The sequence below is a fragment of the Dyella humi genome, assembly GCF_044904605.1.
Taxonomy (GTDB): domain Bacteria; phylum Pseudomonadota; class Gammaproteobacteria; order Xanthomonadales; family Rhodanobacteraceae; genus Dyella_B; species Dyella_B humi.
Map to the genome: position 1 here is coordinate 800,411 of NZ_JADIKI010000022.1, position 230,686 is coordinate 1,031,096.

Here is a 230,686-nt window from a genome sequence, read left to right on the forward strand (position 1 = left end):
GCTATAGCCGAGCTCCATCGCGACGCGCGTCACGGGTTGCCCACGGCCAAGCCGCGCCAATGCGGCGAGCAGGCAGGCCTGCTGGCGCCAATGGCTGAAGCTCATGCCGGTCTGCTCACGGAACAGGCGGGTAAAGCTGCGACGGCTCATATCAGCCTTGCGGGCCATCGTATCGATGTCCACGTCCAGCGAGGGTGATGCGAGTAGCGCGCGGCACAGGCTTGCTAGCCTGGGTTCCTGCGGCAGCGGCGTGCTGAGGGGCAGGGACGGCATGCGGGCGATCTCGGCCACGAGCAGGCGTATCAGATCATCGTCACGGCTACCGAGCGCGTATTCGGCGGGTAGGTCCACCGCCTCGGAAAGCAGCGCATGAAGCAGGGGCGAAACGCTGATTACCGTGCAATGCACAGGCAGGCCTGCCTGCTTCGCGACCTCGGGCAGCACGTAAGCGCTGCGCGTGCTGGTGAAGCCACCCATATGCACCGCGTGCGTCGCTCCGGCGGGAATCCATAGCGCACGATAAGGCGGCACCACCCAACTTCCCTCGCTGGTGGTGACGGTAAGCACGCCGGTGACGGCATACAGGCATTGCCCGCGTTTGTGCGTGTGAGCGGGCAGCGTCATGCCCGCGGCGTAGTCGTTGCCGGTGGCGACCACGTCGCGCGGTGTGTCTTCGTAACCAATAACTCGAGTGTTTCGCATGCCGCGTCTTCAGTTTGGCCCAGTTTCGACAGAAGTTGACCCAATAGTGCATGCAGGCCGCAGAAAGCTACTTTAAGGTGCCTCCTGCAGCCTATCAATTCCGCCATCGTCCCCACCCCCAAAGACAAGGCTATGCAGAACTCTGCCGAATCGGTTTCTCTGCCGTCGACCTCGCCGCGTACGGATTACACCATCCTGGGCGCGATCAGCTTTTCCCATCTGCTCAACGACATGATCCAGTCGTTGATTCTTGCGATCTATCCCATCCTCAAGAGCGGCTTTCACCTGAGCTTCGGCCAAGTGGGCCTGATCACGCTTACGTACCAGGTGACGGCTTCATTGCTGCAGCCGCTGGTCGGCATGGTCACTGATCGCAAACCGATGCCATATTCCTTGCCGGTGGGCATGGGCTTCACACTGTGCGGATTGTTGCTGCTGGCCACCGCGCCGAATTTTGCGGTGCTGCTAGTGGCGGCCGCGCTGGTCGGTACCGGCTCTTCCGTGTTCCATCCGGAATCCTCGCGCGTGGCGCGACTGGCCTCGGGCGGGCAGCACGGCTTGGCGCAATCGTTGTTTCAGGTGGGCGGCAATACGGGTTCTTCGCTCGGGCCGCTGCTGGCGGCGTGGATTATCGTGCCGCATGGGCGCGGCAGCGTGGCGTGGTTCTCGCTCGCGGCCTTGCTGGCGATGGTGGTGCTGCTGCAAGTGGGGCGTTGGTATCAACTTCATCACGTCAGCCGCAGCACAACCGTGCGTCACGTGCCGGGCGAAATGCTGAGCCGCAACAAGGTGATTGCGTGCCTGGTTGTGCTGGGCCTGCTGATCTTCTCCAAGTATTTCTACCTCGCCAGCATCAGCAGCTATTTCACGTTCTACCTGATCCACACCTTCGGCCTGTCGGTGCAGGCCGCGCAGATGCATCTGTTCGTGTTCCTGTTCGCAGTGGCGGCCGGTTCGCTAATCGGCGGTCCGGTGGGTGACAGGGTGGGACGCAAGTGGGTGATCTGGATCTCGATCCTCGGCGTCGCGCCGTTCACGCTGGCCTTGCCGCACGCCAGCCTGTTCTGGACCAGCGTGCTATCTGTACTGATCGGCCTGATTCTGTCCTCGGCGTTCTCGGCGATCTTGGTCTATGCGCAGGAATTGATTCCAGGGCGCGTGGGCATGATCTCCGGCCTGTTCTTCGGCTTCGCGTTCGGCATGGGCGGCATCGGTGCCGCGGTGCTCGGGCGCGTGGCGGATGCGCAGGGCATCGACTACGTGTATTCGCTGTGCGCGTATTTGCCGTTGATCGGCGTGCTCGCGGTGTTTTTGCCGGATTTGGAGAAGGGGCGTGCTAAGCGTTGAGCTTTTGGTGGCGCCACTGTTTTCTTGCCTTCCGTAGGAATTCCCACGAATACCGGAAGCGGCTCCATCGACGGATTCCCGAGCATGTCCCGGACCTAATCCAGGGAAGGGCTGGGATATTTGCCTCAAACTGTCCCACAAGTGCTCATGTTCAACGGTGGGCAAAAAGGTTTATCTCCTGGGACTACCCATGACTGGCCCGCTCTGTTGCTGGGCCATCTGCGTATCGAGTTGCGCTTGTTGCGCTAATTGGAAGTCGAACGCTTGCACTTGCTGCACCGTCTGCTGGAGTGGCGGCGCCGGGATCGTGTTATCCACCATCGCATGAGGCCATGGGCCATCCGATGCGAGCACAATTCCCTGCTTGCCAATGTGGATGTCGCCCAAACGTCCTGGCTTGATTCCTACTATGTGGCATGCCGCCGTCATTTGTGCCAGACGGTTCTCGGAAGCCTCGGGGATGCGTTCTTTCAATTCGGCGTATAGGCCGTGATCGGGGTGACGTGGGTCGGCAAAGGGGTTACGTACTTGTGCACCAGTCTCGGGTAAAGCGCGCGGTCGAGGATCGCGTTGTGCTGGAGCATGATTGATGCTGTTGTCAAATCGCGCTGAGGGCTGTCCTCCAGCTCCGCCGTCAACGCGGGAATGCCACTGCGCAACTGGCGCTGGCCGTGAAGAGCTTCAAGTGTGTTCTTGCCGACGATGCCGTCGACGATCAAGCCGTGATCACTCTGGAACGCACGGACGGCGGCCTCGGTATTGCGGCCGAAATGCCCATCCGGCTGTAAAGCCTGGCCTCGGTTGTCGATGTAGCCGAGTACAGTCAGCTCGGCTTGCAGAGCGCTGACGGCTTCACCGAGAGCGCCTTGTTTTAGCGCGCCTTCACGGCCCGACTGCACACTTGGCGCATCCGGAACATAGCCGCTTACAAGTTTGGCTTCCCATGCAATTGCAGCGGCCTTTCGTTCTGCCAATCCCTTTTCACCACCATTTATGTCATGAGTCGCGCCCGTAACGTCTCTCTGATGTCCATTAGCTACAACCTTGGATTTCCAATAATAAATCGCAATTTGGGCCGCGTTCTCGTGTGCTGAGGCAAGCTCAGGGTAGTTCACAAGATCAATGCCAAGTGCTTTTCCTACTTTGGTATATTCTTCACGGCCAGTGAGCTGGACATATCCGCGGCCATGATACTTCCACCCATCACCCGGCTCCGTATTGCCAAGATGCTCCCTTCCCCAACTGCCGCCATAAATGGCATCGGCAACAGCCTCGGGACCTTTTGAGGCGATTTCATTGGCCTTGTCAAGATCGGTTATTCCATTACGATTGGAAAAGTGTTTGATTAGCCCATCGCCTGAATAGTGCAAGTTTTCGTTCATGCTCTTGAAGCTGGCAGACTCTATTTGCATCTGGCCCATAAAATTAGCAAGCTCATCCGCATCTTCAATGCCATTGCTCATGGCGGCCCGTAGCAAATAGTCTGAATTTTCGTTCGAGGTCATGATTTGATCTTTTGGTATTTATTTGAGTATCAATTCACGCTAGGTAGGCCGTGGCTATCAATATCTTCGTCGCGATCGAGTTTCGTTGAGGCATTAAAGACAGTGTCATCGTCGCTTTCCGTTATCGATCCTTTTGAGCATCTGAGATCTGATAGCGCGCGGGTGTCGCCAGACCTTTGCACTAGAACTCCGCCGGTATCAAAGCTGGTACCTGAAATTAAGTAAGTAATGTATTTGTATCCATCTTTTGTAAACGAATATGCGGTTCCACCTGTCGCGCCGGCATAAGAAAGATGGGACCTATGCAACACTTCATTCTCGTCGCCCGATGCTGGATAGGTGAGTTCGGGCACGGGGGGATAACCGAAGGAGTAATAGAAACGTTTTTGTCCTGCGCGATCGGCCATGCATACTGAAACCACTTTTTTTGTTTTATCCAAAGAGCATGAAAAAACAACTTTGTCCGGCTTAGAGCACATTGTTGCCTCCGGCAAAGGAGTGATCTTGGGGTCGTGCGAAGCAGATGCGTTTGCCGACACTTTCGATGAACTGCTTTGCGATGCTTTCGGCTCCAAACTTTGGCCATTCGGCCCTGAATCGGCAGCGCCGCATGACGGCGATGAAATACACAAGACGAGTAAGGAAATACACTGAAGCGATTTCATAATGTTCCTCACATTGGCGCCGCGCGAAATCAGTTCCAACAATGGATTGCTCATGTGACCTCCTTTTCGTATGAGCTGTTATCTACTGGGCTGCCGTCGGCGTAACCGTCAATCCGGTGACACCTAGTTGTGAATCTTTTTCGTGAACGCTCCAGCCAGTAGTATCCCCATAGGTACCGACCTCCATAGTCTGGTTCGTACTTGCATTGTGAAAGTGCATCAGACAATACCCATCGACACTACATTCACTCAATTCAGGCATTTGGTCACACACCTTGCAGTCCTGCAAATTGGGATGTGCCGTGCACAGCGTTTTGTAGTCATCGCCAGCCACATTGGCCTTGCAATGCTTGTTCACCGCGGGCGTCCAGCCATGCGCTAGAACCGCTCTGCGGAGATAGGCGTAATCCATGCCTGATTCCAACACCCCGTCGGGCACGCCCGGTACATTCAATGGCCTGCGACTCTCGATGGCACTACGCGCAGCATCTCCGGATGGTGGGTTGGTGTTGGGGGGCTTCTGAGTTGCCTCATGATTTTTCGGCAAGTTTTCCGTGGCAACCGTTACCGTCTGATCGACCTGGGATGGACTAGTCGATGGCAAGCTATCAGCTGTGCATGCTGCTACCGAAAGAGAACAAAGCAAGCACATTGCAAAATTGCGGATGAATTCGGCACTTTTCATAGTGCAAGCAGCCTTTTTTCCTCACTCATTCAAATCTCCATCGAAGCTCTAGCTCCGATGGATTGTCATAAAGGAACGGTGAGGCAGGTGTCATCGAACAGCTTTGTTGTTCGACGGCCATGTTCTAGAGATGCGTATTCCTTTCCCTACAATTTGACTAGCGCATCCAGTTCAACGGTTGTCCTGATTAGGGTCGAAATCGACTGCACCACGTTTTGCGCCCTCCCCGCATGCATTTGCAAACAGGGAGGGGCTGGTTCCATATGCTGCCGAGCAATATTCAGGAATTGGTGCGACGCTTCTTGTCGATTAATACCTGCGCTTCATTCATGACACGAATATGCGGATGTGCTGGCCGCGCATCTGCAAGCGCTTCCTGCACCTTGTGCAGAAACCAAGCCTCATAAGCGTCCGTTGCAACCGGCAAGGCATTTTCTCCATCGTTGGAATGCATTGGTTTCTCCTTGATCAATGCTTTAGAGGCGGCGGTCCCTGCACCACCTGCATCAGGTTCTCCGGCTTCAGATACTTCTTGAACGCCGCTTGCACCTGCGCAGGCGTCAGCGTGAGGTAGTGCTTGGCGGCCACCATCGGCTGATCGAGTGGTTCGCCGTGCCATGCCCAGTCGAGCAGCGAACGCGAAATGCTATTGATGCTGGAGACACCTACTGGGATGGAGCGGATCTCGTACTGGCGCGCGTTTTCCAATTCTTCCTGCTTGATCGGCTTGGTCTGCATGTCGATCAGGTTCTGGCGCACCAGGGCGTCGACGGGCGACACCTTGTCCGGATCGCTGCCGTACTGCACGAAGAAGATCGAGCGCGAGCGGTCGAAGTGTATGCCGGAACCCGCGCCGTACGCATAACCGTGCTTCACGCGGATGTCCGCCATCAGACGCGAAGCGAAACCGTTGCCGCCCAGCACGTTGTTGCCCAATTGCAAGGCGTAGCGATCCGGGTTGTGCATGTTGAGTTCGAGCATCTGCCCCATCAGCACCTGATCTTGCGAGGCGTAGGGGTTGTTGATCACTACGTAGCCGGTGGGATTCACGGGCGCCGGCTTGGAGATCACGTCCGGCTTTGCGCCTTCCGCTTTCCACTGGCCGAAGTAGCGCTGCACCGTGGCCTTGGCCTGCTCGGGCGTGACGTCGCCGACCACCACGATAGTGGTGAGGTCGGGGCGATAGGTCTTGGCGTGATAGTTCTTGACGTCCTGCGGGGTGAGCGCGTTGATCGATTCGGGCGTAGGCAGGCGCAGATCCGGATCGCCCGCGGGCAGCAGGCCGGCGCGCAGCGCCTTCATCATCTTGTACTGCGGCGATTGCATTTCACCGGCAAGCGCACGCGCCAGCGTTTCTTGCTGCACGTCGAAGCCTTCCTTGGGCAGGGCAGGGTGCAGCTCGTTGTCGGCCAACAACTGCACCGCGCGATCGAACTGGTTGCTGAGCGCGGCCACACCGAAATCGGTGCCGCCGTTCTCGGTGGCGGAGATATCGTCAAGCGCCTTGTGGAAGGCATCGCGATCCAGCGTGGTGCTGCCGTAGTCGAACAGCGAGTCGAGCAGGCGCGCCACGCCATCCTTGCCAGCCGGTTCCTGCAGCTTGGGGTTGTTGTCGATGTGACCCACTACGGTGATGGTCTTGCTGATGTTGGACGGCTGCACGATCAGGCGGATGCCGTTGTCGAGCTTCATGTCCACCGGCGCCAGTGTCCAGTGCGGCATCTCCAGTTTGCTCAGCTTGTCCGCGGCCCATTCGGGCAGCGGTCCGTCTAGCCGCTCGTCGCGGTTGAACGATTCGGAACCGCCGAAGCCGCCGCTGTCCGGCGGACGCTTGCCGTTCTCGTCGGGAGTGAGCACTACCGTTACACGTTCGCTCGACTTCAGGTATTGCCGTGCCACGCGGTTCACGTCGTCTACGGTGACTTGGCGGATCTGTTCTTCGGCTTCTTCCGGCGAGTTCAATCCCATCCACGCAATGGCTTGCGACCACGCGCTGGCGAGCGTCACCGCGCTGTTCTTGTTGAATTCGGCCTGCGCGATTTCGGATCGCTTCGATGCCTCGACCAAATCCGCAGGCACGCCGTTCTTGAGGAGATCATCGATGACACCATCCAGATCGGCCTGCGCTTTCTTCGCATCGCCACCCTTGGGAAAAGCCACTTCGATCACACCGATGCCGCCGTAGCTGAAAGGTTGCAGCTGCGCGTTGGCGTTGAGCACCTTGCCCTGCACCGCAAGCGCGGAAAGCGAGCTGCGCGCATTGGTGAGCACATCCAGCAGCACCTGCGCGGCGGCGTTGTCCTTGTCCATCATGCCCGGCATGCGATACATGAACTGCACGGCACCGGTGCCACGCGGTGTGGTGGAGGCGATCGTTTCCGATTTCACCGGTTGCAGTTTCACCGGCACGTGTTCGGGTGGCTTGCGCGCGGGAAGCTTGCCGAACAGTTGCTGCACTTTCGCCAGCGTCTGTTGCGGGTCCACGTCGCCTACGATTACCAGTAGGGCGTTGTTGGGCGTGTACCAGTCCTGATAGAACTTCTGCAGGTCTGCGGCGGTGGTCTTGTCGAATGAAGGACGTGTGCCGAGCGGATCGTCCGCATAACCGGTGCCCGCGTACAGAATGCGCTCGGCTTTCTGGAAGGCGAGAAATTCCGGTTCGGAGATGTCACGCGATACTTCCTGTTCGATTGCACCGCGTTCGCGTTCCCAATCCTGCTGGGTGAGCAGCGCGCCGTTCATGCGCGTCGATTCGATGCGCAACAGGAGATCCAGATAATTCGACGGCGCCACGAAGTAGAACTGCGTGGCGTCGTTGGTGGTGAAGGCGTTGTTGTCGGCGCCCATCTTGCCGGTCATCTCGTTGAGCTGGGCGCCGGTCATGCCTTTGCTGTCGCGGAACATCATGTGTTCCAGCGCGTGCGCGGTGCCGGGAAGGCCCTCCGGCGTCTGATAGCCGCCGGCGAGATAGGTGATCTGCGTGGTAACCATCGGCGAAAGCGTTTCGCGCACGATTACCACGCGCATGCCGTTGTCGAGGGAGGTTCGCAGCACGTTGCTGTCGTTGGCGACGGCCTTGGACGTGGCAGGTGCATCGGCGCGGGCGGGAAGGCCGGCGGTTGCCAGGCCCAGGCCCAGCAGCAGGCTCCATGTCAGTGTCTTCAAAGGGCTCGACATCATGTTCGGGTTCCTTGGGCTTTAGGCAACAATAGACTGCAGGATGTTGCCATAGTGCCTGCCTTGGCCTAAGTGCCGGAAGAGACACGCGCGTGGCGGCTGAAGACAGGGTATCGTGCGTACATCGCAAGTTCCCGAGAAAGGAGCGAGGCTATGTTGGTGGTGACGACCGAGAACGTTCCGGGCCATCAGGTGGTCCAGGTGAAGGGACAAGTGTTCGGTGTGGTGGTGCGCAGCCGCGGCATCGGCGGCAACGTGATGGCGGGCCTGCGTTCGCTGGTCGGCGGCGAGATTCACGAATACACGCAGATGCTGGAGGAAGCACGCCGCCACGCGCTGGATCGACTGGTATCCAACGCGAAGCTGATGGGCGCGAACGCGGTGGTAATGATGCGCTTCGACTCCGCCGAAATCGGCCAGACCATGAGCGAGATCGTGGCCTACGGCACCGCCGTGGTGCTCGATCCACCGACCTGAGTATCGCAATGTTACCGATCGTGCTGTACGTGCTGGGCGGCCTGCTGCTGGTCGGTGCGGGCATTGCCGTGCTTACCGGCGTGATGGTGGCGTTGCTGCCGCAGTTGATCTTCGGCGGCCTGTTGTTGGTGGTGGGACTGGCGATCGAACGCTGGCGCTACAAGCCGCTGCTACGCACCGGGCCGGACCCGCGCTGGAAAGATACCGGCGAGCGCTTCGTCGATCCCGGTAGCGGACAGCTCACCGCCGTGTACTTCGATCCGCGCAACGGAGAGCGGCATTACATCGTGGTCGATGAGCAGGCGCGGTCGTCTTAACAAGGTGCTAGCCAATCATTGGCTAGGATCGCTTTCATTCGGTTGACGTAAATTCAAAGGAGTAATCATGCCGTCGGGAAATCCGGTATTACGTGAAAAGGCGTTTCAGGGGCTGCCCGTCACGGGCGAGCGCATGACGATGAACGGAACTGTCACGCGCACGGCGTTGTTGCTGGCGCTGGCGGTGATCACCGGCGGGTGGACATGGCAGCGTTTTGCCGAGGTGGCCGCGGGTGGCGACTTGAATGCCGCGTTGGCGGCGATCACTCCCTTCATGTGGGGCGGGCTGCTGGTGGGTCTGGTGCTAGCGCTGGTCACCACGTTCGCGCAGCGCTGGGCGGGCATCACTGCGCCGTTGTATGCCATCGCCGAAGGCTTCGCGCTGGGCGGCATTTCCGCGGTGATGAATCTGCGCTTCCCCGGCATCGTGCTGCAGGCCGTCATGCTTACGGTCGGCGTGCTGGCGGTGATGCTGCTGGTCTATCGCTCGGGTTGGATCAAGGTGACCGACAAGTTCCGCATGGGCGTGGTCGCCGCAACGGGCGGCCTTGCGCTGCTGTATGTGGTGGACATGGCGCTGCGCGCCTTCACCCACATCCAGATTCCTTTCATCCATGAAACCGGCGCGATCGGCATCGGCTTCAGTCTGTTGGTGGTCGGCCTGGCGGCGCTCAACCTCGTGCTCGATTTCGACATGATCGACCGCGCCGCCAACGGAGGTGCACCCAAGTACATGGAATGGTATGGCGCTTTCGCGCTGATGGTGACGTTGGTGTGGTTGTATATGGAATTGCTGCGGTTGCTGTCCAAGGCGCGTCGCTGATTTCTTGCTTTCTCTCGAAGGGACGGCAGGTTTTCATCTTCTTGGAACTCGAATCGAAGCGTTCGTCGCCCCGGCGAAAGCCGGGGTCCAGCGACTTGGATGCTGGAAAGGCACTAGGTCCCGGCGTTCGCCGGGACGACGGTGAGGCAAGTTTTGTAGGTTGGGGTTCGCATACGCTCCCCTCAGCTTGCAGGCATTTCGCAAGGGCGTCGTAATGCTACGCTTGCCCTTTTCCCACCAATCCAAACAACCATGACGAAAGAGGCAGGCCGCGGACACGCCTTGCTGGTCGGGGCGGGCATTCTTTGCAGCCGCCTGTTCGGCCTGGTGCGGCAGCGGGTGTTTTCCCATTATTTCGGCCTGTCTGACGCCGCGGACATCTTCAGCGCTGCGCTGCGTGTACCGAACTTCCTGCAGAATCTGTTTGGGGAAGGCGTGCTGTCAGCTTCCTTCATTCCGGTCTACGCGCGCCTGCTGGCACAGCACAAGCAGGAAGAAGCCGATCGCCTGGCTGGGGCGATCTTCGCGCTGCTTGCGTTGATCATTGCCGTGATCGTCGCTTTGGGCGTGCTGGCGACGCCGTATCTGCTATGGGCGATTGCGCCGGGTTACACGGGCGAGAAGCGTGGGCTCACCATTCTGATCGTACGGATTCTTTTTCCCGGCACCGGCATCCTGGTGTGGTCGGCGTGGTGCCTGGGAATACTCAACAGTCATCACAAGTTCTTCCTCTCGTACGCGGCGCCGGTGATCTGGAATCTCTCCATGATCCTGACGATGCTGTTCTTCCGTCATTTGGACGCGAACCGGCTGATCGTGTACCTGGCGTGGGGCACCGTGCTCGGCTGCTTGCTGCAGTTTCTGGTGCAACTTGGGCCGGTGCTGAAACTGGTGCCGAATCTGCGCTTGCGCTTCGATACGCAAAGTCTGCACGTGAAGCAGGTCGGCGGCAGTTTCCTGGGGGTGGCGGTGGGGCGTGGCGTGGTGCAGATCAGCGCCTTCGTCGACCAAGCCATTTCCACGCTGCTTGGCAGTGGTGCCGTCGCGGGAATGACCACCGCGGCATCCATCAATCTGCTGCCGGTGAGTCTGTTTGGCATGGCCGTGTCCGCATCGGAATTGCCTACGCTTTCGCGTATGGCCGGCGATCATGTGGACGAAGAGGTCGCCGCAAAACTCGCCGCGCGCTTGAACAACGGGCTCGAGCGCATCGCGTTCTTCATCGTGCCTTCGGCGATGGCGTTCTTCGCACTGGGTAACGTGATCGTGGCGGCGCTGTATCAGTCAGGTGCGTTCACTCGTAAGGACTCCTATTACGTGTGGGCGATCCTGGCCGGCTCCGGCGTGGGATTGCTGGCTTCCACGTTCGGGCGCCTTTATTCGTCCACCTATTACGCGATGCGTGATACGCGTACACCGCTGCGCTTCGCCATGGTGCGGCTTGCATTTACAGCGGTGCTTGGCCTGGCGAGCGCCTTGCTGATTCCGAAAGCGTTGGGTATTCCCATGCAGTGGGGCGCGGTGGGGTTGACCGCTTCCGCAGGTGTGGCTGGTTGGATCGAGTTTCATCTGCTGCGCAGGAAGATGAATCGAAAACTCGGGTCAACCGGTGTGGCGGTCTCTATGATGGTGAAGTTGTGGGTGGCGGCAAGTCTCGCAGCGCTGACGGCATGCGTCGTCGAACACTTCATGCCGGACTACGGCCCGATCATCGCCGCACTGTTCGTGCTGGCGACCTATGGCACTGCTTATTTCACGCTGACCTTTCTGCTGCGCGTAAAAGTTTGCATGGACGTGATCGGAAAAGTAACGCGCCGGATCGGCATCGGCTGATCGTGCTTAGCGGCGTAGATTGCTGCGCGCCAGTTCGATCAGCTCGTCGCCGCGGCCATTCATCACTGTGCGCAGCGCCCACAGACTGAAACCTTTCATCTGCTCCAACTGGATCTTCGGCGGCATGGATAGCTCCTGCCGGTTGGTGACGACGTCGATCAACGCCGGGCCGTTGTGCGCGAGAGCATCGCGCACCGCGTTCTCCAACTCGCCGGGATCTTCCACACGTACGCCGTAGATTCCCGCCGCGCGAGCCATCGCGGAGAAATCCGGATTGTCCAGCGACACGCCAGTTGGCAGAAAACCGGACGCTTTCATTTCCAGCTCCACGAAGCCGAGCGTGCCGTTGTTGAACACCACGATCTTCACCGGCAGCTTGTGTTGCACCAGCGTGAGCAGATCGCCCATCAGCATGGAAAAACCGCCATCGCCTGACAAGCTCACGATCTGCCGGCCAGGAAACGCCGTCTGCGCCCCAATTGCCTGCGGCATCGCATTCGCCATCGAGCCGTGCACAAAGGAGCCGAGCAAACGGCGCTTACCGTTCATCTTGAGATAACGCGCTGCCCAGATGGTCGGCGTGCCGACGTCGCAGGTAAACACTGCATCTTCGCTGGCCAGTTCGCTAACCACCTTGGCGACGTACTGCGGATGAATTGGCTTGCTGCCAGGCTTGCCGGTGGCAAGGTCATTCAATCCTTCGCGCGCTTTCTTGTAGTGCTGCAGGCTACTCTGCAGATGGCCATCGTCGCGTGCAGTTTTCAGGCGCGGCAACAACGCTTCGATTGTCGTACCGACGTCGCCCACCACACCGAGATCGAGACGGCAGCGTCGGCCAAGATTCTCCGCGCGCAGATCGATCTGGCAGATCTGCGCGTCCTCGGGAAAGAACTGACGATAGGGGAAATCTGTGCCGAGCAGCAGCAAGGTGTCGCAGCTCATCATGGCTTCATAGCCGGAGCTAAAGCCGATCAGGCCGGTCATGCCGACGTCGTACGGGTTGTCCCATTCGACATGTTCCTTACCGCCAAGCGCGTGCACGACCGGTGCCCTGAGCGTTTCGGCCAGGCGAATCACCGCATCGTGCGCACCGGCGCAACCGCGTCCGCAGAACAGCGTGACCTTGCGACCACTGCCGAGCAGCGTGGCGAGTTGATCCAGTTGCGCATCGGGTGGCACGATTCTCGGCGCGGCCGGCAACAGTCCCTCACTTGAAACGATCGGGCCGGAGGCTTCGGAGAGCGCCACGTCGCCGGGAATCACCAGCACGGCCACGCCGCGCTGGCCGAGCGCAGTGCGAATCGCCGTGGCTGTGGCGTGATGAATCTGCGATACGCTGCTGACCAGCTCGCAATAGTGACTGCATTCCTGGAATAGATTTTGCGGATGCGTTTCTTGAAAGTACCCGCTGCCGATTTCGGCCGAAGGAATATGCGCGGCAATCGCCAACACCGGCGTGCGCGAACGATGCGCATCGAACAGGCCATTGATCAAATGCAGATTGCCCGGCCCACACGAACCGGCGCACACCGCCAACTTGCCGGTCAACTGCGATTCCGCACCGGCGCCGAAGGCTGCCGATTCCTCATGCCGATAGTGGATCCACTGCATGTCGTTGCGACGTCGCAGTGACTCCGTAATGCCGTTGAGGCTGTCGCCAACCAGTCCGTGGATGCGCCTCACGCCGGCCTGCGCCAGTGTTTCGACCAGAACGTCGGCAACATTGCGGATGCTCATGACGCGGCTCCTTACGGGAAGGAACGCCATCATGGCAAAGCGTTTCTTTGCTTTCCGTAAAGATCGCGTGCGACTCCCTCGGATGAGGGAGCCGATGATCGATCAGCGTGCGCCGATCACCACGGGCTCCGGCTCCAGCCGCACGCCAAAGCGCGCGTGCACACCTTCGATCACGCGCTGTGCGAACACCCATAGTTCCTGGCCGGTGGCCTTGCCGTGATTGACCAGCACGAGTGCATGGCGGTTGGAGATGCCTGCGTCGCCTTTGCGCATGCCTTTGAAGCCGGCCGCTTCGATTAGCCATGCGGCGGACAGTTTCCAGCGCGCATCCTTGCCGGGCCAGGCGACGAGTTCGGCGTGCTCGCGTTTTAATGCTTCGCCTTGCGCCGCATCGACGATGGGATTCTTGAAGAAGCTGCCGGCGTTGCCGATCACCGCAGGATCAGGCAGCTTGCGCGTGCGGAGATGGACGACGGCTTCGGCCACGTGAAACGGCGCGGGGTTGCTAACGCCCATGCGGTTCAGTTCTTCGCGGATACCGGCGTAATCCATACGCAACGCATGCTGGCGGGGCAGGGCGAAGCGCACAGCGGTGACAATGAAGCGATCCGGCTCGTGCTTGAACAGCGAATCGCGATAGGCGAACGCGCAAGCATCGCGGTTCAGTGTGACGACGCGCCGTTCGATACGATCCCAGGCTTCAACGCTTTCGATGAATTCGGCTACTTCGGTGCCGTAGGCGCCGATGTTCTGGATCGGTGCGGCGCCGACCGTGCCGGGAATGAGGATGAGATTTTCCAGCCCAGCGAAACCCTGGCCCAGCGTCCAGCGCACGAAGTCGTCCCAGCGCTCGCCGGCAGCGACGGCGATGCGGGCGACGTCGCCGTCCTGTTCCACATGTACGCCACGCGTTTCCATCGCCAACACGGTGCCATCGACGTCACCCGTCAACAGGATGTTGCTGCCTTCGCCCAGCACCAGCAGACGACTTGCGCGTATGGCGGGAAAATCCAGCAGCTCCGGTAGCTTCGACGCATCGCGCACTTCAGCCAGCAGCTTGGCGCGTGCATCGACACGCAAGGTGTTGCGCGTCAGCAGCGGTGCATTTTCGACCAGGGTGTAGCCACCCATGTCGACGCGCTCAACGGCCATCACGATGGTCCTGCTGACGGCGGATTTCATTCACACATTCGGCGACCAGCTCGGGGCCGCGATAGATGAGACCGGAATAGATCTGTACCAGCTTGGCGCCGGCGTTGAGCTTTTCCATCGCATCATCGCCTTCGAGGATGCCGCCCACGCCGACGATGGCGACGCGATCACCCAGGCGTTGATGCATACCACGTACGACTTCCGTGGCGCGCACACGCAGCGGCTTGCCGGAAAGCCCGCCGGCCTCATTGCCAAGCGGATCACCGGCGACGGAAGAATGATCGATAGTAGTGTTGGTGCAGATCACGCCGTCCACATGCGCAGCAAGCAGCACGTCCGCAATGCTGTCCAACTCGGCTTCGCTCAGATCGGGCGCGATCTTCAGCAACATCGGCTTGCGCTTGCCTTGCTGCGAACCGAGTCGCTCCTGCGCCTCGCGCAGGGTTTCGATGAAGCGGCGCAGCGTCGCTTCTTCCTGCAGATCGCGCAGGCCCTTGGTATTGGGCGAAGAAATGTTGACGGTGATGTAGCTGGCATGCGCGTAGACACGCTCCAAGCAGAACAGGTAATCGTCCACGGCCTTCTCGTTAGGCGTGTCCTTGTTCTTGCCGATGTTGATGCCGAGTATTCCGCGATAGCTGGAAGCCTGCACGTTGCGCACCAACGCATCGACGCCATCGTTGTTGAAACCCATGCGGTTGATGATGGCTTCGTGCTGCGGCAAGCGGAACAGGCGAGGGCGGTCGTTGCCGAGCTGCGGGCGCGGTGTCACCGTGCCCACTTCAATGAAGCCAAAACCCAGGGCACCCAGTGCGTCGAGGTGTGCGGCATTTTTGTCGAGTCCGGCAGCTAAGCCGACAGGATTGTCAAAATGCAGGCCGAACGCTTCGACGGGCACATCCTCGGGCGGCGTGGCAACAAAGCGCATTAATTCGCTGCGCCAGGAGACGTCCAAACCATAAAGCGTGAGGCCGTGTGCCTTCTCGGCATCCATCTTGAACAGCAGCGGGCGCAACCATTGGTACATCAAAAAACCTCGCCAACGTAAACGCGGGTGTCGTAATCGAAGCTTACCCGACCTTCCATCGCACAGGCATCGAACAGTTCGCGCAAGGCCTCGATCATAGGCTCGTGCTTGGCGTGCCCGACCTGCGGCGCATACGACGAAGACATCAGCCGCCCGCGCAGTGCGTCAAAATCCAGCAACTGGCGATGATCGAAACTCGCCGTGCCACGCCAGCCCTTGCCGAACCATTCGCGCATACGTGGCTCGTCGGCGTAGCGCTCGGCCACGCTGGTGTAGTCGGTACCGTAGGTTTGTAGCAGTGCTTCGTATCCCTCTAGGAAAGGCGTGCCGATGAGACGGCGCGAGTTCCAATAGATCGCGGCCAGGCCGCCAGCGCGAAGAATGCGGTGGAACTCGCGCCGCGTGTTGTCGGGATCGAACCAGTGGAACGCCTGCGCTACGGAAATCAGGTCGACGCTGTTGTCATCTAGCGTGGTCGCATCGGCGCGACCATCCACGGCGCGGAATGTCGGATTGCTTCCCAGCCACTCCGCGGCAGCGCCGCGCATCGCCGCATTCGGCTCCACCGCGATCACACTATGGCTGGCATCGAGAAACATCTTGCTGGAAATGCCGGTGCCCGCGCCGATATCGGCAACGCGCCAGTCGGGTGTGACGCCATGTGCCTTGCGCAGCCAGTCGACCATGGCGGTGGGGTAAGTGGGGCGATAGCGAACGTAGTCGGCGACACGATTGCTGAAACGCTCGGTACTGTGCAGATCGTTCATGGATGTCACCTGCTCAACTGTTGACCGCCATCGACGCAAAGGATTTGCCCGGTGACCCAAGCGGCCCAAGGTGAAGCGAGAAACAGTGCAGCATGCGCCACTTCCTCCGGCGTGCCGTAGCGGCCGAACGGAATTTTCGACAGCACCGCGGCGTAGCGCGTAGGGTCTTCATGCTTGCAGCGATCCCACAAGCCGCCCTCGAACTCGATGGAGCCTGGCGCGATGGCATTGACGCGAACTCGTTGCGGTGCCAGCGCCAGGGCTTGCGAGGTGGTGTAGTGGCTGAGCGCTGCCTTGATGGCGCCATAGGAGGGCATATGGGGGCGCGGATGCAGCGCGGCGATGGAACTGGTGTGCAGGATGCTGGCGTGTGGCGAGGCCGAGAGATGGGGCAGAGCAGCGCGCGAGACGCGCACTGCAGCCATCATGTCGATGTTGAAGACGGCAGCCCAGTCTTCTTCACTGTCGCTGAAACCGTAGCCGCTGGCGTTATTGATCAGTACGTCGATGCCACCCAACGTTTGCGCTGCATCTTCGATATAAGCGCTGATGGCGACGGGGTCGCCCAGGTCGCAGGATTGTTTGTGGACTGGAACGCCATGCGCAGAGATAGCCGCAGCTGTTTCGTCCAGTGCAGACTGTCCACGAGCGCAGATCGATACCGATGCGCCGGATGCAGCGAAGGCCAGCGCCATGCTGCGACCGATACCTTTGCTGCCGCCGGCGATGACGATGCGGTAGTTGTGGAAGTTGAAGGGGGAGGTCGTGGTCATGGAGCTCAATCTCGCATGTAACCTTGGGCCGTCATTCCCGCGAAAGCGGGAATCCATCTTCGCCTTTGCATCAGCGCCAATGGATTCCCGCTTTCGCGGGAATGACGGCCGTGAGGCAAGTGAACTTTTACGGCAGCCCTCTCCCCAGCGGGAGAGGGAGCGAAACGCCAATCTTACAAATCGAACTTGATCCCCTGCGCCAGCGGCAACGCATCCGAGTAATTGATGGTGTTGGTCTGCCGACGCATATACACCTTCCACGCATCCGAACCGGACTCGCGACCACCACCAGTTTCCTTCTCGCCGCCGAACGCGCCGCCTATCTCTGCACCGGACGTGCCGATGTTGACGTTGGCGATACCGCAATCCGAACCGGCTGCTGTCAGATACTGTTCGGCTGCCTTCAGGTTCTGCGTGAAGATGGACGAGGATAAGCCCTGCGGCACGCTGTTCTGCAGCTCGATCGCTTCGTCAACGGTCTTGAACGGCATCACGTAGAGAATCGGCGCGAAGGTTTCCGTCTGCACCACGTCATCGCTGTTTTTCAGGCCCGTGATGAGGGCGGGCAGCACGAAGTTGCCTTTGCGATCGGTCAGTGCCGCACCGCCGGCGCGCACCGTGCCGCCGCTGGCCTTGGCCTTTTCGACGGCGGCGAGATAGGCGGTCACGGCTTCCTTGCTGTTGAGTGGGCCCATCAGTGTCGTGGCGAGCGTGGGATCGCCGATCTTGCCTTCCACTTGCTTGTAAGCCGTCACCAGCTTTTCGGTGACATCGCCGATGATCGACTCATGCACGAACAGGCGGCGCGTGGTGGTGCAACGCTGGCCGGCGGTGCCGACGGCGCCGAACACGATCGCCGGAATCGCCAGCTTCAAATCGGCGCTTTCGTCCACGATGATCGCGTTGTTGCCGCCCAGCTCCAACAACGAGCGACCCATGCGCTTGGCAACACGTTCGCCGACCAGGCGGCCTACCTTGGTGGAGCCGGTGAAGCTGATAAGCGGAATGCGATGATCGTCAACGAACGCTTGCGAGAGTTCCGTGCCAGCGTCATTGAACAGGAAGAACAGATCCGGGAAGCCGCCGGCCTTCAGCGCTTCGTTGCAGATCTTCATCGTTGCGATGGCCGACAGTGGCGTTTTCGGCGAGGGCTTCCAGATGCAGATGTCGCCGCAGATTGTGGCGAGCATCGCATTCCACGCCCACACCGCCACCGGAAAGTTGAACGCGCTGATGATGCCGACCAGACCGAGCGGATGGTACTGATCGTACATGCGGTGGCCGGGGCGTTCCGAATGCATGGTGTAGCCGTAGAGCATGCGGCTCTGGCCCACCGCGAAGTCGGCGATGTCGATCATCTCCTGCACTTCGCCGTCACCTTCGGGCTTGATCTTGCCCATTTCCAGCGCCACCAGCGAACCCAGCGCATCCTTGTGCTTGCGCAGCGCTTCGCCGCACAGGCGCACCGCTTCGCCGCGGCGCGGGGCAGGGGTGGTGCGCCATACTTTGAACGCTTCCTGCGCGCGCTTGACGATGATGTCGTAGTCGGCGGCGCTGGAGGCGTACACCGTGCCGATCACCTCGTTGGTGGCTGGGTTCAGCGGCTGCAACGTGCCGGCGTTGGTGGTTTTGGACCACTCGCCGTTGCCGAGATACGTACCCGACTGCTCGCCGGCAAGGCCGAGCGCCTTGAGGATTTCGTGGGACATGTGTGGCTCCATGAGACGTGGCGTCTGCGCGCCTGGGATGGGGGAAACACCTATTCTAACAGGCGCGCCCGTAACGGCCGATGCGGCACTGCACGGCAAAGGGGTATATCGCCTGGCACGACTTGCTCGCCACGGCAGCGCATCGCCTATACTTCGCCCCTGCGCATCTCAGGTTTCCGCGATGCGCGCAAGGCCCTTTTTCGCCCCCGTAGCTCAGTTGGATAGAGCGTCCCCCTCCTAAGGGGAAGGTCGTACGTTCGAATCGTATCGGGGGCACCATTTTTTCTGTGACGCTTTGAGCAATCGGCGCAATGCAGACGGCGTCGTTCGTTACGCAATGGCGCAACGCACAAATCGTCGACGCGTCAGCTCCTCGAAAGGAGCGCATGCCCAAGTTATGCGTTCGCTGAATGGTTTCGGCTTCGCGTGAGTCGCACGTCAACGGGCCCTGCATGCGCTCGTTTATGTCGCCTGCGGGGGTGAGGGGAACGCGATGGGGAGACACCATCGGCTTTCGAATAAACAGATGACCCCACTCGACGCATGCATGCCGCTTTGTTTCGTTTGGTAACGGCGAAGCGGTTAAACCAAAAGAACGTCCGCTAACTGACTCAAGGGAATTTGCCATGAATGCAAAGTCGAAGCTCATCATCGTCGGTCTGGTCATCGGTGCAGCGATGGCATCCGGCACTGTACTGGCACAAACCGATGTTCCCGGCCATCCGCGCGTGAACGAGGTGAATAATCGTCTGGAGAACCAGCAAGATCGCATCCAGAATGGTTTGAAGAACGGCACGATGACGCAGAAGCAGGCCGCGCGCGACGAAACACATGACGCCAACATCGCCCGCCGTGAATCTGTGGACGAGGCCAAGCACAATGGTCATCTGACCAAGCAGGAACAGCGCAACCTCAATCGCTCTGAGAATGGCAATAGCAAGCGCATCTACAAGCAGAAGCATTGATAGATTCGACTCCCTCCCCTGCTTGCAGGGGAGGGTTGGGGTGGGGTGAGTACTTGCCTTGAAATTTCCCGCAAGTGTTCACCCCCTCCCGGCCTCCCCCTGCAAGCAGGGGGAGGGGCTTGTTTCGCGCTTCGCTTTACCTTCTTTAGGACGCCCGAATTTTTCCGTTCGCGAGAATGATCAACACGGGGATATACGACGGCTCGCGACGTTGACTCCCGAATGGGAGAGTGAATTCATACTTTCGGCGGCTCAGCAGTCGACTCGCGCAACTGCAGCGAATACGGCACCTGCACAAGCAAACCCTCGCCACGACCTTTCAGTAATTCCATAAGTTGCAGTGCAGCCAATTTGCCCATATCGCGTGCAGGCTGTCGCACCGTGGTGAGCGGCGGCCATAGCTGACTTGCAAGGGGCGTATCGTCGAATCCGCATACGGACAGATCGCGCGGCACTTTCAAACCGCGTTCGTTTGCCGCCCACATCACGCCTGCTGCCATGTCGTCATTGGCGGCGAAGATGGCGGTGGGTGGTTCCGGTAGGGCAAACAGCTTGCGTGCTTCGACCACGCCGGAACCGAACAGGAAGTCGCCCTGCACCACGTAATCGGGATCGTAGAGAATGCCCACGGCGGACAGGGCGGCTTTGTAGCCAGCGAGCCGCCAGCGACTTGCGCCGTGATTGGCGATACCTAGTACATGCGCGATGCGCCGATGCCCCAGCTCGATCAGATGAGTGACCAGCGCTTTGGCAGCTTGTTCGTCATCCATGCAAACGCCGATCACGTTTTCGCGGTTCGCCGGCGAGACGCTGGCGTAAGGCACCTCGCGTTCCTTCAATCGGCGCAGCAGCGGCGGATGATCGGTCAACGGCGGCGTGAGCACTACGCCGTCCACGTGATGATCGGAAATCAGCGCATCTACGCGGCGGATGAAGTCCGGGCCACGCATGCGCAGCGGGCACACCATCATGCTATAGCGGTTCGCGTTGCACGCGTCGAGCACGCCATCCTGGATTTCCGCGAGATAGGTGGACGCCGGGTTGTCGTTGTTGTCGTACAGCATGGCGACGAGGAACGACTTGCTGCCGGCAAGGCCACGGGCCGAAGGGCTGGGCCGATAATTCATTGACTCCATGGCGGCAAGCACGCGCTGGCGCGTGGAGTCTTTGACGTAGGCTTCCTCGTTGAGGACACGCGAAACCGTCTTGGGCGATACGCCCGCCGCGCGCGCGACATCTTCCAGGCGTACCGGCATGCATGCTCCTCTGACTCACCGTCTTGCTCGGTGACTATGCCGCCTGCACCCGGTTTTTTACAAGGGTTGTGACCGTAACGCGTCCCGATTCCTCAAAGAGGGCGCCCCCTTGCGGAGGCGCCACACCGGAGCAGGTGGGAGTATTTCCTGCTCAGAACCACACACCCAATTCGACGCCGTACGTGCGCGGCGGCAGGTACTGAGACACATACACGAAGCTGCCGTTGGCTTCCTGGAAGCGCGCGGCGTTCGTGCGCACCTTGTCGTCGGTGATGTTCTGCACGTACACGTTCGCGTACCAGCGATCCTGCGGCTCGGTGTAACGCAGCGAGAAATCGCTACGCACGTAAGCTTTTTGCTGATCGCCGGAGCCGAGATTGAACACGCTTAGCCACTGCATGCTCTGGTACTGCGCGCTGAGGCGCGGGGTCAGGCGGCTACCGTCGGGCAGGTGGAAATCATGCTCGTAGATAGCCGTCAGCGAGGCATCCGGCGCATGCGGCAGCGTGTGGCCGGTGATGTTCATGCAGGTGCCGAGGTTCGATTGCGGCGGGCAGGGCGGCAGCCCGGCGTAATCGTTGCTGCCTGCATAAATCAGCGTGCCCAGTTTTTTCTCAGGAATGGCCGAGAACACCAGGTTGGCGCGATCGTCGTGCGACTGGAACGCCAGTTCTGATTCGAAGCCGGCCACCCTCGTGCTGCCTTGCACGTTCGAGAAACCCAGGCCGTGATTGCCGTTCTGGTAGACGATGGGCGCGGAGAGCTGGAAGTTCTTGAAATCCTCGTAATACGCCGCGCTGTTCCACGTCATGTGTCCATCGAAGAAGGTGAACTTCGCGCCGATTTCATAGTTGGTGAGGGTTTCGGGCTGATACAGCGCACCACCGTCCTGTGTACCGCCCGATTTGTAGCCGGTCGATACGCTCGCATACGCCATGGCGTTCTTGGTGAATTCATAGTCGGCGCGCGCCAGCCACGTGACTTTGGACTTGTGGTACTTGGCGTCGTTATGCTGCGAAACGCTGAAACCCACATCTTGCGGCAGCGAGCCCGGCGAGATCGGCACTTGCGGCACGGTGGGGTCGTACGCCCAGCCCCAATTGATGCCGCCTTCGTTCCTTCTGGTGTCGTCGGAGAAGCGCGCGCCGGCGGTGAGGTTGAACGCATCGGTGACATGCCACACGCCCTGGCCGAATACCGCTTCGGATTCCACCGTTTCCTTCGGCTGGATGAACGAGCCTTGCCAGTTCACCGTGCCCTGCTGCGTACCGTTCATGATGGGGATGTCGAAGCGGATGTTGTTGTCTTCCGCGGCGTAGTAAGCGCCAAGAATCCAGTCCACCGTGTTCTGGCCGGTGGATTTCAAATCGAATTCGTGGCTGTAGCTGGAGTAGTTGGAAGAGTTGGTGCGATCGTCCTGATACACGCCGCCGGTGGTGAAACTGGTAGGCAGGATCGCGCCGGTGTCCTGGTCATAATTGCTGGCACCGGAAAAGCGGTTGTAGCCGGCGATGTAGGTAAGCTCCATGCCGTCGTTGATCTGCCAATCCATGCGGCTGCGCACCGTCTTGGACGTACGGTGCAGGTACGGCGCCGTGTCGATAAGCGCGGACCAGAATGGCTGACCCGGACGCGGATCCTGCATCACATTCATGTCCGGCGTGCCGCGATCGAGGAAGTACTCGTACGACAGGTTCCACTTGAACGATTCCACCGGTTGCCACAAGGCACTGATGCGCGCGGCCGACTGGTTTTGCGAGTTGTACTTGTCGCCGCCTTGCACGTAGAGCGCCTGGTTGATCGGCTGGAATTTTGCCGGATTGCCGCCGCTGGCGAGATAGGCTGTCTGCTGCTGAGCTACTGACGGCAGTTCGCTCCCCGGATTCTGGTAGTTCACGTAACCGTCGTGCTGCTCGTGCGCCACCGCCACGCGCATGGCGAAGGTGCTGCTGATCGGCAGATTGATCGCTGCCTTTTGGCCCGACTGGCTGTAGTTGCCCAGCGACATCTGCGCATTGCCGTAGAAGCCGCCGTTGATATCCGGCTTGACGGTTTCGAAGTCGATCGCGCCAGCGGTGGAGTTGCGGCCCCACAGTGTGCCTTGCGGTCCGCGCAGCACCTGCACGCTGTCGATGTCCATCAACAAGCTGGTGGCCGATTCGGCGCGCGGCGCGTACACGCCGTCGATGAACAATGCCACTTCCGGATCGGCGTACTCGGTCTTGGCGCTGTCGTTGCCGATGCCGCGCATGGTCAGCGTGGTCACGTCATGATCGCCTTCGCTGGTGCCTTGCAGGCCCGGCACCAGCTTGGTGATGTCCTGTACGGTCATCACGCGCTCCTTGTCGAGCGTGTCGGCGGTAATCGCCGTGACCGCGACCGGGGTTTTCTGCAGCGGGGTTTCGCGTTTGGTGGCGCTGACCTGGATGGCTTCCAGATTCTTCACTTTCTGCTTGGACGATCCATTGCCCTTATCGGTGGTGGCCTGCGGCGCCGCGTCCTGTCCGATGGCAAGAACAGGGGCCGTGGCGAGCACGGCAGTGAGCGCGACGTACATGGCCGAGCGGTGAAGCGTCATTTCATTCCCCTCCTAAATGACTACGCGTTGTCGGACGGGGTCGCTCGCGTTCCCAGTTAGCCGGCGCCCCGTTGATACGACAGTGCTGATACGCTATGACAGCGCTGTCATATGGCGATAATAGGCAGCTTCTGGCAAAGAAGCTTGTCGCATAGCAGCAATTCGAGCAGCCCGGGGAGGGGCGAACACATGGCACGTTTGCAGAGCATCCTGGTGGTAGGCGGTGGGGCGGCGGGCTGGCTGGTGGCCTGCTATCTGGCCAAACATCTGAACGCGGCGGCGCCGGGCAGCATCCGCGTGGACCTGGTGGAATCGCCCGGCATTGGCCTGCTGGGCGTGGGCGAGGCGACGTTTCCGTCCATTCGCGGCACACTGTCCGCGATCGGGCTGGACGAAGGCGCGCTGTTGGCGGGCGCCGACGCCACGTTCAAGCAAGGCATTCGCTATGACCATTGGGTGCGCCCGCCCGGCAGCGAGGGGCCGTCCAGTTTCTTCCACCCGTTCAGCCTGCCCAGCCAGCGTCCGGGTAGTCCGGAGCTGCTGCCTTACTGGCTGCTGGGCGGCGCGCCGCAAGGCATGCAACTGGCCGAAGCGGCCACCATGCAATACCGCCTTGTCGCGCAAGGCCATGGACCCAAGCGGGTCGGCGATCCCGATTACCAGGGGCCAATGAACTACGCCTACCACTTCGACGCCGCGCGCGTGGCCGTGGTGCTGGCCGAACACGGACAGAAGCTGGGCGTGAGGCGCCACGAAGCCACGGTGGAGCGCGTCGTACTGGACGAGCGCGGCGCCATTGCCGGCCTGGTTACGCAGGAGCTCGGCGAGTTGAAGGCCGATCTGTACGTGGATTGCACCGGCCTGCGCAGCCGCCTGATCGGCGATGCCATGCAGTCGCCGTTTCGCAGCCGCACCGACGTGTTGTTCGTGGATCGCGCAGTGGCGATGCAGGTGCCGTATCCGCGTCCTGACGCGCCCATCGCCTGCTACACCATCGCCACCGCGCAGGAAGCCGGCTGGACCTGGGATATCGGTCTGCAGCAGCGACGTGGCGTGGGTTACGTGTATTCCTCACGCCATTCGGATGCGACGCGCGCGGAGGAGGTGATCCGGCGCCACTTAGGTCCCATCTCGGACAAACTGAAACCGCTGCACATCAAGTTCGAAACCGGCTACCGGCCTGAGCATTGGCGCGGCAACTGCGTAGGGATTGGTCTGACCGGCGGTTTCGTCGAGCCGCTGGAATCGACCGGCATCGCGTTGGTGGAGCTCGGCACGTACTTGCTCACACATCTCTTGCCGACCGATCTGGACGACATGGAACGCGCAGCGAAGCACTTCAACGCGATGATCTGCGCGCGTTACGAGCGCGTGCTGGATTTCATCAAGATGCATTACTGCCTGACTCAGCGCACGGATACGACGTTCTGGATCGACAATACCGATCCGGCGAGCATTCCCGAGACCTTGCGCGAACGACTGGCGGCGTGGCGACATCGGCCGCCGCATCGGCTCGATTTCGTTACCGATCTGGAAATGTTCATGCCCGCTAGCTGGCAGTACGTGCTCTACGGCATGGAGTTCCACACGGATCTCGAACCCATGCGCAGCAGCTATCCGCGCATGGAGGAAGCACAGCGGGAATTCGCGGCGATTCAGCAGGTGTCGGCGCGTGCCATGAGCGATCTGCCGAAGCATCGTGCGTTGGTGGAGCAGATGTGTCAGGCGTATTTAGGGCGTAGTGGGGCGGTGATGCCTGTCACAGGTTGATGTGCCAATGGCGCCCTCTCCCTTTCGGGAAGAGGGCGCAAAAAAGCATCACGGCTCCGCACACTCCACACTGCGATCCGCATTCGCTGCCAGCGTCACCGACGCGATCGAAATCGTGGTGCCTGGCGCATTGCGCAGCACGAATGGCTGATCGATGCGACTCATGTCCGCGCCGTGTTTCTGCAAGCATTTCAGCGGTACGCCTAGACGTGTCCAATGACCCTTCTGCACGCCTGACAAGGCGGTCTGCACTGGAATCTCGGCATGACAGTTCGCGCCGCAGCCCACGCCAACGGTGGCATCGCCGTGCGCCAGTACATCCACGCGCAGCAGGGCCACGATCTGCATGTCGCCGTTGGTCTGGCGTAACAAATCCTGCGCATTCGACGCCGTGATGGCGAACTGCGCGGGGTGCTGGCCGCTCCAGGCGAGACGACGTGCATCTTCCTGCACGTGATAATCCACCGCCGTCACGTGCAGATCGCCCTGCGTGCTGCTGGCCGGCATTGCGATGATCGGCTTGGTGTCGCCGCCTGCGTCCGTCAGGATCAGTGAGTAGCCTTTCGTGGGCTTGCCGCGTGCGAAGTACACGCCGCTCTGTGCGTTGTCCAGGCGAATACCGGGATCTTCGGAAAGCGCTGCCAGATCGCCGTCATCCGCGTAACTCAGCCCATAATCGTAGGGGAACAAAGGATTCGGATCGGCCTGGTTGGTCTGCGCTGCGGTGCGCGGCCAGTTGTAGGCGAGCTTGCCGTGGAAGTCGTACTGAATGCTGCCGTCGCGCTTACGCAGCAGCACGTCGGCAATGCCGCCGCCTTCCGAGCCGGGCAGCCACGCGGCCACGAATGCGTCGGATGCGTTGATTTCCGGATTCACCCACAGCACGCGGCCGGACAGGAACACTGCCACCACCGGCACGCCTTGCGCATGCAGGTGCTTGAGCAATTGCAGATCGCTGTCGTCATCCGGTTTGTAGGCGAGGTTGGGAATGTCGCCTTGGAATTCCGCGTAAGGGTCTTCGCCGAACACCACGATGGCCACGTCAGGCTTGTGTGTGAACGAGCCGTCCACCGAAAGCGTTGCGCTGCCGCCGGCCGCTGCTACCTGTTCGCGAATACCGCTCCAGATCGATTGCGCATGCGGAAAATTCGCATTGGTCGTGCCCGCGCCCTGCCAGGTGAGCGTCCAGCCGCCGCTCTGCTTGGGGATGCTGTCCGCGCCGTCGCCCGCTACCAGGATGTGTTTGTGCGGATCGAGTGGCAGTAGGTGATGTTCGTTCTTCAGCAGCACCAACGATTCGCGCACGGCCTGCCGCGCCAACGCGCGATGCGCGGCATCGCCCAACAGCGCGAATTTGCCGGCCAGCGGCTGTTTGGAGGGCAGACTTGTGTCGAACAGGCCCATGCGCAGCTTCACGCGAAGCACGCGTGTCACCGCATCGTCCAGGCGCGCCATCGGGATGGTGCCGTTGCGCACTTCCTGCAGCGTGTGTTGGTACAGCCCGCGCCAGCTGTCGGGCGCCATGAGCATGTCCAGGCCGGCGTTGATGGCGGCGGGGCAATCCTCATTGCTGCAACCGGCGACCTGGCCGTGCGAGTTCCAATCGCCCACGGCGAAACCATCGAAATGCCAGCGGTCTTTCAGAACATCGGTGAGCAGTCCTTTGTTGCCGCTCATCTTCACGCCGTTCCAGCTCGAGAACGAGGCCATCACCGACTGCACGCCTGCGTCGATGGCTGGCGGATAGCCCGCGCCGTGGATATCGCGCAAGGTGGCTTCGCTAATCTGTGCGTCGCCTTGGTCGGCGCCGTTGTGTGTGCCGCCGTCGCCCAGGAAATGCTTGGCGCTGGCGAGCACGTGTTTCGCATCGAGAAATTCGTGCGTTCCGGGCGTGCCTTGCAACCCTTCCACCGCGGCGGGCGCGTATTCGGCCACCCGTTTTGGATTAGATGAAAAGCCTTCGTAGCTGCGTCCCCAGCGCACGTCCTGTGGCACCGCCAGCGTCGGCGCGAACGCCCAGTTCAGACCGATGGCGCGCACTTCCTCGGCCGTGGCGGCGCCGATCTTGCGGATCAACTCGGGATCGTGCGTGGCGCCCAGCCCTACGTTGTGCGGAAAGACCGTGGCGCCCGTCACGCCGGCGTTGCCGTGTATCGCGTCGATGCCGAACAGCAGGGGAATCGCGGGGCGTCCCTTTGGAACCTGCATCGCGGCACGGGCATACGCATCGGCCGCCGCGAGCCATTGCTGCGGGTCGGCAAAGCGCCCGCCGCCGGGCTTGGAATTGCCGCCCGCCAGAATCGAGCCGAGGTGATAGTTGCGCACGTCTTCCGGCGTAGTGCTGTTGATGTCAGCTTGGATGATCTGCCCGACCTTTTCCTCGGTGGTCATTGACGCGAGCAACGCTTGGATGCGGCGCTCTAGCTTGAGATCGGGCGGCAGCGGCGAGTGCGCCGTAGGCCAGGTTTCCGCATGTACGGCAGTGTTGCCAGCCTGGTCCTGAGCCAAGGCCAAGCCGGGCAGGGCAACGGCCAGTGCGCAGAGCAGAGCGCGAAAACCTGGACGGAACGAACAGACGCCTCGAGCGTGATGCATGCGCAGTCCTTGGTGGGTGGGCGCCGGCGAGGCGGAACCCGGTTGGATAGGCGGCAAATATTCTTGGGATATGACAGCGCTGTCAATTATCAGGACAGATTGGCGCTGGTCGATAGGGACAGGTCATTGGCCAGGCTAAGAGTCCTGGCGTGAAAAGCGCCCAAGAAAAAGGGTGACGATCGGTTGATCGCCACCCTTCATGTACCTATCTGACTTTAGCGAGCGTCTGACACCGACGTCACGCCTTCCTGCACCTGCACGCGGTTGCCCGGATCGTGATCCATGCGGGTGGTGCGGGTCACGCCGTTGTAGACGTACTGCACGTCGTAGCCGACGATGCGGTCGGACGTGTCGTTCACCGTCTTGCACTCGTGCTCGGTGGTGGAAGTCACCTGGCTCTGATGGTGAGCATTTTCGATGCGGTTACCTGCGTAGCCGCCACCTACCGCGCCGGCCACCGTGGCCAGGGTATTGCCCTTGCCATGGCCGACCATGTGGCCCAGCAGGCCACCGGCAACCGCGCCGATCGCCGTGCCAGCGATGTTGTGCTGATCCTTCGGCGGCTCGGTGTGATTCACCACGACGTCCTGACAGACCTGGTGGGGATTGCTCACCGAGGAATGCACCGGTGTCACGCTGACCACCTGTGCATATTGCGGGCCTGCGTTCTGCACGGGTTGCTGTTGTTGCTGCTGCGAGGCATCCAGCGCCGGATCCGCGTTGGCCTGGTGGCTACAACCCGTCAGGCCGGCGACAGCTACCACCGCAATGGCCGCGCAAAGAGTCTTGATTACTAACTTGCTCATATTTGAATCCCCCAATCGGTCACTAAATTCGACAACACACGTTCACCCCTGCATTCCATGGACGTCATTGAATGGCGACACAGCTGAACGCTGCCCACATGATGCATTAGCAAACGCTAAATGGTGTGTGTTCGGAGCAATCATCCGCAAAGTCGCGGCACGACATGCCGTGTCAATCACCACTACATATCATGCCGTGTGACGCAAGTCAGTGATTGGAACCGTGTCGCATAAGGAAAAAGAAAACCTTCAGTACGCATTAAGCGCGACAAGCAGAGCATCCAAGCCGACACCAACGGAGGTGCGTCATGAGCAAGTGCGTAGCAGGCAGTCGTATGTTGATGGGTGTGGCCGTTGCAGCTTTGCTGGCTACGCCGCTGGCCGCATCGGCGCACGATCACGATGGCTGGGGACATCGCGACGGTTGGGGTCGCGGCGGCTGGCACGAAGACCGTGGCTATGACCGCGGGTGGCATGATCGGGATGACTGGCATCACCGCGGCGGCTACTGGAGCGGTGGGCGCTGGATCGCAGGCGCGGTCGTAGCGGGCGCCGTGGCTGGTCTGGTCGAGACGGCCGTTGCGCCGCCGCCACCGGTGTATTACGCGCCGCCACAAACCGTGGTCTATACCCAGCCCACGGTGGTCTATGAAAGCGCGCCGGTAGTGACTCGCACCGTGGTCTATTCCAACGGTTATTGATCGCGGCGGCGATTCCTAAGATCGGCAATGCAACGTACGTTGAGAAGAGCCCGGCGCAAGCCGGGCTCTTTTTCGTTCTGCACGCGGCAAGGATGAAGCGCTCTCCTATGCCATCATCGACTCATGCAAGGCGTTCCCCACCTCTTCGATCACCCTGCGGACACAGCCGAATTCCGCTGCCCCACGCATCGTGCGGGCATCGAGCTGTACCGCGCGCACATCGTGCGCCATGCCTTCGAACCACACGTGCATGATGGCTTCGGTCTAGGCGCCATCGAATCTGGCGTGGAACGCTTCCGCTACCGCGGCGCGGATCACCTCGCACCGCCCGATTCGCTGGTGCTGATGAACCCGGACGAATTGCACACCGGCCGCGCCGAGACCGAAGGCGGCTGGCGTTATCGCATGGTCTACATCGAGCAGGTCGCGGTGGACGAGATCACCGGCGAGCCCGGCTGGTGGTTTGGGGATGCAGTGCGCGCTGATGCCGCGGGCGCGCAACGCATCACCGCGCTGCTCGATGCCTTGTGGCAGGCACGCGAGCCGCTCGCCTTCGACAGCTTGCTACTGCAACTGCTCGATGAATTTCGCCGCCATGCGCGTGTGCCGCATGCGGCACGCCCAGAAGCGCCATCACGCTTTGCGCCGGTGATCGACTACCTGCGTGCACACCTGGCCGAGCATGTCACGCTGGATGACCTCGCGACCGTGGCGGGACTTAGCCCGTTCCATTTTCTTCGTCAGTTCCAGGCACAGCATCACGCCACGCCGCAGCAGATGTTGATGGCCTTCCGCTTGTCTGCCGCCAAACGCTTGCTTGCCGCTGGCGAAGCGCCGGCCCAGGTCGCAGCTGCCACCGGCTTGGCCGACCAGGCTCATCTCACTCGCGCTTTCGCGCGCCGCTACGGCGTTACGCCCGCGCGCTATCAGCGCCGATTGCAGCGATAGCAATCTCGTACAAGACCACGTACGCGTACACACCGATACTGCGCATCATGTGGATGGGAAAGCTCTACGCACTTATTGCCGGCCTGATGTGGGGCCTGGTTTTCGTTGGCCCGCTGCTGGTGCCCGAATACCCGGCCGCGCTGCAATCGGTTGGACGTTATCTCGCCTTTGGCCTGATCGCGCTGCCGCTCGCCTGGCTGGACCGCGCCGCATTGCGTCGGCTAAGCCGCGCCGACTGGATGGAGGCCCTAAAGCTCGCCGCGGTCGGCAACCTGCTTTATTACGTGTGCCTGGCCAGCGCGATCCAGCGTGCGGGCGCCCCCTTGCCGACCATGATCATCGGCACCTTGCCGGTAGTGATTGCGATTGCCGCCAACCTGCGCAACGCCCGCCGCGACGGCCGCCTGCCCTGGGCGCGCTTGGCGCCATCATTGCTGTTGATCGCCGCCGGTATCGCCTGCGTGAATCAGGCCGAGCTCGCCACACTGCGCGCGCAGACGCACGCAGACCTTGCACGCTATGTCGTCGGCGCCTTGTTCGCGTTCGTTTCCGTGGCGTGTTGGACCTGGTATCCGTTGCGCAACGCCGACTGGCTGCGTCACCATCCCGGCCGCAGTCCGCGCACCTGGGCCACCGCGCAGGGCGTTGCCACCTTACCGCTGGCGCTGGTCGGCTACGCGTTGTTGTGGCTGGTTATGGATGTCAGCGGCAGTCATTTCGCCATGCCGTTCGGTCCGCGCCCGATGGTCTTCATCGCGTTGATGGCAGCCATCGGCCTGTTCGCCTCCTGGCTGGGCACGACATGTTGGAACGAAGCCAGCCAGCGTCTGCCCACCGCGATCGCTGGGCAACTGATCGTGTTCGAAACGCTGGCGGCGTTGAGTTATGCCTTCGCGTTGCGCGGGACGTTACCGGGTGTGCAGACCATGCTTGGCGTGGTGCTGTTGGTCGCGGGCGTGGTTTGGGCTGCGCGTGTAAAACCGGTACCGCTGGAGTACCTGGAAGCGGAGCACTTGTAGACGGCAGAGCGTGCCCTCGAAAACAATGCCGCGATCGTTCCGTTTGCCGGCATGAGTTTATGTCGCTATTTCATATGGCGTGGCGTGATGATGCAGGCCGTACGCCGATGAACGCTTTTCCATGCCGCGGGCCGCAGCGCCGATTTCATAAATTTCCTGTGTGCGGATGTAGGCGAAACCCTTAACCGGATACGAACGACGCAGCCGGTAGCCTGAACTTCCGCGACGAAAATCGAGGAACGTTTTATGGACCCGATGATTCTTGACCTGCCGCCGACGAACGCCGATCAAGACCCCGAGCTCCGCCGCGTCTCTGCAGAGCCCGTGGAAGGGTATGTGCTGGAGCCATGGTCAGGGCTGTATGTGGAAGCCGAGGCGGCGTATAAGAGCCGTCTTGCTGCGGCCAACGTTGAAGCGTGATAGCAACGGTTACATATCGCGGCTACTGCGCTTTCGACCCATGCCATGGATGATTTCCATGGCGGACGATTACAGGCATGAGTTGCGTTTTACGCACCTCAGCTATGCAAAAAGCCCTGGAAAGCTTCCAGGGCTTTTCACTTGTGCTAGCGCCGGAAATAGGATTCGAACCTACAAACTACGTCTTAGGACTTTCCGCACTGGTGAGCAAACCCATGTGATATAGATTGAGCTTGCTTTTTCGTCAGGAGCATTGCTCATGGATCGCCCATTCAAACGTGTAAAGAAGGCCGCGTGGCTCGGCGGCGTATGCGCCGGTCTCGCTTATGCGGTCGGCGCGCCGACATGGCTGATCCGGACGCTGTGGCTTTTGTTGTTCTTGGGTGCGGGCATCGGTGGATTGATCTATTTGATTCTGTGGCTCGTGGTCCCGCGCTGGCCGCACGAGCCACTCGACTACGACACCGTCACTGCCTAATGCTGTGATCCGGGATATTCACTGGCACACGTCAGCAGGATTCCGACGTGGACACAGCCATCCCATTCGATATAAGTCTCAAGATCGGCAACTCGGGGCGATCGCGGTAGCGTTTTTCATAGGTTGTTTTTGCCTAAACGATCCATCAACTGGCGGTGCGCATCCTCAGTAGCTTCGTCAGCAGGAAACATCGACTCGATGCGTAGCTCCTGCGTGGTGATGGTCTGCGGCGTGCCAACCGTGGTGATCATGGAGAAATAGCGCAGCACCTGACCATCTTTCTGAAAACTGAGTGGGACCATGGGCAGTGCGGGTTCAGGCCCCAATACTCCGATGGTGCGAAGGGTGGGATCGACGTCTGGATAGGCAAGCAACGACGTTATGAGCTCACGGGTGCGCTCGTCCAGCGTGTGGCCGACCGCTTCCCGATGGATGCGTTGGATCAGTGCCTGAGAGGCATCTTTCCAGTTGATGAGAAATGGGCGCATGCCTGTCGGGTCGAACATGAGATGGAGCATGTTGCGCGGTTCGGGGCGTGCTTCGAGGTCGATGAATGCATTGAAAAAGCGGGCTGCTGACGCATTCCTCATGAACACGTTCCAGTAGCGATCCATCACGACAGCCGGGAACGGCTCATGGTGAAGAAGGATGCGTTCGAGCGCGCGCGTCACGCTGCGCATTTCTTCGGCGTTCCAGGCGTCTTCCTTATAGACCGGCGCGAAGCCTGCAGCCATCAGCAACTCATTGCGATCGCGGAATGGCACATCCAATGCCTCAGCAAGATTGAGCAGTGTCTGCCGGCTTGGCGCGCTGCGCCCACTTTCAATGAAACTGAGATGCCGCTGCGATACGCCGGTATCGAGCGAAAGCTCGATCTGGCTTTTACCGCGGATATCACGCCAATGGCGGAGCAGGCGGCCTAGTTCATCTTGGGATGAGTCTCGGGAGTTCTTATGCGTGCTCATGGGAATTCCGAAGTGCATGGCCAGCGATCAGCTTTTCTGGCCTGTCCGATGACGAGCTCGACTGAGATAAGTGCCAAGGCACGTGTCGATAAAAACTGCACCCTCTGCGACGTGCAGGGGTGCAGCGAACCATCGAACCATCGGTGCAGGGCCGTCAACCACGCGCCCAGGTGTGTTGCTTGAATGCCTCTTCGAGTGGCGGGTTCGTGATGGTGGCAGTGTAGTTGGTGATCGTGGATGCCGCGACGATCGCGATCACTTCGAGCAAACGAGCGTTGTCGAAGCCGGCATCCAGAAACGAGTCCATATCCTGCCGGGTGACGTGACCACGTTTCTCGATCATCGCGCGCGCTAAGGCCGACAACGCCGCGAATTTCGGATCGCTCGGAAGATGTCCATCTCGGATGGCGTCGACGTCAGCAGCACTAATGCCTTGCTGCAAAGCGAGTGCGCTGTGGAACGCGACTGCCCACCGGCTCGAATTAACCACCGCATCGGTAAGCAGAACGATCTGAATCTGATCCTCGGTAAAGCTTCCGCCGTGGACCTTTCCAAAAAGGCCCACCAAGCAGTCGATCAGCACGGGCGACGTTGCCATGGCGCCTGCGATGTTCGGAATCATGCCGAAGGCACTCTGCAATGCTTCCAGCGAAGCGCGGGACTTTTCGGGGGAGGATTCGATAGTGTGAACGGGGAAGGGTTTCATGATGATGACCTCACAAGTGGGGAGACAGGGGGCATTGACCGACATCGGTTGTCAGCTCGGTAGTCATCATTGACCGTTGTGGAAATAGCAGCAATTACGTACGAGGTAATACGAACGCCTGATGCCTCGCTTGGAGCCGTTGATGGTCCCGCCAGCGATGTTGTTTGGCGTTGTTGTGAGGCGAGTTCGGCGTAATGCCGCAATCTTGTCCACTCCATAAGCGGGCACTCATGAAGCATCAAGCTGGCCTGGGGCGGGCGAGGGCGTAAGACCTGCGGGTGGGTGAGAGCGGTAGAGACAGGCTGAGAAAAGAGAAGAGGGCAGCGCATCTGCCCGTGACGGTCTCGCCAACTCATTCAAGCTGACCTTCAGTTCCTCCAGATGCAGGGGCGAAGCGTAGAATAAAAAAAAGGGGGCATTATGCCCCCCGATTCATTGGCCTATTTGTCTCTGGATGTTTTAGTCAAACCACACCAGTGGAAGGTCCTGGGTCATGGCCGCATGTATAAAGCTACCGGTGACCGATCCATACAGAACAACGTGATGAGTTCCCACTGAGAGGGTGTTTACACCGGTTGCTAAATAGCTAGCAGATAGTGTTCTGGTGCTGACCGAGTCGGGAGACTTCAGTTGCTGGATGCCTGTTGATCCGACTTGTACGCCGTCGACGGTTAAGTACAGTGCGGCGGTTCCTCCGGCATCGGAAGAGCCAGCCTGAATGCGTGTTTTTCCCGTGATGAAGACGATGCCGTTGTGGCCCGGAGGAATGACAATGTTGCCTTCGGCAATGGGCACTGCTGTGCCCACTGGCGGGCAGCCACTCCACCCTTGATTTGTTCCCACGCAGATGTAGTTCGTGACGTTGTGTGCGTCACTTACAAATGAAGCGCCGCCAGACAATTGCATCCCTTGCAAAGCAATGAGTGTTGAATCAGCACCCATGCGGTATTGGACGGTGTTGGTCAGACCACCGCTATAGGGGAGGGCCGATGCTGCCAATGAGACAGCATGCATAGCTGAACTTACGTTGGGTATGTAGGCATGAGAGAAAAATGGAGCCTGGTTTTCCGCTTCCGAATACATGTCGTTGTCGGACCAGCTGGCTTGATTGTTGGGCAGCGTCGACCCATCAAGTGTCACAGTGACCAGTGGATCGCCGGCGTTTCCGTATTCATAGTTGCGCGCCGAAGCCAGGGCGACAACGGATGAGCCATTTGCGCCGTTAACATTGAGGGTTACCTCGGGGCTTGTCGGGAGTACAGATGTGCCGGTCAGTCCCGCGGTATTAAAGCTAAGCGTGCCAGTGTCTGCCCCCAGGGCAGCGACCCCTACAGTAGGGGCAGGGTTAACTACGGTCGATAGATTGCTACCCGCACCAATTGTGAAGGTCGGGGAGTTCAGGGACTGAGCTACCAGGCTGATGGTGTGTTGCCCGGCGCTGACATACACCGCGCCTATCGCGTTGTAACTGTGTTGCTGGGCATCTGAACTCTTGGACCAGTCGATCACACTTGCGTTGCTCTTCATCACTCCATCGACATTGATCCAGAGGTCAGCGATGGCATAGCCGCCTGATGGATAGACGCGCCCATCGGTTTCGACAAAGACCCACCCTGGCGTGCTGATATTGATGGTCTGCTGCAGCACCGTTTTGCCAGCGCTCGATATAACTGTATCGCTAGCTAGGGAGCTGTATTGCGAAGAGGTTTCGGCGGCGTAAGCAATCGGTTGGATTAGCAACAGCAACGTTGACAATGTGGTTACACGTTTCAGCATCTTGCTTCCTCCTTAAAGTAGATGGGGAGGGCAATATGGCTGATCGTTTGGGATTAGTCTGTAGGGAAAGCCTTACAGCGCGAGACGCAAAACACAGAATTTCGTATTCCGTTACAAGAGGTGAGTCCGGCTAAGACGAGAAGTTCTGAGCTGATTCGATATTGCGATCAGCTCGCTCTGCTCTTCAATGCGACGATCTTCCCGCCGACTCTTAATGCGTCAAGATAGTCCGCTCACGCCTGCATCATCTTCCAGCGCTCGGCGAGGTACTTGGCGCGTTATAAGCAGCACGGGCCTTGTTCCGCTTGGCGTGAGCAAGCTGGCGCTCGATGACGTCCGCGGACCAATCCATCTCATTAAGCCTAGTCGATGCCAGAGCTCGGAAGCTGTGGCCAGTCATCATGTCTTTGTCCCAGCAATTTTTCTTTGCCAGCATAGATAGCGGGACTTCATGCGCCAGTGGCGTCCCGATTCGTTGACATGCAGGAACAGTCCATCACCGTCGAAGTGCTTGTCAGGCGGCGCAGCTTTGACCTTGGGGACTGGGAGCTCGTCAGTGTCACTTACCATCACGCCTTTCCTGAGCTAGATACCCCCAACAGGGCAAAGTACTCCCGAAGATACCCCGCGTTTGTCAGGCTTCGACTAGACATCGTTGGTCGGTATGGCACAAAAAAAACCCGCCGTTTAGCGGGCTTCTGTGGTTTCATGGCGCCGTTGGACGGTATGAAACGAGCATATGGTGCCGGAAATAGGAATCGAACCTACGACCTACGCATTACGAATGCGCCGCTCTACCAACTGAGCTATTCCGGCGGAGCCGCTTAGTTTAAGGGGGTGTCGTGCAGCCTGCAAGCTCCGGCACGTTGGCGAGATTCGGACTGCGGAATGGGGCGATGGCCGACTGACGCCGGCCCGGCCGTGCGGCCACAGTGCAGGCCGGTTCTACAAGGAATGTTGTCGATGCCGTTCACGCCATGTCCGCGAGGCGTCACGTTGATCGAGGTACTGGTTGCCATGCTGGTCTTCAGCGTGGGCCTGATCGGCGCGTCGGGCTTGATGGCGGTGGCGGCGCGCTCCAATCAGGCGGCGTACCTGCGCACGCAGGTCACCTTTCTCGCGCAGAACATGGCCGAGCGCATGCAGGCCAATCCCATCGGTGTATGGAACGGGGATTACAACGGCAGTTATCCGGACGCCAGCGGCCAGGATTGCGCCGCTGGCTGCACGCCCGCGCAGCTGGTACTGCACGATCGGCAGCGCTGGAGCAGCCAGCTCAAGACGTTTCTGCCACCGGGCGCACAGGCCAGCATCCGCTGCAGCCACGGCGGCTTGGCTTATGCGCCGACGCGCGAGCAGATCCTGCAGCAGCCTCCGTATGGCGGCAGTTGCTCGATGTTCGTTAGTTGGCCGGAGCGGCGGCTGGTGGACGCCGATGCACCCCCGCAGATCTTCGCCTGGGAGTTCCAGCCATGAGGCTGCGATGCCGCGGGGTCTCCCTGGTGGAGCTGATGATCGCTATGGTGCTTGGACTGCTGGTGGGCGCGGGCATTGTGGCCGTGTTCGCGTCTACCTCGAACAGCCGCCGGGCGCAGGAGCAGCTGGCGCGCCTGCAGGAAGATGGGCGTTTTGCCATCACGCAGATCAAGAACGACCTGGTCATGGCTGGCGCGCAGTACTGCACCGGCACGGGCGGCTCGGCGCGTGCGAGCGCGGCGGGGCCTTATCTGGATGAGTTGCGCGCGCCCACCGTCTACGCTAGCGATCCCGGCGTGCTGATGAGTGCGCTGAGCGATGTGACCACGCCGTGGGGCGGCGCGTATCCGTCCGCGCCTAGCGAACCGTATTCCGTTCCCTCGTTCCTGGCGATGCGCGGTTACGACTGCACCGCGAGCGCCTGCACGCCAGTGGACCCCAGCAACAAGCGCAATCCGAGTGGTTTTAGCATTCCTGCGATGGGCAAGGCGGAGAGCAGTCGCGTGATTGGCGCTTCGGTGCTCACCGTGCGCTATCTCAACCCCGCGGGCGGTTGGATCATTGCGCAGGATGGCGGTGCAAAGGGCAGCACACTATCCACTCATGCAGATGGTTCGCTGAGCATCCGCATGAATCCGCTGAATGGCGAAGTCGCCGTCAAGGATATGAGCAAGGACGCATCGCTGATGATGCTGGCTGACTGTTCCAGTGCGCAGATCTTCGCGGTGTCCGGCATGGGCAGCAATGAGCTTGCTTCCACCGGCAACAATTTCGCGCAGCCACACCTGTTGCAGAACATGGCGGCGCCAAAGCTATTCAGCGTCGGCCGCGATGTGCAAACGGTGACCTATTACCTGAGGGTGGTGGACAACGGCGATGGCGAGGGACACAAGACGGGTGCCTTGGTACGGCGAGTCAACGGTGGCAAGGTGACGAACGAGGAGATCGCGCGCGGCGTGGAGCGGCTCGATTTTCGCTACGGCGTGCAGCAGCCCGACGGCACCGTGCGTTACTACTCCGCCGAACAGGTGGACAGCGGCACGCGCACCGATTGTCCCGCTGTGCCGTTACCAATCCATGGCAGCAATGATCGTGGCTGCCTGTGGCGTTCGGTCAGTCTGATCGAGATCGATCTGCTGATGGACGGCCAGATGCCGTTGTACTCGCTGATGCCCGATGAGTTGGCGTACAGCTACGCAGCGGATGGAATTTTCACGCCCGCAGCACCCACCGCCGCCGGCCGAAAAGTAACGCCGCTGCAGCAGGGGTTTCCATTGCCCATGCTGCGGCGTGAATTCACTGCGGTGGTTGCGGTGCGTAACGCCAATCCGTAGAGCGCCATGTTGCAAGGATGCAGATATGCGGACATTTAGCAGTACAGCACATTGCGAGACATTCCCTCTCGCCCCTGGGAAAAGCGAAGGAGTAGAGCAAGGTTTCGCGCTGTTGATGGCACTGATTTTTCTGCTTCTGATCAGCATGCTGGCTATCGTCGCATCCCAGCACGCCATGCTGCAGGAACGCATGGCGGGCAGCTTGCGCAATGCGCAACAAGCACGGATGAGCGCGGAAACGGCATTGCGTGGCGCGGAGTACAAATTGTGGTCGATGGCCGGCCGGCCCGGCGCCCGTCTGCATTGCCTGGAAAACGCGATTTCTCAGGACGGCTGCGTGATCTATCGCTCGTACGGCGCGCCTTATGCTGCGAACGGCGACGTGACCCGGTTCCAGTCGGTGCCGGGTTGGATACGCGGCATCGGCGTGGCATACAAGGGGCCTGCACATCGCGGCTATACGAACAACGCACAGTACCCCACGGCAGAGCTGGCGGAGGATCCGGTCTACATCATCGAGGACCTAGGCAGCGAGCGGTCGCCTGGCGTAAGCGGTCTGCGTGAATCCGGCAACACTGGCCCGAATAATGGCGAGCAGGCCGGCGTCCATATCTATCGCATCACAGCGCGAGCCACGGGCGGCCATGCCAACGTGGTGAGCGTGGTGCAGAGTACCTTCGATGCACCGGCCGCGCGTTGAACTTCACTGCCTGCGGGTATGGCTGGCGTACATTGTCTTGCTATTGGTATGCACGATAAGCGCTGCGCAGACGAGTCTTCCCAGCACGGTCGAGCTGAGTCCTGTACCACTAGACCGCACGCAAGCCGTGCCTTCGCTGGCCGTGCTTGGCTTGAACAGCAACGTGCTGGGCAGCGGTGCGCTTGCGTTCCAGGGCGGCTACGATCCGGCTGACTGGTCCGGCGTGCTGAAAGCGGTGGCCGTGAATGCTGATGGCGTGATTGACGGCACCGTATGGGATGCGGGCGCGTTGCTCACGGATTCCGTCATCGCATCGCCTGCGGGGCGAACGATACTCAGTGCAAGCAGGAACGATGCTGGTTTGGTTACTGGCATGGCCTTCGAGTCCGCGGCGCCCTTTGACGCAAGCGAAAAGCACGGGCTGACGTGGCCGGAAGTTGATGACGACATGCTGGGACCTCGCGTGGATTACCTGCGCGGTGTTCGCGTGCATGAACTCGACGGTAGCATGCGCGCTCGCAGCAGCCTGCTCGGCGCCATCATCAACGCGCAGACGGTCTATGTGGGCTATCCCAGCGGCAACTACACCGATGCGTGGCCGAAGACCATTCGCGGTGCATCCGTGCCTGCGCCAGAGATAGCCCAAGGCGCGCAAAGCTACACGCAATTCGTCGAGAAACATGCCCAGCGCGCGCCGTTTCTTTATGTCGCCGCCAACGACGGCATGCTGCATGCCTTCCATGCGCCGGTTCCTACATGCAAAGCGGAAGACACGACCGGCCGCTGCACGGCTTACGACGGTGGCACGAATGCGGGCAGAGAAGCTTGGGCGTTCGTGCCGCGCGGTGTGTACGGTTATCTAGGCAACCTTACGCGTGCGCAGGATTTTCAGTTCCAACCGACCGTGGACGCCACGCCGGTCACGCGCGACGTATTTTTCAGCGAACACGGCAAGCACGAATGGCACACCTTGCTGGTGGGCGGTTTGCGGCTCGGTGGTCGCGGCGTGTATGCGCTCGATATCACCGACCCCACGGCAGCGAGCGAAGCCTTTCCCGAGCGCACAGTACTGTGGGAATTCGACGCCGATGCGCCACCCGGCACTTCGTTGGCAGGTAGTGCGTACAATCCGGCCGATCTCGGCTACATCTACGGGCAACCCGCCATTGCGCGCTTGGCGAACGGTCGCTGGGCCGTGTTGATTCCGACCAGCTATTTCGCAGATTGCGGCAAGCCGGACAGGCCTCTCCGTTGCGAAGAAACATCCGGCACACCACCTGGCTATAGCGCGCTGTTCGTGCTGGATGCGCAGACCGGCGCGGTAATCGCGGAGCTCAAAACACCCGACGGCGTGATGAGCAATGGACTCACCACACCGGTGCTTGGCGACTACGACAACGATCAGGTCGACGACGTGGCGTTTGCTGGGGATCTTGCCGGCAACCTGTGGCGCTTCGATCTATCCGCACCGAATCCCGCGGAATGGAAAGTGTCGCTGGCATATCGGCCGGCCGAGCAAGCGGTCCAACCGATTACGGTGATGCCGCGACTCTTTCCGGACCCGGGCACGAATCGCTTTATCGTCGTGTTCGGTACAGGCAAATATCTGGGAACCGGTGACAAGACCGATACCACTGTGCAATCGATCTACGGCATTCGCAACAAAGTTGATGATGCAGGGAAACCCGTTACCGTCACGCAAGACAGCCTGCAGGCGCAAACATTGAGCGAAACAACGGTCGCCGATTCTTCTGGTTCCGGCGACAGCGCGACCTTGCGCAGCCTCACTTCGAATCCGGTGCCGATGAAAGCCGGCGGTTGGCAGATCGATCTTAGGATCATCGCAGGCGAACGTGTCGTCGCCACACCCACCGCATTGTTCAACACCAACACGGTGCTGGTCAGCACGCTGATCCCAAACGGCGACCATCCGTATGGCTCCGTCCTCGCCATCGATGCAGCCACGGGCGGAGCGCGATCGATCATCGCGTTCGGCGGCGCTTCGTATGCAGGCGCGCTGGTGGAAAGCCCGCAACTCACCGGCACGCTGCCGTTAGCCATGCGCCTGGGCGGCGGCAAGCTGATCCTGCCCGGCGTGAAACTGAAAGGAGGGAACGGGAGCCTGGATATACCGCTTTCCCTCGATAGCCCGTTATGGCGTCGCCGTTCCTGGACGGTACTGACGCCCGATTCCTGAGGAGACAGCGATGGAACGCTCGCGTGGATTCACCTTGATCGAACTCATCGTGGTGCTCGGCATTGCTGCGATATTGGCTGCGCTCGCAGCGCAATCGTATACGCGCTACGCATTTCGCTCGCGCCGTGCGGATGCGCAGCAGATGTTGCTGGCGATCGCCCAGGCGCAGGAGCGTTGGTACGCCACCTACAACCGTTATGCGGATGACTTGGGTAAGTTGGGGTATGACGACCCGGCGCTATCGCAGCATGGGTACTACCGCCTCGTGCTGAGTGGGGTCGATGACGCGGCGCAAGGCTTTGTTGCGACGGCGATGCCGGTTGATCGTCAGGTAGGCGATGTGTGTGGGAGTCTTTCCATCGACAACGCTGGGCGGAAGTTGCCGGGTGGGGAGGATATGGACGTGAATGCTAACGGGAAGTGTTGGTAAGTGCCCACCGTCTTCCGGCCTCCGCTTATTGCTGTCCAGGGAAGCCCACGGCGTTCAAAGTAGCGAGAAACGGCTCCCTCCCCTGCTTGCAGGGGAACATCCTTGATCTTCTTCTCCTGCAAGCAGGAGAAGGTGGGGTGGGGTGAGTACTTGCCTCAGACTTTCCCGCAAGTGTTCACCCCCCCTGTCCTCCCCCTGCTTGCAGAGGGAGGAACCACTTAGGAAGCTGCGCGCAAGTCATCGTCATCCGCGCGCCACAAGCCTCTCCCCCAACCCTGAATACCGCCGCGTCCGTTGCGCAAGCGCCTGTTCGATCGCCGTAGGCGTGCCGATCACGCTCAGCCATCGCCGTGCACGCGTGATACCGGTGTACAGCAACTCCCGCGTAAGAATGGCCGGCGCATCATCCGGCAGTACCAAGGCGGTGTGTTCGAATTCGGAACCTTGCGACTTGTGCACCGTCATCGCATAGACGGTTTCCACTTCACCGAGGCGCGAAGGCAGCACGCAACGCACTTGCGCATCGTCATCTTGTGGTGCCGTGGATGACGCACCGCGCGTAACCGGAAACGCTACGTACAAACGACGCGCGCCATCGGGCCCGAGCATGCGCAGGGTGATGCCGACGTCGCCGTTCATCAGGCCCAGGCTGTAATCGTTACGGGTCACCATCACCGGCCGGCCCTCGTACCAGCCGCGGTCGGTTTCGATCAAACCTGCATTGAGCAACGCGGCGGCGATGTCGCGATTCAGGCGCTCGATGCCGGAAGGTCCCTGGCGCACGGCACACAGCACCTGAAAACGGTTGAAGGCTTCCAGCACCTCGTGTCCCCAACGGCGGTAATGCGCGTCATCAGCGTTGAGGGCAGGGCGGTGTTGCCGCAATTGTTCCAGATAGAAGCGAAAACCCTGCGGCTGATCGCTCGCATCCTGAGCAGCAAATCGATCGAGTTGCCCGTCGATGGCCCACGCCACATCAGTGATGCCGGAAGGCATCCAGACAATATTGCTTGATGGCGAATCCAGCAAAACGTTCACCGTCGCTGAGTCGCCCGCGTTCACCGCAGCCGCCAAACGACCAATACCGCTCGCGGCGTCGAAACGGTGGCTACTGCGTAGCATGGCGATGTGTTGGTCGAGCGGTTGCGCATCGTCGCGGATGAAAGCGGAGACATCATCGCCGGTTGCATCGCGCACCCATTCGGCAGTGGCTGGGTTGTAGCCACCTTGCTCAGCGCGACGACCCAGCTCGCCGAGCACCGCGCCGGCTTCCACCGATGCGAGCTGGTCCTTGTCGCCGATTAAGATCAGGCGCGCCTGTGGCGGCAAGGCATTCAACACGGCCGCCATCATTTCCAGGTCGATCATCGAGGCTTCGTCAATCACCAGCACGTCCACGTGCAAGGGATGCCGATGGTCGTATGTATAGCGTCGACTGTCCGGCCGCGCGCCGAGCAGACGATGCAGGGTTTCTACTTCCAGCGGAATGGCTGCGCGCACGTGTTCCTGCACGTCGAGCAAGGCGATCTGCCGTGCGATGGAGGTATTCAATCGCGCGGCAGCCTTGCCGGTCGGTGCGGCCAGGCGAATGCGCAGCGGCGTATCGTGTTGGCGCAGATGCAAGGTCTGCAGCAGGCCGAGCAGGCGTACCACGGTGGTGGTTTTGCCCGTGCCCGGCCCACCAGTGATCACGCTGAACGCGCCGCGCGCTGCGAGTGCGCAGGCCACGCGTGGCCAATGGATGGTTCCGGTGCTGTGTGCGGGAAACAGTCGTTGCAATTCATCATGCAGTGCGACGGCAGGCAGCATGCCCTCGCTTAGCCGCGTGGTGATGCCTGTCGCTATGCGGCATTCGTAATTCCAATAACGGCGCAGGTACAGCCGATGTCGATCTAGCACCAACGGAGCGTGCTCCGGCAGGCCATCGGCCTGCGCCAGCAGGCGCGATGTCGGCATCGGTGCGGTGGAGAGTAATTCTAGCCACGAAGCCGGCCATTCCTGTTTCACCGCCAATACATCCAACGCGTGCAGATCCAGGCAGGGATGGCCGTCGCCCAGTTGTCGGCTCGCCAGCGCCACCAACAACAGCAAGGACGATTCAGCAGCTGGATCGCACTCTGCGATAAAACGCGCAAAGGCCAGGTCCAGCGGTCGTAGCACGCGCCGCGTCACCGCTTCGGCCAGCATCGCGAGCATGGCGTCAGGCGACATGCGTATGCGACTCCTGCGCGAATAGGCGATCCATCGCGTCAATCAACGCACGCGGCAGGCGCTCCACGTGCACGCCATGCCCAGTCTGATCGATGCCACGCAGATACAGATACAGCACGCCGCCAATGTGGCGCTCGTAGTCATATCCCGGCAGACGTGCGCGCAACAAGCGATGCAAGGCCAGCGTGTAGATGGCGTATTGCAGATCGTAGCGAGCTTGCAGTGCCGATTCCCGCATGGCAGCGGGTGTATACGCGCTGGCCGTTTCACCGAGCCAGTTGGATTTGTAGTCGAGCACGTAGTAGCGGCCTTGTTGCTCGACGATCAGGTCAATAAAGCCCTTGAGCATGCCGTTGACACGATTGGCTGGCAGCGTTGGGCGCGGCAGCCCATCCAACGTATGACGGGTGACGAGCTGATCGAGCTGCTGCGTATCGACGCGATGCGCTTCGAACCAAAATTCCAGCTCTGCCTGATAGCGTGCGCGGTCGGCCAGTTGCGCGAGCGCCAGCGTGTTGCCGTCGGGCAGTGTCAGCGGCGTATGCAATAGCGCCGGCAGCCACTGGCTGAGTGGCGATATCCACATTTGCCAGCCGCGTCGTTGGCAGCGGCGTGCGATCTGTCGCTCCAGTTCAGTCGTGTCATCGGCTACAGCCGCGAAGCCGGTTTCGGCGATCCACTCCAGCAGATCGTGCAGGAAGGTGCCGGCTTCCGCGCCGCGCGGAAAAGCGTGCATGCCGTAGTCGATGGCGGCAGCCGTCCATTCGATGGATTCGCGCGCGGCCTCGGTCAGTACATCTTGTGTGGCCGTTTCGGGCGCGACTTGCCTCGTCGACTCGCCTTCACCGTGCGTAAGCGCACTGTAGCTGGCTATCCACCATGGCTCGGGTGCGGGTAGGGTATAGACGCGCGCCTGCCGTTCGCCATGCGGACGACGCGGCGGGCGATAGATGTGCACGCTCGCCGGTTCGATGGCCACATGCACCTGGATATCGGGCGAATCGCCGCGCAAGGCTTCCACACGCGACAGCAGATCGGCAGGCTCGATGAGGTCGCCGCCTGATAGCACGTAGCCGAAAGCGGAACGATGCAATCCTGCTGCACGGCTCTGTCCCTCGGTGACGCACGCCACGCCCAGCCAGCAAGCGTGCTCGGCGCGCGTAAGTGCCACGTACAGCAGGCGCAGATCTTCCTGCAGGCGTTCGCGCGCGATGCGGATTTTTGCGTCGTCATTCGGCACTAGGTCGATCCATGCCTGGCCTTGATCGTCGTGCCATGCTTGCACGCTGCCCCTGGGCGCGTCCTGAAAACGGCTGACGAACGGCAGCATCACCACCGGATATTGCAGGCCCTTGGATTTGTGGACGGTGATGACTTTCACTAAGTCGGCTTCGCTCTCCAGCCGCACCACTTGTTCTTCGGTGGTTTCCGCATCGCCTTCGTCGGCGCGCGCGATCTGTGCGGCCAAGTAGCGGATCAAGGCATATTCGCCATCGAGGTTCGCTGCTGCATGTTGCAGCAATTCCGCCAGGTGCTGCAGATTGGTCAGCGCGCGTTCGCCGTTGGGTTTGGCGAGCAAGCGCGCGGGCAGATCGAACGCATGCAGCAGGTTGTGCAGCATGGCGAGCACACCGTGCCGTTGCCATATGCCTTGTAGTTCGCGAAACCGTTCGCCGCACCATTCCCAATAGGCTTCGTCGTGATTGAGGCGATCCAGCTCCGCCAGGCTGCGTTCCATGGTGGCGCTGGCCAGTGCCGCGCGCATGGCGCGATCGGAAGCCGGCATGGCGCTGGCCTGCAGCCATAGCAGCACATGGGGTGCTTCTTCGGCCGCGTAGATCGATTCGCTTTCCGAGAGGTAGACGCTGCTCACGCCGCGTTGCCGAAGCGCCGAGCGGATGCTGGCGGCTTCTCGACGGTTGCGCACCAGGATGGCGATATCGCGCGGACGCAGCGCCGTATGCGCGTCATGTTCATCGATAAATGCACAGCGTCCGGCGTGCGCGGCTTCGAGCCATTCGACGATGCTTGATGAAGCATGTGCGGCGACTGTTTCCATGTATGCACCGACGCTTATCGGCTTGTCGCTCGGAAAAACTGCCATCTGGATGGCGGCGACGGGCTGACCGTCATAAACCAGGCGACGTTTCGCACCAGCGGCAAGAATGGGCTGAAACGGCAGGCCATGCCCGCCATGGCCGAACGCGAACGCGCCCAACGGCCATCGATCGGCATGCCGGAACACGCAGTTCACCGCATCGACCAGTGGCGACGTGGAACGGTAATTGGTGGTCAGCGTCCAGGTAGGTGATTGCGCTTGTTCGCGTGCCGCAAGGTAGGTGTGGATGTCCGCGCCGCGAAAGCCATAGATCGCCTGCTTCGGATCGCCGATCAGCAGCAGTCCGGTGTCGGGCCGATCCGCATAGATGCGCTGAAAGATGCGCCATTGCAGCGGATCGGTATCCTGGAATTCGTCGATCAGCGCAAGCGGATATTGCGCGGCGATGGTATCGGCCAGTTGCGTGCCATGCGGACCCTGCAAGACCGCATCGAGCTGACGCAGCATGTCGTCGAAGCCCGGGCGCGCCTGGCGTTCGCGAATCTGATCGATGCGCGCGGCGATCCACGGAATGGCATGTGCGAGCAGCAGCGGTGCAAGCGGCGGTTCGGCTTCGCAGATATCGAGCAGTTGCTGGATGGCTTCGAACGTGGGATGCGTCGGCGAAGCGTTGCCCTTGCTGACCGCGCTGTCCAGCTTCGCCTGGGTATAGCGCGCGAGCGTGGCATTATCGATATCCGCGCCACTGGCCCATTCGCGTAGCGCGGGCAATTCGCGTTCCACGCTCTTCGGGATGTAGATATTGTTCTTCAGCGCCTTGGCCTGCACGGCGGTGCGGATCATGGCTTCGATCGCATCGGCATCATCCAGCCACAGGGCGCGAGCGGTTTGCTCGGCCTGCCGTCGCGGGGCCTGATGCTGGCGCAATGCTTCGGCAAGATCGTCCATCGGCGGCAGCGGGCGCCCCTGTATGCGCACACGCTGCACGGATTGACGCAGCAAAGGCCGCATCACGCGTTGCAAGGTTGGCGGACTGCGCCATTGCGTAGCGATGCAGGCTGCATCGATTTCATCGAGCGGTGCGTAGAAGCGGCGCCAGTAATCGCGCACGGCCTCGGCAAGGCGCGCGTTTTCATCCGCCACTTCGTCGATCGCCTCGCTGCCTTCGAAGGCGTGTTGCGCCAGCATGCGCTGGCTCCAGCCATGGATGGTGTAGATGGCCGCCTCGTCCATCCATTGCGCCGCCAGGTCCAACTGACGCGCCGCGGCTGCGCGTTCGTCGGTATTCGGATATTCGGAGATCAGGCGTTGCAGGAAGTCGTCCGCTTCGTGCTGGCCGCGAAATGCTGCTGCCGCAGTGGCCAGGCGTTCGCGAATGCGTTCGCGCAATTCCGCTGTGGCGGCACGCGTAAACGTCACCACCAGAATCTGCGCAGGCAGTTGCGCCGGCTGACCGCCGTGGCCCAGCACCAGCCGCAGATATAACGCTGCCAGCGTCCAGGTTTTGCCGGTGCCGGCACTGGCTTCGATCAGGCGAATGCCTTGCAGCGGCAGGTGCAGGGGATCGAGTGGTGCGGTCGTACTCATGCCACACCTTCCAGCGTGGCGGCGTCGAGCAATGGGCGGTAGAGCGACAGCCAATGTTCGAAGCCGTCGGCATGTAGCGCGGAAAAGCTTCGCCACGTGCGGGCAAGGCAAGGTTCACGGCTCATTTCGCCCGGCGGGGCTGCGGGCGCGTCACTGCCTTCGTAACACTTTTGCGCGGCGTCGAAGGAGTCCTTCTCGTCGCGTTCCGCCAGCAGCCAGGCGTAGGCGGTGCGGCGCGCGATCGGCAAGGGCGCCTGCATGCCGTGTTGCCAGGCATCCAGCAAGGTATTCAATAGTGCGCTGGCTTCGTTGCGATCGAGCGGTTGCAACACTACGGTGGCATCTGACGCGAGAAAGCGGGTGGAGAGCGCGATGCCGTTTGCATTCGCCAACAGGTGCAGCGGCCATGGTTGCTGCAACCGATCGTATCGGATGGCCTTGCCGTGGCAGAGCTGGCCGGCCATGGGCAGCAGGCGCACGAAGGTTCCGTCGTGACCGGTGCGCAGATCGTCGAGCCAACCCTCAACGGTGAGATCGCCATGCATATGGCGCAACTCCTGCGCTTCAACCTGTTCCGTCCAATGCGCGATGGATGCTTGCCACCGGCGCAGAATGCGCTGCACGTCGCCGCCGATATCGTCCACGGTCAGTGCGCCAAATCCGCCGGAGGGCACAACACCTTGCTGTCGCAGGCGTTGCGCGGCGCTAATCAACGCTGCTTCGCTATGCGTATCGTCACTAAGCGCGCTTTGCAGCAGCGTCTGCGTGGCGGTGTGGTTTTCCAGGTTATCCAGCGCGAACGGCTCGTCATCTTCCAGGCCCGTGTCGATCGTTTCGAAGCGTACTTTCAGGCGCTCGCTGTAGAAGCAGGTTGCCGGTCTGGCGAGGAACCGTTGCAGGGTGCTGATATCCAGCAACGCTTCCGTTTGCCATGGCGGCAGTGGCGTTGTCGTAGCTGGCTGTGCAGCACGGCGCGCATGCGCCCATTCCGAGGCGTAGGTGAAAAGCGGCGAAGCTGGATCGTGTTCGAAGTAGCGTGCGCTGAACGCCTGCAGTGGATGTACGGTTGTGATGGCGTGTAGCAGGCGCTGATGGGATTCGACATCATTTGCCACGTCATCAGCCGGGCGCCAACCGGTCGCAAGATAATCGCGCAACTGGCCGACCAGTACCGACGGTGGCAGCTGGCTGTTGTCGCGCACGCTGTGGCCCACCCAACTGATGTGCAGCACGTCGCGCGCGGACAGCAGCGCTTCCAAAAACATGTAGCGATCGTCTTCACGCCGCGATCGATCGCCGGGACGATGCTGGCCGGCGCGTGCCATCAGGTCGAAATCGGGTGGCGAGATGCGTCGCGGATAATCGCCGTCATTCATGCCGAGCAGGCACACTACACGGAACGGAATCGCGCGCATCGGCAGCAGCGTGCCGAAGTTCACCGCACCGCCCATGAAGCGCTGGGAAAGATGCGGCTGATCGATCGCCTGCAACCAGTCTTCGCTCACGATGGAAAGCGGGATGGCTTGCGTGAAGGCCGCCTCCTGGCAGGCATCCATCCAGCTATCCAGCGCGTCTTCCAGGCGGCCGATGCGCAAGGCGTCGTCCTCATCGCGGCGCGTGTCGAAGCAATCGCGCAGCAATTGGCGCAGGCGCTCGCTCCATTGCAGCGGCGTGGCGGTCGAGGCGAACAGTTGCCAGTAGCGCTCCAGCGTTTCCAGCAATTGGCTCAGCGGCCCGAGCAACGCGGCATCCAGGCCGCCGATCTCCGCGTAAGGCGCGATGTCGTCGAGCGAGGGGCCATCGCCCGTGGCATAACCGAGCAGCATGCGGCGTAGACCGAAGCGCCAGCTGTTCTGTTCGTCGGGTGGCAGGCCGAAGCTTTGTTTTTGCTTGCCATCCAGGCCCCAGCGAATGCCGGATTCGGCGATCCATCGGCGCAGCGTGGGCAGATCGTCTTCAGCAATACCGAACCGGCGGCGCAGCGACGGCACATCGAGCAAGTCGAGCACATTGCTGGCGGTGAAGCGCGATTCGGTCAGGTTGAGCAGACGTTCCAGCGCGGTAAGCATGGGCGAAGTGCCGCGGCCCGACTGATCGGCCACGCTGTAGGGCAGGTAGCGCGGATCGTCGGCGGCAATACGGCCGAAGACGGCCTGTACGTGCGGCGCATACATGCTGATATCCGGCACCATCACCATCACGTCGCGCGGCGATAGCGGTCGGCCTTCCCGCGCGGCCTGTTCGAACAGGGCGAGCAATTGATCGTGCAGAATTTCTACTTCGCGCTGCGGACTGTGCGCGATGTGGAAATGCAGCGATCCAGTCTCGGGCAGCGGCTTGCACAATGCCGGATCGGCGGGTGCTGGCTCCAATTCCAATACGGCCTGCTGCACTTGGTGCAGCAACGAATCGCTGCCGAATTCCCGAAACACATCGATGCTGCGCTTGATGGAAGCAAAGCGTTCGCGATAGCGCTCGGGCTGGTCGAAGGCATCGAGTTGGCGGATGAAATCGCGCCCCTGCTTGCCCCACGCTGCCAGCAGGGGATTGGCATGCAGGTGCAGGTCTTCGTAGCGTGGCTCCGGCGGCAAGTCGGGCTTTTGCGCATGGCGACGATGCTCGGCGAGCAGCAGCTCGCGGTCTTCGATAATGTCGGCCCAATAGTGCCGGCACGGATTGGTGACCAGCAGCAGAACTTGGCTGCAGCGCGCCAGCGCTGTGAGCGCTTCCAGCACCTGCGGTGGCAGCGAAGTGATGCCGAATACCAGGATGCGTCGCGGCATCGCTTGCAAGTGCGCGTCCGGTGCTTGCATCTGCTGCATGAAGCGCCGATGCACGCCCGCGCGATGGCTGTCGCGCTGCGCCGATGGAACGTCGTCGAGCAACAGGCGCCACAACCGGGGTTGCCAGCGTTGCGCGATCGGCAGTTCCACAACGCGGCTACGCAAGGTATCGCGCAGCACGTCGTTGCGGTGCTCCCAGTCGTCCAGCCAATCGGCGCGAAATACCTGATATTGATCGAACAGGTCGGCCACCTGCATGGCGAGCCGGTACAGTCGCCGCCAGTCATCGGCCTCGCCGAGCAGGGCGCGCAAGGAGGCGAACGCGGGCTCGCCCAGGTGCTGCGGCAGCAAGCGCAGCAGGCGCCACACCAGGCGCGACTTGTCGAACGGCGAGGTGGCCGGCACGGCAGCTTCACCCAGCACCGTGCGATACGCCGTCCACAGGAATCGGCCTGGCAGCTGCATGTCGATGGCCGCGCTGATGCCTAGGCCGCCCGCTTGCACCGGCCGGGCAAGCGCCAGCTTCAGCCACTGCGCAATGCCGTTGCTCTGCACCAGCATGACTTCGTTTTCCAGGGGATGCAGCGGGGTGCGCTGCAGCCAGGCCGTTAGCAGATCGCGCAGATCCTCCTGGCGATTGCCATGGATCACCATCAGGCCGGGTTCGATGGGGCGAAGGTGAGGCTGTTGCTCAGATGCACTCACGGTTGCTTGCGCTTCCTTGTTGTTATGGACAGGAGACTGCTTTATCCCAGTCGCGCGAGCTGCGATGGCCCTGTTCGGCGGTTACATGGGCGCGTGGCGATTTTAGCCGCAATCGAGCTTGTCCGCTTCGGCGACACGGGGTCGGAAAGGACTCCATGCTTCATAAGGTGCCACTTCCGCTCCCGCTTCGATCCCTGTGATATGCATCGCAAAAAATTTGCAGCACGCCGCGCAATGTGCAAGGCGATAGAGGTCCGCCGATCGGGCCGAACACCGCTTCACCACAGTTTCACACCTGGAATCCAATGATCGCGCCGTTTGGACGTCTGTGCCGACGTTTGGGGCGTCGGTCAAAAACATACGGGGTGATCGATGGGGAAGGGACTTTGGGAGAGGCCGTGGGTTCGCCATGTTGCCGTGGCTGTGGGCTATGGCGTTACATACTTGGCGTTCCGTGAAATCTCGCTCGCCCAGTGGGAGATTACAGCCGGACTGAGGCTTGCCGTACTTTTGCTTGTTCCCTATCGCTATTGGGCGGCATTGATCGTTGGCGAATCAGCGTATTACATCACCGTTGGTTATGTCTGCTCGTCAGTTTGGGGCGTGGAGTGGGGGCTTGGATGCGCCATTCCTGGCATCGCCTACGCGGCGCCAGTCATCTATTGGGTACGCAAGCGGTGGCCTCCAGTACTCAGGAATGCAACTTACATCAACATGGGTAGATTACTCACCTGCGCTCTATTGGCATCGGTGGCTGTGACGTTGCGAAATTTGAGTCTATTCTTCGTCATTAAAAACCTTCCAGCTGATTACGTGGTGAATTATTACAAGCTGGCATCGGATTACTTCATAGGCAATTACTTAGGCATTCTTACCGTAATGCCGCTTGCTTTGCTCGGCTATCAGAAGGTGATTGGCAAGAACTGGCCCGAGTTGCAAAACGGGATCGAAAACAGCCGTCTTCTATTTGAGAGCGTATGCCTTGGGCTTCCTGTTCTTGCGCTTTTACTTTGGATTGGGATCAATGCGCCACCGCATGCTCCGGCACGGCAGATGGCCCAGGTTGCGATGTTCCTTCCTGTTGTGTGGTTAGCGTTCCGTCATGGTTGGCAAGGTGCGGCTACTGGAGGGGCAGCAGCAAGCTGTGCAGTCATGTGGTTGATGCCCCAACTATGGGACCCGATGACCATTCAGGCAGAGGCCATTGTGGCATTTGCCATCTCGACGATGTTGATCATGGGGGCGCGTATCGGTTCGCTCGACAAGCACGTAGAACAAGAGCGTATTGACGTTCGCACCGCGCTTGCGTTGGCACAGCGCAACGTGTACCTGGGTGAAATGCAGTTGCGCATGACATCGCAGGCGTTGGAACAGATCAAGGAAAGCGTCCAGGCTGGGTTTGCGATGATGATGGGGCGTCTTCGGCATCTGCAGCCCGCTGTTGACGATCGTGGATACCAGCGTTATGCGCTGGTTGCGCAAGACCAACTCCACTGCCTGGCTGATAGTCTTTATCCCGTAGCGCTACGGGAAAGAGGGCTTCCCAGCGCGCTGCGCGAAGGTGGATTGCCGCAGGTGCTCAGAGATTCAGGGTTGACCTATTCATGCGATTTGCGTGGGCCAGTAAGTAAGCTTTCCCATGCTTTGCGGATGACTATCTATCGCATAATTTGGGAAGCCGCCGCAGACGCCTGCATGAAGAGGAATGTGAGCGACATTCGCATCCATGTGCGGGTGGCGGAAAGACGAGGGCGGATTGGTGTACTGATTGTCGCCCGTTTCCGGATGTATCCGGCTCAGCTTGCATTCGTCGATTGGGACGAATTGGTTCCGCGCATAGTACGTGGGACCAGCGGTCTTGGATTGCGAGCGGTGAGAGACAGGGCGGCCATTTTCGAGGGGCGCACGCGAATCCAGTCGATAGCTTCCGGGCATCAACTCAGCATTCTTCTGGTTGACCCAATTGTGCCCGGCGTCGCAATCAGCCCCGCCGGGCAATGGACCGAGTGCTAGCACTGTCAGTTGAGTGTGCCGCAGGAGGCGGGATCCTGGCAGGTATTCGACATCGCAGCACCGAGCACAGTAACGCCGCTGCTCTGCGGCGCAGCCGTAATCACTGTTGAATTGTCTCGATAGACCGTCGTAGGCGTTGCCGCTTGAACCGCCGATGTACTCGCCGCACGCTGCTGCGGCGTCGACACATACTGCGAATATTCCCCAACCGGCAACGTAATAAACTGCCCGCCAGCCGTTCCAATGGCGCCAATAACATGGCCATTGAGATCGTTGACCTGGATGTACTTGATACCGTTCAAGACGAACACATAGACGTGCCAGTTCGGGCTTGCGCTGACGTCCACGGCATTGGGCCACGCTTGACCCAGGCCTGTTGCAGGAGGCTCTCCGGCTACGGCCCACCCGGACAGGCTCAGACCCAGAAACATGCCGAGCGCGGCACGAGTAATTTTTTGCATGACGATTTCCCCTTGCTGGTGGAATGTGAGAGTTTTGGGTGAGCGCAATCTAGCTCCCATCTCGCGCTTAAAAGGTGATGGCGGCGATTCGGAGAGAGCACCATTCAGCAAGCCACAGGGGTATGTGATGAGCTTGTGAAATATCCGAATGTGGCGTTGAAATCTGGGGTTGCGCGTAATCGGTTACAAATAAAGTGGTCGGCATAGCTCACCGGGGAGCATGTGCCGACAAGCCGGATGAAGTGAGTCGGATACCCATTGAACGAGGGAGGCACCATGAGCGTAGACGCAGCGGTTGCATTGCCGCCTGGGCAGGCGCGCATCCAGCACGTGTTCGTGCTGATGCTGGAGAACCGATCGTTCGATCACTTGTTTGCGCTATCGGGTATTCCCGGCATCCTCGCGGCTACATCCGCGAATACCAACACCTACAACGGTAGCGTCTACGCGTTCGGCGATGGCGCGCCCGATCAGATGCCTACGGATCCTGCGCATGAGTTCACGGACGTGCTTGAACAGCTGTGCGGCGCAGGTGTGCAGTACCAGAAAGGCCATGCCTATCCGCCGGTCAACAATAGCGGTTTCGTTTCCAACTACGCGACGGCCCACGATGAAGGCACACCGCCGCCGCCGGCCGACGTGGGGGAAATCATGCGTGGCGTCGATACCCGTACTCAGGTGCCGATGCTGTACCAACTGGCTACCGAGTTTGTGCTGTGCGACGGCTGGCGCTCGTCACTGCCAGGACCGACCTGGCCGAACCGGTATTTCCTGCACGGCGCGTCATCGGCAGGTTTGGATCATTCCCCAACGTCGGCGGAGATGAGCGAATGGGAATGTGTCGATGGCTTCGCCTATCCGCGAGGTTCGATCTTCGATGCGTTGGGTGAGGGCAACTATCGTCTGTACCAGGACGGGCTGGGTTCGCTTCTGGGACGTGTGCCGCAAGTAGCGTCGATCAAGGGCATCAGCTTCTTCGATATCGATGACCTATCGCATTTCGAGAACGACCTTCAAGCGGGTTACACGGCCCGCTACACCTTTATCGAGCCGAGCTACGGCGACATCGTGCATGCAACTTACGAGGGTGGCAGCTCGCACCATCCCATGGACGGTTTGGCCGGTGGCGATCAACTCGCGGCTCGTGTTTACAACGCGATCCGCAATTCGCCGTTGTGGGAAAGCAGCCTGTTGGTGATCCTCTATGACGAGCATGGCGGTTTCTACGACTCCGCCAAACCCGGCGAAGCGACTCCGCCGAACGATGGTGCAGCCGAAACCTTGAACACAAATGGATTCGGTTTCGACGTCTACGGTGTGCGCGTACCCACGATTGTGGTGTCGCCATGGGTCGCCCGCGGTGAAGTCGATCACACGGTGTACGACCACAGCTCGGTGCTGGCGACGGTCGAGCGCCTGTTTGGCATCCCGCCGCTGACCGACCGCGATAGAGCTGCCAAAGACCTGCTTTCCCTGATCAAAACAACCAGCCGCACGGACTGCCCGTCAAGGATCGGACCATGACTCAGATACCTTCCACGGATCCGCGCGACGACGAACTTGTGCGCGACGGCACCTCCCTGATGGGCTATCTGCATGTGGTGAGAAAAGCACATATCGCGCTGGTCGGGCGCGATGAGGCGCATCGACGCTTCCACCTGATATCTACGCGCGGTCATGCCAAGCAGTACATCGAGGAGCTGATGCCTTTGCTGATTCAGGAGCGCCATAAGCACCGGCAGCGACGGATAGGTGGCGAGCTTCAGTCGAAGCGAACGTGATCAAGTGCGTGAGAAAAAAGGGGGAGGTAGTTAAAAGAGATGTACCTTAATTACATCTGGCCCCTTTTTTTACCAGTGGGTAAAGGACTGTAACTAGTCGCTGCAATTATACTGCACGCAAACCTTACGACCTCGATTGGGGGAGATCCACGGTGGAACACATTTTACCTTGGCTGAGAACGCATTCGACCGAGCTGCAGCTCATAGCTTGCGGGTTAGTTGTTGTTGGCCTGGTTGTCGCCGCAATAGGTCGCCTTCGACCTAATACGGAGACGAGAAACCAGGATCGTCGCGTTTATGTAGGTAGAGACAATACAGGGATTGTCAATACGGGAGATATAGCGCAGGAGGTGCACGCGGGCTCTGATCGGCTCACTACATTCGCAAGTTGGTGCAGCATCATCGGGGTTGCTATAGGACTAATTTCGCTTATTCCGGTGGTCGAAACTTGGGTCAGTGGCGCGGCCAAATGAAGTTCTTCCAACGCTTATGGAAGACGGAAGATCGCCGCGTACAAATCGGTCGCGATAACAACGGCATTGTTATCACAGGCGACAATGCCAATATCGACCTTGTGTTCGTCGATGCGAGAGCGGCAGACACGGATGCTCGTAGGGTGAGAACCAGGCAACTCACCATTGATGAACTTCGCTTGTTAGCTATAAAGTTGATCGAAGTCGGGAAGCCCCCATCACTCATTCCATTGTTCCCTGGGGCAGCAGCCTCTTCATTTGCGGCATTAGATCGGTTATCCAAAATACGCCGGACTGTTAGTGGAGAGGGCAACGGCAATAATGCCGTGCCACTTTTGGATTTGTCGATTTCCGAAGAACGCCATCATTTGATCACGGCGCTGCCTGGAAGTGGGAAAACCTATGCTCTTTGGCAACTCGCTACAGACTTGCTTGAATCACAGTCAATAGTTCCGCTGTTCTTACCCATTAGCGGAGCGAAGACATGGTCAGATGTAGAAGCGCAGATATCGGAAGTCGATTCAACTATTGACGTCCTAACACTGCTTCAAGATGAGCGGGTCATCGTTCTGCTTGACGGATGGTCCCAATTCGCTGTTGGGGACGTCACCAGAGAACGGTCGCGTGCCTTACGAGTTCTGGGCGGTCGCAGGGTCATCGCGAATGGGCGACTTGCGGGGGCGTTAGACGCCGGATTTCGCATGTGGTCATTGGATAAGCTCTCAAATGCATGGGTCTCCGAGACTGTGTTACTTGCGTTTCCGTCAGAGTCGGCGCCTCCCGCCCCGCTGTTCGACTTACTGTGCATACCTCTGGCGTTAGCTCTTTATGTGTTGCTCGGAGGGAAATTGGCGACACGAGGTCAGTTGTTGTCGAAGTTGCACGACTCCCTATCGGAAGGATTTCCCGACGCGTTTCGTGACGTTCTTTCCAGAGCTGCTGCTCGTATAAAGTTATCAAAACGAGGAGACCAGTACTCGGCCTTCGAAAATGAGGTACGGGAGCAAGCGAGGCCAGGTGGGGTAGAGAATCCGACTAAGCTTCTTGATCAGCTCGGTACTATTGTTGATCGCGCGGATCGCGTGCTGCCGATTCATGATCTCTATTGGAGTTGGTTGGTCGGCGTCGGTTTACTTTTGGATGATCCAAGGCCAGGGGCGCTACAAGATCTGACCACCCGCGAAAGCTACGATCTCGCACTTCAGTCGGGTGCTCATGTTAGGTTACCAATTACTAACGCTGTGACTGACGTTGATATAGTGCTGGCGGCAACATTTGCGACCGCCTACAACGCTTCGTCAGAGCGACATGTAGACATTGAACGCAGTTTGGCTTCGATGTTCTCAGATGAGCGGCTGCCGGTTAAATGTCGCGCTGCCCAGGCTGCATTTAAATTTGGGCGTGTCCAGGAGTTGCGGCAGGCGTTTGGCGTCGTCTCAGAATTGGCATTGTCGAAAGTCCCTGCCCACCAGCTGATGCAGGCAATTGATCCGAACATCTTGGCTCCGCACCAGGTGATCGCGAGCCAATGCCTCGGCAAAGAAGGTTCAGAGCTTTTAGTCGATGTGATTGCAGATCGTGGTGGTCCCGAATGGGTTGGCTGGTTGGAGCGGGCTGCAACCTCGCAGATGCTTCCCTTTGCTGATGCTGCGGCCGCAGCCATGGCATGTACGGGGAAAATGCCAGACTGGGTTCGGCCGCGAATGTCCGAGGTTATTGGTGAACACGGTTCGTTGCTGAGACCGATCATAAAGAGGGGTAACAACGTTGAGGTCGCGCGTTGGCTTGCCGAGCACTATCAAGAGTTCGTAGTTCCGACGTCCGGCCTCTGGTTCCGACTCAACGAGGTCTTAGTTTCATGCAGAGATGAGTCAGTCATTCAGTTGATCTTCCAGCGATTCTCGGACTGGTCTGCATACGCCCAAGAGACAGTTGCATACGCAATCGTGAAATTTGGAGAAAGCTGGTTAGCGAGATTTCAAGAAAAGGTCTTCGCCGGCGGCGACATACATCACCTTCATGAATTAAAGAAGTTCATATCGCGCGGCATTTCTGAGAAAACTGCGTGTCAGTGGGTAGAAAATGGTCCAGTGGAGCTGGGGTGGCGCACGTTAATAGCCCTTCGGGGTCATGAGGTCGTTACTGAGCTAACCGAGCTTCTACCGTCGTCGTTCGACGGTGTTCTATCTTCGGAAATCTTAAACGCCCTAAAGTTTGTGGAACGCCCGCCTGCCTCAGTAGCTTCTGAGCTTGTTAAACGAGTTCGGGGCGTCATTTCTCCGAAAGTGATGCAGGATATCATCATAGTTCTTGGGCATTTGGACCCGCGGACGATAATGACTGAGCTCGGGATTGTGACGGCTTGGTTGCCAGACTTACCTATCTATCATGTCAATCAATTCGTTAAGGTACTGAACAAATGGGAGCGGGATTTCGGATTTTTCCTCAAGATAAAACTTGAGGGTTTTGAGTCGACGGTTGCCGACTGGTTATTGCGGGATCGACTCCGCAGCCACGGTCACGACGTCTTCTTTAAGCAGCTTGTGATGTCAGATCTATCACTAGCCATTCAATTGTTGCTTGCCGGTCACTGGCAGGACGATGCGAGTGTTAAGGACGTTGTGTCGCACTTGACGGCGGTAGCGGTCTCGTACGACGAGAAGCTGTTTAACTGGCTGCTCAGCAAGGGCGAATTCGCACAAAAAATTCCATTTGTTTTTGCAAAATCAATTGATAGCGTACCTGAAGCCGCATTGAAATCTGCGCTTGCTGTGTCCGATATCAACTTCAGGAGTCTGGTGAGTTGGATAGGCTCGAGGCCTTCTGCAGTTCATCTTGAGCTGCATCGTGAAGTTCTTAGGAAAGCCATGGGTACGACATTGGATCTCTATCTATATCGAGATTTGGCGAAGGTTCTCCAGGTTCATTCCAGGATTGTGCTGCTGGACTTACTGAGTACCGAAATTCCGGCTCCCGATGAAAAGGCAATGTGGCTTATTCGCGAGATAGAGCTGACCCGTTCAGAGCTCTTGATTGATGAAAGCGGAAAATGGTTGGGATAGTGGTCCACATGTGCACTACCCCCAAAATTGGATGACAACTAGGGATATTGGAGTCATCCAGATGGCACTTGATCATAAAAAAAACCGCGCTATGGCGCGGTTTCTGAGACATCAAGTGATATTGCGGGATATTGAATTGGTGGAGCGGAGGAGGATCGAACTCCCGACCTCTGCATTGCGAACGCAGCGCTCTCCCAGCTGAGCTACCGCCCCACGCGAGCTGCAAATGGTAGCAGCGGGCGGGGGAGTGAGCCAAGTCCTTGGCGTCAGTCGGGCAGCAGGCTGGTAAGGCGGTCGAAAAGCACCGCGCGGCGCCAGCCTTCCAGGGCCTCCGGCCATTGGGCCGTTACTACGAATTCCTCCAGCACGCGGCGCGAGCAGAGCAGGCCGGGGGGCAGGTCGAGATCGGCGGCCAGGGTGTCTACGCTTTGCTTCATCGTGGCCAGGGTCTGCTTGGCCTTGCCTTGCGGATACGCGGGAATGGGGTTGGTGACGGCGACTTCCTCGTCTGTTACGGCGGGTCGCAGCAGGTCGAACAGCTCGGCGCGTTGCGGGGAGCGCAGCGCGCGCTGGCCGGCGCTGCGGCGGTCCAGGTCGTCCTGATCGCGCGGGGGGTGCTGGGCGATGCTGAGTACAAGGGCATCTTCCAACAGCCACGGGCGCGGCTTGTCGAGCAGACGCGCGGTGACGTCGCGCCATAGCAGGATTCGCCGTAGCAGCGCTTGCTGTTCGCGCGGCCATTCGGCGGCGCCCCGATACGTCAGCTGCGGTTGCGGATCGCCTTCGCGCGGGCAGCTTTTGCGCTTAAGCCGTTCGCAATCTTCCGCATGCCATGCTGTGCGACCGCGTTGCGCCAGGCGCTCGGCGAGATGGCGGTGGATGATCTCCAGGTAGACCACGTCTAACGTGGCGTAGTCGCGCTGCGAAGCGGTGAGCGGACGCTGCAGCCAGTCGGAGCGCGTTTCGCCTTTGTCCAGTTCCACGCCGACTAGTTCCGCCACCAGCGCGCGATAGCTCAGTCCCAGGCCCATGCCGAGGAAGGCCGCGGCGATCTGTGTGTCGAACAGCACGCGTGGGCCTTCCGGCAGCCAGGGCGACAGCGTTTCCAGATCTTCACTGGCGCTGTGCATCAGCGTGATCACGTTCGCGCTATCGAGTGGCCGCAGCGCGTTGCCGATGTCGAACGCAAGCGGGTCGACCAATGCGTAGCGCCCGTTCGACTCCAACTGCAGCAGGGCCAATTGCGGGTAGAAGGTATTGCGACGCATGAACTCGGTGTCGAGGCCGAGCACGGCGCCGGTCGACAGCTCGGCCAGCCACTGTTCAAGTTCGCTACGTTGTTCGATCCAATCTGCCTTGGGCGGCGGTGATGGCAGGGGCATGTACGTTCCTTCTAGATCACGGAACACGCGATTCGCGATTGCTCCGTCATCGGTGGTGCCATATGGTAAGCAGCGAACCATAGCAGGCCAGCCACGGAACGCCCACCATGCCGAGCAAGGAAACCGTACAACGCCAGCGCGCATTCGGTGGGGCGCTTGGTGTGCTCGTGCTGGCTTTCGGGCTTACCTATCACTTTTTTCCTGAGATTTTTCACGTCAGCCCCGAAGAGGTGGCCAACCCCAGTACGCCTCACGTGGGTCGCACGTCGCCGGCGGTGCCGGTTCGCCCGAGCAACGCGGTACCTTCCGCGCAGGACGAAATCTATGCCGGCCCACCGTTGACGCTGGCGCCTACCGCGGTGATCGCCGCGCGCTTGGCACGCAAGCCGGTGCAACTGCCCGAACAAATGAGCGCCGATCCGCCCGAAGTGAAGGCGCTGCTCGAGCGCGCCGACAAGGCCTATCAGGCCGGACACATTGCCGGTGACAAGAACAGTGCCGCGGCGCTCTACCAGGAGGCGCTCAAGCTCAAACCGGACAGCCGCGCCGCCGGGCAGGGCCTGGACCAGGTGCGCACGCACCTGATCGCGCAGATCACGCAGGACATTGCCGTGGGGGATTCCGAGTCGGCGGGTGGACTGTTGGATAACCTCAAGGCACTGCCCAACACGGCGAACGACGTTGCACCACTCGAAGCCAACATGAAGACGTTGCTGCAGGTGCGGCCGATGCTGGCGCAGGCTGCAGCCATGCTGCAGCAAGGCAAGGTAGACAAGCCTGCCGACAACAATGCACTGGATCTGTATCGTCAGGTGCAGAAGCTGGATCCGCAAAACCCCGTGGCGGCACAGGGCGTTCTGCAGGTACAGCGCATGGTGCTTGATCGTGCGCTGGCCGCGGTGGCGCAAAACGATTTTGCCGGCGCCGAGCAATCGATGACCGAAGCTACGCCGATCCAACCCGATTCGCCGCAACTGCGCGACGTGCGCAACCAGATCGACAACATCCGTCAGCAGCGCGCCGCCAACGTGCTGGCGCAGGCGCGTTCGGCGCTGGATGCGGGCAACATCGATCTGGCCAAGCAACTGGCCGGGCAGGCGCAATCGATCAGCCCGCAACTTGCCGGCCTAGACGAATTCGAAGTACGCCTCACCAACGCGCGCCTCTACGCCAGTTTCAAGCCGGGTCAGGTGTTCACCGACCGCTACGTGGACATGAACGGCCAGTCGCCCACCATGGTGGTGGTACCCACCGGCAAATACATGATGGGTGCGCCGGACGATGAGCCCGGTCGCAGCGATTCGCAAACGCCGCAACATGAAGTCGTCATCAGCAAGGGCTATGCGCTCTCGCAGACGGACATCACCGTGGGCCAGTTCCGCGACTTCGTACGCGCCAGCGGCTACAAGCCTGAATCCGTCACGCAAGGTGGCGCCAGCGTGTACGACGAACGCACCGGCGTGATGCGTGACGTATCCAACGCCACTTGGGAAGACGACTACGCCGGCCATGCCGCCACGGACAACCTGCCGGTCGTGAATATCTCTTGGAGCGACGCACGCGCCTACGTGCAATGGCTGAGTCAGCGCACCGGTAAGAAATATCGCCTGCCCAGTGAAGCGGAATTCGAATACGCGCTGCGCGCCGGCAGCACCACGCGTTACTGGTGGGGCAACGGCATACCGAAGACGAAGGTGGAAAACCTCACCGGCTCGGCCGATCGCTCGCCCAGCGGCCGACGTTGGAGCCACGCGTTCCAGGGTTACGGCGATGGCTATTGGGGCCCGGCGCCGGTGATGAGCTTCGCGCCGAACGCCTTCGGCCTCTACGACACGGACGGCAACGTGTCGGAGTGGATGGAAGATTGCTGGCACGATAACTACGTGCGCGCGCCGGTGGATGGCGGCGCATGGGTCAACCCTGGCTGCGGCACGCGCGTGATACGCGGCGGCTCGTGGGGGAGTTCGCCGGAGCAGGCAAATTCGGCGTATCGACAGGGCGCCGATGCGAGTGTTCGCAGCGGACGTGTGGGGTTTCGGATTGTGCGGGAGTTGTAGTTCGCGCACCTATCTGGGTTTCAAGGCGCTCGCTAGTTGGATGACGGCAACGGCGCACCCCATTGCGCGCTCACATCGCCACCAAGCCGCCATTCGTTGAAAGGCCGGCGTGGCGCGATCAAGGCGGGAAAACGCGGATCCCTGGTACGGGCGTAATAGGGCTCCATCCACGCCAGTTCGTCCTGAAACGTCCATGGGAACAGGTCCTGCTTAATGGGCGTGATCTTCGCAAAGCTGGCGGGATTGCGAACCGCTTCGATCACCAGGTTCGCCAGACGCGCGATGGCATGGTCATTTTCTCGATAGAGATCGATGTTGCGCCGCTGTACAAGCTCCGCCGTGAACACCAGCGGCAACAGTGCAAAGGTGTGATAGTGCAGGGCGCGGTTGCCACGCTTCACTTCCCGCGCCAGTGCACCGTTCGGGCCGATATCGTGAATGCCTTCGCGCGCCCGTATCAGCCCCGAGTCGACGAGTTGCGGTTGGTTAGTCACAGTGCCGATCGCAACCAGGTTCAAGCCCGCCCAGTAGACGAGATTGTTGTGTAGGTGGTTGATGGCATTCGCGTCGCGCGTCGCGATGGCGATGCGCTGCAGCCACGGATCGATCACCGTGAATTTATCGGCGTTAGCCGTTCTCACCGCACTCGGCATGCGTAGGATCACCATCGCAAAATCAGTGCCCGCCCAGGATCGCTCGTAATAGCCCTGGTAACCGGAAATCGGCCCCATCAGCGCATCGGCGCTGGCCCATCCATGCAGAAGATCGACCGCGCAGGACCAATCACCGTTCTCAGCCGATTTATTGAGCTTGGCAATAAAGCCGCGCATCGGCTGCACGGCACGCGCATAACCGGATGCGTCGTCATAGAAGCCGGGTGGGTCGATCGTTTTCACCGGAGCGGGCACTTCGCATGCGCTTGCGGTGCGACCTACACCTGAGAACAAGCCTGTTGCAAGCAAAAACACGACAAGGATCGGGTGTGCCCAGCGATGCATATTCACTCCTTTGACGGCGGTTTGTTTGAAGCACTGTGTACAGATGGGTCAGAAATCGCCAGTGCCCGCAAGACTATTGAAGCCAAGCGAGCCTATCGCCCAACTGTTGCAGTTAGACGGCTAAAGCATGCTGGCTTTCATAAGCAACGTCAGGAGAAAAGCGGCCCAAGCATCGCGATGCCCAGGTTGTCGGCATAGGCTTGCCCGAGACCTCGGCAACTATCCGAAATGCTCGATCAGCAGTTCGGTGAGGACTCGAACCTTTCGCGCAGGGTGCGATCCTGGTGGACGGACGACAAACATGCCGGCCGTCGGCGGAGGGTAGCGCGTCATCAAAGAAACGAGGGCACCGGATGCCAAATAGGATTCAACGAGGAAAGCCGGAAGCCAGGCGATGCCCAGTCCCGCTGCGGCGGCGGCGGCGAGAGCTATGCCGCTGTCGGACTTGAAGCGCCCCTGCGGATGAACGGAGATCGTTTTGTCGCCATCCGTGAATTGCCAAGTTTCCGTACCTTGCATGAGCGCCTGATGGGATAGAAGTTCTTCTGGCTTCTCTGGAGCCCCGTACGTTTTGATATAGCTCGGGCTTGCAACCAGCTTTCCGTGGATGGGGCCGATACGCCGCGCAATCAGGTTCGAATCGCTGAGATAGCCGACTCGTATCGCGCAGTCGAAACCTTCTCCGACTATGTCGACAAACCGGTCGCTGTAGCACGTGTGGATGTGAAGCTGTGGATAGCGCTGCGCGAGTTCTGCAAACACGGGCGCTAAATTCGTCGGGCCGAAGGAAAGTGGTGCTGCGATCCGCAAACGTCCACGGAGGTCGCCAGCAGGGAGAATCGTCTCGCGCGCGATATCGATCTCGGCGCAAACCCGAGCAGCGTGGTCGCGGAACGTGACGCCGGCCTCTGTCAGCGCGGCGCCACGTGTGGTTCGTGAGAGGAGCTGGATACCAAGGTCCGCTTCAAGCCGGAACAGCCGCCGGCTGACGATGGATTTGGAGACGCCAAGACGCCGGGCGGCCGATGAGACGCCACCCGCATCAGCCACTTCGACAAACGTTTGCAGGTCTTCAATGTCCAGCATTTAGCGTTCCACTTTCAGCGACACGGTTTGTCAAAATTTGAGGCTACCACGCCGCATATGGGAACGGCATCCTTGCTTCAAGACCATTTGAAAAGAGGCGTGTGATGCCATCGACCATCCAACATTCCGGCCGCTCCGCCGCGGTGACCGGCGCGGGGAGTGGCCTCGGCCGTGATATCGCGCTGGGGCTCGCCGCCAAGGGCTATATTGTTTTTGGCACAGCCATGTCCGCCACGGAAGTCCAGGATCTGAAGGACGCGTCCGGTGGGCGTGTCAGCCTGACCGTTTGCGACATGACCAAGGAACAGGCGGTGAAAGCCTGGGCGGGTGGCGTGTCCGACGCACTCGGCGATGCCGGCCTCGATCTGTTGATCAACAACGCGGGCATCCTGACCCCCGGACCGATCGAACTTCTACCCCTCGATGCCATCCGGCGCGAATTTGACGTCAATGTGTTCGGTGCGCTCTCGGTCATCAATGCATTCCTGCCGGCACTAAGAAAGACGCGCGGCCGCATCGTCCAGATCAGCACATGGACGGCGAGCATCCCGCTCCCCTTCAACGGACCGTCAGGCGCTTCAAAGGCGGCCATGGAAGTGTTTGCGGCCGTCTACCGCGCCGAACTGAAATCCTTTGGGATCGATGTTGTCGTGGCTGCCGCGGGCAATATGAAAACCGGCGGCCCGGCGAAAACGGCAGCCGCCCTTGCGCATGTCGCCGACGGCATGACGACTGAACAACGCGAGTTGTACGGACAATCCTTCTCCACGTTCGCAGACAAGCTCAACAGCATGCAGGGTGCAGGTCTGGAATCAGTCCTGGCGGCCAAAAGAGTCATTGAGTTGGCCGAACAAGTGCCGGCACCGAGCATCGCTCCGGTGGGCGACGATGCCGCCGAAATGCTGCGCACCGCGCGCGAAATGCCTGACGCTGAGCAAGACGCGCTGCGCCTGCAGATGGTTGGCCTCGGCTAGAGCCGTTCCACAACACCACGTCTTATGAGGCCGATGAAGCTCCTCGACCTCCCTTCGTTCCGGATATTTCCAAACAACCTAGGAGAATGAAATGACATTCCATAACACCGTCCGCAGAGGACTTGTGGCTGCAGTCTTCGCGATGAGTGCGGCCGTGCTTGTTCTACCTCAAGCCGCACAGGCTAAGGATCCCAAAGCGAAAGCCGACATCGTGTTGGTTGATCCGCACGATAAACACGCTGTCCGCAATGTGGACAACGTTCTCGCGCTCTATGAAATGATGATCAATGAGAACAAGGCGGAAGAAGGCACCGCTAAGTTTCTTGTTCCCGGTTATGTCCAGCACAATCCGTTGATTGCTGACGGCTCCGTGGCGCTAGGCAAATATTTCGCCGGCGTAAAATCGGCGCATCCTAGCGCTCACGTCGTCGTCCACAAGATCATCGCTGTCGGTGACTATGTGTTCGCTCATGTGAATTTTTTCAATCTGCTGACGGACGACCCTAATGACACAGGTGTCGCCGGCGTCGATATTTACAGGATGAACGCCGAAGGAAAGGCCGTCGAGCACTGGGACACGTTGCAGCTTGTCGGCGATCCGAAAAACTCTGCTCCTTGGGTCGCGCCGAACGTCCCTCGCGTCAACTCAAACAAGATGTTCTGAACATCAAGCGGCGGCGCGGAGCCCGTCTTCGCCCGCCAAAGATGGCAAACTCGGAAAACACGTAGGCTAGGATGCCAACCTCGGCATTACAGGGCGTGGAAGGGGCTGGGATTGGCATCCCAGCCTACGCGCTGCATCGATCCGCTGCTTTTATCTCTGCTTGAGATAACGCCGCCGGTTTCAGATTCGCGAATGAAGCCGGCTCCGTATCGGGCCAATCGCCAGTCACTGTTTGACGATAAGATGCTAAGCGAGCCCATTCTTCGACTCGCGAAACTATGATCACGCGCTATCTGCGATACGTTATCGACCCAAACTTGCTTTCCGAGTTTGAGGCGTACGCGAAAATGTGGATTCCCTTGGTCGAGAAATTCGGAGGGAAACATCATGGCTATTTCTTGCCCGCCGAAGGCGCTAACAACATTGCGCTCGCGCTGTTTTCTTTTCCAAGCCTCGCCGCGTACGAAACCTATCGCTCAGACTCTCTGCGAGATCCGGAATGTCAGGCTGCATTCGCGTTTGCCGCAGAGACGAAGTGCTTACTGAGCTACGAGCGCAGTTTTTTTCGCCCCGTGTTCGACTGACGCAGCCGTAACGTGGCTGGGAACCGGAAACGCGCTTCTGGTCACGGCGTTGAGAGAACAAAAAAGAACCCCGAAAACATTGTTTTCGGGGTTCTTTTTGAATCTCTCTGGATCGCGTTGGATCCGATGTTTTGGTGCCCAGGAGAGGACTCGAACCTCCACGGTTTTACCCGCTAGTACCTGAAACTAGTGCGTCTACCAATTCCGCCACCTGGGCAGGTGTCGCTTAGCTTTTCGGGCTGTGCGAGCCGCGTAGAGTAGGAGGCGGAGGACATGTTGTCAACTATTTCCTTATCGTTGCCGCGACTGGCCATTGGCAAGCGGCAAACCATTTATCGAAACATTCATCGAGGCGATACTAGGGGCGTGACCAAGACAAAAAAACCAGGCAAAGAAACTCCTCCGCGCAAAGCGGCCAAGACTCCGAAACCCCTTTCTGGAGCCACCAGACCCGCGTCTCGCGACCGCCGCGCAGGAGCGGCTGAAGCACCCAAGCGGCAGCAAGATCCCTTTGCGGAGCGCGAGGCGCAACGCTACGACCGACCGATCCCCAGCCGCGAAGCGATCCTCGCGCTGTTGGAAGAACGCGGCGAACTGCTGACCGAGGCGCGCATTGCCGAAGCGCTGAAGCTTTACGACGAATACAGCATCGCGGCGCTGACCAAGCGCCTCACCGCGATGGTGCGCGATGGCCAGTTGCTGCTAGGCCGCCGCGGCGGCTACGCGCCGGTTCGCAAACTGGACCTGATTCCCGGTGTCGTGCTTGCCAACGCCGAAGGCTACGGCTTCCTGCGTCCGGACGAGGGTGGCGACGATCTCTACCTTTCCCCGTACCAGATGCGCAGCGTGCTGCACGGCGACCGCGTGCTGGCCAGCGTGGTTGGCGTGGATCGTCGCGGACGTCGGCAGGGCGCCATCGTGGAAGTGCTACAGCGGCGCTCGCCGCGGCTGGTCGGTCGGGTGATGATCGAAAACGGCGTCACTCTGGTGGTGCCGGACGACCGCCGCCTGCATCAGGACGTGATGATCGCGCCGGGGCAGGAACGTGGCGCGCAGTCTGGTCAGATCGTGGTGGCCGAGATCACCGATCCGCCCACCGCCAATCGCGGCCCCATGGGCAGCATTCGCAGCGTACTGGGTGAACGCCTGCAGCCCTCGCTGCTAGTGGATATGGCGATTGCCAGCTACGACCTGCCGCACGAATGGCCGCCGGAAGTGCTGCGCGCCGCCGAAGAGGTGGAGCCGGAAGTCACCGCCGCCGAGCGTGAAGGCCGCACCGACCTGCGCAAGTTGCCGCTCGTCACCATCGACGGCGCGGATGCCCGCGATTTCGACGACGCTGTCTACGCCGAGCCCAAGCGTGGCGGCGGCTGGCGGCTGGTGGTGGCGATTGCCGATGTCTCGCACTACGTGCCGGTCGACAGCGCGCTGGACAAAGAAGCCTACGAACGCAGCACATCCACCTATTTCCCCGGCTTCGTCGTGCCGATGCTGCCGGAAACCTTGTCCAACGGCATCTGCTCGCTCAATCCGAAAGTGGAACGCCTGTGCATGGTCTGCGACATGCAGGTAGACGCAGACGGTGAAGTCACCAAGGCCAAGTTTTACGACGCCGTGATGCGCTCGCATGCGCGCCTCACTTACGACAAGGTGTGGCAGGCGATCGGCCTGAAAGATCCCGATACACGCCACGAAGTGGCTGACGTGCTGCCGCAGCTGGAAAACCTGCACGCGTTGTTCAAGGCGATGCTCGAGCAGCGCCGCCGGCGCGGCGCGATCGATTTCGAAACGCCGGAAGTGAAGTTCCGCCTCGACCAGACTGGTGAAGTGCAGGCCGTAGGCGCGGTGGAACGCAACGACGCGCACAAGCTGATCGAGGAATGCATGATCGCCGCCAACGTGCAGGCGGCGATGTTCCTGTCCAAGCGCAAGATTCCCGCGCTTTATCGCGCGCACGAACCGCCGCCGGCAGAGAAATACGAAGACCTGCAGCAGTTCCTGCGCGAATTCAAACTGCGCATGCCGCCGGTGGAAGACGTCACGCCCGGCGACTTCTCTGATGTGCTGCGCATGGTGAAGGATCGTCCCGAGCGCGAATTGATCCAATCTGTTCTGTTGCGCTCGCAGAGCCTGGCCGCTTATCAGCCGGACAACCGCGGCCATTTCGGGCTGTCGCTGGAGGCATACGCGCATTTCACCTCGCCGATCCGCCGCTATCCGGATCTGCTGGTGCATCGCGCAATCCGTTATGCCTTGAAGGGCGGCAAACCTTCCGCCTACAACTACTCCGAAGCGACCATGGCGGCGATGGCCGTGCATTGCTCGCAGCGCGAACGCCGCGCCGAAGAAGCCGAGCGCGACGTGGACGAGCGTTTCCGCTGCGCGTGGATGGCCAAGCACGTCGGCGAGGAATTCGACGGCGTGGTTACCGGTGTGACGTCGTTCGGCTTGTTCGTAGAACTGGACGAATCGAAGGTCTCCGGTCTGGTGCACATCAGCCAGTTGTCCAACGACTATTACCACTTTGATCCGATTCGTCACTTGCTGAAGGGTGAGCGCACCGGCTTGCAGTTCCGCCTGGGCGATCACGTGCGGGTGCAGGTGCTGCGCGCCAGCCTGGAAGATCGCAAGATCGACTTCCGCATGGTGCAACCGGTGAAGAAGAAAGCGTCGGAACCGGCGACGGCCTTCGTGCCGCCGACGCCAGCGCCACGCGCCTACGATTACGCCGCTTCAGGAGAACGTTATTCCCTGCCGGCAGGGCGCAAGCCGCTGCCCTCGCTGCCGCCGTTGCCGGGGCTGGATCGCGCGGATGAGAAGAAACGCGGTGCTGCCAAGCCGGCGAAGAACATGCCGTCGAAAAAAGTCGCAGCGGGCAAAGCTGAAGACAAGCGCAAAGCCAAGCCCTCCGGCGGCAAGCCCCCGGCAAGCAAGCGCACTGCCAAAGCGGTGAAAAGCCGCGCGCCCAAACCGAAAGGCAAACGATGAGCGAGAGTTGGATCGTCGGCATCAATCCCGTCGAGGGCGCGTTGAACAACGATGCCGAACGCGTACGTGAAGTGCTGGTAGAAAACGGGCAGCGCAATCCGCGCGTGCATGAATTGGCGGAAAAAGCGAAGGCGCTGAAGATTCCCGTGCACCATCGTCCGCGCGAACAGCTTGATCGCGTAGCGGGTGAGGCACGTCATCAGGGCGTCGTCGCGCTCTACCAAGCGCCGCCGGTGGCCAGCGAGAATGATCTGTCCGACCTGCTCGAAGCGGCCGGCCCTGACGCCCTGGTGCTGGTGCTCGATGGCATCACCGATCCGCATAACCTCGGCGCGTGCCTACGCAGCGCCGCGGCGGCGAAGGTAACGGCGGTGATCGTGCCGAAGGATCGCGCCGTGGGCATCACGCCGGTGGTGCGCCGCGCATCGGCGGGCGGTGCAGATCGCGTGCCGCTGGTGGCGGCGACCAATCTTGCGCGCGCACTGCGTACGCTAAAGGATGCCGGCGTGTGGATTACCGGCCTGGCCGGCGATACCGAGCAATCCATCTACGGCATCGACCTGAAAGGCCCGGTGGCGCTGGTGTTGGGTAGCGAAGGCGAGGGGCTGCGCCGACTAACGCGCGAGACCTGCGACTTCGTGGCAAAGATCCCCATGCCGGGTACCATGGAAAGCCTCAACGTATCGGTAGCCACCGGTATCGTCTTGTTCGAAGCATTGCGTCAAAGGAGTGTGCGATGACGTTCTACTGGCACGATTGGGCGGGATACGTCGGCGTAGCGCTGATGCTGTTGGCCTATCTGCTGCTGCAAGCCCACAAGCTGCACGGCAACGGCCTGGTCTATCAACTGATGAACGTGCTGGGCGCGCTCGGCGTGATGCTGTCGTTGCTGTTCGGTGCGTTCAACGCATCGGCGTTTTTCATGGAAGTGGCGTGGTTGTTGATTGGTCTTTACGGCATTGCGCGCGGTGCGCGGGTTCGCAAGGAAGCGCGTGAGGCGGGGCATAAGGTCGCACCGTGGTAAGCGCGCAATGATTCCCTCTCCTCGCTGAGGAGAGGGTGAGGGTCAACTTCGCGTAGGTTGGAGTGAGCGCATGCGAACTCCAACATCGAGCAACACGTACATGGCCATGTTGGGGTCCACATACGTTCACCCCAGCTTTGCATGGCCGTCATTCCCGCGAAAGCGGGAATCCATGTTGCTCTGATGCTCAAAGCGAAGATGGATTCCCGCTTTCGCGGGAATGACGGCCATGGAGATTACGCAGCTATCGTCATTGCGCATGGAAGCGGCGAACGTCATAAGCATTCGCTGCAGACGTCGCTGAAGGATTGAAGCTGACCAACACCCGATCCCCCAGCGAATACTCCCGATCCACATCCATTCCTGCAGGCAGCGCCGAGGGCTTGTCGACGATCTCCGATGTCGCCCGCAAGAACACGAACGCACTCGGCTGCGGTTTCCACACCAGCCAGCTCAAGTCGTAAGACACGAATTCCTGCACCAACACCTGATGGTCCGTCACGCCTGGTTGACTGGCGAGTTGCTTGGCGAGCGCCAGCGCGCGCCGTTCGTCGGACAAGTCGTGCAGGACCCAGCCGAGCACGGGGCAAGCGCTGTCTGAACGCGCCAGTTCGCCGGCATGGTGCACCCAATCATCGGGAAGGTATGCGTAGGGGTGATAGGAAGAGGGCAGGTAGTAGCCGTAATAATTGCGCTCAATCATCGCGTGCACGCCGGGCGTCATGCCGACGCCATACGTGCCGGGAAAGGTAATCACCGGCAGTTCGGCGTCGGCACAACCCTGCAAACCCTGCACGTACGCCGCCGAAGCGCGCCATGGTTCATTGGCAGGCAGCATCCTTCCACGCATCAGCACGATCAGTTGCGAAGCGAGCAGCACGACGATGGCCGCCGCGGCGATTGCACCCATGCGCGTCTCCGCGCGAGGACCCGCCGCATCGTAAAGCCGCGCGAGCAGGAACCAGCCGAACGGCGCGCACACCAGCACGTTGCGATACGAGAACGACGGCGCCACCAGCAAGGACACCGCTATTCCGCTGAGAACCACGCCCACACACACAAAACCGCAGAGGCCGGCCATCCAATTGGTCAACTGTTGCTCATCGACCTCGGTATGGTCGGCATGTTTGCGGCGCAACCACAACGCCAGCAGCATGACGACCACGACCAGCAGCGCCTGCCGGCTCATGAAATGGAAAATCACCCGGCGCAAATGGGAGCCGAAGAACGTCGCGCTGTTGCTGAACCACGTATCGTGGAAATCGTGCTTGGAGGTGTGCGTCATCAACCACAGCAGGCCGACGTAAAGACCCAGCACGATCAGCCCCGATGCACTCACCGCGATGCGTCGCGGCCAGGTGCGTGAGGTGATCAGCAAGAACAGCAACAACACGCCGACGGTGAGCAGCATGTAAGGATGCACCTGGCTGCCGGCGATGCCGAGCACCGTAAGCCACAGCCAAGCACTCTTAGGAAAGCGTTCGCGCGCGCGCCGAAGGAAGTCGATGGCGGCGGCAAGCAATGCGGCCGAGATAGCGATTGCCAGCGCGTAATTGCGGGCGTTCTGAGCCTGCGCGTACCAGAACATCGACGTAGTCGCGACGGCGCAGGCAAAGGCGATGGCGGTCGGGCTGAGCCGGCGGCGCACGCCAAGCGCGAAAATGAGAATGCTCAGGACTGCCAGGATTGCGCTGGGCAGGCGCACGGCCCATTCACTGGTGCCGAAACATTCGATCCAGACGTAAAGCAGAAAGTCGTACAGCGGCGGATGCACATCGGCCAGCACGCGCCGGAACACTTCGCTTAAGCCCAGGTGATGATCCACCACCTGCATGGTGAACAGCTCGTCGGCCCAGAAGCTGCTATGGGAGAGGCCGATGAAGGCGAAGACGCAACCGATTAATGCGAACAGCGCGTAGAACGCGCCGGGCCAGCTGAGGCTGGCTTTTCTGGCGAGGGTTGTTTCGGCGGCGTGGGGCGCAGGCGTCACTCACTATCCCGTGCGTTTGGCGTAGGTAGGGGAGCGTACGCGAACCCCAGCACGAAATGCACGTATGCAGCCAGGCTGCCTCTTATGGTGGTGACGGCTTGCGTGCAGCCTCCTGAGTGATTCCTCCCCCTGCTTGCAGGGGGAGGTCAGGAGGGGGTGAACCCTTGCGGGAAACTCTGAGGCAAGTGTTCACCCCACCCCAGCCCTCCCTTGCAAGCAGGGGAGGGAGCGCTTCTCACTACATTAAACGTGCATGCGAGTTTCCGCGGATCGCAATGCGGAATCACTGCCAAGCAAGGTTAGACATCAAGAAGAACTCGATGCCCAGCGTTTCCTCTCAATCCGGCCGATCCCCCAACTTCACCGGCTCCGGATTGGACGTAAGGTCGCGCTTGTCGCGCTGCGCCGTCAGCGGCTCGCCCTTGACCTGGAACCACACACTCTCGGCGATGTTGGTGGCGTGGTCGCCGATGCGCTCGATGTTCTTGGCCATGAACAGCAGATGGGTGCACGGCGTGATCACGCGCGGGTCTTCCATCATGTAAGTAAGCAGTTCGCGGAAGTAGGCCGTATAGGCTTCGTCCAGCTCTACGTCGTCCTGCCACACCTTGAAGGCGAGTTCTGCGTCGCGGTTGCGGTAGGCGCGCAGTACTTCGCGCACTTCCTCGGCGGCGAGTTCGGCGAGGTGGGCGAGGCCGCTGGTGGGTGTCAGCGGCGCAGCCATTGACAGCGGGATGGAGCGCTTGGCCACATTGGCGGCATAGTCGCCGATGCGTTCGATGTCCGCGGCGATGCGCAGCGCGGCAAACACATTGCGCAGGTCACCGGCGATCGGCGCGCGAAGGGCCAGCAGGCGCACCACGTCGTGGCTGATTTCCTGCTCCAGTTGATCGATGGCGTCGTCGTTGTTGACGACGTGCTGAGCGGCGCGGTCGTCGCGGCGATCCACGACGTCGATGGCCGCTTCCAGCTGGCTCACCGCCAGTTCGCCCATGCGAACCAGCTCGCCCGTAAGACGAAGCAGTTCGTCGTCGTAACTCTTGATGATGTGTTCCTTGCTGGTGCCGCTCATGGGATGGCCTCTTGAAATTTGGAGCAGGGTGGGCAGGGACGTTCTCGCGAGGGTGGCCCCTTGCCCCACCCCTTTCCCCTTTGGGAAAGGGAAGGATGAATTGTCCTCCCCAGAGCGGAGAGGGCGCAGAAAGCGATCAGCCGAAGCGACCGGTGATGTAGTCCTCGGTTTGCTTCTTGCCCGGCTTGGTGAAGATCTTTTCCGTATTGTCGTATTCGATCAGGTCGCCCATGTACATGAACGCGGTACGGTCGGATACGCGTGCCGCCTGCTGCATGTTATGCGTGACGATCACGATGGTGTATTCGTGCTTGAGCTCTTCCACCAACTGCTCGATGCGGCCGGTGGCGATCGGATCCAGCGCGGAAGTAGGCTCGTCCAGCAGCAACACTTCGGGACGCAGCGCGATGCCGCGCGCAATGCACAAGCGCTGCTGCTGACCGCCAGAAAGGCCGAGCGCGCTCTGCTTGAGCTTGTCCTTCACCTCGTCCCACAGCGCGGCGCTGCGCAGCGCCTGCTCCACGCGGATATCCATGTCCGCGCGCGACAGCCGTTCGTGGTGACGGATGCCATAGGCCACGTTCTCGAAGATCGTCATCGGGAACGGCACCGGTTTCTGAAACACCATGCCCACCTTGGTGCGCAGGCGGTTCATCGAGTAGTCCGGGTCGAGGATGTTCTCGCCGTCGAGCTCGATCGAACCTTTCGCTTCCAGCTTCGGGTAGATCGCATAGATGCGGTTGAAGATGCGCAGCAGGGTGGATTTGCCGCAGCCGGACGGCCCGATAATCGCGGTGACCTGCTTTTCGGGAATATCCATGTGGATACCTTTCAGCGCGTGGTATCCGTTGTAGTAGAAGTGCACGTCGCGCACTTTCAGTTTGGGCGCCGTGGCGCCGGTCAGGGGAGCCGCAGCGGCGGCGGCGAGGTCATTCATAACTCACCTTTTTGCGCGAAAACATGATGCGGGTCAGCAGGCTCAGCGCCAGCACGAACAGGGTGATAAGCAGCGCGCCGGCCCAGGCGATCGCATGCAGCGCCGGGTTCGGATCGTTGGTGTACTGATAAATGGTGCCCGGCATGCTGGCCATCTTGTCCAGCGGATGCACCGTCATGAAGTTATTGCCGAACGCGGTGAACAGCAGTGGCGCGGTTTCGCCGGCCAGGCGGGCAAGCGCTAGCAGCACGCCGGTGAGGATGCCGGAGAACGCCGCGCGCATTAGCACCTGCACGGTGAGCTTCCACTGTGGAATGCCCAGCGACAGCGCCGCCTCGCGGAGCGTGCCCGGCACCAGTCGCAGCATTTCGTCGGTGGTGCGCACGATCACCGGCAGGCCGATCAGCGCCAGCGCCACGCTGCCGGCGAACGCGGAAAACGAGATGGCGCCGTGAGTCATGTCGGAGATCGGCAGCACAATGATCACGTACACGAACAAGCCCAGCACGATTGACGGCGCCGACAGCAGAATGTCGTTGAGGAAGCGGATGGAAGCACCGAGCTTGCTGGCGCTGGCGTATTCGGCCAGGTAGGTGCCGGCCAGTACGCCGATCGGGGCGCATATCAGCAACGCCATTAGGTCCATGATCAGGCTGCCCACAATGGCGTTGGCCAGGCCGCCCTGGTCGGCATAAGCGGTGATCTTGGTGAATAGGGAGGGTTTCAGCGCGGCCACGCCGTTCTGCGCGGTGATCCACAGGATCCACGCCAGGAAAATCAGACCGATCAGAGTGGCTAGGCCGCTGAGTATCAGTGCCACGATGTTGGCGATGCGGCGACGGGTATGGATGGCGGCCATCAGCGACCCTCCTTGCGAGCGAGCTGGCGCAGCATGAGGCGTGCGATCAGCAGCACGATGAAGGTCACCACGAACAGCAGGAAGCCCAGCGCGATCAGCGCGGAACGATGCAGGCCCACTGCTTCGTTGAATTCGTTGGCGATGCTGGAAGAAATGGACGTACCCGGCATCAGCAGCGACGCGGTGAGGTTGTACGAATTGCCCAGCACGAACGTTACCGCCATGGTTTCGCCGAGCGCGCGGCCCAGACCGAGAAAGATACCGCCGATGACCGCCGAGCGGGTATACGGCAGCACGATGTCCCACACGACTTCCCAGGTGGTGGAACCCAGGGCGTAAGAAGATTCTTTCAGCCGCGCGGGCACGGTTTGGAACACTTCGCGCATCACCGAGGAAATGAACGGCAAGATCATGATGGCCAGCACAATGCCCGCGGTGAGCAGGCCAAGGCCCAGCGGCGGCCCCTGGAACAGGTTGCCGATGACAGGAATATTGCCGAGCGTGTCGGCAAGCGTCGGTTCGATGCTGGCCATGAACGGCACGAACACGAACAGGCCCCACATGCCATAAATGATGGAGGGAATCGCGGCCAGCAGTTCAATCGCCGCACTGACCGGGCCGCGCAGCCAACTGGGCGCGATCTCGGTAAGGAAGAGCGCGATGCCGAAACTCACCGGCACCGCAAGAATCAGCGCAATCAACGAAGTGACCAGCGTGCCGACGATGGGCGCGAGTGCGCCGAACTTATTCTCGACCGGGTTCCATTCCGAGCTGAACAGGAAGCGCAGGCCATCGTGGAACAATACGTCACGGCCGCCCCACAGCGTGGACAGTGCCGCGCCGAGCAGCGCCCCCAACACCAGCAAGGCGCACAGGCGCAGCAGGAACCGGAACAGGAGATCGTGACGGGCATCGGTGCGCGAACGGTGTTCGGTATCGCGAGGAAGCGGTTCGGCACTTATCGCAGACATGCTTGGGTGTTTCCGCATTGGTTTCAATCAACACGACGCGCGCAACAAGACGTTGCGCGCGTCGCAGGAGTCACACTGCTGCTGTCCTTGCGACAGCTGGCAGTTTATTTCTTGTACTCGGTGGCCCAGTAGGTTTCGATCTGCTGCACCAGCGAGGCGGGCAGGGGCACGTAGTCCAGCGCGCGTGCCGCGTCCTGGCCCTGCTCATAGGCGTACTTGAAGAAGTCGAAGGACACCTTGGTGTTGGCGAGGTTCTTCGGCGTCTTGTACATGATCACCCATGATGTGGCGGTGATCGGCCATGCATCGTTGCCCGGAGCGTTGGTCATCAGCAGGTTGAAATCCTTCGCGCTCTTCCAGTCAGCCGTGTTGGCGGCGGCCTGGAAGCTGGCGATGGTGGGGTCAACCACGTTGCCGGCGGCGTTCTTCATCTTCGCGGAGTTGAGGCCGTTCTGCTTGGCGTAGGCGTATTCGACGTAGCCGATGGAGTTGGGGATCTGCTTGATATAAGCGGACACACCTTCGTTGCCCTTGCCGCCGATGCCGGTCGGCCACTGCACGGCCGTACCTTCACCCACTTTGGCCTTCCAATCCGCGCTCACCTTCGAGAGATAGTTGGTGAAGTTGAAGCTGGTGCCCGAACCGTCCGAGCGATGCACCACGTAGATCTTGGAGCTGGGCAGGTGCGCGCCGGGGTTGAGCTTGGCGATGGCCGGGTCGTTCCAGGTGGTGATCTTGCCGAGGTAGATGTCAGCCAGGGTCGGACCATCCAGCACCAGCGTGCCGGCTGCGATGCCAGCCACGTTGAACGCCGGCACGATGCCGCCGATCACGTCAGGGAACTGTCCCAGGCCGAACTTGGCGAGGTCTTCTGCCTTCAGCGGCATGTCCGAAGCGCCGAAATCCACCGTGCCGGCCTTGATCTGGGCGATGCCGCCGCCGGAACCGATCGACTGATAGTTGATGTGATTGCCGGTCTTCTCCGCATAGGCGGCCGACCATTTGGAAATGACCGGATAGACGAAGCTGGAGCCTGCACCGGTGATGTCGGTGGCCTGAGCCGTCGTGCCGATCAGGGAGGCGGCGATCACGAGGGCGAGCGCGCCGAGGCGAGACGGAAGTTTGAAAGAGGTCAACACAGTGGCTCCTTTGGAGGGAAGTGGCGAGTAATGCCTACGACCCGTCTATTGCAGAGGCTAGGTGTTGCAATGAGATGAGACAAATATGTCATCTTGATGACAATCGTAAAATCTTGAGGGGAAAAGCTACAAAAAACAGACACCCCAGTGCCACGCGAAGCGCGAGTATCTTCATCGCCGTCATGCTCGCGAAAGCGGAAATTCAGCTTGTTTTTGGGCAAATGCGAAAATGGATTGACCAGCTTCGCTGTTGAAAAGCGTCTCCGCTTTCAGGACGTAGGCACCGCTAAACGCAGCGTGCAAATAATGTGGGATTGCCCCACTTATATATATGCAGCTCGTGGGGGTGTTTCCCTACACAAGTCGTCTTGTCCTGAGCGCGCTTATAGCGCTTATCTAGGGCAACACCGTGCCCACTCGCTCCAGCTCCAACAATTCCAACGTGCGCAGCCGATTTACGATGCGGCAGAACAGCAGTGCCGTGCGCTCGGCGTCATAGACCGCCGAATGCGCCTCGCGCGAATCGAAGATGTAGCCGGCGGCTTGCACGGCCTTGCTCAGCACAGTTTGCCCGTAGATCAGGCCGCTGAGGCTGGCCGTGTCGAAGCAGCTGAAAGGATGGAACGGGTTGCGCTTGTGGCCGACGCGACGCACGGCTCCATTGATAAAGCCAAGATCGAACGCGGCGTTATGACCTACCAGGATCGCGCGCTGGCATTCGTTGCCGCGCACCGCCGCGCGCACGGCTTGAAAGATGTGATCCAGCGCTGCGCGCTCGTGCAGGGCGCCGCGCAAGGGGTTGTCCGGGTCGATGCCGGTGATTTCCAGCGCGCGTGGGTCGATGTTGGCGCCGGGGAAAGGCTCCACGTGTGTGGATACCACCGGATGCGGGTAAAGCATGCCCTCTTGGTCCATGCCGATCGTGACAGCGGCTATTTCAAGCAGGGCATCGCGGTCGGCGTCGAAGCCACCGGTCTCCACGTCCACGATCACCGGCAGGAAGCCGCGGAAACGGTCGGCCATGCGGGCCGCCAGGCTGTTATTGAGCTGCTCCATCCAGCAAGCATATCAGTGGAGCATGACCTTCGCTGTGGCTGCTGGATGACGGACCGTACGGTTTGTCTTCGTTTTGTCACATAACATCCATCTAACGGTAAAGCTCCCGCTCGATCATTTGCCTAGCCCGCAGGCCGCTCCAGGGGAAGGACTGTGATGCCGCGCGGTTTCATTTGATCTAGCGGAGATAACAACATGCGTTCCAAGATGCTCACGGTGGCGATCGCTGCCGGTTTGGGCCTGACCAGCGTTACGGCGACTGTGTCAGCTCAGACGTCGAACAAGAAGGTGTCCATCAGTGCGTCCGACCTGGCGCAGATGAAGGCAGAAATCGCGGCACTGGAGCAGAAGGTTCAAGACCTGGAGACGCAGCAGCAGGCATCGCAGCAGGCGCAGGTTGAAACCGCGCAATCTGTGCAGGCAACGCAGGCTCAGGTGCAGGCCACGCAGAAGCAAGTGGCTGCTGTGCAAACCGCGCCTAAGGGTGACATTCTCGGTGGCTCCGGTGGTGTGAAGTGGACCTTCGGCGGCTTCCTGGCGGCTGAAACGGCGTACCGTTCGCGCGACACCGCCGATGACGTGGCCACCAAGTTCACGGCCATTCCTTTCATGGGTGGTACGAGCACCGCGCCGATCAATACGGGCAGCGGCGCTACTACCACCTATCCAGTCACCAACGCCAAGAACGACCAGTTCTTGTACAGCGCGCGCCAGAGCCGCCTGTCGATCAAGGCGGAAGGCGACATCAATGACTCCACTCACGTGACGGGCTACTACGAGACGGACTTCCTCGGTGGCGCCCAGACGGCGAACATGAACGAGAGCAACTCGTTCAACATGCGTATTCGCCAGTTGTGGACCAGCATCGACTGGAACGACTACGGTCTGCACTTGTTGGGTGGTCAGGCTTGGTCGTTGCTGACCCTCGATAGCGTGGGTATCACTCCGTCCAAGGAAGTGCTGCCGCCCACCATCGACGCGCAATATAACGTGGGCTTTACCTGGGCTCGCCAGACTCAGCTGCGCATCGTGAAGGATTGGGACAAGAAGTGGTGGTTGGGTATCTCGGTGGAAAATCCGGCGACGGCGGGCATCGGCTCTACGGCAGGTACGGGCACCAAGGGCTATGCGACGACGACCGCCACGGTCCAGGCCGGCTCGCTCTATGACACCCTCAACACGGTGTCGATCAACCAGATTCCGGACATCATCGTGAAGTTCGCGGCTGATCCGGGTTGGGGTCACTACGAGCTGTTCGGCATTTCGCGCCAATTCACCACCCGCGTCACGCCGACTGCCGCCAACGGTGGTCCTGGCGCCACCACCAATCAGACCGCGCACGGTAGCGGTTTCGGTATCGGCATGCTGCTGCCGCTGGTTCCGAAGGTCCTGGACTTCCAGCTTTCGGGTATGACCGGCAAGGGCATTGGTCGTTATGGCACGGCGGGTCTCAACGACATCACTTACACGACGAGTGGCGCTCCGCGTCCGCTGAAGGAAAGCATGGCGCTCGGCACGCTGACCTGGCATGCCTCGGATGCCCTCGATGTGTACGCCACCGGTGGCCGCGAGCAGGAGGACAGCTACCTGACCTCCGGCGTGAACGGTCTGCCGCTCGGTTATGGTGCTGCTGCCCTCGGCTACAACAACGCCAACTGCTTGGTGTACGGTTCGGCCACCAATTGCACGGGCCAGACCCGCAGCGTCAAGGAACAGACGATCGGCTTGTGGTGGAAGTTCTACCAGGGCAAGTTTGGCCGCGTGCAGTTCGGTACGCAGTTCTCGCATGCTTCGCGTCAGCTGTTCACCGATGCCAAGGGCAATGCGCCGACGGCTGCGGACAACATGTTCTTCACCAGCTTGCGCTACTACCCGTTCTAATCAGTTATCAGAAGGGAGTTCGACCCAAGGATGGAAAAACGGCGGGCATGGCCCGCCGTTTTGCTTTTTGTCGCTGGTGTTTTTCGTGCATGAAGCACGGCTGTCTCGGAACGCTTCGCTCCTTCCCGTGCTTGCGGGCGGGAGCGAAACGACTTTGCAGCGACGTAGGCTGGGCGCGTAGGTTGGCGGTGAGCGAATGCGAACCCCAACGTCGCCATGTCGCGTTACGCTGCCGGTGTCTTGTCCTTGTACCGGCACAAATCGCGAATCACGCACTGCGGGCAATCCGGTTTGCGTGCCTTGCAGACGTAGCGCCCGTGCAGGATCAGCCAGTGATGCGCGTCCTGCTTGAATTCCTTCGGCACCACTTTTTCCAGCTTGTCCTCGACCGCACGCACGTCCTTGCCCGGTGCCAGCCCGGTGCGGTTGGCGACGCGGAAAATATGCGTATCCACGGCGATGGTGGCATGGCCGAACGCGGTATTGAGCACCACATTGGCCGTCTTGCGCCCGACGCCCGGCAGCGCTTCGAGCGCCTCGCGATGATCCGGCACTTCGCTTTGGTATTGATCGACCAGGATGCGGCAGAGCGCCATCACGTTTTTCGCCTTCGCGTTGTACAAGCCGATGGTGTTGATGTAGCGCTTGAGCTTTTCCTCGCCGAGATCGAGGATCGCCTGCGGCGTATTGGCCACAGGGTAGAGCTTGCGTGTGGCCTTGTTGACGCCCACGTCAGTGGCTTGTGCGGAGAGCACCACCGCCACTAGCAGTTCGAACGGCGTGGTGTAGGCCAGCTCCGTGGTGGGATGCGGATTGAGTTCGCGCAGGCGAGTGAACAGTTCAACCACATCCGTTTTCTTCACTGCTTAGGCTCCTGTTTCTTGGCTTTGGCACGCGCGATGGCATCGAGCACACTTTCGCTGGCGTTGTGCACGTGCGCCTTGCGTGCGGCCAATTCCGCCTCGCGTTGCAAGAGCTGTGCGGCAAGACGTGCTTCGCGGCGTTGGAAATGCATGCGTGCGGCATCGGCATGCGCAGGGTCATTCGCCTGCGCAAGCGGCATCGGCTCCAGCAGGATGCAGTCGACCGGACAGGCCGGTACGCAGCGTTCGCAGCCGGTACAGTCATCAGCAATCACCGTGTGCATCAGCTTGTTGGCACCGATGATGGCGTCGACCGGGCACACCTGGATGCACTTGGTGCAACCAATGCAATCGGCTTCGACGATGCGCGCCAGCGTGCGTGGTTTTTCGATACCGTTTTCGGGATTCAACGGCAATGGCGCGCGGCCGAGCAGGGTGGCGAGCTTGGCGATGCCCTCGCTGCCGCCGGGCGGACATTGGTTGATTTCCGCTTCGCCGTTGGCGATCGCTTCCGCATAGGGGCGACAGCCGTGGTAGCCGCATTGTTCGCATTGCGTTTGCGGTAGCAGGGCGTCGATGCGGTCGGCGAGGGTGGTCATGGTCGTGGTAATGCTTGGCTTTGCCTCACCGTCATTCCGGCCTTCGCCGGAATGACGAGCGCAAGTGAAGTGAATCAGCGCACCGTGGAGCCGGGCTTCGCCCCCTGATCCGCATCCAACAGAAACAGATCGCTACCGCCATCGCCAGCGGAAAGAATCATCCCTTCCGACACACCAAAACGCATCTTGCGCGGCGCAAGGTTTGCAATGAATACCACGTTGCGTCCCACCAGTTTCTCCGGCTCGCCATAGGCGGCGCGAATGCCGGAGAAAATCTGCCGTTTGCCGAGCGGGCCGGCATCCAGTTCGAAACGCAGCAGCTTGTCCGAGCCGTCGACGAACTCGCACGCCAGCACCTTGCCGACGCGTAGGTCGAGCTTGGCGAAATCGTCGATGTTGATGATGGCGGCTTCTTGCGTGGCGGGGGCTGCAGTCTCGGTCATGGGCTTGCTGTCTTTTTTTACGGGTTTCTTGGCTTCCGGTTCCGGTGCGGAACCGAGTGATTCCTTCGAGGCTTCGATCATCGCTTCGATACGCTTGGGATCGATACGCGAAAGCAATGGCTCGAAGTCGCGGATAGTGTGGTTGTGCAGCGTGGCGCAGGCCGAATCGAAATCGGCGATGGGCGCGGCGAGGAATTCTTCCGCCGCTGCCACCGTGGCGGGCAGCACCGGCTTGAGCAGACCGCCGAGCAGGCGGAATGCGGCGAGCGCGAACGAGCACACCTGATGCAGTTCGTCGCGCTGCGCTTCGTCCTTGGCCATGACCCACGGCGCCTTGGCGGCGATGTGGCCGTTGACCAAGTCGGCGATCAGCACGAAGCGGCGCATGGCTTCGGCGAATTCGCCGCTTTCGTACAGCTTGGGCACGTCGTCGTAATGCGACAGAAGGATCTGCCACAGCTCGTTCTGTTCTTCCGAGAAGCCAATGGCCAGGCGTCCATCGAAGAATTTCTGCACAAAGCCTGCGGTGCGGCTGGCGATGTTCACCCACTTGCCGATCAGGTGCGAGTTGACGCGGTCTTCGAAGGCCTTGAGGTCGAGATCGACGTCCACCGGCGCGTCGTTGAGCATCGTAGCGAAGTAGTAGCGCAGGAATTCCGGATTGAGTCCGACATCCAGATACGTGCGCGCCTGGATGAAAGTGCCGCGCGACTTAGACATCTTCGCACCGTTCACTGTGAGGTAGCCGTTGACGTGCAGCGCGGTGGGCGTGCGCAACTGCGCGCCATGCAGCATCGCCGGCCAGAACAGGCCGTGGAAATTGATGATGTCCTTGCCGATGAAGTGGTGCATTTCCGTGTTGCTGTCCGGCGCGAGGAAATCCTCGAACTTCATGCCATTGCGGTTGCACAGGTTTTTGAAGCTGGCCAGGTAACCGACCGGCGCATCCAGCCACACGTAGAAGAACTTGCCCGGCGCATCGGGAATCGGAAAGCCGAAGTAGGGTGCATCGCGCGAGATGTCCCAATCCTTCAGACCGCCGTCCAGCCATTCCTTGAGCTTGGCCACTACGCCGGGATTGGCCACCGGTTTGCCGCCGGTAAGCTTGCCGGCGAACCAGTCGCGCAGCAGCGACTCGAACTTGCCCAGTTCGAAGAAGTAATGCTCCGAATCGCGCAGCACCGGCGTGGCGCCGGAAACCACCGAGTACGGGTTGATCAAATCGGTGGGCGCGTAGGTGGCGCCGCAGTTTTCGCAGTTGTCGCCGTACTGGTCCGGCGTGCCGCACTTGGGGCAGGTGCCCTTGATGTAGCGGTCCGGCAGGAACATCTGCTTATCGGGGTCGAACAACTGCTGGATGCTGCGCTTGGCGATGTAGCCGCCATCGCGCAGGCGCGTGTAGATCTGCGAAGCCAGCTCGCGGTTCTCTTCCGAATGCGTGGTGTAGTAGTTGTCGTAACTGAAGTGGAAGCCGGCGAAGTCGGCTTCATGACTGGCACGGATGCCGTCGATGAATGCCTCCGGCGACACGCCAGCCTTTTCGGCGGCCAGCATGATCGGCGTGCCATGGGCATCGTCCGCCGCCACGAAATACACCTCGCTGCCCATCATCCGCTGCGCACGAACCCAGATGTCGGTCTGGATGTAGCCCAGCATATGGCCCAGGTGCAGCGGGCCGTTGGCGTAGGGCAGGGCGTGGGTGACAAGTAGGCGTCGGGGCATGGGCGTAATGCTGGCTGGAAATCCACGCATTATGGCATGGCTGCTGCGCGGCTCCCGTCATTGTGCCGACGGGCCAAAAATACCCGCAGTCATGTAGTTGTGTACGGCGTGACCATGAGGTTGATCAGGCTATGTTTGGCTGTGCCTCACCCCACTCTTCGCCTCCCCTGATTGCAGGGGAGGCGAGGAAAGACGCTACGGATTACCTGACGGTCAGCGTGATCGGCCCCGCAAGCACGGTATAGCCGTTGTTGTAGCAATACCACACGCTGTAAGTGCCCGGTGCAAGTCCGGACGTGTCGAACGTGGCCGTGCCGCTGCCGCTCGGCGTGTACTGCCAACTGGTGGAGCTACCGTTGCCGGGGCTGTTGCCCTGAGCGTAGATGCCGATCCAGTTCTCGCTATTGAGTTTGCTGACGGGCGTGGCGTAGTCGATGTGTACGTACGTGCCTTGCGCGACGCTCGGCATGCTGCTGGCGAGGCTGGGCGCGTTGATGGCGGACGTGGTGACGAAGGCGTCGTTGATCGGTTGCGCGTACTGGTCGTTGTGCGTGAGCGGCGCGATGCCCAGCGCATTCTCGATGGTGCGGCCGATGCTGTAGTGGTTGTAGCTGACATTGCTGGCGTAGCCGCTTTGCACCGTGCCGGGCGAGCCGACCAGGAGGGTCGCGACGTGATTGGTGCCGGACGAAGCCGATTCGTCCCACGTGAGGATCAGCAGCGAGCGCTGCTGCGTCCACGCCGGCGAGTTGAAGATCGGTTGCAAGTTCTGCTGCAACCAGCCGTTCTGCACCTGCAAGCTGGTGGAAGAACCGTTGCCGGAAGATTCACCGTCGTAGTAGTCATCGGCGGCGATCCAGGCGAAGTTCGGCGTGGTGGCTACCGATTGTAGATCGGTGATCAATTGCGAGGTGTCTAACAGGTGCGCGGCGCAGCGTGCGTGGTTGGTGGAGATGTCGGTGAAGTTGATGAACGGTGCATCGTCCGGCTCGTAATAGCTATCGTAGTTGTTGCTGGTGTTGCACGGCGTGCCCATGCCTTGTTCGTAGGCTTTCCAGGTTTTGCCTGCGGTCTCGAGTTCGTCACCGATGTGCTGCGCGCTCACCTTGATGTTGGGATAGTAGATCGCGCCCTTCACAAAGGTGTCGCCGCCAGCGATCGCCAGATAGTTCTCGTCACTGGGATGGTAGACGCCGCTGTCGTTGTAAAGCAGCGTGCCCTGGCTGGTCAGGCTGTTGATAAACGGTGCGTCGGTGGTGTCGCCGATCACTTCGTCGTAGTTGGTATTTTCCATCATCACTACGAAGACGTGATCGAAGGATGGCACCTGCGATGTCGGAGCTTGCAACGTGGGAGCCGTAACCGGTGTGGAAAGCGTCAGCGAGAGATTGTCCGCATAGCCGATGTTGTACGACGCCGACGTATTGGTGAACTGCAGCAGCACGGAAATCGTGCGCGTGCCTGCAGGCACGTTGCCCGTGGCGGATTTCGCGATGAAACCGGTTTTGCTGTTGCGCGCGGTGGCATTTACGCCGGCCAATTGTGCCGGCGTGCCCAGCGGTTTGCCGTTCGCGTCGAGGAATACCGCGGTGACCACAGCCTGACCGTTATAGGCGGCGTAGCCACCCACCCAGCCGGATAAATTGAACGTGATATTGCCGCCGTCGATCGCGCTGGCTGCGCTCGACACGTCGACGTTCTGACGCAACGCGGAATCGCCGTACGGACCATCGGCAATGAAAGCATTGCCACCTGAAGCGTTGCCCGGCGTGCTGAAACTGCTGATCGAATAGCAGACGGTCGACGGATTGCCTTGTGTCACCGTCCAGCCCGGCACGGTATTCACGGCAGACCAGTCGGCGGTGCAAGTGCCGGCTTCGCCGTCGCCGTTCACCAGTAGATTGCCACTGCCGGCAGCGAACGCCGGTGTGGTGCACAAGCTGCTCAGACAGGCTGCCGCAAGCATTCCCAACACGATCGATGTACGTGCATGACGCATACAAACGCCCTCCCTTGGTGTGAGAAGGGCGAGACAGTGCAGCGGTGCGATTGCGAATGCGCGACGGTGGGATGACAGCGTCGGGCTTGTTTGTGTAGTGCGAAGTGATGCGTGAGTGTGTTGTGAAGCTGTAAGTTCACCGAAGGTTTTGCGGGACATCAATTCGCGATAGTGGGGCGTTTTTCAACAGCGAAGCTGGCGCAATCTTTTTTGCGCCTCGCGCAGCTTTATCGCGAGGTTGCCCCTCACCCCAACCCTCTCCCAGGAGGGGAGAGGGAGCTAAGAGCGATGCGCTTTACTGCATCCGCTCCCACACCTGACTACGTCCCAGCAGCGAAATACCGATGTATCCATGCACATCCAGCTTCTGCCCGCTATCGGTCAGGCTGAGCTTCACGCTGTAAACCTTGCCGTTCTTCGGGTCGAGGATCTTTCCGCCGTCCCACACGTCGTCGTCTTTGCTGACGCCCCACATGATCACCATGCCTTCCACCGGCTGGTCTTTGCGCTCGCCTTCGCACTTCCTGCAGATCGGGTGCGGACCGTCGTCGGAAAGCAGCACTTGCATCACTTTGCCTTCCAGCTTCCCATTGTTCTCGGTGATCTGGATGATGGACTTGGGCTTGCCGGTGACGTCGTCGATCTGCCGCCAGGTACCTACTGGCGTGTCGTTGGCGGCCCAGGCAACGGCCGAACCCAGCAGCAGGCAGGCGGCAACGGCAAATTGCGACAGGCGTTTCATGATCATGGCTCCCTACGTTAGCGTATGGCGAGCCTGCCGAGCGGCGACCGGGTGGGTCAAGCTGCATTGCGCAAACCTGTGCACTGCGTCGGGTAGTGGGCCCCAACTGGCATAATGCATCGTCTGACCACAGCCTATTTCCCCATGACGCAGGTAAACGAAGCCCTGGTGCGCCGGATTCTCGGCGACCTTATTGATCCCCATACCGGTGCCCCGCTGGCCGAATCGGTCCGCGCGGTAGGCGTGGATGGGGCGCGGGTGTCGGTGGACATCCAGCTCGGCTATCCGGCGGCCGGCGCCAGCGAATCGTTGGCTGCGCAAGCCAGGCAGGCGCTGGAGGCCGATGCGTCGATCGAGGCGGCAGCCATCTCCATCTCCAGCCGCATCCACGCGCACAAGGTGCAGGGCACGCTGGCGCCGTTACCGAACGTGAAGAACATCATTGCGGTGGCCTCCGGTAAGGGCGGCGTGGGCAAATCCACGGTCGCGGTGAACCTGGCGCTGGCGCTGGCGGCGGAGGGCGCGAAGGTCGGCATTCTGGATGCGGATATCTACGGTCCCAGCCAGCCGCGCATGCTCGGCATCCACGGTCGGCCTGAATCGCCGGATGGCAAGAGCATCATGCCGATGACGGCGCATGGCATTCAGGCGATGTCGATCGGCTTCTTGGTCGACGAGGAAACGCCGATGATCTGGCGCGGCCCGATGGTCACCCAGGCCATGATGCAACTGCTCGGCGATACGCGCTGGGACATGCTCGATTACCTGATCATCGACTTGCCGCCCGGCACGGGCGACATCCAGCTTACGCTGTCGCAGAAGGTGCCGGTGGCCGGCGCGGTGATCGTCACGACGCCGCAGGACATCGCGCTGCTGGACGCGCGCAAGGCGCTGAAGATGTTCGAGAAGGTGGAAGTGCCGGTGCTCGGCATCGTCGAGAACATGGCCACGCACGTATGCACGAACTGCGGCCACGAGGAGCATATCTTCGGTGCAGGCGGCGGCGAGCGCATGGCCGAGCAGTACCAGGTGCCATACCTGGGTTCGTTGCCGCTGGACATCCGCATTCGCGAGCAGGCCGATGGCGGTCATCCCACCGTGGCCGCGATGCCCGATTCCGAACTGGCGGCGCGCTACCGGGACATCGCGCGGAACACCGCTGGCCGACTCACGCGTCAGCCGCGCAACAAATCGCTGGGCTTGGGCAAGATCATTGTGCAGGGCCAGCCGGCGGCATGAGCGCCGCGAGGCGCGTGCTGTGCCTGTCGGGAAGTCTGCGGCGTGTTTCGTCGAATACCGCCGCGCTGCTCGCCGCGCGCGAATTGGCGCCGACGGCCCTGGTGCTGACGTTGTACGCAGGGCTCGGCACGCTGCCGCTGTTCAACCCGGACGATGAAAGTGGCGACTTGCCGCCGAGCGTGCGGGCGTTGCGCGAAGCGGTAGGGCAGAGCGATGCGCTGCTGATCGCCTGTCCGGAATACGCCCACGGCGTGCCTGGCGTATTCAAGAATCTGCTGGACTGGCTGGTGGGCAGCCTGGAATTTCCCGGCAAGCCGGTGTTGCTGATCAACGCATCGGCGCGTGGTTCGCATCATGCGCAGGATGCGTTGTGCGAGATCTTGCGAACGATGTCGGCGCGGTTGCTGGCGCCGGAATCGATGCCGGTGGCTTTGCCGGGAGCGGGATGCACGTCGGAACAAATCCTCGCCGATCCGGCGCGTTGCTTGGAACTAACGATGGCATTGAGTTGCCTGAAGGCAGGCATCGAAGCGTAAGCCTGGATTCCCTCTCCCTTCTGGGGAGAGGGCTAGGGTGAGGGGCAATCTCGCATGGAGATGGATCAGCGCGTCGCCTCGATCGGGGCGCTGGCCAGAGCCTTGCCCCTCACCCCAACCCCCGATCGAGTCGAGGGCAGGCTCCTCTCCCCGGAGGGGAGAGGGGGTAGTAATAACGGCTGGCGAACGTACCCGCCAACCATGTATTTTTGACGCTTTGCGCCTGGAGCAGCCGGGCGCGGCTGGAAGCACCGGAGTCCGCGTGAGCATCAAATCCGACAAGTGGATCCGCCGTATGGCGGAGCAGCACGGCATGATCGAGCCGTTCGAGCCTGGGCAGGTCAAGGTACGTGACGGCAACAAGCTGGTGTCGTACGGCACCTCCAGCTACGGCTACGACGTGCGCTGCGCGCGCGAGTTCAAGATATTTACCAACATCAATTCCACCATCGTCGATCCGAAAGCGTTCGACCCGACCAGCTTCGTGGACATGACCGCGGACGTGTGCATCATCCCGCCCAACTCGTTCGCGCTGGCGCGCACGGTGGAGTACTTCCGCATTCCCCGCCAAGTGCTCACCGTGTGCCTGGGCAAAAGCACCTACGCGCGCTGCGGCATCATCGTAAACGTGACGCCGCTGGAGCCGGAATGGGAAGGCCACGTTACGCTGGAGTTCTCCAACACCACGCCGCTGCCGGCCAAGATCTATGCCAACGAAGGCGTGGCGCAGATGCTGTTTTTCGAGTCCGACGAAGAATGTGAAACCAGCTACAAGGACCGTGGCGGCAAGTACCAGGGTCAGCAGGGCGTGACCTTGCCGCGGACCTGAACGCGCTTTGTATTGAACTCATCCACCTTCATCCGGCGGCGCTACACTTTGGTGGCTTCGCTGATATCCGCAGGAGATTTAAGCATGATCCGTCTTTCCACACTGTCCACCCGCGGCGCCGCCGTACTTATGCTCGGCTGCCTGCTGGTGCTTGGCGGTTGCCATCGAGGCGCATCCAAGGACACGGTGGAGACCACGCAGACACAGCAGCAGTTCGACATGACCATGAAGGCTTACAAGAATGGTCAGTTCGTGATTGATGGTGCCGTGGTTTCCGCGCTCGACGCCGGCAGCCATTTCTCTTACCTGAAGGACGCGGGCAGGCTGCCCAAGACGGTACTGCTGCTGCCCAGCGACGATTCGAAGATCCGCAAGCAGCACCTGCAGTACATGGCGCGGCTGCAGCTCGACTACGGCTTCGTCGCCTATTACGACGACGGCGGCAAGCTCGCGCGCATCAACCCGGTGGAAACCAAGGCACGCGCGCTGGAGGATTACCATGCGCCGGTCACTGCGCCGACCGGCGACACTGGCAAGGATGCCAGCGGCAAGTCGTACGGCGATCAGTCCGGCAGCGGCGACCAGGGCCACTAAGCGCCGTACTCATCGCGATCATTGCCTAAGCAGAGCGCCCGCCATTGGCGGGCGCTCTCTTTTTTGCATCAGCAAGTGGTGCCGCCGGGGCCGCCGAAATAGAAGTAGTAACCCCAGTAATTCGACGGTGGCGTGTAGCCACCCCAATACGGTCCAGCGATGCTGTAGCAGCTCGGCGAAGGCTCCGCAGCAGTAAGCGAAACCCAATCCGCCGCGCCGCCTGGCGCCCAATACCACAATTCGCGCTGGTAGCCTGCGTAGCTCCAGCCGGAGCTGGCGAAGTTGCCGCTGCCTTCCGCCGGCCACGAAGTCGATCCCACCGATTCGCTACCGAACTCGATCAGCTGCGCGGACGTGCTCATCGGTCCGCTGCCGTAGAGCGTTGCCGGGTAATACCCCACCCAAGTCACGTTGCCGGGCGAGCCCAAACCCAGCCACCAGTTGCCCTGATACAAGTAATACTGCGCCAGGAATTCGTACTGCGCACCGCCCACGGTGCTGTAGTTGGAGAACGGGCCGCCAAAATACCAGCTGCTATTGGTCTGCACGAAGGCCGAGCAATCCAGGTTGTAGCAGCCAGTGTTGACGTAACCGTCGGCGGTCCAATAGATGAACAAGCGAGAGCGTTCGTCACCGTATTTGCCGGGATAGTTTTGCCAGCCCACCTCGGCGGTCTGCGTGGTGCCGGTAGTGCCCACTGTCCACGATTGCGCCAGTGAGAAGATCTGGTCGGCAGAGGTATTCACATACGGCGACCATAGATTGATCGTGTCGGTCTGGCCGATGTTGGTGACGTACTGATACGTGTAGGAGTACTTGTGCGAGTACACCTGTGGCGGAACGATCTGGTTGGTCGGCAACTGCTCGGCGCCATCCGGTGATTTTTGGAAATACGCCTTCAGCGTTGGAAAGCGCGACAGTTCTTCCAGCGTGATGCGGCGCATGGGAATGGTATCCGCAGCGCACACGCGTGAATGACCCAGCGCATCGATCTTGTCGTTCTCCGCCAGTTGCGATGAGATGCCGATCGCCTGATTGAGGCTATTGAGCGTTCCACCGCCGGTCATCCCTTGTGGCTGAAGCGCGTCAACCGGCGGTGGCGTGGCGACGTGCGTGAGCCCTTGTTTGCGCGCGCTGGGCTGTTCCTGCACCAGGATGCAATCGAAGTGGTCATTGCCGAGCAGGAAGCTCTGCGAAACGTGGGCGTTCTGGTACAGGCCGAGCACGTACTGCTGCATGCTCGCAAACGATGCGGAATCCTTTACTGCGTTTTGTCCCCGCGCCACATAAGCGTCGGCGTTTGCGCTCTTGATGCCGTTCAAGAATTGCTGGAACGGAACGAATGACGGCTGGCCTGTTTGTGCGGCGAAACTCGAACTTCCGGCGAATGCCACGCATAAGGTGGCAAGGGCGAACGATAAGCGTGTCGCTTTCAAGCATGATGGATAACGATGAGTGCGCTTCACGATGATTCCCTCCATAGTGGATGTGCTCGAAGAACAATCTCCGAATGACATGCGTTATTCAGGAAGCGATGGCATTGAGCTGCCATGTAGAAAACGTCAGCATCGATTTCGCATGGGCTCGCCCATGTGCTTTCCATGGAAGCATGGCAAGCTTTTTTGGACACGATCAATACGGCCCATGATGGCCGCACCATGGGTGTTCGGAACGAAGTCGTGAATCCCCAGCTGACGCTCTATTCCCCTACTGCCTCACCGAGCAGGCTCGGCAAAGCGGCGCGACTGTAACGCCACGTCTGTAAGGCGGCGTGAATATCGCGATGCATGGATGTAAGTCGTTGTGTCCCGCTTTTTTGTGTTGGGCTATTGCGCGCATCCGATGACAACGCAACATGCGAGCGGTTTATTACTACTGTGCAAGCGACTGCCGTAAACCTTGCTTCAGTGATTGCAGCTCATCGACGCCATAGGGCTCGGCGACGCCGCTTCCCCATACCGGCCCCGGCCATGCCGCATCGCCTTCCTTGCGCGCAATAACGTGCACATGCAGCTGCCGCACGATATTCCCCAGCGCGCCGATATTGAGCTTGTCGCAGGGAACGGTTTCGCGCAGCGCGGCTGCAACCTGGTTGATCTCCTGCCACAGCTGCGTGCGTTCCGCCTCGGGCAGATCGAGTATTTCCGTGCGCGCCGCCAGCCGCGGCACCAGGATCAGCCACGCAAAGCGCGCATCGTTCATCAGCAACACGTCGCACAAGGGCAGGGTGGCGACGGGTTGCGTATCCGCTTTCAGGCGCGGATCCAGCACGAATGCAGCGCCGCTCATGCGCCAGCCAGATATTTGTCGAAGAAGGACACGGTGCGCTTCAATGCCAGCTCCGCGCTGGCCTGATGATAGTGGCCAGGATCGATCTCGCGATTGAATGCGTGGCCGGCACCAGGATAGGTATAGACGTCCATCTGCGGCAGCATGTGACGATGCTTGGCCACCATTTCCGGCGGGATGGATGAGTCTTCCTCGCCAAAATGGAACATCACTGGCGCCTCCAGCTTCTCGCCGAGAAACGGCACGTTGCGCGCGCCGTAGTAGCTCACCGAGGGTAGCCCGAGGCGAATGGCCGACAGAAACGCCACTGTGCCGCCCCAACAGTAGCCCACGGTGCCGATCTTGCCTGCCGAGACGATGGATTCGGCGGCACTTGCAACATCTTCCAAGGCGCGCTCGAGTCCAAGTTCGGTCACGAGCTGGCGGCCCTTCGCCATGCCTGCATCGGAATAGTCCATTTCGACACCGGTTTCCAGATGATCGAAAAACGCCGGCGCCACGGCGGTGTAGCCCATCGCGGCAAAGCGGTCGGCCACGCTGCGGACGTGCGCGTTAACGCCGAAAATTTCCTGGATAACCACCAGGCCGCCCTTCGGCTTGCCTTCGGCCTCGGCCAGATAAGCGCCAATGCATTGCGTGCCGGAGGTGGGGAGATTGATTTGCTTGCCCATCACGATCTACCTCGCGCGAAATGGAAGCTAGTTTACGCGAAGGAACGCATCGACCTCGCGTAGGGCGCAAACTCCCGCGCGGCTGCTGATCCTGATTCAACGGCTTACGTGAAAATTGAGCTGGTCTTTTTCAGGCGAAGGGAACGGAGGGGTACGTATCCGTAGCCCCTCCATTCGCTTGCCAATGCATCAGAAGTTTTCGCGCGCCAACTCCAACACGTCCGCACCGCGTCCATGCAGAATGGCACGGGCTGAATAAAGTGCCATGCCCAACACGGGCTTGAGTTCAACAAAAGGTGGTTTGACCAGCTCCAGTGGGTTCACGGGAACATTGAGAAGCGCCGGTCCCGGCTGCGCTAACCATTCTTGGACGGCTGCTTCGATTTCCGATGCCTTCCGAACCGTCTTACCCCACAGGCCGATGGCTTCGGCGACCTTGCCGAAATCCGGGTTCTTCAAGCGCGTGAAGGTGTCGAGCATGCCTTCCGCTTTCTGCTCGATTTCGACAAACCCAAGCTTGTTGTTATCGAAGACGACGATCTTTAGCGGGATGTCCTCCTGGATAACGGTGAGTAGCTCACCGAACAGCATCGACAGGCCACCGTCGCCACACATGGCGATCACCTGGCGTTCGGGCGCTGCCTTCTTCAAGCCCAGCGCACTGGAAAGTGCGGTGGCCATCGTTCCGTGTAGAAGGCTTCCGAAGATCCGACGCTTGCCGTTTGCAGTGATGTGGCGAATCGCCCATACGATCGGTGTGCCGTCGTCGCCGGCAATAAGTGCGTCATCATCGGCGTAACGGTTGATTACGGAAGTCAGATATGAACCGGGAATGGTGTCGTTGTGACCAGGAACCAAATGGCTCTTCCACGATGCCATGGCTTCTTTGAAGCGCCCAACGTATTCCTCCTGGAACGACGCATCATCGTTTTCCTCCAGGCATGGTAGAAGCGCGCGCAGCGTGGGTTTGATGTCACCGACCGCGCCGAATGTAATGTGGTGGCGTCGACCCAAGTGAGTGGGGTCGATGTCGATCTGGACGATCTTGGCTTTGTCCGGATAGAACTGGCGCCACGCGAAGTCCGCACCCAGCAATAGCAGCGTGTCGCAATCGAGGATGGCGTTGTAACCGGCCTTGCTGCCGAGAATGCCAGTCATGCCAACGTTGAAGGGATTGTCGTGCTCCAGAAAGCTCTTGGCGCGTGAAGTGTGCGCAACAGGGGCCTTTAGCACGTCCGCCACCGCCCTGATTTCCTCCAAGGCATTCTCGCAGCCGGAGCCTGCGTAGATGGTGATCTTTTTGCCGGCGTTGAGAATCTTGGCGATCTCGTCGATCTCCTCGCTGTTCGGAGTGATCGTGGGCTTGCTGTGGTGAACGCGGTAGGGGAAATCCTCATGCACTTCGGCATGAGAAATATCCACTGGCACGATCAGCACGGCGACGCCTTGTTTCGCTAGGGCGGTTTGGCAAGCCATCACGGCTTTCTTCCTGGCTTGGTCAGGTGTCAGGATCATGTCGCAAAACACCGAGCATTCCTTGAAGACCGTTTTGAAATCGACCTCCTGGATGAATTCAAATCCCAAGTCGTTCATCATCACCTGGCTGGCGATGAGGACCATGGGCGAGCGATTGCGATTGGCCTCGTACAGCCCGTTGATGAAGTGCAAGCTACCGGGTCCGCAACTGCCCGCACAGGCCGTCAGGTTGTTGGTGAGCAGAGCCTCGGCACCGGCGGCAAAGGCCCCGGCTTCCTCATGCCGAACATGCACCCAGTCGATCGAACTGCGCTCCAGATGCTCCGCGAACAAATTGAGCGTATCGCCAACGATGCCGTAGCAACGCTTTACGCCTGCCTGTTCGAGAACCTCAACGAGGATTTCTGCAACTTTCTTACTCATAGCTTGCTCCGCATGGTGAAGGGGGCCGTTGAACGATCGGTAGGTGCTAGTGGGAGGAGGGCCGTCGTCCCATGGCCAGGTCGAGCGCCGCGCGCGCAATACCTACACTTGCGTCGGCGTCTTCTTGACTGGCTTCGGCCTGGGCGAGCACAGCTTCGTTGCTCGTTACATCGGTGATACTGGCGAGGCCGCGCCGATAGGAATCGAGTGCGGCTTGATAGGCGAGTTCGGATGCGTGCGTATAAGCCAGCGCCTGGTTGCGATTGTCCAGGCTCGTCTTCAGATTGTTATAGGCCTGCACCACTTGCTGGGCAGCTGCGTCCTTGGTCTCGGCCAAGCCATCTTCAGCGGCCGTCTTTTGTGAGACCGCCAGCGAAACATTGGTGGCGCGTGCGCCGCCATCGAACAGCGGCAACTCGAACGACACGAACAGCGCATTGCCGGTTCGATCAATCGAGGAATAGGGGCTTCCGTCGCTGCTGATCTTGCCGATGTTCTGGAACACTTGCGCTGAAAGGCTGATGGTCGGTCGGTAGGCTGCGCGCGCCGTGTCGATCTTAGCGTCGGACGCAGCTACTTTGTCCGTGGCAGCCAGTACGTCAGGGCGGGATTGCAGGGCTTCGTTGATCAGTTCGTGCAGCGGTGAGAGCGTTTCCGCTGTCGGTCTATCTGTCGAGGGAGCGACCCGGAAATGCATCTCAGGCGGTAGCCCGATCGTGGCGACCAACGACGCGAATGCGGTGTCCGCGGCGCCCGTGGATTTTGTCAGTGACAGCTGCATCGCCGCCGTCTGTCGTTGTGCTTCGGCGAGCTGCACCACGGTGGCACGGCCGTGTTTCTTCTGGTCGGCGACGGCCTGTTCGGTCAACTGGGCGGCTTTCAGCGCCTTTTGCGCGGCACGCACTTGCCCCTGGGCAGACGTTGCTTCGAAATAAGCTTCTGACACGTCGAACACCAGTTTTTCTTGCGCGCCAAGCAAACCTGATTGAGCGGCGGAGGCGTTGCGTCTGGCCTCCTCGACCTGTCCCTTGCGACGGCCAAAGTCGAACAGCAGCCATTTCAACTCCAGGCTTGGAAAAACTTCCTGCGTGGACGAAACAAAATAGCCCTTGGCCGAAACGGTAGGCGGGATCGCCAGCGGCGTGCGCTGAATACCTCCCAACGCTTTGACATTGACCTGGGGCGAGTATTGGCTCTTGGCGAGCTGCACAGCCAGGTTGGCTTGCACGGCTTCCTGCTCGACTTCCCGTGTCTTGGGATTGATATCCAGCGCAATCGTCAGAAGCTCCGGCAGTGCATACACGCGGTCCTCAAGCATCGGTGCGCTGGCGTTGCCGGCGGTAGCCTGATCGCTAGATGCAGCGTTATCCCATGACGTCGATTGCGCATTTGCCATGGCGCCATATGCGCATAGCGACGCCGCGAGCACGAGCGAAAAACAGGCGGACAGAGGTGATTCAGATCGCGCGCGATGCATGATCGATCTCCTCGTCGAGGTGTTTACGAGCCTGATCAAGCAGCGTGGACGGTGCAGCACGAACGCTTCCATCCGATGCATCGGGGTGCAATCCTTTTGCAAGCGTCATCAAGCGTTGTGACGCAAGCTGGTCTGTTTCATCGTCCAATGAGAGTGAAGCAGTGTTTTCCTTTAGGCGAGACACCACAAAGACCGCCGACGCGAGTTGTTCAACGTGACGAGCTTCGAGCATCAGGCGATCGTCCTGGCTTCCCCGCGAAAGAAAGCGCCATTCGAACAAGGCACGTGCGTTCAATGTGGATGCTTCGGAAATCTTTTGGCAGATTTGCGTTTTTATCGAGGTGGCGGTTGCCTTGTCCTTGGCAACAAGCAGGTCACCCAGTTGTCCGAGCACCGAGGCCCACTTGTCCCGCACTTGGCCCTGCGCACTCACCGGCCAAAGCGTGGTGAAGAAAATCGTGATCCAGACATTGCCAACGATGATGCCGACCACACGATCGCGTAGTACGGTGAGGTCACTGGCCGGGCCATAACCCTGCAGCACGCCCAGAAAGAACGCGAACGCTATCTGCATACCCGCATAGGCGATGGTCTCGCTGCCGGTGGAAATCCAGGCACAAAAGGTCGATACCACAGCGACAAGCAGGCACAACTGGCCGATATCGGTGAGATAGGGGAGAACAAAGACGATGCAAAGCCCAGCGATGAGGCCGCCAATGACGGCGCCTGACAGTCGCAGCGTCAGCTTATGGACGCTCTCTCCAACCGTGGTCAGCGAGACGAAGAAACAAGTCGTAACGGCGGTACGAATACCAGGCCAATCGAGCAGCGTGTAAGTGACATAGGAGGCCAATACCGCACACATCACCTTGAACGCAAAGCGGGCGTGCGAACGGTTCATGGGTGCGGCCGCCTTACTCGGTGGTTGCGAGTGAGGCGGCGGAGTCTCCGGTGTGGCAGCCGGTGCCTTACCTGACGCTTCGACGAGTAGCTCATCGATGGCACCGCGGAGGGCCGCTTGCGAAGGATCCCGGTCGCTTCCAGCGGGCTCGTCCTCATCGATCGCAACATCGGCAGCGACGCCGCGGCGTTGTAAAAAAAGGCGCCGGCTCTGTCGGAGCATGGAAGCCAGAGAACGCCTTGAAACAAGCGGAACGCTCGACGGGAGGTGTCGCGCGATCTGCAGTACCTCTAACAGCATGGTAATCAGACGATTGTCTTCCTCCGCAAACGCCTTCAGCTGCTTGTTCCACATAAACGCCTTGTTCTTCAGCTGGCTGAGCGACAACAGCTCATTGCGCAATGACGAAGGATCTGCGGAGTAGGGGTTTTCGATATACGCGGCGACCCCGTCCAGGAGCTTGGCACCGCGCTTTCGTGCGAGTGCGACGGGGCTTTCACCGGCCAATAGATTGACCAGCACGGTAACGCCGACGGGTGCCGCAACGACCACCCAAAGCCACAACACCATATGGGTCACGAATTCCGTGCTGGGCACGTCGTCGAGCAGCGTCTGCGATAGAACGAGAACAAATCCGGCAAGAAAGGCGATCGGCCCCAATCGACTGGTTCGTGCGAGAAACGTTCCGGCCAGCGTGCTGATAGCCAGCAGCGGAAGTCTCAGTGCGGGTTCGGCGGCATCAAAAACATAGAACAGCACGGAGACCGCAACGGCCAACGTGACGGCCACCAAGCCACCGACGGCAGAGACCAAGGTTGAAGCGGCATCTTCCTGGCTGACCAGAAAAACGAGGTACGCCACGTAAGCCGGCAAAGGGATCTGAAACACCATCGCGATGGCGACGACCATGGCAGTACATCCGGTGATACGGATGATCGTGCGAATACGCGTATCGTTGAGCGCCAGTTCGCGCTGCAGCAGCCCGGTCAGTCCATCTCGCGCTTGAAGTTCAATCGGCGCTTGCATGGCTCACCCGTACGGAAGCGGTTGCACCGATGCGCAAGAACGGCTGCGATGGCTGATCCAAATGCACCCACACGGGGAAACGCTGCGCCACCACAACCCAATTGAGGTTTCGGTCTACCTGCGGCAGACCAGGACCTGCGAGACCTTCCGGCGCAACGCCCGCACCCAAGCTTTCCACCACGCCATGCAACGGTTGGCCTTCGCGGCCCATGACCCAGACCGTGGCTGCGTCACCGGCATGCAGCCCGCGCAAATCCGTTTCGCGGAAATTGGCAACGGCGTACCAGTTGTTGTCGTCGACCAGCGTAAAGAGCGGATGCCCTGAGACCGCAAACGATCCCAATGCGAGGTTGAAGCCCACTATCTTGCCGTCGACCGAGGCGCGAATGACAGTTTCACGAAGATCGCGGGCCGCCAAAGCCTGAGCCGCCTGCGCACCCAGCAACTGCGCCTTCAGGCTTTCCACGTCGCCAATCGCCTCCTTGGCCTGCGCTGCCTGTTGCGTGGCGGCTGCCAACTGCGATGCGGCCGTGTGTTCGTTCGTGCGTGCTTCATCGATTTGCTGCACGGTAACGAAGCCCTTGGGCAACAATGGCTCCATGCGTTGGAGCGTGTCATGGGCCAGCGCCAGTTGTTGACGCGCGCGGTCGACTTCACGAGCGGCGGCTTCTGCACCGGATCCTTGTGCGTTCACTTGTCGGCCGGTGAGATCGATGTCCGCCTGCAAGGCAGCGACTTGGGCATTGGCCTGCTGCAATTTCAGCTCGAACGGCTCCGGATCGATTTGCAGCAGCACATCCCCTTTGTGGACGAACTGATCGTTACGAATGTGGATCGCCACGATCCGTCCGTTGACTTCCGGCGTGATACCGGCGCTATAGGCAAAGATGTAGGCGTCGTGCGTCCTTGGGCGTTTGTCCACGACGATCATCGCGATGACGATGAGTGCCAGCGCCGAAGCGATGGAGACAATGGCAACAATACGACCTAGCGCATTTTTGGCTTGCATGGGCGAGGTCTCCATTCAACTCAGCCAAACAAGCCAGATCGCCAGCGTTACCGCCGTCCACATGCACAGATAGACGATGACCGGTACGGGAAGCGAGGCATCCACACCGGTCTTTACCAGTGCAGCGCGAATGATGACGACCAAGATGATGCCAAGAAGCGCGCACACCATCCAGGATGGAAAATAGGACCCAAGAATATTTCGCGACGGCGAAGCGCTACATGCGCTCATGGCGATCGAGAGGATCGAGATACATGCTTCGCGGAAATAGGGCTGTCGACGGGTAAGCCGATGAGATTGCATCTACGCTACCTTCTTGTAGTCAGTTCCATGCGAAAGCGATCTCAAGCCGCTTCCACGCGTTTGTTGTTTGCCAGCGATTTCCGCCATGCTCCCGGCGCAACACCCATCCTTTGCATAAAGACGCGGCTGAAATGGCTTTGATCGGAAAAGCCTGCGTTGAAGGCGATTTCCGCCAAAGAGATATCGGGATCTGTCATAAGATCGAGCGCCAGGTCGACCCTGCGGGATAACAGCCACTGATGCGGTGACAGGCCCGTGCTTTTTTTGAAGCCACGAGCGAGTGCGCCTGCCGACAGACCGCAGGCTTCCGCCAATTCGTTGATGGAAATGCCTTCAAAGATCCGCTCACGCATCATTTGCGTGGTCAACCGTTGCTGCCATGGCGCGAGCGCACCACGAACAATGTCAGGACGCGTCGAAGATCCACCGTACGTAGAAGCCATGTACGCACAAAGGCCCTGCAGAAGATGGTCCACGAGCGCTTGATTCGCAGCGGCGGCCTTGTCGAATATCGGTAACAGGGTCTGGCCGATGCTGTTGACGATGGAATCACGTAAGCAGTCGCCGGGCTGTATGGCGAGATCAACCGTGCTTTTCGTTCCAAGTTCATCGCGGGCTTCGACAATGGCTTGGCGTGGCATGTAGAAGTACAGCGAATGCAACGGATCGCCGATATACGCGATGGGATCGCGTCGCAAGTCCAGCACGTAAGTCGTGCCTCCCTCATAAGAGGTCGAACACACGGAGCGACCATCACACCAAAGCTCATGAGTGCTTTGCTTGCGCAAGTTAAGGCAGACCAGATAAGCATCGTCGCTTCCCATCGGGGAAGTCATGCCATAACCGACCTGGTCGATCCGTAGTTCCGTCACCGCAAGGCGTACCCCACGCCTGGTTTGACTACGAAGAACCGGGGGATTGTTTAGCTGAAACGAACGGCCAAGCCGATCGCCGAATGCACCGTCATACATGTGCGCCTCTCCGAACCGATGGTCGTCGAGCATCCTTGATTGAATGTCGTCCTGAATGGAAAATTACGCGCACACCTTCTTGGCCGAAGCCTCCGTCAGGGTAAACCTGCTAGCTCAAAGGGATAAATCGAATCACCCTAAAGTGTAGATAGATCCTTTTTGACAGCTAAGTTACACGGTGCTCACCTTCGACAGACACTTGGACGTCCGAGCGTACGCGTTTCGCGCAACGTTGATAGCAACGCATGGGTTAGCGCGAATCCTGATATTGGATCGTGCAACATCTAGTGCCCATCCCCCGCGTGGGGGACACAAGTTATTGGCGTTGCTTAAGGATGCGCTGATTAATTCCACGCGGCCTCGTAAGCCGGGATGAAATCCCAGCATTCACTGCGTGTCAGATGCTGGGATTGTCATCCCAGCCTACACATTTCGCGCTACGTTCCTTAAGGATGCTCTGATTAATTCAGCGTAGGCCCCACCGGTCCCGTGTGTTTGCAGAGCACAGGGCCATCGGCGAAGGCAGACTGGCCGTCTGTCGAGACGATGGACCGAAGCTATGCGAATACACAGGGCCGGTGGGGCCTGCGCTGGATTAAATCAGAGCATCCTCACGCCATAAGGCGTGTAAAAGTCTCTTGCAGGCGATGACCGGCGGGAAGGTTGTCCAGAAGGCGCTGTGCCTTCTTGATGAATAATTGCTCCTCAAACGCCGCTCGCCTGGCGTCGTCCTGCGCACGATGCAGTTGGGCTGCTGTACGGTGAACTCGCCAGTCAATCATGGGGGCGCCCATGACTTCAGTCATATGTAGCGCTTCATGGATCAAGCGGGAGGCGTGCTCGAGGTCACCCTCTTCAATGGCGATACGACACCTTACCTCGCGCGCCATCGCTCGCCAGGTTACTTCGATGGATCGATCGGATCGTTCGACCATACGATCAGCGTGTGAACGTGCCTGTTCGATCTCTCCTGATCTCAATAGGGCATTGGCGAGCGACCACTCCAGATAGAGCAGCCAATACCAATCTGTGATGACCGGCCGCTCAAGCATGTCACGCTCGAGCTTCCGTAGGATGTCGATCCCTACATTGAGATTTCCGAGTCCTACCTCTGCCGCGCCTGCCAGCAGCTCGCAATGCCGTATTTCATTCGGAAGCACCAAGGTATAAAGCTCAGCAGGTTGATGACCTGCTTTTTCTTTGTAGAAACCAAGCTTGCTACATATCTCCTTGACAGCGAGAAAATCTCCTGCCATGAGGTAAAGGAATCCACGCAGCGTCTCCAGGGTGCAGGTGCTGTAGCGATTGGCATTGCCGACAAAGAGTGTTTCGCTGGCGTCGAACTCCTTCATGGCTCGACCCCACTCGCCTAGCAGCGTGTATGCCCATGGCCTTCCGAGATGGGCCATCCAGATGGCGCGGAAAATATTGAAGTCGGGCCGGTCTTCCGCATGCCTGACCAGGATCTCCAGATTTGCGTCCACGGTTTCGAGGCATTCGCGGTATCGGCTGGATATCAGGCAGATCATGCTGTATTCGATCAGCCCCCACGCCGTGACCTGACGGTCGAGGCCATTTCTCAGGGGAATCAGGCTTTCTTCGCAAATCTTGGCAAGCTCGGGATCCCATCCGGCGATCCAGAGACGCCATGTGGCACTGCTTAACCTGATTCGTGCCTTGAGTTGCGGTTCGGACTGCGCATCGCTCAAGTGAGCAGCTTTTTCCAGGTGCGGGACACACGCAGCCGCGTCCCGCCAGCTGAGAGCGAAGCCTAGACCCAGTTCCGCGCGTGCCCGGATATCTGGCAAATGCAACCGTTCGGACATCTGCGCCAGATCGGCAAAGGCTTGCAGAGCCCGCGGATCATGGTTGGCCGCGTAGATGGATGCGCGATCTTCCAGCAGCATCGCCTGGATGAGTCCACGCTCCCCATTGGAAAGATGGAGCGCAATCTCATCGGCCTTGTCGAGTATGGCCAGCGCATCCTGGTGCGCGAAGCGGCGCTTGGCGGTTTGCAAGGCGGTCCTCAAGTAGGAGAGCCCCTTGGACCACTCGCGTGCATTGGAAAACTGATCCGCCAGTTCGAACGCGGCGTGAGCTCGTAACTCGCTCGGGTACGACTTCTCCAATTCTTTGCCGATCAACGCGTGACTTTGCGCCAGCCGAAGCGGACCCTGCCGGTTTAGAAGTACTTCCCTGACCAGAGCGTGATTGAATTGGTAGAGTCGAACCACCTGGCCGCTATACAACGTATCCGTGCCGTAGCGATGAATGAAAGTCCTGGTTCGGCATAACGCCTCGCATACTTCTTCGAACCGATATGCGCTGAGGCCGGCGGCTGTCGCCGGCACCACGGGATTGAAGACATTCCCTACTGCACTGGCTGCTTCCAGGACACGCTGCGTTTCATCATCAACGGCAGAAATTTTTGCCTCAACGATACGGTCGATCGTTTGCGGTATCTCGAAGCGGATATCGGGGAGCGGCACGTCGCTTTTCCATACCCCATGATCGACGGATATCATGCGGATGTTTTGCAGATGATCAAGAATGGTGCCGAGAAATAGCGGATTGCCACTGGAGCAATGCAATAGAAGTTGCACAAACGACTGGCTTTCTTCCGAATCATCAGACCGGACATATTCCGCAACATCGTGTTGACTTAATCCAGTCAGATGGATGGCATCGCATAGCTTATGCAGCAGCAATCCATTGACGAGTTGCGTGAGTGCTGATCCGCGCACCGCCAACTCATCCGAACGATAGGTGGCGAGCAAGAGCAGCTTGACGGATGACTTTCGCCTGGCAAATGCGGAAATGAGGTCGAGCGTTGAAAAGTCGGCCCAATGGAGGTCTTCCAGCAGCAGCACGAAGACTTCATCCTCAGCGAGCACTTCTATCAGCTCGCAAAACTCGCCGAGCATTCGGCTGCGAGCGGCGATGTGCGCTACTTTCTGCAATAGGGCGTGATGCTCACGGGATAGAATGCCGCCTAGCTGATTGCCCCACGAAGGCGCTACGGCGACCAAGGCGTCCTGTATCTTGTTGCCGTTTGCTCCTTTTATCAGCCGGGAGAGTGCCTCAATGATGGGGTAGAAGGGTTCGGCGCCGCCAAAGCCTTCGATGCAGCGACCGTACGATTGTGTCGTATGGTGGTTGGACACTTCCCTGCAAAATGTCTCGACGAGTGCCGTTTTGCCTATGCCGGCGTCCCCATGCACGAATACGATCTTTGGTTGACCTTTGCTCGCTTGAGCGAATGCCTCATGCAGCGCATTCAACTGCGAAGATCTACCAATCAGGGGTGACGTGGCCGTGGGTGAAAGGCGGTTGTCGGTCTTTTGAGTGGTGGCTACATCAGCAATAAAGCGGTATCCACGGCCCCGGTGCGTTTCCAGATAACGCGGGCGCTGCGCATCGTCGCCTAGCGCGTTACGGATGGCCAGCACATGTCCCTTAAGCACTTCCGGTTGAACGTCTACGCCAGACCATAGGGCTTCAAGCAGCTCTTCATGCGAGACGAGGCGCCCCGGGTGATCGACAAGATACCGCAGCACATCAAACGCCTTCGCGGTAATGGTGACGGCAGCATGCTCGCCCTCATCAGAAACGCGCCATAGCCTATGATTGACTGGGTCGAGCCGAAATGGGTTGAACTCCTTCATTCCACCACCGCTTGCATAGATGTGAGTGTCACGCTTCAGATGAGTCCCAGCTCGGTCGCCCTGGACACAGCCTCGGCACGGTTCTTGGAAGCCAGTTTGATAAAAATGTGCTTGGCATGCGACTTAACCGTTTCCGGCGTGATCTGTAGCTCGCGAGCGATGGATTTGTTCGACAGGCCCAGGCTCATCAAGCGCAGGATAATCGTCTCCCTTGTACTCAGTGATTCTACAAGCCTATGATTTGTGCGAAATTTTTTGCGCACGAGCGGAGCTGGCGAGGTGGCCGTGAGCAGCTGTCCGATGTAGGGTCCCAGGTGGCCCAGGTTTCCGGTTTCAGGGGATCGCCAAAGCTGCTTGAGGGGCGCCTCGATCAGCGGCATATCGTCGAGGAAAGTGCGAAATAGCCCTGCGCTGGCGCCCTGTTGCAACGCTGCCAGTAATTCCTCTTGCGCGCGCGTCACGTTGCCCATCGCGTAAAGCGCGCTCGATAGTAGGATCGTCAGCTTGATGACCAGGGCAGGGTGATTTTGATGTAGTGATGCGTCGCGCAGATCATCGAGTGCATGGGCTGTGCTGATGCTCGGGCCATTTGCCATCTGAAGGCGAAGACTGGCCATTTGTAGAGGACATGTGTCGACATTCTTTGGGCGAGCCTTTGCGTCGAGGTCGTCCAAAAAGTTCTCCAGTTCTTCCAGGGCTAACTCGGCAAGATCAGTGCGCCCCTCATGGATACGTAAAGCAACTTCTTCCGCCTTGCAATGAAGCACCAGCCGGGACCAGCGTCGTTGAATGCCCACTTCTTCGCCCCGGTGCAAAATGAGTAGGGCAATATTTTGGTTTCCCCTTGCTGCTGCAATTTTGGCGGAAAGGACATAAGCGATGAGCGCACTTTCGATTGCACCGCTATCTTCGATGGCCGTAAGCCGACCGCGCAGCAGGGCATCCGCTTCGTCCACGGCACCGGCCTCGTAGTGCAACTGAGCCAGTACGCAGGTGGGAAGAAGCGACGCATAAGCCTCCGCTTCCGTCGACTTATCGCAAAGAAATAATGCATCCCTGGCCAAGCGTTCGGCTAATTTGAAGCGCAACTGCTCGGCTTCTGCCGCCGCTTCGATGGAAAGGTTCACCGTAGCTACCAGTAGGGACATGGCATTGCTGCGGGGGGCTTTTCCGCGGCACGACTCATAGAAGGGCTTGAAATCGCGTGTGCGCCAAGAACAAAACTTCATGACCATGGCAAGGGCTGGTCGATACCGTGCTCCAGTACCCCTCATCAATACCGATTGCGCGCGACGCATCGCTTTCTCTATGTCGTCTTCCCAGAGGTGGCCCACTGCCAGCAACGTTTCTACTTCGTCGCAGGGGAAGTCGCGAAAGCGATCTTTTTGCTGAAAGGCGCGACGCAATGTCGCCATCGTTGCGACAACCTCGGTTCCCCTCATGCTGCTTACAGCGCGCCAGGCCGAGTCCAGCACAGCTCTGAGCGTTCCATCTGGGTCATCGAGATCGTGCCAACCTTGGACCCATCCAGAATCTGTATGAGCGGTTATGTTTTGCGCAACGGTCAAGAGATTCATGAATCTACTCTCCGACATTTGTGAAGGGCACTGAAGTCAGCTAACGTCGCTCCAGTCACGTACGCTGTCGGAAGAGCGTTCAGTACACGCCCTGTGCCAAAGGTGCTCATTACCTAACTCACCCCGCCGATCGTTGGCGTCCTCAACGTGTGATTCGTCCTTTTGACGAGAACATTAGGCGAGATGCTACTTTCTGTCGTGAAATCCCGGTTTTGGAATGGTGTTCTTTCGGTTTTTATGTGGACAAGCCGAACGCGGTCGCGTCGGAAAAGCGCAAAGTTAACCATTGCCGTTCTCCTGGCGGCAGTTCGTCCCCCTGCTATGGAATTTGAGCTAAGGCTGCGAGTCCATGAAGCCACGTCGGATCGCGATCATAACGGCGTGTGTGCGGTCCTCGGCATCCAGTTTGCTCATGATGCTTTTCATGCGCGCCTTGACCGTGTCTTCCGAAATGCACAGGGCATCGGCGATGTCGCGGTTGCTGCGGCCTTTGGCGACTAGTTTCAATACACCGATTTCCCGTTCCGTAAGACCTTCCTGCCCGGTATGGCTGGCGATCTCTTGTGCGACTTCAGGCGCCACCGTGTGTCGTCCGGAAAGTGCGCCGCGAATAGCCTTGATGATTTCATCGCGACGTGCCGTCTTGAGCAAATAAGAAGTTGCACCAAGCGTAAAGGCACGCACGACGCGTGCATCACCTGGGAACGTAGTAAGCACGATGATGGTCGCGTCGGGGAACTCGCTGCGAATGGTCATGATCGCTTGCAGTCCATCCACGTCCGGCATTTGCAGATCGATCAGCATGATGTCGGGCAGCAGTTTCTGGAATTGCTCGATGGCCTCCTTGCCATCAGCCGCTTCGCCAACTACCTCCATATCCGGTTCTTGCTCAATGACGGCCCGAAGGCCATCCCGCATGACCGGGTGGTCATCCACGACGAGTATCCCGAAGTTGTCTTTCTTCTCGGTCAAACGACTCACCTGAGAAATTGTGCCTAAAAACAAAAGAGTAGAAGCAGCAAGGGCCACTTTCCAAATTGGCTGGGACTATGCGCTGGGCGGGGGGAGACTTCAATGCTCGAAAGGGTAATTCACGGCTCCTGGCTATACGTGTGCTGCAAAGAACGAACGTTGATGATGTAGCGCGGAAACACACATCTGCGTGCAAGAATCTGCAAGAAAACCATGCGCCGGCCGGCGTAACGTAGCGTCTACTTACGTTACAAGGGTACCGCCACGACTATGAGAACAAGTGTGGTGTCATGGTCGTCACGGACACGAAGGACCGGCACGTCCCCGAATCAACCGGCCGATATTGCCTTCGCTCATATATCGCAATTGGCATCAGCCATAGAGAACGATCCCTCTCGCGTCGAAGAATGGTATTGCGCAGTGCGCATCAGAGAGCTTGGAGGAATGACTGCGCAGGAGCTTGTCACACAGGACAGTGCAGACCTGTTGATCGGCTTCCTACGTTCCATCCTGCGCGGTGAACGCGATTGAAAAAAGGTCCTTGCATATGCGCAGTGTAGATTCGTTCAAGGGCATGGGCGAAAGGCTGGAAGAAATCCAGGCCGCACGCGAGCAAGTGGCATTCACGGCGTTTTCCATGCTGGAAGAGCGGCTGAGCGATTTTTCCAACATGCTGGTCATCGGCCTGGGCGACAGGACACGCGCCGTGTGGTGGATGTGCATGCGCCACCGGAACCTGGAAGGAAGAAACGCTTACCAAGTCATCGCCGATGGGGAAGCAGATCGCCTCTGGGAAGTGGTGGAAAGCCTGTGCGGAACGCATGAGCTCTGATCGGCGTTTCCATGGGGTTTTGACCTGTTGAGCTTTTCATTATTCGTGACAACCTGGAGAAAAGGTCCGGTTCTCCCTCACCGTCATTCCGGCGAAGGCCGGAATCCAGTTTCAATACGTTGTGCGAAGCACTCAAAAGCAGTTTTGTGTCCTTCGGACGCGTATTTAGACTGGATTCCGGCCTTCGCCGGAATGACGACGAGGCGAGATCGGACGTTTTCTGCGTAACGCGTGTTTTCGGCTTATCTCGTCACGTTTGTCCAAGATCGGCTGATCGGCGAATGCCATAGTCACTTTTACCGCGGCCATGCCATTAAAGTGAATCAACCCTGGTGATGGCCACGAGATCGAATGCCGTCTTATCTGACATTTCATTTCCAGGAATGATCATATGAAAAGCAACTTTTTCGTCCCCCTTGCGCCGCGCGGCCTTTCCACTATCTCGCCGCCACCTCCGTGGCACTATGCCGGCGATTTCCTCATCATCGATTTCTGGGCGCGCCCGGAAGCCGTAGCGGCTCTCCTGCCGGATGAACTGCAACCCGACGTCAAGGCGGAAGGGCATGCCCAGGCGTACTTCATCGATTGGCAGTTCACGGGTGAGCATGACGAACTGCTGGATCCGGCGAGGTACCAATACCGGGAGTTCTTCATCCTGGTTGACGCCCTGTTTCAAGATAAACCTGTTGCGTTCTGCCCGTATATCTTCGTCGACAATGACGCTGCGATTGCGCGTGGCTGGACGCAGGGCTTTCCGAAACGGCACGGCTTGATTTATCAGACCCGCGTATTTGCCGTTAATGGCATCGCGTCCCCCAAACTCGTATCTGGAAGCCGTTTCGGTGCGAGCGCTTCGGCAGCCGGACAACGGATTGCGCAGGGCACGGTTACTCTTGAAAAAGCTGTGACGGATGCTGCTGCCCTGGGCTCGCGTCCTACCGTCAATCTGCGCCACTTCCCGAGACTGGCCGCAGGGCAGTGGGAACGTCCAGCCGTGCATGAATTGGTGGAGTCCGTCATGGACCATTTCAGCGTGGCCGATGCATGGATGGGTAAGGGCGAGCTGACGTTACCTGTGTGCCAGAACGAGGAAATTGCAGACCTCGCGCCCATCCGATGCGGAAACGGTTATCGCATGTCAGTTTCGTACTCCGTGACCGATCTCAAGACGCTTGTCGACCATTCTTTTAAATGACATCGGTCTGTTTCAACTTCATTGAGGGCTATCGGCTTCTCCATGAGAGGCCGTCACCCGAATGAACAGGTAAGCCATCATGCCAACGCGATCTGCGAATTGGGTTGCGCTGCGCGCCGTGGTGTTGATTGCCATGGCGCTTGCGATCTGCCATGGCGTCATGCATATACACGCAGACTACCTATTTGCCAGTGTCTGGCTGGTGCCGAGTGTTGTCGCATCGGCCATGGCAGTGACATGCTTTGTACTGCAGTATCAGCGCATGATTCCAGGATCATCGGCGCACTGGCGACATCCAAACTGGCTTGAGAATCCCTTGGCACTACATCAACCCTTGCAATGGGGGTTGCTGATCGCCGAGTCGCTCATGCTGAGTGGCCTGGGGTGTGCCTTCGTGGACGTGCTTGACGCCACGCATCAATGCAGTTGGGAAATGCCCATGGCAGCGGGATTGGGTGTATGGCTGGGTACGTACCTGTTCGGCGAGCTTTGGGCCAGAAACGCAAGTCGTTGATCTACGTCCCGGCAACAGCCGGGCTTCAGTTGCTTGCACGTTGTCAAAGTCACCGGGCCCCGGCGTGCGCCGGGGTGACGGACAAATCTGCACTGGCACACATATCAAGCACCGCCCTTAGGGTGGTGCTTGGCCATTCTCAGGATCAACGCAGCAAATTTACCTTCGCCAGATCCACCAACTGACTGCCGCGTCCGTCGAGCACCGCCTTGAGCATAAACAGACCGAACTTATAAGCCTCATCGAACGTCGTCTTCGGCGGCATGGCGAGTTCCTGCCTTGCACTGACCACATCGACCAGGGCAGGACCGTCGTGCGAAAGCGCTTCGATCAGTGCTGAGCGAAGGTCTTCGGAGCGCTCTACTCGGATGCCTTTCACTCCAACGGCATTGGCCATTTGAGCAAAGTTGGGATTGATCAGATCGCAGCCGGAATCGAGAAAGCCGTTGGCCTTCATCTCCATCTCGACGAAGCCCAATGTGCCGTTATTCAGCAGGATGATCTTTACCGGAAGTTCCAGCTGCGTCAGCGTGAGGAACTCACCCATCATCATGGCAAAGCCGCCGTCGCCTGACATGGAAATCACCTGGCGATCGGGGAAGGCGACCTGGGCGCCGATGGCATGCAACATCGCATTCGCCATGGAGCCATGATTGAACGAGCCGACGATTCGGCGTTTCCCATTAACTTTCAGGTAGCGCGCCGTCCACAAAATCGGCGTACCCACGTCGCAGGTAAAGATGGCGTCCTCCGTGGCGAGTTCGCTCACCAGCTTCGTCACGTACTGGGGATGAATGACGTCGCTTCCGTGCCTAGGCTCAGCGAGTTCATCGAGCCCTTCGCGCGCCTTCCCATAGTGTGCGAGGGCGGCGTCAAGGTGACTGGAGTCTGTTTTTTCCGGAATCGATGGGAGAAGAATTTGCAATGTTTCGCGGACGTCGCCGATCAGGCCAAGGTCGAGTGGGCAGCGATTGCCCAGCGCTTCGGGGCGGACGTCGATCTGGGCGACTTTTGCGTGCTTCGGAAAAAACTGACGATACGGAAAGTCCGTGCCGAGCAACAGCAACGTATCGCAATCCTTCATCGCGGCATAACCCGATGAAAAGCCGACAAGGCCCGTCATGCCGACGTCGTAGGGGTTGTCATATTCCATGTACTCTTTGCCACGCAGCGTGTGCACGATGGGTGCTTTTAGCCGTCGAGCCAATTCCACGACCTCATCGTGAGCGCCCGCACAACCTGCACCGCAGAAGATAGTGATCCGTGTGGCATCCTTGAGCAGATTGGTCAGTCGCTTCAGATCCTTAAGGGACGGGTGCAGGATCGGTTTCGCCGGCGCAACCCAGCGGGGCACTTCAGCGACGGCTTCTTTCAGTGATACATCGCCGGGAATAACCACTACGCCCACGCCGCGCCGCGCCACTGCTGCGCGTATGGCCCGACCAAGCACCTGTGGCAGCTGGTTGGGATTGGAGACGAGTTCTACGTAGTGGCTGCACTCCTTGAAAAGATTTTCCGGATGCGTGGCCTGAAAGTAGTCGATACCGATTTCACTGCTGGGAATATGCGAGGCGATCGCCAACACCGGCACGCCACTGCGATGGCAATCGAACAAGCCATTGATGAGATGAAGATTGCCGGGACCGCAGCTGCCGGCACAGACGGCTAGCTCACCCGTCAAATGGGCTTCGGCGCCGGCGGCAAACGCCGCGGCCTCCTCGTGACGCATATGGAGCCACTCGACTGAGCTGCGGCGAAAAGCGTCGGTCAGACCGTTCAACGAATCGCCGACGACGCCATAGACGTGTCTGACACCAGCCAGTTCAAGGACCTTGGCGACATATTCAGCGGAGGACATGGCCATGATAGCGATCTCTCTGGTTATGAAGTTGAGGCGCGACTTGCCAGGAGCATGAAAAGTGGATGTCGCATGGCGTATCGACGATCAACCGTGCAATAGGAACGCCGACAGGTAGTTACGACGTTAGCGCTCTAGGAGCTGCGTGGCTTGTACGTGTCTGATCGGCTATGGACGAAATCCATATCTCCCCGTCAAGCACCAGCGTCACCAAAACCTTGTGCGGCAAACCGGCAAAGAAGGGGGACACGACGTCGTATCTGTTCCTTACCGAACGCTTTTGTCCAAGAACGCTGGGACGTGGCCACGTATCGTTCATTCACCCATAACCGTCGCGCGGATTGGCTTTCAACGAAAAGCCTTCACGCGTAAGGAGCGTTGCTACGGCTTCGTTCTCTCGAGGCCACCTGGATCGTTCGGATCAACGTGGCGGCGTGCGGGAATTTATGTGCAATGTTTTGGAGATCGAGCATGCCGTTGTTGAATTGGCCAAAGCTAGCACTCAGGGCAAGTGCCGCTATCGCTTGCACATGGCTATCCGCCTGCAGCGAAGGCGTGTTGGACCCCAAAGGGCCAGTCGGCACGCAGGAGAAGCAACTGCTGCTAGAAGCATTGATACCCATGCTGATGGTCATTACGCCCATCATTCTTCTGACGTTATGGTTTGCATGGTGGTTTCGCGCCGGCAATGCACGCGCGAAGTATCGTCCGCGCTGGGAGTATTCCGGTCATGTCGAATTCTCGATATGGATGATTCCGTTATTGGTCATCCTGTTCCTGGGCAGCCTTGCGTGGGTCGGAGCGCACCAGCTCGACCCTTACCGGCCGCTTGCCTCGAACCGAAAGCCAGTAACAGTTGAAGTGGTGGCGATGGATTGGCGCTGGCTGTTTATTTACCCCGACCAGGGCGTTGCCAGCATCAACGAGTTGGCCATTCCGGTAGGCACGCCGATTTCTCTGCGGCTCACCTCTGCAACGGTGATGAACTCGTTCTTCATCCCTGCGCTAGGCGGTCAGATTTATGCGATGCCCGGTATGGAAACAAAGCTGTCGTTATTGGCGGATGAGACGGGAAATTATCGAGGCATGTCCGCACAATTCAGCGGCGACGGTTTCTCCGACATGCACTTTCAGGTGCTGACAACCGACGAGAAGACATTCAACGCCTGGATCGATCACGCCAAAGCCGGCGGTATGCGGCTGGATGACGTGGCCTACAACCAACTCGTCGCCAAGCACAGTACAGGCGGCGTTTCCTACTACTCCTCCATAACGCAAGAGCTGTTTGCCCATGCGATCGATAGTTCAACCAAGCGAGTCGTTGTTACCGAAGCCCAATCGCCCAGCCCATCCAGCGCAACGCTAACTGCAGTCCCTTCGGAGCACTGATATGTTTGGGAAACTAACGCTGCAGGCTATCCCGTTCGATCAGCCGATCATCATGGGCACTTGCCTGGTGATCATCATCGGCATCCTGGCGATTCTTGGCCTGATTACATACAAGCGCAAATGGACATGGCTGTGGACCGAGTGGCTGACCACCGTCGACCACAAGCGCATCGGCATCATGTACACGCTGCTGGCGATGGTGATGCTGCTGCGCGGTTTCAGCGATGCGATCATGATGCGGTCCCAACAGGCGCTGGCCAGCGGCAACGCGCATGGCTTTTTGCCACCCGAGCATTACGATCAGATCTTTTCGGCGCACGGCACCATCATGATTTTCTTCATGGCCATGCCGTTCGTGGTTGGTCTGATGAACTTCGTTGTGCCGCTGCAAATCGGTGCGCGGGATGTCGCTTTTCCAGTGCTCAATTCGGTCAGTTTCTGGCTCACCGCCGCGGGTTCGCTGCTCATCAATATTTCATTGGGTGTAGGTGAGTTTGCCCGTACCGGCTGGTTGGCTTATCCGCCGCTATCTGAGCTCTCATTCAGCCCGGGTGTTGGTGTTGATTACTACTTGTGGTCGCTGCAAATCTCGGGTGTCGGCACGCTGCTGTCGGGCGTAAACCTAGTCACCACCATATTGAAGCTGCGAACGCCTGGCATGACGCTGTCAAAAATGCCGGTGTTCACGTGGACCGCCTTGGCGGCCAACATGTTGATCGTTGCAGCCTTTCCCGTCCTGACGGCGACGCTCGCCATGCTTATTCTGGACAGATATCTGGGGATGCATTTCTTCACCAATGACGGTGGCGGCAACCCCATGATGTACATCAACCTTATTTGGACGTGGGGACATCCCGAGGTTTACATCCTGATCCTTCCGGCCTTCGGCGTCTTCTCCGAAGTTATCGCCACCTTCTCGCGCAAGCCGCTGTTCGGCTACCGGTCCATGGTGGTGGCCACGATGGTGATTACGCTATTGGCATTTACAACGTGGCTGCATCACTTCTTCACGATGGGATCAGGAGCCGACGTCAACGGGTTCTTCGGCATTACCACGATGGTTATCGCGATACCCACGGGCGTGAAGATCTTCAATTGGCTGTTCACGATATATGGCGGCCGCGTCCGTTTCACGTCGCCGGTCTTGTGGACCATCGGGTTCATGGTGACCTTCACCATCGGCGGCATGACGGGCGTGCTGTTGGCGGTTCCGCCGGCGGACTTCGTGTTGCACAACAGCCTGTTTCTCATCGCGCACTTCCATAACGTCATCATCGGCGGTGTCGTGTTCGGCTGCTTTGCGGGCCTGACTTACTGGTTCCCCAAGGCTTTTGGATTTCGGCTGCACGAAGGGCTCGGCAAAGCAGCCTTCTGGTTCTGGTTGGTGGGTTTCTACCTGGCCTTCATGCCGCTTTATGCGCTGGGCTTCATGGGCATGACGCGCCGCATGAACCATTACGACGATCCGGCCTGGCTGCCTTACCTGCTGGTAGCCGAATGTGGCGCGGTGTGCATTCTGATAGGCATTCTGCTGCAGATCACGCAGCTGGTATGGAGCATTCGCAAGCGCGATCAGCTTAGCAAGGATGCCCGCGATCCATGGGACGGGCGCACGCTGGAGTGGTCCACGACATCGCCGCCGCCCGCCTACAACTTCGCGCTGCTTCCGAAAGTGGAAGGGCTGGATGCGTACTGGGAGGCAAAGCAGGATGCGGATGTGCCTCCGCACCGGAATTACGAGCCTATCGATATACCCAAGAACTCTGGGCTTGGTTTTGTCATGAGCTTTTTTGCCGTCATCGGGGGATTCGGGATGATCTGGCACATCTGGTGGATGGGCGTGCTCGCCCTGTGTGCGTTCATCATGCTGCTGGCCTGGTGGTCGTGGGATGAGCACGACGAATATGAGCTGAGGCCGTCGGACATCGCCCGCCTCGAGCGCGCAAGCTTCTAGTCAGCTAAATCAGGAGAATTCCCAATGTCAGTGGAAGCGGCCACGATAGATGCCTATCCGGAAGAGGGCGCAGCGTTACCGACACGCCAGCATGTTACCGGTTTCGGTTTCTATATCTACCTGCTCAGCGATGGAATACTGTTCGCCGCGCTGTTTGCCGCGTTTGCGGTACTTCGTGGCGCCACCGATGGCGGACCGGACAGCCATGCACTTTTCAGCGCGCGGAACGCTTTCATTGAAACAGCGTGCCTGCTGACCAGCAGCTTCACCTGCGGCATGGCCATGCTGGCATGCGATCGCCGCAATCGTTTCATGACGCTGGCCGGCTTTCTGGTAACCGGTGTACTGGGCGCGATGTTTATCACGCTGGAAGTGCGGGAATTCTCAGACTTGATTGCCAGAGGGGCAGGGCCTGACCGTAGCGCCTTTCTATCGTCGTTCTTCACGCTGGTGAGTACGCACGGCATCCATGTCACCTGTGGACTGCTGTGGCTGTCTGTGTTGCTTGTCCAATTTCTCGGGCGCGGTTTTACGCCGGCCATCATCCGTCGCTTTCTGTGTTTCAGCCTGTTCTGGCACGTGCTCGACGTCGTATGGATCGCGCTTTTCACCTTTGTGTATCTGATCGGAGGCTACCTATGACGAACCAGCTGCATGACCCGCGTCGCGCGAATCGATGGACCCCGGGTCTCGAAACGCATAGCAATCACGGTACGTGGCGCGGTTATGTCGTCGGCTATGTGTTAGCCATCGGCTTGACCATCGCGGCTTTCGCCATCGCACCGGTGAAGAATATGGCGCCTTTCAGCATCGAGGCGGCGCTAGTCGTGCTCGCTATTGCGCAGATGCTCGTGCACCTTATCTTCTTCCTGCACATCAATACGGCGCCCGAGCAGAAAACGAATATTCTTGCGTTTGCCGCCACTATGTTGATCATCGCCATCGTTGTGGCGGGTTCCCTGTGGATCATGTCGCACCTGGCCGCCAACATGGCACCTATGGAGCGCGTGATGAGTATGCAGCGCTAGCGACTATGCTCCATCGCCCCTGTGATACATCGGTGCCGCCATGAATACCGCCTACATATCCGCTCTAGCGGGGCTTACCGGTGCGGGAATCGGTGGCTTGACCTCCTTTGCCAGCTCTTGGCTCACTCTACACACACAACTTACGTATCAGTATCGCGAGGCTGAGCGAAAACGGCGCGAGACGCTTTTCAATGCCTTTATCGCTGAGGCTTCAAGGCTCTATGGCGATGCCCTGGTGCGCGGCAATGACGATGTTACCCAGCTGGTGAAATTGTATGCATTGGTCACTCGCATACGTCTCACGGCTTCGCCAGCGGTATTGATGGCTGCCGAGCGCGCCATGGATACCATCGTCGATACCTACCTAAAGCCGAACAAAACGTTGCACGAACTGAAGCTTTTTGCCGAGCAAGGGGGTATGGATTTTCTGCACGATTTTGGGGAGGCATGTCGGGCTGAACTCGATGGTGTCATGCGTAACCCATTTGGCCGTACTGATTTAAATATCAACCGCCGCGGAATCGCTACCGATAGCCATCGCGACCAGCGAGCGTCCAGCGCCGAAGCCAGCGACGCATGACGGATGAGTGGGTTGCATAAGCGGCGTGCCCGGGCATAGTCAGTTCAACCGTGGTACCTCGCGGGTTGGCGCCTCGGATGATCAGTCGACCTCCAAGTTGCGATGCACGTTCGCGCATGCCCGCTACGCCCCAATGTCCAGCCTTTTGCTGTTCCTGGATCTTCTTTTCGGTAATGCCGATGCCGTTATCCGTAACGTCCACGATGAAGGCTTTTGGTGTGTAATTGACCGACACAACCACCCATTCGGCCTCGGCATGTTTGAAAGCGTTGATGACGCTTTCACGTACAATCGCGATGACCTCCTCGCAAGCGCAGGGACGAAGCGCACGAGACTTGCCATCGACTCGAATGGAGAAGTGCATGGCTGAATGGATGGCAGCGTCGTTACCGATGGTTTCCAACTTTTCAATCAGGTCCGTATACCCGGATGTAGCCACTCTGAGCTCGTTGATGGCGTCGCGTCCTTCCGTCAAGACGCCCCGCATTTTCTCTTCGATCCCGGTTATTCGTAGCCGCTGGTTTACCGATAGATCGTGGCTGCGTGAAAGCACCTCGATTTGCAGGAGCATGCCTTGCATGCCCTGAAGAAGCGTGTCGTGCAGGTCGCGTGCAATGCGTTCGCGTTCGGACAAACGTTCTTCCATAAGTAACTGGTAACGCCGTTCGACGAGCCTGAGGCGGAGCATGTAGATCAGCGACAGGGCAAGCACGGCAACACAAGCCATCAATACCTTGAACCAGGGTGTCTGGTAGAAGGCCGGCATGATCGTGAAATTCAAAGTGGCAGGTTGCGGGCTGGCTATGCCGTCTTCGTTGAGCGCAACGACCTCGAAGTGATAGCTGCCGGGCTGCATATGGGTATAGAAGACCTCGCGTCGCCCTCCGTCGTCCTGCCATTCGTCATCCACCTCTTTGAGCCGATAACGAAAATGCACACGTTCCGGCATGGACAGCGAGGGCGCGGTATAAGCGATGTGGATACCCTGCGTACTTGGCGGTAACGATGGTACCGATGCTGCTGGCCAGCTGGAATTTCCCGATGCCAGGGTGCTTATCGAAACGTCTGGTGCAATCGTATTGCGCCGGATGTGAGCCGGATCGATCCAGGAAAGATTCTGCTTGGTCACAACCCATATGCGCCCGTCCGTGCTTTCGACCATCGTCGGGCCGGGACGAATGGGAAGCGGAACGCCGTTAATGCCATCCGCCTGCGTGAAGAGTTCGTAGCTTGGCGCATAGCCTGGCTGCTTGAGCCATTTTGCAATCTCGTCAGCGCCTATCCGATATACGCCATCAGGCCCGTTGAGCCATAGCTCGCCCGTTCGCGTTTCAACAACACCCGACATGCCTCGAAGGGTGTTGTCACCCGCGCCTACCAAGCTCGTGAATGTGCCTGAGGGGGACAGGTAGGCAACGCCATTGTCGCCGGTGACCCAAGCGTGCGTACCGCGCACGTGGAGAGCAAACACGTTCCCGACGTTTAGGCCATTCGTCGTGTTGTAGAGCTTGACGCGGTCGCGATCGACAACCGCAATGCGGTTGCTGGGGTAGGTAAGCCAGATGCGGCCAGACTCATCGCTAAGGACGCGAATGGCGGCCCCTTCCGGCAAATCCTTCAGGCCACCGTTGAGAGTCCAGGCTCCCTTGGACAGCCTGAAGACCCCCACTTTGACGAGGGATACCCACACGTCACCCGCTGCATCTTTCGCGATACCTTGGCAGGCCTGCAGTCCTTGCCCGCCATGGTCGTCAACCAGGGTGCCGGGAGGCGGAGGAACGTGCTCAACGTGCGAACCATCGTAGGTTTCCAGATCACTTCTTCCGGGCATCCAGGCGACGCCATGGCTGTCCACCGCTGAACAGTCTGCACCGAGGCCAAAGCCGGCAATACGGACAGGATCCTGGTCGCCCTTGATGTACAAACCATATTCCCGAAGGCTGCCCACCCATATGCCGCCAAGTGCATCGGCAGCGATGGTGATGTTAGTCACGTCATTCGGGAAGTTGTTCGGGAAGCGAACTGGCGTAAATTTCCCGACCGAAAAGCGGTCGACACCGCCTTCAGTTGCCACCCAGACGTTTGATTCGCGGTCCATGAAATAAAAGAGCGCGAATTGGCCGGTCAATCCATCACGTCGATCGAAGTGTTCCTCGGAGGAGGGCGAGCTATCTCCATCGCTCCAATGCGCTCGAGTGATGCCGCCCTGATCTTCACGCGTGAACCACAAAGCACCCGATGGATCGCGCAAGCTTGCCCAGTAGGGATAGCTTTTCTTTAAAGCCATGCCGGCGGGAAGGCCGATAAGATCGCGCTTGGCTTGCAAAAAGTCGACAGATTGAAATTGATTGCTGCGCTCGTCGAGTACGTAAGCGGTGTCGGTATCGAAGAGATAGATCTCTCCGTCAATCTTTCCGAACCATTGCGGATGATGGTCTAAATAGCCTAGAGACGGACCAACCGTTTCCCACTGATCGCCTCTTTGCCGAGCGACACCGCGTGTCGTTGCAATCCAGAGCGTATTGTCGGCGGCCCGCGCAAAACCTATGACGCTTCCACCGGGGAGGGCCGTGGAGGGAATGTTCGATACCTTCCCGTCATGTAGCAAGCTGATGCCACCGAATGTGTAACCAATCCACAGGTCGCCGTTCGGCTCTGCGTAAAGGGAGAAAATGCTCGTGGTAGGCAATAAGCGAGTCACACTGTTATCAAAGTGCTCTCCATCAAATCGGTATAAGCCATTTTGGGTTGCAAACCACAAAAAGCCATCCGGTGTCTGCGCGATTGCCGTGCCGCTTGCGGGGGCGCCATCCCGGGATAGATAGGCACGGTGCTGGAGTTGACTCAGCTGCAACCGGTAAGGCGTTTGTGAAGACAGGGAGATGACGACGTGCGGTGGCTCGGCGGGCAGCGCTGTTTGGGGAAGAAAAAGGCCAGCCAGCAGCATGCAGCCAAGGAATGAACGCAGTTGCTGGGCTTGGCCGCTGATCCATCCCAAGGCCAACATGAAGGCCTTTTTGCCGATGGGATGCATGCCCATGGAGCCATAACGAAGAATACGCCAACCCATTAAATATATGCTCGTTAGCGGTCGCAAGCCGCTTGTCGCCTAGCGAAAGCTGAGAAAGTCCCAGAAAAACAAACGTCCTGCCGGGCAAGCCGGACGTGGTTGGACAAGCATGCCCCAAATTGGATAAAGCAGTCATGGGTTGAGACGCATAACTACCCATTTGGGGGGCGAAGGAGCGTAGGGTGATCGATACAGTGGAAGGGGAGCTGGCAGACAACCAAGGTGCCTCCAATGAGCGTCAGAGCCGCAGTTGTTCGAGCGCCGCGAAGGGCTGAAACCGCGTATGCCATAGCCTGGGGATTCGCGGCGGCTTTTTATTTTCTGGAATACGCCTCGCGATCCGCGCCAGCCGTGATGATTCCCGAGCTTTCGCAGGCATTTGGTGTTACCGCCCTCGGCGTCAGCGCCATCTTGGGTTACTACTACTACACGTATTCCACGACCAGTTTGGTCGCGGGCATCCTTCTCGATCGTTTCGGTGCCCGTTACGTCGTGCCAGCGGGCATGGCGCTGCTTGCGGTGGGCTGTCTGCTTTTCGGCATTCCTCAGGCATCAATGGGCGGCATCGGGCGCCTCCTGCAGGGGGCTGGCTCGGCATTTGCGTTCACGGGTGCGGTGTACCTTGCGTCGCACGGTTTCTCTGCAAAGAAGCTCGCGACGGCAATCGGGTTCACGCAGTGCTTCGGCATGCTTGGCGGCACCATGGGGCAAATCGCCGTAGGGCCGCTTATTCATGGCATTGTCAGTACCGGTCAATTCTGGACGGGAGTGGGCATCGTGGTGCTGCTGGTTGCGGTGGGCCTGCTACTCGTGACGCCACGCGAAACGCATGTGGCCGCGGCCGGCGAAAAGCGCAGTTTCCTTACGCCTTATAAAGTCGTGCTCAGCAATCCGCAGTCATACATCTGTGGCATCGTTTCAGGGCTTCTATTTGCTCCAACGACGATCGGGGACATGGTGTGGGGCGTACGCTTCTTTCAAGAAGACAGATTATTCAACTACCACGACGCTGTTTTTGCCATCTCGATGGTGCCCTTCGGTTGGGTCTTCGGCTGTCCGCTCTTTGGCTGGCTGGCCGATGCCTTGCATCGTAGAAAGGTGGCGCTACTTATCGGCGTATGCGCCATGCTTGCATGTGCTTTGCAGCTGACGTTTCTTCCCGGCGTTCTGCCGAACTGGGTCACGCTGCTTGTGTTCGGCATCTCGTCCGGAGCGGCGATGATTCCTTACACGATCATCAAAGAGGTCAATCCGGACAACGTCAAGGGAAGCGCAACCGGTGCCATCAACTTCATCACTTTTAGTGTTACAGCGCTGCTAGGACCGATCTTTTCCAGTCATTTCGGAAAAACATTAGGCTCACCTGCGATCAATCCCGAGTTTCATTTCTTTCAGTCCGGATTGTTCTGGGTAGGTGTCATCGCACTGGCCTTGCTGGCCTCGCTGACGTTACGCGAGACGGGAAGGAAGGCGATCGATAACTGAGAAACGTTGAGGTCAACAAACGCATGCCTCTTTATACGCTCGTTACACAGAAGGGAAGCTATGTGTAACGCCTATGCGCATTCCGGCGGAAATCTGTTGACCGTTCGTTTGGACTATCGCCGCGATGCACTGTTTTTAGAGGTACACGATGATGGCGCGGGCATTGATCCAGCCATCCTGGATGCAGGTGAGCGGCCGGGACACTGGGGCTTGATGGGTATGCGCGAGCGCGCCAAACAGATGTCGGCGAAACTCTCCATCGAGTCTCCATCAGGGAAAGGAACTCGCGTCACGCTCTGCATACCCGCACGCATCGCCTACGCAGCATCTCCGAAGACTAGATTTTTTTTTGGTTCAGGCGCCCGAACTGCTGATGAGTGAGTCATCCTGCTAGAGGAACGGAGTCATACGCGTACTTGATGATCCGGGATGTCGGCACGATCGCCGGCGAAGACGATTATCTTCATTTAGCGTGCGCCATTTCGTTTGCTCCAGTAGCTTTCAAGAATCAGCCATTGCGGCCATACTTGATTGGAATCCCCCGGTAGGGGGAGTCTGACACCAAACGAAAGTATGAGGATGGGCCAACGCTCGACGAGCGGTTGAACACAAGCAGGCTCCGACATTTACCGGCAAGTGCCTGTTGAGGTCCATCCGCCAGCGACCGCAGCGAACGCATGATTACGATGACACCACATCTCACCACGTGGCATTTGATTTTCTACATCGTACCGGCGACGGCGGTAGTGGTTGGCCTTGCGGTATTTCGGTACCGGCAAATGGTGACCAAGCTTCGTGACCGACTGGAGGTTCGGCACGCGGAGCGCGAACGCATCGCACGCGAGCTTCATGACACCTTGCTCCAGGGCATCCAGGGGTTGATCCTTCGCTTTCAAGCCATTGCCGAAAGAATTCCAGAGGGTGACCCTATTCGAACCTTGATCGACCAGGCGCTTACGCGCGCGGACGAAGTCTTGGTGGATGGGCGAGATCGGGTTCATGATCTGCGCGTTAGCGAGGGTGCTACCAAGGATCTCACGATGGCTTTCGAGTCTCTTGGAGGAGAGCTTCAAGAGGACAGCGCCACGAAGTTTCAGGTGGCTTTACGCGGAACAAAGCGTGACATCGATCCAGTTATTCGTGAGGAGATTTATCTCATTGGACGCGAGGCCATCCTTAACGCTTTCCGTCATGCGGAGGCGAAGACGATATCCGTGGATATTGTTTTTGAGTCCAAGCACTTTCTTCTACAAGTGCGAGACAACGGGGTCGGCATCGATCCTGGGATTCTGAAGGCTGGACATAAGCCAGGCCACTGGGGACTCATGGGCATGCGCGAACGTGCGGAATGCATAGCTGGAACCTGCTCGATTTCCTCTCGGCAAGGAGAAGGAACCACCGTCGAGTTGCTCGTTCCATCCCATATCGCCTATGTCATCAGGCGCTCAGCTCGCTGGTCGACATTGACGCAGTTATTGCCTGGAATCACGAAAACAAAGTGATTGAATTATGCGTCGATATAGCCACGGCGCATGGCTATGACCACGGCTTCGGTTCTGTCTTTCGCTTTGATTTTCGCCAAAATGCTTTTCATGTGGGTCTTTACGGTTTCGACTGAAATACCCATGTGTGTGGCGATCCGCTTATTCGAATAGCCTCCTGCGACGTGACCAAGCACTTGCAGTTCACGCACACTAAGGATGTCATCCGCCGCGTATTCGGCCATGACGCGCGCCACTTCCAGGGGTACATGCCTGTGGCCTTTGTGTACCTGCCTGATGGTAAAGAGTAGCTCTTTGCGCAACGTGCTCTTGATGAGATAGCCGGCGGCTCCGGCCCGTAGCGCACGCGTTGCTTGCATGTCGCCATGGAACGTCGTCAAGACGATGATCCGTGCCTTCGGTTGTTCATGCAGGATGCTTCGAATAGCGTCCAGCCCGCTCATGCCTGGCAATTGAAGATCCATGAGAGTGATATCGGGCCGGAATTTTCGGAACTGGGCAATGGCCTTCTCACCGTCCGATGCTTCTGCCACCAATTCCATGTCCGGCTGCGTAGCTAGCACAGCGGCCACGCCCTCTCTGAATAGTGGATGGTCGTCGACCATCATGATTCGAATGGGGGTATGGGGTTCTTCAACGTTCATAGGCAAGCCTCCGAGAATGGCTATGCCGCCACCAGTTTTGCTTCCGAGCTTTGCAAGTCAATCACAAGCCGGCGCTCAGAACAATGTACATGTCTGGTCATCACCCATCTGGGTGATCTTTTTCTCCCTTTACTAAGGGTTGTTGGCAGCCCGTCAACAGGCTGAAATATTGCAGCGCATCTCGGGTCAAGACGCATGGAACGCTGGTTGAGGTTGCCCGGCATATTACGTGCCATCACGATCCCCTGGCACGAACCCGTGGGGCACTCGAGTTACTCATCTTGGCGTAAGCACCTTCACGGGAGTTCATCGTGAGCATTTCGCATCTTGGTCGAGAAGTCGACTCTCAGTGTCGAGTCTTGCTGGGTGCCGCTGCACTAGTTAGGTGCCGCGCTCGCTTTGCCGCCTCTGTTGAACGCAGCTGATGCACTGAAACCGAATCCTCTCCCACCTTCATCGAACGGACGTGTTGTTATGAGCCACATTAAAACGAAAGATGGGACCGACATCTGGTACAAGGATTGGGGCGTTGGTCAGCCCATTGTGTTCTCGCATGGGTGGCCACTCAGTGCGGATGCGTGGGATGCCCAGATGCTCTACGTCGGTAGCCACGGCTATCGCGCGGTAGCCCATGATCGTCGCAGCCACGGCCGCTCAGGGCAGCCTTGGAGCGGCAACGACATGGATACGTATGCCGACGATTTGGCCGAGCTCATCGAAAGACTCGACCTCAAGAACATGGTCATGGTCGGTCACTCCACCGGCGGTGGTGAGGTGGCGCGCTACATTGGAAGGCATGGCAACAGCCGTGTCGCGAAGGTCGTGCTGGTTGGAGCTGTTCCGCCCATCATGCTCAAAACAGCGAGTAACCCGGGCGGTTTATCGACGTCGGTGTTCGACGGTATTCGCAATGGCGTGATGGCTGATCGATCGCAGTTCTACAAAGATCTGACTACGCCGTTCTACGGAGCGAATCGCCCCAATGCCAAGGTCAGTCAGGGCATCCGCGATTCGTTCTGGATGCAGGGCATGATGGGTGGCCTCAAGGGCCAATACGACTGCATCAAGCAATTCTCCGAAACGGACTTTACGGAAGACCTGAAAAAGATCGAGATGCCGACCTTGGTCATCCATGGCGATGACGATCAGATCGTGCCGATCGATGATTCATCGCGACTGACCGCCAAGATCGTCAAGCACACGACGCTGAAGGTTTATCCCGGCGCATCGCATGGACTAACCGCCACCCACCAAGAGCAATTCAATGAGGACTTGCTTGCCTTCATCCGAGGCTGAGCGAGCAGACCGATAGTGTCGTCTGATCCGCATGTTTCCCACACAACATCGAGGCATCGTCATGACTATCACCGCAAAACCCGTACCAGGCTCCCAGTTGCTGACGCCGAAAGATCACACTTTGATCTTGATCGATTACCAGTCTCAAATGTCGTTCGCCACGCACTCGATCGACGCCATCACACTGCGTAACAACGCAGCCTTGATTGCCCGCGCCGCGGCAAGTTTCAAAGTGCCGACCATTTTGACGACCGTTGCGGAGAAGAGCTTCTCCGGCCCGATGTTCAGTGAAGTGACCGAGCCGTTTCCGGGCCAGGCGCTGCTCGATCGCACCTCCATGAATACCTGGGAGGATGCGGCGGTCATCAAGCAGGTCAATGCAATCGGCAAGACACGACTTGTCTTTGGTGGTTTGTGGACGTCGGTGTGCATCGTCGGCCCTTCGCTTTCGGCGCTGGAGCAGGGCTATGAGGTATACGTCGTGGCCGATGCATGCGGCGACGTTTCCGCCGAAGCACACAATCGCGCCATGGACCGCATGATACAAGCGGGCGCTCGACCCATGACGGCACTGCAGTACCTGCTTGAACTCCAGCGCGACTGGGCTCGTACGGAAACCTATGAAAGTACGACAGGTATCGCCAAGACCTTCGGCGGCAGCTACGGACTTGGCGTCATCTACGCTAAGGCGATGTTTCACGCGCAGGAAGCCTGATCGTCTGGGGTGAGGCACGACATACCTCGGGCATCCTTCGTTACACGTTGGAGAAGCTCCATGAAGCCGTATCTGTTGTCGCTTGGTGCCGGCCTTTTGGTGGGCATCATTTACGGATTGATCAACGTGCGCTCGCCAGCACCTCCGGTGATCGCGTTGGTGGGACTGTTGGGCATTCTCATTGGCGAACAGATCCCGCCGTGGTTCAAGCAGGTGGTGAGCCGGCAAGCCAGTACAGCGGCTTGGGTGGGACACCAGGTCAAACCGCATGTCTTCGGCGAATTGCCTTGCGGGCAAGTCCCGAAAAAATCGAGTGATGATTCACAGCAGGAGAGGGACGCATCATGAGTACCTCCACCTCAACACCCGAACTCGTCTTGCACGGCGGACGATTCACGACGCTCGACTCTGGCAACCCGACGGCGACCGCCGTGGCTATCGCCCGCGGCCGATTCACGGCGGTCGGGAGCGATCGAGAGGTGATGGCGCTGGCCGGATCAGGTACGCGCATGATCGACCTTAAAGGTCGTTCTGCGTTGCCGGGCCTTATCGACAACCATCTGCACATCATACGCGGCGGCCTCAACTTCAATATGGAGTTGCGCTGGGACGGCGTGCGTTCCCTGGCCGATGCCATGGGTATGTTGCGCAAGCAGGTCGCGATCACACCGCCACCGCAGTGGGTGCGCGTCGTGGGCGGATTCACCGAACATCAATTCGTCGAGAAGCGATTGCCGACAATTGATGAGCTGAACGCAGTAGCACCCGATACGCCGGTGTTCCTTTTGCACCTTTACGACCGCGCATTGCTCAATGCCGCTGCCTTGCGTGCCGTGGGATACACCAAAGACACGCCGGAACCGCCCGGCGGTCAGATCGAGCGCGACAGTGCAGGCAACCCCACAGGGCTTCTTCTGGCCAAGCCGAACGCGGGCATTCTCTATGCCACGCTGGCGAAAGGTCCCAAGCTTCCGTTCGAATACCAGCTCAATTCGACGCGGCACTTCATGCGTGACCTGAATCGCTTGGGTGTGACGGGCGCCATCGATGCGGGCGGGGGTTTTCAGAACTATCCCGAAGATTACGAAGTGATCCGCAAGCTCTCCGAAGAAGGGCATTTGACCATTCGGCTTGCTTACAACCTGTTCACCCAAAAACCCAAAGCTGAAAAAGAGGACTTCCTCAACTGGACGAAGATGTCCAAGTACAAGCAGGGTGACGATTATTTCCGGCATAACGGTGCCGGCGAAATGTTGGTGTTCTCCGCGGCGGACTTCGAAGACTTCCGGCAGCCTCGCCCGGACATGCCATCGTCGATGGAGGGCGACCTCGAAGACGTGGTGCGCGTTCTTGCCGAGAATCGTTGGCCGTGGCGTATGCACGCGACCTATGACGAAACCATCACGCGCGCGCTCAATGTGTTCGAACGGGTCAATCGCGACATTCCTCTCAAAGGTCTGCATTGGTTTTTTGATCACGCGGAAACCATTACCGAGCGATCGATGGATCGCATTGCTGCGCTAGGAGGCGGTGTCGCGGTCCAGCACCGGATGGCGTATCAAGGCGAATACTTTGTGCAGCGCTATGGTGCGGCTGCTGCTGCCGCCACGCCGCCCGTTGCACGTATGCTGGAAAAAGGCGTTCGCATTTCGGCCGGTACGGACGCGACGCGTGTTGCCTCCTACAACCCCTGGGTATCGCTCTCGTGGCTCGTGACGGGCCGGACGGTCGGTGGCATGCGGATCTACCCGCAACACAACTGTGTCGATCGCGAAACGGCGCTGCGCATGTGGACGCAGTACGTGACCTGGTTCTCCAACGAGGAAGGATCAAAAGGTCAGATCAAAGTTGGGCAGTTGGCCGATCTCATCGTGCCAAGCCGGGACTACTTCTCGTGCGCCGAGTTGGACATTGCCAACATTACCTCCGATCTGACGATCGTCGGCGGAAAAGTCGTCTATGGCGCGAACGGGTTCCAGGCATTCGACGATCAACCCATACCGCCCGCCATGCCAGACTGGTCGCCCGTACGCCGTTATGGTGGCTATGCGGCTTGGGGTGACAGTCATCAGGCGCCTGCCGCGGTTAACCAGATGCATAGCTGTGATTGTGGCGGCTGTGCGATCCATGGGCACAATCATCCGCGTACGTGGTCGACGAACCTGCCGATATCGGACGCGGATCTGAAGTCCTTTTGGGGCGCTTTGGGCTGCGCTTGCTGGGCGGTCTGACATGTCCGCATCGATTCGACATGGTGACACGCCCCCGCTGATTCACAACCTTCTGGAGTGGAAGGGAACGGACATATTGGCCAGAATCGCACTGACGCTGCCTTATTGGTGGAGCGGCATCGACAAGCTGATTCATCCTGTGGCGGCATTGGCCGAGTTTCAGGCAACAGGGTTGCCTCCTTCGTGGGCGATGTATGGCCTGCTGTTGCTTGTGCAGCTTGGTGGTTCGCTGGCGATAATCGCCAATCGCTACGCATGGCTCGGAGCGGGAGCGCTGGCAGTATTTACTGCGATTGCAACGTACTTGGCCCATGCTTTCTGGAAGCTGGAGGGTGCGCAGCGGTTTGCGGAGATGAATAGCTTTCTGGAGCACATCGCCTTGATGGCCGGAATGGTTTTCGCGGCGTTGTATTTACACAGGACCCGGAGCCGATAGGAAACGGGGCGCAATCTAAAAGAGGGGTTTACCATGTTTACACGATCGCTCAGCGTGGGTTTCAGGACGGCAACCATGGCCGCCCTGGTCTTGTCCGCGTCGATCCTTGCGCCGGTTAACGCCAAGGAAGCCGCTACGTCACATGACGTGGCAGTGGGCGCGCAATATGACACGACACACGTCTACATTGCGCCCGGTGACTTTGACACCTTCGTCAACAGTTTTACCGCGACGTTTGGAGGTAAACCTTCCAAGCGCGGCACGTTCAATGTCTTGCCCGTACCCAGCAGCACGGAAGGGCAGTATGTGTGGACGCCGGCGGGCACGCTCTCGACGTTCGCATTTCTAACACCCATTCCCTATCCATTCGGGCAAGAGCGCACGGGTTATCTCGTTACAGACATGGACGAGGCGATTAAGGAAGCGCGCGCTGCTGGCGCGGAGGTTATCGTCGATAAATTCAAGGACCCTATCGGCCTGGATGCGGTGATCCAATGGCCCGGTGGTGTAAAAATGCAGTTGTACTGGCACGACACCGCCCCGCATTACGACCCACTGCAGACCGTTCCTGATAATAGGGTCTACGTTTCAGCGGATACGGCCGAAACCTTCGTGCATGACTTTCTGCGCTTCTCGCATGGCAAAGTCGTTTCCGACGATCGCAAAGCAGATGCCGGCGAAATCGGCAAGACGGGTCAATCCTATCGGCGTATTCGCATCGTTTCGGGATTCGGAAAGATGCAAGTAAACGTGACCGATGGGCATCTTCCTTACCCATATGGCCATGAGATTTCCGGCTATGAAGTGAGCGATCTCGATGCGACGCTGGCAAAAGCGACGGCGGCTGGTGCCAAGATCCTTTCGCCACGCTATGACGCTTCCGATCGCAGCTCGGCCATCGTGCAATTTCCAGGTGGTTATATCGCCGAGATTCACGCGCCTAAGACGCACTGAGCATCTTCCGGGCGACATCCTGCGCAACTGCTTAGGTTGAAGTCTTGCCAGAGCCGGCGCGTTCCAAGCGCGCCGGTTTTTTTAGTTAGTTCTTGGGAGTAATCCGTGGGGGTGGGTTGCCTACTACTGCTGACCATGGCGTGCTCCGCTGCGGATAGCCCGCCTGCCATCGTCGACCAGACATCGCAGGTTGTGGATGGTCAGTCTGTGCCGCAACGCCCAGCGATCGACTTTTATCGATGGCAAGAGGATTGGTCCGTGCTCGCCGACCCTCGTGTTCCTCGCGAGCCGGGTGATGCGCTGAAATACATACCGCTTTCGACTACGGATCCGGATAGCTACCTGTCGTTCGGGCTGACGTTGCGTGAGCGGTTTGTGAGTATCGATCCGCCGTTGTTCGGTGTGACGAGCGGGCAGCATCAGAACTATCTTCTGCATCGACTGGAGCTGCATGCCGACGCTCACATCACGGCCAATACACGCGTTTTCCTGCAATTGGAAAATGCACTGGCGCCATGGCTTTCACACCCGTCGCCGGTCGACGCCAATCGTTTGGATTTGCGTCTATTCTTTCTGGATACCCAGGCGAAACTGGGCGATGGCGAATTCAAGTTGAGAGTAGGTCGACAAGAAATCGCTTTCGATCTCCAGCGATTTGTGTCGGTCAGAGATGGTCCGAACGTGCGGCAGGCCTATGATGCGATTTGGGCCGACTACGAAAACAAGGACTGGCGATTCACGGGGTTTACCAGTCAGCCCGTGCAGTATCGCAATCAAACGGATTTCGACGACTTCAGCAATCGCCATCTGACATTCAGTGGCGTTCGTGTTCAGCGCCGCATGAGTGCGACGAGCGAGCTGAGTGTCAGCTTTTCCGAATTCAAACAAGACAACGTGCACTTTCTCGCGGCTTCGGGCAACGAGACTCGGCAAAGCGTCGACGTACACTACAACGGTACCTATCGAGGACTGGATTGGGATATTGAAGGGATGCATCAAGGAGGAAGCATTGGGTCAAAAGACGTGGATGCCTGGGCATTTGGATCGCTAGGCGGATACACCTTTTCCGACTTGTCATGGACGCCCCGCTTCGGGTTGCAATGGGACGCCGCTTCCGGCGACCACAATCTATCCGATCATCACGTAGGAACTTTCAATCCGCTCTTTCCGAACGGCTATTACGTAACCTTGTCTGGTTATACGGGCTATACGAATTTCATTCACGCCAAGCCGTCCATTACGCTTAATCCCTTGCAGAAGTTAAAACTGATAGCTGCTGTCGGATTGCTATGGCGTCAGACGACGCACGACGCCGTCTATGCGCAACCGGATATCCCCGTGCCCGGCACGGCGGGGGAGGGCGGGAAGCGGAGTAGTACCTACGCTCAGCTTCAGGCAACTTGGGTCGTCTCACGCAGCCTGTCGTTCGACGCGGAATTCGATCGATACTGGGTGGCCGAGGCGCTCAGGCATGCAGGCGGCCACGACTCCAACTTCTTTGAGCTTGAACTTCGTTGGGGGTGGTGACTATTGAGCGTTTCGTTTGACTACAAGTGTGTGCGGATGACTTGCTCGCACTTACTTGGTGGCCGGAGTCAGGCACCTCCCCCTGCTTGCAGGGGGAGGTTGGGAGGGGGAACGCTTGTGGGAAACTCCGCGGCAAGTACTCACCCCACCCCAGCCCTCCCCTGCAAGCAGGGGAGGGCGCAGGTATTTCGCATCGCCAAGTTTCTCGCATACGGTGTTGTGAATTAAGAAAAAATCATTCGGAGTAGCGCCATGTTGAAAATGCCAAAGCTTCCAACGCTGCTTAGCTTCAATGCCGGCTATATCGATGCGGCTGGATTTCTGGCGCTGCACGGCCTCTTTACGGCGCATGTAACCGGCAACTTCGTGACGCTGGGCGCTGCGGTCGTGTACAGATCGAGTGGAACGGTGGCAAAAATCTTGGCGATTCCCGTTTTTTGCGCAGTTGTTGTTTGCGCGCGTCTCCTGCACTACAAGCTGGAGAACCTTGGCAAACCTGTCTTGCGAACACTATTCCTTGTGGAGTTGGTGCTATTGATTGTGGGCGCATGGCTGGCGTGGGTGCTTGGTCCTTTCCCCGATGCCGATAACATTGGGACGGTCGCCGTAGGCATGATCTTTGTCACCGCCATGGCACTCCAAAACGCGGTGCATCGAGTCCATCTTTCCTATGCGCCACCTTCAACGCTCATGACGGGGACCACCACGCAAATCATGCTCGATCTGGCCGACAAATGGCACGGCGGTTTAGACGAAGAGCAGGCATCGGCGATCAATTCCCGCATCGTCCGTTTTAGCGTAAATGTTGCTGTGTTCGCGTTTGGATGTGGATGCGGCGCGCTTCTGTTTGCCATCGTCAGCGTCAAGTGCTTCGCTCTGCTGCCGATCACCGCTGCCCTGGCTTACGTTCACAACGAAGCAAAAACCAAATAACGACCAAGATTTGACCGACTTGACCTCGGTTCGACTACACCGAGTAGAAGCACAATCATTCTTACGACGATAGTTTCGTCCAATACGGTAACCGGCATTCGCGGCATCGTGACGGCATAGCTCTGAACGATTTCGCGTCAGACCACTCTGTAGGTACCGCATGTCTGAAACTGTCAAAGAAAACAATCGAAGTGCTGGCTCCAACTCCACCGTCCCTCGTCTCTTTGTGCTTGAGCTGAACGCCGGGCGCATTTACTCCACAAATACGGACGGTTCCGACCAGAAAACCATCGTGACGGACTGCCATTTGCCGGATGGCATCGTCGTCGATGTGGATGCTGGTCATATCTACTGGACCAACATGGGCGTCCCAAGCCTGGACGACGGGTCGATCGAACGCGCCGATCTCGACGGCAAGAATCGCAAGACGATCCTCGCGCAGGGGCAGACCCACACTCCGAAGCAGATCATCCTCGATAGGCGAGGCCGCAAACTTTATTGGTGCGATCGCGAGGGAATGCGCGTCATGCGCTGCAATCTCGACGGCTCGCAGTTGGAGACACTTATCGAGACTGGCCGCGGCGATATCGACCGCCGAGATCAGACAAAGTGGTGTGTCGGATTAACCATCGACGCGAAGTACGGACACATCTACTGGTCGCAAAAAGGTCCAGATAATGCTGGGCTTGGTCGCATCCTTCGAGCGAATATCGACATTCCCGCCGGTCAAACTGCAACGACCAGGACCGACATCGAGACCTTCTTCGACGGCCTGCCGGAGCCGATCGATCTTGAGCTCGATGTCGAAAATCGCGTCCTGTACTGGACCGACCGCGGCGATCCTCCGCGCGGCAACACGGTCAATCGCGCCTCCATCGACAACAAGCCGGCCGAGCCGGAGATCGTGATAACCCATTTAATGGAAGGCATCGGCATCGCCTTGGATGTGGCTGGCGACCGCATGTTCGTGACCGATCTTGCGGGATCGGTCTATTCCGCGCGGCTCGATGGATCTGTAGAAAAAAATATCCTCTTTGCACAGGGCAACCTGACCGGCATCGCATACGCCGAAATCCCGAAGGAGCAGTGACATGTCGCAAAACAAGCCCATTCGCCGAGTTGCCATTATCGGCACAGGCGTTATCGGTGCCAGTTGGGCCGCACTCTTCCTTGCCAAGGGCCTGGATGTGGTGGCGACAGACGTTGCGCCAGGCGCGGAAGCTGCACTGAGGCGCTTTGTTTCATTGGCGTGGCCGGCACTAGAGCGGCTCGGTCTCGCGTCCGGTGCTTCCCAGAATAGGTTGTCGTTTACCCCGGCCCTTGCTGATGCTATCAAGGACGCCGATCTGGTGCAGGAAAACGGGCCAGAGAAAATCGAGTTCAAGAAGACGCTCTATCGTCAACTGGACGAGCTGCTGCATCCCAGCGTCATCATCGCTTCAAGCTCGTCGGGTTTGACGATGAGTGAAATCCAGTCGGCGTGCGAATTGCATCCTGAACGCTGCGTCATTGGCCATCCCTTCAATCCGCCGCATCTGGTCCCGTTGGTCGAGATCGTGGGTGGGGGAAAGACCTCGAAGGATACGATCGAGCGCGTCGACGAGTTTTATACGAGCCTTGGCAAGCGAACTGTCCGCTTGAAGAAGGAAGTGCCCGGGCATGTCGCGAATCGTTTGCAGGCTGCATTGGCTAGGGAGGTCTACCATCTCGTCGCCGACGATGTCGTCAGTGCTGCCGATGTCGACACGGCATTGTGCTGGGGGCCTGGCCTGCGCTGGGGCATCATGGGTCAGCTGATGCTCAATCATCTCGGTGGCGGCCAAGGTGGCATTGAACATTTCTTCCAGCAGTTCACCGGCCCCATGACGGCTTGGTGGAAGGTGCTGGGGAATCCGGAATTGACGCCCGACGTCCAGAAGAAACTGATCGACGGTGTTCATGCCGAGGTCGGTTCACGCTCGATCGATGACCTTGCTGCGGAGCGCGACGAAGTCCTGCTCGGACTGATTGAGCTGCGCAACAAAGTCGACAAGTCGGGTCAAACGAAATCGCCAGGGCTGGTTACCTGAGACCAGGTGGTCGCCGTCGAAACCGATCATACGTCATCAACTCTTGCGACTTTCAAGCCGCAGGAATGGGAGTTCTAAATGTCCACAGCAACCACAGCTAGCAAGGTCGCCGAACCAAAGCCTGTGCCCGTACCGAACGGCGATTTCTATCAGCTGGTCGAACTTCTCACTCCTGAGGAGAGAGCGGTCGTTAAAAAAGTGCGGACGTACATGGAAACCAAGGTCCGGCCAATCATCAACAAGTATTGGTCCGATGATGCGTTTCCGTTCGAACTGCTGCCTTCGTTCAAGGAACTTGGCATTGGCGGGCTAGGCTATGAGGGCTATGGTTGCGCGGGCGGTAGCCAGAAGCTGTTCGGCTACGTCGCGATGGAAATCGCGCGCACCGACGCATCGATGTGTACGTTCTTCGGTGTGCACAGCGGCCTGGCGATGGGCTCGATTTATCTCGACGGATCTGAAGAGCAGAAACAGAAGTGGCTGCCGCCTATGGCACGGTGGGAGAAAATTGGTTGTTTCGGGCTGACCGAACCACTGGTCGGTTCGGGAACAGCTGGTGGATTGACCACGACCGCCAAGCGCGAGGGTGATAGCTGGATTCTCAATGGCCAGAAACGATGGATCGGCAATTCGCCATGGTGCGACATTTCGATCATCTGGGCGCGGGACGTGGCTGACAATCAAGTCAAAGGTTTCATCATTGAGAACAAGATCACGCCCGGATTCAGCGTCGAGAAGATGGAGCACAAGATCGCGCTGAAAGTCGTTCAGAACGGCCAGATCACATTGACAGACGTGCGTGTGCCGGAAGCGAATCGCCTGCAGGGCGGTAACTCGTTCCGCGACACGGCGCGCGTGCTACGGATGACGCGCTACATGGTGGGTTGGGCTTCCACCGGCATCCAGATGGGCGCGTTCGAAGCAACGCTTAAATACACGCAGGAGCGATCGCAGTTCGGGAAGCCGATCGCCTCGTTCCAGTTGGTGCAGGACATCCTTGCAAAGATGCTCGCTAACGTAACTGCATGTCAGTGCTTGATGCTCCGGCTCGCGCAACTCGATGACGAGGGAAAGCTGAGCGATCACCAGGCGGCACTCGCGAAGGCATTCTGCACGGCAAAATCGCGCGAAACCGTTTCGTGGGGGCGCGAGCTGCTGGGCGGCAACGGCATTCTCGCCGACTACGACGTCGGCCGTTTCTTCGCCGACGCTGAAGCCCTCTATTCCTATGAAGGCACCTATCAGATGCAGAACCTGATCGTCGGTAAAGCCATCACCGGCTACGGCGCCTTTGTTTGACGCGCGCCACGGCGACCAGTCAGAAAATGTGAGGAGATGAAAATGCCTGAGATCGTGACCGAACGCGTCGATAACCTACTTCGAATCCAGTTCAACCGACCGGAAAAGAAGAATGCGATGACGTTTAACATGTACTCGACCATAGCCGAGTTGCTCAATGCCGCTGCTAAGGATGACGAAACGCAGGTTGTGCTTCTGCACGGCGTCGGCGATGCATTTTGCGCGGGCAATGATCTCGAGGATTTCCTCCATCACCCGCTGAAGGGCGACGACAGCCCGCAGGGCCGCTTCCTCGCTGCGCTGATCGCGTTCGACAAGCCGCTTATTGCGGCGGTGCATGGTGTCGCCATCGGAGGTGGCACGACCATGCTCACGCACTTCGATTTCGTGTACGCCGCAGAGCACACGCGATTTCAGATGCCTTTCGTGAACCTCGCCCTGGTGCCGGAGCTGGGAACGAGCTATTGGCTTCCCGCACAGATCGGCTATCTCGCTGCAGCAGAATTGGTTCTACTGGCGCAGCCGTTCGATGCACGCCGCGCCGCGGAGCTGGGGTTCGTTACGCGCGTCGTGGCCGAGGCAGACCTCATGGCAACAGCTATGGACACGGCGCACAAGCTGACACGACAGCCGGCCGGGGCGGTGTGCGCGAGCAAGCGACTGATGAGGCGCACCTTGAGCGCTCAAATGGCGGCCGTTGCGGAACTCGAGTTCCGGGAGTACGCGTCGCGTCTGGAGTCAGGTGATGCCAAGGAAGCGATCACAGCATTCCTCGAAAAGCGCAAGCCCGACTTTACTAAGTCCAAAGCTGCAGCTGGAGGACCCTTACAATGACTGCCTCGACACTCGAACCTTCTTCAGCGACGGGGCTGAAGCTCGAGAACGTTTTGTACGAAAAAAGGGGTTCGATCGCCCACGTGACGGTTAATCGGCCCAAGGTGCTCAACGCGCTGAATACAGCGACCTGGACTGATTTACAGACTGCATTTGAAGCTGCGAAAGCTGATGCTTCCGTGCGCGGCGTGATCCTCACCGGCGCGGGCGACAAGGCTTTCATCGCGGGCGCCGACATCAGCGAACTCGCGCATCTTGGCGCTTACGGGGCGGAGGAATCGAGCCGGCTCGGACAGCACGTGCTGGATTTCATCGAAAATCTAGGCAAGCCGGTGATCGCGGCGATCAATGGCTTTGCGTTGGGTGGCGGCTGCGAGACGGCCATGGCCTGCACGATGCGGATCGCTGCGGAAAACGCCAAATTTGGGCAGCCCGAAGTGAAGTTGGGCTTGCTGCCCGGTGGCGGCGGAACGCAACGTTTGCCGCGTTTGGTAGGAAAGGGGCGTGCGCTACAGCTCATCCTCACCGGCGAGACAATTTCCGCGCAGGAGGCCTATCGCATTGGCCTCGTCAACGAAGTCGTTGCTGCAGCCAGCCTGATTGAACGCGCCGAGGCCATCCTCCAGCAAGTCGCGGCCAACGCACCGATCGCCGTGAAGTTCTCCCTGGATGCCGTGAACAAGGGGCTGGATATCAGTCAAAGCGAAGGCCTTGCGCTGGAAGCGGCCTACTTCGGCATTTGCGCCGCCACCGAAGACAAGCAGGAAGGTACTTCCGCCTTCCTTGAGAAGCGTGCGCCTCAATTTCAGGGGCGATGAAGCAACCACTGCACACAGCGATTCAGAAGAGGCAGACATGGCAAGCGACAACATTTTTTCCGGGCTGAAAGTGGTGGATCTGGCAAGCTTCATCGCAGGCCCCAGTGCCGCGGTGATCCTGTCCGACTTCGGCGCCGACGTGATCAAGGTGGAGCCGCCGAGTGGCGACCTGTGGCGACACGCGAACAACATGCCGCCACAGCCGGTCTCCGAGGATGCCTACCCCTGGCATTTGGCCAATCGCAACAAGCGGGGCATGGCGCTCGACCTGAAATCGCCGGGCGCTCGGCAGGTGATCGAAAAGCTCGTCAAATGGGCCGACGTTCTGATCGTCAATACGCCGCACCCGGCACGCGCGCGACTCAAGCTTGAATATGAAGATGTGGTGGGATGGAACCCGCGCCTGATCTACGCCGACATTACAGGATTCGGCGAGAAGGGGCCTGATGCAGATCTGCCGGGCTTCGACATCACCGCGTACTGGGCCCGCAGCGGATTGCTGTCGATGACACGCGATGCCGGCGCGCCGCCTACCTGGCCGGTCGCGGGCAGTGGTGATAATGCAACCGCAGTCGGTCTTTATTCCGCGATTGTTACCGCACTGTATCGTCGCGAGCGTACCGGCGAGGGCGGACGTGTCACGACTTCGCTACTTGCGGAAGGCGTCTGGTCTGCAAGCGTTTCGATCCAGGCTGCACTGTGCGACGCTAAATTCTTTGGATTGCACGACCGCAAGAGTCCTGCGAATGCGGTGATGAACGTCTATCGCGCTGCCGATGACACCTGGTTCGTTCTCGTCGTCACTTCCGACAAGCTGGAGGCCGTAGCAAAAGCGATCGGCCGCCCTGATCTCCTCACCGATCCGAGATTCTCCGATCCAGCGAAGCTGATGATAAACAGACCGCAGCTCACCGCCATCCTGGACGAGGTTTTCGGTGCTCAGCCGATGGAGTATTGGTACAAGGTGTTCAGTGGCGTCCATGTGACGTTCGGTGCGGTGCGCAATCCGCAAGAGGTCATCGATGATCCGCAACTGCGCGCCAACGACATCGTCGTTCCGCTCGAGGGTGCCGGCGGCAAACTGACGTCGACGATCAGCAGCCCGATGCAGATACATGGAGTCACCAAGGTTTCCGCCAAGCGCGCCCCAAAGATTGGAGAGCACAACGAGGAGATCCTTCGCCAGCTAGGATTTAGTGCGACCGACATCGAAGGTTTGCGCGAGAGCGGTACCATTCCGAAAGCAAAGGAACATGCGCTTTAGCGTAACGACAGTGGCTCTTCATAGCAGCGCTGCCAAATTTACGCAGGTCATCCCTTACCTGGCCGGGCTTCGCTGTTAAAACCACTAGGGCCAACTCTCCGCGCCCTTCGCCGCGCAATGACGGCGATTCATCCATGGAAAGCTGCGTACTGAGGCCTGCCAATCGGCGCTGATGCTCGCCGATTGGCGAGCATCGCGGAAGCGTAAATGGCTGTATACTGAGCCGTTTTTATCCAGGCGAACCTGCAGTCTCCATGAATAAGCCCTATCGCATAGGTATGGTATCCCTTGGGTGCCCGAAAGCACTCGTAGATTCCGAGCGCATCCTCACCCAGCTCAAAGTCGAGGGCTACGAAATCGTGCCCAGCTACGGCGCGGCCGATGCGGTGGTGGTGAACACCTGCGGCTTTATCGATGCAGCCGTGCAGGAATCGCTGGATGCGATCGGCGAAGCGCTGCACGAGAACGGCAAGGTGATCGTGACTGGTTGTCTGGGTAAGCGCTCGGAGCTGATTCGCGAAGCGTATCCGGACGTGCTCGCCATTACCGGTCCGCAGGATTACGCCAGCGTGATGAATGCGGTGCATGTCGCGCTGCCGCCCAAGCGCAATCCGTTGCTGGACATCATTCCGGATACCGGGGTGAAGCTCACGCCGAAGCACTATGCGTATCTGAAGATTTCCGAAGGCTGCAATCATCGCTGCAGCTTCTGCATCATTCCGTCGATGCGCGGCGATCTCGTGTCGCGACCGGTGGATGAGGTGCTGCTGGAAGCCGAGCGCTTGGTGAAGGGCGGCGTGAAAGAGCTGCTGGTGATCTCGCAGGACACCAGTGCCTATGGTGTGGACGTGAAATACGCCGAGCGCAGCTGGCGCGAAAAAAACTATCGCACGCGCATGACCGATCTGTGCGAAGGCCTGGCCGAACTCGGCGTATGGGCGCGATTGCATTACGTCTACCCGTATCCGCACGTTGACGAGGTGATGCCGCTGATGGCAGAGGGCAAGATCCTTCCATACCTCGACATACCGTTCCAGCATGCCAGCCCTCGCATCCTTAAATTGATGAAGCGTCCCGGCAACATCGACAAGACGCTGGAGCGCATTCAGAACTGGCGCAAGCAAGTGCCGGAGCTCACTTTGCGCAGCACTTTCATCGTGGGCTTCCCTGGCGAAACGGATGCCGAGTTCGAAGAACTGCTCGATTTTCTGCGCGAAGCGGAGCTGGATCGCGTGGGCGCGTTCACCTATTCGCCGGTGGACGGCGCCAAGGCCAACGAGCTGCCGAATCCGGTGTCGGAGGAACTGAAGGAAGATCGCCTGGAGCAATTCATGGCGGTGCAGGCTGAGATCTCCGCGGCGAAACTGCAGCGCAAGATCGGGCGCACCATCAAGGTGCTGGTCGACTCGGCGAGCGCAGAAGGCGCCGTCGCGCGTTCGGCCGCCGATGCCCCGGAGATCGATGGCGTGGTGCATATCGCCAATGGGCAGAAGCTGAAGCCCGGGCAGTTCGTGGACGTAGTGGTCGAGTCCGCGGACGAGCACGATCTGCACGCCGCGCTTCTCAGCTGATCCGCATGCGGCCATGCGTTATGTCGCGCCAGCGCGAGAGGCGGTCGATCCGGTTGTCTTCACGCATGCGCCGCTGAGCGGCTGGCGCGAATATGCCCCATGGCTGGAGGGGCCGCGCTGGCCGTCGATCGATGAACTCAATGCGCGCTGGCCATCCGGCACCGATGAGCGTTTCGTCGCGCAGACGCGCGAACTGCTCGAAGATGGCCTGCATTACGAAGAGCGCATCGCCACTCGCGGCCTGATCGCCACGCGCGAAGCCAACTGGCACGACCTGTTCAATGCGATGGTCTGGCTGCGCTACCCGGCGTTGAAACGCGCGCTCAACCGGCAGCAGATGGCGGAAATTGCGCAGGTCGGACGGCGGGAGCGCTCGCGTCCGCAATGCGCGCAGACGCATTTCGATGAAGCAGGCGTGATCGTGATTCTGCGCGATCCAGGTTTGCTGGAACTTTGGGATCGCCACGACTGGCACGGGTTGTTCTGGCGTCATCGCACCGCATGGATGGACGGCACGATCGCGGTCGAGTTGTTCGGGCATGCGCTGCTCGAACATGCGTTGACGCCTGGCAAGCTGCTCGTCGGCAAGGCGTTGGTGGTGACGGCGGAGCGGGGCGCAGCTAGCACAGAGGCGGTTGCCTGCTGCGTGGATGCCATTGCCGATGCGCGCTGGCTACGCGATCCGCTGGAGTTGCGACCGTTGCCGCTGTCGGGCATTCCGGGATGGCATGTGGACAACGGAGAGGAGGCGTTTCATCGCAATACGCCGTGCTATCAGCCTTTGCGTGAAGGGCGGCGCTATCCGGAACCGTTGCGTGTGGTGCGTAGGCTGGGATGCTAATCCCAGCATTGCCGTCCACATGAAAGCTGGGATTGGCATCCCAGCCTACGCAGCGAGTTACGGTTCAACGTACTCGACGCCGATCACCGCAAAGCGCGTCCGCCCACCTGGCAATTCCGCCTCGAATTCATCATCTACCTTCTTCTTCAACACCGCCCGCGCCATCGGCGAGTCGACACTGATCCAGCCGCGCTTCGCATCGGTCTCGTCCGGGCCGACGATGCGGTAGCGGACGGTCTCGCCGCTCTGGACGTTCTCCAGCTCGATCACCGCGCCGAAGAACACTGTTTCGCGATCGGTCGGCGCGCCCTCGGCCACCTTCAGCGACGGAATACGCTTGCTGAGGTAGCGCACGCGACGGTCGATTTCGCCGAGCTGCTTCTTGCGGTAGGTGTACTCGGCATTTTCCGAGCGATCGCCTTCGGCCGCGGCGGCGGCCAGCGCCTTCACCACTTCCGGGCGCAGGGTGTGCCACAGGTGATCCAGCTCGCTCTTGAGCCTTTCGAAACCATCGCGGGTGATGATGGCGGTGGAACGCGGGGCAGGGGGACGCCAACGGGTCATGGCGAAACCGCGTTCGAGCTTTCGCTGACAGCGGTGTTTTCCGATGCGTCCTGCAAGGCGGAGCGAATGCGTAGACTGCTTCTGGATGCGCTCGAGCGATAACCGCTGTAGGTGGTGCTCGTTTCGTGCAAACAGTTGTTGCGTTTCATGCAAATGTCTGGCATGAAGGCCTCCAATGACTGGGGCTCGATTTTAGCGGTGTGGCCGTGCGATTTCGAAGAAAACGCACGACATCGAGAAGAACGTGTTTTGAGTCTGCCCGCGCAGCCGGGTCAAGGCTGCGCCCTTCAGTATCGGTGTACCTGACATGCCTTATCGTGCCGCGCTTCGTTCTTTCCGTCTGATTCTTGGGGTGGCGGCCCTGGTGCAGCTGGCCGCCTGCGCTTCCACCAACGGCGCCGTAACCCCTAAGCCGCCGCCGGCTTCGGTGACTGCGCTTTACGGCCAGCTCGATCAGGCCAGCCGCAGCTACGAAACCGCATTGCAGCAGACGCGCGCCGGCGATACGCAGGGCGCGCAGAAAACGCTGGACGCCTCGCTCGATCAGTTGCGTGATGCCGCCGCCCGTTGCGGCGCCACGCCGGGCTGCGATTCGCAGCGCTTCTTCTCCGTGTTCGATCATTTGCTGCGCCTGAAGGACGGCAGCTTCATCGGCGATCAGACGCCGGATGAGGAAACCAGTAACCCACCCCTGACGCCGTTGGCCGGCCAGCCCGGTGCCGACAGCCTGCCGGAAGCGCAACGCAGCGTAACGCTGTTGCGCGGGCATCAGCTGTCCGAGCTCATCGCAATGAACGGCCCGGTAAAGGCTGCGCTGGAGATGTGGCTTACCCAGTGGCGCGGCAATCTGATGGACGCCTACGTGAATTACCAATTCCTGCGCCAGCAGATGTGGCCGCAGTATCAGGGAGAAGGGCTGCCGGAAGCGTTGCTGTTCGGCATCCTGGCCAAGGAGTCCGGCGGCAAGGTGCACGCGGTGTCACGCTCGGGCGCGGCCGGGCCGCTGCAGTTTATGTATGCCACCGGCCTGCGCTTTGGGCTGACCGATCAGGATGGCTTCGACACACGTTTCGATCCGGCCGAATCCGCGCGCGCGAATGCCGAATACGTCAACGAGCAGCTCAAGGCTTTCAACGACAACCTCGAACTCACGCTGGCTGCTTACAACGGTGGCGAGGGGCGCATGCGGCGCCTGGTGGGCGACAACACCGCAGTGAGTTTCTATGACCCGCGTATCTACGGACAGCTTTCGCAAGAAACGCGCGATTACGTACCGGAGGTGCTGGCGGCTGCCTGGCTGTTCCTGCATCCGGACAGCTACAACCTGCGCTTCCCGCGCGTAGACGGCCTGCAGGGCAGCATTACGCTCAAGCGCTCAGCGTCGATTTCGGAACTCACGGTATGCCTGGGTTCGGCCAACGACATGCCGCAGGGCTGGTTCCGCACTTTGCGCAATCTCAATCCGCGCCTCGATCCGCAGCAGCAACAGCCAGCAGGTGCGGTGCTGCAGATTCCTAAGTCGCTGGAGAAGATCTATGCGGCACGCTGCGTGGATGGACCGTGGCCGATTCTCGCCAGCGATCTGCACAACGCGGTGGTGCCGGTATTTCCCAATCCACCGGCCGCGGCGCCCGATCCGGTCGTGCGCTATACGGTCCGCCGCGGCGACACGCTGGCGGCCATCGTGCGCAAGCATGGCGGCTGCAGCAGTGAGAGTGAGGTCGCGCGCATGAACAACCTCAAGTTCAATCATGTGAAGGCGGGGCAGGTGTTGAAGCTGCCGAGCTGTCGCTGAGTAGAACTCTCCAGCCTAAGGAACGTCCGATCGACGTGATCCCCATTCATGCCTCGACGTCATCCCGGCGAAGGCCGGGATCCAGTCAGACATGATGTGCGAAGCACACAAAACCTATTCAGAGTGCTCCGCACGACGTATTTCGACTGGATCCCGGCCTTCGCCGGGATGACGTGCGCTTCGTGGAAGGTTCGGGGGATGTCAGCCAGGCCGTCATTCATGCTTTTTGCACAAGGGCCGAGGGACGAGTAGCGAGGTTGCTTGAAACGGACGCCGCCTGGAGCATCCGTTTCTCGCCTCGTCAGTCACCGTTCCGTTTCCACAGCGGGATAGCAAGGGCTGTGACGCCCTCGCTACTCGTCGCTCGCCCCTTTGCTCGCGACATGGCATGAAGTCACGAGTAAACCGCGCAGTTCGCCGTGCCGGCGTCGCGATTTGCTCAGCCGAACGTATGGGTGTTACTGAGAAAGCTCAGGCAGCCGCGCCTGAGCGCATCCACTGGGCCGTGCTGTCCGCCGGTTCGCCGCTGATGTCGCGTAGTTCACGTAGCACGCGCAACACCTGCCGATGTTGCGGTTGCAGGCTGGTGTGCGGCGAATCCTTGGTTTCGTGGTAGGCCACTGCCAGCCACAGTGCAATGCCGCGCAGCGCCACCTCGGGATTGTCCGATTGGGCGCGATTGAAGCCGATTTCGGTGCCCTGGCCCCATGGCACGTAACGCTGTTCGGGCGCCGTGCCGTACAAATGTGGGAACTCGCAGCGGGATGCTTGCCCGATTTCACGGAGCGCCATGACGCCCAGGCGGGCGCGCGTGCGTGCAGGCAATGCCGAGATGTTGCGCTCAATCTGCCGGAACTGACGCTGCAACTGCCGGGCACGGTTCATCGCGATTAGGCGGGTGACAATCTGCATGTGAACCCCTCATTGGACAGTCCGCGACAGCGCGCGGATTGAGCGAGGAGGATAATGATGTGCAGCGAAGCGATGCGCCGAAAACGTCACAAAATGACGACAAATGTCAAAACGCGGCGCGCCCGGCCTGTCATCAATGCTTGTCCTGAGCGTTAAGTGTGACGCACTTCACCTAATCGCTGCCCCACCTTGATCGCTTGCTGCGACGTCAACGTATCCAATTCGGCGGCGCCTTCCGGCAGCAGCATGATCACGGTGGAGCCCATGTTGAAGCGCGCCATCTCGGCGAAGCGATCCAGCGTGATGTTCTGCCCGGCGAACGACTTGCGGCGAATCGATGGCGCATACGGCGGAATCACCAGCCCATCCCACACGGTGGCGACCGACGACACCAGGATCGCGCCCACCATCACCACCGCGAACGGACCCTGCGCACCATCGAAGTGGCACACCAGTCGCTCGTTGCGCGCGAACAAGCGTGGGATCGCGTTCACTGCGAACGGCGCCACGCTGAAGATGCGGCCCGGGATATGCACCGTCTCTTTCAGGGTGCCGCGCAAAGGCATGTGCACGCGGTGATAGTCGCGCGGCGATAGATAGATAGTGATGAAGCGGCCGTTCCGGTAAGGCGCTGCGGCAGCTTCGTCACCCAGGAGTTCGACGGCTGTGTAGTCCTGTCCCTTGGCCTGGAATATGCGACCGTCGACGATAGGGCCCGCCTGGCTGATGCGGCCGTCGGCCGGCGCAATCAGGGCGTCGGGAGTCGTATCCGCCCGGCGGGCATCGGGACGCAACTTGCGCGTAAAGAATGCATTGAAGTGGGGATAGGCAAACGGATCCGATTGCGCGGCTTCGGTCATGTCGACCTGATAGCTGCGCACGATCTTGCCGATCAGGAAATTCTTCCACGGCGCCAAGGTCCAGCGTGTGGCCCAGTAGACCACGCGTGACAACGCCCGATGGGGAAGGATGTATTGCAGGAATACCTTGAAAGTCATCCGGCAAGTATAAGGAATCGGAGCGATTCCTGACGGAGGCGGATGACGAGGGTCGATCGTATGAACCCGTATGAGCCCCGAGACGCGCAGTCGCTATACTTCACAGCCCCCAAGCCGGATCGTTCCTACGTGACTGCCGAACTCGCCACGATCATCGATTTCATCCGCTATGGCGCCAGCCGTTTTTCTGCAGCGGGCCTCACTTTCGGCCACAGCCACGACAATCCCATCGACGAAGCCACCCACTTGGTGCTGGCCAGCCTGCACCTGCCGCCGGACATCCCGCCGGCCTACGGTGCCGGCAAGCTCACCGCCGAAGAACGCGTGCGCGTGCTGAACCTGATCGAGCGTCGCATCAACGAGCGCCTGCCGGTGGCGTACCTGGTCGGTGAAACCTGGTTTGCCGGTATGAAATTCAAGAGCGACCGCCGCGCGCTGGTGCCGCGTTCGCCGATCGCCGAGCTCATCGAATCCGGCTTCACGCCCTGGCTGGACGGCCGGCACGTGGAGCGCGCGCTGGACCTGTGCACCGGTTCCGGCTGCATCGGCATCGCCATGGCCTCGTACAACCCCCACTGGCAGGTGGACGTGGTGGACATCAGTGACGACGCGCTGTCGCTGGCTCGCGAGAACGTGGCGTTTCAGCATGTGGGTGAGCGAGTGGACGTGGTCCGTTCTGATCTTTTCGCGGGAGTGAAGGGCCGCAAATACGACCTGATCGTCTCCAATCCGCCTTATGTCACCGAAGACGAATACGCGGCGTTGCCCGGCGAATACAGCCACGAACCCAAGCTCGGCCTCACCTCCGGCGAAGACGGCCTGGACATTTGTCTGCGCATCCTGGACGAAGCGGTCGATCACCTCACCGAAGACGGCCTGCTGATCGTGGAAGTGGGCGAGAGCGAGCACGCGCTATCCGTCCTGTTGCCGGACGTGCCGTTCGTGTGGATCGAGTTCAAGGTGGGACCGATGGGCGTGTTCGCGTTGGAGCGGCGCGAGTTGATCGAGCACGCCAACGCGATTCATGCGGTGGCGGTTGAGCGACGCGGTGGGTGATCGAAGCTTTTTGGTACTGAGCTAATCGCAACCAAACGCATCGTCAGCACTTATCTAGCCTTACCGCCCTTAATCTACGTTGCCGTCATTCCGGCCTTCGCCGGAATGACGAGCTGAGACTGTATGGCAGCGTGTGGCAAAGCTTCCCTGAGTAAGGGGGCACCTCAGCGCAAAATCTCCAGCCATGGCAAGATGCAAATCTTGCCCAGCCTCATGCCGGGCTTATTCCTCTTGTGCATTTGGTCTCCCCGTGTCCAGCAATTCCACCGGCAAGCTATTTACCGTCACCACCTTCGGCGAAAGCCACGGGCCGGCTATCGGCTGCGTGATCGATGGTTGTCCGCCGGGCGTGGCGATCGCGCCGGAGGAATTCCGCACCGACCTGGAGCGTCGCGCCACCGGGCGCAGCCGTCATACCTCGCAGCGCCGCGAGGCGGATGAGGTGGAAATCCTGTCCGGCGTGTACGAAGGCCGTACTACCGGCACGCCGATTGCGCTGCTGATCCGCAACACCGATCAGCGCAGCAAGGACTACAACGACATCGCCCAAACCTTCCGCCCCGGCCACGCCGATTACACCTATTGGCAGAAATACGGCATCCGCGATCCGCGTGGCGGCGGGCGTTCGTCCGCGCGCGAAACCACCATGCGCGTGGCGGCGGCGGTCATCGCCAAGAAGTGGCTGGCTGAGCGCTACGGTGTGCGTGTTCGCGGCTACCTGGCGCAGCTGGGTGAGGTGGTTCCGGCAGGGTTCGAGTGGGATGCCGTCGAGCAAAATCCGTTCTTCTGGCCGCATGAACCACAGGTGCCCGAGCTGGAAAAATACATGGACGCGCTCCGCAAGTCTGGCGATTCGGTCGGCGCGCGCGTCAACGTGGAAGCCGACGGCGTGCCGCCCGGCTGGGGCGAGCCGATCTACGGCAAGCTGGACGGCGACCTTGCAGCCGCGTTGATGTCGATCAATGCGGTGAAAGGTGTGGAGATCGGCGACGGCTTCGCCGCTGTCGCGCAACATGGCAGCCAGCATCGCGACGAAATGCATATGGACGGCTTTACGTCCAATCATGCCGGTGGCATTCTCGGTGGCATAAGTACGGGGCAGGTGGTACGTGCCTCGATGGCGCTCAAGCCCACGTCGAGCATCCTGATTCCCGGCCACACCGTGAACGTGGCCGGCGAACCGGTCGACGTGGTGACCAAGGGGCGCCATGATCCCTGCGTCGGCATTCGCGCCACACCCATCGCCGAGGCGATGATGGCCCTGGTGTTGATGGATCACGCTTTGCGCCATCGTGCGCAGTGCGGCGACGTGGGTGAGATAAAACCGCGCATCCCTTGATGGAACAAGGGCCTGTTCGCCGTCATGGCAAGCAGGAGGCAAGCGTCCCACGGTAGTCGATAGGCATGAGCAAGTCACACAGCGTCTGGGTTTCCCGCCCGCTTTTTCCGGAAGTACTGGCTCACTTGGCCGAGTACGTCGATGTGCGTGTGGAAACTACCGAGCGTAAACACACGCCGTCAGAGCTTCGCGAAAAGCTCGCCGACGTCGATGGCGCCATCGTGGCCTTAAGCGATCGTATCGATGGCGACGTGATCGCCGGCAACCGGCGCTTGCGCGTGGTTTCCAATCTTGCCGTGGGCTACAACAATTTCGACGTGCCCGCCCTGACCGCTGCAGGCATTCTCGCCACCAACACGCCCGACGTGCTCAACGAAACCACCGCCGACTACGCCTGGGCGCTGCTGCTGGCCGCGGCACGGCGCGTGAGCAGCGCCGAACGCTGGCTGCGTGCGGGACACTGGCGCGGCAGCATGCGTTTCGACGATTGGTTGGGCGTGGACGTGCACGGCAAGACGCTGGGCATCCTCGGCATGGGACGCATCGGGCAGGCCATCGCGCGCCGCGGCTATGGGTTCGGCATGCCGGTGCTTTATCACAACCGTTCGCGCCTGCCTGAAGACATCGAGCGCGAGTGTCGCGCTACGTGGGTTCAGAAGGCGGAACTGCTGCGACGCGCAGATCACCTGATGTTGGTGCTGCCCTACAACGCGCAGAACCATCATGCCGTTGGCGCGGCCGAGTTGGCGCTGATGAAACCTACCGCCGTGCTGGTGAACATCGCCCGCGGCGGCATCATCGACGATGCGGCATTGGCCGTTGCCTTGCGCGAAGGCCGGCTGGCCGCGGCGGGGCTGGACGTATTCGAAGGCGAGCCCGTTGTGCATCCCGCTTTGCGCGAATGCGAAAACGCCGTCCTCAGCCCGCATATCGCCAGTGCCAGCGCCGACACGCGCCGCGCGATGGCGCAATTGGCGGCCGATAATCTGCTGGCTGCGCTGGGGTATGGGCCCAATGCAGGGCACCCACCTTCATTGCTCAACCCTCAAGTGCGGGGGCGGGCATGAAACGGAAACGTGATACACCTCACGTAACAAGGCTGTGCCGTGCCGTTCGCGTGTCGTGCAGGCTAGATTCCCCAGGTTGGGGCGTCGGCGCTGTCACGGCGATCTCCAATCTTCGATTCAAGACAGACAAGTGACCTCGAGATGAGCAAGAAGAGTAGCTACAAGGTAGCGATGGTGGGCGCCACGGGTGCCGTCGGCGAGACCCTGCTGAGCATCCTGGCCCAGCGCGAATTTCCTGTCAGCGAGCTGGTGCCGCTGGCCAGCGCGCGTTCGGCCGGAAGCAAAGTGGAGTTCGCCGGTAAACAGATCACCGTGCAGAACCTAGATGACTACGACTTCAAAGGCGTGGACATCGCCTTCTTCTCGGCCGGCGGTTCGGTAAGCCGCGTGCACGCACCGCGCGCCGCGGCGGCGGGTGCGGTGGTGATCGACAATACCTCCGAGTTCCGCTACCAGGACGACATCCCGCTGGTGGTGAGCGAGGTCAATCCTCACGCCATCGCGCAGTACACCACGCGCGGCATCATTGCCAATCCCAACTGCTCCACCATGCAGATGCTGGTGGCGCTGGCGCCGATCCACCGTGCAGTCGGCATCGAGCGCATCAACGTGGCCACGTATCAGTCGGTATCCGGCGCGGGCCGTTCGGGCATGGAGGAACTGGGCAAGCAGACCGCTGCGCTGCTCAATTTCCAGGATGTGGAAAAGAACAAGTTCCCCAAGCAGATCGCGTTCAACGTGATCCCGCACATCGACGACTTCCAGGCCAACGGCTACACCAAGGAAGAAATGAAGATGGTGTGGGAGACGCGCAAAATCCTGGAAGACGAATCCATCCAGGTGAACCCCACCGCGGTGCGCGTGCCGGTGTTCTATGGTCACTCCGAAGCCGTGCACATCGAAACGCGCGACAAGATCACCGCCGAGCAGGCGCGCGAGCTGCTGGAACAGGCCGATGGCATCGTCGTGCAGGATGAGCGCAAGCCAGGCGGCTATCCCACGCCAGTGGGCGATGCGGCCGGGCAGGATCCGGTGTTCGTGGGCCGCATCCGCGAGGACATCTCGCACGACCACGGGCTTGATCTCTGGGTTGTCTCGGACAACATCCGTAAAGGTGCGGCGCTCAATGCCGTGCAAATCGCCGAATTGCTGATCGAGGACTATCTGTAATGCAACGCTTCGGACTGGTTTTGCTGGGTTGTCTGTGTGTTTCGAGCATCTGGGCGCAATCGTCTCCTGACACGTCCAAGCAGGCAGAAAAAATCAGCCAGCAGGTGGCCCAGCACCAGGCCGAAGTGCAGCATTTGCAGCAGGACCTGAGCCAGCAGGAATCCGCCAGCCAGCAGGCGGCGGAAAAGTTGCAACAGCAGGACCGCGCCATCGCCGAGCTGCGCAAGCAGCTCCAGGCCGCCAAGGAAGTTTCCAAGGCGCCTCAGGCCGGTCATTGATGGCCGTCACGCCAGGCGAAAAAATCGCCCTGAAAAAGGGGCGCCGGGCAAATAAGGTATTGTTGATTGACGGTTATCTAACTAAAGTGACGCCTTTCGGAAGGAAGGCGCCGCAAGCTGCGGTGTCTTTTCAGTAAAAGCGTCCGGGGTGTCTCGGGGGAGCCAAGCGATGAATCGTTCGTTGAAGCTGTCGATACTGCTGGCGCTTGCGCTGGGTAGCAGTCAGGCAGCAGCCGTGGAACTGGGTCAGGCACACGTCAAATCGGCGCTGGGCCAGCCGCTGCTCGTGGACATACCGGTCACCCAGGCCACCCCGGCCGAACTGCAGAGCCTGAGTGCCCAACTGGCCTCCAACGACGCCTTCGCCAAGGCGGGTGGCCAGCGCCCAGGCATTTCCTTGCAATTCAACGTGCTGGACGAAAGCGGCCACAAGGTGATCCGCATCACCAGCAGTTCGGTGGTGGACGATCCCTATCTCGATCTGTTGGTGGAAGTGAACAGCAGCACCGGCAGCAGCGTGCGCGAATTTGCCATCCTGCTCGATCCGCCGAACAAGATGACGCAAGCGGCTGCCAGCAGTGCGCCATCGCGCCGCCACGCGCCCGTCAGCAGCGCATCGGCGCCGGCCAATGAAACCGCCGCCGCCGCGCCGCGTCGTGCCAGCACGGCGGCACACAACAACGCCACGGCTGAAGTCAAGAACGGTCAGTTCGGGCCGGTGGAGAAGGGCGCCACGCTCTCGCACATCGCCACGCAAGTTGCACCGTCCGGTGTCGACGTCAATCAGATGATGTTGGCGCTGAAGACCGCCAATCCGGACGCCTTCTACCGCGACAACATCAATGCTCTGAAGGCCGGCGCGATCCTGCGAGTGCCCTCGCGCGACGATGCACTGGCCACGGCTGTAGCGGCCGCCGCAGCCACCGTGCATCAGCAGAACAGCGATTGGCGCAACGGCGGCGTCAGCACTCCGGTCGCCGTGGCCACCGGCGGTACGCGCGAGAACGCATCCGTAGCACCAACCGCCACTAGCAACGCCGATCGGCTGGCGCTGGTGCCACCGGGCAGCGAAGGCCAGGCGGCCGGTGGCACCAACGGCAAGGGCGGCGCCAATGCAGCCGTTCGCCAGGAACTGCAGCGCAGTCAGGAAACCCTCGCTTCCCTGCAACAGCAGAGCAGCGAGCTGAAGTCCCGCCTGAAGGACCTGGAAGACCTCAACACGAAGAACCAGCGCCTGTTGTCGCTGAAAGACAACGAAATCGCCGATCTGCAAAAACAACTCACCGACGCCCGCAAGGCCGCCGGCAAGCCGGCTGCGCCCGTTGTTGCCAGCCCAGCGCCGACACCGGTTCCTGTCGAGAACAAACCGGCGGTACCGGCTCCGGCCCCCGCCGCTGCGCCGTCCCTGGCGACCGCATCGACCGCCACCAAGCCAGCAGTCAGTGCTTCCGCTGCGCAAGGTGTAGTCACCACGCCTTTGAATGCGCCGGCCAAGGCGAAGCCCGTCATCCAGCCGCACCGTGTACCCACGCCGGCCCCGGCCGAGCAGCCGTGGTACATGGAAACCTGGGCATGGGCAGCGGGTGGCGGCGTGATCGTGCTGGGCCTGCTGGCACTGCTGACACGCCGTGGCAAATCTGGCGCCAAGGCTGCCAAGGCCGCCAAGACCGAGGCGCCCTCCAAGGGTGGCTCGCTCGCCGACCGTTTCGGCACCGCGGATCTCGAAGGCGGGGAGCATCTGGCTCACGGTTCGGATCCTGATCAGGACGAGCTGCTCGACCAGCTCGCCGAACAGCCCGACGACATCGGCCTGCACTTGGAGCTGGTCAGCCTGTACTACACCCGCCGCGACGTGGAGCATTTCGAAGCTGCGGCCGAAGCGATGCACGCGCACATCAGCGATCCGGATCAGCCGGAATGGCAGGACGTGGTGCACATGGGCAAGGACCTGGCCCCGGGTCATCCGCTGTTCGCCGAGCCGGTCCCCGGTGCACCGGCACATGAACCGGCTCACCACTTCGATTTCGACCGCTACGCGCCCAGCCCGGCATCGGCATCGGCAGAGACCGTGGTTCCGGCCAAGGGCTCGTCGCCGCAGCCCTCCAAGGTCAGCGAATACCACTTCGATTTCGACCTGACCCCGCACCAACCTGAGTCGCTCGTTCGCGCTGCTACCGCGCCCGCCACCAAAGTGCCGGAAGAGGAAGAGCCGATCTCCACCTGGAATTTCGACGAGCCGGCCGAAACCGGTGCACCGCACACCGCGGATACCACACACGCCGACCACGACGCATTCGGTGAACTGCACGACGATCCGGTCGACACCAAGCTCGACCTGGCCCGCGCCTACCTCGACATGGGTGATCCCGATGGCGCCCGCGCCATGCTCGAGGAAGTGATGCACGAAGGTAGCCAGATGCAGAAGGAAGTAGCCAAGCAACTGCTCGAAAAGATCAGCTGATCTTTCACCATTGCGAAGCATGTGAAATCGGGCCGGCCATGCCGGCCCGATGTTTTTTCAGCACCTGCTACTCTTGTTCATTCCTTGAGCTTTTCGATCACGCATGCGCATTGCCCTGGGCATCGAATACGACGGCACCGATTTTCTCGGCTGGCAGCGGCTAAGCCATGGGGCCAGTGTGCAGGGCCGTCTGGAGCAAGCGCTTTCGTTCGTGGCCGCTGAACCCATCGCGGTGACGTGCGCCGGCCGCACGGATGCCGGCGTGCATGGGCGCTGTCAGGTGGTGCATTTCGATACCGAGGTTCAGCGCGATATGCGTAGTTGGGTGCTCGGCACGTGTTCGAATCTTCCGCAAAGCACGGCGGTGTTGTGGGCACAGGTGGTGTCGGATGATTTCCATGCGCGCTTCTCCGCACGCAGCCGGCGTTATCGCTACACCATTCTCAATCGCGCGATTCGCCCCGCGCTGGATGCGCGGTACGTGACTTGGGAACGCCATCTGCTGGACGCAGAACGCATGCATACCGCTGCGCAGGCATTGATCGGTGAGCACGATTTTTCCGCCTTTCGCGCGGTGTCCTGCCAGGCCGCACACGCGCGACGCGAAGTAAAACATTTGAGCGTGCGGCGCGAAGGCCAGCATGTGATCGTGGACATTGAAGCCAATGCATTCTTGCATCACATGGTGCGCAATATCGTGGGTTCGCTGCTATTGGTAGGGCGCGGCGAGCAAGTGCCTGAATGGATCGCGGCCTTGCTTGCCGGACGCAACCGCGAAGTGGCCGGCCCTACGGCAGCGGCTTCGGGGCTCACATTCATCGGACCGCGCTACGAAAAACACTGGGGTTTACCCGAGGAGGTCAGCGAATGACTCGCATCAAATGTTGTGGCATGACGCGCGTCGAAGACGCCTTGCTTGCCGCCGAACTGGGTGCCGATGCCATCGGCGTCGTACTGACTGCGCGCAGCAAGCGGCAGGTGTCGCTGGCGCAGGCGCGCGCCATCGTGGAGGCCATGCCGCCGTTCGTCACTACCGTGGCTTTGTGCATGGATGACGAAGCGAACTTCGTGCAGGAAATCATCGATACCGTTCGCCCTTCGTTGCTGCAGTTCCACGGCAACGAAAGCGACGAATGGTGCAAGCAATTTGGCCAGCCGTATCTGAAAGCGATCGCGATGGGCGAGGGCGCTGCGGCGCTTTATCAACTGCGCGATCACCCGCATGCGGCGGGGTTGCTGCTCGATGGTCACGGTCTGGGCGAACCTGGGGGCACCGGCAAGAGCTTCGATTGGTCGCTGATGCCGCGCGATCTGAAACAACCGCTGATTCTTGCTGGTGGCTTGACGTCCGCGAATGTTGCTGAAGCTATTCGTAAGGCGCGGCCGTGGGCGGTGGATGTGGCGAGCGGTATCGAAGCGGCGCCGGGGATCAAAGATGCCGGGAAGATGCGCGATTTCGTTGCGGCTGTTCGTGGGGCGTAGGTTTGACCCTCGTGCCACATTTTCCTGGTTCTCGTCGCCCCGGCGAAAGCCGGGGTCCAGCGACGTTGACGCGAAAAAGTCACTAGGTCCCAGCTTTCGCTGGGACGACGAACATTTAGGCATTTCGGCAAGCGGAGCAGAACTTTCCTGGCTATAGCGAGTGTTCGCCGGGACGAGCGTTGATCAACGAATATCACCACTCAACTCGTCACGCATCCACGCCGCTAGCGCGTCAACACGGCTATCACTCCGCCGCCGCGGCGTCGCCAGAATCCAACTCGCATCCGTCTGACGGAATCCCCACGGCGCAAGTAAACGTCCCGCGTCGATGTCGTCTTGCACAAGCTGCACCGGCGCGATCGCCACACCCAGCCCCGCGACCGCGGCTTCCAGCAGATAGAACAGATGCGCAAAGCCCTGTCCGTAATGCAAGGACTCGATGGCGATCCCGTTCGCCTGCGCCCAAGCGGGCCACGCCTGTAGGCGCGAGTGGGTGAATAGCAGGGCTTCGTCGCTCAATGCGGATGAGCCGCGTTCCAACAAACGCGCAAGTCCGCCATAGCGCGAGCTGATCACCGGACCTATTTGCTCCGACGCCAGCACATGTACCTGCCAGCCGGCCGGCCACGGCGGTGCCGCTACGGCGAGTGCCGCATCGGGTTCAGCGTGTCGCGGCGCGAGAGGATCTTCTTCCGGCGACAAATGCAGGCGCAGCATCGGCAGATCGCGTTCCAGTCGTTCCAGCCTGGGAATCACCCAACGTGCGAGTAGGCTGCCTGCGCAGCCGAGCACGAATGGCGCATCGTCGCGGCTGCGCTGCAGGTCGGCCCAGGTTTCTCTCAGTTGGTCGAAGGCGTTGCGCACACGATCCTGCAACTGCTCTCCCACCGAAGTGAGGACGATGCCGCGCCCCTGACGGGCAAACAACGGTTGTCCGAGTGCTTCCTCCAGCACGCGTAATTGCCGACTGATAGCTCCGTGAGTGACGTGCAGTTCCTCGGCCGCGCGGTTGACGCTGCCCAGGCGGGCCGTGGCCTCGAAGGCGCGCAAGGCGTTTAGGGAAGGGAGGTCGCGCACGGTTGATGTGAGTTTTTCTAACGAATAGCAGCCATCATATCGCTTTTTCGGTCAAGCGATTCGCGCTATTTTGCTCATCCATGGCGTCCATTGGGTGGTCGTCATTCCCCAGGAATTCTGACCAATGCCTACGATCCAGGACTTTAACCAATGGCCCGATGCCCACGGGCGTTTCGGCGACTTCGGCGGGCAGTACGTAGCCGAAACCCTGATGGCGCCGCTGGCCGAGCTCACCGAAGCTTATCTGCGCCTGCGCGAGGATCCCGAGTTCCTGGCCGAGTTGGATCGCGATCTTACCTACTACGTGGGCCGCCCAAGTCCGATCTACCACGCTGAGCGATTGTCCAAACACGTCGGCGGCGCACGCATCCTGCTCAAGCGCGAGGATCTGAACCACACCGGCGCGCACAAGATCAACAACACCATCGGCCAGGCTCTGGTGGCCAAGCGCATGGGTAAGCCGCGCGTGATCGCCGAAACCGGCGCTGGTCAGCACGGCGTGGCTACCGCGACGGTTGCCGCGCGGTTCGGCTTGAAGTGTGTGGTCTATATGGGCGCCGTCGACATCGAGCGGCAGAAGATCAACGTGTACCGCATGAAGCTGCTCGGTGCGGAAGTCGTGCCGGTCACTTCCGGATCGAAGACGTTGAAGGATGCGTTGAACGAAGCAATGCGCGACTGGGTGACCAACGTCGCCGATACGTTCTACATCATCGGCACCGTGGCCGGCCCGCATCCGTATCCGATGATGGTGCGCGATTTCAACGCCATCGTCGGACGCGAAGCGCGCGCACAGATGCTGCAGCAATATGGTCGCCTGCCGGACGTGCTTACAGCGTGCGTGGGCGGCGGTTCCAATGCTATCGGCCTATTTCACGAGTTTCTCAACGACCGCAATGTGCGCATGGTCGGCGCGGAAGCGGCGGGTGAGGGCATTGCCACCGGGCATCATGCCGCGTCGCTCGCAGCTGGTCGGCCTGGCGTGCTGCACGGCAATCGCACCTATGTGCTGTGTGACGACAACGGCCAGATCACCGAAACGCATTCGGTTTCGGCCGGTCTCGATTATCCAGGCGTCGGTCCCGAACACGCATTCCTGAAAGACGCCGGTCGCGCCGAATACGTCGGCGTGACCGATGACGAAGCCTTGGAGGCTTTTCACTTGCTCGCACGCACCGAGGGCATTCTTGCCGCGCTGGAATCCAGCCACGCCGTGGCGCAGGCGTTGAAACTGGCGCGCGAATTGCCGAAGGACGGCATCGTGCTGTGCAATCTTTCCGGCCGCGGGGACAAGGACGTGCACACGATCGCCGCGCGCGAAGGAGTTCAAGTATGAGTCGCATCGATCGCCGTTTTGCCGCGTTGAAAGCCGCCGGTCGCACCGGGCTGATTCCGTTCGTCACCGCCGGCGATCCTGCGCCGGAACACACCGTGGCGTTAATGCACGCGCTCGTCGACGCGGGCGCCGATGTTATCGAACTGGGTGTGCCGTTCTCCGATCCGATGGCCGACGGTCCGGTGATCCAACATGCCAGCGAACGTGCTATCGCCAAAGGTGTAGGTCTCGCTGACGTACTCGAGTGGGTCGCCGCATTCCGTGAGCGCGATCAGGACACGCCCATTGTGCTGATGGGTTACCTCAACCCGGTGGAAATTCACGGTTACCAGCGCTTCGCATCGGAAGCGGTTGGAGCGGGCGTGGACGGGGTATTGGTGGTGGATTGCCCGCTGGAAGAAGCCGAAGTGCTGGCGCCATTGCGCAACGCGGGCTTGCAGCAGATTCTGCTGGCCGCGCCCACTACCGCACCCGCGCGTATGGCGCAATTGTGCGAGGCCGCCGAAGGTTTCCTGTACTATGTGTCGTTCGCCGGCATCACCGGGGCAGGACGCTTGAGCACACAGGACATCGCCGCACGCGTGGCCGATATCCGCCAACGTGCGAAGGCGCCGGTTGCGGTGGGGTTCGGTGTAAAGGATGCGCAGAGCGCGAAAGCCATCAGCGGATTCGCCGACGCGGTAGTGATCGGCAGCGCGTTGGTGGAACGCCTGGACGGTGCGAATACCGAACAGGACGTCATCGCAAGGGTCGATGCCTTCCTGCGTCCGATCCGCGCGGCACTGGACGCCGTCTGATGGCTCGCTTTCCCTTTGCGGAGGGGGAAGGGCGGGGTGCCGGGTCAACAAAAATCCAACAAGGGAACGGCGGTGGACGATCCGTGGTCCATGGCTGCATCGAGGCCGGGTCGTCCTCGCCCTTTATCTCTATGGAAACGTCGCCATAGAGGGAAGGGAACGCGCAACAGCCGCGTGACCCAAGCGCGCCGATAAGGCCGCGCTTGTTTCCAGATTGAGGCGGAATCCATGAATTGGCTGCAAAAAATCATGACACCCCGCGCGCGGACGCAAAGCTCCGCGGCAGGCAAGGGCAAGGTACCCGAAGGTGTGTGGGAGAAATGCGGTGGCTGCGGCGCCGTGCTGTACAAGCCGGAGTTGGAACGCAGCCTGATGGTGTGCCCCAAGTGCGGCCATCATCACGCCATCGGCGCACGCGAGCGCTTGCTGTCGTTTCTTGACGAGGGCAGCACGCAGGAACTGTGGGCCAGCATGGAGCCCACCGATCCGCTGAAATTCCGCGATTCGAAGAAATACCGCGATCGCATCGTCGCCGCGCAGAAATCCACCGGCGAGAAAGACGCGCTGATCGCGATGAACGGCAAGCTCAAGGACCAGCCGCTAATGGCGGTGGCTTTCGAGTTCTCTTACATGGGCGGCTCGATGGGCTCGGTGGTGGGTGAGAAGTTCACACGCGCCGCCGAGCGCGCGCTGGCCGAACGCAGCGGCTTGGTGTGCTTCTCCGCCACCGGTGGCGCACGCATGCAGGAAGCGCTGTTCTCGCTGATGCAGATGGCCAAAACCTCCGCCGCGCTGGCGCGCCTGCGCGAGGCGGGCATTCCGTATATCAGCGTGCTCACGCATCCGACCACGGGCGGCGTGTCCGCGAGCTTGGGGATGTTAGGCGACATCAATGTGGCCGAACCGAAAGCACTGATTGGCTTTGCTGGCCCGCGCGTGATCGAGCAGACCGTGCGCGAGACCTTGCCGGAAGGCTTCCAGCGTTCGGAATTCCTGTTGGAGCACGGTGCGATCGACATGATCGTCGACCGTCGGCAGATGCGGGACAAGCTTGCCGATGTGTTGAACATTCTGCGCAGAGTGCCGCGCGCAGCGTAACTGATGCTGGACGTTATCCACACGATGCCGCCTTCGGGCGGCATCGTCGTTTCTGTCTCGCGCTATGTTGGAAAATTCCTCGCCGTCATTCCGGCTTGCGCCGGAATGACGAGCTAAGGGCTACACAGCACTACATTGAGGCACGCACTTTTCCACAACAAATGTGGACGCCTTATTGAAAACCCTGTGGAAAACTCACACACGCATCTTTGCGATCAACCACTTGGCACGCGGTGATGAATTTTTGCGCAGGAAGTACGCGCACTTGTCCACAACGATTGTGGAAAGTTTCCGGTAGAGCCTGTGGATAGATGCGCTATGTCGTTGAGCGCAAAGCGTGTGATGACAGCGTGACTAGCAATTGATCAGCGCAAACTTTGATCAACCCAACAGCTGCGGTGCGCTGTGCACCAACCACAGGGACAGCGCACCGAGACCGCTGCCAACGAGAATCGCGGCGAGCACGTCGCTCGGATAATGCAAGCCAAGAATCACGCGTGATGCCGCCACCAGTGCCGTGAACGTCAACAGCAGCGGCGCGAGCAGTGGGTACCACGCCAGCGCTACGATGGTGAAGCCCACCGCCTGCAGCGTGTGCCCAGAGGGAAAACTGAATTCATCCAGCGGCGGCACGTGCGCGATCACGCCGGGGCAGGTGCGGAAAGGACGCGGGCGGCGTGTCCAGCGCTTCAACACGCGATACAGGCCCAGTGCCACCAGACCGGTGACCGCCATGTGCGCGGCGGCTTCCAGGCCGCGGCGACCGTCGATCAGTGCCAGTGCCAGCATCAGCGCGTACCAGAACACGCCGTCGCCGAGACGGCTGATGATGCTGAAGAACAAACCGACAGCATGGCGCGCGCCCCAGCGATTGGCGGCGATGCACATGCGCCGGTCGAACGCGTGGCGCGGTAGCGCGACGGGCTCAGGCAGGTGCGATGGTGACATGGCGGTCATGCATGTTCTCCTCGACCAGATCGCGCAGCAGGTTTTCGAATTCGCGGATCACCGCATCCGGCGAAAGCCGTTCGACGCTCGCTGTCGCGGCTTGGCCCATGTGGCGGATCAAGCCGATGTCGCCGCCCAGGGTCACGGCCGCGGCCGTAAAGGCGCGCCCTTCGCCGGAAGCAATGCGGAAGCCGTTGACGCCGTCGACCAGATGCTCGCGCGCGGCGCCTTCCGCGTAGGCCACCACCGGCAGGCCAGCGGCGAGCGCTTCCAGGATCACGTTGCCGAAGGTTTCGCTGAGGCTCGGGAAGGGGAACAGGTCCGCGCTGGCGTAATGCGCGGCCAATGTTTCATCGCGCTTCACGCCCACGAAAAGGAAATCTGGATGCGCTCCCTGCAATGCAGCGCGCGCGGGACCATCGCCCACCCACACATAGCGCGCCTTCGGTGCCACCTGCTGGATCGCGCGGAAGGTTTCTACCGCCAGCTCAAGGTTCTTTTCTGGTGCGATGCGGCCCACGTAGAGCACCACCGGCGTATCCGCGTCCACGCCCCAGCTTTCGCGCAGCGCATTGTCGCGCTTGGACGGATGAAACAGCTTGGTATCCACTGCTCGACGCAGCAGGCGCACGTGATCCACGCCCATGGCGGTGAGTTCCGCCGCGAGCGCGTCGGTGGGCACCAGGGTGATGTTCGCGCGCTGATGGAAGCGGCGCAGATAACCGTGCACCACCGGCGTGAGAAAACCCACGCCGTAGTGGTTGGCGTAGGTGTCGAAACGAGTGTGGAAGCCGGTAGCGACAGGAATGCCCAGACGCACCGCAGTCTTTACCGCCGACCGGCCCAGCGGGCCTTCCGTCGCCACGTAGATCGCGTCAGGGCGGCGTTGCGTCCAGCGCTGGCGCAAGGTGCGTGGTGCGGGAAGTCCGAAGCGCAGGCCCGGATAGCGGGGCAGGGCCGCGCCGCGCGTTTCCAGTGCATGGATACCGGGTTCGTCGGGGTGGCTGGTTGCCTGACGGGGACGGATGAGATCGATCTCGTGGCCCTTTGTGGCCAGACCGGTCGCCAGACCATGTACGGTGAGTGCGACACCGTTGATCTCCGGCGGATACGTCTCGCTGATGATGCCGATACGCATGGCGCATCCTCGTCTTGTACGGCGGTATGGTCCTCTTGCGCCGTTTCGTAGCGATGGCGGGCACGTGACAAGGCGGTTACGGGTGTTACCGAATGGGGAAAACGGTGTCCTGGAGGGTCTAACTCGGTTAGATTGCGTGAACGGATATCTGGATCAGGAGGCTCTCATGAAACGTCTGCTGCTTGCTGTTGCGTTCGTTGCCGTTACAGGTTCCGCCATGGCCGCCGAGGCACCCGCCTTGCCAGTCACCAAAGCCCCGGCCGGGGCCGAGGTCTACATCATCTCGCCACAAGATGGCGCCACCGTTTCGCAGAGCTTTACCGTGCGTTTTGGCCTGAAGGGCATGGGCGTGGCGCCCGCGGGTGATGCACACGAGAAAACCGGACACCATCACCTGCTGGTGGATGTAAAGGAATTGCCCGCAGCCGGCCAACCGATTCCGAAGGATGAACAGCATCTCCACTTCGGGAACGGCCAGACCGAAACCACGCTGAAGCTGACGCCCGGCACACATACGCTGCAGTTGGAACTGGGTGATAGCAACCACATCCCGTTCGATCCGCCTGTGGTGTCGAAGGTGGTTACGGTGCACGTGAAATAAGCGCGGCGTCTAAGCTCGCGACCAACTACTCCCTCCCTCCCTTGCTTGCAGGGGAGGGCCGGGGTGGGGTGAGTACTTGCTTCAGACTTCTCCGCAGGCATTCACCCCCTACCAACCTCTCCCTGCAAGCAGGGGGAGGAGTTTGTTAGAGGAGTTGGGGTGGGATCAGCTAAAATTTCCCGTTCCATCCGCCGCATCGCCGAGCTCATGACCGTCCGCACCCGCTTCGCTCCCAGCCCCACCGGTTTCCTGCACATCGGCGGTGCGCGCACCGCGCTGTACTGCTGGCTGGAAGCGCGTCGTCGCGGCGGCGAATTTCTGCTGCGCATCGAGGACACCGATCGCGAACGCTCCACGGATGCGGCCGTTGCGGCCATTCTCGATGCCATGCAATGGCTGGATCTCAGCGCCGATGCGGCGCCGATCTACCAGACACATCGCCTGGAGCGCTACAAGCAGGTCGCGCTCGACTTAGTTGCAGCCGGCAAGGCGTACTACGCCTACGAATCCAAAGATGAAATCGAAGCGATGCGTGAAGCCGCCATGGCGCGCGGCGAGAAGCCGCGCTACAACGGCTATTACCGTGATCGCAACGAGCCGTATCGCGACGATCCCAACCGAGTAATCCGCTTCAAGAATCCGCTGGAAGGCACGGTGGTGTTCGACGACAAGGTGAAGGGCCGGGTGGAGTGGTCAAACACCGAGTTGGATGATCTGGTGATCTTCCGGTCCGACGGCTGGCCCACCTATAACTTCGCCGTGGTGGTCGATGACATCGACATGGGCATCACCGAAGTGATCCGCGGCGACGACCACGTCAACAATACGCCGCGCCAGATCAACATCTATCACGCGCTCGGCGCGAAGGTGCCGGAGTTCGCGCACCTGCCGATGATTCTGGACAAGGAAGGCAAGAAGCTTTCCAAGCGCACCAATTCGGTGAGCGTGATGGAGTACCGCGAAAACGGCTTTCTGCCGCACGCGATTCTCAACTACCTGGTGCGCCTGGGCTGGTCGCATGGCGATCAGGAAATCTTCTCGCGCGAAGAAATGATCAAGCTGTTCGACGTCGCCGATGTCAACAAGGCCGCTTCGCGCTTCGATACTGAAAAACTGCTGTGGCTCAACCAGCATTACCTGAAGACCGACGATCCGCAGACGCTGGCAGCCGAGTTCGGCTGGCACCTCGCGCGCGCTGGTGTCGACGCCACCAAAGGCCCCGCGCCGGTGGATGTCATCGTCGCCTTGCGTGACCGCGTGCAGACGCTGAAGGACATGGCCGAGCGCGCGAAGATCTGGTACGGCCCGATCACCGAGTGGGACGACAAGGCCGTGGCCAAGCATCTGAAGAATGACAGCGCGGTGCAGGTACTCGCCGCCGCGCGCGAACTGCTGGTCGCATGCGAGTGGAAACCCGAGCCGATCCATCAGGTGATCGAGCAAGTTGCAACGAAGCTGGAACTTGGCATGGGTAAAATCGCGCAACCTCTGCGCGTGGCCATGACCGGTACACAGGTATCACCGTCGATCGATCACACGATCTATCTCGCCGGGCGCGAGGTGGCGCTCAAGCGTATCGATGATGCGGTGGCATTGGCGCAAGCCTGACCAAGCTTTTCCCCTCTTCCCTCCGGGGGAGGGAGCCAAGGCGTTTCGCTCCACATAACGCAATACGCGAGTACGAATGGACGAACTGCTAGCCAAAGCCACCCAAGGCGTCGACATGGACGCCCCCGATGCCTTCCTGCACATTTTCATCAACCTGATGGCGATGGTGCCGTGGGCGGCATTGTTCTGGTGGAATCTGATCTTCGTCGCCGTCGGGGCGCTGCTTGGTTGGTGGCGCGGGCGCGTGCTGGCGGGCGTGATCTGGGCGCTGGTGTTGGGCCCGATCGGCTGGATTATCGTGTTGCTTGCCCCCAAATCAGCCAAACCCCCGCCGCTGCCGCGTTAGAGGCAGGTGTATGATCGCCACCGAGGTGAATTCATTGAGCAGCACATCCGCCAAGGCGCACACTCACCATCATCACGAAAGCCCTAGCGATTTCGTGGCGGCGGTGGAGCATGCCAGCGAGGAACGCGGCCTGCGCCTGACGCCGCTGCGCAAAGAGGTGCTGGAGCTGATCGCTGCGGCGGGCAAGCCGGTGAAGGCGTACGACCTGCTCGATCACCTGCGTGAACGCCATGGCAATGCCGCGCCGCCTACGGTTTACCGTGCGCTCGACTTTCTGCTCGAGAACGGCTTCATCCACAAGCTGGAATCAATCAACGCGTTCGTTTCCTGTCATCACCCGGCGGAAGCGCACCAGGTGCCGTTCCTGATCTGCGATGTCTGCTCCAGTGCGCAGGAAGTGTGCGACGAGCGCGTCGCGGAGCTGATCGAAGACCAGGCCAAAGCCTTCGGCTTTCGCCCCCAAGCCCAGACGCTGGAAGTGCACGGCGTGTGCAAGCAGTGCCGTAAGGCCTGATCCGCTTTTAGACACCATCGCCTGACCGGGGAGACGGGTGTCCCTTGCGGACATCTGTTGGATGTTATAATGTATCAAAATAATGCCGGTCCCCGCCGGCCATTCGCATGGTGTTGTCCCGCTCATGGATCCCACGCTAACGCCGCCGAACTCCCCCCGCTGGTGGAACATCGCCGATCGTATCGGCGCGACCGCTTCATTCCTTTGCGCCATCCACTGCGCCGCCTTGCCGTTCGTGCTGGCGATCTTGCCGTTGCTGGGCTTGAGCTTTCTCGCCGATCACGCTTTCGAACGCGGCTTCGTGCTGTTCGCCAGCACATTGGCGCTGTTCGCCCTCGTCAATGGCTACCGCCGCCACCACCGTGTGCTGCCGCTGCGGCTGGCTTTGCCCGGACTCACGCTGCTGGTTGTTGGCGTGACGTTCGCGGAAGGCTATTCGATCATGGTGCACAGCGTGCTGGTGACTTGCGGCGGCTTGCTGGTGGCGTCCGCGCACTTCTGCAATCTTCGCTTCGATCGCCAGTACGGCCACGTGCACGGTACCCACTGCGCGCATGGATGAACCGCGTTTATGCGCGGTGATTGTGTAACGGCCGCACCGCTTTTTAGCATGACGGCATGAATCACGCGCACAGCCACGCTCATCACGACCACGCCCATGATCACGCTCACGAAGCGGGCGTAGGCGGGCGCGAGCGCAAATTGCTGTTCGCCTTCGTGCTTACCGCGGGCATGATGCTCGTGGAGGCGGCGGGTGGCTGGTGGTCCGGCTCGCTGGCGCTGCTGGCCGATGCCGGCCACATGCTGGTGGATGCGGCCGCGCTGCTGCTTGCATTGTTTGCGGCGCGGATGGCGCGGCGCCCAGCCGATGCGCGACGCACCTACGGTTATGGCCGCATCGAAGTGCTGGCTGGCTTCGTGAATGCGTTGACGCAGTTCGTGCTGGTCGGGCTGATCGCCTACGAAGCCATCGATCGCATCTTCAAGCCGGTGGAAATTCTCTCCGGCGTCATGTTCTGCGTGGCCGTTGCCGGCTTGCTGGTGAATCTGATCGTGCTGCGCAGCCTGCATGACCACGCGCACGATGACGTGAACATCGGCGCGGCCAGCCTGCACGTGCTAGGCGACCTGCTTGGTTCGGTCGGCGCGGTGCTTGCCGCCTTGGCAGTGCGCTGGCTGGGCTGGAATTGGGCGGACCCGGCGCTATCGCTGCTGGTTTCGCTGCTGATTCTCAACAGTGCATGGCAGTTGCTGCGGCGCTCCACGCATATCCTGCTGGAAGGCGTGCCCGAAGGCATGGACCCGCGCGAAGTGGAAACCGCGCTGCGCGCTGCCGATACGTCGATCCGCGACGTGCACCATCTGCACGTATGGCAGCTCGCCTCCGGCTCGCGCATGGCTACGCTGCATCTTGAGCTGCATCAACAGGATGACGGTGCGCGCGTGCTGGCTGCGGTCAACCGCACCCTGCTGGAGCGCTTTGGGATCCGCCACGCCACGGTGCAGATCGACCCGGGGCACTGCCCGGACGGCAGCCCCGGCTGCCATACCCAGCACCCGCCTCATTAGCGGCCCAAGGAGCCTGGCCGACTCAAGTCCGACGGGCTCCACGCCAACCCGCTTGCGCTTTGGCCTGCCGCTGCTACGATGACAGACCGTCAACAGCATTACGCATCAAGGAGCTTCCTATGGGCAAGGGCGATCGCAAAACCCGCCGGGGCAAGACCTACCGTGGCAGCTACGGCAACACCCGCGCGCACACCGCTCAGCCCGCGGTGGCTGGCACCAAGGCGACCGTGACCAAGCCGGCTGCCGTGAAGAAGGCTGCCCCCGCGCCGAAGAAGAAGTCGGCCTGAGTTTTCAGCTCACCGATAAGAAAAGCCCCCGCTAGTCGGGGGCTTTTTATTGCGTGCACGCGATGGGATGACTGCCATCGGGCAGGGCGACATGAAATTAGTCAGTTCAATGTCCGCACGCGAAAGTTGCGGCCCTTGATCTTGCCTGCGCGCAACCGTTCCAGTGCTTTGCTCGCCAGGGCACGGCTGATCGCCACATAGGCTCGCGTGGCGTAGACGTCGATCTTGCCGACGTCATCGGCATGGAGGCCGGCATCCCCGGTGAGGGCGCCCAGGATGTCGCCGGGACGCAGTTTGTCCTGGCGGCCTGCGTCGATCACCAGAGTTTTCATGGGTGCGAGATTCAATGTCTTGTCGCGTGGGGGCGCAATTTTTAGTGGGCGCCATGTCAGTGCGGTTCCCTGCGCTTGTTCGATGTTGTCCGTTTTGGGCTTTTCGCGTGGCGTGCAAAGCGATATCGCCAGGCCGCTTTCCCCGGCGCGGCCGGTGCGACCGATGCGGTGCGTATGCGTATCGGGATCGTGGGCGATGTCGTAACTGATCACCAAGGGCAGCCCGACAATATCAAGCCCGCGAGCGGCGACATCGGTGGCAACCAGCACGGCACAACTGCGATTGGCGAAGCGCACCAGCACCTCATCGCGGTCGCGCTGTTCCATGTCGCCGTGCAAGGCCAGCGCGGAAAAGCCACGGTGATCCAGCTCCTGCGCCACGGCATCCACATCGCGCCGCATGTTGCAAAACACCAAGGCATGCTGGCCGCGCTCGCTGGCCAGCAACTGGGCCAGCGCATCGAGTTTTCGTGCCGGGTCCACTTCGATGAACTGCTGCTCAATAAGGGATCGGGTTTGCGACGGCGCCTCCACCGTGATCTCGATCGGATCGCGTTGAACCCGGCGGCTCACGGCACGGATTTCTTCCGGGTAGGTGGCCGAGAACAGGAGTGTCTGGTGATGTTTGGCGATGCGCCCGACGATGTCATCAATGGCTTCGCTGAAACCCATGTCCAGCATGCGGTCCGCTTCGTCCAGCACCAGCACCTTGATGCCGCCGCCATGCAAGCTGCCGCGCTTGAGATGTTCTTGTACGCGTCCGGGCGTGCCGACCACGATATGCGGATCATGCGTAAGCGAAGCCAACTGCGGTCCGAGCGGCATGCCGCCGCACAAAGTCAGCAGCTTTACGTTTGGGATATTCGCGGCGAGTTTGCGAATGGCCTTGCTCACCTGGTCGGCCAGTTCGCGGGTGGGACAGAGCACCAAGGCTTGCAGGCGGATTGTTTCCACGCTTAGCGATTGCAGCAGGCTCAGGCCGAATGCGGCGGTTTTGCCGCTGCCCGTTTGCGCCTGGGCCAGCACGTCGCGGCCTTCGAGCATGGCAGGAAGGCTTTTCGCCTGGATCGGGGTCATCTCGGGATAGCCGAGCGTCTCGATGCTAGCGAGCAGGGCGGGTTTGAGGGGGAGGGAGTCGAAGGCAGTCATACAGCATGATCGCACGATCGGCTGTTATAACGGCGCTGACGCAGTATCTATCTGCACGCGACGCATCAACTGCTTTTCGGCGCAGGGCTCTTAAGGCGCGACAAATCAATGTTCGAACGGAGTGGATTCGGGCGGTGTTTGGCCTTTCCATGCGCCACTGTCGATGGCTTGATGGCAAATGCTCAGGTACTGGGCCAGCGATTCGGAGTCATCGGCAGTCCAGCTTCTTCCATGGATGTTGGGTGGATCGCACACACCCGTCAGCGTGTAGTTCCCCATATATGGAGGCAACGGGCGCCAACATGGGTCGGGTATTTTCAGGCCCTGCGTGCAGAACACGAAAGGATCGCCGGCCCGAAATCGCAAGTCGTCCTGGGCGATAGCTGGCAACGCAAGCATCAATGTAACGAAAGCGACAACCACGGGCGCGAGTGAAATGACTGCTCTGTGGATAGCTGATGCGCGGTCCCTCGAGACATTGATCAAGGGTCTCGCAATCTGTGGCAAACCGATCATGTCACCACCGAGCGCGGTGATTTGCGATCCGGCGGTGGCCCGATTTCCCGCTGCCCTTGCGGTTTTCGTAGAACGCCTCCAGCCATTGCTCCGGTCGCAAGTCATCCATCGATATGCCTTCGGCGGCAGCGCACTCTTGCAACACGGTATGCGTGATCTGGATATTGTCGGTAGATGCGGAGATCACCGCGAGGGCATCGTCCATGCCGCGGAGATCCAACTGGCAGACCGACGATGCGTGGCCTTGTTTCACGAGAAATCGGCGCGAACGTTCGTCGAGGCTTACCACCACCTGGTATTCCGCCTCAGTCAGCTTGAGGCCCTGGATGTAATCCTCGCGGCTGGCATTCGGATTGGGCAGCAGGATCATGGTGGCGGTCTGTTCGACCAGTGCGGCGGCGATGTCGCTGGCGAGTGCGTCTTCCGGGCTCTGAGTGGCGAAGATGCCGAGGCCGTTTTGCTTGCGGATGGTTTTCTGCTTGTTCTTAGCGAAATCCTTCAGGCCACCCTTGCCATCGAGAATCTTCCAGAACTCGTCCATCACGTAGATCAGCGGTCGGCCGTCGATCAGCGCTTCCAGACGGTGCAGCAGGTAGTTGATCACCGGAACGCGCACTTCCGGGTTGTCGATGATGTCGGTGTAATCGAAGCCGATGATGTTGGCGCGAGTAAGGTCGATGGTGTCGCTGGGATTGTCGAACACCCATCCCAGCGCATGGCCGGCGGTCCATTTGCGCAGGCGCATGAAGAGACCATCATCTCCCATGTTGGGCAGGCTCTTCTGGAAATTGGTCATGTTGCGCAGATGGACGGGCGTGTCGAGCATGTTCTCCACCGCGCGAAAGATGTCTTCCTCCTCGCGTGAGCTGTAAGCGCTCTTACCGGCCAGCACTTTGATGAGCTCGGCCAGGAACTGCAGATTGGCTTCGGTGCGTTCGCAATGAAAGGGATTGAAGCCCGTGGGCTGGCCGTTCTCCAACGCAAGATAGTTGCCGCCGCAGGCACGCACGAAGATCTCCGCGCCGCGATCTTTATCGAAGAAGAAGATCGTGGGCGAGGGTTTGAGCTTCTGTACCTGGCTGAGCAGGAAATTGATCAGCGCGGTTTTGCCGGTGCCGGACTTGCCGATCACCATGGTGTTGCCGATAGCTTTCTCGCCCAGCGAGTTTTCGGCCGGATGCGTGGCGTGGAAATTGAAGTAGTAAGGCTGGCCGTTGATGGTCTGCAGCGTGGTTACGCACTCGCCCCAAGGGTTATTTTCCTTCTTGCCGATCGCGAAGTTATGCAGCGGCGACAGGCCGAGGAAGTTCAACGAGCTGACGTTGGCCAAGCGCGTGCGATATTTCCAATTGGCCGGGAACTGCGCGTAGAACGATGCAGTGACAGCCAGATCCTCCTTTACCGACACGAAGCCCGCGTTGGAAAGCTCGGCGCGGGCCGCGGCGATCTGCTGCGAAAGCAGCTCCTGGTTGGAAGCGTAAATCGCCATGCTGAAATGATATTCACCCAGCACGAAGTTGCCGGAGGCGAGCTGGTCCATCGCATGATCCAGTTCCACGATCTGGCTTACGGCTTTGTCGCCGGAAGAAATCATCATGCCCTTGGTGCGTTCGAGCGCTTTGAGCGCGTCCTGTCGCCCCATTGGGCTGAATGAGTGAGTGATGACGTATTCGAAGTCGAGGTACTTCAGACCGTTCAAAATGCCCGGATAGGTCGCTTCCGTGTATTCCTTGATATTCAACAGGGCGCCGAAATGATTGACGCCGTTGGGTGTGGTAATCACGAAGTCGCCGGTCTTACTGGAAAAGCGTTGGCGGCTGACCGGCAGATAGCCGTGCACAGGGGCTTGCAACACCGGTACCGGTTCGTCGATGCGGTTGAGCAGATAGCCGTAAAATTCCAGCGCTTCGGAAAACACCACGCCGTTGGAAGCCTCGTACATGCCAAGTCGAGTGGGTGCGTAATCCTTTAACACGGCTTCCACGTTACCGGCCAACTCCTGCACGGTGGCGATCGCGTGCTGCTGCTGAGCTTCCAGTTGCTCGATATCGGAGGATTTTTCCGCAAAGCGTTTGCCGCTGACCATCGGGCGATAGATCATGCTGACGTAGAGCTCGTTCTGCATCAGCTTCTGCGCGGACAGCGCGCCGAAATACGCATTCGACAGCGACTGGTTGAACACCTGCTCAAAACGGCTGCTGTCCTTGATGCGATGTCGGCGCCGCACGTCGTGAACCCAGAAAGCGACATTGACGAAATCCGGCGCGCGCAAGGTTTGCAACATGCGGTTGAAGGCGTTGTGGCGGTGTTCCAGATCCCATTCCTCGCGCCCCACGAATGGTAACCCGCCGAGCCGCCACGTCAGCAGGAAATCGCCGCCGGTGGTCTTGAGCACGGTAGGGGATACATGAGTGGAGAGCGGGATAAAATCGCTGATGGGTGCGTCCGGTGTGAACATAGTCGGCTGTCGTTTGAATAAGGAGGCGACCGGCGTGGGCTTCGATGCCGGTCGCGGGATGCGTTACTTTCGCTTGTGCTGTTCGCGATAGCTGTTAGGTGTAAATGCCCACATGCCGTCGTGCTGCTGGAGATTTCTTACCCGCGTGCGGAACTGCAGGCGCAAACCCAGAAGCCGAAAGATCATTTCGTCGCGCTTGGCCATCTGGCGCATCACGAAAATCATCGGCGGCATCAGCAGCAGGAAGAACATGTTGAAGTACATCGCCAGCAGAAGGCATGCACCTGCGCCAAGAAAGAAGGGCACGTAAGGCACGCCCATGAACATGGGCGGGCGCGTGCAGCCGCGGAACAGTGCGTTTTTATGCATAAAAGCTGCTCAGGTAATGCATCACCATGCTGGTGGTAGCCGAGCACGACTGCCCGGTGTCGCCGACCAGCATTTTGGCGATCTGGCCACCCGCACCAATCAACAGACCGCCGATCAGCACCGGCGCCACGTCGGTAATGCGCTTGTGTGCAAAAGCGATCTGGTAGCCGGAAAAGGCCACTGCAACGGTGACGGCGGTGATCGAGGCCATGTTCAGCAGATTGTTGATATTGCTGAAGAAGCCGCAGACCTTCTGGTCCGTGCCACCAAGATCCTGAGCGAGAACCACGCCGGGTAACATCATGGCGCCAAGCACGACCAGACTCACGAGCATGAATGCAAGCATTTGCTGCGGCTGGAAGGAAGCATGGTGGTTGGGCGAGGTGGACTTCATGGCAGATTTCCTTATGAGTGGAGTGAAACGATGCGGCGTTCCGGATTGCCGCGTGGATGTAGGCACGGGGATGGCCTGGTATGAAGGTGAAGGGTGCAGCTAGAAGACGAATGCGTTATCGCTGCCTCCTTGGTGAAGATCTGCTTGATCGACTGGCGATGTCGGCAAAGTGGTCTGTTGCGCATCGGTCGACGTGGGTGGTACATCGTTTGGGCCACGCACTTGCGGTACGAAAATCGCGGAAACAGTCTCGTTGTTGAATGGGGTTTCCTGGGGCGGTGCGTTGGCATGAGCTGGTGCAGCGGTTGCCGTGGTGATGGTTGCCGCAACCGCGGTATCCAGCATGTTGCTGCGTATGGCAACGCGATAAGCCGGACTATCCGGCGCAGGCGTCGTACGTATGACGGGTGCCTCGCGTGATGCGCTCGTCGTTTCAGTCAGCGGTATGGGTGCCACTGCATCGTTTCGCACGCCGTCGACCGTGATGGTGCGACGGATCGAATCGTAGATCTTCTGCACATAACCGTCGCGATAGCCGGTGACGAAATCGCCGGCGTAGTAGCAGCTGAACGACTTGCCCCAATCGCCGCCGGCGCTGGCGTAGCAATCGGCCAGAATCCGCGACGCAGCCATCAGATTCGGGCAGGCCTGAAAAGCTTGCTCATAGGAAGCAAGACCATACTTATCGAGGTTATAGCGATTGACCTGCGCCAACCCCACCGAAAAGTTGTAGCCCTTCGCTTCGAGCATTTGCACGGTAGCGAGCGCTTCGTCCAGGTTCCGCGGCTGGCGCACCAGTTGGCCTCCCACCACACCGATGGCGAAGGGGTTGGCCGCTGACTCCACATGAACGACGTGCTGCATCACCTCGGCGGGAACCGCGAGGTTTTGACAACCCATCATTGCAAATCCTGCTGCCATGTTGCTTCCTCCCTGAGGTCAAACAAATTCCCTGCTCACGGCGCATCCGCGGCCGTGTTGCGAAGCGGATTGAAATCGATACCGGTGATGTAGCGGCGCCCTGCATGCGCCTTGATGTGCACCACGATGTCGATGGTCAGCTTCAGCAGGCGTTTGATGGTTTCGAATTCCAAGCCAGCGCCCTCGCGTGACGCCTTCACCATCAGGGCCAGCTGATCCCAGGTCTGCTCCGTGCTGCCGGCATGGCAGCTCGTAATCGAGCCAGGGTGGCCGGAGGCACAATTGCGGATGAAGTAGAACGACTCGTCGCCGCGCAACTCCGCCAGGATGATGCGGTCAGGCTTCATGCGCAGACAGGCTTCCATGCAAGTTTGAGCGTTGACATTGCTGCTGCCCTGGCCGCCCTTGGAGTAAAGCAGATGCACGACATTTGGCTGGTCGATGAACAGCTCCCGCGCATCCTCGATGGTCACCAGCCGCTCGCCAGGTGGAATGTGATGCACTAGCGATTTCATGAACGTGGTTTTGCCGCTGCCGGTGGCACCGGAAACGACGATGTTTTTCTTGTAGAGCACTGCCTTGCGGAAGAAGTCCGCGTAGCGACGTGCTGCACGCAGATCTAGCAATTCGCGATCCTGCTCGCCGAGGCCGTGTGCATTTTCCAGAATCTCGTCGAAAAAACCGCCGCTCTCGTATTGCGCAAGCGTTTTCGTTTGCCTGGATGGCAAGCGTATGGTGATCGACACCTTGCCGGACTCGCAGGCCGGCGGAATGACGAATTGCGCACGCTGCCCGGTGGGGAAGGTGAGCGACACCATCGGCTCAGCATCAGTAATGCGCTGGCCGGTATGGCTCTCGTTGACGACCGCCGTGCAGAACTGCCGCGCGCGCTCGAAGGTAAGCGTGGATACTTCCACCCGCTGCCATCCATCGCGGCTTTCCAGGTAAAGCTCGCCCGGGCGGTTGATGCAGATTTCCGTAACCTCTTGCGAGGCCATGAATCCCCGAATGCCCAGCACCTCATACTGGTAATCTAGAAAGTCGTTCGAGATGGGAGTGATGGCGGCGTCCATGCCCATGGCGTTACCTACTCAACCCATGGCTTTGTTGACGCGCCGGCTGCAGTACCTGCTCGCGGGCTTGCACCTGTGCACGCTCTTGCGCAACCTGTATCCATGCCGCGCTGGACTGTTCGATGGGCGTGTTAATCGCGTCTACCACCGAGACGACAGCAAAACGGTTGAGTGGCGAATGGCTTCTGTCCATAGCGAAGGCGTGGGAAGCGTCCTCGCTAAGTACGACGTGGCTGATCTGGTTGATCCCTTCGCGGTGTGCAGCCACGGTCAGTGACGCCGCTAGGTTATCGCTGCGTTGATCCGAGTTGTGGCCATGCTCCGCATCCAGACGATGTATGGCATCGCGCGCCTGTTGGTACAAATCATGGACAGGATGTGAGGCATCGCTCAGAAGGCGGTGGGCAATATCACGACCTTGGCCGACAGCCTGCGAGATATCCTGCACAGCATGCCGGACATTGCGTTCAAGCACGTCGCTGCCCATGGCCTTGCCCAGGTGATCCAGATAGGTGTTTACGTCGCCGGCAGTCTCCTTGATCTGGTCAGCGATATGTTCGCCTACGCGATCAATGGCGTTGATACCAAGCATGGCGGTGTTGGTTGCTGTGTTCCATGCATAGCGAGCATTTTCGGTCGTGCGATGTGCGGCTAGCTCCGTGATCTTTCCGGCGTGCTCGAAATCGCCTTGCAGCGCAGCTGTCGCCGCACGACCGGCCAAGTGCACAGCGGTCTGCTGCTTCTGCTGAAGCTCCCATGGCAAGGACAAGGTATTGGCGCGCAGTGCCTGGATGTCAGCGCGATAAAGGCCGATAGCCTTGCCATGTGCACGAGCGCGAGCTTCGTTATCTGGGGAAAGGTCCGAACGCGTCAAGCCTGGATTATTCGGGGCGAAATTGTCGATGCCGTGCGCGGCGAAACTGAGGGCAGTAAGTGGATTGCGCAAACTTTGCGCGGTCACGTTGTTGTCATAGCCAGCGTGCTTGAGCTGCTCGATGTCCTCGGGAGTGGCAAGTTCAACGACCTTGCCGAAGTGGCGACTGGCCGCGCTCACCACGTCGGTCATGCGCACGTAGTTTGTGACCTGTGAGCCACCTTCGGGGATGCGATAACCCATATCGACAGCGCCATAGGCGTTGAAGGTAACACCATGCATGCCGAATTCGTGGGCGAGGATTTCGGTAATGGCGCCGCCCAGGGAGTGGCCGGTGACGGTGATGGATGGGGTGGAGCGGTTCTGTAGAGCTGATTGCTTTTCGACCTCATGTTTTACGCGATCAGCAAAGCCCTTTGCATCCACTATCTGGGCATTCAGACCCGCGACCACCATGCCGGCGTCGGTGAGTGCGTCCGACCAGTTCTTTTCTGTACCGCGGCTGGCAATCACAACTTCTTCGGTGTCAAGACGTTGATAGGCGGTGCCTTGATAACCAGTGAAGGAGTTGCTGTAGCGGTCGAAGACTTTGTAGATCACACCACCAAGTATTATTTTTTTTCCCTTCTCTCGATTGTTGTAAGAGTCGCTGCATAGGACCGCGTAGTCTTTGACAGTGATAGTCATTGAAAGCTTTCCTTAGCTGAGAGTGTTACCGAGAAGGTGTTCTCTCGCTTAATCGTTGGAAAGTTGGATAAGTCGGTAAAGCCACTCGGAAATCTCTCCGTATCGTTGTCAAGATAGTCTTGACGAACGAATGAGGTGGTGGCCGACTTTTGTGAGAAAAGATCTTCAGCAGGAAGGCTTGCGTCGAGCATGGCCTTGTTGACCTTTAGGCGAGCGGTAGTCAACATCAGCGACCAACGACAAACCCCTAGACCGAAGTAGTCCTCGTCCTGGAAGTAGTCGCCGAAGACCGTTGCCTTATAGACATTATTGGTCACCTTGGTAAAGACGATCTCCGGATTCTTTTCAGGTGGGATTCGCATCCGATTCCACGATGGACCGGTTTCGGGTACGCAGGCCGCATTGGTGACGTCGTATTGCAGATACCCTGTCACCGAATCGAACGGACCTGGCGCGTTTTCGATGGTCAGAGTGACCTCATAGCGCATTTTGGGATTTGGGTTCTTTTTGGTGTCGACGTGTTGAGTGGACATGCTGCATGCGGAGGTAAGTGTGGATAGCGCCAGGATAAGTGCCGCGGTCAATGTAAATCGCATGGGCAATCCTTTTTCTAATGAACGAGACCGGGGAGGCTGCAGTCGGTGTAATAGACGTGACAGCTAGTGTCTCCATCTGATCGACAAATTTTCATTCCCTTGCTTACAGCCTCCTCAATTGTGGAGCCAATCGCTGTGCTAAAGCCGTTGTTACCAACGATCATTGCCGCACAGCCATTCGCGTAAGAAGTCTGGATTTTGCATGCCGATCCACCTTTCGTGTGGCATTGAGCTAAGGCTTTTTGTTCTGCTTCGCTTTGATCGGCTTCGCCGGTAGCTGTGCCTAGAACGCCCTTGACTCCATCTGTTGCAATCGCTCCCCAGCGGGATTTCCAGCGTGCGGGTGGCTGTTCGGGTTGGGAAGATGTTGGCGATTGGTCATATCCTGGGATAGGAGCGCAATAATTCCAGCCTTCACCACTGACCGGATACTGGCCTGGAGGGCAGCCACCCTGCGCAGATACAACTCCGGCTTTGCTAAGGCCCAACAAACTGAGTAGGAAAAATAGTTTTACCTTCATCACTTAGTTTCCCTGCGGTGGGTTGTAGGGTTTGATTTCATCTTTGGAAGGTGCGAGCGCGTTTCCGGACGCCCGCACGCCGAGGGAAGGATTGTTGAAACCAGTTTCACTTTGCTTCGAGGAGGAGGTTTGTCCAGAGGCGACGTTTGGTGGCAACGAGTACCCGCCCCATGCTCCAGGCGGCTGACCCTTTGGCCCAGGTTTGTTGAATCCACCTCCGAATACAGAGTAGGGCGAAAAGTTGCCCATGGTTCCCATAAAAAACATCCCCGCCATCGGCGGCACGCTGATGATGAGCGCAGTCATCAGCAAGCCGATGCCACCTTGTTGTAGCGCAAGGCTGGAAAGTCCCTCACTACCGTATCCAGTGAAGTTGTTGATGACGTTGGCCGACCACAGTGCTTCGGTGACAGCCAGGCACAGGCGCATGGCAATGGAGGTGACGACGGCGAGCATGGCCATGGAGAACAATGTGCCAATGCCGTACATGAGCCATTTGCGGAACAGCTCCTTGGTCTGATCGAAGATCAGGCAAAGGATGAACAGCGGCCCCAAGCCAATGAACAGCGCAATGGCGAACTGGTAAAGCAGCAGCATCGCGCCGGCGACCATGGGTGGGCTGGCGGTGCCGAAAGTAGCGAGGAGGGTGGCGCGCGCCTTGGCGCCAGTGGTTTCGACATCGGTGGGTGAGACCTGCACCACGTCGATGGCGGCGAGGGCCACCTGTGTTTTGGCGAGGTTTTGGTCGATCAGTTCATCCGGTGAGGTGCTGCTGCCGGTAAGCAGATAATTGATATGTTGGGCGAGGTCGGTGGTGAGCAGTTGCTGGATCGCGTTGCCACTGGCTGCTAGCGAAGTGGCGATGGAGACGATGAAAACGATCTTGGCCATGTTGCCGACCATCGCCATCATGGGTTCGCGGCTTTGGCCTGTGATCATGCGGTAGCCCTGGATGGTGACCCAAAGCGTGACCAGAACGAGCGCAAAAGTAGCCGCCCAGAGCGCCATGCGTCCGAGGACATCCTGCTGGAAGTGAGCGATCTGACTTTTCAGATAGCTGTTGACCAATGAAAAGTAGACGAAATCGCTAAGATTCGGGCTCATTGCATCGCAGTCCTTTGATTGATGCCTCAAGGGTTTCCGAAGCTGTTGGCGTCATGCCGTGGCAGAAAATCATTGGCCGTCGTTGAGTTGGTCGAAGGCAATCTTCAAGGTGGCTGCCTGGACGACATTGCCAAGGACTGTATTTTTGCCGCGCATGGCCATCTTGCCAAGCATGGCCTGTTGCGACTGTAGGTAATTGATGATCTGTTCGTCGGTTTGGATTTGTGCTTGCCAATTCTTCATCTCGGTCTCCAGATTGGCGCTGCCACGAATGATCGCGGACTGGCTGCCGGCTAGGGCACCCTGGCTATTCCCGACCAGGGTGGCTAGATCTTCGTATTGCTGAAGGTATTGGCTATACGTGCCTTGCAGACGGTTGAGCATGTTTACCGTAAGGTTGTACTGATGATTGCGGCGCATCACGATCTGCTGGCAGATCTGCAACTGACTGGCCACGATGGGCTTGTTGAAGTCGGGAGCCACCAGTTGTAGCAGTTCATTGGCGATACCTGTCACGCCGGTATTGTTGGGACAGGTTTCGTCCATGCCCTGCGTGAGAGGGACCTCCACGAGGGTTGTATTCATCACAGGCTGCGTGAATTTCATGCCCGCCAATGAGATGAGCTGTTGAGCATAATGTTCCAGCACGGCTTCGAACTGTGCGATTTCTTTAGCGTAATGTGCAACCGTCTCGACAAAATTTTTCCCGTCCTGAGCGATCGAAGCTTCATCGATCACTTGCCATTGCGCGGCGACCGGTGCAGTGAAAAGTCCGCCCAGCGACAACACGCAGGCTACCAATCCGATGCGAAGCTTGGCGAAGCGAAGAGCACGCAGTCGGGCAGGCACGACATGTCTTTTGCCATTGGGCAGCGAGGTTGGTCGTGTACCGGATGATGATGTGTATTTCATGGGTATTCCCAAACGCTCAGTAGCGGGCGACCACGCCGCTGAAATCCACGTCTTTGGCAACGTAGACGGTCAGCACCGTGCCCTGGTTAATGGTGACGGTCGCGGGGCGATTCGCCGCACGTCGCACTGCTTGGTTGGCGAGGTTTTGCACGGTTTGCGCGGTGTTGCTTTCGAACGGCGTCTGCGTGACGACACCATTGCTGATGGTGGTTTGCGTTGGTCCATGCACCGCCGCTTCGTATTTGAAGGCGTCGCTCAGCATGCTGATCAACAGCGCTGAGCCGATGCGGCTGCCCCAATGCGCGTTGTAGCGGCCAGGGTGTCCGGCGCCGCCGAGGTTATCCACGCCTGGGCTGGCCATATTCACATCGATACCGGTGGGCGTGACGATGCGGTCCCATATTACGGCGACGCGCGGGCCGTTTGGTTCCATGTCGTACTTGCCCAGTACTTTCGAACCTTTCGGCAACAGCAGGTGCTTGCCATTGAAGGAATAGACCGGTTCGGTGACGATGCAGGAGGTGAAGCCGGGGATATCGGTGACGATGCGCGTTTCCAGCACGCAACGAATGAAGGTGCCGCGCAGCATGAGCGTGTCCGGGGCGGTAAGTCCCTGCGCGCTAGATACATTCGGTAAGGGTTTTGCCCCGTAAGCCGCGTTGAGCGGAATACCTTGGTCGGGAAAGCCGGGCAGGCCCGTCGTTTCCGTTCTCATCATACTCGGCCTAGTCCCGTTGCCTCCAGCGGATGGTGTGCCGTCATGGGATACCTCCACCGAAGTGCTGCCGCCCATCATGCGACGTTCCATCAAGCTAGGGCTGCGCTGCTGGGCGAGTGTCGTCTGCGGTGGTGTAGCAGGTAACGGCGGGGCAAGAGGAATGGGTTCCGGCGTTCGCTGCATAGTGGTTTGTTGCGGCAGCAGGGGCGAAGGCGGAAGCCCCGGCTTAGGCGCATCCGGCACGGTAACAACTTCTTCGCGGGGTTTCGGTGGCTCGCTGTTGCGATGCGTAGCACCTCTGATCATCCATATCGTGGTGAACAGCAGCAATGCGACGACACCCACCAGGAAACTCAGCGCGCGAAGATTCATGCGCCGCACGTCGCCTGTTTTGAGTTGCGGAGCGGCAGCGTCCAGATCAGGCGTAGCGGCTTGCTGATAGCGTGCGGCGTACGGATTACTGGTAGTAGATCGATGCGTGTCAGCGTGGATGTCGTGATTGGAAGCGTCTTCGGGATGATAGGGCGTGTTCTGGCTCATTGGGCTGCGTTCCTTCGAAGACCCACGACGTTGTTGTCGTGACGAATGACCAGGTATGGATACGTGCCGTGCACGATGATGGTGTTGCCTTCCACCGAAGTGTTGACCACCGAATCCTCGCCGTGCGCGCGCTCGCGCATATAGACGGTGGGAAAGTTGCCGGTAGGAAAGCGCTTCAAGTCGCTCATCCTGATGTAGGTGAACTGGCCGTCATCGTAGACATTCATGGGGATCAGCCAGGGTGCCTTCTTGCTGCGCGTGGCGTAGTCGTAGTTGAAGTTGTAGTTGCGGTCTGGCACCAACGCAGTGCTCAGTGCCGGCGTTTCGGTAGCCTTTTTGGCCTCATCGGTAAAGCGTGTATCGGTCGGATAGGTAAAGCTGATCTTGTACTGCACGCCGGCACGCTTGGCTTGGTCGAGCGATTTCCAATCGGTCGCCACTACCTTCAATTCGAAGATGTAGGCGTGCGTCGCCGTGCGGATCATTAGGTTGGTGTCTACGTCGACGTTCTTGGGTTTGAGATAGAACACGTTGTCGCGACGGCTCAATTCCCAGCCGTTGCTGAAGCCCGTGCTGTAGTCGAGGATCTTTTCGTTGGGGCTGAGCTCGATCTGCGTGGTGATGCCTAAGCCTGTGTGCACCGGATAGATGCGGTCAGGTTCGTATGCGTATTGCTGCACCGCTTGCGCCCTGGCCCCGTGGCATGCAGGCCATGACTGCAATAGCCAGGATGAAGTGACACGAACGGTTCATCAACGGCGCACTCCTTGCGTATCGCTGCGAGGCGCGGTTTCGGCGCCTGCATGATCTGGAATAGGGGATGGCTGTATCGCGGCGGAGCTTTCGCTGCTCGCCGGTGCGCTGGAGGATTGGCCGTCGTCGGTTGCTGGGGCGTCAGGCGTTTCTTCTGTTGGCTCGGATGCGTAATCGCTGTCCACGCGATAGTTGGTCACCTGAAACCCGAGCGGATTTTCGATGCGGTACTGCTCGTCCATTTTCAGGTTCGGCTTGTAGGTGAACTCCAGCGTGGCGATCTTGCTATCCAGCGGATGGCTGGAGCCGGTTTGCTTGTCGTACAAGCTGCGCTGGAAGCGCACCGTCGCGCCCCTGGGCCCTGCGCTGGAGCCGCCACCGATGAGCACGATGCTGAGGATCTTTACGCGGATAGCCTTGTCGCGGCCGTACGTTTTGTAAGGGCTGTCGGGATTGTTGGACGCATGCAAGCCTGTATAGGCAGCGGCTACGCCGGGCGAGGCCATGGTCAATACGGTGGCCCAGTCGCGTAGGTTGATCAGCGCCGCGTCGTAGGATTCGCGTGCCAGCACGAAATGCGCGACGTTGCTGCGATTGATCGCTTCGCTGGTGCTGATGCGATGATTGAGCGCGTCTTCATTGAGCCGCGCGACCGTGCTGGTGCCGGTGTAAGCATCGGCCATCACGAGGTAAGGCACCTTTTCCTTCAGCGGCAGCATGAAGAAATAGCCGCTGGCCAGGATCAGCGCCATCGCGATGGCCGCAAACGCTACCCACCACGCACGGCGTTCGCTGCGCCGGGCGAGATCGGTCACAGTGACTTCGAAATTGATCGACCTGGCCACGGCCTCGTCGATCTTCTTGCTGGACGATGATCTGTTGAACATCAGCGAAATCCTTGCCTGGCTATCACAACGTCTTCCTTGTCGTCGTCATGGGGTGTTAGTGGATGCGGTTGCTTGTGGTGCGCCGGCGCTGTTGCGTACTTGCCGAGCCATGATTTCGCGCCCATCCGTGCTCACCGACACGCCTTGCGCGGCGTAAATGGCAGATAGCTCAGCTGCCGCCGCATGGATATCTGTGGTGTGGATCTTGGCCACGGCTTTGTACAAGGTGTAATCGGATGGCAGCTGGTAAGAGAACTGCATACCCGAATCCTTGGCCCAACGGCGCAGCATGCTGCGTAGGGTTTCATCCATGGGGGAGGCGTAATAGGTGTACGCCGGGTTCAGCGGAATTTCCGTGGGCGTGTCCTGGAAGCGATTGACCGGTTTCCAAGTGCCGCCGAAATCTTTAGCCGCGGACGTTGCGCATGCTGTCAGCAACAAGGCGACAAGCATCGGGGCGCATTGCAGGGTTCGTTTGAAAAAATCCGTTTTCACTTCGCACTCGCAGCTAATTCGAAATGTGTGCACGAAGGCTTGTAGCGCGAACGAAACGGTTTTTATGCGGGCTGTCGAACCATCCCCTTCGATGCCGAAAGAGACCTTGCCGACGTGCAAACTTTCAACCGGACTTCCGCTCCCCACTCACCCTGATGCAGGGCATGTCGCTGACATAGCACCATCAGCGACATGCGCATTGGTTAGGCTACGTTGAGGTTTTTGCGAAAGAAATAAGAATTGCCTGACAGGCGGCGTCAGTGATTACGAGACGGCCTGTCATCCTGCTTGTGGTTCCATAACCGCGAAGCTGGGCAAGCGGGTATGACGGTCATGCGATTACATCATCACGCCGCCAATCCACACATTGCGCACCAGGTTGCCACCGATCCAGTAGCAAAGCTCGGCCGGCTGTTTTGCGTTCCACACCACCAGATCGGCGCGCTTGCCGACCGCTAGCGTGCCGCGATCCGGCAAGCCCAACGCCCGTGCGGCGTTGACGGTGATGCCGCGTAGCGCTTCTTCCGGCGTCAGGCGAAACAAGGTACAGGCCATGTTCGCCGCCAGGCGCAGCGAAAGCAGCGGCGAGGTGCCGGGGTTGCAGTCGGTAGCGATAGCGATCGGTACGCCGTGCGAACGCAGCGCGGATACCGGCGGAAGCTTGGTTTCGCGCAACGCATAGAAGGCGCCCGGCAGCAATACAGCCACCGTGCCAGCGCGTGCCATCGCCTGAATACCCGCATCGCCGAGGTATTCGAGATGATCCGCCGACAGCCCGCCGAACTCGGCGACGAGTGCGGCGCCATCCAGATCGGATAGCTGTTCCGCATGTAGCTTCACGCGCAAGCCCAATTGACGCGCATGCTCGAACACGCGCTGCGTTTCGGCGCGAGTGAAGCCGATGCCTTCGCAGAAGGCGTCGACCGCGTCCACCAGGCCTTCGTCGGCGAGCGCCGGCAGCAATTCGTTGCAGACTAGGTCGACGTAGTCGTCGCGGCGATCCTTGTATTCCGGGGGCAGCGCATGCAGGCCGAGGAAACTGGTCTGCACGTGAACGCCCAGTGCCTGTCCAATGCGGCGCGCCACGCGCAGCATGCGTCGCTCGGACTCTAGTTCCAGGCCATAGCCGGATTTGATCTCCAGCGTGGTCACGCCATCGGCCAGCAAGGCGCGTGCACGCGGCAGCGATTGCGCGAGCAGCTCGTCTTCGCTCGCGCTGCGTGTGGCGCGCACGGTGGAGACGATGCCACCGCCGGCGCGCGCAATCTCTTCATAGCTCGCGCCGTTGAGACGTAGATCGAATTCCTGTGCGCGGTCGCCGCCGAACACCAGATGCGTGTGGCAGTCGATCAAGCCGGGTGTGACAAGCGCGCCGTCCAGATCGTGCACTTCCCGCGCTGTGGCGGCCGAAGCGGAAGGCAGATCGCGCATCGCGCCGATCCACACGATTTGCCCATCCTGACACGCCACTGCGGCATCGCTCAGCAAGCCGTAACTGGCTTCGCCAACGAACGTGGCCAGTGATGCGTGTGTCAGTAGCAAATCCCAGTTCATCGATCGGATTCTTCAGTGTTCGGCGCAGCCGGTGCAACCGGTTCGCCGTAAGTGCTGGTGGGGCCGACGTCTTCAGCTGCCGTGTGTTGCTGTGCCGCGTTGCTTTCCGCTTGTCGCCGTTCGAAATCCTGAATCATGCGTTCGGCGAAATCCTTGTACACCGGCGTGGGGCAGAAGATGGATGCTGCCGCGCGCGCCAGCAAGCAGGCGGCCATGATAGGAATGACCATGTCCTGATTGTTGGTGAGCTCCATCGCGATCACCGCCGACGTGAGCGGCGCGCCGGTCACGCCTGAGAGATACGCGCTCATACCCAGCAGCACCACCGCGGCTTCCGGTGCGTGCGGCAGGAAATAGGCGATGTTGTGGCCCAGGCCCGCGCCCACCGCCAGCGCTGGCGAGAAGATGCCGCCGGGAATGCCGGCCCAGTACGACACCACATTGGCAAGCAGCTTGAGAATGCCGAAGCTGTGTCCGGGCGTTTCCGGCGCATCCTGCACGAAAGCGCGCGCCTGCGCGTAGCCGGTGCCATACACCGCGTTGTGCGACAGCACGCCGATCACTGCCAGCGCGAAGCCACAGCCGATCGCGAACAACACCGGATTGCGCTCACGCAGCCGGCCGATCACCGCCAGCGGTCCGCGCCGGCTCAGCAGAATCAGTCGCGCGAACAGGCCGCCCGCCAGGCCGCAAACGATGCCGCATTGCAGGACTGCCAGCCATGCATGCCCCAGCGGCAGGCTGGTCTGCACCGTGCCGAAATAAGCGTAGTTGCCGACAATGCCCATCGACACCACGCCGCCCACGAACACCGCGGTGAGCAATAGGCCGCTGAAGCGATGCTCGAACGTGCCGGAAAGTTCTTCAATGGCGAAGATCACACCGGCCAGCGGCGTGTTGAACGCAGCGGCGATGCCGGCCGCACCACCGGCGAGAATGAAGCGCGACAGCGCCGTCGGATCGTTGAAGCCGAAGCGCCTTCCCAGCCAATGCATCAGCCCTGCACCCACGTGCACGGTCGGGCCCTCGCGGCCGATCGACGCGCCCACCATCAGCGCCAGCAGAGTGAGCACCATTTTGCTGACCGCAATCGGCAAGGCCAGCATGCGCGAACGAAAACTCGCGTCGTCGACATGGATGGTCGCGATAACTTGCGGGATACCGCTACCGCGCGCCGCGCGCAGGCGTCCTTCGGTCACCCAGCACAACAGGCCGAACACCAGCGGGGTGAGGATCAGCGGAATCCAGATGCCGTGCGTCAGCAGTTTCTCGAATAGTGCATAGGCCCAGTCGCTGGCCTTGGCGAACAGAATGGCCGCCAGCGCGACCAGCACTGCGCCGCTCCATAGCGCGATGCGGCGTTTCCATTGGTAGGGCGCGAAGAACTCATGTCCCAGTACGGCGCGCAGGCGCGGGTTGGAGGCTTTTGGAGGCGGCGCGGTGGATTCGGGCATCGGTGAATTATGGCAGATGCCCCGAATGGTTCCCTCTCCCCTTCGGGGAGAGGGTTAGGGTGAGGGGCCAACCTCGCGTAATGCAGGGCAGTGCAGAACAACGAGCCTTAAGGCATCTACGCAATGAGCAGATTCAAGGCAAGCGTGGCCCCTCACCCCAGCCCTCTCCCCAGAGGGGATAGGGGGCAAACGCGTCTCACCGCGACTGCCTCAACCACCGCGTCTCATAAAGGTCATACCGCCGATCCTTCAGATTCTGCACCGTGCCCGCGTTGCGCGCCCGCGCCAAACCCTCCAGTCGCAAATCGGCAAACAGCACAGTTTCGATGTTCGGCGTGGAATCCGCCGCCACGCCGTCGCGTGCGAACAGGAAGTCGCTGGGCGTAAGAATGCAGCTTTGCCCGTACTGGATGTCGAAATTGTTCACGCCGGGCAGGTTGCCCACGTTGCCGGAGAGAATCACGTAGCACTGGTTCTCGATCGCCCGCGCTTGCGCGCAATAGCGCACGCGCAGGTAGCCCTCGCGCACATCGGTGCAGAACGGCACGAACAGCATCAGCGCACCCTGGTCGACCAGATGCCGCGCCACCTCCGGAAACTCCGCGTCGTAGCAGATCATCACACCGATCGGGCCGCAGTCGGTCTGGATGGTAGCGGCGCTGTCGCCGCCGGTGATGTTCCACACATTGCGTTCGCTGGGCGTGGGATGCAGCTTTTCGCGCTCGTGGATGGAGCCGTCGCGCAGGCACACGTAGCACACGTTGTGGATGTCGCCGTTCGGCTGCTCGGTGGGGTGCGAGCCGGCCACGATGTTGATGTTGTAACGCACCGCCAGGCGGCTGAAGAGCTCCTTCACTTGCGGCGTGTATTGGCTGAGCTTGCGAATGGTTTCCACCGGCGAGAGCTCCTCGTTCTCGATGGATAGCAGCTGCAGAGTGATCATTTCCGGAAACGCCACAAAATCCGCGCTGTAATCCGCCGCGATGTCGGTGAAGTATTCGACCTGCATGGCAAAATCGTCGAACGAGGCAATACGCCGCTGCAGGTATTGCACGGTCGCCACGCGCACCGAATCGGGCAGATGCCGCGGCGATTGCACCGCTGGGATGTCGGGTTGATCGAGCAGGGCAGGGTTGCGCCATACCAGATGCGCCGCGTAGCCAAGCGACTCGTAATCCGACGGCACGTAGCTGCGCAGCAGGCCGATGATCTCGAAATCGTTGGCAAGCTGGAAACTCAGCGTGGGATCGCGCCGCCGTCCTTCCACTACTGCATGCACGTAGGCTTCGGCGCTGCCGTAGCGCTGGATGTTGCGCGCCAAGCCTGGAACGCGTCCACCGAAACTGATGCCGCGCAATTTCAGATCCATGCACAATCGCTTGCGCGCCTGGTAAAGCCGCTGGCCGATACGCATGCCGCGATAATCCGGATGCACCACCACTTCCATGCCGTACAGCCAATTGCCCGCCGGATTGTGGCGCGAGGCCATGCCGCCGCCGGTGATTTGCATCCAGGTGTGCGGTGCCAGCGCCAGCGATTCATCGATGCGGAAAGTGGCGCAGTAGCCCACGATGCGGCCTTCGTACTCCACTACGAACTGCCCTTCAGGGAAGTGCGTCTGCTGGGAACGCAGCATTTCCGCCGAGTGGCCCCATTCGGGCGTGTAGACGCGGGCGGTCAGGTCGACCAGCGCGGGCACGTCGCCAGGGACAGCCTGACGCAAGGTCAGCTTAGGCGCGTTTTCATTCTTCCTAGCCATGGCCTTCATCCTTCCTTACGGGCAGTGAAGCGGATGCGAGCATTGCCGGAACAGCCGGTTACACTTTGGCGAGTTACACGGAGATTGTTCATGAGCGATACGTCCGCGGTCTACCAGTTCAAGGCAACCCACCTTTGGCAGGAAGCGCAGTGGCGCAACGAGGCCACGTTCGGGGTGGACAGCAGTGGCAAGCTCGTCGCCGCTGCCGGCGAATCACCGGAATACCTCCATGGCTGGGTATTGCCCGGCATGCCCAACCTGCATTCGCATGCCTTCCAACGCGCCATGGCTGGCCTGGCCGAACGCCGCGGGCCCGGCGACGATTCCTTCTGGACCTGGCGCGAAACCATGTACGGCTTCGCCGAGCGCATCGACCCCGATACTTTGCAGGCCATCGCCGCGCAGCTCTACGTGGAAATGCTCAAGGCCGGCTACACCCAAGTTTGCGAATTCCACTACCTGCATCACCAGCCCGACGGCACGCCCTATGCGCAGCCGGAGGCCATGTCGCTAGCGCTGATTGAAGCCGCGCGCGAAGCCGGCATCGCGCTTACCCTGCTGCCCGTGCTGTATATGAGCGGCGGCTTCGACGGACGGACGCTGTCGCCGCGCCAGCGTCGCTTCGGCAACAACGTGGACGGCTACCTGCGCTTGCTCGCCAACCTACGCAAACACGAAAGTCATGATGTGCGCGTCGGCGTGGCCTTGCATTCCCTGCGCGCCGTCCCGGAAAACGTGTGGCGCGACGTGATCGAACATGATGCGCTGAAAACCGGCCCCATCCACATCCACATCGCCGAACAGATCGGCGAAGTGCAGGACTGCCTCGCTACTCGCGGCGCACGACCAGTGGAATGGCTGTTCGATCACGCGCCTGTCGACAAGCGCTGGTGTCTAGTGCATGCCACGCATCTCACCGATGCGGAAACAACCCAGCTGGCGCGCAGCGGCGCCATCGCCGGTTTGTGTCCCACCACCGAAGCCAATCTTGGCGATGGATTATTCCCGTTGGCGCGCTATCTCGATGCCAACGGCGTGCTCGGCGTTGGGTCCGATTCGCATATTTCCATATCGCCGATCGAAGAATTGCGCTGGCTCGAATACGGTCAGCGCCTCAGCACACGTCATCGTAACGTTGCCGCGCGCCATGCAGGGGATAGCGTGGGTGAAACCTTATGGCGAGCGGCGTTGAAGGGCGGTGCGCAAGCAGCCGATCTGCCCATCGGTGCGCTTGATGCAGGCATGCGCGCTGACTTCATCGTGCTCGATAGCGAATCACCGCTGCTAGCCGCGCGCGATAGTCGATCCGTGATAGACAGCTTTCTGTTTGCTGGAAATGTGTCGCCGGTGCGCCATGTGATGGTGGGTGGCAAATGGGTGGTGCGTGATTTTCAGCATCGCGATGAGGCGCGGATTGCGGCGCGTTATCGGACGGCGGTGGAGCGGATGGCCAAGAGCTAAAGCTTTGGTCCGAGCCCTGAGTGGCGTAGATGAGAATGTTCTACGGAACTCAGCGCACGTTTGTCCGCCGAGTTCCAGGCCGGGTGCCTTGTTCGTGCAAGTATTATTAAAATACTGTGTTGGCCCATAGGTCGAGCTTGATGTCTAACTCTGACGAGTCGGAGGTGTAGTCGGTATACGGCCCCGCTACATTGAGATTGTAGGCCGTCTGAAATAATGGAATGCCCAGCACGCTGCATGTGGCTGTGCCGCTCAGATTCATGCCTCTTAAGCTGACTTTTCCTTGCTTGGTTCCATCGCCCATTATTGACGAGGGCTGGAGTGTCAGCGTACCGCTAAAAGTCTCCTCGCCTAGAGCGCCGTCGAGCAGGCAGTTGGGATCCTTGATGGTTCCCATTACCGCAAATATCGCACCGGAGGGATAGGTTCCCGGCGCCACCATGATGCCATTAATGGCGAGGCCGCTGATCACTTGTTGGGAGCTGCAGTCTATTTGCGACTGCATGATGCCATCGACGTTGCAGCTCAGCGGCGTGCTGCTGCTGTTCCAGGAAACAAGCCCTTGTAGAAGGTTGCTGATTCCTAGCGTGGCGTTGCCATTGCCATCATCGGTGCTTGCTGTGTCGGCATCATTCGTGCTGTTGTCGATGCCGGTGAGGTTGTAGACCATGATGCCGTTTATGGTTTGCTCTGCGGACAATGCCGATTGATTATTGCTGCCGGAAACGCTCGTTGTGCTTTGGTCTACGGGGTTGATGGTGGTTGTTTGCATGATTCCTGTGATGGCATCGGTTTTCGTGACGGTGCCCATGATGCTGTCGGATTCCGAAGAAAACTGCGCTGTTTGCGCCATGGCGTGACCGGCCGCACCAAGGCCAAGGCTTACGCTGAATAGATAAAGTGCCGCTTTTGTCGCAGGTTTACCGCTGAATAATGCATTCATGGCAAATTTCCCCTCATGGAGTGGGTGGACATGGCTTGCACACATTGCCCATCGGGTGATGGGTGCGTCCTTATAGGTTCGATGAGGTGAATCTATGGTCAATGCTTCTGCGGCTTTCGGGATAAATATGGATGAAAGCCATGAAAAAACTATTTATGGCCATTTGAAAAATATTTCATAAAATTAAAATGGACGTTTAGACGTCTGTAAGTGATTACGAAAATAACGGAACAAAATAACGGAACCAGGTTGCGTTATTTGCTTGTATAGGTGGGCTGATGCGCCATCGCTTATCGGCGCGATGAACGGCACGTCATGATTCGCTATAGCGAAAAGTGCGATATGTGCGGGTTTGCTTGTCCGATGGATCTTCGCAATGTCCAGCAGGTTTGCAGCCGGAGCCGGATCATCGTGAGGCTGCTGCCCGCTACCTCGCGTGGCGGCCTCCGGCTGCAAGCCTGCTGGACATCGGCGTGTGCGCATCGGCGCGGTGCGAATCATGAAGGGGATGGCATAGAAATCGGATAAAAGATTCGGATGGTCGCGTAGAAAATCTGTAATTTCGGATCCTGGTTGGCTGCTGCTCTGTTTTGATTTGTCATTCCGCCTCGGCCTTCGCCGGAAGGATGGTTAAGCATGCGCGTAAAAACATTCGCTTGTGCTCACATAAACCTGCGTTCTTTCACTTGCCTGACGCCAGCGCTGAACCATCGGCATCAGTTCAGCTTCGTCTCGTCATCGCCATGATTCCAGACCGCGTTTTCCAGCGTGAGTTTCAACTCACGAGGAGAACCACCATGCGCCGTTACCTTTCTCTCTGCCTGATTTCGCTCGCTGTGCTCGGCGGCAGTTTGGTGCAAACAGGTTGTGTCGTTGTCGCACCACGCCCGGCTCGCGTGTGGGTGCCCGGTTACTGGGGGCCGAGCCATGTCTGGGTGGGCGGTTATTACCGCTATCGTTGATCACGCCGTTGCGATGCGGAGCGGTTCTTTGGAATCGTTCCGTGCGCGCTCCATTCGCGAATAAAGTCGATAAATACGCGTAGCTTCGGCGGCATCTGGAAACGGCTCGGGTAATACAGATAAAAGCCGTCGAATGGCGGAAGCCAGGGTTCGAGCACGCTTTCCAGGCGTTCGGCATCCAGGGATGCGCGCGCGGAGGTTTCCAACACGCAGGTGAGGCCAATGCCGTCTTCGGCGGCGCGGATCGCGAGCGGCACGTCGTTGACGGTGAGGCTTCCATCCACGGCAATTTCGTACCAGCGACCTTTCTGCAGGCCGCTGCGATGCGCGAATTCCCAGCGGTAGATCGCACCGCTGCCCACAAGGCGATGCTTGATGCAATTGTGGCGTTGCAGATCCTTCGGTTCCTTGGGATAGCCAAAACGCTTGAAGTACGCCGGTGATCCCACCACGACCGAGCGAATCGGTCCGCCGATAGGGACGGCCACCATGTCACGCTGCAGCCGTTCGCCTAACCGAATGCCCGCGTCCAGGCCTTCGGCCACCAGATCGGTAAGGCCGTCTTCTACGCGGATATCCAGTTGCACGTCTGGCCAGCGCGCCATGAACTCACCGAGCATGGGCTGGATGATCGAGCGTGCCACCACGGCCGGTACGGTGAGGCGAACCGTGCCGCGTGGCCGATCACCGTGCTGTCGGATCGCATCCAGCGCCAGATCCAATTCATTGAGCGCCGACGCAATGCGCTGAAGCATCTCCTGGCCGGCTTCGGTAAGGCCCACGCGGCGCGTCGTGCGTTGGAGCAGGCGTGTGCCCAGCGCGTTTTCCAACTGCTGCACCGTCTGGCTGAGTGCCGAAGGGGTAACGTCCAGCGCCGCGGCGGCGCGGGTGAAGCTGCCGCATTCGGCGATGGCGCGGAAGGCGCGCAGGGCGTAGTGGTCGCGCATGGCCGTCTCCATTTATTAGCGTTACTAAATAATGCATCAAGTCGGTGGTGGTTTTTCAACAAGATCGGCTGGCGCAGACTGCACCCCGTCCTCACCCACTACGGAGTTCAGCCATGTCGCTCGATCAGTACTTCACGCTTGGACGTTCCGGCCTGCGCGTCAGCCGCCTGGCCCTCGGCGCCATGACCTTTGGTGAAACCTGGGGCTGGGGCACCGCGGAGCAGACCGCGCGGGCCATGTTCGACCGCTACCTGGAAGCCGGCGGCAACTTCATCGATACCGCCGACATGTACACCGAAGGCACCAGCGAAAGCATGCTGGGCAAGTTCATTGAGGAAAGCGGCACACGCGATCGCGTGGTGCTCGCCACCAAGTTCACCTACAACGCCGAGTCGGGCAATCCCAACGCCGGCGGCAACGGACGCAAGAACATCATGCGCGCCGTGGAAGGCTCGCTGCGCCGCCTGCGCACCGACTACATCGATCTGTACCTGCTGCACACCTGGGACCGCATCACACCGGCGGAAGAAGTGGTGCGCACGCTCGATGATCTGGTGCGTGCGGGCAAGATCCGCTACGCCGGCCTGTCTGACATTCCCGCCTGGTACGCCGCGCGCGCACAGACCTTTGCCGAAGCGCATGCGCTGACGCCGCTGGTGAACATGCAACTGGAATACTCGCTGGCCGAGCGCAACATCGAACACGAATACATTTCGCTAGGGCAAAACCTAGGACTGGGCATCACCGCATGGAGCCCGCTCGCCATGGGCATGCTGTCGGGCAAGTACAAGCCCAGCCAGCAAGGCGGCGAGGGCGATGGGCGGCTTGCCAAAGTCACCAGCGCACCAGGCTTCGAGCGCTTCACCGAGCGCAATTGGAAGATCGTCGCGGAGCTTGAAAAAGTGGCGAAGGAAGCGGGGCAGAGCATGGCAGCCGTAGCGTTGAACTGGGTGGCGACGCAGCCGGGTATTGCCTCAGTGATCATCGGTGCGACCAAGCTGGAGCAACTCGATGCCAATCTTGCAGCGCTGTCGTTCGAATTGCCGACCGAACTGCGCGCGCGATTGGATGCGGTCAGCGCGCCGGAGAAACCGTTCCCTTACTACATGTTCGCCGACATCCAGCAGACGCGGATTCATGGCGGCGTAGCGGTGGGGGACAAGCCGAGAGGTTATGCACCGCCGGTGTTCGTGCCGCAGTTGGAGGCGCGGGAGATTCGGGCGCGTTAAACCTCATTTCCTCAGCCCCCATATTCCCTCTCCCCTCCGGGGAGAGGGTTAGGGTGAGGGGACAAGGCTTGCGGGAAACCACACACCTGCATGCAAGTTTCGCTTTTTTTTTTTGCGATAAGCGTGCATCTGGCGAGGTTGGCCCCTCACCCCAGCCCTCTCCCCGGAGGGGAGAGAGAGTGACTACTCAGCGGAAAAACATCATGACCCACCCCACATCACGCTGGATCGACCTCGACTACGCCCGCCTATACGCGGAAGAAGCCGGCGAAGGTGATGCCATCACCATGCTGCACGGCTTCCTGGTCGACAGCGGCCAGTGGGACAACGAATTCACTGCGCTGGCGGATACACACCGCGTATTACGCTATGACGCGCGTGGTTTTGGCCGGTCCACCATCGAGCCAGGCAGCTATGCGCATCACCAGGATCTTGCCGCGGTGCTGGATGCCTGCGGCGTGCAACGTACCACTTTGCTCGCCTGTTCCGGTGGCGCCGCGACAGCGTTGGATTTCGCGCTTGCACAGCCGGAACGCGTCAGTGCGCTGATCCTCGTGGGACCCGGTTACTGGGGCCGGTTTGCCGATAGCACACCTGCCGCGCGCGCTTTTCTACAGGCCCTTGGCACCTTCGACGTGAGTGGACTGATCGACAGCTCGCTACGCGCATTTACCGATGGTCCACGCCGTGCGCAGAACGAAGTGGACCCGGCCGCGCGCAGGCACACGGAAGCGATGACCACGCACTTGTTCAAGCGGGAGGTGAGCTACTGGACGCGCGCGGCAGTGGCGCAGGATCAACGCACGCCAAAACCAAGCGCGCTGGAGCGCTTGCACGAGATCGATGTACCTGTCGTGCTGATCGTAGGCAGCGAAGACCAGATCGAAGTGCATCAGCTGTCCAAAGAACTGGCCGAAGGCTTACCGCATGCACGCATGTTCGTGGTGCATGGCGCTGGCCATCACGCCAACTTGGAAGCGCCCGCCCAGGTGCTTGGCATTGTGCGCAACGCTTTGTCGATGGCTGCGCTGATGGATTGATACGCGCCGGCTATCGAGCCGGATTTGCGGCGTTATCGACCGCCTACAGGCGCGGCTCTATGCTTGGGGTATTCGAAATGCCTCAGATGCTCCTCGGCGTCATTCCGGTCTTCGCCGGAATGACGGCAGGGCATCTACCAGCCCAAGTAGCCATGAGCGCCACCTTCTCCACCGACAACCTCATCCGCCACGGCACCCCAGCCTTCAAGCGCACCAACCTCGCGCTGTTCGCTGCAGGCCTGGCCACCTTCGGCTTGCTGTATTGCGTGCAGCCGCTGATGCCGCTATTCAGCCAGCACTATGGCATCAGCGCCGCCACCAGCGCCTTGTCGCTGTCGCTCACCACCGGCGTGTTGGCGTTCGCGATGCTGTTCGCAGGCGGTGTGTCCGATGCGTGGGGACGCAAGAAAGTGATGGTCGCCTCGCTGCTCTCATCCGCGGCGCTGGTATTGCTGACGGCGCTGATGCCGAACTGGTACACCTTGCTCACGCTGCGCACACTGCTGGGCATCACACTGAGCGGCTTGCCCGCGGTGGCGATGACTTATCTCACTGAGGAAATGCATCCCGAATCGATCGGCCTTGGTATGGGCTTGTATATCAGCGGCAGCGCGGTGGGCGGCATGAGCGGGCGATTGATCGCCGGCGTAGTGGCCGATTTTGCCGGCTGGCGTGCCGGTGTCGCTGTGGTCGGCGTCCTCGGCCTCGTATCCGGGCTGGTGTTCTGGAAAGCCTTGCCGCCGTCGCGTCACTTTCATCCACAGCCTTTGCAATGGCGCGCCTTGTTCGCGCGCTTCGCCGGTATGTTCCGCGATGCGGGTTTGCCATGGCTGTTCCTGGAAGGCTTCCTGCTGCTCGGTGCGTTCGTCACTGTGTACAACTATCTCGGCTACCGCTTGTTGGCACCGCCGTACAACCTAAGCCAGACCGTGGTGGGGCTGATCTTCGGCATTTATTTAGTCGGCACCTTCAGTTCGGCGTGGATGGGGCATCTTGCCGGCAAGCTGGGGCGGCGCAAGGTGTTGTGGACGGCGTTCGCACTGATGCTGTTTGGCGTGCTGTGCACGATGACTGCATCGTTGTGGTTGATCATTCTCGGCATCACCGCGATCACTTTTGGATTCTTCGGCGGCCATTCCATCGTCAGCAGTTGGGTAGGGCGGCGCGGTGGTGCTGCCAAGGCGCAGGCATCGTCGATGTACCTTTTCAGCTACTACATGGGTTCGAGCGTGGCCGGCTGGAGTGGTGGCTTGTTCTATGCAGCGGATAGCTGGCTGGGCGTGGCGCTGTTTGTCGGCGCGTTGGTACTGATCGGCTTGCTGGTTGCCCTGTGGTTGTATCGCTTGCCGCCATTGCCGCAACTCATTACGCCGCCCGCGCCGATGAGCAGGGGAGCGATGCCGTGAAAATCGATCGTCTGGATCACTTCGTGCTCACGGTCGCCGATATCGACGCGACCTGTGAGTTCTATACCCGTGTGCTTGGCATGCAGGTGGTGCAGTTTGACCAGGGCCGCAAGGCGCTCGCGTTTGGGATGCAGAAAATCAACCTGCATCAGCATCGCCACGAATTCGAGCCGAAAGCCAGGCAACCCACGCCGGGCTCGGGCGATTTCTGCCTGATCACGTCTGTACCGCTGGAACAGGTGATGGCGCATCTACACGCGTGCGGTGTAGCGATCGAAGAAGGTCCCGTGGCACGTACCGGCGCATGCGGTCCGATTCAGTCGGTGTACTTTCGCGACCCGGATAGCAACCTGATCGAAGTCAGCAATTATCCTGGCTAGGAGCCCGGCCGACTCAAGTCCGGCAGCCTCCTATCCCTTGCCGGTGGTGAGCAACTGGACAAAGCGCGGCACCAGCGGTGAGCGTTCGTCTTCGCGGTACACCACGTGGATTTCCGACATGGCGTTGGCGTCTGCCAGCGGTATGTAACTGACGCCTTCCACGTGGATGTGGTCGCAGGATTGCGGCAGGATCGCTACGCCGAAACCCGCCGCGACCAGCCCGATGATGGTGGAGGCCTCACGCGCTTCCTGCGAGATACGCGGCGCGAAACCGGCTTCACGACATAAGGTCATCACGTGTTCGTGCACGCCGGCGCCGGCACTGCGCGCGAACACCACGAAGGGTTCCTGCGCGAGTGCCTTGGTAGGCAGCTTGCCACGTGAGCCCACGCGTTTGAGTACAGGATGATCCGAGCGCACCACCGCCACCAGCGGGTCGCGGAACAGGCGCTTGGAAAGCAGCGTCTTCGGCAGCGTGCCAGGACGCAGAATGCCGACCTGCAAGCGTCGCTCGAGCAGCGCGTCGATCTGCTGCAGCGAATTCATTTCTTCCAGTTGCAGGTGCACGGCTGGGAAGCGTTGGCGAAAAGCGAAGATGGCGCCAGGAATGTCCTGCGACAGCGGTGTAGTGCGTGTGAAACCGATGCGCAACTCGCCCAGTTCACCGCGTTGCGCGCGCCGGGCCAGATCCACGGCATGATCTGTGCTCGCCAGAATTTCGCGCGCTTCCTGCAGAAACACGCGTCCCGGTTCGGTCAGTGCCACGCGGCGGTTGGTGCGTGTGAGCAGGCGTGCGCCAACGGCATCTTCCAACTGGCGGATCTGCTGGCTGAGTGGCGGCTGCGACATGCCCAACCGCTCCGCCGCCTTGCCGAAATGCAGCGTATCGGCGACGGCGACGAAGTAACGCAGGTGGCGGAGTTCGATGTTCATGCCGGTACTTTCGCTGTGCGGCGCGTAATGCTCAAGTGCTGCGCGATTTACTCCCTCTCCCCTCTGGGGAGAGGGCTGGGGTGAGGGGCGAACCTCGCGTGATGCATGTCGTGGCAAAACAGAGGCGCGCCCTGCGCGCGCTGATAGGGTTTCTGGCAAGCCCTGTCCCCCTCACCCCAACCCTCTCCCCGCAGGGGAGAGGGAGCTCATTGCTACGGCGCAGTTCCAGCCGCCTCCGCCTTCAACATCCCCTGCACATCCTCAAACTTCCCATCGCTGAACTTCGGCGTGATCCCCAACAAATGCGCCATCAGCGGATACACATCCACATTCGGGAAGCTATGGAACCGGATGCCGCTCTGGAACGCCGGCCCATGCGCCACGAACAGCGCTTGCATGAGCGGATCGGCATTGTCGTAGCCGTGTTCGCCAAGGCTGACGTGTCCATCTTTCTTGGCCAAGTAATCCGTGGTGGTGATGCGCCAACCCACGTTGGCCAGGCACACCAACTGCGGCACGCGCGCATTGGAGCCGTAGTTCAAGCGTGCGGGCACGCGCGTCTTGTCCCAGCACTGCATGTGCTGCTGCGGCTGTTCCATCTTTTCTTCGATGGCGTTGAAATCGTGCCCGCGCTTGGGATTGAAGCCGGCCACCTCGCCCAGGCTCACCTGTTCCACGTCGTCCAACGGGATCAACTTGTCGATCAGGATGCTGTTTTCCTTCGGCACGCTGGCCATGCCATGGTCGGCCAGCACGATGATATTGATCTTGTCGAGCAGGTCGCGCTGACGCAGCCCATCGACCAGGCGCGTCATCGCCTCATCGGTCTCACGCAGGGCCTGATTCACTTCCGGCGAATCCGGGCCGTGCATATGGCCTTCATGATCGACCGCGTCGAAGTACAAGGTGAGGAACATCGGGCGCTTGTCTGCCGGCAGATCCAGCCAGGCAAGGATCTGATCGACGCGCTGATCGGGCGTCACCTTGCCGTTGTAGGGTTTCCAATAATCCGGATGCTTGCCCTGGATATCCGCTTCGGAGCCAGGCCAGAACATGGTGGCAGTGCGCAGGCCGTTCTCATCCGCAGTCACCCATAGCGGTGTGGCCTGATCCCACCACAAGCCATTGCTCACCGCCTTGCGATCGCTCAGCGAGAACTTGCCCAACTGCGAGTCGACCATGGTGTTGTTGACGATGCCGTTATGGTCCGGAACCATGCCAGTAACGATGGCGTAGTGATTGGGGAAGGTCAGCGAGGGAAACGAAGGCTGCATCGAATCGGCATGCACGCCCGTGGCTACGAGTTGCTGCAGGGTAGGGCTGAAGCCGCGATCGATATAGTCGGCGCGATAACCGTCGATGGAAATCAGCAGCAGCGGCGCGGTGGCCTCTGCCTTGGCCTGCTGCGCCTTCGCTTGCGACGTTGGTGTAGAGGGATGAGTCGCGCAGCCAGCACCCAGGGCGACGAACGTGCAAAGCAGCAGGCGGGACAGGTATTTCATGGAGCAGGCAATCCGTTCGGTTAGATTGATAGCCGTCAATGATGACGCAGTTGTGTGACTAAATCAGCACGTCCAATGATAGGGATATGGGCCGTCTACAGCCGCAAGTTTTTATTGCGGGTCGATGGCGTTGCCATAGCCAGTCGGGTCTACAATTCGGGCTCCCCAAACCCCATCCGTTCGGAGCCGTCCCCCATGTCCGCGATCGAACAACGGCCACCTCTGCCCCCTTTTACCCGCGAAACCGCGATCCAGAAAGTTCGCCTTGCCGAGGATGCATGGAATACGCGCGATCCGGGCCGCGTAGCGCTTGCCTACACACCCCAAAGCCGCTGGCGCAATCGCGCCGAATTCATCAACGGACGTGACGCCATCGCCGCCTTTCTTACCCGCAAATGGGCACGCGAGCTGGAATATCGTCTGATCAAAGAGTTGTGGGCGTTCGAGGGCAACCGTATCGCCGTGCGTTTTGCCTATGAATGGCGCGACGATTCCGGCAACTGGTTCCGTTCCTATGGCAACGAGAACTGGCTGTTCGATGAAAACGGTCTGATGGCGGAGCGGCACGCGAGCATCAATGATTTGCCGATCGCTGAAACGGAGCGCAAATATCGCTGGCCGCAGGGGCGAAGGCCCGACGATCATCCTGGACTGAGTGATCTCGGTTTGTGATGGAGCAACATGGGGCACGCTTTACGTGAGGCTGAAGACTCGACGTTGATTCGTACGATTACCGAACTTTACGAAATACAGCCACTGCGCGGGCATCTTCATTCATGCCGGAAATTGGCTCCCTCCCCTGCTTGTAGGGGAGGGTTGGGGTGGGGTGAGTACTTGCCATGAACCCTTCCGCAAGTGTTCACCCCCTCCCAACCTCCCCCTGCAAGCAGGGGGAGGGGCTTATTCCATGCGATCTGAGGTGATTACGCGCTGCTGCCTTTCAACCATTTCGCCGCACCAAGCCCTGCGCGATAACCACTGGCAAAGCAGGCCGTCAGCAGATAGCCACCGGTAGGCGCTTCCCAATCCAGCATTTCTCCTGCGCAGAACACGCCGGGGAGAGTGATCAGCATCAGCGCATCGTTCATCGCTTCCAGCCGCACGCCACCGGCGCTGCTGATGGCTTCGGCTAGCGGGCGTGCCTGTTTCAGGCGCAATGGCAAACATTTGATGGTTCTGGCAAGGATATCCGGATCATTTCTTTGCGTCGGATCCAGCACTTCGTGCAGCAGTGCGGTTTTCACGCCAGCCAATCCGGCCTGTCGACGCAGATGTTCGCTGAAAGTACGGCTTCCGCGTGGTTTGGCAAGATCGTGACGGAGCCGATCCAGGCTGCGATCCGGTGCCAGATCCAGTTCCAGCGTGGCATGGCCTTGCGCGGCGATGGCGTCGCGCAATGAAGCTGATAGCGCATAGATCAGGCTGCCCTCGATGCCTGTTTCGGTGATGACGCATTCTCCCTGGCGCAGGTGCATGCTTCCATCGGCATCGCGCCAGTGCGCGGCGACTGGCTTCAACGGCGCACCGGCATAACGGGAAGATAGAAAGTCGCTCCAGCCTATGTCGAAGCCACAATTGGAAGGCTGTAGCGGTGCGACATCCACACCACGTTCCGTCAGCCAGGTTTGCCATGCGCCATCCGAGCCAAGTTGCGGCCAGCTGCCGCCGCCCAGTGTCAGCACTACTGCGCGCGCATGCACGAAGCTCTCGCCTTCCGCGGTAGCAAAATGCAGAGCACCATCATCGCGCCACCCCAGCCAACGATGATGCACGTGAAAACGCACTCCGCTTTCGCGCAAACGATGCACCCAGCCACGCAACAAGGGCGCCGCCTTCAAATCGCTGGGGAATACGCGCCCGGAACTGCCCACGAAGGTTTCCACGCCCAGACCGCGCGCCCATGCGCGCAATGCATCGGCGTCGAAATCATCCAACCACTGGCCAATGTCCCCGGCACGTTCACCGTAACGTTGATCGAACGCCGGACGCGATTCGCCATGCGTAAGATTCATGCCGCCTTTGCCGGCGATAAGAAACTTGCGCCCGACCGAGCCTTTTGCCTCGTAAAGGTCGACCTCGATGCCTTGCGCACGAGCCGTTTCGGCTGCCATCAATCCCGCGGGACCGCCACCAATGATGACCAGGCTGGAATGAGGTGATGCGGACATGCTTCAGCAGGAGGGCTAAGAGCGCGCATTGTAAGCGTTATGTGCCGTCTCCGCCCGGCGCCAATCGCCGAATCACGGCTTCATGTTCGGGATAGCGGCGTAGCAGTGTCTGCGTATCGGCCAACTCGAAGGCCTCGAATTCGAAACCCGGCGCCACCGTGCATCCCACCAGCGAATAGCCCTGTGAACCTTCACGCTCCGCCGCGAACCAGCATCCAGCGGGTACGACGAATTGAAATGCCGCATCTGGCTCGTGCAGCATGTTGCCGAGTCGTTGTACGGTCCATGCGCCGTGTTCGTCCAGCATGTGGATGAGTAGTGGATCACCGGCGTAGAAGTGCCACATCTCGTCCGAGTCGATACGGTGCCAGGCGGAATAGGCTTGGCCTTGCAGCAGGTAGTAAATGCCGGTGGATGCGTGGCGCTGTGTGCTGGTTCCGTCCGCTTTTGTTCGCGTAATACGTTCGTCACTGCGATAGGTTCGGCGGTAGAAGCCGCCTTCGGGGTGGGGCTGTAGATCCAGCTGTTTAATGATTTCAGCGACGTTGTTGAGGGTCATACAGCATCTTCTTTAGCGTAATAGAGATACTTGCCTCACCGTCATTCCGGCGAAGGCCGGAATCCAGTCTAATATGCCGCGCAAAGCGCACCGATTCTTAATTCAAGTGCTGCGCACGACGCATTTGAACTGGATTCCGGCCTTCGCCGGAATGACGATGAGGCACTTTATGGCGCACCGTTTGCTGGTTTTTATTGCGCCGCCTTTAGACTACCAACCGGCCCAAACAAATCCCCACGCACCACGCCATCCTCCATCGCCAACAAAAACCGCTTCGTCGGCAACCCACCACCAAACCCGGTCAAACTTCCATCCGCGCCAATCACCCGATGACAAGGCAACACAATCGGCAGCGGATTACGCCCATTGGCCGCGCCCACCGCACGCACCGCCTGCGGCTGACCGATGTACCGCGCGAGCTCGCCGTAGCTGATCGTACTGCCATAGGGAATCTTCGCCAGCGCCTCCCACACGGTGACCTGGAAATCGGTTCCCAGCGGATGCAGCGGCAAATCGAAGCTCTTGCGCGTGCCGGCAAAATATTCTTCCAGTTGCACGCGTGCAAAGGCGAGTCTGGCCGGATCGTGTTTCCAGGCCGGATCTGGCGCTTTCCTATGCTTGCCGGTTTCGAACCACACTTCGCGCAGCCCTTGCGCATCCGCCACCAGCAGTAGAGTGCCGATCGGCGTGGACAGTTGGTCAAACCAGATGGTGTCGTTCGAGGTATTCATGCCGTCGCTCTCCGTCGTGGCGTGACCGGTAATTTTGCCGGTTCGCTGACGCTTCGCCACAGATGCATTACTGCGTACGCGCGCCAGGGCCGCCACGCCTCGGCCAAGTGGGTCAATGCCTTCGTGCTGAGCATGTCGCCGTCGCGTGATGCGGCGCGTCGCAGGATCAGGTCGGCAGCGGGGAACGCATCCGGATGGCTTAGCGCGCGCATCGCCATGTAATGCGCGGTCCATTCGCCGATGCCCGGCAACGCTACCCAGCGCAGCACGAATTCATCCAGCGATTGTTCGACGCGGAAATCTACACGGCCATCGAGCACGGCGCGCGCCACGCCGCGAATGCTTTGCGCACGCGCAGTGGTAATGCCCAGCGCATTCAGATCGGCATCCGTCAATATCTCGGGCGAGGGGAACAAGCGTTCCAAACCAGGCGCCACCGGCGCAGACAATGCCTCGCCATAGCGATGCACGACGCGCGAGGCGAGCGTGCGCGCCGCCGCCACGCTCACCTGTTGGCCGAGAATGGCGCGCACTGCCACTTCAAAGCCATCCCAGCTGCCGGGCAGGCGCAATCCCGGCCGCTTGTGCAGCAAGGAGCGCATATGCGGCGTTACCTGGAACGCCGTCGCGATAGCTTGCGGATCCGCATCCAGGTCGAACATGCGCCGGATGCGCGTGACCACCGCCAACATCTGCACCGGTTGCGGACAATGCAATTGCAGACGCAGCGCGTTTTCCTCGCCAGGCCATGTGCTCAACCGCAGCCAACCCGGCGTCTCCGCGGGGCCGAATACACGCGAATAGCTTTCGTCGTCCACCACTTCAATGCCGGGCAACGCACGTCCGCGCAGAAAGGCCAACATCGCGGGGAAATCGTAAGGCGGACGATAGTTCAACCGTAGCGTCAGGCTGTCATCGCTGCCTGCATGTGGCCGTCGCCGTAATTCGCGCGGAGCGATACGGTTGGCCTGCGCGAAAGCCGCATTGAAGCGACGAAGGCTGCCGAATCCGGACGCGAGCGCCACATCGGTCACCGGCATGCGCGTTTCGGTCAGCAATTGCTTGGCGAACAGCAGACGCCGCGTAGTGTGCACGTCGATCGGCGGCGCACCCAGCCGTTCCACAAACAATCGGCGCAATTGTCGCGCTCCCACGCCGACCCGCCGCGCAAGCTCATCCACCGGATGATCCTGCAGCAGCCCACCTTCGATCAGCTTCAAGGCGCGCGTCACCACATGATCACCACGATGCCACGCGTCGTTGCCTGGCGCGAGCTCCGGCCGGCAACGCAGACAAGGCCGAAACCCGGCAGCTTCTGCCGCGGCCGCCGTCGTGTAGTACCTGACGTTCTCGCGCTTGGGTGAAGGTGAAGCCGGGCACACCGGCCGGCAATAAATGCGCGTGGTACTTACGGCGATGAAGAACAACCCGTCAAAACGTGCGTCGCGGCTCAGTCGAGCTCGTTCGCAGGTCTGCGGGTCCAGGGCGGGGAGGGGATGGATGTCCGACATGTGCTTACGGTAGCACCGTCTCTGTGGCAAAACTCGCCGTTTTCGGACATCAACATTTCTGGCCGCTCCGTGCGCCATGACGCATGCCCGGCGCGGTAGGTGCGCTCCGCCATTAGCCACATACCCCAACGGTTTGCTATATATCTGCGAAGGGATCATGCAGGGGATGCATCATGACTGTTCGCGAGAAGGGGCTGCTCGCAGGCCTGCTTGTGCTGCTTGGGCTGGGAGCCATATATCTACATGCCGGCGCACCGTGGCCTCAGTCCGTATCGCCGGCGAAGGCCGCTTCCATTGCGATCCATAAGAGGGTTCCTGTTCCATTGTGGCGGCCCGCACCCGAGCCTTTCACCAAGGACATCAAAGCCTTCGTTGCCTCTGTTAGGGAGGCGGAGAAACTGACCGATCCCGTGCAGCGCTGCCTGGCTTATCCCGATCCACCGGGTAGCCACTGGACGCATGACGCTGTTGTCGCGTATTGCCGGTATCGCTTTCAGCCGACCATAACCTTTGCCGAAGTCAAAGATCTGATCGAGCATGGGAAGGCGGCCGAACTGGATCGGCGCATGGACGAAGCATTGCAGGCACAGCTCACGCAGCCGGACGCGCGCGGGCGGCTCGACCACATCTTCTTGAATGATTTCAACGGTTCTTTCGCCACCCGAGAATTGCTCGACGCATGGAAGCGTAACTCGCCCAACAGTGCATACGCATATGCGGCTAGCGGTTATGCGTACGTTGAGATGGCGCATGCCCAGCGTGGCGGCCAATTTGCGCGTGATACGGCCCAGGAAAAGCTCGACGCGATGGATCGCCTCTTGCGTGAGGCCGATTCTGATCTGCAGCATTCCATCAGCTTGAATCCAAAGATAACGCCCGACTACGTGGCAATGATGCATGCAGCAGGCTTGGAATTCGGTGACGAGTACGCGAAGCGTGCGATCGCACTAGGGCTGAAAGCAGACCCTTTCAACTGGTCCATTTACAATGAAATGCTGTGGCTTGTGCAGCCGCAGTGGTTCGGCTCGCTTCACGCCATGCAGCGTGTTGCAGACTTGGCCTTGAAGCGCGCGAAGCAGAATCCATTGCTGTGGATGGAGAAGCAGGTTGTTGAACGTTATCAAACCAATGCAAGTGGCTGCGATTGCGCGCCGCCACCGCAAGCGGATCATTTTCCTGCTGCGTTCGATGAACTGGCGGCCAGCGGCGAACTTGCTACGGCCGGCAAGACAGCTGGCGAGCAAGGCAAGGCACCTGTCGCGGTGGTCTACCTTTCCGAGGCCATGCGCTTTCAGTCCGATGCGGAACAACTTCGTCGAAAGCGTGCCGAGCAACTTGCGCTCGTCGGCGAGCCGCAGATGGCACTCGACGAAGTCAATAAGCTGATCGCGGCGGCACCCAAGGACGAAAGCAACTACCAGGCGCGCGGCTACGTTTACCTTTACATGGGCGATACCCGCCGCGGTGAGCAGGATCTTGAAACCGCGCTGGCCATGAACCCGGATGACGATGAGGTGCTGGGAATGCTCGGTAATCTCTACAGCGGCCAGACGCAGGAGTGGGACAAAGCCTGGGACATCGCCGATCGCATCATCCGTAAGTACCCGAACAGTCCGGGTGGCTGGGTGATGCGAGCTACGATCCAGGAAACGCAGCCGCGCGCGGGCCTGGAAGATACTTATCACTACTTCCAGGCTCACTTCGGTAGCGATCCGGCCATGAAGTGGCAGATCGATCACATGCGTGAAGTGCTGGTCAAGACGACGCAGGTGGGTGCCTCAGGAGGGTAGGTTGGGATGGGCCCCGGATCATGATCCGGGCGAACCCCAACATCGCCACACACATTCCCATGTTGGGGTTCGCGTGCGCTCACCCCAACCTACGTCCGATGCCCGTCATGCTCGACAACACACCATCCCGCCGAATCAGTCCGTGATACAACGCAGCGCCCAAATGCGCGAGGAACGTGAGAAACAACAACATCGCCAGCCACGCATGCGCATGCCGCAAGATCGCAAAGGCTGCAGCATTCACTGGAAAAATCGGCGGCAATCGCAACGAATGGCTCAACATCACCGGATAACCACCCGCCGACAGCATGGCCCAGCCGACCAGCGGAATCGTCAGCATTAGCGCGTACAGCAAATAGTGCGATGCATACGCCGCGAGCTTTTGCACAGCCGGAAGATCGGCAGGCAAGGGCGGTGGCGGATTGCGCAGGCGTACGATCAGTCGCACTACGGCGAGCACGAATATCGCGATGCCCAACGGCTTGTGGATGGCGAGCAGCCAGCTATGTCGTTCGGAAACGGATGCCACCATACCCACGCCGATAAACAGCATCGCCAGAATCATCACCGCCATCAGCCAATGCAGCACGCGCGCGGTGGGTACGAATTGCGAAGATGGGCGCGTCATTACTTGGCCTCCGGCTTGTTGGCGGCAGCGGCAGTACCGGGAAGATGTGCTTCTTCGCTAGTGCGACGCAGGTACGAAGTGGCATAGGCAGCAGAGCGCGCGGGCAGTAGCGGATCGTCGGATATCTCGATGCCGTGTGGCAGCACCGTCGGGTCGTAGTTGATATCGCGACATTCACCGCTTTCCTGCGGCTCAGTGCTGGTGAGTACCAGCGTGCCGGCATCGATCTCGCGGCGATCCGCCGGCCATGCCTTGGTGGCGTCGTTGGTGGGATCACCAGGGTTGGCGAGCGTGACGATTAGCCGCCAGCGCTGCGGGTTTTGTGCAAGCCGCTGTGCAAGATCGGCATCCAGATAATCCGGATCGCTGCTGCCGATTGCTGCATCGCTCGCTTCCGACACCATGCGCCAACGCACCGCGTGTCGCTCGCCGTTCGCGTCGACGAACTCAAAAGCGTTCAAGCTCCAATAGCTTTCCGTGGCATAGCTTGCGGAAGGTTTCGCTGTCTTCACCCATGCGAGAAACGCGGCGGTTTCCGGATGCGCGGCAAAGAATGCGCCAAGCTTCGCGGGATTCGGTTTATGGGTGGAAGGATCGGGCTGCTGTGCTTGCAACTGCTCGAAGAAGGCTTGCGGCGTGGCAACCGGAAACACCGGCATGCTGTTCATGCCCGTGCGCCATTGCTGGCCGTTCGCTTGGGTAAAGCGCAATGCCATGCTGCGGATAGGCACGCTGCTGTCGGGTGCGTAAGGATTGCCGCCTGGAACCGCAAAACGGCCGACCACTGGCGTGCGTCCCGCTGCAAACACTTCCGCGGCCGAATACGGTTGCGCCTGACCGTTGCTGTCGAAATAGCCGGCTACGCACACGCCTTTGGCGTGATTGCGGCGATAACCAGGAAACACCCCCGCATTCGCCTGCAACTGATTGACCAGGCGCTGCGCGGTGAGCCGCTGTGGCGTAAGCAAGCCGCCGACATAGCCGAGGGCAAGCACGGCAACGAGAAGCACCACGGCGATAAGCGCGAATCGCAGAAACATGCGACTGCCGGAAAGGGGAGGTGGGGCATGCATGGATCACGTCCTGGAAAAAAAATGGATGAGACTGCTTACTTTCGAACATTGCTGGTCTGCGGTTACATTTTTCGCGCACGCATCTCAACGTAGGCACAAAAGTGCTTGGTCAGCCAAACGCCGGACATGCGCCGGACGTGTCAATAGCGAAACTGCCGGGCTGCAGTTTCCTGAGTGCCGGTTATTTCACCGGGGCCATCAAATGCTGATAGGGCGTTCCTGCCCACATGACATAAGGCATTGATGTATCCGGATCCGCACTCTTCGGATACATGTCGTAGAAAGCCGGATCGGCCCCCACGATCATGAAATGCGGTCCGGTTTTGATCCAATGGTTGCTCGGCAGCGGTTTCTTTGCGTAAGGATCGGTATTGCTGGCATCCGTGCCGCCTTCGAGCATGTACATCACGCCGATCTTGCCGGTCGGCGGCGGCTTGTGGGCCATCCATGCCTGCGCCCATTCCATTGCATTCTTGTCCATGCACATCGGGTCCGGACCGGGCGTGGCCGGGTTGTCCGGCATGCACGTAAAACCGTTGCTGCCTGTGCGCAAAGTGCGCATCGTGCCATCGGCCTCCACGGCGACGATGGTTGCCCCCTTGGCGACACCTGGTGGTGCTGCCCGCATGGCGCTGGCAATGAGTTGAGCATCACTGGGCATTTGCTTGTCGGCTGCCAGCACTGCGCTTGTGGCAACGAGCATGGCAGCGACGGCGGCAGTCCGGTACTTCGAGCCTTTCGCACTCATAAGGCCTCCCGCATCGGTTGAGCAGGCCAAACCCGGATTCCGTCCGCGAGTCTGGGCGCCTGTCAAAGGTGTGTCAATTGGCCGTGGGACGCACTGGTTTTTGCCGCACCGCAGTTGGCGGCTTCCAAACGGGACGACCATAATGAGCGTTTCCCATCGCAGTCGTAGGAACCCCGATGAACGCCCCCACCCGCATCGACACCTCCCGCATCATCCACGCCCCGCGCGGCACGGAGCTCACTTGCAAAAGCTGGCTCACCGAAGCGCCGTACCGCATGATCCAGAACAACCTGGACCCGGCCGTAGCGGAAAACCCCGCGGAGCTCGTGGTATACGGCGGCATCGGCCGCGCCGCGCGCAACTGGGAATGCTTCGACGCCATCCTGCGCGCCCTGCGCGAACTCAACGACGATGAAACCCTGCTGGTGCAATCCGGCAAGCCGGTGGGCGTATTCCCCACTCATCCCGATGCGCCGCGCGTGCTGATCGCCAACTCCAACCTGGTGCCGGCCTGGGCGAACTGGGAGCACTTCAACGAGCTCGATAAGAAGGGCCTGATGATGTACGGCCAGATGACGGCCGGCTCGTGGATATACATCGGCTCGCAAGGCATCGTGCAAGGCACCTACGAAACCTTCGTGGAAATGGGCCGCCAGCACTACAACGGTAGCCTCAAAGGCAAATGGATTCTCACCGCGGGCCTCGGCGGCATGGGCGGCGCGCAGCCGTTGGCCGCCACGTTGGCCGGCGCATGCTCGCTCAACATCGAATGTCAGCAGAAGAGCATCGACTTCCGCCTCAAGACGCGTTACGTCGACGAGCAGGCCACCGATCTCGACGACGCACTCGCGCGCATCGAGAAATACACCAAGGCCGGCGAAGCCAAATCCATCGCGCTGCTCGGCAACGCCGCCGACGTGTTGCCCGAACTCGTGCGCCGCGGCGTAAAACCCGATGCCGTCACCGACCAGACCAGCGCACACGATCCGGTGAACGGCTACCTGCCGCAAGGCTGGACGGTGGAACAATGGTTCGAACGCCGCAAGACCGATCCCGCCGGCACCGTCAAAGCTGCCAAGCAATCCATGAAGAAACACGTGGAAGCCATGCTCGCCTTCCACGCGCAAGGCATTCCCACCTTCGACTACGGCAACAACATTCGCCAGATGGCGAAAGACGAAGGCTGCGCCAACGCCTTCGACTTCCCCGGATTCGTACCCGCCTTCGTACGTCCGCTGTTCTGCCGTGGTATCGGCCCGTTCCGCTGGGTCGCGCTCTCCGGCGATCCGGAAGACATCATGAAAACCGACGCCAAGGTGAAGGAACTGATCCCCGACGATCCGCACCTGCACAACTGGCTAGACATGGCCGAAAAGCGCATCAGTTTCCAGGGCTTGCCCGCGCGCATCTGCTGGGTTGGCCTTGGCCAGCGCCACAAACTCGGTTTGGCCTTCAACGAAATGGTGCGCAAAGGCGAACTGAAAGCGCCCATCGTGATTGGTCGCGATCACTTAGATTCCGGCTCCGTCGCCAGCCCCAATCGCGAAACCGAAGCCATGAAAGATGGCAGCGATGCGGTAAGCGATTGGCCGTTGCTCAACGCATTGCTCAACACCGCCGGCGGCGCCACCTGGGTGAGCTTCCACCACGGCGGCGGCGTGGGTATGGGTTACAGCCAGCACAGCGGCGTGGTGATCGTGTGCGATGGCACGGAAGCAGCCGACAAGCGTATTGCACGGGTGCTGTGGAACGATCCTGGTACCGGCGTGATGCGGCATGCGGATGCGGGGTATGACATTGCTGTGCAGTGTGCGAAGGAGCAGGGGCTGAAATTGCCGATGATTTGACCCTGCGATTTCAAACAGGTTGGTTCGACATTACACCCTCGCTTTTGAGGGTGTAATTTTTTATGGGGCGGATTTGGCGTATAAACGGGGAGTGGAGCGGCGCGTGATTGCGTGCTGCAGGGGATAAGCTATTGAATTTCGTTGGATCCCTCTGCGAACGAGTGCGTTTGTTCGGGGTGCTTCGACGCGCAACACCTCTTTTTTAAGGCCGAATAAGAGTTAGGTATAAGGAGATTAGAGTGCGAATCCTAGTTTCTTCTGGCAAGGCGTTCCTAAGTGCTTTCCTTGCTGTCGTTGTGGCCATGTTGGTACTCAGCTTGTTTTCTGCGCACGCATTTCAGCTCTGGGCTGCTGTTGGAATCGCAGCCGGTATTGCAATAGCTGATGGTGTCCGCACATGGCGGCCGCTATCACCAAATGCCTTCGCATTGCTCGTGGGAGTTTTAGCAGCAACGGGCTCCGCGGTTGGCACGTGGTTTTCGCTACACATCTAATTAGTCAATCAAGCGGACGCCTACAGTGCCGCTTAACTCAGGCGCTAGACATCATCAGCAAGGAGATGCAATAAATGTCACCCCGGATGTGGTTCACACTGGTACTGCGCTATCTCGGTGCTTATGAAATTTTCAGCGGCTTAAATAATTTTGTCACAGCGTACAACGTTCATGAAGGCTACTACTCAATCGGTGCTTCTGCGCTGGCATATGTGAACCATGGGGTCGCAAGTGCTGCTGTTGGCGCAATCGTTCTGCTTGGAGCAGCAAATATTTCTGCGCTCCTCGTTTCCGCATTGCCATCAAAGCAAACGGAGTCGAGTAATACCGCGCCGTCAAATGTCTAGCAATTTGTCCAAACGCACGTCTCCGGCGCCGCTTAACTCAGGCGCTAGCTTCCTTTACATGAGGTCAGATTATGGACCAACAACTCGATTCGCAGTCCTCTTCAGAGCAAGGTGCCAGAAGGCCGAATGCACTTGTCTTCATCAGCCATGATTCGCGGGACGCCGAAATTGCAGAAGCTTTCAGCCGACTCATTGGCAGTGTTAGTGCTGGTGTACTCAAATCGTTTCGCTCTTCGGACAAAAAAGGAAATCAAGGCATTGAGTATGGAATCGAGTGGTATCCGGAAATCATGAAGAAGCTAGAAGCCGCTTCAGATGTCGTGTGTTTGCTCACTCCCTACAGCATTAATCGCCCGTGGATACTGTTTGAAGCAGGTGTCGCAAAGGGAAAATTGAACACCCCAGTTCAAGGTATAGCTCTCGGTGTTCCTCTTGCAGCCGCGGCGTCGGGGCCGTTTGCGCAGTTTCAGAACCTAGACGATGAAGTGGATTCCCTTACACGACTTGTCATTCAGCTTGTGGGCCGTATTCCTGGTGCTGAGCCAGACCGCGATGTAGTCAAGATGCAGGTGGAAGCGTTTAAACAGAAAGTTGCGCCGCTTCTGGAAAAACAGAAGTTGCCTCAAGATAAGAATTCTGATGAAAAGAAGGAAGAGGCATCGGTTGCAAAGATATTCGAGGAAATAAAGGTAATGTTCCAGGATCTACCAGGTCGTATTGAGCGGAGGGTGGACCCGGAAAATTCCATTAATCGAAAACGCATGCGACGAATGCATCCGGGACTTATGGATGAAATGTTGCACATGACGAGTAAGGAGCTCGGCGACAACCTTGGAATACTAATTATTAGTAGTTTCTTCAAAGAGGATTTCCCATGGCTATACGATGTGGGCGCCGAAGTCTATAGGAAATTGGAATCGGGCCATCCCGACGCGGCTGATGCTCTGAAACGTTTTATCATGCTCATTGATCGAATGACTCATCATCCAATGATGTGGGAAATGCAAGAAAGGTCAAAGGATAAGCGATTTGAGTTTGAGGAAATGATGATGTTCTCCCGTCACACGCTCGGGCGAATACTGGACCACGTCGGGAAAACTAACCAGAGTTTGACACGGACGCGGGCACGAGCGAAAAAAATACCCGCGCCGGTTAGCTAGCTTGTAGGCCGGGATGCAATCCCAGGATCGCTGCAGGGTGAAACGAAAGCTTGGATTGACATCCCAGCCAACGAGCTAAGGTGTTAGAAGTGAAATGATTCATTTCGTATTGACACGCAAAGGTTACGATCAGCTCAAAGCTAGCTTTGGCACGTTTCCCTTTGCGATCTGGGTTAACAACGGGGTTCTGTCCGATGGTGAGTTAGTTGAACTTCGCGCCCAAGGGGTTTCTGTCACAAACTTCACCATAGCAATCGATCTTAGTGACCCATTAGACGTTGCTGGTGCCATTGATACTATTCAACAGCACCATCCGAACCAGTCAATCTGGGTCGAGCATGGGTTCGGCTTCTAGCTATTCGTCCAAGCGGACGCTTTCGTCGCCACTTAACACAAGGGCTAGGCATTCCTCCATCACATCGATATCGAGGTGCGCAATGTCCGAGGTATCAACATTCCGTTTGTACGTACTGAGAGCCGCGTACTTACTGATTGCGGTCGGGCTCGCCTTCATGGTCTGGCCAAAGATGATTCAACATACCGATGCGTGGGCTCTGAAGTATGGCGATACGTTCGGCCTGCTTGCTGGCGTGCAGGTCTTGGCTATGTTGGGCGTCAGATATCCCATCAAGATGCTGCCGCTGCTCTTCTTCGAGCTGACGTGGAAGTCAATATGGTTGCTTGCCATCGCTCTCCCTTTATGGCGTGCCAACCAGATCGATCCGGGAACCGCCGAGTCCATACAGGCTTGCGTCATGGGGGTGGTGATTTCTGTAGTCACCATTCCCTGGCGGTACGCTTGGGCGAAATTCGTGCGCGAATCTGGAGACAGTTGGCGATGGAGCACCCGGAATACCCAATAACGCGCTCCAGTCGGGGTCCGGCTCGCTGCTGAGTGCTGGCGTTAGGTATCTCGAACAATAGGATCCATGCATATGAAACCATCACTTCTATTGCGAGTCGCATCAATCCTCACACTCCTCTTCGCCGTGGGACACTCCCTGGGTGGCTTGAGCCTCTGGTCTCCTGCGGGAGAAACAGAAGTGCTTGGCGCGATGAGATCCTTTCACTTCGATGCTTCGGGCGTCAGCCGAACGTACTTAGACTTCTACCTCGGTTTCGGTTTCATCTTAAGCGTCTACCTGCTGGCACAGGCGGTTGCCTTGTGGCAATTGGCATCGCTTGCAAGGGTTGATGCAAATCGCGTTCGCCCACTAATAGGCACTTTTTTTCTGGCATCGGTGGCATCTGCATTCTTGTCTTGGAGATATGTTTTCTTGGTCCCGGTCGTTTCGTTCCTTGTCATCGCCGTCTGTCTTGGGCTAGCGTTCTATGCTGCGGGCAAGAGCTCGTAGGCTGGGATGCAATCCCAGCATCGCTACAGGGTGAAACGGAAGCTGGGATTGGCATTCCAGCCTACGAGCTTTAGTCATTGCGGCCCGAGTAGCCTTTCCTCATCCGAGTGGTATTGTCGTGGCGCTTCGCAGCTTCTTATCGCCGGGTACGGGGTCTTTCTAGCTTCTGCAGTGCTTGCGGGCATTGCCATCTGGCTTTGTTTTAAGCGTCGTGGCAGGCTCTAACTGTTCGTCCAAGCGGACGCGCGTACCGCGCCGCCTAACTTAGGCGTTAAATGCTTACAGTCCTTCGCAAACTGGAAAGCCGAATACCTGGTCACCTGCCAAAGGCTTGGGTAACGGGTATTTTACTGTGGGGTTTCGCGGCACTGCTGATGTTGCCAGCGTTCTTATTTCTCGAGCTTGGGTGGGATGGCGCTTACATGGTCGTTTTTGGCGCAATCTTTCTGTCAGCTTTGGCTGGCATGGGCTGCGTAGCATGGCTCGTTTCAGAGCGTATTTCTGGTCAAGTAACATCATGGCGCAGGTAGCGTCTAACTATTCATTCAAGCCGACGCCTACGGCGCCGCTCAACTCCAACGTTAGGAAACATATGCGCTTTGCAATTTATTTGGCATTCGTATCCATGCTGGCTTTAATGTCGTCAAGCGTGCTTGCGCACCACGGGTGTTACAACATGTCGTGCGATTCGATGCAGGCATGTAAGGAATCAGCTGGCTGGATACTTGAGGGAACGGTAACCAATATCATTTCCACGGGCGGGCAACAAGAATGCGAGACAGGGCCCGGCAATCCTTCGTGCGGCTATGTCGAAAATCCTGAGATCATCGAACTATCCGGTGTAGTCGTTGTGAAAGGTCTATATAAAGTTGATGCACACGCTACAACCAAAGTTTCCCGAAAGGACGCATGCTTTTCTGGGCCACTAAGCGTGACCAATAGCAAGCCAGAACTTCAATTGTTGAACCGAAAAGTTCGCGTTTTTGGCAATTCGGATACCGCGCCACCTTATGTCAAAGAAGGCTATTTTCTGATTGAGCCAATGGAAGATAATCGTAAATCCTGATTCCATAAGGAGCACCTCTGCATCTACGGCAATGACGTTTCTTATCCTTAGCTATCGGGCGTGAATCTACTGCCGGGTGCTTTAGAGAATTCGTAGTGCCTACCCAGGCTGTGCGAAAGGGGCGCATCGCTCAATGGATGGGATGTTTCACAACGATCCGGTTCACGGAAAATGGAGGCAGCACAAAGCTGCGACCATCGAAGGCATGCGTCTCATGCGTCAGCACATGCTCTGAGGTAACCATCGTCGTCAAAGTAGGCGCATAGAGACTTTCCATGGTCCCTTGCCCCATTCCTAGGTATCGCAACGTCAACGGCCGAGACGAGAGGTTGATGAGAATCCATTGGTTCGTTTCTCCTGTTAGTGCAATGCCGGTAACCGAGGGATACGGTGCCCCTGACTTCGGACGGACCATGGGTGCTTCGGGAAACGCAATCGAGTAGACAGATTTTGCCTGCTTTAGGGCACCGCCGAAGAGCGCATAGGCTTGCCCCGTGGCGGTCAAGTCACCGTAGGTCGCATGAAAGGTCATGCTTTTGCTTTGACAAGCATTCCAATACGACGACGTGTTCTGAAACATCAGCGAACTAGTGCTTCCCGTGATGTTGTAAAGCTCGATCTGGTCGATAGACGGCGTCGAGAGGAACTGGATGGCCATCTGGGCCTGATAGAGCGCTTCGAGCCAAGTGCCCGTTAATTGCGCTTTGGAGGTGCAGTCCTGCAATCCTCCAAACTCGGTCACCCATACACGAAGTTTGGCTTTCTCGATCGGGTGCAATTCACCAGCGACGATCTTCTCCCAATCGGTGAACACATTGCTCAGCACCGCGTCCGGAGAGGTCCCATCCCATATCCCGCCATCGATGATGCTGTCATAGCGATGCAGCGTGACGGCGTCCACATCATGGATCTTGCCGACAACGGCGCCGTTCCAGTTCTTGGTGCGCGCATCGCCTGAAGAAGGAATGGACCCTACGGAGGCGATTTGGGCACGGGGATATTCTTGCTTCAGGCGCGCAGTCCACTGATTCATTTCAGTCGCATAGTCGGCGGCTGCGGGAAAGGCCTGATCGTGGTCCGGTGAACTCCAGAAAAATTCGTTACCGAGTTCTAGGTCTCCAACAGGAAGTTTCATGCCATGTGCTGCATCCAGCATGCGAAGCTGGTTCGCGATGCCTTGCGAAAGATTGGCACGATGCAGGATCGCATTGTCCAGCGTCATGACGTTCAAGTTGTAGATGGGGTAAGCCCCGGTGGCGCGAGTGAGATTGAGCAGGGCACTCAGGGTGTCTTGCGTCTGACTGGCCTTGCCCAGCGGGTAAACGGCTCCCTTCTGCCAGTCCCAGTAGTTGCCCACATCGCCACCAGGAAAGCGGATGGCCTGAATGCCGACCTCTTTAACCGCTCTTTGCAGCATGGGATCGGTCCACGAGAGGACCGGAGGAGTCATATAGCTGTTCTCGATGTTGACGCCAAAGAAGTGCGGCGAGACCCCATGAGGTGACGAAGTCCTCTTGGGTAAATCGGAGCTCTGTGCGATGGATGCAGAGCACGCGCATAGAAGTGCACATCCTGTTGCGATCACACGGGAGAAGACGATGAGCTGACGTTTGCGGTTCTGGCGATCCATAGCTTCCCTCTGCGTTGATTTTTGACCAAAGCGAAAAGGCTAACGCTCACCAACTCCATTTAGGGGGTAAGGCGGCTCTCGAAGTATGCGCTCATGAAGATGGCGAGCATCTTTCAGCCACTGACGGTGACGTTGACAGCGGGAACAGGTTTGGAAGCTGATGCGTTGACCGTCGTGTGGAACGCCATTTATCGTGCGTACCTGAAGCGACGCTCAAACGCTCCACAAGGACATAAGGCAAATGATCGAAAGCGAGGCCACGGTGGTTTTGTTCCGGCCAGTGGGGCCGGAGGAACTCGAGTTGCTCCGGCAAGGCGGATTTCGTCGCTGGCCTCCCAGGCTTCCAGAGCAACCCATCTTTTATCCCGTTACCAACGAACGCTATGCATCCGAAATCGCCGAGCGCTGGAACGTCGCGGACAGCAAATATGGCGCCGTGACTCGCTTTAAGGTACGGGCCGACTTCATGTCGAAATATTCCATCCAGCAGGTGGGTGCCTCTCACCATACGGAATGGTGGGTGCCGGCAGAGGAACTTGAGGCGCTGAACGACAATATCGTTGGCGTCATTGAAGTGATACGCGAGTACGGTCCTTTGATGCCCCTAATGCATTGCGTTTTCCCTAAGCCAAGAGAAAACATGATCAACAAGATTCGTCGACCTCAGGTTTGCGTGTTGGGAAGCGCGGAACCAGGATCCAAGGCATACGACTTGGCTGGACATGCTGGGGAACTGCTTGCTCGCTTGGGAATTACCATTGTCAGTGGATGTGGTAGTCCAGCTACCCGTATTGCAGCGGAGCGGGGGCATGTGGCAGGTGGTTTGGTGGTGAGCATCATCACAGATTCGGAGATGCCTGCGTCGGACTGGCCAGCAACGGTTGTCATCCCGAGCGGAATGGGCGATGCGAGAAATCTGCTTATGGCGCTCGCCGGTGACGCATGCATTGTCATAGGAGGTCGTGCGGGCACGATCTCTGAGGTCTGTCTTGCGTGGCTGCATCACCGACCATTGCTGCCACTCGTTGGCTGTGGTGGTTGGTCCGATGGGTTGTTGAAGAATCCACCGGATGAAAGGAAGAACTCGCCAATACTCCCCTGGGGTTCCATGGATGAGCTTGAGACTCAACTGAAAGCGTTGAACTTGGTCAACCCGTAGGCTGGGATGCAATCCCAGCAATTCGTCGGATAGAAGCTGGGATTGGCATCCCAGCCTACGGCCTACGATCCTGAGATTTCAGCCCACGCGCCAAGATCAAAATGGATTCCCGCCTTCGCGGGAATGACGGTGAGGAAGATATGTAGCCTTAACTGTGGAGAAAACATCTACTGATTTTGCTGCTTATAAATCACGCCACTCTTCATCACAAACGGCACATGCTCCACCGCGCTGATGTCCTGCGTCGGGTCCCCTTGTACCGCAATCACATCCGCATCGAGCCCTGCCTTTAGCTGCCCGAACTTATCCTGCTGCCGCAGAATCTTCGCATCCACCGCCGTCGCCGCCAGCAATACGCGGGCAGGTGACATACCGTCGCGCACCATCCATTCCAGTTCCTTGTAGTTGGTGCCGTGGGTGAATACGCCTACATCGCTGCCGCAGCCGATGGTGACGCCGGCTTGCATGGCGAATTTGAAGGCGTTGGCGGCTTGTTGCATGTCGGCAGTGGGCGGTTCGCCGGGTTTCCAGCCGTGGAAGTATTCGGCATAGGCAGCTTCGGCTTCGAGCGTCGGCAGGTAGGCAACGTTGTGTTGCTTCATCAACTCGAACGCTTCGCGCGTGCCGCCGTAGCCGTGTTCGATGGTGTCGACGCCGGCGAGCACTGCGCGGCGCATGCCTTCGGCGGTGGTGGAGTGCATGGAGACGGGCAGACCGAGCGAGTGGGCGGTTTCGACGCCGGCTTTGAGTTCTTCTTCGCTGAAGGTGGGCATGGCGCCTTTGGCTTTGCCGCAATGGTAGTCGGCGTAGATCTTGATCCAGTCCGCGCCGTGGCCGGCCTGGTCGCGTACGGCGTCGATCATTTGCGGAACGCCGGCGACCGGAATACCGCCTTGCGGCAGGTTGAGATCGGTGCGAAAGCCGTCAGGGCCAGGGCCATAGCAGTGCGCGGCGATCGTGGCGCGCGTGGCGACGAACAGGTGCGGGCCGGGGATCAGCCCTTCATTGATGGCGCGTTGCACGTCGACGTCGGAATAGCCGGCGCCTTCCGTGCCGAGATCGCGCAGGGTAGTGAAGCCGGCCATCAAGGTGTCTTGCACGTGCTGCACGGCTTCAATGGTGCGATAGGCCAGCGTTTCCTTCAGCACTTGATCGTCCCACAGCGTTTCGTTGTACGGATGCAGGAAGATGTGCGAGTGCGCGTCGATCAGGCCAGGCAGCAGGGTGGTACCGGGTAGGTCGATGGTCTGCGTGCCGGGTGGCGCGTGCACATCCGAAGCCGGGCCCACTGCAGCGATCTTGTCGCCTTGCACTAACACCACCCAGCCAGCGTGCGCTTGTTCGCTGCGTGCGTCGAATACGCGATCGGCTTTGAGCAGCCACGCGTGATCGGCGGTTTTTGGCGCGGATGTGCTATCGGCCACCGCCGTAGATGCGCCGATGGCGCAAACCATTAACAGGCTGCCGCACAACGCTGCTAGGCGCTGGAACCGATGCTTCGACATGTTTGCTCCCCGGTTGATGTCTTTGGTTGGACCGAGCATTTATAGCAAGAATGCGGCGGTGGCGATAAGCACGGCTTTGGTCGCGGACTGATCTAGCCTTACCGTCATTCCGGCGAAGGCCGGAATCCAGTCCGGTACGTCGTGCGAAGCACGCATTATTTGGCTTTGAGTGCTTCGCACGCGTATTTAAACTGGATTCCGGCCTTCGCCGGAATGACGATGAGGCAAGAACGGACATCCCAGCCTACGTGGATGTATGCGGCAGACATGGGATGTCGAGCTGCACATTGTTCCAGGCTAAAAAATTTGGAAACTTCTGCCGTGACAGATCAGCCAATACAACAATCCATCAGCATTGCCGCCACACCCGAAAACGTTTGGCGCGCCCTTACGGAGCCGGACATGATCGCGGCCTGGATGCTGGGCGCGCGCGTGGAATCCACATGGCAACCCGGCAGCGATATCGCCTATACCGTGAAGATGCCGGGTTTGGACAAGCTCTATCGTGATCGCGGAACGGTGCTTGTTGCCGAGTCTGGCCGGCGGCTCAAATACAGCCACTGGAGCGAGGCGGCAGGTCTTCCCGATACGCCGGAAAACCGTAGCGTGATCATGTTTCGCCTGGACGCGCGCACCGAAGACACGCTGCTTACGCTCCTTCACGAACATCTTCCAAGTTACGCGGCCTACAAGCACGCCGAGTTCTTCTGGGGATACGCGCTTGGCGACATCAAGCAAATGCTGGAAAACACATAGCGCAGCCGAGGATCTGCATTTTGAGCTTGATAGGCAGGCCGTCGCTCGAGCGGGCGAATTTTACGGTAACGCCCACGTATGTGAAGTTGCATATCCATCTGAAGGGCGTATACCAAGCCAGGAGCGGCGCCGGGCTATGCATCGGCCTGGCGCCAGACGATGTATTTGGGCGACTCGGCATGTACGATCTGCCGGTCGTTCCTGTTCCTGGCAAGGAGTTCGCATGAAAGGAACCACATCATGGCGCGCCTGGATAGTTGCCGCGGCTTGTCTGCCCGGCTTGGCGATGGCCCAGAAGACGCTGTCGCCGGTGAATGTGACGGCACCGGCATATACCTCGCACCACGGCGGCTATCTCATCTCGGGCGACTTCAAGGTCGATCCGCGCATACCTTCCATCGTGTTTCCGTCACAACCCCTGGTAGCGGAGGATGTACTCAGCGTCGAGCCCGTTTATCTGGCCGGCGACGATTACCTCGTGGTGCAGGAGTGCGCATCCGCCGATTGCAGCCGGGCCAGCGTGGTACGGGTATGGCATCCCGGCGGCGTGGCTACGGAAATCCAGAACGACGCTAATCGCATTCTGATCAAGCACGAGAACAAGTATTGGATTTGGGTAAAACGATTGCCGCTTGCCTCCACCATGGGCTGCGACGACTGCAACGATCAGCACTTCTACACCAGTTTCGAGCCTTTCAGCCCGCCCATGGTGCTGATGCCCAGCGGAGAGCTGGCGGCGTATAACAGAGAAGCGTTGCTGGCCGCGCGCACCGAGGCTCCGGTGCCGGTAAAAGAGCAATCGCACGAGGGCTCCACCTTCGTAGTCACGTACGAGGACGGCAGCACGGTAAGGATCAGGCGCATGCACGCCGATCACTGACGAGGTGAAGCATGACTTCTTCGCATAATTCGGGCGTGCTACGCTTAAAAAGCCCGTTCCCCTTCCACGACACCGTGCAGCGGCTGCGAGCCGCTTTTGCCGATCGCGGCATCAAGATTTTTGCCACCATCGATCAACAGGCCGAAGCCATGGCAGTGGGAATGTCCATGCCGCCCACTACGCTAATCCTTTTCGGCAATCCCGCGTCCGGCACGCCGCTGATGCTCGACAACCCTGCTGCGGGTATCGATCTTCCCTTGAAAGCATTGGTAATCGAGTCAGAGCCGGGGCATGTCGAGGTGGTTATCAACGCGGCCAAGTACGTGATCGAGCGGCATGCCTTGCCGCACGGGCTTGAAGCGAATCTTTTGCCGGCGGAGCGGCTTATTGCGAACGTGTTGGAGGGCTGAGTTTCATGGATGAGTTGCTGCGGTAACGTCCCGGGCCAGGTCGGTATACAGACGCAGGCGCTCGGCTTCCGAAGCATTCGAGCCGGTAAGAAACGCCGCAATGATTACGGCGTGGCCGTTCGGCCAGGTCACGATGCCGATGTCGTTGTATGCAGCGGTCCATCCGTCGACGGTGTCGGAGGTGCCGCACTTGTCGGCCAATCGCACGCCGGCAGGAAGCCCGGTTCGCAGGCGGCTAGGGACGCTTTGCCCGTACATCAGGCTCAAAAGATGTTGCGTGGAAGCAGGGGAAAGCAGTTCGTTGCGCCAGAGCTTGCGGAGGAATGCGGCGGCGGCATCCGGTGTGCTGCGATTGCCCGGATCGCTCATGAATATGCGATAGCCGCGTAGCAGACGCCGATGCTGCTGAATTGGCGTCTTATCCGGCGGCAAGGTCTCGCCGGAGGCGAGCGCGTTGAACAGCCGCGTATTGCCCGCTTCATCTCTGTCTACGCGCATGCCTTCAATGCCATGTGCGCGAAGATAATGCTCGATAGTGGAAGGGCCGCCCACGAACCGAATCAAGGCATCCACGGCGCTGTTGTCGCTCTTGCTCACGGCATAAGTCAGCAGCACGCCTACCGTGAAGGTCATGTTTTTGCCCTGGAAGTGGTCGTGGATGGTGCCCGATTCCAGCTCGCTTCTGTGCAGGGTGACGGTTTGATCCATGGTGTTCTGGCCATGCTCGATGCGACCGAGTACCGCTGCCGCGACCGGCGCCTTGAATACGCTCATCATGGGGTAAGATCGATCGGCGTTAACGCTCCAGGTTTGCCCGGTTTGCAGGTCGAGCACGGTAATGCCGAACAGGCCGGGTGATGCGCGCTTGGCTAGTGCTTGCAGCTTGTTTTGCAGCTCGGCCTGTTGGGTAGCGCCCGCGGTGCATGGAAAGCTCATGGCGAAGAAGACCGCCAGCGACAGATGAATGACAAAGCGTTTCACGTGTGGGTTTCATGGCAAGACAGGGCGCAAGCTTTGCATGCTTAGGCAGTAAATTTGAAGTTCGCGATGAGGCTGGGTTGAGGCACGGGTATGAAGTTTGAGCAAGCCATGGCCTTTATCCGCGAACACGGTATGGTGCTGGCCGCCGCGCGCGGCTCTGTGCCGCGCATGGCTGAAGTGATTGCCGGGGAACCGATCAAGGGAAGTTGGTGGGCGCATCCTAAGAGTCACCACATCTTTTCGATATTCCAACAGTTGGCAGAATCGCCCGATATCCTGGTTTGCCGTTTTGTCGACGGAAAGGTGACGTTCGTGCATCGGCGGCTGTGGCCGGCCTTGGTGCGGCTTGCGGATCGTCTTGAACCAGGGCGGATCGCGCAGGTGCATCAGGAACATACCGCCAAGGGATATCACGAAACGCACGATGTGCCTTATCCCGATTGGGTGCCTGTGGATGTTCTGGAAGAGGCAAGGCGGCTTAGCGCGGAGCAGGCATTGGCGATGCTTGGGCCTGCCGCATTGTCGGCGGGTGGTAAGACTGCACGGCGTTGATTAATCGCTCAGTCATCATTGACCAGCTTTGCTGTTGAAAAGCGCCTCGGCGAGGGCCCACTGCTGTCCGGAAAAATTTGCAACGTTCTGGAGAAGTTAAAGCGAAACATGAAACAAGCCCCTCCCCCTGCTTGCAGGGGGAGGTTGGGAGGGGGTGAACCCTTGCGGGAAAGCTTCCGGCGAGTACTTACCCCACCCCAACCCTCCCCTGCAAGCAGGGGAGGGAGCGGATTCCACGACGGATGAAGATTCCGCCCTGCATGGAACAAGTTTCTGCGTAACGCTGAGCTACTTCAGCGGCAAAAAGATATCAACAACCGCCTCATGCTCCGGCACATCCGGATAGAACCGAACACGCTGCACGAACAACGGAAAATCTCGTGGCTCCTCGCCGCTCTGCGGCAACCAATCGGAGTAAAGCCACGAAATGGACGCGTACAAATGATCGTCCGAGCCGACGTGCCTGAGCACCGCGCAGCGCCCGGCAGGAAGCGTCTTGTACACAATGCCTGACTCATCGTCCGGGATATCGCGATCCAAGGCCACGCAAATATCGAAGCGATAATCGGCCGGCGCAACCTGATAAGGATCGTCGTAGAAAATATTGAATGTGGCGTGCCGACTCGGGTGAAGGTGATGCTGCTTGCGCCAGGCGATGAAGCTGCGAATGGAATCGCCGATGCGGTTGGGATCGCCGCGATGTTCCAACGCGGCGACGCGGGTTTCCGGAAAATCCATAGTGCGGACTTGGCAGGATGGTGTTTCGGTCTGCATGTATCGGATCCTTAGCGCAGTGAGCGGTTCGTAGATGTCGTGCCAAGGTTCCCACTGCGGTTGTTTCCGAAACTCGCTCGGTGTTTGTCCGGCGCTTTTCTTGAAGGCACGGGAAAACGATTCGGCATTGTCGTAGCCGCTGTCCAGGGCGATGTCGGTGACCGGTTGATCATTGCGGAAGGCAAGCTGGTACGAGGCGCGTTTTAGCCGGCACAACTGCACGTACTTGTAGACGCCGATCCCGAACAGTTCGGAAAACTGTCGCAGGAAGTGGTGCTTCGAGAACGCCGCCACGTCGCTGAGCCGTGCAACGGTAAGATCTTCGGACAAATGCGCGTCGATATAAGCGAGCACTTTCTGGAATCGGGCGAGGTAGGCATCCGTGGGGTGCGCGGTCAATGCAGTATCTCCTTGGCGACCGAAAGATTACGCACCGGAAGCGCCTGATGCCTGACAGAAATTGCTGAAATGCTGTGGTTCAGTCGCCGCCGCGCGCATACAGCCCAGTGGTGCGCCCTTCCGCCAGCACGTGTCCCTGGATCGCAGCGTTCACCTGGTCCGCACTGGCTCCGGTCGGCAGCGCCGACATCACGTCCAGCGCATAAACCCGCAACACGTAGTGATGCGGCTTGCCTTCGGGTGGGCAGGGGCCGCCGTATCCGGTTCGGCCGAAGCTGTTGACGCCTTCGACGGCATGATCCAGACGCCGCGAAGCGGTCGACGCGCCTTCGGCAAGTTCGCGCGTATCGGCGGGAATGCCGTACACAAGCCAATGCGCGAACGCGATCGGCGCATCGGGGTCGTCCATCACGATGGCGAAGCTCTTCGTGCCAGCAGGAGGCGAGGGGAGCTGGATTTGAGGCGAGAGGTTCTCACCATCACAAGTGAGCTTCGACGGCATCTTTCCGCCATCGGTGAAGCTTGAACTACTGACGTGCAAGGAAGCCTGCGGTGGCGAGGCATAGCCGCTGCCGGCGTATAGCATCAGCATCGCCAACAGCAATGACGTGCGCGGTGGTATCCGCATCAATGGCCCGTGTCGGCAAGGCTGACAGTGACGAACGTGCGATGGAAGAAACGCGCACGCAAGGTGTTGTCGTCCAGCGTAAGCGAGTTGGCCGCCATGGGCTCGGCCGACATATACGGCGTCTGGCTGGCGAAGCGCAGGAACGGATCGACGTACTGCACGCTCCATGCGCCATTGGGTGTATTGATCGGTTCGCTGGGAAGATCGCCCAAGCGCTGCACCCAGAAGGAAACATGTCCATCCTCCGGCAGCACGAACTGATCGCTGCTGCTGGCTTGGCCGGCGTAGTAGGCGGTGAGCGGCACCGTCTTCACCAGTCGCGGGTGCGTGCAATCGCTATCGCACATGGCCATTTGCAGCACCAGTACCGGCTGCGCGTTGAAAGCGTTCACTTTGATGACGTCGCCTTTCTTCAGCGCGTTGGTGCTCTGGAAAACGAGGGGCTTGCCGCTGCTGTCCTGCTGCAGCACGGAGAATGCGGAGGTGTCGGCAGCATGCGCGCCAAGGGCAAGGCCGAGGCCCAGGAAAGCAGTTGCGAGAAAGCGTGAAGCAATCATGACGATGACCTCGATGAGGATGCCATGCGATCCGCATTCAAGCGGTCGGTGCGGTCATTATCTTGCGCCGATTTTTTCGCTCTGTCAGCGGTTTTGCTCCCCATGGGAGTTACGCAAGCCCCAAGAACACGCTTGCCCGCTTCGAGTGGCGTAAAAGACAGCGCTCAATCAGCCACACCAGCAGCATGGACGCGCCCAGCAGCGGCAGCAAGAGACCTAACAGTGCAAGCAGACCGATCAGCACTATAGGAAAGCCGGCGTTCAACGGTGGCGGTGCGCCAAGCACACCTTCGGGACGCCGCCGCCACCACATCACCACCGCGCTGGTGCACAGCGTGATCAGGCCCAGCGCAGTAAACAAGCCGAGCATCTGATTGAGCGGCGGAAACAGCACGCCTTCGTGAATGGCGATGCCGTAGCCGATGATGCGATCGAGCAACGGTTTCTGCGCAAACGTCGTGCGATGCAGGATGGCACTTGTGTTCGCATCCAGCGTCAATTCGTTGCGGCGTGGGCGGTCATCCGCGTCGGAACGCGCGGTCCAGTGAGGCGAACGTTGCGAGGGCGGCGCGATCAATACCGGCGGCGTCAGTTGCTGCGCGGCGACGACCGTCACCAGGCGATCGAGCGGCGAATAGTCCTCGAGCGCGGTGCTGGGCGTATCCCCCATATCCATGCCGGGCATATCCATACCACCCATCGCGCCATGCATGGCATGTGAAGCGGACGGCGGTGTGTTGGCAAGTGCAATCTGCGCGCGCTCCGATGCGCTGCCGGTGGTCCAGTCCTGTGGCGCAACATGCGTAGCATACGCGTGGCGCAAGCTGCGCAGCGTGCCGCCCCAGGTTGTGGTCCACGGCAGGCCGGACATCAGCAGGAACAGCGCGAACGTGGAAATCCACAGCCCCGTCACGGCGTGCAGGTCACGCCAGAACACGCGCCGCCCATGCTTCAATCGCGGATAGAGCGTACCGCCAAGACGCGCATTGCGCGGCCACCACAGGTACAGTCCGGTAAGCAGCATTAGGATCGTCCACGACGCGACGAGCTCCACCAGTATCGAGCCGCCGCGGCCCAGCAACAGTTCGCCGTGCAGATAGAAGATCACTCGCATGAAGCGATCATTTTCGTGCACCACATTCAGCACTTGCAGGGTGGATGGGTTGACGAACACGCGGATCAGTTCGCTACCGTGCCCGACCAGCACGCGCACGGCGCTTTCCGGCGAATCGGGCAGCACGTAGGCATTGAGCACCGAACCTGGCACCATCCGCAGCGCAGCGGCTACCTGCGCGGATGGCGGCTGCGCAGACGCGTGGGTGACGTGCGCGTAGTGGTGTTCCAGCCATGGTTCCAACTGCGGTTTGAACAGATAGATCATGCCCGTGATCGCCAGCCATAGCACGAACGGCAGGCAGAACAGGCCGGCGTAGAAATGCCAGCGCCAGATCAGGCGATGGATGTGGCGACGCCCAATGGGCTGATTGATGATTTGTTCATTCATGTCAGATGCAGACGCGGAGACTTGCCAAGAAACTTCCTGAGTGAATCCCTCTCCCTCCGGGAGAGGGTGCCGAGAGGCGGGTGAGGGTTCGGGCGGAGCGCGATGCTGACTTCTTGCGCAAGTTTTTGAGATCGCGCGTTGATCGCACCCTCACCCCAACCCCTCTCCCGGAGGGAGAGGGGCTAGTTTTGGCATATCCATCAGAGACGGAATTTGAGATTCGCGACATAAGTGCGCTGCGGGAACGGGTGATAGAGGAAATATTGACGATTGTTGAGGTTGTCGATGCCGAACGACGCCGACCATTGCTCGTTGATCTGATAGTTCGCGTGCAGGTCGAACACCACGAACGTATCGAACGAACCCATCACATCGGCGGTGTTGTCGGTGTTGTCCATGGTGGAGTACTGCTTGCCGCTGTAGCGGCCGGCCAGCGTGAAGGCCCATGCAGGCGTGGGGCGATAGGTGGCTACGGCGGTAGCGCGCCAACGCGGCACGTAAGGCACGTGCTTGCCGTTCGAGGTGGTGCCGGTGGAGCTAACGAAGTTGTCGTTCGACAAGATGGTGGAGTCGACGAAGGTGACGCTGCCGGAGAGCTCCAAACCCTGGACTAGCACGTTGTCGTGGTCGGCCACCAGTTCGATGCCGCGGTTGCGCACCGCGCCCACGTTCGTAAAGAAGGTAACCGGCACGGCATAGTTGGGCAGCGTGGAGGTCTGCGAGATCATCGCATTGCGCGTGTTTTCCTGGAACAGCGATGCACGCACGAAGCCATCATCAAGCGTGTGCTCGACGGCCAGTTCGCCGCTCAAATCGCGTTCCGGCTTCAGGTTCGGATTGGGCGACGTGAACGTGGCGCCGGTGGCGACAAGCTGATACAGCTCGGCGACGGTAGGAAAGCGCACAGCCTTCGCGGCGGAAGCGGTGATGTGCCAGGTTGGCGCCGCATCCCAGCGCAGGGTGAGTTTCGGCGAGAAATCCGAGGCGTTTTCACCTGGCTGATAAATGGCCGTCTTGCCACTGAAATTGAAGCCGTCGCTGGCGCGCCATTTTTCGTAGCGGCCGCCAATCGTCGCCAGCCAGTTGGGCGCTAGTTGCCAGGCGTCCTGTATCCACAGCGCGTGGGTGGTGGTTTCGCCGCGGCCCGCGGCATACAGGCTTGTTGCGCTCGACGGGTCCTGCCAATGGGTCAGGTTATAGGTGGGATTGGCGAGTGTGTATTGATCCGCATGTGCGCCGACGGAAATTTCGTGCGCGCCGCTATAACCTTGCGATCGCCAGATGCCTTGCAGATCGGCGGTGGACCAGTTGGTGCCGCCATAGCTGGCGAGCAGGCCGTTCGGCGTAAACGTGGTGTTGCTGCCCACGCCGTACGGCGACCACTGGTTGTCTTTGATGAAGTCGTAATGCGTGATGACGAGCGAGCCATCGAAGTCACCCTTTGTATCCGTCTTCAACGACAGCGCCTGCATCAGGTGATGCGCACTCACGAAGTAGTCGTTGCTGGCGAACGCGGATGACTTGCCGTAGGTCGGCGCGCCCTGCGCATTAGTCAAATAGCTTTGCACGCGCGACTGGCCGTGATTGCTCCAGAAACCCACCCAGTACGCCGCCTGCAGCCAAGGCGTGATGTCGTAAGCGAACTTGCCGTTGAGGTTGAGCTGACGCGTATGCAGCAAGCCGCCTGCGCCGAGCACGTTGGCGGTCTGGCCGACTTTATTAAGTGCGGGAATGGTGCCGGTGGTGCCCGCAGGTGTCGAACCGCTGGTGATATAGCTGAGCGGCTGGCTGAAACTGTTGAGCCCGCTCGCGCCGACGAACCAGGAAAATTTCCCATTGCGACCGCCTGCGGTCACGCTGGTCTGGCTGGTGCTGTAGTTGCCCCGGGTGTTGTAGAAGTCATACGACTGGATCGCTTCGGTCTGCTGGATTGTTACCTCCGGCTTGTCCGGCGTGCGGGTGACGATGTGCATCACGCCGCCCATCGCATTGCCGGCATAAGCGGCCGAATAGGGGCCGTACAGCATGTCGACGTGATCGATCTGATCCGGCGACACCATGCCCCAGCGTGGTGCACCGATGGTGTTGTTGTCGGCGATCAATGCGGAGATCGGAATATCGTCCACATACACCAACGTGCGCGCGCTGGAGTTCACGCCCCAGTTACGCGTGGCGATCACCGGCTGCGTATCGCCCATGTTGCGCTTGCGGATGAAGATGCTGGGCATGTACCTGGCGGCATCTTCGACGTCGACCGCGTTGATGGTGGCGTCGATCTGCGCGGCAGTGACGCTCACCTGTGTAGCGGGAAAATCGGGTGCCAATCCGGGCGGCACGCGCGTGGGTGCGGAGACGCTGATCGGCGCGAGGGTGGTTGTTTTTTTCGGTGGATGTGCGGAAGTGGTTGCATCCTGGTTGGTCTGCGCCATGGCGATGGAAGAGGCCAGCATGGCGAGCGGCAACGCGGCCAGCGCGTTGGTGCGGGGAGTGGGGGGCATGTTGTGCGGAATCCGATGGGATCAAGGGATTCGATGCTGCCGGTAGCGCCACGCGCCGTCATTCCGGCGTAGGCCGGAATCCAGTCCAATAAAGTATGCGAAGCATTCAAAAGCGATGTTTTGAGTGCTGCGCACGACGTATTTCACTGGATTCCGGCCTGCGCCGGAATGACAAGCAAAGGGCACGGCAAGACTCAGCCGTCCGGCATGCATCGACATCGAAGGCAGCGCCGCAGGCGCTACCGAATCAACCGTTGACGAGCAACGGCGGCCCTCGTGGATGTGCACTCAGTAGCGGCGCGGCTGGCACGTTGCGCGGTAGCACCGTTCGCGGCGTGAATGCCGCGAGATAGACGGCCGGCAAGAAGGTAGGCGCATCGAACCCCAGCACCGGCATATGCGAGAACAGCACGCAATAGCCGCATCGCGCCGTGGGATCGTCGGGATGATCCGGCATGCCGGCGTGGTGATGATGCGCATGCATCGCATGCTCGGCGTGGCCATCGTCCATGGCGGGTGGCATGCCCATCATCGCGTGGTCCATCGGCATGGAGCGGGATATGGCCGGCATCAGCACGATCAGCGCCATGGCGGCCAAAGCCAGCCATGCGACAAATCGTTGTTGTGCTGCGCGCTTCAACACGCCGGATATCTCTGTATGCGATGGAGCCTGGGGTAGGCTCCAGACATGATGACATCAAATGGAGAAGTCGTCATGCGGCGCGCTGCCACGCGAGCATTCATTGCAACGGCCGACTGGCGGATAATGCCGACCTGCTTCATCGATGCGAAGGAATGGAACCATGAAGATTCTGGTAGTGGGCGCAGGCGCCACCGGCGGCTATTTCGGCGGCCGGCTTCTGGAGAGCGGTCAAGACGTCACTTTCCTGGTGCGCAAGGCGCGCGCGGAAACGCTGGCGCGCAGCGGTCTGGTGATTCGAAGTTCGGCCGGCGACGTGACGCTGCCTTCACCATCTACCGTGCAAGCCGCCGTGTTGAAGGATACGTTTGACCTGATCATCGTGAGCTGCAAGGCGTATCACCTGCCGCAAGTGATCGAGGACATGGCGCCCGCCGTCGGCCCGCAGACCATGATCTTGCCGCTGCTCAACGGCATGCGGCATCTTGATCTGCTTGATGCACGATTCGGCGCAACGCACGTACTGGGCGGCCAATGCATCATCGCGGCCACGCTGGATGCGGAAGGCGTGGTCCGCCATCTCAATCAATCGCACAGTCTTACGTTCGGCGAGCGTGACGGCAGTCGTTCGCCGCGTATCGAACGCGTGGCGCAGGCCATGTCGAACGTGCGCTTCGAGCCACGCCTGAGCACCACCATCCTGCAGGACATGTGGGACAAGTGGGTGTTCCTCGCCTCGCTCGCCGGCATCACCTGCCTGATGCGCGCGCCGGTGGGCGACATCGTCGCGGCGCAAGGCGGCGAGCGGGTCACGCTCGATCTGTTGAAGGATTGCCGCCGCGTGGCCGAAGCGAACGGCCACGCACCCGGCGATGCTGTGTTGGAACGCGCCCATTCCGTGCTGACCGAACGGGGCTCGACCCTGAGCGCTTCGATGATGCGCGACCTGGAGCAGGGCGGTGCGGTGGAGGCCGATCACGTGATCGGCGATCTGCTGGCGCGCGGCGAAGCGGCCGGGCTGGAGTTGCCGATGCTGCGGGTGGCTTATGCGCATTTGAAGGCGTACGAGGCGCGGCGGGCGCGTTAGATTTATTCCCTCTCCCCTCTGGGGAGAGGGCTAGGGTGAGGGGGCAATCTCGCGACAAAGCATATGCTTGCCTCATTGTCCAGATCGACTGATGCAGAGACTTGCAGGAAACTTCCTGTGTGAACCCCTCTCCCTTCGGGAGAGGGTGCCGAGAGGCGGGTGAGGGTTCGGGCGAAGCGCGGTGTTGACTGCTTGCGCAAGTCTTTGTCATCGCGCGCTGATCGTACCCTCACCCCAACCCCTCTCCCGGGGGGAGAGGGGCTCGCGCTCGAACGGCCTTCCCCTTTCATCCCAGTTGTCCACCATTCGTCCCCAACGCGCCGCCACACGTCCCATCGCGATGGTGATCGCCCTCCAAGTTGCCGACAGTGCCTCCATTCCAGCTACGGGAGGAAACGCACATGAACCGGCGCGAGTTATTGAAGGCGGCCTTGGCTATTCCGTTTTTGCCAGGCGTCATGGCGGGTGGCATCGGCAGGGCATGGGCGGGCGTTACAAGCGTCTTTGGCTCGCGAGTGCGTCCAGGCGAGCCGGGCTGGCCATCAGCGGCCGATTGGGATGAGCTTCACCGGGCCGTGGGTGGGCGCCTGCTGAAGCCGCAATCGCCGTTTGCGCACTGTCCGTCTGCTGCGTGCGATGAAGCGCTCAAACACATCAAGAACCCGTTTTACATCGGCGACCAGCCGGCGCTGACCCAGACCAGCGGCTGGGCCGATGCGTGGACGTCGCGGACTAGCGCGTATGCCGTAGCGGCGGAAAGTACCGCCGATGTGGCCGCCGCCGTGCGGTTTGCGCGCCAGCATCGTTTACGCCTGGTGGTGAAGGGTGGCGGGCATAGTTATCAGGGCACGTCCAACGCGCCGGATTCGCTGCTGATCTGGACGCGGCACATGAACGCCGTGACCTTGCACGACGCCTTCGTGGGCCAGGGATGCGAAGGCATGCAGGCACCGCAGGCAGCGGTAAGCGTGCAAGCGGGCGCGATGTGGATCGATGCGTACGATGCCGTGACCACGCATGGCGGGCGCTACGTGCAAGGCGGTGGATGCACCACGGTCGGTGTGGCCGGTTTGATCCAGAGCGGTGGCTTTGGCAGTTTCTCCAAACGCTTTGGCACGGCTGCGTCCGGTTTGCTCGAAGCGGAAATCGTCACTGCCGACGGCGTGGCGCGCATCGCCAACGCATGCACCAACCCGGATCTGTTCTGGGGCATCAAGGGCGGTGGCGGAGGCAGCCTTGGCGTGGTGACGCGCTTGACGCTGCGCACGCATGCGTTGCCGGAATTTTTCGGCGCGGTGTTCGGAGAAATCAAGGCTAGTTCTGACGCCGCGTATCGCACGTTGATCGCCAGGGCCATGAGCTTCTATCAGAGCGATCTGTTCAATCCGCACTGGGGCGAACAGATGCGATTTCGCGGCAGCAACGTGTTGGAACTTTCCATGGTGTTCCAGGGATTGAGCCAACAACAGGCGCTGGCGATATGGCAGCCGTTCCTGGATTGGGTGCGTGCGAGTGGCGACTACACCTTCGTCAAACCGGTGCAAGTGCTTGCGCTGCCCGCGCAGCATTTCTGGGACGCGGAGTTTTTCCGCCAACACGTACCCGGCGCGATGATTCCCGATGATCGTGACGGCGCGCCACGCAACCACGTGCTATGGGCGGGCGATCAGGGACAGGTAGGCTGGTTTATCCATGGCTTCAAATCGGCGTGGCTGCCGGCCTCGTTGCTGCATGAGGACAGCCAGGCGCGATTGGTAGATGCAATCTTCGCGTGCTCGCGCGAATGGGACGTTGAATTCCATTTCAACAAGGGACTGGCGGGCGCACCGCCGGAGGCGATTGCCGCCTCGCGCGACACGGCCACGAATCCACAAGTACTCGATGCGTTTGCACTGGCGATCATTGCGGGCGATGGTTCACCTGCGTATTCCGGCATGCCGGGTGCGAATCCCGATCTGGCGATGGCGCGCCATGAATCGGCATCGATCAGCCGTGCAATGGATGCCTTGCTGAAAGTCACGCCGAATGCAGGTGCTTATGTATCGGAGAGCGATTATTTCCAGCGCGATTGGCAGCATGCGTTCTGGGGAACGAATTATCCGCGGCTTGCCACGGTGAAGCGCAAATACGATCCGGAAGGATTGTTCTTCGTGCATCACGGCGTGGGCAGCGAAGCGTGGAGTGCGGATGGGTTTGCGCGGGTGTCGTCGTAGCTGTTCTTCTCACGACGCTCGAACTTGCCTTGTTATCATTCCGGCCTTCACCGGAATGACGTCAAGCAAACCTGCGTCATCTACACAGGAGCTTGCTTTCACGTACCCATAACACCCCGCGTGCTTGGCAATCAGCTGTCAACATTCCTTCATTTCCTCCAACTACCGTGGCCGGGTTGTGCGCAGTTGCTCCGTTCCATCCCACTCTCCGGAGACCACGATGACCACGACTTCCCTGTTCCATTTTCGCCGCCGGCACATGGCTGCCGCGCTTGCTGTCGCCACGTTGGCGGCCGGTGTCACGGCTTACGCCAACAATGGCTGGCGCGATCATGATTTTCATTTCTGGCCAGGCAATCTGGTCGTCAGCCGCAGCGTGTACGACAACAAGGCCAGCAATGTACAAGTGGGTGAAGTGTTGCCGCCGAATTGTCCAGCAGCGAGTGGATCGTGCGGTGCCGCCAGCGGTGCGCCTTATGACGGTACCTATCCGTACGTGTGGAACAACGATATCTACGATGCCAGCTTCGGCATCACCTCGCGCATCTACCTGGATCAGATCACGCCGAACGGCTGGCTGATCGATACGCTGGAAGTGCCCAACAACCAGCAGCCGGCGGCGCGCGAAGGTGAAATGGTGACCAGCTTCAGTTCCAAGTCCGAGCTCGGCCTGCATCTTTCGCTGGATGGCCGCTATCTCACGTTTATGGGTTACGTGGCGCCGGTCGATGCGATCGATGCTTCCAATGGCAATACGCCGCTGGTGGTGGATGACACCAATCCCGACGGGCAGTCGTTCTATCGCGCGGTCGCGCGGGTGGATCGTAGCGGGCATTTCCGTTTCACTGAGACCGCCGCGTACAGCGGCAACAACGGTCGCGCGGCGATCTACAACAACGTCGACGGCGCGAACGTGTTCTATACCGTGGGCAATGCGGGCAACGGCGCAAACCCGCAGCCGACGGGTGTGATTCTGGGCGCTGGTGCGCAATACATCGCGCCGTCATCGTTGCCGGAAGCGCTGCAGAATCCAGTCACTCCCACGCCGCTGGCGAGTTTCTCGATCACGGCGCTCGGCGCGAAAGCCGATAAAGTTGGTAAGGACGACAACTTCCGCGGCATGACCGTGTTCAACAACGTGCTGTACATGACCAAGGGCAGCGGCGGCAACGGCGTGAACACGGTCTATTTTGTGGACACCACTGGCAAGGCATGCCAGAACGGCGTGGGCGTTCCGGTGGCGGGCGCGGCACTGCCGACATCTCCGCTTTCATACAACGCATCGACACTGCAGAGCAGCGGCCTGCCGACCAACATGTGCGTGCTGGCTGGCTTTCCCGCCACGCCGAACAAGACGGCTAAGACCCTGTCGTATCCCTTTGCCTTGTGGTTTGCGGATGCAAATACCTTGTACGTGGCCGACGAGGGTGACGGCTACGCCGGTGGCACGGACCTGTACACGCATGCCGCTGCGCAAACCACCGCGGGCCTGCAGAAGTGGGTGTTCAATGCCGCCACGCAATCCTGGACCTTGGCCTATACGCTGCAAGCAGGCTTGAACCTCGGCCAGCCGTACACGGTAAGCGGCTACCCGACCGGCACCAATGCCGCCACCAACCTGCCGTGGTCGCCGACGACAGATGGTCTGCGCCAGATCACCGGGCGCGTCGACGAAGACGGCAAGGTGACGATCTGGGCGGTCACCTCCACCATCAGCGGCAACGGCGATACGGGCGCCGATCCGAACAAGCTGGTGGCCATTCGCGACACGCTGTCCAACACCACCGCGACGGACGCGGCGAACGAGCGGTTCGTCGCCTTGCGTTCGGCGAAATTCGGCGAGGTGCTGCGCGGCGTGTCGTTTACGCCGGGCACAGACGTGCACGACCGGCACTGATGTTTCATCGCGGGTATGCCGTTGTCGGCATGCCCGTGTGTTTTGAAACAA

General features: G+C 59.7%; 200 protein-coding genes, 4 tRNA genes and 1 pseudogene (1 of these 205 only partly in view). 104 read left to right on the plus strand and 101 right to left on the minus strand.

Going from position 1 to position 230,686, the window contains the following annotated elements; all coding sequences use genetic code 11:
• A protein-coding gene (locus ISP18_RS08505; protein ID WP_380009452.1) for an AraC family transcriptional regulator crosses the window boundary here: on the minus strand, positions 1-702 show its 5' portion. The gene continues 84 nt to the left of window position 1, outside the view; the window shows 702 of its 786 coding nt (coding positions 1-702); it begins with the start codon at positions 700-702; its stop codon lies off the left edge, out of view.
• A gap of 132 nt (positions 703-834) precedes the next feature.
• On the opposite strand from ISP18_RS08505, the gene ISP18_RS08510 reads away from it, so the two are divergent.
• The gene (locus ISP18_RS08510) at positions 835-2,049 is read left to right on the plus strand and encodes an MFS transporter (RefSeq protein ID WP_380009455.1); all 1,215 of its coding nucleotides are present in this window, start codon (positions 835-837) and stop codon (positions 2,047-2,049) included.
• Positions 2,050-2,519: 470 nt separating this feature from the next.
• On the opposite strand, the gene ISP18_RS08515 is transcribed toward ISP18_RS08510, so the two are convergent.
• The 5 genes from ISP18_RS08515 to ISP18_RS08535 all read right to left on the minus strand — a co-directional run bounded on the left by ISP18_RS08515 (position 2,520) and on the right by ISP18_RS08535 (position 8,084).
• Positions 2,520-3,554, minus strand: coding sequence for a peptidoglycan-binding protein (locus ISP18_RS08515; protein ID WP_380009458.1), 1,035 nt, complete (start codon positions 3,552-3,554; stop codon positions 2,520-2,522).
• Between the two features lie 29 nt (positions 3,555-3,583).
• The gene (locus tag ISP18_RS08520) at positions 3,584-4,273 is read right to left on the minus strand and encodes a hypothetical protein (protein ID WP_380009461.1); all 690 of its coding nucleotides are present in this window, start codon (positions 4,271-4,273) and stop codon (positions 3,584-3,586) included.
• A gap of 28 nt (positions 4,274-4,301) precedes the next feature.
• Positions 4,302-4,904, minus strand: coding sequence for a hypothetical protein (locus ISP18_RS08525; protein WP_380009464.1), 603 nt, complete (start codon positions 4,902-4,904; stop codon positions 4,302-4,304).
• Between the two features lie 280 nt (positions 4,905-5,184).
• Positions 5,185-5,358, minus strand: coding sequence for an antitoxin PaaA2 family protein (locus tag ISP18_RS08530; RefSeq protein ID WP_380009467.1), 174 nt, complete (start codon positions 5,356-5,358; stop codon positions 5,185-5,187).
• A gap of 14 nt (positions 5,359-5,372) precedes the next feature.
• Positions 5,373-8,084, minus strand: a complete 2,712-nt coding sequence (locus ISP18_RS08535; RefSeq protein ID WP_380009470.1) for a M16 family metallopeptidase — start codon at positions 8,082-8,084, stop codon at positions 5,373-5,375.
• 150 nt (positions 8,085-8,234) lie between these two features.
• On the opposite strand from ISP18_RS08535, the gene ISP18_RS08540 reads away from it, so the two are divergent.
• From ISP18_RS08540 to murJ, 4 genes are all read left to right on the plus strand, one after another.
• Positions 8,235-8,558 carry a YbjQ family protein gene (locus tag ISP18_RS08540; RefSeq protein ID WP_380009473.1) on the plus strand — a complete coding sequence of 108 codons (324 nt, stop codon included), beginning with the start codon at positions 8,235-8,237 and terminating at the stop codon, positions 8,556-8,558.
• Positions 8,559-8,566: 8 nt separating this feature from the next.
• The gene (locus ISP18_RS08545; RefSeq protein WP_380009476.1) at positions 8,567-8,875 is read left to right on the plus strand and encodes a hypothetical protein; all 309 of its coding nucleotides are present in this window, start codon (positions 8,567-8,569) and stop codon (positions 8,873-8,875) included.
• Between the two features lie 67 nt (positions 8,876-8,942).
• Entirely contained in the window at positions 8,943-9,698 is a 756-nt protein-coding gene (locus ISP18_RS08550; protein ID WP_380009479.1) for a Bax inhibitor-1/YccA family protein, read from the plus strand.
• Positions 9,699-9,950: 252 nt separating this feature from the next.
• Positions 9,951-11,531: a murein biosynthesis integral membrane protein MurJ gene (gene murJ / locus ISP18_RS08555; RefSeq protein ID WP_380009482.1), complete on the plus strand. Its 1,581-nt coding sequence runs from the start codon at positions 9,951-9,953 to the stop codon at positions 11,529-11,531.
• 6 nt (positions 11,532-11,537) lie between these two features.
• On the opposite strand, the gene poxB (ISP18_RS08560) is transcribed toward murJ, so the two are convergent.
• The 6 genes from poxB (ISP18_RS08560) to amaB all read right to left on the minus strand — a co-directional run bounded on the left by poxB (ISP18_RS08560) (position 11,538) and on the right by amaB (position 18,696).
• Complete coding sequence (gene poxB / locus ISP18_RS08560; protein ID WP_380009485.1) at positions 11,538-13,268, minus strand: ubiquinone-dependent pyruvate dehydrogenase; 1,731 nt, start codon at positions 13,266-13,268, stop codon at positions 11,538-11,540.
• Positions 13,269-13,370: 102 nt separating this feature from the next.
• Positions 13,371-14,399, minus strand: coding sequence for a UDP-N-acetylmuramate dehydrogenase (gene murB, locus ISP18_RS08565; protein ID WP_380010988.1), 1,029 nt, complete (start codon positions 14,397-14,399; stop codon positions 13,371-13,373).
• Positions 14,400-14,409: 10 nt separating this feature from the next.
• Positions 14,410-15,447: a quinone-dependent dihydroorotate dehydrogenase gene (locus ISP18_RS08570; RefSeq protein WP_380009488.1), complete on the minus strand. Its 1,038-nt coding sequence runs from the start codon at positions 15,445-15,447 to the stop codon at positions 14,410-14,412.
• Complete coding sequence (locus ISP18_RS08575; RefSeq protein WP_380009491.1) at positions 15,447-16,214, minus strand: class I SAM-dependent methyltransferase; 768 nt, start codon at positions 16,212-16,214, stop codon at positions 15,447-15,449. Before ISP18_RS08575 ends, ISP18_RS08570 begins: the two co-directional genes overlap by 1 nt.
• A 5-nt stretch (positions 16,215-16,219) precedes the next feature.
• Positions 16,220-16,987 (minus strand): SDR family NAD(P)-dependent oxidoreductase, encoded by a 768-nt coding sequence (locus tag ISP18_RS08580; protein ID WP_380009494.1) that lies wholly within the window; start codon positions 16,985-16,987, stop codon positions 16,220-16,222.
• Positions 16,988-17,160: 173 nt separating this feature from the next.
• A complete protein-coding gene (gene amaB / locus ISP18_RS08585) occupies positions 17,161-18,696 on the minus strand; it encodes an L-piperidine-6-carboxylate dehydrogenase (RefSeq protein WP_380009497.1) in 1,536 nt (511 codons plus the stop codon).
• Between the two features lie 202 nt (positions 18,697-18,898).
• Between amaB and ISP18_RS08590 the strand changes: the two genes are divergently transcribed.
• Both ISP18_RS08590 and ISP18_RS08595 read left to right on the plus strand, forming a co-directional pair.
• Positions 18,899-18,975: transfer RNA gene (locus ISP18_RS08590), tRNA-Arg, on the plus strand.
• 347 nt (positions 18,976-19,322) lie between these two features.
• Complete coding sequence (locus tag ISP18_RS08595; protein WP_380009500.1) at positions 19,323-19,661, plus strand: hypothetical protein; 339 nt, start codon at positions 19,323-19,325, stop codon at positions 19,659-19,661.
• Between the two features lie 236 nt (positions 19,662-19,897).
• On the opposite strand, the gene ISP18_RS08600 is transcribed toward ISP18_RS08595, so the two are convergent.
• Positions 19,898-20,917, minus strand: coding sequence for a LacI family DNA-binding transcriptional regulator (locus tag ISP18_RS08600; RefSeq protein WP_380009503.1), 1,020 nt, complete (start codon positions 20,915-20,917; stop codon positions 19,898-19,900).
• A 151-nt stretch (positions 20,918-21,068) separates the two neighbouring features.
• The gene (locus ISP18_RS08605; RefSeq protein WP_380009506.1) at positions 21,069-23,495 is read right to left on the minus strand and encodes a TonB-dependent receptor; all 2,427 of its coding nucleotides are present in this window, start codon (positions 23,493-23,495) and stop codon (positions 21,069-21,071) included.
• A gap of 189 nt (positions 23,496-23,684) precedes the next feature.
• Here ISP18_RS08605 and ISP18_RS08610 point away from each other — a divergent pair, with 189 nt between their 5' ends.
• Positions 23,685-25,265 carry a tryptophan halogenase family protein gene (locus ISP18_RS08610; RefSeq protein WP_380009509.1) on the plus strand — a complete coding sequence of 527 codons (1,581 nt, stop codon included), beginning with the start codon at positions 23,685-23,687 and terminating at the stop codon, positions 25,263-25,265.
• Positions 25,266-25,313: 48 nt separating this feature from the next.
• On the opposite strand, the gene ISP18_RS08615 is transcribed toward ISP18_RS08610, so the two are convergent.
• A complete protein-coding gene (locus ISP18_RS08615) occupies positions 25,314-27,860 on the minus strand; it encodes a glycoside hydrolase family 3 protein (protein WP_380009512.1) in 2,547 nt (848 codons plus the stop codon).
• Between the two features lie 215 nt (positions 27,861-28,075).
• Entirely contained in the window at positions 28,076-28,666 is a 591-nt protein-coding gene (locus ISP18_RS08620; RefSeq protein WP_380009515.1) for a glycine zipper 2TM domain-containing protein, read from the minus strand.
• A gap of 308 nt (positions 28,667-28,974) precedes the next feature.
• Here ISP18_RS08620 and ISP18_RS08625 point away from each other — a divergent pair, with 308 nt between their 5' ends.
• From ISP18_RS08625 to ISP18_RS08645, 5 genes are all read left to right on the plus strand, one after another.
• Positions 28,975-29,367: a hypothetical protein gene (locus tag ISP18_RS08625; protein WP_380009518.1), complete on the plus strand. Its 393-nt coding sequence runs from the start codon at positions 28,975-28,977 to the stop codon at positions 29,365-29,367.
• 123 nt (positions 29,368-29,490) lie between these two features.
• Positions 29,491-30,315: an AraC family transcriptional regulator gene (locus tag ISP18_RS08630; RefSeq protein ID WP_380009521.1), complete on the plus strand. Its 825-nt coding sequence runs from the start codon at positions 29,491-29,493 to the stop codon at positions 30,313-30,315.
• A gap of 53 nt (positions 30,316-30,368) precedes the next feature.
• The gene (locus ISP18_RS08635; protein WP_380009524.1) at positions 30,369-31,334 is read left to right on the plus strand and encodes a DMT family transporter; all 966 of its coding nucleotides are present in this window, start codon (positions 30,369-30,371) and stop codon (positions 31,332-31,334) included.
• A 246-nt stretch (positions 31,335-31,580) separates the two neighbouring features.
• Positions 31,581-31,754, plus strand: coding sequence for a hypothetical protein (locus tag ISP18_RS08640; protein WP_404559373.1), 174 nt, complete (start codon positions 31,581-31,583; stop codon positions 31,752-31,754).
• A 259-nt stretch (positions 31,755-32,013) separates the two neighbouring features.
• Positions 32,014-32,232: a PspC domain-containing protein gene (locus ISP18_RS08645; RefSeq protein ID WP_380009530.1), complete on the plus strand. Its 219-nt coding sequence runs from the start codon at positions 32,014-32,016 to the stop codon at positions 32,230-32,232.
• A 116-nt stretch (positions 32,233-32,348) separates the two neighbouring features.
• Here the strand turns inward: ISP18_RS08645 and ISP18_RS08650 are convergent, their stop codons facing one another.
• From ISP18_RS08650 to ISP18_RS08670, 5 genes are all read right to left on the minus strand, one after another.
• Complete coding sequence (locus ISP18_RS08650) at positions 32,349-33,197, minus strand: helix-turn-helix domain-containing protein (RefSeq protein ID WP_380009533.1); 849 nt, start codon at positions 33,195-33,197, stop codon at positions 32,349-32,351.
• A 154-nt stretch (positions 33,198-33,351) separates the two neighbouring features.
• Positions 33,352-33,948 (minus strand): carboxymuconolactone decarboxylase family protein, encoded by a 597-nt coding sequence (locus ISP18_RS08655; protein ID WP_380009536.1) that lies wholly within the window; start codon positions 33,946-33,948, stop codon positions 33,352-33,354.
• 414 nt (positions 33,949-34,362) lie between these two features.
• Positions 34,363-35,679, minus strand: coding sequence for a hypothetical protein (locus ISP18_RS08660; protein WP_380009539.1), 1,317 nt, complete (start codon positions 35,677-35,679; stop codon positions 34,363-34,365).
• 244 nt (positions 35,680-35,923) lie between these two features.
• A complete protein-coding gene (locus ISP18_RS08665) occupies positions 35,924-36,115 on the minus strand; it encodes a tyrosine-type recombinase/integrase (protein ID WP_380009542.1) in 192 nt (63 codons plus the stop codon).
• A gap of 304 nt (positions 36,116-36,419) precedes the next feature.
• Positions 36,420-36,495, minus strand: a tRNA-Thr gene (locus ISP18_RS08670).
• A 147-nt stretch (positions 36,496-36,642) separates the two neighbouring features.
• Here ISP18_RS08670 and pilV point away from each other — a divergent pair.
• Genes pilV through ISP18_RS08695 form a run of 5 tightly spaced genes read left to right on the plus strand, consistent with a single transcriptional unit; the run spans position 36,643 to position 41,816 of the window.
• Positions 36,643-37,155: a type IV pilus modification protein PilV gene (gene pilV, locus ISP18_RS08675; protein WP_380009545.1), complete on the plus strand. Its 513-nt coding sequence runs from the start codon at positions 36,643-36,645 to the stop codon at positions 37,153-37,155.
• Positions 37,152-38,489, plus strand: a complete 1,338-nt coding sequence (locus ISP18_RS08680; protein ID WP_380009548.1) for a PilW family protein — start codon at positions 37,152-37,154, stop codon at positions 38,487-38,489. Before pilV ends, ISP18_RS08680 begins: the two co-directional genes overlap by 4 nt.
• A gap of 25 nt (positions 38,490-38,514) precedes the next feature.
• Positions 38,515-39,189 (plus strand): pilus assembly PilX family protein, encoded by a 675-nt coding sequence (locus ISP18_RS08685; protein ID WP_380009550.1) that lies wholly within the window; start codon positions 38,515-38,517, stop codon positions 39,187-39,189.
• Positions 39,170-41,386, plus strand: coding sequence for a pilus assembly protein (locus ISP18_RS08690; protein WP_380009553.1), 2,217 nt, complete (start codon positions 39,170-39,172; stop codon positions 41,384-41,386). Before ISP18_RS08685 ends, ISP18_RS08690 begins: the two co-directional genes overlap by 20 nt.
• A gap of 10 nt (positions 41,387-41,396) precedes the next feature.
• Positions 41,397-41,816: a type IV pilin protein gene (locus ISP18_RS08695; RefSeq protein WP_380009555.1), complete on the plus strand. Its 420-nt coding sequence runs from the start codon at positions 41,397-41,399 to the stop codon at positions 41,814-41,816.
• A gap of 243 nt (positions 41,817-42,059) precedes the next feature.
• Here the strand turns inward: ISP18_RS08695 and recD are convergent, their stop codons facing one another.
• From recD to recC, 3 genes are read right to left on the minus strand one after another with little or no spacing between them, the layout of a single operon-like run.
• On the minus strand, positions 42,060-44,027 hold the full coding sequence (gene recD, locus ISP18_RS08700) for an exodeoxyribonuclease V subunit alpha (RefSeq protein ID WP_380009557.1): 1,968 nt from the start codon (positions 44,025-44,027) through the stop codon (positions 42,060-42,062).
• Entirely contained in the window at positions 44,017-47,673 is a 3,657-nt protein-coding gene (recB, locus tag ISP18_RS08705) for an exodeoxyribonuclease V subunit beta (protein WP_380009560.1), read from the minus strand. The genes recD and recB overlap by 11 nt, the downstream gene beginning before the upstream one ends.
• Positions 47,670-51,161 carry an exodeoxyribonuclease V subunit gamma gene (gene recC / locus ISP18_RS08710; protein ID WP_380009563.1) on the minus strand — a complete coding sequence of 1,164 codons (3,492 nt, stop codon included), beginning with the start codon at positions 51,159-51,161 and terminating at the stop codon, positions 47,670-47,672. Before recC ends, recB begins: the two co-directional genes overlap by 4 nt.
• A gap of 372 nt (positions 51,162-51,533) precedes the next feature.
• Here recC and ISP18_RS08715 point away from each other — a divergent pair, with 372 nt between their 5' ends.
• Positions 51,534-53,174 carry an MASE1 domain-containing protein gene (locus ISP18_RS08715; RefSeq protein ID WP_380009566.1) on the plus strand — a complete coding sequence of 547 codons (1,641 nt, stop codon included), beginning with the start codon at positions 51,534-51,536 and terminating at the stop codon, positions 53,172-53,174.
• A gap of 5 nt (positions 53,175-53,179) precedes the next feature.
• Here the strand turns inward: ISP18_RS08715 and ISP18_RS08720 are convergent, their stop codons facing one another.
• Positions 53,180-53,635, minus strand: a complete 456-nt coding sequence (locus tag ISP18_RS08720; protein ID WP_380009569.1) for a hypothetical protein — start codon at positions 53,633-53,635, stop codon at positions 53,180-53,182.
• Between the two features lie 276 nt (positions 53,636-53,911).
• On the opposite strand from ISP18_RS08720, the gene ISP18_RS08725 reads away from it, so the two are divergent.
• From ISP18_RS08725 to ISP18_RS08735, 3 genes are all read left to right on the plus strand, one after another.
• The gene (locus ISP18_RS08725; RefSeq protein ID WP_380009572.1) at positions 53,912-55,159 is read left to right on the plus strand and encodes an alkaline phosphatase family protein; all 1,248 of its coding nucleotides are present in this window, start codon (positions 53,912-53,914) and stop codon (positions 55,157-55,159) included.
• The gene (locus ISP18_RS08730) at positions 55,156-55,416 is read left to right on the plus strand and encodes a hypothetical protein (RefSeq protein WP_380009575.1); all 261 of its coding nucleotides are present in this window, start codon (positions 55,156-55,158) and stop codon (positions 55,414-55,416) included. The genes ISP18_RS08725 and ISP18_RS08730 overlap by 4 nt, the downstream gene beginning before the upstream one ends.
• A 469-nt stretch (positions 55,417-55,885) precedes the next feature.
• Positions 55,886-58,951 (plus strand): hypothetical protein, encoded by a 3,066-nt coding sequence (locus ISP18_RS08735; protein WP_380009578.1) that lies wholly within the window; start codon positions 55,886-55,888, stop codon positions 58,949-58,951.
• 137 nt (positions 58,952-59,088) lie between these two features.
• On the opposite strand, the gene ISP18_RS08740 is transcribed toward ISP18_RS08735, so the two are convergent.
• Positions 59,089-59,164, minus strand: a tRNA-Ala gene (locus ISP18_RS08740).
• Positions 59,165-59,217: 53 nt separating this feature from the next.
• On the minus strand, positions 59,218-60,333 hold the full coding sequence (locus ISP18_RS08745) for a ribonuclease D (protein ID WP_380009581.1): 1,116 nt from the start codon (positions 60,331-60,333) through the stop codon (positions 59,218-59,220).
• A gap of 107 nt (positions 60,334-60,440) precedes the next feature.
• Between ISP18_RS08745 and ISP18_RS08750 the strand changes: the two genes are divergently transcribed.
• Positions 60,441-62,390: an SUMF1/EgtB/PvdO family nonheme iron enzyme gene (locus ISP18_RS08750; RefSeq protein WP_380009584.1), complete on the plus strand. Its 1,950-nt coding sequence runs from the start codon at positions 60,441-60,443 to the stop codon at positions 62,388-62,390.
• A 32-nt stretch (positions 62,391-62,422) separates the two neighbouring features.
• Here the strand turns inward: ISP18_RS08750 and ISP18_RS08755 are convergent, their stop codons facing one another.
• Together ISP18_RS08755 and ISP18_RS08760 are read right to left on the minus strand one after the other, a co-directional pair.
• Positions 62,423-63,388 (minus strand): mannuronate-specific alginate lyase, encoded by a 966-nt coding sequence (locus ISP18_RS08755; RefSeq protein WP_380009587.1) that lies wholly within the window; start codon positions 63,386-63,388, stop codon positions 62,423-62,425.
• Between the two features lie 219 nt (positions 63,389-63,607).
• On the minus strand, positions 63,608-64,474 hold the full coding sequence (locus ISP18_RS08760) for a LysR family transcriptional regulator (RefSeq protein ID WP_380009590.1): 867 nt from the start codon (positions 64,472-64,474) through the stop codon (positions 63,608-63,610).
• 104 nt (positions 64,475-64,578) lie between these two features.
• Here ISP18_RS08760 and ISP18_RS08765 point away from each other — a divergent pair, with 104 nt between their 5' ends.
• From ISP18_RS08765 to ISP18_RS08775, 3 genes are all read left to right on the plus strand, one after another.
• Positions 64,579-65,448, plus strand: coding sequence for an SDR family NAD(P)-dependent oxidoreductase (locus ISP18_RS08765; protein ID WP_380009593.1), 870 nt, complete (start codon positions 64,579-64,581; stop codon positions 65,446-65,448).
• A gap of 91 nt (positions 65,449-65,539) precedes the next feature.
• Positions 65,540-66,112: a nuclear transport factor 2 family protein gene (locus ISP18_RS08770; protein ID WP_380009596.1), complete on the plus strand. Its 573-nt coding sequence runs from the start codon at positions 65,540-65,542 to the stop codon at positions 66,110-66,112.
• Between the two features lie 278 nt (positions 66,113-66,390).
• Positions 66,391-66,696 carry an NIPSNAP family protein gene (locus ISP18_RS08775; protein ID WP_380009599.1) on the plus strand — a complete coding sequence of 102 codons (306 nt, stop codon included), beginning with the start codon at positions 66,391-66,393 and terminating at the stop codon, positions 66,694-66,696.
• A 132-nt stretch (positions 66,697-66,828) separates the two neighbouring features.
• Here the strand turns inward: ISP18_RS08775 and ISP18_RS08780 are convergent.
• Positions 66,829-66,913, minus strand: a tRNA-Leu gene (locus ISP18_RS08780).
• A gap of 149 nt (positions 66,914-67,062) precedes the next feature.
• Between ISP18_RS08780 and rnr the strand changes: the two genes are divergently transcribed.
• From rnr to ISP18_RS08795, 3 genes are read left to right on the plus strand one after another with little or no spacing between them, the layout of a single operon-like run.
• Positions 67,063-69,684, plus strand: a complete 2,622-nt coding sequence (gene rnr, locus ISP18_RS08785; protein WP_380009602.1) for a ribonuclease R — start codon at positions 67,063-67,065, stop codon at positions 69,682-69,684.
• The gene (gene rlmB, locus ISP18_RS08790; protein WP_380009605.1) at positions 69,681-70,424 is read left to right on the plus strand and encodes a 23S rRNA (guanosine(2251)-2'-O)-methyltransferase RlmB; all 744 of its coding nucleotides are present in this window, start codon (positions 69,681-69,683) and stop codon (positions 70,422-70,424) included. Before rnr ends, rlmB begins: the two co-directional genes overlap by 4 nt.
• Positions 70,421-70,708 carry a CBU_0592 family membrane protein gene (locus tag ISP18_RS08795; protein ID WP_380009608.1) on the plus strand — a complete coding sequence of 96 codons (288 nt, stop codon included), beginning with the start codon at positions 70,421-70,423 and terminating at the stop codon, positions 70,706-70,708. Before rlmB ends, ISP18_RS08795 begins: the two co-directional genes overlap by 4 nt.
• Before the next feature lie 250 nt (positions 70,709-70,958).
• On the opposite strand, the gene ISP18_RS08800 is transcribed toward ISP18_RS08795, so the two are convergent.
• The 7 genes from ISP18_RS08800 to rnt form a co-directional block, all read right to left on the minus strand.
• The gene (locus tag ISP18_RS08800) at positions 70,959-72,698 is read right to left on the minus strand and encodes a glycosyltransferase family 39 protein (RefSeq protein ID WP_380009611.1); all 1,740 of its coding nucleotides are present in this window, start codon (positions 72,696-72,698) and stop codon (positions 70,959-70,961) included.
• A 337-nt stretch (positions 72,699-73,035) separates the two neighbouring features.
• Positions 73,036-73,770: a phosphate signaling complex protein PhoU gene (gene phoU / locus ISP18_RS08805; RefSeq protein WP_380009614.1), complete on the minus strand. Its 735-nt coding sequence runs from the start codon at positions 73,768-73,770 to the stop codon at positions 73,036-73,038.
• A 136-nt stretch (positions 73,771-73,906) separates the two neighbouring features.
• Positions 73,907-74,707, minus strand: a complete 801-nt coding sequence (pstB, locus tag ISP18_RS08810; RefSeq protein ID WP_380009617.1) for a phosphate ABC transporter ATP-binding protein PstB — start codon at positions 74,705-74,707, stop codon at positions 73,907-73,909.
• Positions 74,700-75,566: a phosphate ABC transporter permease PstA gene (pstA, locus tag ISP18_RS08815; RefSeq protein WP_380009620.1), complete on the minus strand. Its 867-nt coding sequence runs from the start codon at positions 75,564-75,566 to the stop codon at positions 74,700-74,702. The genes pstB and pstA overlap by 8 nt, the downstream gene beginning before the upstream one ends.
• Complete coding sequence (gene pstC, locus ISP18_RS08820) at positions 75,566-76,537, minus strand: phosphate ABC transporter permease subunit PstC (protein ID WP_380009623.1); 972 nt, start codon at positions 76,535-76,537, stop codon at positions 75,566-75,568. Before pstC ends, pstA begins: the two co-directional genes overlap by 1 nt.
• Positions 76,538-76,641: 104 nt before the next feature.
• Entirely contained in the window at positions 76,642-77,673 is a 1,032-nt protein-coding gene (pstS, locus tag ISP18_RS08825; protein WP_380010991.1) for a phosphate ABC transporter substrate-binding protein PstS, read from the minus strand.
• Between the two features lie 399 nt (positions 77,674-78,072).
• Positions 78,073-78,732, minus strand: coding sequence for a ribonuclease T (gene rnt / locus ISP18_RS08830; RefSeq protein ID WP_380009626.1), 660 nt, complete (start codon positions 78,730-78,732; stop codon positions 78,073-78,075).
• A 195-nt stretch (positions 78,733-78,927) separates the two neighbouring features.
• Here rnt and ISP18_RS08835 point away from each other — a divergent pair, with 195 nt between their 5' ends.
• Positions 78,928-80,613, plus strand: a complete 1,686-nt coding sequence (locus tag ISP18_RS08835; protein ID WP_380009629.1) for a hypothetical protein — start codon at positions 78,928-78,930, stop codon at positions 80,611-80,613.
• 224 nt (positions 80,614-80,837) lie between these two features.
• Here the strand turns inward: ISP18_RS08835 and nth are convergent, their stop codons facing one another.
• From nth to ISP18_RS08860, 5 genes are all read right to left on the minus strand, one after another.
• Complete coding sequence (gene nth, locus ISP18_RS08840) at positions 80,838-81,476, minus strand: endonuclease III (protein WP_380009632.1); 639 nt, start codon at positions 81,474-81,476, stop codon at positions 80,838-80,840.
• On the minus strand, positions 81,473-82,075 hold the full coding sequence (locus ISP18_RS08845; protein WP_380009635.1) for an RnfABCDGE type electron transport complex subunit B: 603 nt from the start codon (positions 82,073-82,075) through the stop codon (positions 81,473-81,475). Before ISP18_RS08845 ends, nth begins: the two co-directional genes overlap by 4 nt.
• 74 nt (positions 82,076-82,149) lie before the next feature.
• On the minus strand, positions 82,150-84,240 hold the full coding sequence (gene metG / locus ISP18_RS08850) for a methionine--tRNA ligase (RefSeq protein ID WP_380009638.1): 2,091 nt from the start codon (positions 84,238-84,240) through the stop codon (positions 82,150-82,152).
• A gap of 202 nt (positions 84,241-84,442) precedes the next feature.
• Positions 84,443-86,239, minus strand: coding sequence for an alkaline phosphatase family protein (locus tag ISP18_RS08855; RefSeq protein ID WP_380009641.1), 1,797 nt, complete (start codon positions 86,237-86,239; stop codon positions 84,443-84,445).
• A 295-nt stretch (positions 86,240-86,534) separates the two neighbouring features.
• Positions 86,535-86,981 carry a DUF2147 domain-containing protein gene (locus ISP18_RS08860; protein WP_380009644.1) on the minus strand — a complete coding sequence of 149 codons (447 nt, stop codon included), beginning with the start codon at positions 86,979-86,981 and terminating at the stop codon, positions 86,535-86,537.
• Between the two features lie 144 nt (positions 86,982-87,125).
• Between ISP18_RS08860 and apbC the strand changes: the two genes are divergently transcribed.
• The 4 genes from apbC to ISP18_RS08880 all read left to right on the plus strand — a co-directional run bounded on the left by apbC (position 87,126) and on the right by ISP18_RS08880 (position 90,179).
• On the plus strand, positions 87,126-88,220 hold the full coding sequence (apbC, locus tag ISP18_RS08865) for an iron-sulfur cluster carrier protein ApbC (protein ID WP_380009647.1): 1,095 nt from the start codon (positions 87,126-87,128) through the stop codon (positions 88,218-88,220).
• Entirely contained in the window at positions 88,217-88,756 is a 540-nt protein-coding gene (locus ISP18_RS08870; protein WP_380009650.1) for an NADPH-dependent FMN reductase, read from the plus strand. Before apbC ends, ISP18_RS08870 begins: the two co-directional genes overlap by 4 nt.
• 262 nt (positions 88,757-89,018) lie before the next feature.
• Positions 89,019-89,585: a dCTP deaminase gene (dcd, locus tag ISP18_RS08875; protein ID WP_380009653.1), complete on the plus strand. Its 567-nt coding sequence runs from the start codon at positions 89,019-89,021 to the stop codon at positions 89,583-89,585.
• An 84-nt stretch (positions 89,586-89,669) separates the two neighbouring features.
• Complete coding sequence (locus ISP18_RS08880; RefSeq protein WP_380009656.1) at positions 89,670-90,179, plus strand: hypothetical protein; 510 nt, start codon at positions 89,670-89,672, stop codon at positions 90,177-90,179.
• A gap of 68 nt (positions 90,180-90,247) precedes the next feature.
• Here the strand turns inward: ISP18_RS08880 and ISP18_RS08885 are convergent, their stop codons facing one another.
• The 12 genes from ISP18_RS08885 to ISP18_RS08940 form a co-directional block, all read right to left on the minus strand.
• Entirely contained in the window at positions 90,248-91,645 is a 1,398-nt protein-coding gene (locus ISP18_RS08885; RefSeq protein ID WP_380009659.1) for a neprosin family prolyl endopeptidase, read from the minus strand.
• A 406-nt stretch (positions 91,646-92,051) separates the two neighbouring features.
• Complete coding sequence (locus ISP18_RS08890; RefSeq protein WP_380009662.1) at positions 92,052-92,468, minus strand: HIT family protein; 417 nt, start codon at positions 92,466-92,468, stop codon at positions 92,052-92,054.
• A complete protein-coding gene (locus ISP18_RS08895; protein WP_380009665.1) occupies positions 92,465-93,139 on the minus strand; it encodes a dienelactone hydrolase family protein in 675 nt (224 codons plus the stop codon). The genes ISP18_RS08890 and ISP18_RS08895 overlap by 4 nt, the downstream gene beginning before the upstream one ends.
• A gap of 189 nt (positions 93,140-93,328) precedes the next feature.
• Positions 93,329-95,038, minus strand: coding sequence for a thiamine pyrophosphate-dependent enzyme (locus ISP18_RS08900; RefSeq protein WP_380009668.1), 1,710 nt, complete (start codon positions 95,036-95,038; stop codon positions 93,329-93,331).
• A gap of 46 nt (positions 95,039-95,084) precedes the next feature.
• Positions 95,085-96,434, minus strand: a complete 1,350-nt coding sequence (locus ISP18_RS08905) for a TolC family protein (RefSeq protein WP_380009671.1) — start codon at positions 96,432-96,434, stop codon at positions 95,085-95,087.
• Between the two features lie 61 nt (positions 96,435-96,495).
• The gene (locus tag ISP18_RS08910) at positions 96,496-98,205 is read right to left on the minus strand and encodes an FUSC family protein (protein WP_380009674.1); all 1,710 of its coding nucleotides are present in this window, start codon (positions 98,203-98,205) and stop codon (positions 96,496-96,498) included.
• A 220-nt stretch (positions 98,206-98,425) separates the two neighbouring features.
• Positions 98,426-99,451: an HlyD family efflux transporter periplasmic adaptor subunit gene (locus tag ISP18_RS08915; protein ID WP_380009677.1), complete on the minus strand. Its 1,026-nt coding sequence runs from the start codon at positions 99,449-99,451 to the stop codon at positions 98,426-98,428.
• Positions 99,452-99,466: 15 nt separating this feature from the next.
• A complete protein-coding gene (locus ISP18_RS08920) occupies positions 99,467-99,754 on the minus strand; it encodes a YtcA family lipoprotein (RefSeq protein ID WP_380009680.1) in 288 nt (95 codons plus the stop codon).
• 41 nt (positions 99,755-99,795) lie between these two features.
• Entirely contained in the window at positions 99,796-100,725 is a 930-nt protein-coding gene (locus ISP18_RS08925) for a helix-turn-helix domain-containing protein (RefSeq protein ID WP_380009683.1), read from the minus strand.
• Between the two features lie 611 nt (positions 100,726-101,336).
• On the minus strand, positions 101,337-104,390 hold the full coding sequence (locus ISP18_RS08930; protein WP_380009686.1) for an ATP-binding protein: 3,054 nt from the start codon (positions 104,388-104,390) through the stop codon (positions 101,337-101,339).
• Between the two features lie 35 nt (positions 104,391-104,425).
• Positions 104,426-105,967, minus strand: coding sequence for a LuxR C-terminal-related transcriptional regulator (locus ISP18_RS08935; RefSeq protein ID WP_380009689.1), 1,542 nt, complete (start codon positions 105,965-105,967; stop codon positions 104,426-104,428).
• 333 nt (positions 105,968-106,300) lie between these two features.
• Positions 106,301-106,912 (minus strand): response regulator transcription factor, encoded by a 612-nt coding sequence (locus tag ISP18_RS08940; RefSeq protein WP_380010994.1) that lies wholly within the window; start codon positions 106,910-106,912, stop codon positions 106,301-106,303.
• Between the two features lie 574 nt (positions 106,913-107,486).
• Between ISP18_RS08940 and ISP18_RS08945 the strand changes: the two genes are divergently transcribed.
• From ISP18_RS08945 to ISP18_RS08955, 3 genes are all read left to right on the plus strand, one after another.
• Entirely contained in the window at positions 107,487-107,771 is a 285-nt protein-coding gene (locus ISP18_RS08945) for a hypothetical protein (protein ID WP_380009692.1), read from the plus strand.
• 391 nt (positions 107,772-108,162) lie between these two features.
• The gene (locus ISP18_RS08950; protein WP_380009695.1) at positions 108,163-108,966 is read left to right on the plus strand and encodes an acetoacetate decarboxylase family protein; all 804 of its coding nucleotides are present in this window, start codon (positions 108,163-108,165) and stop codon (positions 108,964-108,966) included.
• A 79-nt stretch (positions 108,967-109,045) separates the two neighbouring features.
• Complete coding sequence (locus ISP18_RS08955; RefSeq protein ID WP_380009698.1) at positions 109,046-109,480, plus strand: hypothetical protein; 435 nt, start codon at positions 109,046-109,048, stop codon at positions 109,478-109,480.
• A 145-nt stretch (positions 109,481-109,625) separates the two neighbouring features.
• Here ISP18_RS08955 and poxB (ISP18_RS08960) read toward each other — a convergent pair whose 3' ends face one another.
• Positions 109,626-111,344: a ubiquinone-dependent pyruvate dehydrogenase gene (gene poxB / locus ISP18_RS08960; RefSeq protein ID WP_380009701.1), complete on the minus strand. Its 1,719-nt coding sequence runs from the start codon at positions 111,342-111,344 to the stop codon at positions 109,626-109,628.
• Positions 111,345-111,809: 465 nt separating this feature from the next.
• Between poxB (ISP18_RS08960) and cyoA the strand changes: the two genes are divergently transcribed.
• Genes cyoA through ISP18_RS08985 form a run of 5 tightly spaced genes read left to right on the plus strand, consistent with a single transcriptional unit; the run spans position 111,810 to position 116,289 of the window.
• Entirely contained in the window at positions 111,810-112,727 is a 918-nt protein-coding gene (gene cyoA, locus ISP18_RS08965; protein WP_380009704.1) for a ubiquinol oxidase subunit II, read from the plus strand.
• A 1-nt stretch (position 112,728) separates the two neighbouring features.
• Positions 112,729-114,681: a cytochrome o ubiquinol oxidase subunit I gene (gene cyoB, locus ISP18_RS08970; RefSeq protein WP_380009707.1), complete on the plus strand. Its 1,953-nt coding sequence runs from the start codon at positions 112,729-112,731 to the stop codon at positions 114,679-114,681.
• A gap of 24 nt (positions 114,682-114,705) precedes the next feature.
• Positions 114,706-115,323 (plus strand): cytochrome o ubiquinol oxidase subunit III, encoded by a 618-nt coding sequence (gene cyoC, locus ISP18_RS08975; RefSeq protein WP_380009710.1) that lies wholly within the window; start codon positions 114,706-114,708, stop codon positions 115,321-115,323.
• Positions 115,320-115,709 (plus strand): cytochrome o ubiquinol oxidase subunit IV, encoded by a 390-nt coding sequence (cyoD, locus tag ISP18_RS08980; RefSeq protein ID WP_380009713.1) that lies wholly within the window; start codon positions 115,320-115,322, stop codon positions 115,707-115,709. The genes cyoC and cyoD overlap by 4 nt, the downstream gene beginning before the upstream one ends.
• A 40-nt stretch (positions 115,710-115,749) precedes the next feature.
• The gene (locus tag ISP18_RS08985; protein ID WP_380009716.1) at positions 115,750-116,289 is read left to right on the plus strand and encodes a hypothetical protein; all 540 of its coding nucleotides are present in this window, start codon (positions 115,750-115,752) and stop codon (positions 116,287-116,289) included.
• Here the strand turns inward: ISP18_RS08985 and ISP18_RS08990 are convergent.
• Positions 116,234-119,359, minus strand: coding sequence for a sensor histidine kinase (locus ISP18_RS08990; RefSeq protein ID WP_380009719.1), 3,126 nt, complete (start codon positions 119,357-119,359; stop codon positions 116,234-116,236). The two genes, ISP18_RS08985 and ISP18_RS08990, sit on opposite strands and share 56 nt — an antisense overlap.
• 231 nt (positions 119,360-119,590) lie before the next feature.
• On the opposite strand from ISP18_RS08990, the gene ISP18_RS08995 reads away from it, so the two are divergent.
• The 3 genes from ISP18_RS08995 to ISP18_RS09005 all read left to right on the plus strand — a co-directional run bounded on the left by ISP18_RS08995 (position 119,591) and on the right by ISP18_RS09005 (position 122,346).
• Entirely contained in the window at positions 119,591-120,844 is a 1,254-nt protein-coding gene (locus tag ISP18_RS08995) for an MFS transporter (RefSeq protein WP_380009722.1), read from the plus strand.
• A gap of 60 nt (positions 120,845-120,904) precedes the next feature.
• On the plus strand, positions 120,905-121,225 hold the full coding sequence (locus ISP18_RS09000; protein WP_380009725.1) for a sensor histidine kinase: 321 nt from the start codon (positions 120,905-120,907) through the stop codon (positions 121,223-121,225).
• A 296-nt stretch (positions 121,226-121,521) separates the two neighbouring features.
• Complete coding sequence (locus ISP18_RS09005; protein WP_380009728.1) at positions 121,522-122,346, plus strand: sensor histidine kinase; 825 nt, start codon at positions 121,522-121,524, stop codon at positions 122,344-122,346.
• A 5-nt stretch (positions 122,347-122,351) separates the two neighbouring features.
• Here ISP18_RS09005 and ISP18_RS09010 read toward each other — a convergent pair whose 3' ends face one another.
• Complete coding sequence (locus ISP18_RS09010) at positions 122,352-122,990, minus strand: response regulator (protein ID WP_380009731.1); 639 nt, start codon at positions 122,988-122,990, stop codon at positions 122,352-122,354.
• A gap of 474 nt (positions 122,991-123,464) precedes the next feature.
• Here ISP18_RS09010 and ISP18_RS09015 point away from each other — a divergent pair, with 474 nt between their 5' ends.
• The 16 genes from ISP18_RS09015 to ISP18_RS09090 all read left to right on the plus strand — a co-directional run bounded on the left by ISP18_RS09015 (position 123,465) and on the right by ISP18_RS09090 (position 139,778).
• Positions 123,465-124,286 (plus strand): alpha/beta fold hydrolase, encoded by an 822-nt coding sequence (locus tag ISP18_RS09015; RefSeq protein WP_380010997.1) that lies wholly within the window; start codon positions 123,465-123,467, stop codon positions 124,284-124,286.
• 61 nt (positions 124,287-124,347) lie between these two features.
• Complete coding sequence (locus ISP18_RS09020; RefSeq protein WP_380009734.1) at positions 124,348-125,001, plus strand: hydrolase; 654 nt, start codon at positions 124,348-124,350, stop codon at positions 124,999-125,001.
• A 60-nt stretch (positions 125,002-125,061) separates the two neighbouring features.
• Positions 125,062-125,349, plus strand: a complete 288-nt coding sequence (locus tag ISP18_RS09025) for a XapX domain-containing protein (protein ID WP_380009737.1) — start codon at positions 125,062-125,064, stop codon at positions 125,347-125,349.
• A complete protein-coding gene (locus tag ISP18_RS09030) occupies positions 125,346-127,232 on the plus strand; it encodes an amidohydrolase (RefSeq protein WP_380009740.1) in 1,887 nt (628 codons plus the stop codon). The genes ISP18_RS09025 and ISP18_RS09030 overlap by 4 nt, the downstream gene beginning before the upstream one ends.
• 1 nt (position 127,233) lies before the next feature.
• A complete protein-coding gene (locus ISP18_RS09035) occupies positions 127,234-127,668 on the plus strand; it encodes a DoxX family protein (protein ID WP_380009743.1) in 435 nt (144 codons plus the stop codon).
• Positions 127,669-127,701: 33 nt separating this feature from the next.
• Positions 127,702-128,622 (plus strand): VOC family protein, encoded by a 921-nt coding sequence (locus tag ISP18_RS09040; protein ID WP_380009746.1) that lies wholly within the window; start codon positions 127,702-127,704, stop codon positions 128,620-128,622.
• 258 nt (positions 128,623-128,880) lie between these two features.
• Complete coding sequence (locus ISP18_RS09045; protein ID WP_380009749.1) at positions 128,881-130,149, plus strand: alginate export family protein; 1,269 nt, start codon at positions 128,881-128,883, stop codon at positions 130,147-130,149.
• Positions 130,150-130,401: 252 nt separating this feature from the next.
• A complete protein-coding gene (locus ISP18_RS09050; RefSeq protein WP_380009752.1) occupies positions 130,402-131,082 on the plus strand; it encodes a YoaK family protein in 681 nt (226 codons plus the stop codon).
• Between the two features lie 160 nt (positions 131,083-131,242).
• Positions 131,243-132,172, plus strand: a complete 930-nt coding sequence (locus ISP18_RS09055) for a hypothetical protein (RefSeq protein ID WP_380009755.1) — start codon at positions 131,243-131,245, stop codon at positions 132,170-132,172.
• A gap of 1 nt (position 132,173) precedes the next feature.
• Positions 132,174-133,151, plus strand: coding sequence for a 3-hydroxyacyl-CoA dehydrogenase NAD-binding domain-containing protein (locus ISP18_RS09060; RefSeq protein WP_380009758.1), 978 nt, complete (start codon positions 132,174-132,176; stop codon positions 133,149-133,151).
• A gap of 78 nt (positions 133,152-133,229) precedes the next feature.
• On the plus strand, positions 133,230-134,450 hold the full coding sequence (locus ISP18_RS09065; protein ID WP_380009761.1) for an acyl-CoA dehydrogenase family protein: 1,221 nt from the start codon (positions 133,230-133,232) through the stop codon (positions 134,448-134,450).
• Positions 134,451-134,492: 42 nt separating this feature from the next.
• Positions 134,493-135,284: an enoyl-CoA hydratase-related protein gene (locus ISP18_RS09070; protein ID WP_380009764.1), complete on the plus strand. Its 792-nt coding sequence runs from the start codon at positions 134,493-134,495 to the stop codon at positions 135,282-135,284.
• Positions 135,281-136,102, plus strand: a complete 822-nt coding sequence (locus ISP18_RS09075) for an enoyl-CoA hydratase-related protein (RefSeq protein WP_380009767.1) — start codon at positions 135,281-135,283, stop codon at positions 136,100-136,102. The genes ISP18_RS09070 and ISP18_RS09075 overlap by 4 nt, the downstream gene beginning before the upstream one ends.
• A gap of 37 nt (positions 136,103-136,139) precedes the next feature.
• Positions 136,140-137,366, plus strand: coding sequence for a CaiB/BaiF CoA transferase family protein (locus ISP18_RS09080; RefSeq protein ID WP_380009770.1), 1,227 nt, complete (start codon positions 136,140-136,142; stop codon positions 137,364-137,366).
• Positions 137,367-137,620: 254 nt separating this feature from the next.
• A complete protein-coding gene (gene rimO, locus ISP18_RS09085; protein WP_380009773.1) occupies positions 137,621-138,937 on the plus strand; it encodes a 30S ribosomal protein S12 methylthiotransferase RimO in 1,317 nt (438 codons plus the stop codon).
• A gap of 13 nt (positions 138,938-138,950) precedes the next feature.
• Positions 138,951-139,778: a DUF3025 domain-containing protein gene (locus ISP18_RS09090; RefSeq protein WP_380009776.1), complete on the plus strand. Its 828-nt coding sequence runs from the start codon at positions 138,951-138,953 to the stop codon at positions 139,776-139,778.
• A gap of 57 nt (positions 139,779-139,835) precedes the next feature.
• On the opposite strand, the gene greB is transcribed toward ISP18_RS09090, so the two are convergent.
• On the minus strand, positions 139,836-140,342 hold the full coding sequence (greB, locus tag ISP18_RS09095) for a transcription elongation factor GreB (protein ID WP_380009779.1): 507 nt from the start codon (positions 140,340-140,342) through the stop codon (positions 139,836-139,838).
• Between the two features lie 307 nt (positions 140,343-140,649).
• Between greB and ISP18_RS09100 the strand changes: the two genes are divergently transcribed.
• Positions 140,650-142,137, plus strand: a complete 1,488-nt coding sequence (locus ISP18_RS09100) for a transglycosylase SLT domain-containing protein (protein WP_380009782.1) — start codon at positions 140,650-140,652, stop codon at positions 142,135-142,137.
• Positions 142,138-142,608: 471 nt separating this feature from the next.
• Here the strand turns inward: ISP18_RS09100 and ISP18_RS09105 are convergent, their stop codons facing one another.
• Both ISP18_RS09105 and asd read right to left on the minus strand, forming a co-directional pair.
• Positions 142,609-143,049 (minus strand): hypothetical protein, encoded by a 441-nt coding sequence (locus tag ISP18_RS09105; protein WP_380009785.1) that lies wholly within the window; start codon positions 143,047-143,049, stop codon positions 142,609-142,611.
• Positions 143,050-143,201: 152 nt separating this feature from the next.
• Entirely contained in the window at positions 143,202-144,047 is an 846-nt protein-coding gene (gene asd / locus ISP18_RS09110) for an archaetidylserine decarboxylase (protein ID WP_380009788.1), read from the minus strand.
• A 129-nt stretch (positions 144,048-144,176) separates the two neighbouring features.
• On the opposite strand from asd, the gene prmB reads away from it, so the two are divergent.
• From prmB to ISP18_RS09150, 8 genes are all read left to right on the plus strand, one after another.
• Positions 144,177-145,103 carry a 50S ribosomal protein L3 N(5)-glutamine methyltransferase gene (prmB, locus tag ISP18_RS09115; protein ID WP_380009791.1) on the plus strand — a complete coding sequence of 309 codons (927 nt, stop codon included), beginning with the start codon at positions 144,177-144,179 and terminating at the stop codon, positions 145,101-145,103.
• Positions 145,104-145,353: 250 nt separating this feature from the next.
• On the plus strand, positions 145,354-146,442 hold the full coding sequence (gene aroC, locus ISP18_RS09120; RefSeq protein WP_380009794.1) for a chorismate synthase: 1,089 nt from the start codon (positions 145,354-145,356) through the stop codon (positions 146,440-146,442).
• Positions 146,443-146,507: 65 nt separating this feature from the next.
• Positions 146,508-147,509 carry a 2-hydroxyacid dehydrogenase gene (locus ISP18_RS09125; protein ID WP_380009797.1) on the plus strand — a complete coding sequence of 334 codons (1,002 nt, stop codon included), beginning with the start codon at positions 146,508-146,510 and terminating at the stop codon, positions 147,507-147,509.
• Between the two features lie 141 nt (positions 147,510-147,650).
• Positions 147,651-148,679, plus strand: a complete 1,029-nt coding sequence (locus ISP18_RS09130) for an aspartate-semialdehyde dehydrogenase (RefSeq protein ID WP_380009800.1) — start codon at positions 147,651-147,653, stop codon at positions 148,677-148,679.
• The gene (locus ISP18_RS09135; RefSeq protein ID WP_380009803.1) at positions 148,679-148,957 is read left to right on the plus strand and encodes a hypothetical protein; all 279 of its coding nucleotides are present in this window, start codon (positions 148,679-148,681) and stop codon (positions 148,955-148,957) included. Before ISP18_RS09130 ends, ISP18_RS09135 begins: the two co-directional genes overlap by 1 nt.
• 169 nt (positions 148,958-149,126) lie before the next feature.
• Entirely contained in the window at positions 149,127-151,418 is a 2,292-nt protein-coding gene (locus tag ISP18_RS09140; protein ID WP_380009806.1) for a FimV/HubP family polar landmark protein, read from the plus strand.
• Positions 151,419-151,521: 103 nt separating this feature from the next.
• Positions 151,522-152,289 carry a tRNA pseudouridine(38-40) synthase TruA gene (gene truA, locus ISP18_RS09145; protein ID WP_380009809.1) on the plus strand — a complete coding sequence of 256 codons (768 nt, stop codon included), beginning with the start codon at positions 151,522-151,524 and terminating at the stop codon, positions 152,287-152,289.
• Positions 152,286-152,900, plus strand: coding sequence for a phosphoribosylanthranilate isomerase (locus tag ISP18_RS09150; protein WP_380009812.1), 615 nt, complete (start codon positions 152,286-152,288; stop codon positions 152,898-152,900). The genes truA and ISP18_RS09150 overlap by 4 nt, the downstream gene beginning before the upstream one ends.
• A 183-nt stretch (positions 152,901-153,083) precedes the next feature.
• Here ISP18_RS09150 and ISP18_RS09155 read toward each other — a convergent pair whose 3' ends face one another.
• Entirely contained in the window at positions 153,084-153,977 is an 894-nt protein-coding gene (locus ISP18_RS09155; RefSeq protein WP_380009815.1) for a LysR family transcriptional regulator, read from the minus strand.
• Between the two features lie 124 nt (positions 153,978-154,101).
• On the opposite strand from ISP18_RS09155, the gene trpB reads away from it, so the two are divergent.
• From trpB to accD, 3 genes are all read left to right on the plus strand, one after another.
• A complete protein-coding gene (gene trpB / locus ISP18_RS09160; RefSeq protein WP_380009818.1) occupies positions 154,102-155,313 on the plus strand; it encodes a tryptophan synthase subunit beta in 1,212 nt (403 codons plus the stop codon).
• Positions 155,310-156,110, plus strand: coding sequence for a tryptophan synthase subunit alpha (trpA, locus tag ISP18_RS09165; RefSeq protein WP_380009821.1), 801 nt, complete (start codon positions 155,310-155,312; stop codon positions 156,108-156,110). Before trpB ends, trpA begins: the two co-directional genes overlap by 4 nt.
• A gap of 228 nt (positions 156,111-156,338) precedes the next feature.
• Complete coding sequence (accD, locus tag ISP18_RS09170) at positions 156,339-157,208, plus strand: acetyl-CoA carboxylase, carboxyltransferase subunit beta (protein ID WP_380009824.1); 870 nt, start codon at positions 156,339-156,341, stop codon at positions 157,206-157,208.
• Positions 157,209-157,589: 381 nt separating this feature from the next.
• On the opposite strand, the gene ISP18_RS09175 is transcribed toward accD, so the two are convergent.
• The gene (locus tag ISP18_RS09175; RefSeq protein WP_380009827.1) at positions 157,590-158,165 is read right to left on the minus strand and encodes a phosphatase PAP2 family protein; all 576 of its coding nucleotides are present in this window, start codon (positions 158,163-158,165) and stop codon (positions 157,590-157,592) included.
• Positions 158,134-159,294: a glycosyltransferase family 4 protein gene (locus ISP18_RS09180; RefSeq protein WP_380009830.1), complete on the minus strand. Its 1,161-nt coding sequence runs from the start codon at positions 159,292-159,294 to the stop codon at positions 158,134-158,136. Before ISP18_RS09180 ends, ISP18_RS09175 begins: the two co-directional genes overlap by 32 nt.
• Positions 159,295-159,460: 166 nt before the next feature.
• Between ISP18_RS09180 and ISP18_RS09185 the strand changes: the two genes are divergently transcribed.
• From ISP18_RS09185 to ISP18_RS09215, 7 genes are all read left to right on the plus strand, one after another.
• The gene (locus ISP18_RS09185) at positions 159,461-159,895 is read left to right on the plus strand and encodes a DUF4399 domain-containing protein (RefSeq protein ID WP_380009833.1); all 435 of its coding nucleotides are present in this window, start codon (positions 159,461-159,463) and stop codon (positions 159,893-159,895) included.
• Between the two features lie 207 nt (positions 159,896-160,102).
• On the plus strand, positions 160,103-161,503 hold the full coding sequence (gene gltX, locus ISP18_RS09190; protein WP_380009837.1) for a glutamate--tRNA ligase: 1,401 nt from the start codon (positions 160,103-160,105) through the stop codon (positions 161,501-161,503).
• Positions 161,504-161,579: 76 nt separating this feature from the next.
• Positions 161,580-161,849: a hypothetical protein gene (locus tag ISP18_RS09195; protein WP_380009840.1), complete on the plus strand. Its 270-nt coding sequence runs from the start codon at positions 161,580-161,582 to the stop codon at positions 161,847-161,849.
• A 10-nt stretch (positions 161,850-161,859) separates the two neighbouring features.
• The gene (locus ISP18_RS09200; RefSeq protein WP_380009843.1) at positions 161,860-162,363 is read left to right on the plus strand and encodes a transcriptional repressor; all 504 of its coding nucleotides are present in this window, start codon (positions 161,860-161,862) and stop codon (positions 162,361-162,363) included.
• A 124-nt stretch (positions 162,364-162,487) separates the two neighbouring features.
• Positions 162,488-162,925 carry a MerC domain-containing protein gene (locus ISP18_RS09205; RefSeq protein ID WP_380009846.1) on the plus strand — a complete coding sequence of 146 codons (438 nt, stop codon included), beginning with the start codon at positions 162,488-162,490 and terminating at the stop codon, positions 162,923-162,925.
• A 56-nt stretch (positions 162,926-162,981) separates the two neighbouring features.
• Positions 162,982-163,932, plus strand: coding sequence for a cation diffusion facilitator family transporter (locus tag ISP18_RS09210; protein ID WP_380009849.1), 951 nt, complete (start codon positions 162,982-162,984; stop codon positions 163,930-163,932).
• Between the two features lie 119 nt (positions 163,933-164,051).
• On the plus strand, positions 164,052-164,219 hold the full coding sequence (locus ISP18_RS09215) for a 30S ribosomal protein THX (protein ID WP_380009852.1): 168 nt from the start codon (positions 164,052-164,054) through the stop codon (positions 164,217-164,219).
• Positions 164,220-164,320: 101 nt separating this feature from the next.
• On the opposite strand, the gene dbpA is transcribed toward ISP18_RS09215, so the two are convergent.
• From dbpA to ISP18_RS09305, 18 genes are all read right to left on the minus strand, one after another.
• Positions 164,321-165,700, minus strand: coding sequence for an ATP-dependent RNA helicase DbpA (gene dbpA / locus ISP18_RS09220; protein WP_380009855.1), 1,380 nt, complete (start codon positions 165,698-165,700; stop codon positions 164,321-164,323).
• Positions 165,701-166,217: 517 nt separating this feature from the next.
• Positions 166,218-168,674 carry a VirB4 family type IV secretion/conjugal transfer ATPase gene (locus tag ISP18_RS09225; protein WP_380009858.1) on the minus strand — a complete coding sequence of 819 codons (2,457 nt, stop codon included), beginning with the start codon at positions 168,672-168,674 and terminating at the stop codon, positions 166,218-166,220.
• Positions 168,675-168,737: 63 nt separating this feature from the next.
• Positions 168,738-169,043: a type IV secretion system protein VirB3 gene (locus ISP18_RS09230; protein WP_380009861.1), complete on the minus strand. Its 306-nt coding sequence runs from the start codon at positions 169,041-169,043 to the stop codon at positions 168,738-168,740.
• The gene (locus ISP18_RS09235; protein ID WP_380011000.1) at positions 169,036-169,377 is read right to left on the minus strand and encodes a TrbC/VirB2 family protein; all 342 of its coding nucleotides are present in this window, start codon (positions 169,375-169,377) and stop codon (positions 169,036-169,038) included. Before ISP18_RS09235 ends, ISP18_RS09230 begins: the two co-directional genes overlap by 8 nt.
• A 159-nt stretch (positions 169,378-169,536) precedes the next feature.
• On the minus strand, positions 169,537-170,358 hold the full coding sequence (locus ISP18_RS09240; protein ID WP_380009864.1) for a lytic transglycosylase domain-containing protein: 822 nt from the start codon (positions 170,356-170,358) through the stop codon (positions 169,537-169,539).
• A 35-nt stretch (positions 170,359-170,393) separates the two neighbouring features.
• Positions 170,394-171,431 carry a P-type DNA transfer ATPase VirB11 gene (virB11, locus tag ISP18_RS09245; protein WP_380011002.1) on the minus strand — a complete coding sequence of 346 codons (1,038 nt, stop codon included), beginning with the start codon at positions 171,429-171,431 and terminating at the stop codon, positions 170,394-170,396.
• Positions 171,432-171,441: 10 nt separating this feature from the next.
• The gene (locus ISP18_RS09250; protein WP_380009867.1) at positions 171,442-172,992 is read right to left on the minus strand and encodes an XVIPCD domain-containing protein; all 1,551 of its coding nucleotides are present in this window, start codon (positions 172,990-172,992) and stop codon (positions 171,442-171,444) included.
• Positions 172,989-173,588, minus strand: coding sequence for a hypothetical protein (locus ISP18_RS09255; RefSeq protein WP_380009870.1), 600 nt, complete (start codon positions 173,586-173,588; stop codon positions 172,989-172,991). The genes ISP18_RS09250 and ISP18_RS09255 overlap by 4 nt, the downstream gene beginning before the upstream one ends.
• 14 nt (positions 173,589-173,602) lie before the next feature.
• Entirely contained in the window at positions 173,603-174,109 is a 507-nt protein-coding gene (locus tag ISP18_RS09260; RefSeq protein WP_380009873.1) for a DUF4189 domain-containing protein, read from the minus strand.
• A 3-nt stretch (positions 174,110-174,112) separates the two neighbouring features.
• Positions 174,113-175,117 carry a type IV secretion system protein gene (locus tag ISP18_RS09265; RefSeq protein ID WP_404559439.1) on the minus strand — a complete coding sequence of 335 codons (1,005 nt, stop codon included), beginning with the start codon at positions 175,115-175,117 and terminating at the stop codon, positions 174,113-174,115.
• A 165-nt stretch (positions 175,118-175,282) separates the two neighbouring features.
• On the minus strand, positions 175,283-176,125 hold the full coding sequence (locus tag ISP18_RS09270) for a hypothetical protein (protein WP_380009879.1): 843 nt from the start codon (positions 176,123-176,125) through the stop codon (positions 175,283-175,285).
• A gap of 16 nt (positions 176,126-176,141) precedes the next feature.
• The gene (locus ISP18_RS09275; RefSeq protein WP_380009881.1) at positions 176,142-177,383 is read right to left on the minus strand and encodes a TrbI/VirB10 family protein; all 1,242 of its coding nucleotides are present in this window, start codon (positions 177,381-177,383) and stop codon (positions 176,142-176,144) included.
• Positions 177,380-178,105 (minus strand): TrbG/VirB9 family P-type conjugative transfer protein, encoded by a 726-nt coding sequence (locus ISP18_RS09280; RefSeq protein ID WP_380009884.1) that lies wholly within the window; start codon positions 178,103-178,105, stop codon positions 177,380-177,382. The genes ISP18_RS09275 and ISP18_RS09280 overlap by 4 nt, the downstream gene beginning before the upstream one ends.
• A 30-nt stretch (positions 178,106-178,135) precedes the next feature.
• Positions 178,136-179,023 (minus strand): virB8 family protein, encoded by an 888-nt coding sequence (locus ISP18_RS09285; RefSeq protein ID WP_380009887.1) that lies wholly within the window; start codon positions 179,021-179,023, stop codon positions 178,136-178,138.
• Positions 179,024-179,068: 45 nt separating this feature from the next.
• Positions 179,069-179,476 (minus strand): hypothetical protein, encoded by a 408-nt coding sequence (locus tag ISP18_RS09290; RefSeq protein ID WP_380009890.1) that lies wholly within the window; start codon positions 179,474-179,476, stop codon positions 179,069-179,071.
• 381 nt (positions 179,477-179,857) lie between these two features.
• Entirely contained in the window at positions 179,858-181,072 is a 1,215-nt protein-coding gene (gene hutI, locus ISP18_RS09295) for an imidazolonepropionase (protein ID WP_380009893.1), read from the minus strand.
• Positions 181,069-182,526: a chloride channel protein gene (locus ISP18_RS09300; RefSeq protein ID WP_380009896.1), complete on the minus strand. Its 1,458-nt coding sequence runs from the start codon at positions 182,524-182,526 to the stop codon at positions 181,069-181,071. Before ISP18_RS09300 ends, hutI begins: the two co-directional genes overlap by 4 nt.
• A 196-nt stretch (positions 182,527-182,722) precedes the next feature.
• Positions 182,723-184,285 carry a GNAT family N-acetyltransferase gene (locus tag ISP18_RS09305; protein WP_380009899.1) on the minus strand — a complete coding sequence of 521 codons (1,563 nt, stop codon included), beginning with the start codon at positions 184,283-184,285 and terminating at the stop codon, positions 182,723-182,725.
• A 90-nt stretch (positions 184,286-184,375) separates the two neighbouring features.
• Here ISP18_RS09305 and ISP18_RS09310 point away from each other — a divergent pair, with 90 nt between their 5' ends.
• Positions 184,376-185,746, plus strand: coding sequence for a formimidoylglutamate deiminase (locus ISP18_RS09310; RefSeq protein ID WP_380009902.1), 1,371 nt, complete (start codon positions 184,376-184,378; stop codon positions 185,744-185,746).
• A gap of 106 nt (positions 185,747-185,852) precedes the next feature.
• On the opposite strand, the gene ISP18_RS09315 is transcribed toward ISP18_RS09310, so the two are convergent.
• Complete coding sequence (locus ISP18_RS09315) at positions 185,853-186,689, minus strand: hypothetical protein (RefSeq protein ID WP_380009905.1); 837 nt, start codon at positions 186,687-186,689, stop codon at positions 185,853-185,855.
• Positions 186,690-187,486: 797 nt separating this feature from the next.
• On the opposite strand from ISP18_RS09315, the gene ISP18_RS09320 reads away from it, so the two are divergent.
• On the plus strand, positions 187,487-187,651 hold the full coding sequence (locus ISP18_RS09320; RefSeq protein ID WP_380009908.1) for a hypothetical protein: 165 nt from the start codon (positions 187,487-187,489) through the stop codon (positions 187,649-187,651).
• Here ISP18_RS09320 and ISP18_RS09325 read toward each other — a convergent pair.
• Positions 187,642-188,598, minus strand: a complete 957-nt coding sequence (locus tag ISP18_RS09325) for a LysR family transcriptional regulator (RefSeq protein WP_380009911.1) — start codon at positions 188,596-188,598, stop codon at positions 187,642-187,644. The two genes, ISP18_RS09320 and ISP18_RS09325, sit on opposite strands and share 10 nt — an antisense overlap.
• A gap of 113 nt (positions 188,599-188,711) precedes the next feature.
• Between ISP18_RS09325 and ISP18_RS09330 the strand changes: the two genes are divergently transcribed.
• The 4 genes from ISP18_RS09330 (at position 188,712) to ISP18_RS09345 (ending at position 192,653) form a co-directional block, all read left to right on the plus strand.
• Positions 188,712-189,827: an aldo/keto reductase gene (locus tag ISP18_RS09330; protein WP_380009914.1), complete on the plus strand. Its 1,116-nt coding sequence runs from the start codon at positions 188,712-188,714 to the stop codon at positions 189,825-189,827.
• A 203-nt stretch (positions 189,828-190,030) separates the two neighbouring features.
• Positions 190,031-190,867, plus strand: a complete 837-nt coding sequence (locus tag ISP18_RS09335; protein WP_380009917.1) for an alpha/beta fold hydrolase — start codon at positions 190,031-190,033, stop codon at positions 190,865-190,867.
• Positions 190,868-191,019: 152 nt separating this feature from the next.
• On the plus strand, positions 191,020-192,273 hold the full coding sequence (locus ISP18_RS09340) for an MFS transporter (RefSeq protein WP_380011005.1): 1,254 nt from the start codon (positions 191,020-191,022) through the stop codon (positions 192,271-192,273).
• Entirely contained in the window at positions 192,270-192,653 is a 384-nt protein-coding gene (locus ISP18_RS09345) for a VOC family protein (protein ID WP_380009920.1), read from the plus strand. The genes ISP18_RS09340 and ISP18_RS09345 overlap by 4 nt, the downstream gene beginning before the upstream one ends.
• Before the next feature lie 30 nt (positions 192,654-192,683).
• Here ISP18_RS09345 and ISP18_RS09350 read toward each other — a convergent pair whose 3' ends face one another.
• Positions 192,684-193,586 carry a LysR family transcriptional regulator gene (locus ISP18_RS09350; RefSeq protein WP_380009923.1) on the minus strand — a complete coding sequence of 301 codons (903 nt, stop codon included), beginning with the start codon at positions 193,584-193,586 and terminating at the stop codon, positions 192,684-192,686.
• A 212-nt stretch (positions 193,587-193,798) separates the two neighbouring features.
• Entirely contained in the window at positions 193,799-195,088 is a 1,290-nt protein-coding gene (locus ISP18_RS09355; protein WP_380009926.1) for an alkaline phosphatase family protein, read from the minus strand.
• A 195-nt stretch (positions 195,089-195,283) separates the two neighbouring features.
• Here ISP18_RS09355 and ISP18_RS09360 point away from each other — a divergent pair, with 195 nt between their 5' ends.
• On the plus strand, positions 195,284-195,760 hold the full coding sequence (locus tag ISP18_RS09360) for a nuclear transport factor 2 family protein (RefSeq protein WP_380011008.1): 477 nt from the start codon (positions 195,284-195,286) through the stop codon (positions 195,758-195,760).
• 251 nt (positions 195,761-196,011) lie between these two features.
• Here ISP18_RS09360 and ISP18_RS09365 read toward each other — a convergent pair whose 3' ends face one another.
• From ISP18_RS09365 to ISP18_RS09380, 4 genes are all read right to left on the minus strand, one after another.
• Positions 196,012-197,256, minus strand: coding sequence for a TIGR03862 family flavoprotein (locus ISP18_RS09365; RefSeq protein ID WP_380009929.1), 1,245 nt, complete (start codon positions 197,254-197,256; stop codon positions 196,012-196,014).
• Positions 197,257-197,293: 37 nt separating this feature from the next.
• Complete coding sequence (locus tag ISP18_RS09370; RefSeq protein ID WP_380009932.1) at positions 197,294-197,815, minus strand: cupin domain-containing protein; 522 nt, start codon at positions 197,813-197,815, stop codon at positions 197,294-197,296.
• 191 nt (positions 197,816-198,006) lie between these two features.
• Complete coding sequence (locus ISP18_RS09375) at positions 198,007-198,546, minus strand: methylated-DNA--[protein]-cysteine S-methyltransferase (protein WP_380009935.1); 540 nt, start codon at positions 198,544-198,546, stop codon at positions 198,007-198,009.
• A complete protein-coding gene (locus ISP18_RS09380; protein WP_380009938.1) occupies positions 198,543-200,057 on the minus strand; it encodes an AlkA N-terminal domain-containing protein in 1,515 nt (504 codons plus the stop codon). Before ISP18_RS09380 ends, ISP18_RS09375 begins: the two co-directional genes overlap by 4 nt.
• Positions 200,058-200,230: 173 nt before the next feature.
• Between ISP18_RS09380 and ISP18_RS09385 the strand changes: the two genes are divergently transcribed.
• Positions 200,231-201,847: a tetratricopeptide repeat protein gene (locus ISP18_RS09385; RefSeq protein ID WP_380009941.1), complete on the plus strand. Its 1,617-nt coding sequence runs from the start codon at positions 200,231-200,233 to the stop codon at positions 201,845-201,847.
• Positions 201,848-201,926: 79 nt separating this feature from the next.
• On the opposite strand, the gene ISP18_RS09390 is transcribed toward ISP18_RS09385, so the two are convergent.
• The 3 genes from ISP18_RS09390 to ISP18_RS09400 form a co-directional block, all read right to left on the minus strand.
• Positions 201,927-202,475 (minus strand): cytochrome b, encoded by a 549-nt coding sequence (locus tag ISP18_RS09390; protein WP_380009944.1) that lies wholly within the window; start codon positions 202,473-202,475, stop codon positions 201,927-201,929.
• A complete protein-coding gene (locus ISP18_RS09395; RefSeq protein WP_380009947.1) occupies positions 202,475-203,515 on the minus strand; it encodes a catalase family peroxidase in 1,041 nt (346 codons plus the stop codon). Before ISP18_RS09395 ends, ISP18_RS09390 begins: the two co-directional genes overlap by 1 nt.
• Before the next feature lie 214 nt (positions 203,516-203,729).
• Positions 203,730-204,296 (minus strand): hypothetical protein, encoded by a 567-nt coding sequence (locus ISP18_RS09400; protein ID WP_380009950.1) that lies wholly within the window; start codon positions 204,294-204,296, stop codon positions 203,730-203,732.
• Positions 204,297-204,472: 176 nt separating this feature from the next.
• On the opposite strand from ISP18_RS09400, the gene hutU reads away from it, so the two are divergent.
• The 7 genes from hutU to ISP18_RS09435 all read left to right on the plus strand — a co-directional run bounded on the left by hutU (position 204,473) and on the right by ISP18_RS09435 (position 210,565).
• Entirely contained in the window at positions 204,473-206,143 is a 1,671-nt protein-coding gene (hutU, locus tag ISP18_RS09405; RefSeq protein ID WP_380009953.1) for a urocanate hydratase, read from the plus strand.
• Positions 206,144-206,711: 568 nt separating this feature from the next.
• Entirely contained in the window at positions 206,712-206,984 is a 273-nt protein-coding gene (locus ISP18_RS09410; protein WP_380009956.1) for a hypothetical protein, read from the plus strand.
• A 71-nt stretch (positions 206,985-207,055) separates the two neighbouring features.
• On the plus strand, positions 207,056-208,144 hold the full coding sequence (locus ISP18_RS09415) for a hypothetical protein (protein WP_380009959.1): 1,089 nt from the start codon (positions 207,056-207,058) through the stop codon (positions 208,142-208,144).
• 94 nt (positions 208,145-208,238) lie between these two features.
• Positions 208,239-208,499 carry a hypothetical protein gene (locus ISP18_RS09420; RefSeq protein WP_380009962.1) on the plus strand — a complete coding sequence of 87 codons (261 nt, stop codon included), beginning with the start codon at positions 208,239-208,241 and terminating at the stop codon, positions 208,497-208,499.
• An 82-nt stretch (positions 208,500-208,581) separates the two neighbouring features.
• Complete coding sequence (locus ISP18_RS09425; protein WP_380009965.1) at positions 208,582-209,007, plus strand: hypothetical protein; 426 nt, start codon at positions 208,582-208,584, stop codon at positions 209,005-209,007.
• 72 nt (positions 209,008-209,079) lie between these two features.
• Positions 209,080-209,499 carry an LIC_13387 family protein gene (locus ISP18_RS09430; RefSeq protein ID WP_380009968.1) on the plus strand — a complete coding sequence of 140 codons (420 nt, stop codon included), beginning with the start codon at positions 209,080-209,082 and terminating at the stop codon, positions 209,497-209,499.
• 352 nt (positions 209,500-209,851) lie between these two features.
• Complete coding sequence (locus tag ISP18_RS09435; RefSeq protein ID WP_380009971.1) at positions 209,852-210,565, plus strand: hypothetical protein; 714 nt, start codon at positions 209,852-209,854, stop codon at positions 210,563-210,565.
• Between the two features lie 130 nt (positions 210,566-210,695).
• On the opposite strand, the gene ISP18_RS09440 is transcribed toward ISP18_RS09435, so the two are convergent.
• Positions 210,696-212,195: a hypothetical protein gene (locus tag ISP18_RS09440; RefSeq protein ID WP_380009974.1), complete on the minus strand. Its 1,500-nt coding sequence runs from the start codon at positions 212,193-212,195 to the stop codon at positions 210,696-210,698.
• A 241-nt stretch (positions 212,196-212,436) separates the two neighbouring features.
• On the opposite strand from ISP18_RS09440, the pseudogene ISP18_RS09445 reads away from it, so the two are divergent.
• Both ISP18_RS09445 and ISP18_RS09450 read left to right on the plus strand, forming a co-directional pair.
• Positions 212,437-212,784: pseudogene (locus tag ISP18_RS09445) on the plus strand (ADP-ribosylation/crystallin J1); the annotation flags it as partial.
• 51 nt (positions 212,785-212,835) lie between these two features.
• Positions 212,836-213,354, plus strand: coding sequence for an SLOG cluster 4 domain-containing protein (locus ISP18_RS09450; RefSeq protein ID WP_380011011.1), 519 nt, complete (start codon positions 212,836-212,838; stop codon positions 213,352-213,354).
• Between the two features lie 167 nt (positions 213,355-213,521).
• Here ISP18_RS09450 and ISP18_RS09455 read toward each other — a convergent pair whose 3' ends face one another.
• A complete protein-coding gene (locus ISP18_RS09455) occupies positions 213,522-214,859 on the minus strand; it encodes an amidohydrolase family protein (protein WP_380009977.1) in 1,338 nt (445 codons plus the stop codon).
• A gap of 267 nt (positions 214,860-215,126) precedes the next feature.
• On the opposite strand from ISP18_RS09455, the gene ISP18_RS09460 reads away from it, so the two are divergent.
• From ISP18_RS09460 to ISP18_RS09470, 3 genes are all read left to right on the plus strand, one after another.
• Complete coding sequence (locus ISP18_RS09460; RefSeq protein WP_380011014.1) at positions 215,127-215,615, plus strand: SRPBCC domain-containing protein; 489 nt, start codon at positions 215,127-215,129, stop codon at positions 215,613-215,615.
• A gap of 223 nt (positions 215,616-215,838) precedes the next feature.
• Complete coding sequence (locus tag ISP18_RS09465) at positions 215,839-216,495, plus strand: hypothetical protein (protein WP_380009980.1); 657 nt, start codon at positions 215,839-215,841, stop codon at positions 216,493-216,495.
• A gap of 11 nt (positions 216,496-216,506) precedes the next feature.
• Positions 216,507-216,905 (plus strand): DUF302 domain-containing protein, encoded by a 399-nt coding sequence (locus ISP18_RS09470; RefSeq protein WP_380009983.1) that lies wholly within the window; start codon positions 216,507-216,509, stop codon positions 216,903-216,905.
• A 3-nt stretch (positions 216,906-216,908) separates the two neighbouring features.
• Here the strand turns inward: ISP18_RS09470 and bla are convergent, their stop codons facing one another.
• A complete protein-coding gene (gene bla, locus ISP18_RS09475) occupies positions 216,909-217,886 on the minus strand; it encodes a class A beta-lactamase (RefSeq protein WP_380009986.1) in 978 nt (325 codons plus the stop codon).
• Between the two features lie 90 nt (positions 217,887-217,976).
• Between bla and ISP18_RS09480 the strand changes: the two genes are divergently transcribed.
• Positions 217,977-218,438: a hypothetical protein gene (locus ISP18_RS09480; protein WP_380009989.1), complete on the plus strand. Its 462-nt coding sequence runs from the start codon at positions 217,977-217,979 to the stop codon at positions 218,436-218,438.
• Positions 218,439-218,726: 288 nt separating this feature from the next.
• Here ISP18_RS09480 and ISP18_RS09485 read toward each other — a convergent pair whose 3' ends face one another.
• The 6 genes from ISP18_RS09485 to ISP18_RS09510 form a co-directional block, all read right to left on the minus strand.
• A complete protein-coding gene (locus ISP18_RS09485; RefSeq protein ID WP_380009992.1) occupies positions 218,727-219,611 on the minus strand; it encodes an AraC family transcriptional regulator in 885 nt (294 codons plus the stop codon).
• Between the two features lie 79 nt (positions 219,612-219,690).
• Complete coding sequence (locus ISP18_RS09490; protein WP_380009995.1) at positions 219,691-220,239, minus strand: YbhB/YbcL family Raf kinase inhibitor-like protein; 549 nt, start codon at positions 220,237-220,239, stop codon at positions 219,691-219,693.
• The gene (locus tag ISP18_RS09495) at positions 220,239-220,796 is read right to left on the minus strand and encodes a hypothetical protein (protein ID WP_380009998.1); all 558 of its coding nucleotides are present in this window, start codon (positions 220,794-220,796) and stop codon (positions 220,239-220,241) included. Before ISP18_RS09495 ends, ISP18_RS09490 begins: the two co-directional genes overlap by 1 nt.
• Before the next feature lie 109 nt (positions 220,797-220,905).
• On the minus strand, positions 220,906-222,300 hold the full coding sequence (locus tag ISP18_RS09500) for a PepSY-associated TM helix domain-containing protein (protein WP_380010001.1): 1,395 nt from the start codon (positions 222,298-222,300) through the stop codon (positions 220,906-220,908).
• 200 nt (positions 222,301-222,500) lie between these two features.
• Positions 222,501-224,798, minus strand: a complete 2,298-nt coding sequence (locus ISP18_RS09505) for a TonB-dependent receptor (RefSeq protein WP_380010004.1) — start codon at positions 224,796-224,798, stop codon at positions 222,501-222,503.
• A 247-nt stretch (positions 224,799-225,045) separates the two neighbouring features.
• On the minus strand, positions 225,046-225,441 hold the full coding sequence (locus ISP18_RS09510; protein WP_380010007.1) for a DUF2946 family protein: 396 nt from the start codon (positions 225,439-225,441) through the stop codon (positions 225,046-225,048).
• Positions 225,442-225,601: 160 nt separating this feature from the next.
• On the opposite strand from ISP18_RS09510, the gene panE reads away from it, so the two are divergent.
• The 3 genes from panE (at position 225,602) to ISP18_RS09525 (ending at position 230,635) form a co-directional block, all read left to right on the plus strand.
• Positions 225,602-226,525, plus strand: a complete 924-nt coding sequence (gene panE, locus ISP18_RS09515) for a 2-dehydropantoate 2-reductase (protein ID WP_380010010.1) — start codon at positions 225,602-225,604, stop codon at positions 226,523-226,525.
• Positions 226,526-226,926: 401 nt separating this feature from the next.
• Entirely contained in the window at positions 226,927-228,738 is a 1,812-nt protein-coding gene (locus ISP18_RS09520) for an FAD-binding protein (protein WP_380010013.1), read from the plus strand.
• Between the two features lie 220 nt (positions 228,739-228,958).
• The gene (locus ISP18_RS09525; RefSeq protein ID WP_380010016.1) at positions 228,959-230,635 is read left to right on the plus strand and encodes a hypothetical protein; all 1,677 of its coding nucleotides are present in this window, start codon (positions 228,959-228,961) and stop codon (positions 230,633-230,635) included.
• The last annotated feature ends 51 nt before the right edge of the window (positions 230,636-230,686 follow it).

What these genes read in the sequence shown, in the direction of transcription:
- ISP18_RS09325 (WP_380009911.1), bottom strand. Translation starts at nt 188,598, where the DNA reads ATGCGCGACCACTACGCCCTGCGCGCCTTCCGCGCCATCGCCGAATGC.
- ISP18_RS09200 (WP_380009843.1), top strand. Translation starts at nt 161,860, where the DNA reads ATGATCGCCACCGAGGTGAATTCATTGAGCAGCACATCCGCCAAGGCG.
- ISP18_RS08650 (WP_380009533.1), bottom strand. Translation starts at nt 33,197, where the DNA reads ATGAGCACGCATAAGAACTCCCGAGACTCATCCCAAGATGAACTAGGC.
- ISP18_RS09000 (WP_380009725.1), top strand. Translation starts at nt 120,905, where the DNA reads ATGTGTAACGCCTATGCGCATTCCGGCGGAAATCTGTTGACCGTTCGT.
- ISP18_RS08595 (WP_380009500.1), top strand. Translation starts at nt 19,323, where the DNA reads ATGAATGCAAAGTCGAAGCTCATCATCGTCGGTCTGGTCATCGGTGCA.
- ISP18_RS08860 (WP_380009644.1), bottom strand. Translation starts at nt 86,981, where the DNA reads ATGAAACGCCTGTCGCAATTTGCCGTTGCCGCCTGCCTGCTGCTGGGT.
- ISP18_RS09500 (WP_380010001.1), bottom strand. Translation starts at nt 222,300, where the DNA reads ATGAATGAACAAATCATCAATCAGCCCATTGGGCGTCGCCACATCCAT.
- ISP18_RS09055 (WP_380009755.1), top strand. Translation starts at nt 131,243, where the DNA reads ATGTCTGAAACTGTCAAAGAAAACAATCGAAGTGCTGGCTCCAACTCC.
- murJ (WP_380009482.1), top strand. Translation starts at nt 9,951, where the DNA reads ATGACGAAAGAGGCAGGCCGCGGACACGCCTTGCTGGTCGGGGCGGGC.
- ISP18_RS08770 (WP_380009596.1), top strand. Translation starts at nt 65,540, where the DNA reads ATGACATTCCATAACACCGTCCGCAGAGGACTTGTGGCTGCAGTCTTC.
- ISP18_RS09400 (WP_380009950.1), bottom strand. Translation starts at nt 204,296, where the DNA reads ATGAGTGCGAAAGGCTCGAAGTACCGGACTGCCGCCGTCGCTGCCATG.
- ISP18_RS09005 (WP_380009728.1), top strand. Translation starts at nt 121,522, where the DNA reads ATGATTACGATGACACCACATCTCACCACGTGGCATTTGATTTTCTAC.
- ISP18_RS08795 (WP_380009608.1), top strand. Translation starts at nt 70,421, where the DNA reads ATGACGTTCTACTGGCACGATTGGGCGGGATACGTCGGCGTAGCGCTG.
- cyoC (WP_380009710.1), top strand. Translation starts at nt 114,706, where the DNA reads ATGTCAGTGGAAGCGGCCACGATAGATGCCTATCCGGAAGAGGGCGCA.
- ISP18_RS09230 (WP_380009861.1), bottom strand. Translation starts at nt 169,043, where the DNA reads ATGCATAAAAACGCACTGTTCCGCGGCTGCACGCGCCCGCCCATGTTC.
- ISP18_RS09420 (WP_380009962.1), top strand. Translation starts at nt 208,239, where the DNA reads ATGATTCATTTCGTATTGACACGCAAAGGTTACGATCAGCTCAAAGCT.
- metG (WP_380009638.1), bottom strand. Translation starts at nt 84,240, where the DNA reads ATGCCCCGACGCCTACTTGTCACCCACGCCCTGCCCTACGCCAACGGC.
- ISP18_RS08880 (WP_380009656.1), top strand. Translation starts at nt 89,670, where the DNA reads ATGATCCGTCTTTCCACACTGTCCACCCGCGGCGCCGCCGTACTTATG.
- ISP18_RS09060 (WP_380009758.1), top strand. Translation starts at nt 132,174, where the DNA reads ATGTCGCAAAACAAGCCCATTCGCCGAGTTGCCATTATCGGCACAGGC.
- ISP18_RS09255 (WP_380009870.1), bottom strand. Translation starts at nt 173,588, where the DNA reads ATGCGATTTACATTGACCGCGGCACTTATCCTGGCGCTATCCACACTT.
- pstB (WP_380009617.1), bottom strand. Translation starts at nt 74,707, where the DNA reads ATGAATGACCTCGCCGCCGCCGCTGCGGCTCCCCTGACCGGCGCCACG.
- ISP18_RS08935 (WP_380009689.1), bottom strand. Translation starts at nt 105,967, where the DNA reads ATGAATCTCTTGACCGTTGCGCAAAACATAACCGCTCATACAGATTCT.
- cyoD (WP_380009713.1), top strand. Translation starts at nt 115,320, where the DNA reads ATGACGAACCAGCTGCATGACCCGCGTCGCGCGAATCGATGGACCCCG.
- ISP18_RS08515 (WP_380009458.1), bottom strand. Translation starts at nt 3,554, where the DNA reads ATGACCTCGAACGAAAATTCAGACTATTTGCTACGGGCCGCCATGAGC.
- dbpA (WP_380009855.1), bottom strand. Translation starts at nt 165,700, where the DNA reads ATGACTGCCTTCGACTCCCTCCCCCTCAAACCCGCCCTGCTCGCTAGC.
- ISP18_RS08575 (WP_380009491.1), bottom strand. Translation starts at nt 16,214, where the DNA reads ATGAACGATCTGCACAGTACCGAGCGTTTCAGCAATCGTGTCGCCGAC.
- asd (WP_380009788.1), bottom strand. Translation starts at nt 144,047, where the DNA reads ATGACTTTCAAGGTATTCCTGCAATACATCCTTCCCCATCGGGCGTTG.
- ISP18_RS08645 (WP_380009530.1), top strand. Translation starts at nt 32,014, where the DNA reads ATGGATCGCCCATTCAAACGTGTAAAGAAGGCCGCGTGGCTCGGCGGC.
- ISP18_RS09050 (WP_380009752.1), top strand. Translation starts at nt 130,402, where the DNA reads ATGTTGAAAATGCCAAAGCTTCCAACGCTGCTTAGCTTCAATGCCGGC.
- ISP18_RS09290 (WP_380009890.1), bottom strand. Translation starts at nt 179,476, where the DNA reads ATGCTTGTCGCCTTGTTGCTGACAGCATGCGCAACGTCCGCGGCTAAA.
- ISP18_RS09335 (WP_380009917.1), top strand. Translation starts at nt 190,031, where the DNA reads ATGACCCACCCCACATCACGCTGGATCGACCTCGACTACGCCCGCCTA.
- ISP18_RS09415 (WP_380009959.1), top strand. Translation starts at nt 207,056, where the DNA reads ATGGACCAACAACTCGATTCGCAGTCCTCTTCAGAGCAAGGTGCCAGA.
- ISP18_RS08750 (WP_380009584.1), top strand. Translation starts at nt 60,441, where the DNA reads ATGCCGAGCAAGGAAACCGTACAACGCCAGCGCGCATTCGGTGGGGCG.
- ISP18_RS09275 (WP_380009881.1), bottom strand. Translation starts at nt 177,383, where the DNA reads ATGAGCCAGAACACGCCCTATCATCCCGAAGACGCTTCCAATCACGAC.
- ISP18_RS08660 (WP_380009539.1), bottom strand. Translation starts at nt 35,679, where the DNA reads ATGCTGAAACGTGTAACCACATTGTCAACGTTGCTGTTGCTAATCCAA.
- ISP18_RS08920 (WP_380009680.1), bottom strand. Translation starts at nt 99,754, where the DNA reads ATGCAATCTCATCGGCTTACCCGTCGACAGCCCTATTTCCGCGAAGCA.
- ISP18_RS09360 (WP_380011008.1), top strand. Translation starts at nt 195,284, where the DNA reads ATGTCCGCGATCGAACAACGGCCACCTCTGCCCCCTTTTACCCGCGAA.
- ISP18_RS09370 (WP_380009932.1), bottom strand. Translation starts at nt 197,815, where the DNA reads ATGACCCTCAACAACGTCGCTGAAATCATTAAACAGCTGGATCTACAG.
- ISP18_RS08640 (WP_404559373.1), top strand. Translation starts at nt 31,581, where the DNA reads ATGGACCCGATGATTCTTGACCTGCCGCCGACGAACGCCGATCAAGAC.
- rimO (WP_380009773.1), top strand. Translation starts at nt 137,621, where the DNA reads ATGAATAAGCCCTATCGCATAGGTATGGTATCCCTTGGGTGCCCGAAA.
- poxB (WP_380009485.1), bottom strand. Translation starts at nt 13,268, where the DNA reads ATGAGCATCCGCAATGTTGCCGACGTTCTGGTCGAAACACTGGCGCAG.
- truA (WP_380009809.1), top strand. Translation starts at nt 151,522, where the DNA reads ATGCGCATTGCCCTGGGCATCGAATACGACGGCACCGATTTTCTCGGC.
- ISP18_RS09035 (WP_380009743.1), top strand. Translation starts at nt 127,234, where the DNA reads ATGTCCGCATCGATTCGACATGGTGACACGCCCCCGCTGATTCACAAC.
- ISP18_RS09440 (WP_380009974.1), bottom strand. Translation starts at nt 212,195, where the DNA reads ATGGATCGCCAGAACCGCAAACGTCAGCTCATCGTCTTCTCCCGTGTG.
- ISP18_RS09430 (WP_380009968.1), top strand. Translation starts at nt 209,080, where the DNA reads ATGAAACCATCACTTCTATTGCGAGTCGCATCAATCCTCACACTCCTC.
- ISP18_RS08900 (WP_380009668.1), bottom strand. Translation starts at nt 95,038, where the DNA reads ATGAGTAAGAAAGTTGCAGAAATCCTCGTTGAGGTTCTCGAACAGGCA.
- cyoA (WP_380009704.1), top strand. Translation starts at nt 111,810, where the DNA reads ATGCCGTTGTTGAATTGGCCAAAGCTAGCACTCAGGGCAAGTGCCGCT.
- ISP18_RS09330 (WP_380009914.1), top strand. Translation starts at nt 188,712, where the DNA reads ATGTCGCTCGATCAGTACTTCACGCTTGGACGTTCCGGCCTGCGCGTC.
- ISP18_RS09215 (WP_380009852.1), top strand. Translation starts at nt 164,052, where the DNA reads ATGGGCAAGGGCGATCGCAAAACCCGCCGGGGCAAGACCTACCGTGGC.
- ISP18_RS08655 (WP_380009536.1), bottom strand. Translation starts at nt 33,948, where the DNA reads ATGTCGGTCAATGCCCCCTGTCTCCCCACTTGTGAGGTCATCATCATG.
- trpA (WP_380009821.1), top strand. Translation starts at nt 155,310, where the DNA reads ATGAGTCGCATCGATCGCCGTTTTGCCGCGTTGAAAGCCGCCGGTCGC.
- ISP18_RS08895 (WP_380009665.1), bottom strand. Translation starts at nt 93,139, where the DNA reads ATGGGCAAGCAAATCAATCTCCCCACCTCCGGCACGCAATGCATTGGC.
- accD (WP_380009824.1), top strand. Translation starts at nt 156,339, where the DNA reads ATGAATTGGCTGCAAAAAATCATGACACCCCGCGCGCGGACGCAAAGC.
- poxB (WP_380009701.1), bottom strand. Translation starts at nt 111,344, where the DNA reads ATGGCCATGTCCTCCGCTGAATATGTCGCCAAGGTCCTTGAACTGGCT.
- ISP18_RS08735 (WP_380009578.1), top strand. Translation starts at nt 55,886, where the DNA reads ATGAAGTTCTTCCAACGCTTATGGAAGACGGAAGATCGCCGCGTACAA.
- ISP18_RS09185 (WP_380009833.1), top strand. Translation starts at nt 159,461, where the DNA reads ATGAAACGTCTGCTGCTTGCTGTTGCGTTCGTTGCCGTTACAGGTTCC.
- ISP18_RS08570 (WP_380009488.1), bottom strand. Translation starts at nt 15,447, where the DNA reads ATGTACCAATGGTTGCGCCCGCTGCTGTTCAAGATGGATGCCGAGAAG.
- ISP18_RS08530 (WP_380009467.1), bottom strand. Translation starts at nt 5,358, where the DNA reads ATGCATTCCAACGATGGAGAAAATGCCTTGCCGGTTGCAACGGACGCT.
- ISP18_RS08990 (WP_380009719.1), bottom strand. Translation starts at nt 119,359, where the DNA reads ATGGGTTGGCGTATTCTTCGTTATGGCTCCATGGGCATGCATCCCATC.
- ISP18_RS09105 (WP_380009785.1), bottom strand. Translation starts at nt 143,049, where the DNA reads ATGCAGATTGTCACCCGCCTAATCGCGATGAACCGTGCCCGGCAGTTG.
- pstA (WP_380009620.1), bottom strand. Translation starts at nt 75,566, where the DNA reads ATGGCCGCCATCCATACCCGTCGCCGCATCGCCAACATCGTGGCACTG.
- phoU (WP_380009614.1), bottom strand. Translation starts at nt 73,770, where the DNA reads ATGAGCGGCACCAGCAAGGAACACATCATCAAGAGTTACGACGACGAA.
- ISP18_RS08680 (WP_380009548.1), top strand. Translation starts at nt 37,152, where the DNA reads ATGAGGCTGCGATGCCGCGGGGTCTCCCTGGTGGAGCTGATGATCGCT.
- ISP18_RS08955 (WP_380009698.1), top strand. Translation starts at nt 109,046, where the DNA reads ATGCCAACGCGATCTGCGAATTGGGTTGCGCTGCGCGCCGTGGTGTTG.
- ISP18_RS08520 (WP_380009461.1), bottom strand. Translation starts at nt 4,273, where the DNA reads ATGAGCAATCCATTGTTGGAACTGATTTCGCGCGGCGCCAATGTGAGG.
- ISP18_RS09065 (WP_380009761.1), top strand. Translation starts at nt 133,230, where the DNA reads ATGTCCACAGCAACCACAGCTAGCAAGGTCGCCGAACCAAAGCCTGTG.
- ISP18_RS09450 (WP_380011011.1), top strand. Translation starts at nt 212,836, where the DNA reads ATGATCAACAAGATTCGTCGACCTCAGGTTTGCGTGTTGGGAAGCGCG.
- ISP18_RS08845 (WP_380009635.1), bottom strand. Translation starts at nt 82,075, where the DNA reads ATGACCACCCTCGCCGACCGCATCGACGCCCTGCTACCGCAAACGCAA.
- ISP18_RS08510 (WP_380009455.1), top strand. Translation starts at nt 835, where the DNA reads ATGCAGAACTCTGCCGAATCGGTTTCTCTGCCGTCGACCTCGCCGCGT.
- panE (WP_380010010.1), top strand. Translation starts at nt 225,602, where the DNA reads ATGAAGATTCTGGTAGTGGGCGCAGGCGCCACCGGCGGCTATTTCGGC.
- ISP18_RS08870 (WP_380009650.1), top strand. Translation starts at nt 88,217, where the DNA reads ATGAGCGCCGCGAGGCGCGTGCTGTGCCTGTCGGGAAGTCTGCGGCGT.
- ISP18_RS09380 (WP_380009938.1), bottom strand. Translation starts at nt 200,057, where the DNA reads ATGTCGGACATCCATCCCCTCCCCGCCCTGGACCCGCAGACCTGCGAA.
- ISP18_RS08855 (WP_380009641.1), bottom strand. Translation starts at nt 86,239, where the DNA reads ATGCGTCATGCACGTACATCGATCGTGTTGGGAATGCTTGCGGCAGCC.
- ISP18_RS09225 (WP_380009858.1), bottom strand. Translation starts at nt 168,674, where the DNA reads ATGTTCACACCGGACGCACCCATCAGCGATTTTATCCCGCTCTCCACT.
- ISP18_RS09520 (WP_380010013.1), top strand. Translation starts at nt 226,927, where the DNA reads ATGAACCGGCGCGAGTTATTGAAGGCGGCCTTGGCTATTCCGTTTTTG.
- ISP18_RS09410 (WP_380009956.1), top strand. Translation starts at nt 206,712, where the DNA reads ATGTCACCCCGGATGTGGTTCACACTGGTACTGCGCTATCTCGGTGCT.
- ISP18_RS09390 (WP_380009944.1), bottom strand. Translation starts at nt 202,475, where the DNA reads ATGACGCGCCCATCTTCGCAATTCGTACCCACCGCGCGCGTGCTGCAT.
- ISP18_RS08745 (WP_380009581.1), bottom strand. Translation starts at nt 60,333, where the DNA reads ATGCCCCTGCCATCACCGCCGCCCAAGGCAGATTGGATCGAACAACGT.
- ISP18_RS08720 (WP_380009569.1), bottom strand. Translation starts at nt 53,635, where the DNA reads ATGCAAAAAATTACTCGTGCCGCGCTCGGCATGTTTCTGGGTCTGAGC.
- ISP18_RS08835 (WP_380009629.1), top strand. Translation starts at nt 78,928, where the DNA reads ATGCGTTCCAAGATGCTCACGGTGGCGATCGCTGCCGGTTTGGGCCTG.
- ISP18_RS08535 (WP_380009470.1), bottom strand. Translation starts at nt 8,084, where the DNA reads ATGATGTCGAGCCCTTTGAAGACACTGACATGGAGCCTGCTGCTGGGC.
- virB11 (WP_380011002.1), bottom strand. Translation starts at nt 171,431, where the DNA reads ATGGACGCCGCCATCACTCCCATCTCGAACGACTTTCTAGATTACCAG.
- pstC (WP_380009623.1), bottom strand. Translation starts at nt 76,537, where the DNA reads ATGTCTGCGATAAGTGCCGAACCGCTTCCTCGCGATACCGAACACCGT.
- ISP18_RS09175 (WP_380009827.1), bottom strand. Translation starts at nt 158,165, where the DNA reads ATGACCGCCATGTCACCATCGCACCTGCCTGAGCCCGTCGCGCTACCG.
- amaB (WP_380009497.1), bottom strand. Translation starts at nt 18,696, where the DNA reads ATGTCCCACGAAATCCTCAAGGCGCTCGGCCTTGCCGGCGAGCAGTCG.
- ISP18_RS08765 (WP_380009593.1), top strand. Translation starts at nt 64,579, where the DNA reads ATGCCATCGACCATCCAACATTCCGGCCGCTCCGCCGCGGTGACCGGC.
- ISP18_RS09310 (WP_380009902.1), top strand. Translation starts at nt 184,376, where the DNA reads ATGAGCGATACGTCCGCGGTCTACCAGTTCAAGGCAACCCACCTTTGG.
- ISP18_RS09285 (WP_380009887.1), bottom strand. Translation starts at nt 179,023, where the DNA reads ATGTTCAACAGATCATCGTCCAGCAAGAAGATCGACGAGGCCGTGGCC.
- ISP18_RS08525 (WP_380009464.1), bottom strand. Translation starts at nt 4,904, where the DNA reads ATGAAAAGTGCCGAATTCATCCGCAATTTTGCAATGTGCTTGCTTTGT.
- ISP18_RS08950 (WP_380009695.1), top strand. Translation starts at nt 108,163, where the DNA reads ATGAAAAGCAACTTTTTCGTCCCCCTTGCGCCGCGCGGCCTTTCCACT.
- trpB (WP_380009818.1), top strand. Translation starts at nt 154,102, where the DNA reads ATGCCTACGATCCAGGACTTTAACCAATGGCCCGATGCCCACGGGCGT.
- ISP18_RS08545 (WP_380009476.1), top strand. Translation starts at nt 8,567, where the DNA reads ATGTTACCGATCGTGCTGTACGTGCTGGGCGGCCTGCTGCTGGTCGGT.
- ISP18_RS08760 (WP_380009590.1), bottom strand. Translation starts at nt 64,474, where the DNA reads ATGCTGGACATTGAAGACCTGCAAACGTTTGTCGAAGTGGCTGATGCG.
- ISP18_RS09075 (WP_380009767.1), top strand. Translation starts at nt 135,281, where the DNA reads ATGACTGCCTCGACACTCGAACCTTCTTCAGCGACGGGGCTGAAGCTC.
- rlmB (WP_380009605.1), top strand. Translation starts at nt 69,681, where the DNA reads ATGAGCGAGAGTTGGATCGTCGGCATCAATCCCGTCGAGGGCGCGTTG.
- gltX (WP_380009837.1), top strand. Translation starts at nt 160,103, where the DNA reads ATGACCGTCCGCACCCGCTTCGCTCCCAGCCCCACCGGTTTCCTGCAC.
- ISP18_RS08620 (WP_380009515.1), bottom strand. Translation starts at nt 28,666, where the DNA reads ATGAGCAAGTTAGTAATCAAGACTCTTTGCGCGGCCATTGCGGTGGTA.
- ISP18_RS09385 (WP_380009941.1), top strand. Translation starts at nt 200,231, where the DNA reads ATGACTGTTCGCGAGAAGGGGCTGCTCGCAGGCCTGCTTGTGCTGCTT.
- ISP18_RS09315 (WP_380009905.1), bottom strand. Translation starts at nt 186,689, where the DNA reads ATGAATGCATTATTCAGCGGTAAACCTGCGACAAAAGCGGCACTTTAT.
- ISP18_RS09495 (WP_380009998.1), bottom strand. Translation starts at nt 220,796, where the DNA reads ATGATTGCTTCACGCTTTCTCGCAACTGCTTTCCTGGGCCTCGGCCTT.
- ISP18_RS09040 (WP_380009746.1), top strand. Translation starts at nt 127,702, where the DNA reads ATGTTTACACGATCGCTCAGCGTGGGTTTCAGGACGGCAACCATGGCC.
- ISP18_RS08550 (WP_380009479.1), top strand. Translation starts at nt 8,943, where the DNA reads ATGCCGTCGGGAAATCCGGTATTACGTGAAAAGGCGTTTCAGGGGCTG.
- ISP18_RS09090 (WP_380009776.1), top strand. Translation starts at nt 138,951, where the DNA reads ATGCGTTATGTCGCGCCAGCGCGAGAGGCGGTCGATCCGGTTGTCTTC.
- ISP18_RS08600 (WP_380009503.1), bottom strand. Translation starts at nt 20,917, where the DNA reads ATGCCGGTACGCCTGGAAGATGTCGCGCGCGCGGCGGGCGTATCGCCC.
- ISP18_RS09490 (WP_380009995.1), bottom strand. Translation starts at nt 220,239, where the DNA reads ATGCGGATACCACCGCGCACGTCATTGCTGTTGGCGATGCTGATGCTA.
- ISP18_RS09070 (WP_380009764.1), top strand. Translation starts at nt 134,493, where the DNA reads ATGCCTGAGATCGTGACCGAACGCGTCGATAACCTACTTCGAATCCAG.
- ISP18_RS08685 (WP_380009550.1), top strand. Translation starts at nt 38,515, where the DNA reads ATGCGGACATTTAGCAGTACAGCACATTGCGAGACATTCCCTCTCGCC.
- ISP18_RS08605 (WP_380009506.1), bottom strand. Translation starts at nt 23,495, where the DNA reads ATGACGCTTCACCGCTCGGCCATGTACGTCGCGCTCACTGCCGTGCTC.
- ISP18_RS08625 (WP_380009518.1), top strand. Translation starts at nt 28,975, where the DNA reads ATGAGCAAGTGCGTAGCAGGCAGTCGTATGTTGATGGGTGTGGCCGTT.
- ISP18_RS08610 (WP_380009509.1), top strand. Translation starts at nt 23,685, where the DNA reads ATGGCACGTTTGCAGAGCATCCTGGTGGTAGGCGGTGGGGCGGCGGGC.
- ISP18_RS08775 (WP_380009599.1), top strand. Translation starts at nt 66,391, where the DNA reads ATGATCACGCGCTATCTGCGATACGTTATCGACCCAAACTTGCTTTCC.
- ISP18_RS09455 (WP_380009977.1), bottom strand. Translation starts at nt 214,859, where the DNA reads ATGTCGAAGCATCGGTTCCAGCGCCTAGCAGCGTTGTGCGGCAGCCTG.
- ISP18_RS09080 (WP_380009770.1), top strand. Translation starts at nt 136,140, where the DNA reads ATGGCAAGCGACAACATTTTTTCCGGGCTGAAAGTGGTGGATCTGGCA.
- ISP18_RS09460 (WP_380011014.1), top strand. Translation starts at nt 215,127, where the DNA reads ATGGGATGTCGAGCTGCACATTGTTCCAGGCTAAAAAATTTGGAAACT.
- ISP18_RS08945 (WP_380009692.1), top strand. Translation starts at nt 107,487, where the DNA reads ATGCGCAGTGTAGATTCGTTCAAGGGCATGGGCGAAAGGCTGGAAGAA.
- ISP18_RS08995 (WP_380009722.1), top strand. Translation starts at nt 119,591, where the DNA reads ATGAGCGTCAGAGCCGCAGTTGTTCGAGCGCCGCGAAGGGCTGAAACC.
- ISP18_RS09205 (WP_380009846.1), top strand. Translation starts at nt 162,488, where the DNA reads ATGGATCCCACGCTAACGCCGCCGAACTCCCCCCGCTGGTGGAACATC.
- ISP18_RS09425 (WP_380009965.1), top strand. Translation starts at nt 208,582, where the DNA reads ATGTCCGAGGTATCAACATTCCGTTTGTACGTACTGAGAGCCGCGTAC.
- ISP18_RS09265 (WP_404559439.1), bottom strand. Translation starts at nt 175,117, where the DNA reads ATGGCGCTCTGGGCGGCTACTTTTGCGCTCGTTCTGGTCACGCTTTGG.
- ISP18_RS08925 (WP_380009683.1), bottom strand. Translation starts at nt 100,725, where the DNA reads ATGTATGACGGTGCATTCGGCGATCGGCTTGGCCGTTCGTTTCAGCTA.
- ISP18_RS09250 (WP_380009867.1), bottom strand. Translation starts at nt 172,992, where the DNA reads ATGACTATCACTGTCAAAGACTACGCGGTCCTATGCAGCGACTCTTAC.
- ISP18_RS08730 (WP_380009575.1), top strand. Translation starts at nt 55,156, where the DNA reads ATGACTCAGATACCTTCCACGGATCCGCGCGACGACGAACTTGTGCGC.
- ISP18_RS09350 (WP_380009923.1), bottom strand. Translation starts at nt 193,586, where the DNA reads ATGAACATCGAACTCCGCCACCTGCGTTACTTCGTCGCCGTCGCCGAT.
- ISP18_RS09150 (WP_380009812.1), top strand. Translation starts at nt 152,286, where the DNA reads ATGACTCGCATCAAATGTTGTGGCATGACGCGCGTCGAAGACGCCTTG.
- ISP18_RS08635 (WP_380009524.1), top strand. Translation starts at nt 30,369, where the DNA reads ATGGGAAAGCTCTACGCACTTATTGCCGGCCTGATGTGGGGCCTGGTT.
- ISP18_RS09180 (WP_380009830.1), bottom strand. Translation starts at nt 159,294, where the DNA reads ATGCGTATCGGCATCATCAGCGAGACGTATCCGCCGGAGATCAACGGT.
- ISP18_RS08690 (WP_380009553.1), top strand. Translation starts at nt 39,170, where the DNA reads ATGCACCGGCCGCGCGTTGAACTTCACTGCCTGCGGGTATGGCTGGCG.
- ISP18_RS08890 (WP_380009662.1), bottom strand. Translation starts at nt 92,468, where the DNA reads ATGAGCGGCGCTGCATTCGTGCTGGATCCGCGCCTGAAAGCGGATACG.
- ISP18_RS09320 (WP_380009908.1), top strand. Translation starts at nt 187,487, where the DNA reads ATGCGCCGTTACCTTTCTCTCTGCCTGATTTCGCTCGCTGTGCTCGGC.
- cyoB (WP_380009707.1), top strand. Translation starts at nt 112,729, where the DNA reads ATGTTTGGGAAACTAACGCTGCAGGCTATCCCGTTCGATCAGCCGATC.
- ISP18_RS09480 (WP_380009989.1), top strand. Translation starts at nt 217,977, where the DNA reads ATGAAGTTTGAGCAAGCCATGGCCTTTATCCGCGAACACGGTATGGTG.
- ISP18_RS09030 (WP_380009740.1), top strand. Translation starts at nt 125,346, where the DNA reads ATGAGTACCTCCACCTCAACACCCGAACTCGTCTTGCACGGCGGACGA.
- ISP18_RS09195 (WP_380009840.1), top strand. Translation starts at nt 161,580, where the DNA reads ATGGACGAACTGCTAGCCAAAGCCACCCAAGGCGTCGACATGGACGCC.
- ISP18_RS09130 (WP_380009800.1), top strand. Translation starts at nt 147,651, where the DNA reads ATGAGCAAGAAGAGTAGCTACAAGGTAGCGATGGTGGGCGCCACGGGT.
- pilV (WP_380009545.1), top strand. Translation starts at nt 36,643, where the DNA reads ATGCCGTTCACGCCATGTCCGCGAGGCGTCACGTTGATCGAGGTACTG.
- ISP18_RS09470 (WP_380009983.1), top strand. Translation starts at nt 216,507, where the DNA reads ATGACTTCTTCGCATAATTCGGGCGTGCTACGCTTAAAAAGCCCGTTC.
- ISP18_RS09365 (WP_380009929.1), bottom strand. Translation starts at nt 197,256, where the DNA reads ATGTCCGCATCACCTCATTCCAGCCTGGTCATCATTGGTGGCGGTCCC.
- ISP18_RS09270 (WP_380009879.1), bottom strand. Translation starts at nt 176,125, where the DNA reads ATGAAATACACATCATCATCCGGTACACGACCAACCTCGCTGCCCAAT.
- ISP18_RS09300 (WP_380009896.1), bottom strand. Translation starts at nt 182,526, where the DNA reads ATGCCCGAATCCACCGCGCCGCCTCCAAAAGCCTCCAACCCGCGCCTG.
- ISP18_RS09010 (WP_380009731.1), bottom strand. Translation starts at nt 122,990, where the DNA reads ATGAACGTTGAAGAACCCCATACCCCCATTCGAATCATGATGGTCGAC.
- ISP18_RS09025 (WP_380009737.1), top strand. Translation starts at nt 125,062, where the DNA reads ATGAAGCCGTATCTGTTGTCGCTTGGTGCCGGCCTTTTGGTGGGCATC.
- ISP18_RS08580 (WP_380009494.1), bottom strand. Translation starts at nt 16,987, where the DNA reads ATGACCACGACCTCCCCCTTCAACTTCCACAACTACCGCATCGTCATC.
- ISP18_RS08725 (WP_380009572.1), top strand. Translation starts at nt 53,912, where the DNA reads ATGAGCGTAGACGCAGCGGTTGCATTGCCGCCTGGGCAGGCGCGCATC.
- rnt (WP_380009626.1), bottom strand. Translation starts at nt 78,732, where the DNA reads ATGGAGCAGCTCAATAACAGCCTGGCGGCCCGCATGGCCGACCGTTTC.
- apbC (WP_380009647.1), top strand. Translation starts at nt 87,126, where the DNA reads ATGACGCAGGTAAACGAAGCCCTGGTGCGCCGGATTCTCGGCGACCTT.
- ISP18_RS09235 (WP_380011000.1), bottom strand. Translation starts at nt 169,377, where the DNA reads ATGCTCGTGAGTCTGGTCGTGCTTGGCGCCATGATGTTACCCGGCGTG.
- ISP18_RS08630 (WP_380009521.1), top strand. Translation starts at nt 29,491, where the DNA reads ATGCAAGGCGTTCCCCACCTCTTCGATCACCCTGCGGACACAGCCGAA.
- ISP18_RS09340 (WP_380011005.1), top strand. Translation starts at nt 191,020, where the DNA reads ATGAGCGCCACCTTCTCCACCGACAACCTCATCCGCCACGGCACCCCA.
- ISP18_RS08715 (WP_380009566.1), top strand. Translation starts at nt 51,534, where the DNA reads ATGGGGAAGGGACTTTGGGAGAGGCCGTGGGTTCGCCATGTTGCCGTG.
- ISP18_RS09505 (WP_380010004.1), bottom strand. Translation starts at nt 224,798, where the DNA reads ATGCCCCCCACTCCCCGCACCAACGCGCTGGCCGCGTTGCCGCTCGCC.
- ISP18_RS09140 (WP_380009806.1), top strand. Translation starts at nt 149,127, where the DNA reads ATGAATCGTTCGTTGAAGCTGTCGATACTGCTGGCGCTTGCGCTGGGT.
- ISP18_RS09240 (WP_380009864.1), bottom strand. Translation starts at nt 170,358, where the DNA reads ATGGCAGCAGGATTTGCAATGATGGGTTGTCAAAACCTCGCGGTTCCC.
- ISP18_RS09210 (WP_380009849.1), top strand. Translation starts at nt 162,982, where the DNA reads ATGAATCACGCGCACAGCCACGCTCATCACGACCACGCCCATGATCAC.
- ISP18_RS09465 (WP_380009980.1), top strand. Translation starts at nt 215,839, where the DNA reads ATGAAAGGAACCACATCATGGCGCGCCTGGATAGTTGCCGCGGCTTGT.
- ISP18_RS08930 (WP_380009686.1), bottom strand. Translation starts at nt 104,390, where the DNA reads ATGAAGGAGTTCAACCCATTTCGGCTCGACCCAGTCAATCATAGGCTA.
- ISP18_RS09260 (WP_380009873.1), bottom strand. Translation starts at nt 174,109, where the DNA reads ATGAAGGTAAAACTATTTTTCCTACTCAGTTTGTTGGGCCTTAGCAAA.
- ISP18_RS09355 (WP_380009926.1), bottom strand. Translation starts at nt 195,088, where the DNA reads ATGAAATACCTGTCCCGCCTGCTGCTTTGCACGTTCGTCGCCCTGGGT.
- recB (WP_380009560.1), bottom strand. Translation starts at nt 47,673, where the DNA reads ATGAGTACGACCGCACCACTCGATCCCCTGCACCTGCCGCTGCAAGGC.
- hutI (WP_380009893.1), bottom strand. Translation starts at nt 181,072, where the DNA reads ATGAACTGGGATTTGCTACTGACACACGCATCACTGGCCACGTTCGTT.
- ISP18_RS09015 (WP_380010997.1), top strand. Translation starts at nt 123,465, where the DNA reads ATGAGCCACATTAAAACGAAAGATGGGACCGACATCTGGTACAAGGAT.
- recD (WP_380009557.1), bottom strand. Translation starts at nt 44,027, where the DNA reads ATGTCGCCTGACGCCATGCTCGCGATGCTGGCCGAAGCGGTGACGCGG.
- greB (WP_380009779.1), bottom strand. Translation starts at nt 140,342, where the DNA reads ATGACCCGTTGGCGTCCCCCTGCCCCGCGTTCCACCGCCATCATCACC.
- ISP18_RS08540 (WP_380009473.1), top strand. Translation starts at nt 8,235, where the DNA reads ATGTTGGTGGTGACGACCGAGAACGTTCCGGGCCATCAGGTGGTCCAG.
- ISP18_RS09135 (WP_380009803.1), top strand. Translation starts at nt 148,679, where the DNA reads ATGCAACGCTTCGGACTGGTTTTGCTGGGTTGTCTGTGTGTTTCGAGC.
- murB (WP_380010988.1), bottom strand. Translation starts at nt 14,399, where the DNA reads ATGGGTGGCTACACCCTGGTCGAAAATGCACCGCTGCTGACGCGCAAC.
- ISP18_RS09395 (WP_380009947.1), bottom strand. Translation starts at nt 203,515, where the DNA reads ATGTTTCTGCGATTCGCGCTTATCGCCGTGGTGCTTCTCGTTGCCGTG.
- ISP18_RS09375 (WP_380009935.1), bottom strand. Translation starts at nt 198,546, where the DNA reads ATGAATACCTCGAACGACACCATCTGGTTTGACCAACTGTCCACGCCG.
- ISP18_RS08915 (WP_380009677.1), bottom strand. Translation starts at nt 99,451, where the DNA reads ATGCAAGCCAAAAATGCGCTAGGTCGTATTGTTGCCATTGTCTCCATC.
- ISP18_RS08665 (WP_380009542.1), bottom strand. Translation starts at nt 36,115, where the DNA reads ATGCTGGCAAAGAAAAATTGCTGGGACAAAGACATGATGACTGGCCAC.
- ISP18_RS08905 (WP_380009671.1), bottom strand. Translation starts at nt 96,434, where the DNA reads ATGGCAAATGCGCAATCGACGTCATGGGATAACGCTGCATCTAGCGAT.
- ISP18_RS08755 (WP_380009587.1), bottom strand. Translation starts at nt 63,388, where the DNA reads ATGCATCGCTGGGCACACCCGATCCTTGTCGTGTTTTTGCTTGCAACA.
- ISP18_RS08695 (WP_380009555.1), top strand. Translation starts at nt 41,397, where the DNA reads ATGGAACGCTCGCGTGGATTCACCTTGATCGAACTCATCGTGGTGCTC.
- ISP18_RS09525 (WP_380010016.1), top strand. Translation starts at nt 228,959, where the DNA reads ATGACCACGACTTCCCTGTTCCATTTTCGCCGCCGGCACATGGCTGCC.
- hutU (WP_380009953.1), top strand. Translation starts at nt 204,473, where the DNA reads ATGAACGCCCCCACCCGCATCGACACCTCCCGCATCATCCACGCCCCG.
- ISP18_RS09100 (WP_380009782.1), top strand. Translation starts at nt 140,650, where the DNA reads ATGCCTTATCGTGCCGCGCTTCGTTCTTTCCGTCTGATTCTTGGGGTG.
- ISP18_RS08615 (WP_380009512.1), bottom strand. Translation starts at nt 27,860, where the DNA reads ATGCATCACGCTCGAGGCGTCTGTTCGTTCCGTCCAGGTTTTCGCGCT.
- ISP18_RS09125 (WP_380009797.1), top strand. Translation starts at nt 146,508, where the DNA reads ATGAGCAAGTCACACAGCGTCTGGGTTTCCCGCCCGCTTTTTCCGGAA.
- ISP18_RS09305 (WP_380009899.1), bottom strand. Translation starts at nt 184,285, where the DNA reads ATGGCTAGGAAGAATGAAAACGCGCCTAAGCTGACCTTGCGTCAGGCT.
- ISP18_RS08985 (WP_380009716.1), top strand. Translation starts at nt 115,750, where the DNA reads ATGAATACCGCCTACATATCCGCTCTAGCGGGGCTTACCGGTGCGGGA.
- ISP18_RS09020 (WP_380009734.1), top strand. Translation starts at nt 124,348, where the DNA reads ATGACTATCACCGCAAAACCCGTACCAGGCTCCCAGTTGCTGACGCCG.